Below are 207,269 nucleotides of genomic sequence, written 5' to 3'. Positions count from 1 at the left end.
GCACCCCGGTGGAGGCGTTGCCGGCGCGTTCGGATGTGGCGGCCGACAACCCGGTCCCGGTGGCGCCGTTCCTTGGGGAGCGGGTGGTCAAGGGCGTCGCGCTGGGCGATTACGCCGCGTTCTTGGATGAGCGGGCGACGTTCATGGGGCAGTGGGGGCTGAAGGCCGCCCGCGGCGGGGACGGGCCGTCGTATGAGGAGTTGGTGGAGACCGAGGGGCGGCCGCGGCTGCGGATGTGGCTGGAGCGGTTGCAGACCGAGAATCTGCTGCAGGCCGCGGTGGTCTACGGCTACTTCCCGTGTGTGTCGGACGGCGACGATTTGATCATCCTGGACGCCGACACCGGTGGGGAGCGGACGCGGTTCTCCTTCCCGCGGCAGCGGCGTGATCGGCATCTGTGCCTGTCGGACTTCTTCCGGTCCAAGGATTCCGGGGAGGTGGATGTGGTGGCGTTCCAGGTGGCGACGATGGGGTCGGCGATCTCGGCGGCGACGGGGGAGTTGTTCGCCAAGAACGCCTACCGGGATTATCTGGAGTTGCATGGGTTGTCGGTGCAGTTGACCGAGGCGCTGGCCGAGTACTGGCATGCCCGGGTCCGTTCGGAGCTGGGCATCGGTGGTGATGAGGCGCTGGCCGACATGTTGAAGGTCAACATCGCCGGTTGCCGGTACTCCTTCGGCTATCCGGCGTGTCCGAATCTTGAGGACCAGCGTCAGTTGTTCGAGTTGCTGGACCCGGGCCGGATCGGGGTCAGCCTGTCGGAGGAGTTCCAGCTGCATCCCGAACAGGCCACCTCCGCCCTGATCGTCCACCACCCCGAAGCCAAATACTTCAACGTCTGAGCGAGACGCCCGCATGCTCCAGCGTCCACCTCGAAGCGTGTGGACGTCTCGTCAGGTGCTCTGCACCAGGATGCTGTGCGTGCCGCTGAGCGTGCGCTCGCGGGTGGTGCCCGCGCGCACGCTGGTCGCGGCGCGCAGCAACCCCGCCTTGCAGCCTTCGCCCGAGTAAAGGATCACGTCGGCGTCGGTCGAGTTGATCACGGTGGCACGGGTGAACAGCGGGAACCAGGGAAGCGCGTAGCACCCGGGCGCGGGATTCACCAGCCGCGTGCGCGGCACCTCGTCGCCCTCGACGACCAGCGTCCCGGTCGCGGCGGAGGCCGGCGCGGGAGCGGCGAGGGTCAGGGGCGCGGTGGCGAGCAGGGCGCTCAGAGCGGACATGGCACGTCGCATGGCATTCTCCTCCACTGTGGATCGACACCACGATCATCGTAACGGAGGGTGATGATATGGTCGCGGTGGGCGGAGATGCCCGGCGTGGCGTGTCCCGCGGTCCGCACATGGCGGATCGCCGGTCCCGTCGAGCGGGCCGGCGATCCGCGTGACCGGTCGGTCGCGGTGTACTCCGGTCAGTCGCCGTATTCGTTGGTGACGCCCGCCGGGGTGAGCGCCGCGATGTAGTGCTGCGGCAGGTGGTCGTCGACCGAGTAGACGGCCGGCAGCGAGCGCGTCGCCTCGAACTTGCGGGCGATGAAGGACAGCGCCGACATAGGCAGGCCGAGCAGGCCCGGCATCTGCGAGGTCGGGCGCCTCCTGGTCTCCCACTGGCCCCTTCTCGACTGCGGGGCGCACCTCGGACGGGTGAGGGTGTCGATGAGGCTGTTGCGCAGGTGCGGGACGCGGTAGTGGTACTCGCGGCCGAAGTGCCGGAACGGTCCCGACGCGGTGGACGGCAGGTGCGGCACGATGTCGCTGTCGTACACGTACCGGATGACGTGCTCGCGCAGGAACTCGTCGCGCTCGCAGGCCTCGGCGAAGGCCGGGTCGCCGATCATGGGCTGGCCGAAGGTGTAGACGGCCCTGAGCCGGTCGCCGAGCGCCTCCTTGTACTTGCGCTCGTGCCGCAGCATGACGCCCATGAGCGCGGCCATCGCCCCGCCCTGGCTGTGCCCGGTGACGTAGAGGGCCTCGAGGTTGCCCTCCGCCGGCGGCGAGCCGTAGGAGTCGTGGACCTGGGAGGCGCCGTCGCCGCGCGGAGGGTGGGTTCCCTGGCGGTCGCAGGCGCGCCGCAGCATGTTCATGACCTCGTACCGCGTCGCCCGGACGTTGCGGTAGACGCCGGCGTGCACGGTGGCGCGCGGGTCGCCGATCTGGTAGCCGATGCGCTCGGGCTCGACGTCGATGTCGCTCAGCCAGTTGATGAAATTGAGCGGCTCTGTTCCGCGGTAGCACAGAATGGCGACCCGGCCGCTCTTGCTCTGGATGAGGAAGGCGGTCGAGCAGATGAGCATCGCGTCGACCGACGTCTGGATCATCTGGCAGTGATTGTCCTCCAGGCCCATTCTCGCCATGATCATGGAGAGCGTCCTGGCGTCCGAATAGGCGTACGCGGCGCAGGTGGCGAGAACATGCGCGATTTCCGGGTCGGGATGGCCACCGGCCTCCAGGAGCCGCCTTTCCAGGTTCTTGTAGACCGGGAATCCCGCGGTCTCGCGGTGCCCGAAGGGCCGGAGTTCCTCGTAGCTGGGCGCCCTGACGTCCTGCGACCGCGGGCCTCCGGCCTGCGTGACGTCGAGCATCCTGTGCTCCCACTCCACCGTGGGGAACGCGCCCGCGGGCGAGTCCGGCTTCCTGCCGCCGCTCACCACCTTTCCGGCGTTCGCCTGGCCCACGGTGCCCGCAACTGATTTCTCCGACTGGCGACTGTTCCTGGTGGTATCCACGCTTGCCACGCCACACACCTTCCCGTCGGCGACGGTGCATCGGACTGTTCCACGGTCTCCATACAGGCGGACGGCGTCGTCATCACACGCGTTTTCCCGCGCACCCGGAGAACCGCACTGTCCCTCACAATTTCCTGGACATCACCGGCCAAATCCCATCGCCGCGCAAACTCATTTCCAGCTACCCGCCCGAGTGCGGCGGAAAGGCGGATGAATGACGAGAAAGGCGGGCCTCCGGGAAGGGAGGCCCGCCGATGGGCGGTGGAGGCGGGGACGCCCGTCCCGGCCTACGCGGCGTACACCCGCAGCTCGGCCGCCTGCCCGGCCGGCCAGCCGGTGTTGCCGGTGAAGGTCAGCCGGATGTAGCGCTGGGTGGTGCCGGGGAAGGTGATCGTCGCGGTGTTGCCGGTCGCCGGGTCGAAGCGGCGGCCGGCCGCCGCCGCCACCGTGGTGTACGAGGTGCCGTTCTGGCTGCCCAGCACCGCGATCGTCTGCGTCCGCGCTCCCCAGGCGGACGAAGGCGGCAGCGCGAGGACGATCCGGGACACGCCGGTCACGGCGCCCAGGTCCACGGTGAGCGACTGCGGGAAGGCGTTGTTGGCGCTCTCCCAGTACGTGCCCGGGTTGCCGTCGTTGGCGTTGGCCGGGACGTAGCCCTGCGTGTGGCTGGTGGCGCTGATCGGCCTGCCCGCCGCCAGGTCGGTGCCGGGGGGAGGGGTGGTCGTCCCGGCGAAGCGGTCCACCCAGTACCTGGTCCGGTCCAGGTAGGCCGTCTCGGCGGCGGCGCCGGTCCTGCCGTAGGCGCCGTCGAAGGTCTGGTAGCCGAACCCGGACGGCGGGGTGGAGGTAGCCGGCTCGATCACCGACCCCTCGTGCCACTCGTTGAAGGAGGTGACCGAGACCCAGCTCGGCTCGCCCTGGGTCAGGGCGTTCTGCCACTCGGTGTCGTAGGTGGCGCCGCCGGCGCGGCCGAGGGTGGGCGTGGTGTTGCCCGGCACCGCCCGGTCGTCGATGTAGCCGGGGGCGACCGACGGCGCCCAGATCAGGCCGTTGGCCTTGCAGTAGTCGCTCGCGCCCTTCCACCCGGGCGCGGTCGCGCCGGCGATGCCGTCGTAGGTGTACATGCCGCCGAAGTGGGCCACCTTGGTGGTGTCGGTGGTCTGGGCCAGGACGATGCTGCTGGAGCTCACCTGGTCCAGCGCGGACCAGTCGGTGACGCGCAGGCTCTCGAACACGTAGAACGCGCCCCGCCGCCCGTGCGCCTCGTCGCGGTAGAACGCCGGGCTGCCGCCGTACCGGGAGTTGATGTACTGGATGTCGGCGACGGTCGAGGCGGCGGTGCGGCCGGTGTACGGCTCCAGGTGCCAGGCCACCTTGACCCCGAAGCGCGCGGCCGCGGAGAGCACGCCGACGGCGAGCTGGTCCTCGTAGGACCCCTGGCCCCACCAGCTGTAGACGATCACGCCGGCGCCGGACTGCTGGATCCACCGCATGTGCTGGTCCACGGCGCCGGACAGGTCGCCGGAGTCGTAGGGGCCGAGCTTGGGGTAGTAGTCGGCGCCGATGTCGGCCGGAGGGGTGTGGCCGCCCTGCGGCCAGTGCCGGTAGCTCCCGGCGACGGCGGGGGAGCCGTACCACGGGTAGTAGAACAGGTGCACGTCGGCGGAGGTGTGGACGGGCGCGGCCGCGGCGGCCAGAGCCGGGCCCGCCGGGGCCGACGTCAGCAGCGACGCCGCCAGCAGGACGGCGGCCGCGGTCGCTCGGCGCCAGTTACGCATGAATGGTGACTCCTCGCGTCGAAGGGGGATTCGCCGGGACGAGGGTGCCCGTCCGCCCGGCCGCGCCTGCGGCACCACCATGGCGAGGCCGAAGTCGGCGGGAACGGCCCCGGCACAGATCGGGGCGGCCGGCCGGACGGGAGTCTCGATGGAGCGACATCTGCTCATCTTTTGCAATGATCATCGAGCAAGTTGCAAGAAGAGTAGCCGATTTTGCGATGCCTTCCGACTATTAGAGAGCGCTCTCCCATCCGACGCAAGCCCGGAGTCCATCGCGTCTGTAACACTTCTGTAACGCGCCGAGCCGGGCCGGGGTGATGTCAGGTTTCACGCCCGTTGCGAGAAGCAGTGGAGCAGCGGGGATTTACGGCGCCGTGCGTCCGTGTTAGAACTCCATTCAAGACTTCGCCCCGAGGCCGCCTCGGCATCGGTCGTTGGGAGGTTGCGCAGCCCGGCAGCTCTATAACAGGTAATTGCGAAGGTCAATCCGATTATTGCGGAACCGTTGACATCGTCCCGCTCAACGAACCGCACGAGCCGGAGGCGGCACCCTCCGAAGGCGTCACCCACAACCTCACGACACCGCACGACCGACAGCAAGCGCGGCGGCGCGCGCCTTGCCTGACTCCCCCCCAAGTCAGGAAAGGACTCCCATGTCACCACGTCCCCGGCCGTGGGCACGGCTGCTCGCCACGATCTCGCTGGTCGTCGGCGGCGCGGCCACGGTCACGGCCACCGGCCCCGCGGCCCACGCCTCGGTCATCCCGGCCTCCGACTACCAGCAGGTCAGCCTGGCCACCGGAGGCGCCGAACTGGGCGAGGCCATGTCCCTCGCGGTGCTCCCCAACCGCTCGGTGGTGCACACCGCCCGCGACGGCACGGTGCGCGTCACCGACGCCGCCGGCAACACCAAGGTCGCCGGCAGGCTGGACGTCTACACCCACGACGAAGAAGGGCTCCAGGGCGTCGCTGCCGACCCCGGCTTCGCCACCAACAGGTACATCTACCTGTACTTCTCGCCCAAGCTGAGCACGCCCGGCGGCGACGCGCCCAAGAACGGCACCGCCGCCGACTTCGACCAGTGGAAGGGCGAGCTGCACCTGTCGCGGTTCACGCTCAAGTCCGACGACACCATCGACATGACCAGCGAGAAGGTCGTGCTCAAGGTGCCCAACGACCGCGGCCAGTGCTGCCACGTCGGCGGCGACCTCGACTTCGACGCCGCGGGCAACCTGTACCTGACGACCGGCGACGACACCAACCCCTTCGAGTCGGACGCCTACGCGCCGATCGACGAGCGCACCGACCGCAACCCGCAGTTCGACGCGCAGCGCTCCGCGGGCAACACCAACGACCTGCGCGGCAAGGTGCTGCGCATCAAGCCGCAGGCGGACGGCACCTACACGATCCCCTCGGGCAACCTGTTCCCCCCGGGGACGGCCAAGACCCGCCCGGAGATCTACGCCATGGGCTTCCGCAACCCGTTCCGCATGTCGGTCGACAAGGCCACCGGCATCGTCTACCTCGGCGACTACGGCCCCGACGCCGGCGGCACCAACGCCTCGCGCGGCCCGAGCGGGCAGGTGGAGTTCGACCGCATCACCGGCCCGGGCAACTACGGCTGGCCGTACTGCACCGGCACCAACACCACCAGCGAGACCTACAACGAGTACACCTTCCCCAGCGGCCCCTCCCTCGCCAAGTACGACTGCGCCAACGGGCCGACCAACAACTCCTTCCGCAACACCGGCCTGACCACGCTGCCCCCGGCCAAGCCGAGCTGGATCAAGTACGGCGGCGACGCCGGCTCCCCGCCGGAGTTCGGCGGCGGCTCGGAGTCGCCGATGGGCGGCCCGGTCTACCGGTACGACGCCGCGCTCAACTCCAGCGTGAAGTTCCCCCAGTCGCTGAACGGCCGGTACTTCGCCGGCGAGTACGGCCGGCGGTGGATCAAGGCGATCGAGGTGAAGTCCGACGGCACCCCTGGCGACATCGGCGACTTCCCCTGGACCGGCACGCAGGTCATGGACATGGCCTTCGGCCCCGACGGCGCGCTGTACGTGCTGGACTACGGCACCGGCAGCGACAACCAGGCCCTGATCCGGGTGGAGTACATCGGCGGCACCAACCGCAACCCGATCGCCAAGGCCTCGGCGAACAAGACCTCCGGGCCGAACCCGCTGGCCGTGACCTTCTCCTCCGCCGGCAGCTCCGACCCCGAGGGCGGCACGCTGACCTACTCGTGGACCTTCGGCGACGGCGGCACCTCCACCGCGGCCAACCCGAGCCACACCTACACCACCAACGGCACCTACACCCCGACGCTGACCGTCAGGGACCCGCAGGGGCTCACCGGGACCGCGAGCGTCGTCATCACGGTCGGCAACACCGCGCCGACGGTGACGCTCACCCAGCCCATCGACGGCCAGCTGTTCTCCTTCGGCGACACCGTGCCGTACCAGATGACGGTCACCGACCCCGAGGACGGCACGATCGACTGCACCCGGGCGAGCCTCACCTACCTGCTCGGGCATGACAGCCACCGCCACCAGATCACCTCCAAGACCGGCTGCAGCGGCTCGATGGTCGTCCCGACCGACGGCGAGCACGACGCGGCGGCCAACATCTACGGCGTGTTCGACGCCGCCTACACCGACAAGGGCGGCCTGGTCACCCACAACGTCCGCACCCTGCAGCCCCGGCACCGCCAGGCCGAGCACTACGGTGCCCAGTCCGGCGTCCAGCTCGCCGACCACGCCGGCGCCGAGGGCGCCAAGACCGTGGGCTTCACCGACAACGGCGACTGGATCTCCTTCACGCCCTACGCCCTGGGCAACGTCAAGACCTTCACCGCCCGGGTCTCCTCCGGCGGCGCCGGCGGCACCCTGGAGGTGCGGGCCGGATCGGCGACCGGCACGCTGCTCGGCTCGGTGAACGTCGCCAGTACCGGCGGCTGGGACACCTTCGCCGACGTCAGCGCGCCCATCACCAACGCCCCGTCCGGGACCACGACGCTGTACCTGGTCTTCAAGGGCCCGACGGGCCAGGGCAACCTGTTCGACCTGGACGCCTTCACCTTCGGCACCGGGACCGGCGGCGGTTCCACCACGGTCGAGGGCGAGGCCTACACCTCCCAGTCCGGCGTGCAGCCGGCCGACCACGCCGGCGCGAGCGGCGGCAAGACGCTGGGCTACATCGACAGCGGCGACTGGGCCGGGTACGCGTCGGTGACGACGCAGGGCGCCACCGGATTCTCCGCCCGGGTGTCCTCCGGCGGCGCCGGCGGCACCATCCAGATTCGCTCGGGCTCGGCCACCGGCACCCTGCTGGGCTCGGTGAACGTCGCCAACACCGGCAACTGGGACACCTTCACCACGGTCTCCGCGACGTTGACCGGCTCGGCGTCCGGGGCGGTGTTCCTGGTCTTCACCGGCGGCTCCGGCTCCCTGCTGGACGTCGACACCTTCACCATCACCCGCTAGCCGGACCGGCGCGGCGCGGGCACCTCACGAACGTGCCCGCGCCGCGCCGGCGGCCCGCCGACCCCTAGGGACAGAAATGCTCAACGTCATCCGCCGCGGACTGGCGCTGGTCGCCACCGCGGTGATCGCCGCCCAGTTCGTCCCGTCCGCCGCGTACGCGGCCGACTACCAGGTGCTGGTCTTCTCCAAGACGGCCGGCTTCAGGCACGACTCCATCCCCACCGGCGTCCAGGCCATCCGCGACCTCGGCACGGCCAACGGCTTCACGGTCACCGCGACCGAGGACGCCGCCGCCTTCACCGCGGCCAACCTCGCCCAGTACAAGGCGGTGGTGTTCCTCAGCACCACCGGCGACGTCCTCAACGACGCCCAGCAGACCGCCTTCACCTCCTACGTGGACGGCGGCGGAGGCTATGTGGGCGTCCACGCCGCCGCCGACACCGAGTACGACTGGCCCTATTACGGCGGCCTGGTCGGCGCCTGGTTCAAGAGCCACCCGGCCATCCAGCAGGCGACCGTGAAGAACGAGGACCGCACGCACCCGGCGACCTCGGGACTGGCGGCCACCTGGACGCGCACCGACGAGTGGTACAACTACCGCACCAACCCCCGCGCCTCGGTCCACGTGCTGCAGAGCCTGGACGAGTCCACCTACAGCGGCGGCGAGATGAGCGGCGACCACCCGATCACCTGGTGCCACCCGCAGCAGTCCGGCCGCTCCTTCTACACCGGTCTCGGCCACACCATCGAGTCCTACGCCGACCCGGCCTTCCGCAACCTGCTGCTCGGCGGCATCAAGTACGCGGCCGGCGCCGTCCAGGCCAACTGCGCCCCGCCGACCGGCAACCCCGGCGGCTCCACCACGGTCGAGGGCGAGGCGTTCACCTCCCAGTCCGGGGTGCAGGCGGCCTCTCACACCGGGGCCAGTGGTGGTAAGACGGTGGGGTACATCGACAACGGCGACTGGGCGGGGTACGCGTCGGTGAGCACGGCCGGGGCGACCGGGTTCTCGGCGCGGGTGTCCTCGGGTGGTCCGGGCGGGACGATCCAGGTGCGTTCGGGGTCGGCGACCGGCACGTTGCTGGGGTCGGTGCAGGTTCCGTCCACGGGGAACTGGGACACCTTCACCACGGTCTCCACGACGCTGACCGGCTCGGCGTCCGGGCCGGTGTTCCTGGTGTTCACCGGCGGCTCCGGCTCGCTGTTCGACGTGGACACCTTCACCATCACCCGCTCCAGCGCCGCCGCCCCGGTCGAGGGCGAGGCGTTCACCTCCCAGTCCGGGGTGCAGGTCGCCGGTCACACCGGGGCCAGCGGTGGCAAGACGGTGGGGTACATCGACAACGGCGACTGGGCGGGGTACGCGTCGGTGAGCACGGCCGGGGCGACCGGGTTCTCGGCGCGGGTGTCCTCGGGCGGCGCGGGCGGCACCATCCAGATCCGCTCCGGCTCGGCCACCGGCACCCTGCTGGGCTCGGTGAACGTCGCGAGCACCGGCGGCTGGGACACCTTCACCACCGTGTCCACGACGCTGACCGGGTCGGCGTCCGGGCCGGTGTTCCTGGTGTTCACCGGCGGCTCCGGCTCGCTGTTCGACGTGGACACCTTCACCCTCACCAAGTGACACCTGCCGCGACACGCTGCCCGCCCGCCTTGGGGGAGCGGGGCTCACCGGCGCTCTAAGGTGGGCGGGTGGTGGCGAATAGCGGCAGGTGGGGCGCGGTGATGGGCGGATCGGTGGTGCGGGTCGCGACGGACGCGGACATGCCGGGCGTGCGGGAGGTGGCCGCGCATTACGAACTGCTGGACGACTGGGCGGACATGCCGGACTTCCTGGACGCCGAGCGGGAGTTCGGGGCGCTGGTCGTCGGCGAGGCCGACGGACGGGTCGTGGGCTTCGGCGGGATCCTCCGGCGGGCCCGGGTCTCCCATCTGGGTGACCTGTTCGTCCTGCCGGAGCACCAGTCGTCGGGCATCGGCCGGGAGATCCTCGCCCTGCTGCTGCCGCCGGGCACGCCCGGGGTCACCTTCGCCTCCGACGACGGCCGGGCCCTGGCCCTGTACGTCAGACAGGGCATGCGCCCGGTCTGCCCGCTGCTCTATCTCACCTTCACCCCCGGCTCCGCCCGCCCCGACGCGCCCGAAACGCCCCGGGCATCGGCGCCGGACGGGCGGCCCGTTCGCCGGGCGGCCCGCGCGCGGGGGGACCGGCCGGACGTGCGGGAGGCCGCGATGCTGGACGCCGGGCTCGCGGGCGGCGACCGGGCCGGGTCACTGTCCTGGTACGCGGGCCTGCCCGGGGTCACCGTCCACACCACAGGCACGGGGTACGCCTTCGCCCGGGTGACCGAGGGCGGCGACCTGGAGATGGGCCCGGCGGGCGGGGAGACCCCGGAGGACTGCGCCAAGGCGCTGTCCGCGGCCGTCGCCGCGCACCCGGGCGTCGACGAGGTCCAGGTGGCCGTGCCCGGGGCGCACCCGATCCTGCCCCGGCTGGTGCGGGCCGGCTGGCGGATCGACGACATGGACACCCTCATGGCCACCGACCCGTCCGCGATCCGCCTCGACCGCTACCTCCCCCACCCCGACCTGGGCTGACGGTTCGAGCGCGCGCGTCGGGTGTCCGCCGAGAAGGCCTGCCCATCTCGCGGCCGATGTGCCGGCACGCGCCGCGGGCGCCGGACGGGAGTGACGCACGTCACGTTCTGCGGGCGTCCCGGCGTGCCGAGTCTGCTCGTCGGTCAGGTGTGACAGCCACCGCGGCACAGGGTTCACCGTTGACATCGCCGATGACATCGCTGAGCCGGGGTGCTGGTGAGTACCGCTGTCCACACCCTGCGACTCGACGAAGAGGAAACCCGTGAACAACATGCAGGCCATCGCCGACCGCGTCGAGATCGAGGCGCTACGCGGCGAGTTCACCGACGCGGCGATGATGGGGGACCACGACCGCTTGGTGTCGCTGTTCACCGACGACGCCGTGTACCGGATCCCTGACGCGGGGATCGAGCACGTCGGCCGGGAGCAGATCCGCGCCGGGACAGGGCGGATGGGGCAGGCGTGGGAGTACTTCGTGCAGACCACGCACCCGGGCGCGGTCGAGTTCGACGGCGACACCGCGTCCGGCCGCGCCTACATCTTCGAGCTCGGGCGCCTGCGCGACGGCGGTTCGATTCTCAACTACGCACTGTTCCACGACCGCTACCAGCGCACTCCGGGCGGTTGGAAGTTCGCCGAACGCGTCTTCGAGGTGAGGTACTTCGACACCACTCCGCTCCCGGGCTCCCCCGACGTGCCGCAGACGGTCGCCGGCCCGCCGGCCGGGGACGGGTCCTTCACCGAACCGGCATCCGCGGAGCGCCTGGAGCGGGCGGCCGCCGCGCTGAGGGCCAACCGTTTCACCGTCGAGATCCTCGACGACGCCGCCGCCGCGCGTACCCGCGTCCAAGAGCTGATCCCCGCGGGCACCGGCGTGTTCACCGCGGCCAGCGAGACCCTGCGCCTGTCCGGCATCGACGAGGACATCAACGCCGGCGGGCGATATCAGGGCTTCAGGCCGCGCCTGCTGAGCATGGATCGCGTCACCGAGGCCGACGACATCCGCCGGCTGCTCGCCAGCCCTGACGTCGTCGTGGGCAGTGTCGCCGCGGTCACCGAGACCGGCTCCCTGGTGATCCCCTCCGCGAGTGGCAGCCAGCTGCCCGCCTACGCGGGCGGCGCCGCCCACGCGATCTGGATCGTCGGCGCGCAGAAGATCGTGCCCGACCTGAGCACCGCCCTCCGCCGCGTGGAGGAGCACGCCCTCCCGCTGGAGACCGTCCGAGCCCAGCAGGCCTATGGGCAGCTCAGCGCCGTCAACCGCCTGCTCATCCTCAACGCCGAACCTCACCCCGGGCGCGGCACCGTCCTGCTGCTGCGCGAGGCCATCGGATTCTGAGACACCGGGAGTCGCCGATGGCCGGGTCCCTCACCTCCGTCAGTGGGCGGAGAAGGCGGCCAGGCTCATCGTGGTCCCCGAGGGAGCCGGGGCGTCGGAGGGGCGGGGGTGGAGGGGGAGGCGGACGGTGAAGCGGGCGCCTCCGGCGTCGCCGGTGTCCACGCCGATGGTGCCGCCATGCGCGCGCACGATGTCGCGGACGATCGCCAGGCCGAGGCCGGTTCCGCCCCGGTCGCGGCAGCGGGAGGCGTCCAGCCGGGTGAACCGCTCGAAGATGCGTTCCCGGTCGGCCTCGGCGATGCCGTCGCCGTCGTCGGAGATCACCAGCTCGGCGTGGCGGTCGTCGTGGCGCACCTCCACCATCACCGCGCTCCTGGCGTGCCGCTGGGCGTTGTCCAGCAGGTTGGTGAGGATGCGGGTGATCTGGGTGTCGACGCCCTGGACGATGGTCGCCCTGGCCAGCCGCAGCCGGACGGGGAGCCGGTCGGCGCGGCGGGAGACCTCCATGCGGACGGTCTCCGACAGGTCGACCTCGCCCATCGCCGGCGGCGTCCCGCCGATCTTGGCCAGCAGCAGCAGGTCGGCCATGATGGCCTGCAGCCGGTCGACGTCGCCCAGCGTGCGGTCCAGCAGGGCGTCCAGGTCGGTGTCCTGGGGATGCATCTTGGCCTCCTCCAGCTGGGCGCGCAGGCCGGCGACCGGGGTGCGCAGCTCGTGGGAGGCGTCGGAGGCGAACTGCCGCTGGGCGGAAAGGGCCTGCTCCATGCGCCCCTTGGCGTTCTCCAGGCGTTCCAGCGTGCTGTTGACCGTGCGAGCCAGGCGGGAGATCTCGTCGTCGCCCGCCGGCTCGGGGACGCGGCTGCTCAGGTCGTTGACGTTGGTGGCGGCCAGCTCGGCGCGGATGGCCTCGACCGGCCGCAGCGTCCGGCCGGTGATCTTCCACGCGGCCCAGATGGCGATGGAGATGAGCACCCCGACCTGCACCGCGAACAGCGCGTCGAACACGCCCGTCGCGATGACGGTGCGGACGGGCCCGCCGGCGTAGACGACGGTGGAATCGTCGTCGGCGCTGACCCGCACCGCCGACAGGCGGACGCATCCCAGGCGGGTGTTCGCGCAGGTCTGCACGTCGCGCTGGGGGTCGTCGGCCGTCGGCCGCAGGGTGGACAGGGGCGGCAGGCCGCGCGCGTCGGGGGAGGAGGCCAGGACCCGCCCGTCGGCGGCGACGACCTGGACCACGTTGACGCCCGGCACGCTGCTGGTGACCACCGGGTCGTGCAGCCGTCCGGCCCGGTCGGCGGCGGCCATCAGGCCGGCGGCGCGGCGCGCGTCCAGCCAACCGGCGTTGGCCAGCTCCTGGCGCGCGACCATTCCGGCCAGCACTCCGGAGGGGACGAGCAGCAGCATCGACAGCAGGGCGACCAGTGCGGTGACCTGCCCGCGTATCGACCGGGGGCGCCACGGCCGGGGGACGCGGCGCCCGGGGGGCCGGAAGGACGATCTCATGGGACGCGACTCCTCCTCGCGGTGACCGGCGGCGCCGGTCACTAGGGGCGATGGGGGGATGCGCCCGATCGGGCGGAAGTTCCGGGGCGGGACACCGGAGGGGGTACGGCGTGGTGCCGTAACTGTGCGGCGGCCCGGGGAACGGACGGCGGTGATGCCGCACGGCCCGTCGGATGTCTCCTAGGGCTACAGCCAACATAGCAGAAGCCCCAAAAGGGTGCAAACCAGACAAAAGACTAGTGGTGTGATGTCACGTGCCGGTCAAGCGCACCCCCTGTCACACCCGGGCGCGGAGGCCGCACCCGCTCTGAGCCTCCGGGCCGGCGGGGATCGCGCGTTCCTCACACTCTGCTGCCCGGTAGAGAAGGGTCGTGCGCGTTGTCCCGGGACAACGGCAGACGGACGACGAACCGCGCGCCGCCCTGCGGGGAGGCGTCCACCGTGATCGTGCCGCCATGGGTCCGCGCCAGGTCGCGCGCGATGGCCAGGCCGAGTCCGGTGCCTCCCTTGTCCCGGCTGCGCGCGGCGTCCAGCCGGGTGAACCGCTGGAAGATCCGCTCGCGGTCCTCGACCGCGACGCCATCGCCGTCGTCGTCGACGATCAGCTCGGCGGCGTCGCCCGTCCGGCGGACCGTCACGGTCACCGTCCCCCTGGCGTGCCGCGCGGCGTTGTCCATCAGGTTGCCAAGGACGCGGCCGATATGGGTGCGCACGGCCTCGACCCTCACGCCGGGGACCAGCTCCAGGCGCACCTGGTGCGGGTCGGAGCGTCGCGCGACCTCCGAGCGGACGACGTCGGCCAGGTCGAGACCGGTCCCTGGTTGCGAGGGACCCGCGCCCACCCTCTCCAGCAGCAGCAGGTCGGCGATGATCGCCTGCAGCCGGTCGACGTCCCGCAGGGAGTGGTTCAGCAGCTCCTTGAGGTCGGTGTCCTCGGGATGCAGCTGGGCCTCCTCCAGTTGCGCGCGCAGGCCCGCGACCGGGGTGCGCAGCTCGTGCGAGGCGTCCGCCGCGAAGCGCCTCTGATGGTCCAGCGTCCGTTGCATCCCGTCCTTGGCGTGCTCCAGCCGCGACAGCGTGCCGTTGATGGTGTGGGCGAGCCGGGCGACCTCGTCGTAGCCGGGAGGCTCGGGGACGCGGGTGCTCAGATCGTTGACGTTGATCGCGGCCAGCTCGGCCCGGATGGCCTCCACCGGCCGCAGCGTCCGGCCGGTCACCTTCCATGCCATGGTGATGGCGAGCAGGATCAGCGCGACGCCCTGGATGACGAAGATCCAGTCGATGACGCCGGTGATGCTCTCGGTCGGCGCGGGGCTGCCCGCGTACACGACGTGGGAGTCGGGGGCGGCGGAGACCCGCCGCGCCGAGAGGTTGACGCAGCCGAGGCGCGCCTGCGCGCAGGTGTGCACGTCCTGCTGCGGCTCCTGCGGCGTCGGCCACACGCGGGTCAGCGCCGGCAGCCCGCGCGCCATGGACGAGGCGGCGATCACGCGGTGTCCGGGGGCGACCACCTGGACCAGCGTCACCCCCGGCACGTGCCGGCCGATGGGTCCGGTGACCTGGCCGAGGCGATCGGCGGCGGCCACGATCGCCGACTCCCGCCGTGCGGCCGTCCAGGTGTCACCGCCCACGGACTGATGTGCAACCATGCCGGCCAGCAGCCCCGAAGGTATGAGCAGGAGGGCGGCGAGGAGGGCGACCAAAGCGGTGATCCGCCCGCGAATGGAGCGCGGGCGGATCAGCGCGCGCGTGCGAATGCGCCATGCGGTTCGCGGATGCGGATCACCGGGTGACTCTTTCATCCTGCTCTCCACGGGTTCAGCTGCGGCGGGTCTGCCCCGGGCATGCAAGAGACGGAAAGCGCTTTCCATAGTAGTTGGCGTTCGGGTTCCCGAAGTTCGCGGGTGGCCGGTCGCGTGGGGCGGCCGGACGGGACGGGAGGGACGGAGGTGCTGCTCAGAGAACTCCATCGGAAATCTCGCCCTCCTCCAGCCGGGCCAGGCCTGTCCGTGCCGCACCCGTCATGTTCATTACGGGCGGCATAATCGTTGGTTATCTGGAAAGACTCAAGTTATCACGTTATGGGCGATTTACAAGACCGGTTAGCCCAATTTGGCCAATGTCGCCCTATTGTAAGGATGCGCATGACGATATAACGGACTTTACTTCACCTTCGCGTGGCATTTCCTTTGCCATTCCCGCGACAGGCAATAGGACGGTCAACGCCGCCGGCGGCCCACCCGCGGAGCCTGGAACGGGCGCACGGGTGGGCCGCCGGTGACGGGCGTCAGCCGTTGACCTCCAGCGCGGCGCGGACGGCGGACTCCAGCGAGCCCTCGATCCAGGCGTGCTTGAGCGAGGTGTGCTCCCCGGCGAAGTGCAGCGGACCCTCGGGCACCGCGATCGCGGGGTGGATCTCGGTCATCTGGCCGGGCAGGAAGACGGCCGCCTCGCCGAAGGCGTACCGGTTGCGCAGCCAGCTCTGGGTCTGGCCGTGCCCGGTGTAGAACTCGGCGACGCGGTCGCCGTGCACCTCCTGCAGGCCCCGCAGTGCGTACCCGTACCGCTCGCGGTCGTCCATGGAGTCCCACCGGGAGGCGTCGTCGGCCCACACGTAGCTGGCCAGCACCACGCCGCCCTCGCTGCCCGGCACCCGGTGGGAGGGGTAGTAGGTGAACCGGTTGGCGTTGTCGGCCACCGAGCCGCCGCCGGTCACGTGGGTCACCGGACCCGGGCGGTAGCGCGCGCCGAGCTCGCGCTTCCAGTCCTCCTCCTCGAACTCCCACCACCGCTTGCGGAACTCCAGCAGCACCTTGGTCGCCGAGTCGTAGTGCAGCTCGATGATCGCGCGGCGCTTGGGGTACGACAGCGCCGGGGCGATCTCGACGTGCCGCAGCGCAGGGAAGGGGACCGTGATGATCGCCACGTCCCCCTGGAAGGTCTCGGCCCTGGCCTGCGGCGCCGAGGAGGACTCGTCGCTGCCCTTCTCGGTGACCGTCTCGACGCGCACGCCGCCGCCGGAGGTGGAGATGCGCACGGCCCGGCGGTCCATGCGGATCTCCTGCCGCAGATCGGCCTGCAGCCGGTAGGGCAGCAGGCGGCTGCCGCCCGCCATCTCCCAGTAGGTGGCCGACGGGTTGACCAAGCTCCTGGTCAGGAAGGTGTGCATGAACGCCAGCGGCAGCCGCGAGGTGAGGTTCTCCACGGTGCCGATGGCGTCGATCGCCGCCTCGCTCAGGTGGGCCCGCTCGGTGAGGAAGCGGCGCATCGAGTAGCCGTCGAACTCGTGCAGCACCCGCGCCCAGCCCTTGATCAGCTCAGGGAGCGGCTTGTCGGCCCGCTTGCCGCCACGGACCACCGAGAAGTGGTCGCGCACCGGGTCCAGCGCCTGGTCGAGGATGTCGGCGGTGGTCCTGCGGTCCTTCAGGCCGAACGAGGCGTTGATCCTGCGCGGGTCGGCGGCGTACTCGTCGCGGCGCTGGAGGATGCCGTTGACGTGGATCCAGGTGTGGTTGAGCCGCCGGGGCGCGACGAACTCGCCCCTGCCGGGGCCCGAGCGCCACACCCGGCCGCGGCGCGAGGTGTAGACGACGGGCGGGACCGGGCCGCTCGGGGCCGAGCCCGGGCGCACGTCCACGTTGTAGAAGGGCCGGCGCGGGATGCCCAGCTTGTCGATCAGCGCGAGCGTGAGCGGGTGGAAGTCCGGGACGCGCATGGCGCCCGCCTCGGCGTACTGGGCGGGGTCGGCGAAGCCGGTCTGGAAGGTCTTGATGCGGCCGCCGATGCGGTTGCCGTTGGCCTCGATGACCGTGACCTGGTGGCCGGCCCGCTTCAGCAGCGTGGCGGCCACCAGGCCGGAGATGCCCGCCCCGATGATCAGGACCTTCTTCGGCCTGCGGGCCCTGGGCAGGCCGGTGTCGATGAGGACCCGAAGGTAGGAGAGCTTGAGGTCCGAGCCGTCCTCGCCGACGAGCAGCAGGTCGCGCGCCACGTCGAGGCAGGTGCGCCAGCTCGGCGCGGCGGGGCCGCGGGCCGGGGCCGCGGGAAGGACGGGGGTGGCGGAGGCGGCGGCGGGCGCGGCGGGGGCGGCGCCCACGAGGGACCCGGCGGCGCCGAGTCCGGCCAGCCGCCCGAACCCGCGGCGGTCGATGGTTGTCATCCGATTGTGCTCCCTGACTGAGACCGGAAACCGGGGGGTGATGAAATGACCACGGAGAGTTTCCGGTGGGGGAGCGCGCCGGCCGGCGCGGCGCGCCACGCCGGCCGATCTGGCGTCCCAACCGATCGGCGGACGGCGCCCGTTTCAGCCGCGTTCGCGGTGAAGTGCGGCGCCGCCGCCGACGCGGGCGTCAGCCCGTGAGGGAACAGGAGTTGGCGAGGTCTCCGGTGGCCGGGCGCGGGATGGTCGCGTCGGCGGGCGGCGCCTCGCCGCGGGTCGTCCAGCCCTCCAGAGCCTCGAAGGCGTCACGGAAGCAGGGCAGGATCGGCCGCAGCAGCCCCGGCTGGGCGTCGTACAGACCGTCGACGTGGTTGCCGCCCTCGATGCGGTAGTAGCGGTGCAACCGGTCGCGGCCACGCGCCCTGATCAGTTCGTCGTAGACGTCGGAGTCTTCGGTGATCGGCAGCAGGGTGTCCAGCGTGCCGTGCAGGGTGATGAGCGGCCGGCCGATGCGGCCGGTCAGCGCGATGCGCCCGACCGCCCGGTGCACGGCCCTGGGCCGGGAGGCGTAGTCGTAGTCGGCGTCGCAGGCCGGCGTCCCCGGCGCGCAGAACGGCGTGCCGGCCTCGGCCGCCCCGTCGTAGGAGGGGTCGAGTTCCTCGCGGTAGATGCGCTGGGTGAGGTCCCAGTACACCTTGGCGTGGTAGTCCCACAGCGGCTCCGAGCCGGGCGCGAAGCCCGCCGCGATGATCGCGTCGTGCGCGGCGGCGTCGCCGGTGGCGGCGTACTTCGGGTACTCGCGCAGGGCCGGCGGCAGGAAGTCCAGCAGGTTCGGGCCCTGCTCGCGCCACAGGGTGCCCTCCCAGTCCACGCCCCCGGTGTAGAGCTCGGGGTGGTTCTCCAGCTGCCAGCGCACCAGGTAGCCGCCGTTGCTGATGCCGGCGGCGTAGGTGCGCCGCGGTGCGCGGCCGTACCGCTGGGCGACCACGGCCTTGGCGGCGCGGGTGAGCTGGGTGACCCGCGTGTTCCACTCCACCAGCGCGTCGCCGGGCCTGACGCCGTCCTGGTAGAAGGTCGCGCCGCTGTTGCCCTTGTCGGTCGCCGCGTAGGCGTAGCCGCGCGCCAGCACCCAGTCGGAGATGGCGTAGTCGTTGGCGTACTGGCGGCGCACGCCGGGGGTGCCGGCGACGACCAGCCCGCCGTTCCAGTGCTCGGGCAGCCGGATCACGAACTGGCTGTCGTGGTTCCACCCGTGGGCGGTGTTGAAGGTGGAGGAGTCGGGGAAGTAGCCGTCGATCTGCGCGCCGGGCACGCCGGTGGGGTTCTTGGCGCCGGCCGAGGTGAGCCCGACGAAGTCGGCGGCGACCGAGTGGCCGGAGGCGACGGTGGCGGCCGTGGTCAGGTCGGTGAGGCAGGCGGAGATCTGCTTCTCGGCCCCGGGCACCGTGATCCGGTTCAGTCCCGGGCAGGGGGCGACGGCCGCCGCGGCCGCGGGCACCGGCCCGAGCAGTGCCGCGCCGGCCAGGAGGGCCGCGGCCAGGCCCGGCGGCCGGCCCGGGCGTCGTCGGAAGGATCGCATGGGGGGCTCCTCACATAGGCGGCGATATCGGCGACACTCGGGTGACATCGGGGTGGCATCGCGGGTGACAACGCGGGTGACATCGGGCCCGAGCGTGTCCGCCATGGTGCTCATCGGTTGTGGGCCGGGCCACGTCCCCCGTCCCCACAATCGCCCGGCCGATCATGTCGGGCGCCCCCATGAGACCTCCCGCCCGGCGCCGTGCCGGACCGCCATCCGGCGTGCCGCGCCCTCCGTCCGGGGGAGCCCGGCGTACGTGGCGGCCCCACACACACGCGCACCGGACGGGGTGGCGTGCCCCCTGACCTGCGGGACATGTGACGCGAACCCGTCTTCGCGGCGGAGATTGTGTGCCGGCGCCACATGGAACGGCCCCGCCGGCTCACTTAGTGTTCCGCGTCACAACGACTTCGTCCGTTAACCGCCAGGTTATCCGCGGGTAACACCGCGCACCGGCCGGGACGGGGGCGGCGATGCCGGATCGAGACGACGAGGAGGAAGGCCAGATGGACGGTCCCGTCCTGCGGGCGCAGGGCCTGGCCAAAGAGTTCCGGGGCTTCCGCGCCGTCGACGGGGTGGACCTGGACGTCGCCGAGGGCAGCGTCCACGCGCTGGTCGGGCCGAACGGGGCCGGCAAGACCACGCTGTTCAACCTGCTGACCGGCTTCCTCAAGCCCACCGCCGGGCGCATCATGCTCGGCGACCGCGACCTGACCGGCCGGCGGCCCGAGCAGGTGGCCCGCCTCGGCGTCGCCCGGTCCTTCCAGATCACCAGCCTGTTCCCGCAGATGACCCCGCGCGAGCACCTGGAGCTGGCCCTGGCCGGCGCCACCGGGCTCACCTGGCGCTTCTGGCGCACCGAGCGGCTGCTGGACCGGTACGCCGATCGGGCCGCCGAGCTGCTCTCCGAGGTCGGCCTGAGCGCGCACGCCGGCACCCCGGCCGGCACCCTCGCCTACGGCCACAAGCGGGCGCTGGAGCTCGCCCTCGCCCTCGCACTGGACCCCCGCGTGCTGCTGCTGGACGAGCCGACCGCCGGCATGGGCGTCGAGGACATCGACCGCACCGTGGAACTGGTCAGGAAGGTGCGGGCCGGGCGCACTGTCGTGATGGTCGAGCACAACATGAGCGTCGTGTCCAGCCTGGCCGACCGGGTGACCGTCCTGCAGAGCGGCCGCGTGCTCGTCGAGGGGCCCTACGCCGAGATCCGCCACGACCCACGGGTCATCAGCGCCTACCTGGGAGACCCCCATGCCGAGGACTGACACCGCCCCCCTGCTGGCCGTCGGCGGCCTGTCGGCCTGGTACGGCGAGGCCCAGGTGCTACGGGAGGTGTCCCTGCAGGTAGGGCAGGGCGAGATCGTCACGCTCGTCGGCCGAAACGGCGCGGGCAAGACCACGCTGCTGCGCTGCCTGATGGGCCTGCAGGGCCGCTACTCGGGCAGCGTCTCGTTCCTCGGCCAGGAGATCACCCGGCTGCCCGCGCACCGCCGGGCCCGGCAGGGCTTGGGCTACGTCCCCGACGACCGGGGGGTGTACTCGACGCTCACCGTGGAGGAGAACCTCACCCTGCCGCCGCGCGTCGGCCCCGACCCCTGGCCGCTGTCGCGGGTCTACGAGACCTTCCCCCGCCTCGCCGAGCGGCGCGCGTTCCCCGGCACCAAGCTGTCGGGCGGCGAGCAGCAGATGCTCGCCCTGGCGCGGGTGCTGCGGATGGGGGCGCGGCTGCTGCTGTGCGACGAGCCCACCGAGGGGCTGTCGCCGCTGATCGTCCAGCAGATCGGCGACATCCTGCGCGAGGTCAAGCGGCAGGGCACGACCGTGCTGCTGATCGAGCAGAACGTCCACTTCGCCCTGACGGTCGCCGACCGCCACTACCTGCTCGCCGAGGGGCGGGTCGTCGAGTCGCTGGACAACGACGAGATGCGCGCCCGCGAGCACGAGCTGCTCGACCACCTCGGCATCTGACCCGGGCCCGCCGCCCGGCATCCGCACCCCCCGGAGTTCCACGCCCCGGAAAAGATCGCAAGGAGAGACATATGAAAGCTCTGGGCCGAGCCGCCGCCCTGGTGGCGGCGGGAGCCACGCTCGCCGGCTGCGCAGGCGGACCGGGCGGCGGGGGGAGCGGGGACAAGATCAGCGACGGCAAGGTCGTGCTCGCCGTGCTGAACGACCAGTCGGCGGTCTACGCCGACCTGTCGGGCAAGAGCAGCGTCACGGCCGTGCAGATGGCCGTCGAGGACTACAAGGCCAAGTACGGCGACAAGGCCGTCGTGAAGGACGTCGAGGTGGTGTCCGCCGACCACCAGAACAAGCCGGAGGTGGCCAACTCCAAGGCGCAGGAGCTCTACGACCGCCAGAAGGCCGACGTCATCCTGGACGTGCCCTCCTCGGCGGCGGCGCTCGCCGTCGCGGGCGTCGCCAAGAGCAAGAAGAAGATCTACATGAACATCGGCGCCGCCACCACCGAGCTGGAGGGCGCCCAGTGCAACAAGTACACCTTCCACTATGGGTACAACACCTACATGCTGGCCCACGGCACCGGCGACACCGTGACCAAGGACGGCTCGAAGAACTGGTACATCGTCTACCCCGACTACGCCTTCGGGCAGGACATGCAGAAGAACTTCACCGCCGCCGTCACCGGGGCCGGAGGCAAGGTCATCCAGAGCGACCCCGCGCCGTTCCCCAACGACAACTTCTCCACCTTCCTGCTCAAGGCCCCGGGGCTGGACCCCAAGCCGCAGGTGCTCGGCGCCATGCAGGCCGGCGGTGACCTGGTCAACCTGGTCAAGCAGTACAACGAGTACAAGCTGCGCGACAAGGGCGTCGGGCTCGCCGTCGGGCTGATGTTCATCACCGACATCCACTCCCTCGGCCCGGACGCGCTGGCCGGCACCAAGTTCACCGACGCCTGGTACTGGAACGCCACGCCGGACAACCGCGCCTGGGCCGACAAGTTCCAGGCCAAGGCGAACAAGCGGCCGAGTTTCCCCAATGCCGCCAACTACTCGGCCGCCACCCAGTACCTGGAGGCCGTGCAGCGGGCCGGCACCGACGGCCCCGACGCGGTGGTCAAGCAGCTCGAGGGCTACAAGTTCGAGGACGCCTTCGCCAAGAACGCCACCATCCGCGCCCAGGACCACCTGCTGCTGCACGACGTCTCGCTGGCGCAGGTCAAGCCGGCCGGCGAGGTCAAGGAGCCCTGGGACTACGAGAAGGTGCTCAGCACCATCCCGGCCGACCAGGCGTTCCAGCCGGTCAGCCCCGCCTGCAAGCTCTGATCCCCGGCGGGCGCGCCGGCACCCCCCGGCCCGCGCGCCCGTCCTTCCCGTCCCCCTGGAGGTCACCGTGCTCCAACAGGCGTTCAACGGCCTGGTGGGTGGCGCCTTCTACGCCCTGCTCGCCCTGGGCCTGGCCGTCATCTTCGGCATGCTGGGCGTCGTCAACTTCGCCCACGGTGCCTTCTACATGCTCGGCGCGTTCGGGTCGTACGTGCTGCTGGACTCCTTCGGCGTGAACTTCTGGGTCGCGCTGGTGGCGGTCCCGGTCGTGCTCGGGCTCGCCGGCACGCTGCTGGAGCGGCTGTTCATCCGCAGGCTCGCCCCGCTGGACCCGCTGTACAACTTCCTGTTCACCTTCGGCCTCGCGCTCGTCCTGCAGGACCTGGTCAAGCGGGAGTACGGCGTGCAGTCGCAGCCCTACCCGCGCCCCGCGCTGCTGTCGGGCACCGTGGACCTCGGGCTGTTCACCTACCCGGCCTACCAGGTGTTCGTGCTGGCGGTCTCCCTGGTCGTCTGCGCGGCGGTCTGGGTGGTGCTGACCCGCACCCGCGTCGGCATGATCGTGCGGGCGTCGACCGAACGGCCCGAGCTCACCCGCGCGCTCGGCATCGACGTGGGCCGCTGGGTGACGCCGGTGTTCGGGTTCGGCATCGGGCTGGCCGGCTTCGCCGGGGTGCTCGCCGCGCCGATGCGCGCGGTCAACCCGCTGATGGGCGCCGACCTGATCATCACGGTCTTCGCGGTCGTGGTCATCGGCGGCCTCGGCTCGATCTTCGGCTCGGTGGCGGCGGGGTTCGCCATCGGGCTGGTCTCGGCGCTGGGCAACCTCTATGTGCCCGCGCTGTCGCAGACGCTGGTGTTCATCCTGATGGCGGCCGTGCTGCTGTGGCGCCCGGCCGGCCTGTTCGGACGCGAGGAGTCGCCGTCGTGATCCTTTCCCGGCTCGCCGCCCGGCCCCTCCTGCTCGCCGCCGGGCTGCTGCTGGCCCTGGCGCTGCCCTGGATGGTCTATCCGCCGGTCGCGCTCGACATCGCCTGCTGGGCGCTGTTCGCGGCGGCGCTGGACCTGCTGCTCGGTTTCACCGGGCTGCTGTCGTTCGGGCACGCCGCCTTCTGGGGCGGCGCCGCCTACGTCGCCGGCATCATCGCCCTGCGCACCGGGCTGCCCTTCCCGGTGGCCGTGCTCGGCGGCGCGGCGTTCGCCGCCGTGCTGGCCCTGCCCATCGGCTACCTGTCGGTGCGCCTGCGCGGCATCTACTTCGCGATGGTCACCCTGGCGTTCGCGCAGATGGTGTACTTCGTGGTCAACCAGTGGCGCGACCTGACCGGCGGCGAGAACGGCCTGCAGGGCGTGCCGCGCGAGCTGTTCGGCCTGGACCTGTCGGACTCGTTCGTCTTCTACTACGCGGGCCTGCCGCTGGTGCTGGCCGGGTTCGTCGTGGTGTGGCGCATCGTGCGCTCGCCGTTCGGGCGGGTGCTCGCCTCGATCAGGGACAACCCCGCGCGGGCGCAGGCGCTCGGTTACCCGGTGGACCGCTACCGGCTGCTGGCGTTCGTGCTGTCGGCCGCGCTGTCCGGGCTGGCCGGCGGGCTGTTCGCGATCGGCCACGGCTTCGCCTCCCTGGAGAGCGTGTACTGGACCACCTCCGGCCAGGTCGTGATGATGGTCGTCCTCGGCGGCATCGGCACGCTGTGGGGCGGGGTGCTCGGCGCGGCCCTGGTGGTCGAGCTGAACGACTACCTGGTCACCTCCGGGTTCGAGGGCATCGGCATCGTCACCGGCACCATCTTCGTGATCATCGTCCTGGTCTTCCGGCGCGGCATCTGGGGCACGGCCCGCGACCTGCTTCGCTCCCGCGCGGGCGGCGGGCGCGCCGAGCCACCCTCCGGCGAGGCGCCCGACGGCTCGCCCGCCCGGCCGGAGGGCGTCGGCTCGCCGGTCTGACGGCACCGGCCCGGTCGCAGGCCGCTCACCGCATCCCCCGTACTTCTAGGAGCATTCGCTGTGGTTTCAACGAGCGTGACCGCCGGGCAGGTAGCCGAGGTGGACCTGACGGGCCGGCGTGCCCTGGTGACCGGCGGGGCCAGCGGCATCGGGCGGGCCTGCGCCCGGCGGCTGGCGGACGCGGGAGCGGAGGTCCTCATCCTGGACGTCCGCGAGCGGGAGGCGCGCGAGGCCGCCGGGGAGATCGGCGGGATGGCGCTGGGCGCCGACCTGACCGACATGGCGGCGGTGGACGCGCTCGACTGCGGTGCGGTGGACATCCTGATCAACAACGCGGGCTTCCAGCACGTCGCGCCGATCCCCGAGTTCCCGCCGGAGATCTTCGCCGCCATTCTCAAGATCATGGTGGAGGCGCCGTTCCGGCTGGTCAGGCGGGTCCTGCCCGGTATGTACGAGCGAGGCTGGGGGCGGGTGGTGAACATCTCCTCGGTGCACGGGCTGCGCGCCTCGCCGTACAAGGTCGCCTACGTCACCGCCAAGCACGCCCTGGAGGGGATGTCCAAGGTGATCGCGCTGGAGGGCGCCGAGCACGGCGTGACCTCCAACTGCGTGAACCCGGCCTACGTGCGGACCCCGCTGGTGGAGGAGCAGATCGCCGACCAGGCGCGCGTCCACGGCCTGCCGCCCGAGGGGGTCGTCGAGCAGATCATGCTGGCCCCGGCGGCCATCAGGCGGCTGATCGAGCCGGACGAGGTCGCCGAGGCCGTCGCCTACCTGTGCTCGCCGCAGGCGTCCATGATCACCGGTGCCTCCCTGACCATCGACGGCGGGTGGACGGCGCACTGAGGGGGGTCATCCGGGGCCGCGCCGGCGTGGCCGCGGCCCGAGCCGACGCATCGGGGGAAATATCGTGATCAAGGGGACAATGAACCCCATGAGCTGCACCGTCTTTCTCGACCTGCTCGCCCGCGAGGCCCCGCCGGTGGAGTTCGAGGCCCCGCTGGTCGAGGCGCGGGCCGCCGGTGCCGCCCCCGAGGTGCTGGCCGAGCTGGACCGGGCCAAACTGGCCGCGCTGCGCGTGCGCGCGCTGCTGGAGCACCGCGCCCGCCGCGAGGCCGAGCTGTCGGCGCTGTTCGAGACGGCGGGCGACCTGGCGGGGCTGCGCGACGTCGGCGCCGTCCTGGAGGCCATCGTCCGCCGCGCCCGCCGGCTGCTGCACGCCGACATCTCCTACATGACCCTGCACGACCCCGACCACGGCGACACCTACATGCGGGTCACCGACGGATCGGTCTCGGCGGCCTTCCGGGCGCTGCGCCTGCCCATGGGCGCCGGTCTCGGCGGCCTGGTCGCCCAGACCGGCACCCCGTACGCCAGCGCCGACTACTTCTCCGACGAGCGCTTCCGCCACCGCACCCACATCGACGCCGCCGTCAAGGAGGAGGCGCTGGTCGCCATTCTCGGCGTCCCCATGCGGCTCGGCGCGCAGATCATCGGCGTGCTGTTCGCCGCCAACCGCAGCGCCCGCCCCTTCGCTCAGGAGGAGGTGGCGCTGCTGGCCTCGCTGGCCGCCCACGCCGCCGTCGCCCTGGACAACGCCCGCCTGCTGGAGGAGACCCGCACGGCGCTCGGCGAGCTGAGCGCCGCCAACCGGCTCCTGCAGGCGCACAGCGCCTCGGTCGAGCGCGCCGCGCAGGCCCACGACCGCATGACCGGCCTGGTCGTGCGCGGCGGTGGGGTGGAGGACGTCGCCGCGGTGGTCACCGACATCCTCGGCGGCGCCATCGTGGTACTGGACGCCGACGGGCGGCGGCTGGCCGAAGTGGGGTCGGCCGGCGACCTGGACGAGGCCGAGGTGGCGGCGGCCGCCGCCGCCTCCCGCCGGCTCGGCCGCACCGTCCAGCGCGGCGAACTGTGGGTGGCCTCGGTCGCCTCCGGGGCCGAGAACCTCGGCACGCTCGCCCTGCGCACCCCCGACGAGGTCTCCGGCGCCGACCAGCGGATCCTCGAACGCGCCGCCCTGGTCACCGCCCTGCTCCTGCTGTTCCGCCGCACCGCGGCGGCGGCCGAGGGCCGGGTGCGCGGCGAGCTGCTGGACGACCTGCTCACCGGACGGGCCGTCCACTCCGACGCCCTGCACGGCCGGGCGCGGCTGCTGGGCGTCGACCTGGACGCCCCGCACATCCTCGTCGTCGCCCGCCACCGCGCCGAGGAGCCGCTCTCCGCCCAGCGCACGGCCTTCTGGGCCGCCTCCGACGCTTCCTCGCGCCATGGGCTCGTCGCCGCCAGGGGAGAGGAGACCATCCTGCTGCTGCCCGGCACCGAACCGGCCGCGGCGGCCCGCCGGGTGGCCAGAGAACTCGGCGCTTCGCTCGGCACCCCCGTCACCGCCGGCGCGGCGGGCCCGGTCCACGGCCCGGCCGCCGTCGCCGAGGCCTACCGCGAGGCCCGGCGCTGCGCCGAGGCCCTGCTCGCCCTCGGACGCGAAGGCGAGGGCGCCGGCAGCGACGAGCTGGGCTTCGTCGGCCTGCTGATCGGCCGCGACCGCGACGTCGGCGGGTTCCTCCACAGCGCCATCGGGCCGGTGCTGGCCTACGACCTACGCCGCGGCACCGCGCTGGTGCGGACCCTGGAGACCTACTTCGGCACCGGGTCCAGCCTGTCGCGCACCGCCGAGCGGCTGCACATCCACGTCAACACCGTCACCCAGCGCCTGGACCGGGTGGGCCGGCTGCTCGGCGACGGCTGGCAGTCTCCCGAACGCGCCCTGGAGATCCAGCTCGCCCTGCGCCTCAACCGCCTGCGCCCCCTGGCCGCCCGCCCCGGCGACCCCACCGGCTGAGCCGCCCGGGCGGCGGTTTCAGCGGCCCTCGCCGAGGCGCTGGCCGAGCTGGCCGCGCATCTGCTCGGCCACGGGGGCGTCCATCTTGTCGGTCAGCGTGAGGGCCTGGTTCAGCGAGTCCTGCGCGGCCTCCAGGTCGCCGGCGGCCTGCTGGGCGTCGCTCAGCCTGATCAGCGTGCGCGCTTCCTGCAGGGGCATGTGCATCTGGCGGAACAGCGACAGCGCCTGCTCCAGGTAGATGACCGCCTGGGTGGCGTCGTCGCGGGTCATGGCCAGCTCGCCCAGCCCGAGCTGCACCCGCGCCTCGACCAGGTGCTCGCTGGAGGCGCTGGCCAGCATCAGCGCACGGGTCAGGGCGCTCTCGCACTCCACCAGCTCCCCGCGCCGCATGCGCGCGATGCCGAGCCCGTGCAGGGCGTAGGCCTCGCCGGTGGGGTCGCCGATGTTGCGCACCGCCGTCAGGGCCTCCTCGAACACGTCCACCGCGAGCGCCGCTTGGTCGGCCTGCAGGTAGGTGTGGCCGATGCGGTGCAGCACCTGCGCCTCCACCCGCCTGCTGCCGCTGCTGCGGCTCAGCTCCAGCGCCTCGGTCAGCAGGCGCTGCGCGCCGGGCAGGTCGTCGAACTCCAGCCGGAGCTGGGCCAGGTTGTGCAGCACGTACGCCGAGGCCACCTGGTCGCCGTTGCCGCGGAAGATCTCAAGGGCCCGCCGGTAGTGCGCCTCGGCCTCGGCGAAGCGGCCGCTCAGCCGGTCCAGGAAGCCGATGTTCCTGATGACCAGGGCCGTCCCCTGGCCGTCGCCGACCTCCTCGAACAGCTGGACCGCCGCCTCGAAGTCGCAGCGGGCGTCGCCGAAGCGCTGCTCGGTGATGTAGAGGGACCCGCGGGAGTACAGCATGGCCGCCTGCCCGCACCTGTCGTCGGCCTGCCGGGTGGCCGCCAGCGCTATCTGGTGGGTCTCGCGCCAGTCGTCGAGGTACACGCGGGACTCGAACAACGTCACCGAGCTGATCGCCAGGTCCCAGCACAGGTCCACCAGCCCCGCCTGGGCCGCCTGGCGGATGCCCGACACCAGCATGGAGCGCTCGCGCTCGTACCACTGCAGGGGGGAGGCGACGAGCTGCCCGACCAGCTTGTCGGGCAGCGGCCAGCGCGGGGCGTGGCTGTGGATCTGCACGTAGTCGCCGCCGTACTCGCGGCGGTGGGCCGCCTCGGCCAGGAACAGCAGGCCGCCGAGGACGCGTTCGAGCGCCGCGTTGCGGTCGGCCGCGGTCTCCTCGGCCGCCAGGCGCTCGCGCGCGAACACCCGGATCAGGTCGTGCAGGCGGTACTGGCTGTGCACGCCGTACCCGACGCCGGTGGTCTCGATGAGCTGAGCGTCGGCCAGGTCGTCCAGCAGGTCCTGCGCGATGGGCAGCGGCCGGTCGAGCAGGGCGGCGCTCACCCAGGCCGAGAAGATCTGGGAGTCCAGGATCGTCAGCCGCCGGAACAGCCGGCGCGCGTCCTCCCCGACGCTGTCGTAGGTCAGCGAGATGCTCGCCCGGATGCCCATCTCGCCGTGCTTGAGCTCGTCCAGCCGGCGGGTCTCGTCCTCCAGGCGGCTGACCAGCTGCTCGATGCTCCAGTGCGGGCGGGCCGACAACCGGGCGCCGGCGATGCGCAGCGCCAGCGGCAGATGGCCGCACAGCTCGGCCAGCGCCTCGGCGGCCTCGATCTCCGACTGCACCCGCTCGATGCCCGCGATGCGGGAGAGCAGGTTGACCGACTGGTCGGAGTCGAAGATCTCCACGTCGATGTGGCTCGCACCCGCCAGGCCGGCCAGGCGGCTCCGGCTCGTCATGAGCACCGCGGAGGAAGGGGTGCCCGGCAGCAGTGGCAGCACCTGGCTCTCGCTGCCGGCGTTGTCGAGCACGATGAGCATCTTGCGGTCGGCCAGCAGCGCGCGGTACATCTCGGCCCGCTCCTCCAGGCCGTCGGGGATGCCGGTGCCGGCGACGCCGAGCACGCGCAGGAAGCGCTCGAGCACCTGCATGGGGCTGGTGGGACGCGAGCCGCCGCCGTGCAGGTCGGCGAACAGCGTGCCGTGCGGGAAGCGCTCTCCGATGGCGTGGGAGGCGTGCACGGCGATGGTGGTCTTGCCGACGCCGGGCTTGCCGACGATCACGATGATCGGGACCGCGAAGCGCGTGCGGTCCTCCGAGGCCAGCATCAGGCGCTGGCGGATGTCCTCGATCTGCTTGGTGCGGCCGGTGAAGTCGGCGATGTCGGTCGGCAGCATCCCCGGGACGTTGGGCATCGTCGTCCCGGTCGGCGCCTGCACCTCGATCCTCTCCGAGGGGGGCGGGGCCGGGGCGGCCAGGCTCTCGTCGGAGGTGAGGATCGCGTGCTCGAGCTGCTGGAGGCGCTCGTTGGGCTCGATGCCCAGCTCTTCGATCATCGTGCGGCGGGCGTTGCGGTAGACCTGCAACGCCTCGGCTTGGCGGCCCGAGCGGTACAGCGCGGTCATCAGCAGGCCGCGCAGCCGCTCGCGCAGGGGGTACTCCTCGGTCAGCTCGCTCAGCTCGCCCACCAGTTCGTGGTGGCGGCCGAGGTCGAGTTCGAGCTGGATGCAGTCCTCGTTGGCGGTGATGCGGCTTTCGGTCAGCCTGCTGGCCGCCGACTGCACGAGCCTGCTCTCGATGCCGTCCAGAGCCGGCCCGCGCCACAGCGACAGGGCCTCGCGGTAGTGCCGGATGGCCTCGTTGAGGTTGCGGGCCTCGCGGGCGCGGCGGGCGCGCTGGACCAGGCTCTCGTAGCACTGGGCGTCGACCTGGTCGGCGGCGACGCGGATGGAGTAGCCCAGGGACTGGGTGGTGATGATGTCGGGACTTCCGTTGGCGGCGAACAGCCGGCGCAGGGCGGAGACGCAGATCTGGACCTGGGCGCGGGAGGTGTTGGGCGGCTCGTCGCCGTAGATCGCCTCCATGAGTCGGCCGATGGTGACCACCCGGTTGGCGTCGAGGAGCAACACGGCGAGCACGATCTGCTGCCGGATGCCGCCAAGGTCGAGACGGCGATCCGCGGCGACCGCCTCAAGCGCCCCAAGAATCCCGAATTGCACTGCATCTCCTCGCAATAAGACTCGCGGCCCATCCGGAAGTGTTCGATCACCCTCCGATGCGAGAGATACGACAAACGCGTGGCGCCAGGAGATCCGCTCTCGTCGTGAACATCGCCTCTTAGTTTATGACCATTGCCCGGCATCTACTGTCGGGTGCGAGCTGGTTACTTATGGCAATGTCACTTATGTCTGGATCGTACAACTATACGAGGTTCGGATCTATAGAGAGTCGACGGATACTTCTCGCACTGACGGTGTTCATTCGCGTGTGCAACGGGATCGCGGGGGGCAGGCGGCGATCTGTTTGGTGGTTTGTCCCGTTGTGGGGGATTTGTGTCAAGGCTGTGCCGGAGGTCCGCTGGGAGGTGTGTCCGGATGTGGACGTCTGATTCATGCCGCTGGCGTGCAAGAGGGGGCGGGACGGTCATCCCCAGGGGGTGTTGCCGCCGGCGGCCGCGCGGTGGGCGGTCGCTCCGTGTGAGCGGCCTCGCGTCCCCGCGGCGGCGTCCCGTCCGCCGATGGCGACGGATGAGAGGAGGAACCGTGCCACTCGGCCACTGCTCTGAGCGCTCATTTCCTGGCCTCTTCCCGTGTCGGTGGTGCGGGTCGTCCATCAGCCGTTCGCTGGGAACACCGTCAACGTAGAAACCGCCACCATTCTGTCCTTATCGGATCGCTTCTCCGTGGCCATCGGGGCAGCTCAGGGGTTTGCGTGCCCCCTATTTGTGCGTTTTCCTGTTACCGCCGGACAAATCGCCCGGTAGAGCACCCACCGGGCCGGGCGAAAAGCGGTCTGAGCTGCCCGGACGTTCTCGCGGAGCGCGCCGGAGGCGGCGACGGATAGAAAATGGAAAGCGGATCGATAGTGCCGTTGGGCATTCTTGCCCCCAGGCCGGGATCGGCCGGCGCCCAGGGGCGTCCGTCCGTCCCGTCGTACGCGCGTCGGGCCAGGGACGGTGGTCCTGACGAAAGACGCCCCAGGCTCACGTGCGTGCTCGCGGTGAGGAGCGCCGCTCCGCAGCCCGCGACCGCGATGGTGCTGGAGGCTGTCCGTTGCGGCGGGCACGGCAGATGGGTGTGCTGGACATGAGTGTTACCGCGCAGGCGCTGGACGGCGTCTACGGCCGGTCGGCCGCGGGCGTACGCGCACGCCTGGAGCGCGACGGCCTCGGCGGGTGGCACGACCTCGCCGACGCCGAGACCGACAGCGAGGGCCGCATCAGCGAGTGGCGCGACAAGAAGCTCGAGCGCGGCCTTTATCGCATCGTCTTCGACAGCGACTACTACTTCGTCGGCCTGGGTGTCAGCGCGGCGTACCCGGAAATAATCGTGACATTTCGAATGCAGGACGAGACGGACGCCTACCAGATCCAGGTGATGCTGTCCCCGTATTCGTATTCCACGCATTTCCGGATCGCGTGAGCGACGGTATTCCCGCCGTGCCCGTTCCGGCCTTCTCGCTCCCGGGCGGCGCGCGGCGGCGCACAGCGGAGTAAGGGGAGAAGGGAACCCGACAGTGACCACAGCCGATCCCGCGCCCGCCGGCCCCGGCGCCCGCGCGGCCGCTCGTTATCGCCCGTCCGCGCAGGTGGACCTGCCCGGCCGCCGCTGGCCCGGCAACGCCATCACCCGCGCGCCGCGCTGGCTGTCCACCGATCTTCGGGACGGCAACCAGTCGCTGGCCCGCCCGATGGGGCCCGAGCGCAAGATGGCGATGTTCGACCTACTGGTGCGCATGGGTTACCGGGAGATCGAAATCGGCTTCCCGGTGGCGAGCCAGGACGACTTCACCTTCGTGCGCGCCCTCATCGACGGCGACCTCATCCCCGACGACGTGCGCATATCGGTGCTGGTGCAGGCGCGCGACGAGCTGATCAGGCGCACGGTGGAGAGCCTGGAGGGCGCCCGCGCCGCCACGATCCACCTGTACAACGCCACCTCGCCGCTGTTCCGGCGGGTGGTGTTCGGAATGGACCGCGACGAGTGCAAGGACCTCGCGGTGCAGGGCACCCGGCTGGTGATGAAGTACGCCGACCGGCTGCTCGGCGGCTGCGACCTGGGCTTCCAGTACTCGCCGGAGCTGTTCAACGACACCGAGCCGGAGTTCTCGCTGGAGGTGTGCGAGGCGGTGATGGACGAGTGGGACCCCTGCGAAGCGCGGGGGATCATCCTGAACTTCCCCACGACCGTCGAGCGTTCCATGCCGAACGTCTTCGCCGACCAGATCGAGTGGCTCGACCGGCACCTGTCGCGCCGCGCGCACGTCTGCCTGTCGGTCCACCCGCACAACGACCGCGGCACCGGCGTCGCCTCGGCCGAGATGGCCCTGCTGGCCGGGGCGCAGCGCGTCGAGGGCTGCCTGTTCGGCAACGGGGAGCGGGCCGGCAACGTCTGCCTGGTCACGCTGGGGCTGAACATGCTCGCGCAGGGCGTGGACTCGGGCATCGACTTCGCGGACCTGGACGGCGTGCGCCACACCGTGGAGGAGTGCAACGGACTGCTCGTCCACCCTCGTCACCCCTACGGCGGCGACCTGGTCTACACCTCCTTCTCCGGCTCCCACCAGGACGCCATCAACAAGGGCTTCGACGCCCTGGAGCGCGCCGCCGCCGAGACCGGCGCCGACCCGCGGGAGTTGCCGTGGGAGATGCCCTACCTGCCGATCGACCCGCGGGACGTCGGCCGCACCTACGAGGCGGTGGTGCGGATCAACAGCCAGTCGGGCAAGGGCGGCGTGGCCTACATCATGGGGGCCTGGTACGGGATGGACCTGCCGCGCCCGCTCCAGGCCGACCTCGCCCGCGTCGTGCAGGCGCACGCCGACGCCGAGGGCGGCGAGGTCACCCCCGAGCGGGTCAAGGACCTGTTCGACCGCGAGTACCTGGAGTACCCGGCGCTGCCCGTCCCGCTGGTCTTCGCCGGTGACCCGGTGAGCGCCGAGCTGCACATCGACGCCGGCGGCTTCGACCCCGGCGACGCGTGGACGGCCCGCCTGAACGGCCTGAAGGAGGCCCTGGCCGGCTGGGGCGTCGAGGTGCGGGCCGTCCACCACACCGCCCGTGAGGGGGCGCGGGGAGGTCGCGAGGCGAGCGCCGAGGTGGTGGTCTACGCCCAGTGCAGGGCCGGGGGCAGGTCGACGTGGGGCGCCGGCGTGGCCCCCGACGCCGGCGCGGCCGCCCTGTCGGCCGTCCGCTCGGCGATGACCCGGGCCCGCCTGGACGCCATCACCGCCGTCCCCGGGGCCCCCGTCGTGCGCGAGGCTCCGGCGGCGCGCGTGCGGGCGCTCGCGGCCGCCGCCGCTCCCGTCGTCCCTGCCGCCGTCCCCGCTCCCGTCCGTCCCGTCCGGCGCCGGCATCACCCCGGATAGCCGCTCGATAACAGCTGAAAGGCGCGCCGACCTAGCGTGGCAAGTAACACCAAATACGGACAAGCACGGACAAATGGAAGGCGCCACGCGGCGACATGTGAAGACGTCAAAAAGGGAGGCTCGTCATGAGCCTGATCGAACGCCAGGAAGCGTTGACCTCTCTGGAAGGTCTGCTCGCCAGCGCCATCATGGGCAAGGGACGGGTGGCGCTGGTCAGCGGCACCGTCGCGACCGGTAAGAGCGACCTGCTGCACTCCTTCGCCGAGCAGGCCGCCGAGCTGGGCGCCCTGCCGATCACCGCGACCGGCTCGCTGGCGGAGAGGGATCTGCCCCTCGGCGTGCTCGGGCAGCTCATTCACGATGCCCCGCTGGTCATGGAGGAGCGCGACCGCGCCATGGCCCTTCTCGCGGAGGGGGCGCGCACCGTCATGCTGTCGGCCCCCGGCGGCGAACCACTCAACCAGGTGGACGCCCAGATCGTCCATGCCCTGTGCACCGTGCTGCTCGAACTGTCCGAGCGCTACCCCCTCATGATCGTCGTGGACGACGTGCACCACGCCGACCGGGCCTCGCTGCTGTGCCTGGCCTACCTCTCGCGCCGGGTGCGCTTCGCCTCCATCGTCGCGGTCTTCAGCCACTCCACCCACGGCCGGTACGCCGAGACCTCCTTCCCCACCGAGCTTCTGCGCCAGCCGCACTGCCGGCGCATCCAGCTCGCCCCGCTCACTCAGGCCGGGACCATGAGCGTCGTCGCCGAACAGGTCGGAAAGGACGCCGCCGAGCGGTTCGCCGTGGAATGGTACGGGCTCAGCGGCGGCAACGCCCTGCTGGTCTCCGGTCTGGTCGAGGACTACCAGACCGCGGCCAGAAGCAGCGGGCGGCCGCCCGCCGAGCTGGTGCCCGGAGAGGGGTACGGGCAGGCGGTCGTCTCCTGCCTGCACCGTGCCGACGTCAAGATGCTCCAGGTGGCCTCGGGCCTGGCCGTTCTGAACCAGTCCGACTCGCTGGACCGGCTCCTCGGCACCGGGCAGGAGTACGTCAACCGCGAGCTGCACTCCCTGTCGGTCGCCGGCCTGCTGTCCATGGGCCGCTTCCGGCACGAGTCGGCGCGGACCGCCGTCCTGGCAGAGCTGGAGCCGGAGCAGCGGGCCGAGCTGCACCACCGCGCCGCGGTGCTGGCCTACGACGACGGCGGCGCCACCTCCGCCATCGCCGACCACATCCTCAACGCCGGACGCGTGGAGGAGCCGTGGGCCGTCGACGTCCTGGAGGACGCCGCGCGCCACGCCCTGCGCGAGGGCCGCGTCGAGCCCGCCGTCGCCTACCTGCGGCTCGCGTGCCGCATCTGCACCGACGACCAGCAGCGGGTCAGGATCACCACCGCCCTGATGCGCGCCGAGTGGCGGATCAACCCCAGCACGCCCACCGGGCACTTCTCCGAGCTGACCGACGCCCTGCACCGCGGCCAGCTGCGCGGCAGCGACGCCGTCGTGCTGGCCAAGGCCCTGCTGTGGCACGGCAGGTTCGCCGACGCCGAGGAGGTGCTCAAGCACCTGGGCGAGGCGGGGGAGGCGGGGGAGAAGCTCGACGCCGACGCCGTCACCGAACTGGTGGTCACCCGCCCGTGGCTGCGCTGCTCCTACACCCCGTTCCTGTCCCACCTGCCCCAGGTGAGCGGCGAGCAGTCACGGGCGGCCATCCTGTCCGTGGCCGCCTACCGCAGGCTGGAGTCGTCGATCACGCTGGCCGCCGTGCTCACCCGCGGGCCGCGCGACGAGATCGTCAACGTGGTCGAGCGTATCCTGCGCGGGTCCCGCCTGGACGAGATGTCCATGGACACCGTCGAGAGCGCCCTGCTCGCGCTCACCTACGGCGGCCGTCCGGACAAGGCCGCCCCCTGGTGCGACCTGTTCATCGACGAGGCCTCCTCCCGGCACGCCCCGAGCAGGCAGGCCAGGCTGTCGGCGATCCGCGCCGAGATCGCCCTGCGCCAGGGCGACATGCTGGGCGCCGAGTTCCACGGGCGGCTGGCCCTGGACATCATCCCGCTGAGCGGCTGGGGCGTCGCCGTCGGCGGCCCGCTGTCCAGCCTGATCATCGCCTCGACGGCCATGGGCAAGTACGACGTGGTCAACGACCTGCTCGACCAGCCGGTGCCCGAGGCCATGTTCCAGACCCGGTGGGGCCTGCACTACCTGCACGCCCGCGGCCGGTACAGCATGGCCACCGACCACCCGCAGCTCGCGCTGCGCGACTTCCAGCGCTGCGGAGAACTGATGGGCCGCTGGGACCTGGACGTCCCCTGGCTCATCCCGTGGCGGGCCGAGGCCGCCGAGGCGTGCCTGCGCCTGGGCCGGCCCGACCAGGCCCGCCGGCTGGTGGAGGAGCAGATCAGGCGGTGCGGGACCAGCGCGCCCCGCGTGCACGGCATCGCCATGCGCCTGCTCGCCGCCACCAGCGAGCCCCGGCACCGGCCCATGCTGCTGCGCCAGGCCGGTGACCTGCTGCAGTCCGGCGGCGACCGGTACGAGCTGGCCCGCGTGCTGGTGGACCTCACCGAGGCCTTCCAGGCGCTCGGCGAGTACCGCCGGGCCGGCATGATCGGCGGGCGGGCGCGCGCCGTCGCCCAGGAATGCCACGCCGACCCGCTGACCCGCTCGCTCGCCCGCGAGGGCGACGCGAACGCCGCCCCGGCGCCGGGCGCGGTCGCCGAGACGGCCGACGTGACGGCCATTCTCAGCGACGCCGAGCGGCGGGTCGCGGTGCTGGCCGCGGCCGGGTACACCAACCGCGAGATCGCCGACAAGCTCTACGTCACCGTGAGCACCGTCGAGCAGCACCTGACGCGCACCTACCGCAAGCTGGACATCACCAGCCGCGCGGAGCTGCCGTCGACACTGGAGCTCGGGACCTCGCTGCCAGCGTGAGGTCCAGCTCCCGCAGGGCGCGCGCCGCGCCGGTCTGCCTGGCCAGATCGAGAGCGCGGCGCGCCGCCTGCGCGCACCGCTCGCCCTCGTGGGCGTCGGCGTAGGCGTGGGCCAGGCGGGCCAGGTCGTAGGCCGTCTCGCGGCTGCGCCCTGCCGTGGCGAGCTCCCGCTCCAAAATCTCGATCGCGTCGCCGGTATGGCCGAGGTCCAGCAGGCAGTCGGCGGCCAGCAGGTCGTGCAGGGTCCGGGAGTAGTCCCATCCGAACCTCGGGCGCTCCTCCGGTTCCTCCCCGGGCGGCTCAGCGGACTCCTCCAGGCGCCGGCGGCACAGATCCTCCTCCCCGGCCATGGCGTGACCGAGCGCCTCGCGCAGACGCGCCATCGCCGCGAGGCCCGGCGAGGGGACGGCGTGCTCGCGGGCCGGGCGCTCCCGCGCCGCCACCGCGATCTCCACCACCTCTCCAGGGTCGGTCTCCGGGCCGGTGAGCCCGGCGCGACCCGCCAGCGTGAAGGCCACCAGCCGCTCGTCCTGCGCCTGGGCGGCCGAGCGCCGGGCGACGTCGGACCACCACAGAGCCCGCCGCAGGTCGCCGGCCTCGTACCACATGCGGCCCACGGCGTCGGCGTCCCGGGACGACAGCGTGATCAGCGACCTGCGCACGCCGCTCCCCGCCTCGCCGCGGAACCCCCGGAGCACGCCGAACACCGCCGACAGCGCGCCCGCCTGCTCGCCGGGCCGCAGGTCCGGCCGGTCGCAGGCCTCGACCACGGCCGACAGGTAGGCCACCGTCGGCTCGTCGGCCCGGCGCGGGTCCTCGATCGCCCGCCCGGTGCGTTCCTCCTCCTCGGCGGTGAAGCGCCCGGGCAGCAGCGGGACGCCGGTGAGGTGGTGCCACAGCGTGGTGCCGGCGGGCTCCCCGCTCTCCTGGCCGAACAGCTCCCGCTCCCGCGCGCCGAACACCCCGCACAGCAGCTCGGCGTACCGGGGCGCCGGTCGCGCCTCGCCGGTCTCCCACGCGCGGATCATGGCGGTGAGGCCCTCCCCGGCGGGAAGGCGGTCACGGGTGTCGTCGTCCGCGGCGCCGGCCATCCGCCCGGCCAGGTCCTCGCGGCTCCACAGCCGGCCCCGCCGCCACGCCCGCAGCCGCGCGGCCCACAGAGGGATGTCGATGCCGATCATCGCGCTCCTCCCGACATGGGTGCGAGTGGGCACGGACCATGCCCGCCTCCCATCCTTCGCCGTCCGCGCCCCGCCCTCATCCCCCAACCTGAGGATGACGACGGCCCCGTCCCGGCCCGCTGCCCGGCGGTTCAGGCCGGGGACTCCGTCCGGGCACGGCCGGGGAGGCCGTGCCCGGACTCGGACGAGGCCGCTCAGAGACGGCCGGGGTCGCCGGTCAGGCGAACTGGCCGACCTGGTAGCCGCCCGCGGGCTGCTGGACCATGACGTTCATGCGGTTGTAGGCGTTGATGACGGCGATGATGGACACCAGGGCGGCGAGTTGGTCCTCGTCGTAGTGCTTGGCGGCGTTCGCCCACGCCTCGTCGGTGACCCCGCCGGCGGCGTCGGCGATGCGGGTGCCCTGCTCGGCCAGTTCCAGGGCGGCCCGCTCGGCCTCGGTGAAGACCGTGGCCTCGCGCCATGAGGCGACCAGGTGCAGGCGCACCGAGGTCTCGCCGGCGTGCGCGGCCTCCTTGGTGTGCATGTCGAGGCAGAAGCCGCAGCCGTTGATCTGGCTGGCGCGGATCTTCACCAGCTCCTGGGTCGCGGCCGGCAGCGTCGACTCCGACACCGCCCTGCCCGCCGCGTTGAGGTGCTTGGCGAACTTCGCCGCGGCAGGGTTGGCGAAGAGGTTGAGACGGGCTTCCATGGTGATCTCCTTGCGTGTCCGTTCGTGGCTTGCACCTCCATTGACGGAACGGCCGGGCCAGGTGTGACAGCCTGCGAATGTGACCTGCGTCTCCCGGGAGCGCGATGCGGTCCATGGCCGCCCGCGCGGTGGCGGACGGCACCACACGCTGGAGGGCGCATCGTCCGGTGAGATGAGGCTGACCTGCGTTAACGTCACGCGAAGGACGTGCGGACGCGGAGGGGCCGATCGTGAGGCGGCGGGCGCGGGACGGCGGGCGCGACCCGCTGCCGGTGGCTCTCGGGCTGCTGACGGTGCTGAGCGGCTGCGTGGACGCGGTCGCCTTCCTGGCGCTCGGGCGCGTCTTCACCGCCAACATGACCGGCAACGTGGTCATCCTCGGGTTCGCCGCCGCGGGAGCGCCCGGATTCTCGGCGTCCAGGTCGCTCGTCTCTCTGCTGGCCTTCCTCGCGGGGGCGGTCGCGGGGGGCCGGATCCACCGCCACGCCCGCTCCCGCCGCTCCCGGATCGTCATCACCCTGGCCGCCGAGGCGGCGCTGGCCGGCCTGGCCGCCGGCGCGTCGGCCGTGCTCGGCCTGTCCGCCGAGGGGCACCGCAGCGTGGTGATCGCCCTGGTCGCCGCCGGGATGGGGCTGCAGAACGCGATCGTGCGGGTGCTCGGGGTCCCGGACATGACGACCACAGTGCTCACCCGCACGCTCACAGGCCTGGCCGCCGAGTCCTTCCTGGCCGGCGGGACCGACCCCCGCGCTCTGCGCCGGGCGGTCTCGGTCCTGGCCATCTTCTGCGGCGCCTGCGCGGGCGCGGTGCTGCTCCGGCGCCTCCACCCCGGGTGGATCCTGCTGGCCGTCGCCGGCGGGGTCGCCCTCATCGCCGCCGGCTACGCCCTGCACCCGGCCTCCCGCCGCGACGGTCCCGCCCGGTGATCTTCCGGCACATCAGGGGGAAGGGTGCCGCGGCCCGGCCCCGGGCGGGGCCGTCCAGGGACCCCCAGGTTCGCCCCGTACCATCGCCTCCTGTACCAACGGCCCACCGAAAGGATTCGCCTGATGGCCGAGCCGCAGGTCATACCGGTACACGTCGCACGCGACCGCTTCGAGTCGGTGCCCGAGCTCGGCCGGCTGCGCGCGGAGCAGCCGGTGTCCAGGTTGACGACGCCCGCGGGAACCGCCTGGCTCGTGACCCGGTACGAGGACGTCCGCGAGGTGCTCGGCGACGCGACCCGGTTCGGCAACGACCCGGTCGACCACCGCTCCTACGCGTCCATCGCCGTCTCCGGCCACAGCGGGGAGGGCGCCGGGACGGCCCCGCCCCGGCACGGCTTCCTGCTCGCCTACGACCCGCCGGACCACACCAGGCTGCGCCGCCTGCTCACCCCCGAGTTCACCGTCCGGCGCATACAGCGGCTGGCGCCGCGCATCGAGCGCATCGTCGCCGACCACCTCGACGCCATGGAGGAGGCAGGGCCCCCGGCCGACCTGGTGCCGGCCTTCGCGCTGCCCGTCCCCTCGCTGGTGATCTGCGAGCTGCTCGGCGTCCCCTACGCCGACCGGGAGGACTTCCAGCGGCTCAGCCGCGCCCGCCTCGACATGGGGCTCCCTCTAGAGGAGCGCGCCGCGGCGGCGCGCGCGTCGCAGGCGTACATGGCCGGCCTGGTGGCCAAGGAGCGCAGGGACCCGGGCGAGGAGATGCTCGGCATGCTGGTGCGCGAGCACGGACAGGAGGTGGACGACCAGGAGCTGACCGGCGTCGCCGACCTGCTGCTGCTGGCCGGGCACGAGACCACCTCCAACATGCTGGGGCTCGGCACGCTGTTCCTGCTCCAGGATCCCGCCCGCGTCGCGCTGATGCGCGAGAAGGAGCACGTCGAGACGGCGGTCGAGGAACTGCTGCGCTACCTGTCGGTCGTCCACACGGTGATGCCCCGCTACGCGCGCGAGGACGTGGTGCTCGGCGGACAGGAGATCAAGGCGGGGGAGATGATCGCCGTCTCTCTCCCCGCCGCCAACCACGACACCGCCCTGCTGGAGGACCCCGGCCACCTGGACCTCACCCGCAAGATCATCCCGCACGTCGCCTTCGGTCACGGCGTCCACCACTGCCTCGGCGCCTCGCTGGCGCGCATGGAGATGCGCATCGCCTATCCGGCGCTGCTGCGCCGCTTCCCCGGCCTGCGCGCCGCGGTGCCGATCGAGGAGATCGCCTTCCGCGCGTTCTCGGTCATCTACGGAGTGGAGTCGCTGCCGGTCGAGTGGTGACCCCGTCGCCTCCTCGGCTCGCCGCCGCCCCGTCCCGTCCGTCCCGCCGCATCGCACCCGTCGCGTCCCGTGGGAGCCGGGGCGGCGCGGGTGGTGGGCGGGGCCTCACTGGTCGGGGTCGAGTTCGGTCTCCTCGGCGATGCGCAGGGACAGGTCCTCGTACCAGGACAGGATGAAGGCCTTCACCCGGGCGATCTCCCGCTCGTCCAGCCCGTACTGGGCGAAAAGCGCGTCGTCGAGGGTGAGGCCGCTTTCCAGCTTGAAGGCGAGGTTCTCCAGGGAGAAGCCGTCCTCGAACAGCGCGCCGAGCCGCTCCAGGTCAGGCAGGCCGTAGCGGTCGGCGTACCGGTCGGCGACCGACAGCACGTCGATGAAGTCGCGGGGGAGCGCCCGGCCGCACAGGGCGCCGACCTTCATGCCCACCACGTCGTCCATGCTCGCCACCGGGCAGATCTCCATGTCGACCGCGGGGCGTTGCAGCGGCTCCTTCATCAGGTCGACGGCGGCCGACTGCGCGGTGACCGGGTCGCTCACGGTGAGCCGGGCCAGCCGGGCGCTGTCGCGCTGGTGGCGGACCTCCAGGCCGTCGCGTTCGAGCGCCCGGGCGAGGTCGCCGGTGATCTCCTCCAGCGGGGTGAAGGCGACGGTGGCGAAGTCCAGGTCCTGGCTCGGCCGCTCGACCAGGCCGTGCGCGCGCATGGCGTACCCGCCGGCGAGCACCAGGCCGTGGGCGTCGCACACCTGCAGCGCGGCGTCCAGGATGCGCCGGTGGAAGGGCGGCATGTCCATCAGCGCGCCTCCTCCGCCCGGGCGCGGACCGCCTCGCGGGCCCGGCGCAGCTCCGCCGCGACCTCGGCGGCGTGCGCCCGCGCGTGCTCGGCCAGCGCCGGGAAACGCGACTCCCACTCGGCCCGCGCCGCCGAATGGATCAGACGGCGCAGCCGCGGCCAGACCTCCATGAGCAGGCGCGCGTCCAGGTGGGCCTCCACGTCGGCCAGCATGCCCTCGGCGATCACGACCTGGTACATGCCCAGGCGGATCGCCGGATCACCTACGTCGTACACGCGCATGCCCGACCAGCACAGATGCAGCGGCAACGCCACCTCACCGGCCGAGGGCCCCCGCAGGTCGCCCAGCGACCGCGGCACCCTGCCGGCGATATCGTCATACCGCCCCGGCAACCCCACCGCCATGCCGCCATTATGGTCCACCCCGCCGCCTTGTCCGGCGGTGACGGCCCTTGGGCCGGTGGCGGGGCCCATGGGCGGCCGGCGGTCGGGCTCGGGGCGCCGGTCAGGGAGTGAGCAGGGCGCGGGCCTTCGCGGCGAGGGTGGGCATGCCGAGGCGGTCGGACAGGCGCAGTGAGCGGTGCAGCAGGCGGGTGGCCTCGCCGGAGGCGTCGGAGGGGTCCAGCAGGCGCAGGGCCCTGGCGCGGTCGAGCTGGAGCCTGGCCATGTGCGGGGGAGCGGCCGACACCATGCGCGTCGCCTGGTCGAGGTGGCGCAGCGCCTCCCGGGCGTCCCCGGTGATCATCGCCAGCAGTCCGAGGAACCGCGCCGCGGGCCCGACGAGCACCGCCGGCCAGCCCGCCAGCACCATCTCGTCGGCATGGGCGGCCAGCCGGCGGCGCAGCAGGGGCACGTAGGAGGCGGGACCGTCGTCCAGCCCGCCGGGTTGACCTGGGGCCGACCTGCCGCCGCTCAGGCCGGTGAGGTCAGCCGGGGTGGACACGCCGCCGGCCGGGCCGGCGGGACGTCCGGGGAGGGGCACGCCGTCGTCCACGGCGCCGAGGTGGCCCGTGGCGGGGGCGGTCGCCGGCGGGGCGGTGGACAGGGCGTCGGCGATGAGGGCGCAGGATTCGGCGAGCATGGCCAGGGTGGACACGGCCCACCCGTGGGGCGGCAGCGCGGCCAGGCCGGAGGTGTCGCGGACGAAGGCGGACAGCCGGTCGGCGGCCTCGTCGTGCCGGCCGGTCTCGCACAGCGCGAGCACGTGCGCGGCCCGCCAGACCGGGAAGTACCCGTGCTGCTCGATCTGCCGGGTCATCCCGGAGGTGAACAGCTCCTCCAGCCTGCCCTTCTCGTACAGCAGCCAGAAGTACTGGCCCATCCAGGTCTGGCGCAGCGTCTCGCCCGGCACGGCGTGGCCGGCGGTGAGCTCCTCCACCATGCGCAGCGCCTCGCCCATGAGACGCTCCTCGGCGCGGCGGAAGTCGCCGTTCCACATGTCCATGACCGTGTCGAGCGTGCCCTGCAGCCAGGGGCCGAGCGCGCGGGGGTTGCGCGCCACGTGCCGGCGGTGGTCGTCCACCGTCCCGAGGGCGTCGCCGAGCAGCCCCAGCCTGAGCTGGTCGACGGCGAGCGCGACCAGGCCCTCGCTCTGGAAGTAGGCCGACCCGGCCTGGACGCCGGCCTCGCGGAGCCGGGCGGCGATGCCGAGCAGCTCCCTGGGGTCGGCGTGGTCGTACAGCGCCCACCGGCACTCGTTGAGCACCTCACAGCGCACCAGGCGGTCGACGTCCGCGGGCAGTTCCCGCAGGGTGGCGCGGGCGAGCTCGACGCCCTCGGGCGGCCCGTCGGGGACGGGATCGGCGGTGCTGCGGGCGACCGCCATGGTCTGCTTCTTGGCCAGGTGGGCCTTGAGCTGCAGGCGTAGCAGGGCGGCCTCGTCGCCCGGGTCGTGCTCCAGCGCCGCAAGGCTCTCGCCGATGAGGTGGATGAGCTGCCGGTCGACCTGGCCGGGGGCCGACCACCTGCGGGCCAGCCGGACGGCGGCCGCCGCGGCGAGCGTGGGCAGTCCTTCGGCGGCCTGGTGGGCCGACAGGTAGCGGCGGCCGGCCTCCTCCATGTCGCCGCCGTCGCTGAGGGCGTCCCCGAGCGTGATGAGCAGGCCGACGCGGGTGGCGGGGTCGCAGCGCAGCCGCAGGCCGTACTGGGCCCACTCCACGGAGGTCTCGACGCCGAACCCGCGCTGCTCGGCGCGGGCGGCGTCCAGGCACGCGGCGGCGGCGCGCTCCTGCGGGACGTCGGACCCGGCGGCCCGGGCGTGCTGGGCGACGCGGACGGGAAGCGCGGGATCGGCCCAGCCGCCGGAGGCCATGCGGTCGGTCAGCGACTCGAAGGCGCGGCGGTGCAGGTGGCGGGCGAGCGCCGGGTCGCGGTCGAGCTCGTCCAGGACGGCCTCGCGGGAGCGGTCGTGCGGGAAGCGCACCCGGTCGCGGCACTCCACGGCGCCGCCGGCGGCGGCGAGGGCCTGGGCGCGGTCGGCCTCGGCGGGCTCCAGGCCGAGCATGCGGGCCACCAGCGCGGTGTCGACGTCCAGGCCCAGGGCGGTGACCGCCGCGGCGGCCAGCCAGTGGAACGCGGGCCCGGCCTCGGAGCGGGGCGCGGCCAGGGTGGAGCGCAGGTCGCCGGCCTCGTTGAGGGAGCACAGCTCCAGCGGGACGCCGGAGGTGACCCGTGCGGCCCGCTCGATCTCGCCCGGCGTCGGCTCGCGCGGCCACACCCGGCCGAGCCACTGCGCCACCTCAGGCTGGGTGAGCGGTGCCACGGCGAGGGACTCCATGGCCTCCTTCCAGTGCGCGGCCTCGTCGCGGGTGGCGAGCAGGAACCCGGCCGGCACCGCGCCGAGCCCCCGCCTGACGTGCTGGAGCAGCTCCTCGGCGTACGGGCTGAGCAGGTGGGCGTTGTCGAAGGCCACCAGCAGCCCCCGCCCGGCGGCCCGGCGCACCAGGCCGGTGAGCAGGAAGGTCAGCTCACGCGGGTCGCGTTCGTGGCCGGGGCCGGCGGGAGAGCCGGGCGTGCCCGCCGACATGAGCTTGCCGAGGGTGTCGCGTTCTTGGGCGCTGATCGGCTCGGGCGGGCTGGACGGGTCGCGCCGCAGGTGCGCCCAGAGCAGGCCGGCCAGCTCGCGCCACGGCTGCAGCCCGTCCAGGTCGCGGCACATCACGGTGACGGCCTCCACCCGGGCGCGGGCCGCCAGGCGGGCGGCCTCCCTCAGCAGGCGCGTCTTGCCGATGCCGCCCGGGCCGCACAGGGCGAGCGAGGCGGGTTCGCCCGCGCGCAGGCGCTCGACCAGGCGCGACAGCTCGGTGACCTCGCGGCGGCGGCCGACCAGGACGGCCGGGCCGCCGGTACCGCCGGCCGCCTCCGCCGCGGCGGCGAGCGGGGCGCACACGTCGAAGCCGTGCTCGTGCAGCGCCAGCAGGTCCTCGGCGCGGCGCGCCGCGTCGTCGCCGGGCGCGACCCGGCGCCGCAGTTCGACGGCCCGCCGCGCGCCGGCCGGGCCGTCCTCGCGCAGGGAGGCAAGGAAGCGCAGCAGCCACACGGCCGTGGTGTCCTCGCCGCCCTCGCCGACCGGGCCCTCGGACAGGAAGGCCGCCTCGTTGTAGCGGCCCAGGCGCAGCGCGACGCGGGCGACCAGCCGCACCAGCTCCTTGCGCTGGTCCTCCAGCTTGGCGCGGTAGGTCTCGCACACCCACGGCAGCGTCCATCCGGCCGACAGCGAGGCGAACGGCGCGCCCCGCCACTCGGCGGCGGCCGCGCGCAGCTCGGGCAGCGCGCCGGCCAGGTCGCCGTCGTCGTACAGCTCGCGCCCCCGGCGCAGCCGGGCCTCGAACCTGGCGGCGTCCAGCGTCGCGGCCAGGTAGCCCGGCTCCCGCTCGACCAGCTCGTAGGCGTGCGACCACTTGGCGGGAGGGATGTCCAGGGCGCTGCCGGTCAGCGCCTGGCGCAGCCGCGACAGCGGGGGCGCCACGTCGGTGACCGGCCAGTCGGGACCCTGGCCGAGCGCCGCGGCCAGGTTGTTCTGCGGCACCGGGTTCCTGGCGGAGACGAGCATGGCCAGGGCCTTGGCCGTCTGCGGCAGTAATTTGCGCGCGGTTCCGTCGACGAGGATCGATACGTCACCGAGCAGGCGGATGTCGAAGGTCGCCACGTCTTACCGAGGCGGTCGGTTCGCGATCGTCACGTCGGCGGCCTTTCCGCAAGGTCATCGCAAGGATCGGTGGCCACGATGGGCGGGGCGGGAAATGGTCCTGAACAGTCGTCAACGCTATGACCTGAGGTGAGCCCGTGGCAAGGATGGAGCGTGTTTCCGTCGGCGCGCTCGGTGAGGAGCGGCTGGAAAAGGTCAGACAGGGAGTGCGCCGGGAGCGGGACGCCGAATCGGGCAGGCCGTTGAGCGTGGCCATAATGGGGCAGGCGGGAGTGGGGAAGTCGTCGCTGCTCAACGCGTTGTTCGGCACCCGGCTGCCGGTCGGCGACGGCAAAACGGGAACGTGTGAGCCGCGTTGCATTTCCGTCCCCGGTAATTCCGGCCATATGTTGACATTTTGGGATATGCCTGGAATGGGAGAATCGCTGGCCGCGGACCCCGGATATCACACCATGTATCGCGACCGGCTGGTCGAATCCGATGTCGTCATCTGGGCCCTCCACGCCGACAGCGCCTCCACCGCCGCCGACGCCCGATGCCTGCGCGCGCTCCTCGCCGGCGCCGACCGGCAGACCAGGGCCGAGCTGCTGGCCAAGCTGACCGTCGTGCTCACCAAGGCCGACACCCTCACCCCGCCGCCCTGGATCTTCGACATGCGCGGGTCGCACGGCGCGTTCCTGCCGAGCCCCGCGCTCGCCGACCGCCTTTCAACCAGGGCCGCCCGGTTCGAGCGCGCCTTCCTGGAACCGTGGGCCGACCTGCTGGGCGCCGCCACCTACACCACGGGCGAGTTCGCGATCGGCGACGACCGGCTCAGCTTCGACGGGCACGCCGTCCGCTACCGCGGCCACTTCTCCGCCGAGGTGTGCGAGGCCTACCGCGCCGCCCACCCCGAACACGCCGAGGTGTTCTCCCGCCTGCGCGACGACCACCGCGTCCTGCCCTGCTCGGCGCTGTTCCGCTACAACCTCGTGCGGCTGATGGCCGGCGTGGTCAACAAGCTCGGGCCGGCGGCCGTCTTCCGCTTCCAGCGGCTGCTGGGCGACGTCACCGAGCTGGCCCGGGTGCCGGTGGAGGCGATGCGCGAATACGGCAACTTCCTGGTGTGGGACGGCGTGCGCGGCGTCAAGGCGTTCGACCTCGCCCGCTTCCCCTTCTGACGCCCATGATCGACGACGCCGACATCCTGCGGGCCGTGGACGAACGGCGCCGCGAGGACGCCGAGTACGCCACGCGGCTGGACTACGCCGTCCAGTACCGCGACGAGGCCGCCATGGAGCGGCTGATCAAGGACGCGGTCTCCCGTGAGCTCGGAGCGCCGGCCGAGGTGGGATCCGACGTGGTCAGAAGCGTGTGGAACTGGCTCGTCGGCCGCTGACCGCCCTCCGCCCCGCCCTCCGTTTGGCGCCGGACGACCGCGCCGTGACACCTGCGTGACCGGTATGTGATCGAATACCCGCCTGCGCCGCCCTCCCGGACCGCACGCGCGCCCCTGAATTATGGAAAGAATGTGGATAGAGACGGACTAGTACGTCCCAGCACCGGGGGAGGCGCGGAGCGTTGGGGATGCCCGGGGCCGCCGGCCCGCCTATGAGCCTGGAGGGCGTCGACCACGCCCTGCGCCGGCGCATGGAGGAACGCGACCGCGTCGCCGGCGACATGCTCGACCTGGACGACCACCCGAGCCACCGGCTGCTCAAAGGCATGACCCCCACCGGGGAGACCGCGCGCCGATGGGACCAGGCGCAGGTCACCCTGGTCAGGCTGTGGTGGCTGTTCGACGCCTACCGCCGCGTGCTCGACCTCGCCCAGGAGGCCAGGGCCGCGGGCCGGCCCGACCTCGGCCTGCTCACCGCGCTGCTCACCGGCCCCTCGGTGGAGCTCAAGCCCGACGACGTGCCCATCGAGAAGCGCTCCCTGCTCAGGGAGAAGGGCGAGTGGATCACCCTGGACCTCGCCCTCGCCGGGATGGACGGCGCCTACCGTGAGGTCGCCGAGCTGATCGGCGCCGTGGACGCCGCGTGGAACACCCTGCTGCCCGCGCTGGACGCGGCCGACGCCGCCCGCCGGGGCGCGCGCGAGGCCGCCACCTCGCTCGGCGCGCCCGACCCCGAGCTCGACCGGCTCGACGACACCGCCGCCCGGCTGCGCGAGCGGGTCACCACCGACCCGCTCGGATCGGCCAGTCTGCTCGGCGAGCTGGAGGCGCTCGGCCGGGCCGCCGGCGCGCGCCGAGCCGAGCTGGACCAGGCCCTTCGCGTGCGCGAGGAGTTCGACGGCCGCGCCCGCCGGCTCGCGGAGCGCATCGACGCGGTCGCCGAGGCCGAACGGGAGGCGCTGCGCGTCCGCGACCTGGTCCTCACCAAGATCCAGTCGCCGTCGCTGCCCCAGATGCCCGACCAGGCGCCCACGCTGCGCGACCGGCTGGCCGCTCTGGACACCCGCGCGGGCCGCTGGCTGGAGCTGGCCGAGCGCCTGACCTCCCTCGAACGCGGCGTGGAGGAGGCGCTGGGCCACGCCACGCGCACCACCGAGTCGGTCGCCGGCCTGATCGGCCGCCGCGACGAACTGCGCGGGCGCCTGTCCGCCTACCAGGCCAAGGCGGTGCGCCTCGGGCACGCCGAGGACCTCGCCCTCGCCGGCCTGTACGGGGCGGCGCGGGACCTTCTGTGGACGGCGCCGTGCGATCTGCGGCGGGCGACCGTGGCGGTCGCCGAGTACCAGCGGGCCATCACTCGAATAGGAGCGGCCGGATGACCAGATGCACGCAACCCGGCTGCGCCGGGACGGTGGTGGACGGGTACTGCGACACATGCGGCATGGCGCCCGTTCCCGAGGCCGCGCGCTCGTCCCCGGGTTCGGCGCCCGCCCAGGCCCCGCCGCCCGGCGGTCCCGGCGCGCCGCAGAGCCCGCCCGGCGGCCACTGGGCGCCCCCGGGCGCGCCGCCGGCGCCTCCCGGGTTCGGCAACTCCGGCCACCCCGGGACCGCCTGGCCCTCCGCGTCGCCGCCCAACGCCCCCGGCATCCCCAACACCCCCGCGGGCGGCGCGGGACGCCCGGGCACGGCCTGGCCGTCCTCCGCCACGGGCGCGCCGCCCTCCGGCGTCGTCCCGGGGCCGCTGACCGCGCCCTCCGCCGGCCTGCCCCCCGTCACCATGCCCACCGGCTCGGCGCCCAGCGGCATCACCGGCTTCACCAGCGGCTCGCGCCGCACGAGCAGCCGCTCCCGCCGGGGCATGCTCGGCATGGGGCTGGTCGAGGTGCCCCCGGTGCCCTACCGCGACCCCTCGGCGGTCGTGCTCTCCGACCCGGTCGTGCCCGAGGACCGCCGATTCTGCGGCAACCCCGACTGCGGCAAGCCCGTGGGCCGCACGCGGGACGGCCGCCCGGGCCGTCCCGAGGGCTTCTGCCCGCACTGCGGCCAGCGCTTCTCCTTCACCCCCAAACTGCGCTCCGGCGACCTGGTCGCCGGCCAGTACGAGGTCAAGGGGTGCCTGGCCCACGGCGGTCTCGGCTGGATCTACCTGGCCGCCGACCGCAACCTCGACGGCCGCTGGGTGGTCATGAAGGGCCTGCTCGACACCGGGGACCTGGAGGCGCTGGCCGCCGCCGAGGCCGAGCGGCGCTACCTGACGGCGATGGACCACCCGAACATCGTCAAGATCTTCAACTTCGTGAACCACCCCGACCCGGGCACCGGGACGATGGTCGGCTACATCGTCATGGAGTACGTCGGCGGCGAGCCCCTGCAGGAGATGCTGCGCAGGAGGCTGCGGGAGTCCGACAACCGTGAGGCGCTGCCGCTGGCCCAGGTCATCGCCTACGGCCTTGAGATCCTGCGGGCCTTCGGATACCTGCACGACCGCGGCATGCTCTACTGCGACCTCAAACCGGCCAACGTCATCCAGGTCGAGGAACAGCTCAAGCTCATCGACCTCGGCGCCGTGCGGCGGGTGGACGACGCCGACAGCGCCATCTACGGCACCATCGGCTACCAGGCGCCCGAGATCGCCTCCCACGGCCCCTCCGTCGCCTCCGACCTGTACACCGTGGGCCGCACGCTCGCGGTGCTGGCCTTCCCCTTCAGCCCGACCAGCGGCGGCAAGAGCGCCCCGCTGCCCGACATGGGCCCCCGCCAGGAGTCCTTCCAGCGCTTCCTGCGGCGAGCGGCCGACCCCGACCCCGGCAGGCGGTTCCAGAGCGCGGCCGAGATGTCCGACCAGCTCGTCGGCGTCTTACGCGAGGTCAGGGCCATCGAGGACGGCACGCCGCACCCGGCGCAGTCGGGGGTGTTCGGCCCCGAGCGGGCCGCCGTGGGCACCGAGCTCGCCCCGGCCACCACCGGGCGGGCCTTCCCGGCGCTCGACCCCGCCGACGCCGCCTCCGCGCTCCCTGTGCCGCTGGTCGACCCGCTCGACCCGGCCGCCGGCCTGCTCGCCGGCCTCACCGCCGGCAACCCCGAGGAGCTGATCGGCCTGCTGGAGTCCGCGCCGCCCACCCCCGAGACCAGGCTCGCGCTGATCAGGGTGATGAGCGAGCAGGGCCGCCCGGTGCCCGACGAGCTGTACGCGGCCGTGGCCAGGGACCTGCCCGGCGACTGGCGGCTGTGGTGGTACCGCGGCGTCGCCGCGCTGGCCGCCGGGGACGCCGGCGGCGCCGCGCAGTTCTTCGACGGCATCTACTCGTGGTTCCCCGGAGAGGTGGCGCCCCGGCTGGCCCTGGCGTTCGCCCTGGAGCACCTCGGCGCCCTCGCCGACGCCGAACGGCACTACGCCGCCATCTGGCAGACCGACCGCTCCTACGTCAGCGCCTGCTTCGCCCAGGCGCGCATCCGGCTGGCCGCCGGCGATCCGCAGGGGGCGATCCGCGTGCTCGACCAGATGCCGCCCACCTCCATCCACCGCACCGCCGCCCAGGTGGCGGCCGTCGCGGTGGTGGTGCGCGGCCAGGCTCCCGCCGAGCCCGAGCTGGTCGCCGCCGGGGACCGGCTGCGCGGCCTGAAGCTCGACGCGCGCGACCGCGCCGGGCTGGCCTCGGAGGTGCTCGAGAGCGCGCTCGCCCGGTTCGTCACCGGGCAGGCGGTGCCCGGCAACGGGACGCTGCTCGGCACCCCGCTCAGCGAGCAGGGCGTGCGCGGCGAGCTCGAACGGGTCTACCGGTCCCTGGCCCGCTCGGCGGGGTCCACCGAGGAACGCCACGCCCTCATCGGCAGGGCCAACGCCGTGCGGCCGAGGACGATGTGGTGAGCGGCCCGGAGACGAGCGGGGCAGAGGTGAGCGGCTCCTGCCCCGTGTGCGGCACCCACGTCCTGCCCGGTGAGGCGTTCTGCGAGCAGTGCGGGCACGACCTGTCCGCGGCCGCGCGGGTCTCCGCGCGGCCGGCCTCGCCGGGCTCGGCGCCAGGTGCCCCGCGGGGCTCGGCGCCGTCCTCGGGGAGGGCCTGCACCGTATGCGGGTCGGCCGCCATCGGGTCCGACGGCTACTGCGAGAACTGCGGCATGCTCCAGCCCACCGGCCGCGACCACGTGGAGATGGAGCTCGGCCCGATGGCCGGCGTCAGCGACCGCGGCCTGCGGCACAGCCGCAACGAGGACGCCATGGCGCTGCTCACGGCCGGCGAGGACGCCGTCGTCGCGGTCGTGTGCGACGGGGTGTCCACCTCGCCGCGCCCCGACGAGGCCTCCCAGGCGGCCGCCGACATCGCGGCGGTCACCATCGCCAAGCGCCTGGCCGAGGGAGAGGGCCCCGAGACGGCCACCCGCGAGGCCGTGCGGCTGGCCGCCGACACCGTCGCCTCCGCCGCCCGGCCGGGGGAGGACTCGCCCGCCTGCACGCTGGTGTCCGCGGTGGTCGAGCGGCGGCGGGTCACCGTCGGATGGGTGGGCGACAGCCGCGCGTACTGGCTGGGGGAGCAGTCGTCGCTGCTGACCACCGACGACGCCACCCCGGGCACCCACATGCTCACCGCCTGGCTCGGCGCCGACGCGGGAGAGGTCGTGCCGCACGTCAGGACCTTCACCACCGACGGTCCCGGCGTGGTGCTGCTGTGCAGCGACGGCCTGTGGAACTACTACCCCGAGCCGGAGGCGCTGGCCGCCACGGCCCTGAGCGGCCCCTCTCTGGCGGTGGCGCGGCGGCTCGTGCGGCTGGCCAACGAGGCCGGGGGTCACGACAACATCACCGTCGCGGTGATCCCGTTCGGACAGGGGGAGCGGGGCGAGACGACGGTGGCATTCCCGAAGGAGACAAGTGACTGACTTCAGCGTCCGTGTGGACCAGAACAAGTACCTGCCCGCGGGGAGCCAGGAGGTCCACGGCATCATCACGGTCGAGGCGAGCGGCCCGGTGGACCGGGCGCCCGTCGCCGAGGCGGCCGAGGTGATCATCGTCGACACTTCGGGCTCCATGGCGTACGGCAAGATCACCGATGCCCGCAAGGCCGCGCAGGCCGCCATCGACACCCTGCGCGACGGGGTGTACTTCGCGGTGATCTCCGGCGACCACCAGGCCGAGGTCGTCTTCCCGCCCAACGGGCAGCTCGCGCCCGCCACCCCGCAGAGCCGGCAGGCCGCCAAGGACGCCGTCGCCCAGCTCCGAGCCGACGGCGGCACGGCCATGGGCCGCTGGCTGCGCCGCGCCGCCGACCTGTTCAGCGCCCACCAGATGAGCCACCCGGGCGCGATCCGGCACGCCATCCTGCTCACCGACGGCAAGAACGAGCACGAGCCCGCCCCCGAGTTCGACGCCAACCTCGCCTACTGCGCCGGCAAGTTCGTCTGCGACTGCCGCGGCGTCGGCACCGACTGGGTGGTGGCCGAGGTCCGCAGGATCGGCTCCACCCTGCTCGGCAGCGTGATGGACGTGCGCAGGCCCGAGGAGCTGGAGGCCGACTTCCGCGCCATGACCGAGGCCGCCATGGGCAAGACCGTCGCCGACGTCGCGCTGCGCGTGTGGACGCCCCGGGCGGCGACCCTCAACTTCGTCAAGCAGGTGTCCCCGACCCTCGAGGACCTGACCGGCCGCCGCACGGAGGTCGACGCGCTCACCGGCGACTACCCGACCGGCTCCTGGGGCGGGGAGACCCGCGAGTACCACGTCAGCGTGCGCGTGCCGGCCGGCAACGTCGGCCAGGAGATGCGCGCCGGCCTGGTCAAGCTGGTGGTGCCCGACACCGGGGAGGTGCTGGCCGGCGGCAACATCCTGGCGCAGTGGAGCGACGACCCGGTCCAGTCCACGCGCATCAACCCCAGGGTCGCCCACTACACCGGCCAGCAGGAGCTCGCCTCGCTGATCCAGGAGGGCCTGCAGGCCCGCAACGAGGGCGACCTGGACACCGCGACCGCCCGGCTCGGCAGGGCGCGCGGCATCGCCCAGCAGGCCGGCAACGAGGAGACCGCCAAACTGCTCGACAAGGTCATCGACGTCGACCCCGAGACGGGAACCGCCCGCCTCAAGCGCGTCGTTGACAAGGCGGACGAGATCGCGCTCGACACCCGCTCCGTCCGAACCGTCCGCATGCGCAAGGACCCGGAGAACTGAGGATGGCCATCTGCCCTGTGGGGCACGACTCCGCCGACGAGGAATACTGCGACATCTGCGGCGCGCTGATGTCGGGAAGCCCGGCGCCGGCCGCCTCCGGGGCGCCCGCGGGCCCGGCCTCCGGCGCGGCGTCCCCCGGGGCCGCGGCCGGGCAGGGCGGCGCGGCGACCGGCGACTGCCCCGACTGCGGGGCCGAGCGCACCGGCCGGTTCTGCGAGACCTGCGGGTACGACTTCGTGCTCGGCGGCGGCGCGTCGTCCCGGTCCGCCGCCCCGCCGCAACCGGCCACGCAGACCGGCACGGGCGCCGCCGCCGCGCCCGCCCAGCCGTGGCAGCCGGCGCAGCCGGTGCGGGGCCCCCAACAGGCGGCCCCGTCCTGGCAGCCGTCCCAGCCGGTGCAGGCGGCCCCGTCCTGGCAGCCGTCGCAGCCCGTGCAGCCCTCGTCGCGGTCCTCGTCGTGGCAGCCGTCGCCGCCCGCGCCGCAGGGCGCGAACGGCCCGGCCGGCGCGAACGGCCCGGCGACCGGCCAGGCGGCGACCGGCGGCACGGCGCAGGGCCGCCCCGCTCGGGCGGGCTGGGTGGCGGTGGTCGCCGCCGACCGCGCGCACTACGAGGCCATGATCGGCCAAGGCGGCCCGGACGCCGCGCGGGTCGCCTTCCCGCCCTACTGTCCCGAGCGCACCCTGCCTCTCGCCGGTCCCGAGATGCGCATCGGGCGGCGCAGCCAGTCCCGGTCGCTGGTTCCCGAGATCGACCTGTCCGGGCCGCCGGAGGACCCCGGCGTCTCCCACCTGCACGCCGTGCTGCTGGCCCAGCCTGACGGCTCCTGGCAGCTCGTCGACCCCGGCTCGGCGAACGGCACCCTGGTCAACGGCGAGCTCCTGGAGGTCAACGTGCCGGTCCCGATCGCCGACGGCGACCGCGTGCACGTCGGAGCCTGGACGCTCATCACCGTGCGGAGGGCCTGAGCCATGACACTTCCCGCCCCGGCCCAGGCCCCGCCGCCCGCCGCCCCCGCGCCGGGCGGCGCCACGGCCGCCGTGCCCGCCGTGCCGGCGGCCGGCCCGGCCGCCGGCACCCCGGCGCTGCGCCGCCTGCTGCGGGTGCGCACCGTCCCCGGGTGGATCCGCCTGCTGACCGGGCTCGCCGTCGCCGCCGTCCTGCTGGTCTTCGCGACCGTCAGCATCGGAGTCGGCCACGCCAGGGACGGCCTGCGCGTCATCGGCCACACCGCCGGCCCGCAGGTCGTCACCACCGCCGACCTGTACTTCGCGCTCAGCGACATGGACGCACAGGTCGCCTCCGTGCTGCTCACCGGCCGCGAGTCCGCCCTCGGGCCCGGCCGCCAGACCATGCTCGACCGCTACGACGAGCGCCGCTCGCAGGCCGACCGCGCCGTGCTGCAGGCGGCCGACCTCGCCAGCGGCGACGCCACCGAGCAGATGACCGTGCAGGCCCTGCTGGACGGGCTCGGCCGTTACGAGCGGCTGGCCGCCCGCGCGCTGCTGCTGGACGAGCAGTCCGGCCACGCCGCCGGGCCGCCGCCCCAGGCCGTCCTGGACGTCTACCGCCAGGCGACCGACCTCATGCGGCTGGACCTGCTGCCCAAGGCCTACAACCTGACCCTGGACAGCGGCACCATCGTCCGGCACGCCTACCTGGCCGAGCTGTCGGCCGTCCAGCAGGGGCGCATCTGGGTGGGCGTCGCCGGAGGGCTGGCGCTGCTGGCGCTCATCGTGCTGCAGGTCTATCTGAGCCGCGGCTTCCGCCGCACGTTCAACGTGCCCGCGCTGGTGGCCACCGTCGTGGTCGCCGCGCTGACCGTGGCCGCGTTCGCCGTCCTCCAGCACGAGGGCGACGTGCTGCGCGACGCCAAGGAGGACGGCTTCAACTCCGTCCTCGCGCTCTCGCGGGCCCGCGCCATCGGCAACACGCTGCACGGCGACGAGAGCCGCTACCTGCTCGACCCCGAACGCGCCGACACCTACGAGCAGGTGTACCTGGACAAGTCGCAGGCCGTCCTCTACGTCCCGGCCGGCAACCTCGACAAGTACTACGCCGCGGTGAACGACCGCGTCTCCGGCGGCAAGAAGGACTTCCTCGGGTTCTTCGGGGCGGAGGCCGCGGGCCTGTCCCTGGCCCCGCAGCGGCCGGCGTTCGACCAGGTCCTCCAGCGCTACCAGGCCTTCCAGCACAACGACCAGCGCATCCGGCAGCTCGCCACGTCCGGCTCGCGGCGCGCGGCGGTCGGCCAGGCCATGGGCCCGGCCTTCGCCTCCTACGACGACGCCCTGGTCAAGCTCACCGCGCTGCACCGCCAGGCGTTCGAGTCGGCGGTGCGCGAGGGCGACGGGGCGCTCGGCGGGTGGAACTGGGTGCCTCCCGCGGCCGCCCTGGCCGCCATCCTGATGGTCCTCATCGGTGTCCGGCCCCGGCTCGCCGAGTACCGCTGAAGGGAACCCCTTGATGGTCACGCTCACTTCCACGCGCGCGCACGGCGGGTTCCGCCGCGCCGCCGCCGCGCTGGCGGCCGTGGCGGCGCTCGTCCCGCTGGCCGCCTCCTGCGCGGCAGGCACCTCCATCCTCGACAAGGACTCCCTGGTGATCGGGGTGAAGGCCGACCAGCCGAACCTCGGGGTCAAGGGCGCCGGGGGCGCCTACTCGGGGTTCGACGTCGACGTCGCCACCTACGTCGCCCGCAAGCTCGGCAAGCAGGTGCGGTTCGTCACCGCGCCGTCCGCCCAGCGCGAGAACATGATCACGAATCTGGCGGTCGACCTGGTCGTCGCCACCTACTCCATCACCGCCGAGCGCAAGACCAAGGTGTCCTTCGGCGGCCCGTACTACGTGGCGCACCAGGACACGCTGGTGCGGGCCGACCAGAGCGGCGTGGACAACGTGCGCGACCTGCGCGACCGCAAGCTGTGCCAGGTGACCGGGTCCAACTCCTGGCGCCGGGTCAAGGAGGAGCGCAAGATCCCCGTGACGCTGGTGCCCTCGGCCTCCTACAGCGAGTGCGTCGAGGACCTGCGCGCGGGCAAGGTGGACGCCGTCTCGACCGACGACCTGATCCTGACCGGGTTCGCCACCTCCGGCACCAAGATCGTCAACGCGCCGTTCAGTGACGAGCGGTACGGCATCGGCATCCGCACCGGCGACATCGACGGCTGCGAGGCGGTCAACAAGGCGATCACCGAGATGTACCAGGACGGCACGGCCAAGCGGCTGCTGCAGAAGTGGTTCGCCAAGTCGGGGCTGGCCCTGACCTTCACCGTCCCGCAGTTCGAGGGCTGCGGCTGAGACCGGCCACAGGTCTCTGAAATTTCATGAACGTCGGGACCGAAAAAGTGAGGTGAACTCGGTTTTTACGGGTCGGGCCGCTATATTACCGAGTGAACAGGCTGTGCTCTTGTTCATGAACAGCGGTTCCTCTCATGGATCGAGGCCGGCCGATGGGCGAGGTGGTCATCGTCAACTGCACCGTCGTGCACGGGCGGGCGGCGGGCGGTGCCGAGGCCCTGCCCGATGCGGCGGTGCACGTCCGCGGTGAGCGCGTCCTCGCCGTCGGGTCCCGCGCGCAGATCCTGCGCGGCATCCCCGGCGTGCCCGTCCTCGACCTCGACGGCGCCTACCTCACCCCCGGCCTGATCAACATGCACACCCACCTGTCGCTGTCGCTGCCGGGCCAGGGAGGCGACGACGTCAAGGGCATGGGACCGCACGACCTGGCCCTGTACATGGCCGACGGCGCCCGCCGCACCCTCGCGTGCGGGGTGACGACGGTGCGCTGCGTCGCCGAAAAGGACCACGCCGACTTCGCCCTGCGCCGGGCCATCGAAGCAGGCCGCGCGACCGGGCCGCGCGTCTACACCGCCGGGCGGGCCCTGGTGTGCACCGGCGGCCACGGGCACGAGGGCGGCGACACCCTCGAGTGCGACGGGCCCGACGCCTTCCGCCGCGGCGTGCGCAGCCAGATCAAGGCCGGCGCCGACCTCATCAAGGTCATGATCTCCGGCGGCATCGCCGGTGAGCACGAGCGCATCGACACCCCCCAGCTGTTCGCCGACGAGATGGCCGCGGTGCTCGACACGGCGCACGCCTGGGGCCGCAAGGTCACCGCGCACGCCGGCCCGGCAGCCGTCATCGCCCAGGCCGTCGAGCTCGGGCTGGACTGCGTCGAGCACGGCTACGAACTGACCCCCGCCGTCGCCGCCGCCATGGCCGCCTGCGGCACCGCACTGGTCCCCACACTGCTCGTCACGCGGTGCAAGGAGTTCTTCGACGAGCTCGGCGTCCCCGAATGGATGCAGTGCCGCGCGCTGGCCGCCGGACCCCGCCACCTGGACAGCTACGCCATGGCCCTCGCGGCCGGCGTGACCGTCATGCTCGGCAGCGACATGCCCCCGTTCTGGCCGTTCGAGGGCACCAACGCCACGGTCAGGGAGCTGGAGCACATGTCCGAGGCCGGTCTCGGCCCGGCCGGCGCGCTGCGGGCCGCCACGCTCGAACCGGCCCGCTGGCTCGGCGCCGACGACGACCTCGGCACCGTCGAGCCCGGCCGGTACGCCGACCTCATCGCGATGGACGACGACCCCCTGACCACCGCCTCGGCGTTCCGGGGCGTCCACTGGGTGATGAAAGGCGGCCGGATAGTCCGCGACGACCGCGCGACGGTCCACCCCTGATGAGCCGCGTCCCTCACCCCCGCGCGTCCTGGAGTCCTCCACATGAATGACCAGCTCCCCGCCGATGGCGACGACGCGCCCCCGGACGAGACGCCCGGCGCGGCACCCGAGGGGTTCATCACTGCGCCCGAGGAGCTCGGCGTGGCGCCCGATGGGCCTGACGGGGCGGCAGAGGGCGATATGGAGCTGTACGACCTGCGGGTCGTGGTCGACCGCATCGACGGCAGATCGGTCTGCGGCATGCGAGTGGGCGACCGTTTCGACCTCGAACAGAGCGCGCACCTGCGTCTGCCCGACGGCGCGCACTTCTGCGTCTACGCGCTGGCCGCGGTGCTGCCCTTCCTCGCCGCCAAGCAGCGCGACCTCGCCGCCGGGGACTGGCTGGCGAAGGACACGCTGTTCGCCTGCCCCGATCCCGAGGAACGCCTGGTGATGCGCGTCGAACGAACCCGCCGCCGCCGCATGAACTCCGCGGACCTGACCTGAACCGCCCGAAGGCGCGAGCGCGTCCCGGCGGCGCTGCGCGTCGCGGCGGCGGTGCGCGTCGCGGCGGCGGTGCGCGTCGCGGTGGCGGCCCCGTGCACGGCGCATGGTTTCGGAGGAGACACGGCGCACGGTCCTGGAGGAGAAGGGAGAGGTTGCCATGAGACCCGCCGAGATCGGCCTCGGGTTGCAGAGTGACAAACGGCCGGGCGACTACGCGCGTCTGGCGCGCGTGGCCGAGGAGCACGGGTTCGACGTGCTGAGCGTGTTCGGCGACCTGATGTACCAGCCCCCGCTGTACCCGCTGCTGGAGATGGCGGCGGCCACCCGGCGCGTGCGGCTCGGTCCCGCCTGCCTCAATCCTTACTCCCTGGCCCCCTACGAGATCGCCGGCCAGATCGCCGCCCTGGACCTCGCCTCGGCCGGCCGTGCCTATCTCGGCCTGGCCCGGGGCACCTGGCTCGGCGCGGTCGGCATCGCCCAGCCCCGGCCGCTGACCGCCCTCGCCGAGGCCGCCGAGGTGGTCTACCGGCTGCTCGGCGGCGACGACACCGGGTACGAGGGCGAGGTGTTCCGCCTGGAGGCGGGTACGCTCCTGCGCTACCCCGTCCAGCGGGCACGGCCGCCGCTCCTGCTCGGCACCTGGGGACCGAAGGGCGCCGCGCTGGCCGGGCGCATCGCGGAGGAGATCAAGGTAGGCGGCAGCGCCAACCCGGCGATGGTGCCCGTGATCCGCGACCGGGTGCGCGCCGGCGCCGAGGCGGCCGGACGCGACCCCGGCGAGGTCGGTGTCGTGCTCGGCGCGGTCACCGTCGTGGACACCGACGGCGCCGCCGCCCGGGCCAGAGCCCGCACCGAGGTCGCCATGTACCTGGCCGTGGTGGCGGACCTGGACCCGACCGCCGAGATCCCCGACGACCTGCTCGTCCGAGTGCGAGACCTGGTCGCGGCGGGGGAGGACCGGGCGGCCGGCGAACTGATCCCGGACGACATCCTCGATCTGTTCGCCTTCTCCGGCACGCCCGAGCAGGTGGCGGCCCAGGCCCAGTCGCTGCTCGACGCCGGCGCGCACAGGGTCGAGTTCGGCACCCCCCACGGCCTCGACGACGAGCAAGGCATCCGCCTCCTCGGCGCCGAAGTCCTCCCCCTCCTCAACCGCTCCCCGCTCTGACCAGCACCCGACCCCGACACGCCTTCCCTGAGAAAACGGTGGAGGTCCTCAATGACTGTTCCGCTGTGTCACTCGGAGTCGCGCCACGGCTGTCCCGGCGGCGGACCTGGTGAGCGCTGGAACGAACTCGCCGACGTTGCCATCGTGCTCCACCCGGAGCGCCGTTCGAACCGACCGGCGACCATCGAACGGGGAAGAACCGTGGTGTTCCTCATCGACGCGATCACCGGACGACCGGCCGTCGGTGGGAGGGACCGCCTCGATAGGCTGGGCACGGTCCGGGCGGCCACTCGCCGGGCCTTCGGGGGCTGTGGGGAGGCCGGCGCGTGCGCGTGCACATTCTGATCGGGCCGGGCGTCCTGGCGGACGCCGGGCTGCTGGAGGACATGGCGGCGCGGGAGTTCGCCGCGCTCGGTGTCGAGGGGCGCCTGGTGGTCGCGGCCGACGTCGCCTCTTTCCGTGCCGAGTTGGACGCCACGGGCGACGATCAGGCCGTCGTCGCGATGCCCGGCCCTGATCCGGACGCCCGGCGGCTCATCGACGCTCCACCGGCATGCTCCCCTCGGACGGTGTGGCTCGATCTCGCCCGCGTGGGCCCGCTTCAGGCCGCCGGCGGGGCCGCTCACCTTCAGGGCCGGGGAGTGTGGGGTCTGACATGGGCCATCCGCCACGCCGTGCACCGGCTTCGGACGCCGGCCGTTCGCATCCCGTACGGGGACCATCCCGACCAGTGGGGAGAACTTCGGCTACCGTCCTCCGTGGCCGGTCCGGCACCTTGGCCCGCGGACACCGGCGTCCCCTCCGCCGGCGGGTCGCTGTCGTCTTCCATGCACGCGGCCATCTCCGCCGCCGACGGGTCGCCATCGTCGTCCATGGGCTCCGTGGGCCGGTCCGCCGGGGGGCTGCCGCCGGTGGCGGTGCTGGTGCATGGGGGGTACTGGAGGTCCATCTGGCAGGCCGACCTGATGGACGCGCTCGCGATCGACCTCGCCCGCCGGGGGTACGCCACGTGGAACCTGGAGTATCGCCGACCTGACCTGCACGGATGGGACGCCACCACGCGGGACGTGGCGAGCGGGCTGGCGGCGCTGACGGCGCTCGGCGTCCCGCTGGACCTCGACCGCGTCGTGGTCCTCGGCCACTCGGCCGGCGGCCAGCTCGCCCTACGCCTCGCGGCCGACGCGGCCCGATCCGCCCCACCCGGCCAGGCGGCTCCCGGCCGGCCCGGCATGGACATGCCGGATGTGCCAGACCTGGACATGGCAGAACCGGTCCCAGGGAAGCGGGGCGTGGGGGAGTGGGCGGTAGGCAGGGGGGCACGGGAACCGCGGGTGGCGTTCGCCGTGTCGCTGGCCGGGGTGCTTGACCTGGTGGAGGCGGACCGGCGGCGCATGGGCGTCGGAGCGGTCGCCGCCGCGCTCGGCGGGGACGCGCACGAGTTGCCCGAGGTATACGCCGCCGCGAGCCCGCTGGCCCGGCTGCCGCTGGGTGTGCCGCACCTTGTCGTCCAGGGAACCGACGACGATCCCGACCTGGTGGACATCGGCCGCAGGTACGCGCGCGCGGCCGGCCCGGAGGCCGTCCACGTCGAACGGCCGGGCGACCACTTCGCCGTCATCGACCCCGACGCCCCCATCTGGCACGCCGTGGCAGACCATCTCGCCGACCATCTGCCCGCCCGAACCCGGCCCTGAGACCGTTTCGCGATGACCGATCCTGGCTTGGCCCGGTCATCGACGACCGGCCCTGCCGTAGGAAGGTTCGTGGCCATCGCTCCCTGCATGAGGACGGTTGGCCGTGGATGGTCACGTTGCTTGTGGGTTCGGGGTCGGTGGGGCGGTTGTGAGGGTGCCGCGCACGGCCGGGTGGAGGGGGAGAGTGCGGGGATCTGAGGGTGAACAGTGTGTTACGTGCGGCGTGTCCGTGTGATGAGGGTGTGGGGGTGCGCCAAGCTGGGGGTGTCACAACCCGGAGGACCCCCCGATGCTCAAGCGCAACCTGCTTTTCGGCCGTAAGACCCGCGTCACCTTCTGCCTGCCCGCCGACCGGCCCTACGGCGTGGTCAGCGTCGTCGGCGACTTCAACGACTGGTGCCCGGGGCGTCACGAGCTGCGCCGCCGCCACAACGGCCTGCGCACCGTCTCGGTGATCCTGCCCCAGGGCGTTCACCGGTTCCGCTACCTGGCGACCGCCGGCCTGTGGTTCGACGACGAGACCGCCGACCAGATCGACCACCACGGCAGCCTGATCCATCTGTGACCCCGTGCCGGGCGGTTCTCCATGAACCGCCCGGCCATGCACCATGACCTACCGCCGTGACCTGCCCGATGGTCCCTCACGACTCGCCCGGCGGTTCACGCGGCTCGCGGGGTGGTGATGACGGTGCCGGGTGTCGTGGTCGCCGTGGTCAGCGGTCGGGGGCCGTTTCCGGTGGTCCCTGTGGGGTGAGGCGTGCCGCCGAGGTGCCGAGGCCGGTGGGGGGCATGGCCCGCCATACCTCTGGGGCGGACGGCTGGGGAGCGCCGGCGGTGACCCGCGCGGGAGCGGCGGTGACGAAGGCATGCGATGGGGCGGCGGTGAGGAGGGCATGCGTCGGGGAAGCGGTGAGGGAGGCACCCGTGAGGGGTGCGGCGAAGGGGGCGGGCGAGCGGGGCGCGGTGGCGGAGCCGTGGGTGCGTAGTTCGGCTTCGGTGTAGCGGGCGCAGCGGCGGTGCCATTCGAGGATGCCGGACATCCAGTCTTTGAGGGACTCGGTGTGCTCGACGAGGATCTGCCGCGCCCGCTCGCCGAGGGCGAGGTCGTCCAGCAGGGCGGGCAGGTCGTGGGCGACGATGTGCTCGAACTGCCGCATGCGCGCCGTCATCAGGTCGGCCACGATGTCGCGGGCCCGGCAGCGGTCGACGCCGAGGAAGCGCTCGACCACCAGCACCATGTTGTGGACCTCCCCCTCGAACTCGATCTCCTTCTGGTAGGAGAACAGGTCGTTGGTGAAGCAGGCGTAGTCTTGGGCGGCGGTGTCCAGCTCGCGCAGCACGCGTGTCTGGTACACCTCGTCGGGCACGACGTCGATGTGGGCGAGCCGGGCCAGGCTCATCGTCATGTCCGAGCCGAAGGTCTTGCGGCGCATCTCGACGTAGTCGATCGGGTCGGGGACGCGGTTCAGGGCCTGGTTGCCCACCTCCCACACCCAGCTGGCGGTCATGTCCTCCACCGCGGCGCGCAACCGCCGCCGCCCGCGCGCGTCCATGCCGGAGGCGGTGCGCCGCCACAGGTCGCCCAGACCGCGCTCGAGCGCGCCGGACGGCTCAGGGGTCTCGCTCATGTCCACCGGCATGAACGACCCGAGCCGCTCGTGGCAGAGCCGCGCCGCCGGCAGGTCGCGGGGGACGCCGAAGACCAGGGGGAAGTAGTCGTCACCGTAGGTGCCCCAGGCCAGCCAGTCGGACGACAGGCAGACCTGCTCCAGCGTGCCGTCGGCGTGGATCATTGCCGCGCAGTGCGCGAAGTCGAAGCCGAGGAAGCGCCGCTCGTCCCACAGCGCGCCGGCGGAGATGCCGGGGAGGGAGTCGAACATGCCCATGCGCCGCGCCCAGTCGGCCCCGTGGCGCCGCGCGGCCTCCAGATGTGGGTTCGTGCGGAACGCGAACGGCATGTGGAAGGCGGGCAGGTCAAGGTGCCCCACGGGGCGCAACGGCGGAGACAGGTGCTGGCGGGAGCGCAGGTCGGCGCCGAGTCGCAGCGTGGGCAGCAGCGACCACACCGCCGAGGTGCCGAGCCCGGACGGGCCGGGGGGGACGCCGGGGACCGGGCCGCCGGCGGCGCCCTCATTCATGTAGCGGCTGGAGCGGGCGTGCCACTCGTGGCCGCCGGACTGCCAATCTTGCAGGCCCTTGACGTAGGCGGCGACCGCGGCCTGCTCGTGGGCGGGCGCCGCCCGCTCGGCGAGCAGGGAGGGCACCTCGGTCAGCGCGGTGGTCTCGAACTGCTGGAGCCGGGAGGTCAGCAGGTCGTTGACCAGTTCGGCGGCCTCCTGCGTGGGGCAGTCGAAGAAGCGCTCGAAGACCAGCACCGCGTTGGAGTTCTCGCCCTCCTCCTGAACCTCGCGCTGGTAGGAGAACAGGTCGTTGCGCAGGTGCACCGCGTCGGAGAAGGTGTCGGACAGGACCTTCATCGGCCGGGTGCCGGCGAGGTGGGCGGGGATCTCGGCCCGCGCGGCGTACTCCACCAGGTCGGCCGACCAGGGCGCCCCGCCGACCCTGCGCCGCATCTGGACGTACTCGATGGGGTTGGCGACGCGGCCCAGCTCGATGTTGTTCAGCTCCCACATGGACTCGACCATCAGGTTGTGGGTGCTGGTGGTGAAGCGCCGCCGCCAGTCGGGCGACATGGCCGGCACCGTGCGCGCCCAAAGATCCTTCAGCCCGGCCTCGGCGGGGTCGGCCGGCTCGGGCGGCGTCTCGCCCTCGGCGGTCATGAACAGCTCGAGGCGGTCGAGGTGGGCCTTGGCGCCCGCCAGGTCGCGGGAGTGCTTGAACAGTTCGAGGAAGTGGTCGTCGAAGAAGAACACCCAGACGTACCAGTCGGTGATGAGGTCGAGCGTCGCGCCGTCGCAGTCGGGGTGGGTGTAGGCGCACATCAGCGCGTAATCCATCTGGGCGAGCGCGGCCTCGTCCCAGATGAGGCCGCCGCCGGGCCGCGGCGCGTCGAGCATGCCCATGCCGCGCGCCCAGGCGGTGCTGTGGGCGCGGGAGCGCTCGAGGTGCGGGTTCAGCCGGGCGGGATACGGCATGTAGAAATCGGGCAGTGTGAAAGCCTGCATGAGCCTGCCTAAGTCTCGTGAGCCGACCATGACCGTGCGCTTACCGTGACCTTACCATCGCGGAGGGTCACGATGTCATCGCGCGAGCCGGCCGGTACGGCGGCGGGCCAGGCACCGCGGTCGCACGGGGCTCCGGGGGGGCACGGGCCTCAAGGGCGAACGGGGGGGCGCATCGGGCACGGGGCGAACGGGGGCGCAGCGGGCAACGGAGGGAACGGCCCGCCGGCGCCGGGAGGTCACTCGTCGGCGGGAGCGAGCGCGCGCCAGGGCAGGGGGCTCGAGAGCATCATCATGCTGGAGGGCTGCCCGTAGGGGGCCAGGCGGTCGATGAGCTCCTCGAAGGCCGTCATCGAGGTGGCGGCGACGCGCAGCAGGCAGCAGGTGTCCCCGGTGACCCGGTGCACCTCGACGATCTCCGGCCAGGCGAGCGCCTGCTTGTCGCGCAGCACGCACCGCACTCCATAGCAGGACATGCGGATCAGGGCGCTGACCTTGCGGCCGGCGCGGGAGGGGTCGATCCTGGCGTGATAGCCGGCGATCACGCCGGTCTCCTCCAGCCGGCGCACCCGCTCGGCGACCGCCGGGGCCGACAGGTGCACCCGCCGGGACAGCTCGCTGTAGGACAGTCGTGCGTCCGCCTGCAGTTCGGCCACCAGGGCCCAGTCCATCGCGTCCACGGTCACGCTCCGTCATTCGCAAACCGGAAACCGTCTTCCGCCTTCCGTTCCGAAGGCGGAAGGGGCGAATCGCTATCGAGTCATCATTTCACTGGAATTCTATATAAGTGAACATGGAGGTGAACTGAGGAGTTGGGATGACGAGCAGACGGCGGGCCGGAGGCGCCCGGGTGAGATCCTTGGCCGGGCGCCTGCGTGCCCCTGCGCAGGCGGCCGAGCACGTGGCGCCCACCCTGGAGTTCGCCGACGGCACCCCTTACGACCACTATGTGGCGGCGCAGGCGCTGCACGGGCTCCAGCGGACGGTCACCGACGTGCCCGAGGAGCGCGCCTTCCTGGTGACGACCCAGGTGATGGAACTGTACTTCGGGCTGATCCGGTCGGAGTGGTGGCTCGCGCAGCGGCTGCTGGACGACGACGAGGTGGTGGGGGCGACGGCGGTGCTGGCCCGCAGCGTCCGCTACTTCGAGGCGCTCAACGCCTCCTGGGCGGCGCTGAGCTGGCTCACGCCCGCCCAGTTCAACGCCTTCCGCGACGCGCTGGGCGAGGCCTCGGGGTTCCAGTCGGCCATGTACCGGCACCTGGAGTTCCTGCTGGGCAACAAGTCGGAGCCGCTGACCCGCCCGCACCGCCGCAGCCCGGCGGTGTACAAGGAACTGGTCGACGCCCTGCGGCGCCCCAGCCTGTACGACAGCGTGCTCGCCCTGCTCGCCAGGCGCGGGTTCGAGATCCCCCCGCCCGGCGACCCGGCGCAGGAGTACGTGCCGAGCCCGCTGGTGGAGGACGCCTGGGTCCGGGTCTACGCCGAGCACGGCCCGGGGGAGGAGCTGTGGTCCCTCGCCGAGACGCTCACCGACCTGTCCGAGAGGTTCTCCGACTGGCGCTACCGGCACCTGATGGCCGTGCGCCGCTCGATGGGCGCCAAGCCGGGCTCGGGCGGCTCCAGCGGGCTCACCTGGCTGGAGCGCAGCCTGCGCCGCGACGTGTTCCCCGAGCTGTGGTCCGCCCGCACCCGCATGTGACTCCGGCACGGATGTTCACCGGTTTTCGTCCCACGTAACACCTTGCCCTCCGGGTGAACGGGTGAGGCCGAGGCGTCCTGCCGGTCGGAAACAGCCGGTCAGAACAGCCGGGGGGTGACCACCGAGACCACCGTGGTGACCGCGTCGGTGTCGTTGTACATGGCGTGCGGCACGGTGGAGCGCAGGTGGACACTATCGCCCGGGTAGAGCCGGTGTTCCACGCCGTCCACCTCGTACAGCAGCTCGCCCGACAGCACGAAGGCGAACTCCTCGCCCGCGTGCCCGTAGGCGTCCTCGCGCCGCCCCCCGGGGGCGATGTGCACCAGCAGCGGCTCCAGCACCAGGTGCGGCCCGCGGGCCGACAGCATGCGGTAGGTCTGCTGGCCGGAGACGTACTCGGTGGCCGCCGTCGAGGCCCGGGTGAGCGTGAAGTGGGAGGGAAGCCGGGCGATGTCCGCGCGGTCGTCGCCCGGCTGCTGCTCGTCGTCGAAGAAGTCGGCGACGCTGTGGTCGAGCGCCGCGGCGACGCCGTTCAGCGCGGTGAGCCCGATGGAGGAGATGCCCCGCTCGACCTGCGACAGGAAGCCGATCGACAGCCCCGAGCGGGTGGACAGCCCGCGCAGCGTCATGCCGCGCTCCTTGCGGAAGCGGCGCATGCGGGCGCCGACGGCGTCGGGCCGGTCGCGCTGGTCGTGCTCGCCGCGGCCCTGGCGCGCCGATGTGCCCACCGGATGACCTCCTCGATCGGGCGGCGCGGCCGCGCCTTTCAACGGTAAAGAGCACACCTATTTCACCCCAGGTGCCGTCCGCGTGCCAACCGGGGTCCGCTCCGTCCCCGCCGGCCGACCCGCCCGGGGGCCGCATTGCCCGGCCGGGGACCGGGACGGGCAATGATGGGCCGCCCTTGGGATAACCGTGACATGTCCGGGGGTAGGGAAGCGCGGGTGAAAGGCCAAGCCAATACGCCCGGCGAGGACCCGGCCCCGGTCCCGATCACCGCCGATCTCCAGCTTCGTGTCAATGACCGGCTATATCCGATCACGGCCGACACCAGGGAGTCACTGCTGGACACCCTCCGGGAGCGCCTGGGCCTGACCGGCGCGAAGAAGGGCTGCGACCACGGCCAGTGCGGCGCCTGCACGGTCCTGGTGGACGGCAGGCGGGTGGTGTCGTGCCTGACGCTGACGGTGTCGGTGGACGACGGCGCCGTCACCACTGTCGAAGGGCTCGCCGCCTCCGGCGCCGTCCACCCGCTGCAGCGGGCCTTCGTCGAGCACGACGCCCTGCAGTGCGGCTTCTGCACTCCCGGGCAGCTCTGCTCGGCGGCGGGCATGCTCGCCGAGGCGGCGGAGGGACGGCCGAGCCTGGTCAGCGCCCGCGACGCCGCCGGGGCCGGCGGCCCGGTGACCCTGGACGAGGAGGAGATCCGCGAGCGGATGAGCGGCAACCTGTGCCGGTGCGGCGCCTACCCGGGCATCGTCGCCGCCATCGCCGAGGTGGCCCGGTCGGCGGAGGTGGCGCGATGAGACCCTTCGCCTACCAGCGCCCGCCCACCGTAGCCTCCGCCGTGGCCGCGGCAGGCGCGGACGCGGACGTGATGTACCTGGCCGGCGGCACCAACCTGGTCGACCTCATGCGGCTCGGCGTCGCCGCACCGGGCACGCTCGTCGACGTCACCCGCGCCGTCTCCACCGCCATCGAGGAGACCCCCGGCGGCGGCCTGCGCATCGGCGCCGGCGCGCGCAACGGCGACCTCGCCGCCCACCCCGTGGTCCGCCGCCGCTACCCGGTGCTCGCCGAGGCGCTGCTCTCCGGGGCCTCCGGCCAGCTCCGCAACATGGCGACCGCGGGTGGCAACCTGCTCCAGCGCACCCGCTGCTCCTACTACCAGGACGTCACCAAGCCCTGCAACAAGCGCAGCCCCGGCACCGGATGCCCGGCCCGTGAGGGCGAGCACGGCAACCTGGCGATCCTCGGCCACTCGGAGAGCTGCGTGGCCACCCATCCCTCCGACATGGCCGTCGCCTTGGCGGCGCTCGGCGCGCTGGTCCACGTGGAGGGGCCCGCCGGGGCGCGTCAGGTGCCCATGCCCGGGTTGCACCGGCTGCCCGATGACGACCCCTCACGCGACACCGTCCTGTCGCCCGGCGAGCTCATCACGGCGGTGGAGCTGCCCGCGCTGCCGATGGCCGCCCGCTCGGCCTATCGCAAGGCGCGCGACCGGGCGTCGTTCTCCTTCGCCTCGGTGTCGGTCGCGGCGGCGCTGGAGGTGGACGGCGGCGCCGGGGGAGTGGTGCGCGACTGCCGCATCGCCCTGGGCGCCGTCGCGCACGTCCCGTGGCGGGCCGAGACCGCCGAGGCCGCGCTGCGGGGCGGGCCCGCGACCGAGGAGGCGTTCATCCAGGCCGCGGGCGCCGAGCTGGAGCGGGCGCGCCCGCTGCCGCGCAACGGCTACAAGGTGCCGCTGGCCCGTAACCTGATGGCGCGCGTGCTGGCCGATCTGGCGGCCCGGCCATGACCGCCGCCCCGCCCGTCACGGGCGCCCGCCACGTGGGCGAGGCCCTCGACCGCGTGGACGGCCTGGCGAAGGTCACCGGCAGCGCCATGTACGCCTACGACCACGGCCCGGCCGACCTGCTGCACGCCGTGCCGGTCGAGGCCGCCATCGCCCGCGGCGAGGTCGTCCAGGTGGACGTGGACTCCATGCTCAAGCGCCCCGGCGTGGTCGCGGCCATCTGGCACGGCAACGCGCCCCGGCTGGCGACCTCCGACGAGGATCTGGCCGTCCTGCAGTCGCGGCGGGTGTCCTACCGCGGCCAGTACATCGCCGTCGTGGTGGCCGAGACCCTGGAGGACGCCCGTGAGGCGGCGCGAACGCTGCACGTGCAGTACGCGCCGGAGGAGCACGACGTCGGCCTGCGCGCCGACCACCCGAAGATGTACCGGCCCGACGCCGTCAACGCCGGCCACCCCACCGACACCGAGCAGGGCGACCCCGACGCCGCCCTCGCCTCGGCGCCCGTCGTGGTGGACGAGGTGTACAGCACCCCGGCCGAGCACAACAACCCCATGGAGCCGCACGCCACGGTCGCCGAGTGGCACGGCGACGGGCTGACCGTCCACGAGCCGTCCCAGAACGTCACCGGGCTGCGCGCGACCCTGGCCTCGCTGTTCGGCATGCCGCCCGCCCACGTGCACGTCGTGTCGCCCTACGTCGGCGGAGGGTTCGGCTCCAAGGCCAAGGTGCACCCGCACGTCATCCTCGCCGCCCTGACCGCCAAGCAGGTCGGCCGGCCGGTCAAGATGGCCCTCACCCGGCGGCAGATGTTCGCGGCCACCGCCTACCGCACCCCGACCATCCAGCGGATGAGGCTGGGCGCCGAGCCCGACGGGCGGCTGGTCGCCCTCACCCATGACGTCTTCGAGCAGAGCTCGGCCCTCGCCGAGTTCGCCGAGCAGGCCGCGGTGCCCTCGCGCACGATGTACGCGGCCCCGCACCGCCGCACCACCCACCGCCTGGTGCGGCTGGACGTGCCGACCCCCTCGTGGATGCGCGCGCCCGGCGAGTGCCCGGGCATGTTCGCGCTGGAGTCGGCGATGGACGAGCTGGCCATCGCCTGCGGCGTCGACCCGATCGACCTGCGGGTGCGCAACGAGCCGGCCGCCGATCCGCACAGCGGGCTGCCGTTCAGCTCCAGGAACCTGGTCGGCTGCCTGCGCGAGGGGGCCCGGCGCTTCGGCTGGGCCGGACGCGACCCGCGCCCGGGCATGCGGCGCCGGGGAAGGCTGCTGGTCGGCACCGGCGTCGCCGCCGCCACCTTCCCCGCCCTTCGCGCCCCCTCGTCGGCGAGCGCCCGGGCCGAGCCCGACGGCCGGTACACGGTGCGCATCGCCGCCGCCGATATCGGCACCGGCGCGCGCACCGTGCTGACCCAGATCGCGGCCGACGCCCTGGGCTCCACGCCGGGCCTGGTCACGGTGGAGCTCGGCGACAGCGCGCTGCCCCGCGCCGCGGTCGCGGGCGGGTCCATGGGCACCGCCTCGTGGGGGACGGCCGTGGTGCGCGCGTGCGAGGCGCTCAGGGAACGACTCTCGGCCGTGGGCGGCGCCGTCCCGGCCGGTGGGCTCGAGGCCACGGCCGACACCACCCAGGAGGTGCGCGGCCGGCAGCGGTACGCCCGCCACGCCTTCGGCGCGCAGTTCGCCGAGGTGACCGTCGACGCCGACACGGGGGAGACCCGCGTGCCGCGCCTGCTCGGCGTGTTCGCCGTGGGCCGCATCCTCAATCCCAAGACCGCGCGCTCGCAGCTCATCGGCGGCATGACCATGGGGCTGTCGATGGCTCTGCTGGAGGAGAGCATCATGGACCGCGAGTTCGGCGACTACCTCAACCGCGACCTGGCGCAGTACCACATCGCGGCCAACGCGGACGTGCGCGACGTCCAGGCGTTCTGGCTGGAGGAGGACGACCCGCACCTCAACCCCATGGGCTCCAAGGGCATCGGTGAGATCGGCATCGTCGGCACCGCCGCGGCCATCGCCAACGCCGTCCACCACGCCACCGGGGTGCGGATCCGCGACCTGCCGATCCGCCTGGACAAGCTGGTGCGCTGAACGCGTCCCCGGCCCGTGTTCTCGCTGTCCTCGCTCTTCCGGCATCCCGCCGACCGGCTGGCCGGCGCGGCTCCCGGCTGGCTGGTGGAGACGGTCCGGCCCGCTCCGGCGCGGCCGGACTGGGCGGCGATGGCGCGGGTGGCGGCCTCCGTCACCGGCCCCCTGGTCGCGACCCTGGCCGCCGGGCGGCTCACCCTGGGCCTGCTACCCGCGATGGGGGCCATGGCGGCGGCGCTGGCCGACCGGGGCGGCTCCTACCGCGCCCGGGTCATCCGCATCGCCGGCGCCGCGTGCGGCGGGTCGGCCGGGTACATGATCGGCCACTCCGCACGCGGCCTCGGCTGGTGGACGGTCCTGGTGGCCGTCGCGGTGTCGGTGCTGTCCGCGCTGGTCAGCGTCTCGGGGGCGGCCGGGTCCCTGGGCGGGCTGCAGTCGCTGGTGATGACCGTGCTCGGCCTCGGCGTGTCCTTCCCTCAGGGGCCGGTGACCGGGGCGTCGGCCTACGCCGCCGGCGCGGCCTGGGCGATGGTGCTGTCGGTCGCAGGCTGGCCGCTGCGTCCCCGCGCCGCCGAGGAATCGGCCGTCGCCGGCGCCTACCGGGCGCTCGCCTGCCTGCTGGAGCGCTGGCACACCGGCAGGGCCGAGGCTCTGACCGCCTTCGACGCCGCGCTGAAGAAGGCCTACGACACCGTGCTCGGCGCCCGGTCGGCGGCGCTCGGCCCCGACCGGGAGCGCACCCGCCTGGTCGCTCTGCTCAACCAGGCCATCCGCGTCCGCAACGCCCTGATCTCGCTCATCGAGGAGGGGCGCGAGCCGGCGCCCGAGATCGCGCAGGCTGTCGCCTCGATCGCCGGCGCGCTGGCCGGTGAGGGGACCGCCGGCCGGCCGAAGCGGCTGGAGGCCGTCTCGCCCGCACTGCGGGCGGTGTGCGCGGCGGTGAACGACACCGTGGAGCTGCTGTCAGGGAGCGAGGTCCCCTCCGGCCAGGAGCCGGTCCGCGAGGCGGCCGGCCCTGGCGCGAGGATCGGCCGGCTCTGGCAGCGGCTGCGGTACGGGCACCTCGCCCGGGTCTACACGGTCAGGCTCGCGCTGTGCATGGGGGTGGCCGCCGCGCTGAGCGAGTTGCACTGGATCGAGCGGTCCTACTGGGTCATGCTCACCGTCGCGCTGGTGCTCAAGCCGGACTTCGGTTCGGTCTTCGCCCGGGCGGTGCAGCGGGGGATCGGGACGGTCGTGGGCGCGATGCTCGGCACCCTGGTGCTGTTCGTGGTGCCCTACGGGCCCGGGATCCTCATCCCCCTGGCGTTGTTCGCCGCGCTCCTGCCCTACGGCCAGCAGCGCAACTGGGGGCTGATGTCCACCTTCCAGGTGCCGCTGGTCGTGCTGCTGGTCGACCTTCTGACCGGCGCGGGGCCGCGGCTGGCGGAGATCCGCCTGGTGGACACCCTGATCGGCTGCGCCATCGTGCTGGTGTTCGGCTACCTGCCCTGGCCGGCGAGCTGGGAGGCGCCGGTGGGGCCGCCGTTCGCCGACGCGGTGGCCGCCACGGCCCGCTACCTGCGGCACGCGTTCGAAGGCGGCCCGCCGTGCGCGCTGCTGCACCGCGAGGCGTTCGACGCCCTGGCCGACCTTCGCACGGTCTTCCAGCGGGCGCTGACAGAGCCGCCGGTGGTCAGCAGGCGCGTCACCACCTGGCTGCCGGCGATGACCGCGCTCGAGCGGGTGGCCGACGCGACCGCGGCCACGGCGGCCCTGACCGAGCACGGCCGGGACGCGCCCTCGCCGCAGGCGGTCAGCCGGACGGCCGCGTCGCTGGAGGAGATCGCCGAGCAGGTCCGCGCCGGGCGGCCGGTGGCCGACCAGGTGCGCCTGACCGCCGACGGCCCCCTGGAGCCGATCACCGAGGCCGTCCGCGGCCTGCACGACACCCTGACCGGCCGCCCCTGACCGGCCGCCCCTGACCGGACGGCCGGCGTCGTCCGTCCCCGCCGATGATTGCGACCGATAGTGCCTACTGCCGCTTATTCGTAATAAGCGGTATTCGTCCCTCTTCTCCGGATTTGCCGCTCTCTATTCGCGTGTGTCCCTCCGCTTTCCGTATTCCCCGGAGACCGGCACCCACCACGAACGAACCGACCGCCCACCAGCCCCGCAGAGAACCCGGGCCACCTTTGCGACCTCCCGATATTTCGTGACATGCGCAGGACGCCGCCACCCGCGAAATGGCGGTTAGGATGTGCATCGCCAAGGGCGGACCCTGGTATTCACTCCCTCCCCCAGGAGACCGGATGTCACTGCAGCCGAGGTTCCGGCGGGTGGCCGCACTCGACAGGCGGTTCGTCGACCGCGAGGACGTTCTTGAGGCGTTCATGAGGGAATTGCGCGACCGCGGGGACGCGCGGGGGCCACGGGTCTTCAACGTGACCGGCGTCGGCGGCATCGGCAAGTCGCGGCTGCTGCGTGAGCTCAAGAAGCGGGCGGAGCAGGAGGGCTGCCGCACCGCGCTGCTCGACCTCCAGGTCCCCGCCATGCGCCAGCAGGAGGACGCCCTCGCGGTCCTGCGCATGGAGCTCGGCCGGCAGGGCGTGATCTTCGACCACTTCGACATCGCCTACGCCGTCCTGTGGCAGCGCCTGCATCCGCACCTGAAGATCAGCCAGGCGGAGCTTCCGTTCGCCGACGAGAGCGAGATCCTCACCTCGATCCTCGACGAGACCTCCGGCCTGCCGGTGTTCGGCACCGCGGTCGGGCTGCTGAAACTCGCCCAGCGTGCGCGCTCCTCGGTCCGTCACCGCCGGGTGATCAAGGACGACGAGGTCCTCCAGCGGCTGGACGAGCTGTCCAACACCGACGTGCTGGACGCCGTCACCTACCTGTTCGCACAGGATCTGCGCGCCTCCGGCGGCATGCCGTGCGTGGTCTTCGTCGACGCCTACGAGGCGTTGGTCCCCATCCCGGTCAAGACCGGGCGGGTGTCCAGCGCCGACGCGTGGCTGCGCGACCTGATCGCCCAGCTCGATCGCGGTCTGGTGGTCGTGGGCAGCCGCGAGCCGCTCGGCTGGCAGGTCCACCACCCCGAGTGGGCCGAGATCGTCAACGAGTGCAAGATGGACGGGCTGCCGATGGACGCCCGGCTGGAGCTGCTGCAGCAGGCCGGCATCTCCGAGGGCGTCGTCATCGCCCAGGCGTCCCAGGGCCTGCCCTTCTACCTGCACCTTGCGCTGGACACCCAGGCGGGCAACGCGCGGGCGGTGTCCATGGAGGAGATCTTGCAGCGGTTCCTCAACCACGTCGCCCCCGCCGAGGTGCGGCTGCTGGAGCTGCTGAGCGTCGCCAGGACCTTCGACTTCGAGATCTTCCACACCCTCGCCCAGGCTTACGACCTGCCCGCCGACCGCTTCACGTGGGAGTCGCTGACCGCCTACTCCTTCGTCTACCCCGCCGGGGAGCACGGCCTGCGTCTCCACCAGTTGATGGTGGTCGCGCTGCGGGCGCGGCTCAGCCCCGAAGCCACCCGGGAGGTGCACGCCCACCTGCGCGCCGCCTGGGACGCCCGCGCCGCCGCGGGCGACGGGACGGCCCTGCGCGAGGCGGTGTACCACGGGGTGCGCGCCGGGGCGCTGAGCGCCGAGGACCTGCTGGACTACGCCGACCGCAGCATCCGGCGCGGCGGCAAGCAGGCGGGCGACGGCATCCTCGCCGACCTGACCGAACTCGGCCTGCACGGGGAGCTGGCGGAGGCCGCCCGCTGTCTGGCCGTCGAGGCCGCGATCACCATGGGCGACGCCGGGCAGGCCGCCGCGCTGGCCGACCTCGGCCCGGCCCCCGCCGTCGGCAGCACGGCCCAGGCGCGGCTGGCGATGGCCGCGGCACACGCCATGCGCATCGCCGGCGACACCACCGAGGCGGGCCGGGTCTACACCCGCGTCTGGGAGCGGCATCGGGGGCCGGTCCGCCCGATCGCCGGGCTGTGGGTGGCCGAGGTCCCCATGTGGCAGGGCCGGTTCGCCACCGCGTTCTCCCTGGCCGAGCAGGTGCTGAGGGACGCCCCCGAGGACGACTGGGTGCTGCGCGGTGACGTGCTGCGGCTGATGCACCTCGGCCGCCGTTTCCACCTCGACTTCGCCGAGGCCGCCGTGCGGCTGGAGGAGGCCCACGCCTGCTACGCGCGGTCGGGGTCGGTGGTGGGATTGGCCAACATCGCCACCAACCGGGTCGAGCTGGCGGCCTGGGACGACCCGGCGGCGGCTCTGCGCCTGGCGGGCGAGGCGATCGCGCAGCAGCAGGAGCTCGCCGCGCTGCACGAGCTCGGCAAGACCTACACCGGGCTCGCCCTGGCGCAGATGCGCCTCGGCGAGCTGCGGGCGTCCTCCGACTCCTTCGCGCTGGCCTGCGAGTACCTCGACCGGGCGGGTTACCGGTCGGGCCGGGCCAGGGCCGAGTTGTTCCGCGCGCTGCTGCACGTCCTGCAGGGCTCGCCCGAGCGGGCGGCCAGGGCGCTGGTCTGGGCGGCCGAGGAGTTCATCGCCTCGGAGGTCTACCCCACGCTGATCGTGGCCGCGCACCAGACGCTCGAGCGCATCGACCTGCCCGACGAGCAGGTGGCTCGGGCCGCCGATGAGGCGCGCGGCCGGATAGAGCCGCTCGACTCGCTTCCGGCACTGGAGTCCCGCATGGCCGATCTGATCGAATCGGTCCTGGGAGGACACCGATGACGATGGAACTGTACGAGACCGCCCGGGCGCACCTGGACGCCGCCGCCGGTTACTACAACAAGAACGTCCGCGTGCCCACGCCCGACGGGCCCGTGAACGTTCGTATCCCCATCGACGGCGCGGACGTCATGGACCTGCGCCTGTGGCGGGAGGATGAGGTCCTGCCGGCGATCGCGCCCTATGTCGCCGACGCGCCGCGGCTGCTGCACACCTCCGCGGCCCCGCTCTTCCAGGTGCACCAGTTCATCCACGGCCGGGTGCTCAACGACCTCGCCCCCCGCGGCGTCCCGGTCCCCGGGCATGTGCCCGGGGACGTCGTCCGGCTGCTCACCCAGCTGGCCGAGATCCCGCGCGAGAAGTTCCCGTCCCTGCCGCCCGACTGGCCGGTGGGAGAGGACACCCAGGGGTTCGGGCGCCGGCTGTCGGACCTGACGCGGTGGGTGTACTCCAGCTTCGCCACCGAGTACGCCTGGCTGTACTCCGCGTTCAAGGTCCCGGCGGACCCGGTGGCCGCCGCCGAGGCGCTGTGGCCGGGCATGACCGCCCGCCCCCTGGTGTGCGTGCACGCCGACATCCACCGCAAGAACATGATCGTGGACGACGGGCGGACGGTCTTCCTCGACTGGGAGCTCGCCCTCTGGGGTGATCCGGTCTACGAGATGGCCGTGCACCTGCACAAGATGGGCTATCTGCGCGCCGAGCGCGACCGCGTCGTCGAGCTGTGGGCCCGCGCCATGCCCCCCGGGCACATCCTCGGCTGGGAGCACGACATGGAGGTCTACCTGGCCCACGAGCAGATCAAGTCGGCCGTCGTGGACACCGTCCGCTACGCCCAGCTGTTCGTGGATCCCGACTCCGCCCCCGAACCCGAGCCCGAGCTGGTCGCCAAGCTCACCGAGAAGCTCAACAACGCCTACCGCCACTGGGGCGTCTCCCCGCGGGCCGAGGAGGACCAGGTCGAGGCCACCCTGCAGCGGTGGGCGCGGCGGTGATCCGTTTCCGCGGCGAGCTGGCGCGCAACTACGTGGACGGTCGCCGGCTTCCCGAGGAGACGGTGGCGGTGTGGATGCGCGCCGTGGCGCCCTGCATCGCCGTCTCCGGGGGCCCGGTGCTCGACCTGGGGGCGGGCACGGGGCGCTTCTCCCGCGCGCTGGCCGGGCACTTTTCTGTACGGGTGGTCGCCGTCGAGCCCTCGGCGGAGATGCGCGCGGCCGCGGCGGCCGCGGCCGGCCCCGACGTCGGTGTGGTGGGCGGCCGGGCCGAGGCCGTCCCATGCGGGTCCCGGGCCTTCCAGGCGATCTGGGCCTCCCAGGTGGTCCACCACATCGAGGACTTCGACCGGTGCGCCGCCGAGGTGCGCCGGGTTCTGGTCCCGGGGGGCCGGCTCGTCGTCCGCGGCGCCTTCCACGACGCCGAGCGGACGACGCTGTTCCATACCTACTTTCCCGACCTCGTCGTCCTGGCCGAGGAGAGAGGCCGTGCTCTGGCGGCCCTGACGCGCGCGCTGGAAGGGGCCGGGATGGCCGCCGAGCGCCGCGACACGGTCGTCCAGACCTCGGCGCCGACCCTGGCCGCGTTCGCCGGCCAGGTGGCGCTGCGTGCGCACAGCCCGCTGCGCCGCCTGAGCGACGACCGGTTCGCCGAGGGGCTCGAACGCCTGAGGAAGGACGCCGCCCGCTCCCCGGACAGTGGGCCCATCACCAGCGCCATGGATCTCGTCGTCTACTCCTGAGCACACCTCGGCCCGTCCCGCGTTGACGCCGTCCTGCCGTGCGGTCTTTCCGGTGCGCATCGCGCCCTGACCGCGGGGCCGGGCGAGACCGTTGCGCTATTCATGTATTTACGGTAGGAAATACCTATGAAGATGCTGGTCTGTCGATGGGGGAGCCGGTGAGCTCGTCGGTGTCCGTTCGCTCCGATGCCGTGGGCGCGTCCGGTCCCGGCCGGACCGGCGGCGCGGGCGTGGAGCGTGGTCCCGGACCGTCGGCGGGCGCGCGGAAGGCTCGCCGGGGACGGGTGCGCCGGCTCGGCGCGCGCTTGTTGTCGCTGGTGGTCCTGCTGGTGCTGTGGCAGCTCGTGGCCGTCGCCATGCGCAACCCCTCCTTCATCCCGCCGCCCAGGGCGGTGTGGGACCAGCTCGTGCTCACCTCCACCGTCCACGGCGGCGTCCGGGGGTACAGCGGGCACCTGCTCGTGGAGCACCTGGCGGTCAGCCTGCGCCGCATCCTGATCGGCTCGGTGCTCGGCGTCGCGGCCGGGCTCGCTCTCGGCGTCGTCATGGGCACCGTGTCCTGGATCCGCGTGGTGGCCGAGCCGGTGGTCACCTTCGTCCGCGCCCTGCCGCCGCTGGCCTACTTCAGCCTGCTGGTCATCTGGTTCGGCATCGACGAGAGCCCCAAGCTGTGGCTGCTGACCATCGCCGCGCTCCCGCCGGTCGCCGTCGCCACCGCGTCGGCCGTCTACGGCGCCCCCGGGGAGCTGGTGGAGGCGGCGCGGGCCCTCGGCGCGCGGCGGCGGGACGTCATCGGCGACGTCGTGCTGCCCAGCGCCCTGCCGGAGATCTTCACCGGCGTGCGGCTGGCCGTGGGCATCGCCTACTCCTCGGTCGTCGCGGCGGAGACCATCAACGGCGTTCCCGGCATCGGCGGCATGGTCCGCGACGCCCAGCGCTACCTGCAGACCGACGTCGTGGTGCTCGGGCTGCTCGCCATCGGCATCTCCGGCCTGCTGATCGACGGCGCCCTGCGCCTGCTGGAGCACAGGCTCATCCCCTGGCGCGGCCGCGCCTGAGCCGCGCCCTGAAAGGAAACCCCCGAAATGACCGGAACAGGCCCGCGCCGCCTGCTGCCCCTCGCCGCGATCGCCCTGGCGGCCTGCCTGCTGGCCGCCTGCGGTGACGGCACCGCCTCGGGCGGGCCCGGCGGCGGCGCCTCCGCGGCGGGCAGGACCATCCGCCTGGCCTACCAGGCCTTCCCCAGCGGCGACCTCATCGTGAAGAACAAGCGCTGGCTGGAGGAGGCGCTGCCCGGCTACCGCATCACCTGGACCAAGTTCGACTCCGGCGCCGACATCAACACCGCGTTCGTCGCCAAGAGCGTCGACATCGCCGCCATCGGCTCCAGCCCGGTGGCCCGCGGGCTGTCGGCGCCGCTGAACATCCCTTACCAGGTGGCCTTCGTGCTGGACGTGGCCGGTGACAACGAGGCCCTGGTCGCCCGCGACGGCAGCGGCGTCACCTCGGTGGCCGGGCTGCGCGGCAAGAAGGTGGCCAGCCCATTCGCCTCCACCTCCCACTACAGCCTGCTCGCCGCCCTGGACCGGGCCAAGGTACGCGAGTCGGAGCTGACCGTCGTCGACCTGGAGCCGCAGGACATCCTGGCGGCCTGGACGCGCGGCGACATCGACGCCGCCTACGTGTGGCTGCCGGTGCTGGACACCCTGAAGAAGAACGGCAAGGTGCTGGTCACCAGCCGCGAGCTGGCCACGGCGGGCAAGCCCACCCTGGACCTCGGCGTGGTGTCCACCGCGTTCGCGCAGGCCCACCCCGACGCGGTCGACGCCTGGCGCAAGGCCGAGGCCAGGGCGCTTGACCTGCTCGCGAGCGACCGCGCCGCCGCGGCGGCGGCCGTCGGAGCCGAGCTCAACATCAGCCCCGCCGACGCCGGGCACCAGCTCGACCTCGGCGTCTTCCTCAAGCCCGCCGACCTGCCGGGCCCCGAGTGGCTGGGCACGCCCGGCAAGCCCGGCGGCCTCGCCCGCGACCTGCTCAGCGCCGCGGAGTTCCTGAAGTCCCAGCAGAAGATCGACGCGGTGCCCGACCTCGCGACCGTGGGCGACGCCATCTACAACAAGGGGCTCCCCGATGCCCTCTCCTGACACCACGGGCACGGCGGCCCCGGACACCGCCCGCCCCTCCGAGCGTGCCGCCGCCGTGGAGGTGCGCGAGGTGGAGCACGTGTACGGCCGGGGCGCGAGCGCCGTCGCCGCGCTCGGGCCGCTGTCGCTGACCGTCGCCGACGGCGCCTTCCTGGTCCTGGTCGGCGCCTCGGGCTGCGGCAAGACCACCCTGCTGCGGCTGGTCGCCGGCTTCGAGCCGCCCACCGCCGGGACGGTCCGCGTCGCCGGCGCCGCGCCGGTGCCCGGCAAGGGGGCCGGCGTCGTGTTCCAGCAGCCGCGGCTGTTCCCCTGGAAGACCGTCGGCGGCAACGTCGAGCTCGCGCTGCGCTACGCCGGGGTGCCCCGCCAGGAGCGCCCCCGAAGGGCTGGGGAGCTGCTGCGGCGGGTGGGCCTGCACGATGTCGCCGCCCGCCGCGTCTGGGAGATCTCCGGCGGCCAGCGGCAGCGCGTCGCGATCGCCCGCGCCCTGGCCGGCGACGACCCGCTGCTGCTGCTCGACGAGCCGTTCGCCGCGCTGGACGCCCTCACCCGCGAGCGGCTGCAGGAGGACCTGCGCCGGATGAGCGCCGAGACCGGACGCACCTCGGTGTTCGTCACCCACAGCATCGACGAGGCGGTGTTCCTCGGCAGCCGCGTCATCGTGCTGAGCGCCCGCCCCGGGCGCGTCGCCCTCGACGTCGAGGTCGACCTGCCGAGGACCGGGCTGGAACCCGACGAGCTGCGCGGCCTGCCACGGTACGCCGCGTTGCGCGCCGAGATCGGCCACGCCGTCCGCGCCGCCGCCTGACCCGGCGGCCACCCACCGCACCGCCGTACGACCGGAACGGAGCAACGAGATGACCTCCACCACAGAGCACCCGGCCGCGACGCTGACGCTCGACCTGCTCGGACCCGCCTTCGGGGCCGAGGTCCTCGGGCTGGACCTGGCCGCCGCGACCGACGCCGAGCTGGCCGCCGTGCGGGCGGCGCTCGTCGAGCGCAAGGTGCTGTTCTTCAGGGGACAGGGCCTCGACGAGGACGGCCAGATCGCCCTCGGGCGGCGGCTGGGCGAGCTGACCCCCTCCCACCCGGTCGTCGCCGGCGTGGACGAGGCCCACCCGGAGATCTACGCCATCGACAGCGCGGACAACGGCTTCGCGGACGTGTGGCACACCGACGTCACCTTCATGCCGCGCCCGCCGCTCGGCTCCATCCTGCGCGCCGTGCGGCTGCCGGAGTCCGGCGGCGACACCAGCTGGGCCGACGGCCAGCTCGCCTACGACTCGCTGTCGCGGCCGGTGCGCGACCTGGTGGACCGGCTGACCGCGGTGCACGACGGCAACCGGGAGTTCGGTTACTACCTCGCCCAGCGGCGCGGCGGCAGGGGCAACGTGTGGGAGGGCGAGACCGTCACCCGCCTTGACCCGGTGGAGCATCCGGTGGTCCGCGTCCACCCCGAGACCGGGCGCAGGGGCATCTTCGTCAACCCCGGTTTCACCTCTCACATCGTCGGCGTCTCCGAGGCCGAGAGCCGCGGCATCCTCGATCTGCTCTACGCCCATCTGACCAAGCCCGAGCACATCGTGCGTCACCGGTGGCGGGCCGGCGACGTGGCCATGTGGGACAACCGCAGCACCTCCCACTACGCCAACCGCGACTACGGCGCCGCGCACCGCGTCATGCACCGCATCACGCTGCGCGGCGACCGGCCGGTCGGGCCGTCCGGCCCCGTCACGGCATAGCGGTGCCCGTCAGGCGCGGCGGTTCAGGCGTCCTCCCACAGCACCTGGCGCGGGACGCGCGGCAGGTGGACGGCGCCGCTACGGTCGGCCAGCACCATGGCCTTGAGCAGCAGCGGATGCCCCTCGCCCAGGGCGGGCCGTCCGTGGGCGAGGGGAGTGCGGTCCAGCAGCGGGGCGAGCAGGGCGTCCAGGCCCTCGAAGCGGCCGGTCTCGAAGCGGCGCACCGCCTCGTCGTAGCGGCCCTCCAGCAGCAGCGGATGCGACGGGTCCAGCCCGCCCCCGGCCAGGGCCGCGAGCGCGGCGCGGTGGCGGCCGGCCGCCGCGTCGTCGCCGCGGGCGTCCTCGCAGCGGGCGGCGAGCAGCAGCGTCCGCGCGCGGCCCGGGGGATCGCCCGGGACGGCCTCGCACTCCCGCACCCTGGTCAGCAGGCCGGCGGCGGTCTCGGCGTCGCCTCCCGTGAGTTCGGCCTCGGCCAGGGCGCGCCGCGCGGCGGCCGTGAGGGCCTCGCCGCCCGGGCCCCCCTCCAGCCGGCCGGCCAGCTCGGCCAGGGCGCCGCGCGCCGCCGCCGCGTCGCCGGCCAGGGCGGTGGCCAGCCCGTGCGCGATGCGCGCCTCGGCCCACAGCCGGAACGACACGTGCGCGGCGAACCACTCGGAAAGGACGGGGGAGCGTTCGAGCAGCCGCAGGACGGTGGCGGGCTCGCGCAGGGCCAGCTCCACCTGGGCGAGGCGCACGGTGTCGTAGTTGGGCCAGTAGGCGATCGGCTGCAGCAGTTCGGCGCGGTGGCGGCGGGCCTCCTGGAGCAGGTGGCGCGCCTCGATCGGCTGGCCCGCCTCCAGCAGGGTCTCGGCGAGCGACACCCGCGCGGCCACCACGTTGATGTCGCCCGGCTCGCCGAGGCGGGCCTGCCGGTCGTCGACCACGGCCTCGGCCAGGCGCAGCCCTGCCACGACGTCGCCGGAGCGCGCCGCCGCGCGGGCGGCCGCCTGGGCGGTCACGGTGTAGCGGCGCCAGGCCGGGGACAGGCCCGCGCCGGGGGCGGCGCCCTCGGCGCGGGCCGACCGGGCCCTTTCGATCAGCTGGGCGGCCTCGGCGGGCCGGCCGGCCTCCATCAGCAGCTCGCCGAGGTTGTGCCGCGCCCGGGCGGCGTACGCGACGCCCTCGGCCGGCTCCCGCGCGGCCAGCTCGTTCTCGGCGACGGCCAGGCAGTCCATGAGGCACGCGCGTGCGGCCTCGAGGTCGCCGTACCTGGCCAGGGCCAGGCCACGGCGGCCGTGCACGTCGCACAGCGAGCTCAGGTCGCCGCCCGGCTCGCCCGGCCGGGGCAGCAGGCGCGTCAGCTCGGCGGCCTCGTCGGCGGCGCGGCGCAGCAGGATGCCGGTGTCGGCGACCGAGCGCAGGACGCCGGCCTGGGCGTCGGTCTCGGCCCGGGTGCCGGGTGCCGAGCGGCGGGCCAGGTCCAGGACGCGTTCGGCCACATCCAGGTCGTTGATCCACGACCCCGCGAGGGGCACCAGGTGCCGCTCGTACCAGTGGGCGCCCAGCGCCGCCGCCTGACGGTCCACCGGACCGTCGGGGTCGTCGGTGAGGGCGTCGAAGGCCAGGTCGGAGAGCTTCTCGGCGCAGGACTCCGCCCATCCGGGCGGCGGCGGGCACACCGCCTGGGCCGCCGCCGCGAGCACGGGGGTCAGATGGCGGGCGTAGGCCAGCACGCGGCCGGCCCAGCCGGCGGAGGCGACCCGCCCGATCGCGCTGCCGGGCCAGCTCGGCGGCTCCTGCGGCGCGGACTGGCGCTTCTCGGAGGTGGCGATGTCGCCGATGCCGAGCTGGACCTGCTGGGTGAGGAAGGACTCGGCGCGGTGGAAGCGGGCGACCAGCAGCAGCGACTGGGTGACCTGGTCGCGCGCCTCGACCAGGCTGGCCGGCACCGAGGGCGGCTCCTGCGGGCCGTTGCGCTCGGCGAACTCGGCGAAGGCGTGGTCCAGGGCGAGGGCCACCAGCACCCTGCGGCTCTTGACCTCGTTGTAGAGCCAGACCGCGCTGCGCCGGCCGCTGTGGCCCTCGCGGGAGAGCCGCACGGCCGCGGCGACGTCTTCGGCGCGGACGAGGTGGTAGGCCGTGGTGCGGAGGACACCGGCCGCGGCCTCCCCGATCGCCGAGAGGCGTCTTTCCTGCGCCGACACCCTGCGAACCTCCTCGGCCGGTCTTGCGGTATACGCGTCGAGGGATACCGACGGCGAAACGCCAGAGTGATGTCAAAGCATATATCCGGTTCGCGGCAAAGGCCGCATGGGGTGACCCGCTGAGGGATGCCCGTTCACCAGGGGCGGGGCGCGGGCCACCACCATTTCGACCGCATACCGGCACAGAGCCATGGGTTTCCCTGCTTGCCGGAATCCCTCGCCTCTTATGGTTTGTTCCCCAGAAACCGCCGGATGTGGTCAATGTCAGGAAAATTCCACAAAGTTATGTGTGGTGGCGGTCGGCTCCACCTCCGCGCGGTTCCGGGACGAAGGCCAGGACCACGGCGAAGTCCTGCGCCGGGTCGGTGTACCAGCGGGACACCGCGAACCCGGCGCGCTGCAACTCGCGCTCCAGCCGGTAGCGGTAGAACTTCGTGCTGATCTCGGTGCGCATCTCCTCCCCGGCCCGGAAGGGCACCGTCAGCGCCGGCTCGCGGAAGTGGACGCGCATGGGACGGGTGGCCCGCAGCCGCATCTCGACGCGGTGCAGCCGGCCGTCGTACAGGGCGACGTGCTCGAAGGCCTGCGGGGCGAAGTCGGCGCCGAGCTCGCGGTTCATCACGGCGAGCACGTTGCGGTTGAAGGCCGCCGTCACCCCGGCGCCGTCGTCGTAGGCGGCCACCAGCCGCCCGGTGTCCTTCACCAGGTCGGCGCCCAGCAGCAGGCCGTCGCCGGGGGACAGGGTGGCGTGCAGCTCCGACAGGAACGACGCCCGCGCCCGGTCGTCGAGGTTGCCGACGGTGCCGCCGAGGAAGGCGACCAGCCGCCGGCCGATGCGCGGCAGCCGGGCCAGGTGCCGCTCGAAGTCGGCGCAGATCGCCCACACGGCCAGGCCGGGATGGGCGGAGGCGACCCGGCGGGCCGCCGCGTCCAGGGTGGCGGCGTCCACGTCGACCGGCATGTAGGTCTTCAGCGTGCCGGCCCGCGACAGCGCGCCCAGCAGCAGCCCGGTCTTCTCGCTGGTGCCCGAGCCGAGCTCGGCCAGCGTGTCGGCGCAGGACAGCGCGGCGATCTCCTCGGCGTGCTCGCGCAGGATGGCCGTCTCCCGGCGCGCCGGGTAGTACTCCGGCAGCCGGGTGATCCGGGAGAACAGCTCGCTCCCGGTGGCGTCGTAGAACCACTTGGGCGGCAGCCACTTGGGCGCCGAGGTGAGCCCGGCGCGGACGTCCTCGGCCAGCGCGCGGCGCAGGTGGTCGGGGCCGAGGTGGTTGACCGTGTACAGGAACGGCAGCGGGATCTGGGTGACGGACACGCGGGCCTCCTGGTGTGACGGTTGGGCGGGCCGGTCAGAGAGGGTCGGCGCGGACGCCGTCGGGGGTGGCCAGCACCAGGTGCCGGTCCGGGACCGGCTCCCAGCCGGGACGCTCGTCCAGCGGCTCGCTGGCCAGCAGCACCCCCTGGCCGAGGTGGACGAACAGGGTCTCGTTCCACGCGGTCGCGGCCACCGCGTCCCCGTCGCTGACCAGCAGGTTGAGCCGGGCCCCGGGGTCGGCCGTCCCGGCGCCCGCCACCACCTCGCCCACCGCCTCGCACAGCGGGGCGCCCCGGCCGAGCCGGGCGAACACCGCCGCGGCCACCCACGCCGAGTCGCAGGCGCTCTCGGGCTCCCGGCCGTCGATGAGCGGGCCGAGCGCGGACCGCGACACCCGCCCGTTGTGGCTGAGCAGCCACGGCCCCTCGGTGAACGGCGCGGTCGCCGTCTCCTCGACCGGCATGCCGGGGCTGGCCGAGCGGACCGCCGCCATCAGGCAGCCCGAGCGGGCGATCGCGGCCAGCCCGGGGAGGTTGGCGTCGGACCAGATCGGCACCGAGCGCCGGTAGCGCACCGGCTCACGGCGGTGGGCGTCGTACCAGCCGACGCCGAACCCATCGGCGTTGACCGCGCCGCACCGTTGCAGGCGCGGCGCGTACGACTGGCGCAGCAGGCCGTTCCCGGGGTCGCGCAGCAGCGACGCCAGCGGGCGCGGGGCGCCGAGCCAGGCCGCGTGCCGGCACATCTACGCCTCCCCGGGCGCGGCCGGACGGGCGCACCGCAACCCGGCGAAGATCTGCCGGCGGTGCGGAAGGTCCCAGTTGCGGAACGTCGTGCGGACCGCCGAGGGATGGGTGGCCCACGAGCCGCCGCGCAGCACCCGGTAGTGGTCGCCGAAGAACACCTCGCTGTACTGCCGGTAGGGGAAGGCGCGAAAGCCCGGGTAGGGCAGGAAGCAGGACGAGGTCCACTCCCACACCTCCCCGATCATCTGCTCGGCGCCGCACGGGCTCGCCCCGGAGGGGAAGGCGCCCACGGGCGCGGGCCGCGACGCCCTGTGCCCGAGGTTGGCGTGCCGGGGCCCGGGCTCGGCGTCCCCCCACGGGTAGGCGCGGGCCCGTCCGGCGTGGGGGTCCCATCCGCACGCCTTCTCCCACTCGGCCTCGGTGGGCAGCCGCCGGCCGGCCCAGCGGGCGTAGGCGTCGGCCTCGAACCAGCTCACGTGCTGCACCGGCTCCTCGGCGGGCACCGGCTCGGGCCGCCCGAACCGGGTGCGCCACCACGCGCCGGCCTCGCGCGTCCAGAACAACGGCGCCCGGACCTCCCGGCGGACCCGCCACTCCCAGCCGCCCGGGCTCCACCAGCGCGGGTCCTCGTAGCCGCCGTCGTCGAGGAACGCGGTGTAGGCGCCGCAGGTCACCGGGAAGCGGTCGATCCAGTAGGCCGGCAGGTCGACCCGGTGGGCGGGCCGCTCGTTGTCGTAGGCCCACGGCAGCGCGCCGGTCCCGGCGGTGAACGGGCCGGCCGGGACCAGCACCTCGGCGGCGCCCGCCGGCCGTCCGGCGGGCAGGTCGCCGTCGCGCACCAGCCCCGGCAGCCCGCACAGCTGCAAGGTGGCCAGCATCGTCTCGTCGTGCTGGTGCTCGTGCTGCATGACCAGCCCGAACACCAGGCCCTGCGAGCACAGTGGGTCCGGGCGGGACAGGTCGGCGGCGTCCAGCACGTCCAGCACCCGGCCCCGCACGCCGGCGATGTACGCGCGGGCCTCGTCCGGGCGCAGCAGCGGCAGCGCGGGCCGCTCCCCGCGGGGATGGGCGAACGCGTCGTACATCTCGTCGATCTCCGGGCGCAGCGGGGTCAGCCCCCCGGCCTCGCGCAGCACCCACAGCTCCTCGTAGTTGCCGACGTGGGCCAGGTCCCACACCAGGGGGGACATGATGGGGGAGTGCTGGCGCACCAGCACCTCGTCGTCCACGTCGGTGTAGGCCAGCGACCTGGCCCGTCCCGCCTCGAGCTCGGCGGCGATCCGCTCCTTCAGCCCGCTCACGCCGGCACCTCCTCGCCGGTCCAGGGCAGTGGGCCCGTGCCCCGGTCGCGGGCGCGCAGCAGGTCCAGCGCCGGCGAGCGCCCGGGCACCACGTGACGCTCGGCGAAGGACTCCACGCCCGCGACCAGGCCGGGCCCGGCGCCCAGGCGGGGCAGCGCCTCGGCGGCGGCCAGGAAACAGGCCTCCGCGGCGCGCCTGATCCGCGGGTCGCCGAGGCCGGCCTGCGCGCACTGCCACCAGCGGCCGGCGAAGGGCTCGGCCGCGGCGAGCGCGGCGCCGGCGGCCCGGTCGTCCAGCAGCAGCGCCGAGGTCACCGCGACGCAGGCCGGCCACCAGCGGGGGTGCACGGCGTCCAGGTAGCGGATCTCCAGCCATCCGCGCGGCCGGACCGGCGGGAACACCGTCGTCGCGTGGTAGGCCAGGTCGGCGGCCGTGGGCGGGTGGCCGCCGAGGCGGGGCGCCTTCAGCCACCGGCCGAAGGTGGCCCGGTTCGGCGGGGTGGTGCGGCGCGGGCGTTTCTCCGGGACGAGCATGAGGCGGGCGTCCATCAAGTAGCGCGCCCACGCCGCGGCCGGGTCGTCGCCGGAGACGACCGGGTGCGTGCGGGTCGGGTCCAGGTGCAGCCACACGGCCTGGCGGCCCGACATCCACCCGCACGGGCGCCCGTCCAGGATGGGGGAGTTGGCGAAGCAGGCGCTGAGCAGCGGGCCGAGGCGCACGGCGCGATCCCAGCGCTCCGCGGGCCGTGCGCCGAAGTCCACGTTGACCTGGACCGACGCGGTCAGGCACATCATGATCGGCCCGTAGGGCACGCCGAGCAGCTCGGCCATCGCCTCGTAGCGGGGCTGGCGTAGCTGGCGCAGCGGCGTCCGCACCGGGTCCAGGCCCATCCCGGCCAGCACCAGCCCCTCCTCGCGCAGGGCCGCGCGGACGGAGGCGAGGTCGGCGGCCAGGGCTCGCACGGCGTCGGGCAGGGCGCCGGGCGGGCCGGACAGCTCCAGCTGGCCGCCGGGCTCGAAGCTCACGGCGCTGCCTCCGGCGAGCGTGGGGAGCGCCTCGGCGGTCCGCTCGACCCGGACGTGCCGGGAGGGGTCCTCGCGGTCGAAGACCAGGAACTCCAGCTCGACGCCGACGCGGTCGCCGGGGGTGCCCTGGAAGCACCGCCGTGCGAACTCCTCCACCTCCGCCGGGCCGCGGACCCGCGCGTCGCTGTTCTCCGTACCGGTCATGGGCCCTCCTTGGCGGGTGGGACGGTCGGCGGCGAAGCTGGACGGCCTCCTTCGTTCACGACGGTTCACGAGGATTCACGGCGGTTCGCGCGGGTTCGCAAGGGTTCGCAAGGGTCGACGAGGGTCGTGGGGGCGTGCGGTGGCGTGGGAGCGACCTGTGGCGGCGCGCGCGAGGTGCGCGGCGGTGGCCGCCCGCGCGAGGCGGGCGCGATCGCGCGCGGCCGGACGCGGCCGTGCGAGCGGTGGCGGACGGGCGGCGTACCCGTGCCCTCCCGTCAGGGACGGGCTGGGTGGGCAAGGTCAGGATGTAGGGGCCGTTGACGAGGCCTCGGGCCTCGCGGTGGTGAGGTGCGGCCGGGCCGTCCTGCGGCCTCGGCGAGATCGAGCGGACCGATGGGATGGGTTGACCGCCTGCGGACCTCCGTGTCTCCGATCACCGGGGTGTCCTGCTAAGCGTCTGGTACCCGGTCACTACCCGCGATAAAGCACAAATGGGACGATCGACTCAAAGACTCTGATCTACGGATATATGTGAAGGATAAGATCGACCATCGATGGGCCTCGGACATGCGAACGCCCCCGGAGGGCCGGACGGCCTCCGGGGGCGGGGAGCTTCCGGGAGACCCGGAAGCCTTCCTGCCGGCTTTCCGGCCGGCCCGCGAGCGGGCCGGCCGGGCTCAGTCCTCCACCAGGCGGTCGCGGACCGCGCGGGCGATGCCCGGGTCGTCGGAGAACACCCCGTCCACCCCGAGCGTCAGCAGCCGCTCCAGCCAGCCCATGACGTCGCCGGTCGCGCCGGCGAAGGCCGGGCTGGCCGGGTCGCCGAGCCGGTAGTCGACCGGCAGCTGCGAATTCTCCGGGCGGATCGTCCAGGTGTGCACCAGCAGCCCGCGCCGGTGCGCGTCCTTGATCAGGCTCGTCGGCGCCAGCAGCCGGCCGTCCGCTCCGGTCGGCACGACGCGGCTGGTCGCCACGCCCACCGCGTCGGCGTACCGGGAGATCTCCCGCAGGCCCTCGGGGGTGACCAGGTCGGCGTAGGTGCGCGGGTCGCCGGCCGCCACCAGGTCGTACGGCGCGCCGCTGGAGTTGATGAGCTGGACCAGCCGCAGCCGGGTCAGCGCTCGCAGCCGCTTGAGGTTGCCGGTCTCGAACGACTGGACGAACACCGGCGCCCGCTCGCCGTCCCAGCCGTACCGCCTGAGGGTGGCCAGCAGCGGCTCCTCCAGAGGCAGGCCGATCGAGGCGAAGTAGGACGGGTGCTTGGTCTCGGGGTAGACGCCCACGCCGTTCTTCTGCGCCAGTTGGACGACCTCCTCGAACGTCGGGATCTGCGCGAGCCCGTCGAAGGCGGTGTTGTCCGGCCGCAGGTCGGGGATGCGCTCCTTGGCCCGCAGCGTGCGCAGTTCCGCCAGCGTGAAGTCCTCGGTGAACCAGCCCGTCACCGGCGTGCCGTCGATCGTCTTGGTCGTCCTGCGTCCCGCGAACTCGGGGTGGGCGGCGACGTCGGTGGTCTGGGAGATCTCGTTCTCGTGCCGCGCCACCAGCACGTGGTCCTTGGTGGACACCAGGTCGGGCTCGATGTAGTCGGCCCCGAGCTTGATGGCCGCCTCGTAGGACAACAGCGTGTGCTCGGGCCTGATCGCGCTCGCGCCCCGGTGCCCGATCACCAGCGCGCCGCGCTGCTCGTGCCCCCGCCTGTCGGCCGTCGCGATCTCCGGTCGCAGGGCGACCAGCGCCACCCCGCCCGCCAGAACGGCCAGCGCGCCGGCCATGAACTTCCTCACCATCGGGCACACCCCAACTCTCTCGTCGTCGCGGGGCACGCTAACGGCGAGATCTGTACCCGAAGTGGCGCAGCGGTTAACGACGTCCCGGCCCGGCGGGACCTCCCGGCGGCCGGTACCGTTCTGGCGACCGCACCCGCCCCGCGAGGCGCGGGGCGGCGCGGCATCGGCGGACCACGTCAGGAGCGATCGAGGGATGAGCGTGACACAGGGACGGCAGACGGGCCCGGCGGCCTACCCGCCCGGATTCGTCTGGGGCACGGCGACCGCCGCCTACCAGATCGAGGGCGCGGCGGGCGAGGACGGGCGAGGACCGTCCATCTGGGACGTCTTCTGCCGCGTCCCGGGCGCGGTCGCCGGCGGGGACACCGGCGAGGTGGCCTGCGACCACTACCACCGCTGGCCGGAGGACATCGAGCTGATGGGGGGCCTCGGCGTGGACGCCTACCGGTTCTCGGTGGCCTGGCCGCGGGTGCTGCCCACGGGCTCCGGCCAGGTCAACGAGCGCGGCCTGGACTTCTACCGGCGCCTGGCCGACGCGCTGCTCGAACGCGGCATCGAGCCGTACGTGACCCTCTACCACTGGGACCTGCCGCAGGCGCTGGAGGACCTCGGCGGCTGGCGGGCCCGCGACACCGCCGAGCGGTTCGCCGACTACGCCGAGATCGTGCACGGCGCGCTCGGCGACCGCGTCCGCCACTGGATCACCCTCAACGAGCCGTACTGCTCCTCGATCGTCGGCTACGGCGAGGGCCGGCACGCCCCGGGCGCCAAGGAGGGCCACGGCGCCCTGGCCGCCGCCCACCACCTGCTGCTCGCCCACGGCCTGGCCGTGCCGCGGCTGCGCACGCGGGGGGACGAGCGGGTCGGCGTGACGATCAACATGTCGCCCACCGCGCCGGCCGCCGGCACCCCCGAGGACCACGCGGCGGCCCGCCGGATGGACCTGCTGGTCAACCGGCAGTTCACCGAGCCGCTGTTCGGCGGCGCCTACGCCGCCGACATGGCCGAGACCTTCGGGCACATCAGCGACTTCTCCTTCCGCGCGGACGGCGACCTGGCCGTCATCGGCGCCCCGCTGGACTTCCTCGGCCTGAACTACTACTACCGGATCCACGCCGCGGCGGCGCCCTACGACGAGCCCGACCCCGCGCGGCGCTCCGCGTTCGACCTCGGGGTGACCGGCGTGACCCCCGAGGGCGGGCGCACCAACGGGCTGGGCTGGCCGGTCGAGCCGGACGGGCTGTACGAGACCCTCACCGGGCTGGCCGCCCGCTACCCGGCGCTGCCGCCGGTCCTGATCACCGAGAACGGCTACGGGGGGCGGGACGAGCTGGACGACCAGGGCCGGGTGGACTACCTGCGCGACCACCTGGCCGCGGCCCGGCGGGCGATCGCCGCGGGCGTGGACGTGCGCGGGTACTTCTGCTGGTCGCTGATCGACAACTTCGAGTGGGCGCGCGGCTACGCGGCGCGCTTCGGGCTCGTGCACGTCGACTACCAGACCCAGCGGCGCACGCCCAAGGCCAGCTACCACTGGCTGCGCGACCACATCGGGCGGGCCGGCTGAGGCTTCGGGAGGCAGGAGGCCGCCGGCTGAGGGCCAGGGCGACGGCGGGCGCGGGCTGAGGGCCGGGGCCACAGAGCGGGCGCGGGCTGAGGGCCGGGACTACAGAGCGGGCGCGGGCTGAGGGCCGGGGCGACGGCTCCGCGGCCCGGGCCGGCGGTCAGGGCGGCAGGGGCCGCAGCCCGGCGCCGGAGGCGGTGCGGCCGGCCAGCCAGTCGCGGGCCCGCGTCAGGTGCCCGTCGGTCAGGCCGGTGCGCGGGTCCACCTCCACCAGCAGGAACTCCCCGACCGCCGGGTGGTCCTTGAGGTACTGCCAGTCGTGGGCGCTCAGGCTGTCGTCGAACCAGACGAACGGGCGGCCCGCCACGTACTCGGCGACGTGGCGGGTCTTGAAGTGCTCCCCGGCACGGCTGCCGGGGTCGCTGTTGACCGTGATGACCGGCAGCGCGGGCAGGCCGAGGCGCGGGGCGATGTGCTCGTTGGCGTGGTGCTCCCAGGTGGTGGCCCACGCCAGCTCGGCCCCGGTGTCGCGGGCGAGCTCGGCCAGTTTGGCGCCGTGCCGGGAGTTCAGCAGGACGGTGTAGGTGTGGCCGTCCAGGACGCACTCGTACCGCCGCAGCCGCAACGTGGGCCGCCGGGCGGGGTTGAGCACCCCGTCCACGTCCAGCAGTACAAGGGGACGCTTGGTCACGTGCCTCTCCTCGGTCGTCCGGTGCCGGGACCCATGATGCCGCCACGCCGGGCGGGTCGTTCTCAAACTACGGCCTCACCACCGGCTCCGTGGCCGTCACCGGAGGCGCGGGCGGTGGATTCCGCGACTCGATCGGCTCCCGCGCAATCCACAGGCCCTTCTGCGCCGAAGTAGTGGTGTCCGCGTCCACGCCGACGGTTGGAGAAGAAGGCATGAGGCCGACACGAGCCGTGCCCCTGGACGGCGGCCGGCACGACCGGCCGGGTCTGGAGGAGCTGCTGAGGCGGCTCGCGCGGGGAGACCGCGCCGCCTTCGAGCAGGTCTACGACATGGTGGCGCCCGCCGTGTACGGGGTGGCCCTGCGGGTGCTGCGCGACCCGGCCCAGGCCGAGGAGGTCGCCCAGGAGGCGCTGATCGAGGTGTGGCGGTCCGCGGCCCGTTTCGAGGCCGCGCGCGGCTCGGGCATGGCGTGGGTGATGACCATCGCCCACCACCGCGCCGTCGACCGCGTGCGCGCGGCGCAGGCGGCGATCGACCGCGAGGACCGCGTGGCCCGGCTGGAGGTGCGCCGGCCCTACGATGACGTCGCCGAGTCGGTGGAGACGACCCTGGAGCAGGAACGGCTGCGCCGCTGCCTGGGCGGCCTCACCGAGCTGCAGCGCGAGTCGGTCACCTACGCCTACTACGGCGGATACACCTACCGTGAGGTCGCCGAGCTGCTGAAGGTGCCGCTGGCGACGGTCAAGACCCGGATGCGCGACGGACTGATCCGCATGCGCGACTGCCTGGGGGTGGAACGATGAGCGGCGATCCGCACACGCTGGCCGGGGCGTACGCGCTGCGCGCGGTCGAGGACGCCGCCGAGCGTCAGGCGTTCGAGGAGCACCTGTCCCGGTGCCCGGAGTGCGAGCTGGAGGCGCGCGGGCTGCGCGAGGCCGCCGCCCGCCTGGGCGCCGCGCTCGCGGTGGAGCCGCCGGCCCGCCTGCGGGGGCGCGTCATGGCCGAGATCGGCATGGTCCGCCAGCTCCCGCCGGTCCCCGCCGCCGACCCGGCCCCCGGCAGCGGCCCGCTCTCCTTCCCCGTCCAGCCCCCGCCCGGCCCGGGCCCCGCCCCGGCCGGCGGCGCGAACCCCCTGGGAGGCCCCGGCTTCCCGGGTGCTCCCGGTTCACTTGACGGTTCCCGTTCCCGGGGCGGTGCGGGGTCCGTGGGGGGCCCCGGTTCCGATTCGCCGGGGGCCGGGCCAGGGGGGCCGGCGCCGTTCCCCGGGCCGGGGCAGGGGCCCGGCCGGGGGAGCGGCAGACGGTCGCGGCGGCGGGCGGCGAGCCGGGCCGCCTGGGCGCCGCGCGTGGCGACCGGGCTGGCCGCCGCCTTCCTGGCGGCCGCGGTGGGCCTGGGCGTCGTGGCCGTTCGCACCGGCGACCAGCTCGACCGGGCCCGGGCGGGCGGCGAGCGGCTCGCCGCCGTGCTGGCCGCGCCGGACGCCCGCACCGTCACCCGCACGGCGGACGGGGTCACCGGCACGCTGGTGGTCTCGCGCTCCCAGGGCCGCATGGTGTTCGTCTCGGCCGGGCTGTCCGCCCTGCCCGAGGGGCGCACCTACCAGCTGTGGCGCATCGGGCCCTCGGGCGCCGTCCCCGACGGGCTGACCCGTCCCGGCGCCGACGGCCGCACGCCGCCGGTGGTGCTGGGCACGCCGGGGGACGCCACCAAGGTCGGCGTCACGGTCGAGCCCGCGGGCGGGTCGCGCCGGCCCTCCGGTGATCCGCTCCTGGTGATGCCGCTGCCCCCGGCCTGACCTGCCCTGCCCGCCCTGCCCGGTCTGTCAGGCCGGGGGGTCGGGCGGGGGCGGTGCGGGGAAGCGGAGGGAGGCGGCGACCAGGTGCTCCTTGAGCTCGGTGTCGGCCTGCACGTGCTCCACCGAGCCGCCCTCCTCGATCACCGCGTCGGCCAGCTCGCCGATCACGTCCGGTGTGCGCCGGGTCGCCTTGCCGCACAGCGGGCAGGCGTCCCCGCCGGTGCCGAGCCAGCCCGACTCGTCGCACACCACGCCCGGCGCCGTCGCCCCTTCCTGGACCAGAAGGGCCTGCACCGCGGCGACCGACCCCGCCCACAGGCAGTCCGCCAGCCCGAGGGCCGCCGGCCTGCGCGTCGCCGACCGCTCCAGCACCTCGGCGACCCAGCGGCGCTCCTCCTCGCGCTCGTAGCGTTCGAGGATGCGCTCGGCGCTGTGCCGGATGTCGGCCGGGGTCGCGGTGCGCGGGTCGACCGAGAAGGTGCCGGCGACCCTCGGACGCAGATGGCGGGGAAGGAAGTCGACGAACCCCGGCACCTCCTCCGGATGCCCGCCCAGGATGATCAGCTCGTACCTGCCGGTGCGGAACAGCTCGTCCACCAGTCGCGCGGCGTTGCGGTAGTGCCGCCGGGTCAGGTCGTCGGCGCGGTTGCGCACGCGGTGCTCGGTGTACCCGTACCAGCCGGCGTAGTTGGACTTGCGCAGCGTGGGGTCCTCCACCTTGCCGGCCTCGCGCATCTCGTCCTGGTACAGCTCCCATGCCTCGGCCGAGCGCCGGTCGAGCACCAGGACGCAGGAGCGGTGGTACTCGTCGAGCACCGCCAGCATCGGGCGCACCCACGGGGCGGCGTCCACCATGACCCGGTCGCGCACGGTCCGCGGCAGCGGGATCTGCTCGAACAGGTCGGCCCCGCTGCAGGAGAACACCGCCACGGCGCCGGCCTCGGCCCGCTCCAGGCCCTCCATGCCGGCGATGCGCTCGATGTCGCCGCGGATGGACATGCGGGCCTGGCGCCCGAGCGAGCTGTCCTGTCCGAGCGGGCGGATCTCGTGCAGCAGGCTGTTGACGCGGGTGGACAGAGTGGTGTTCCCGTCCGCCCCGACGCTCACGTACAGCGACACCACGGGCACGTCGCCCCCGTTGAAGCGAATGATCCGGTCGATCGTCTCTGCGGTGATCATGCATCGCCCCCGTCGTCGCTCCTGTGACCTCTGTATTCGTTCCCACCCACGGACCGGGGAGGTGGCCGGGTGGCGCGATCAGGGGGACAAGAAACGACAAGGCGGACATGGGGCGACCGGCGAGGCCGGTGAAATCAGGGAGATCAGGGACGGATCGCGTGGCCGCCGGGAGCGGCCGCCTCGCGCTGCTCTACAGTTGGCGTCATGAGCAGGCGCCGCGGGCCCGCGTGACGGCCCGGGGCGCGGCCTGTCCCGCCGGGCCGCCTCCAGCCTCCGCCACGGCCTGCCTGACCGGCGACGACCTCGATCCGCGACCCGAGGAGGACCCATTGAGCAGTGCATCCGCCGACAACCTCGATCTTGCCACCAGCGCCAGGGAGATGGCCGACCGCGAGCCGGCCGGGTCGCTGAACCACGCCGCCGCCACGTCGGTGGCGATCACCTGCGCCACCACGCGCAACATCGCCGAGGCCCGCGCCGTCCTGTACGGGGTGACACCGCCCGACGTGCGGGAGGCCGCGCTCGCGCTGTTCAACCGCCTGTCCGCCGGCGCCGCGTGAACGCCTGACCCCGGCCCGGCGCGCGGATCGGGGTCCGCCGCGAGCCGGGCGTGGACGGCCGCATTCAGGGGGCCCGTGGCCGAACGACGCCCGCGTGCGCACCGGCCCGCTCGACGCCTCAGGTGGGGGAGCCGAAGGCCTCGCTGAGCTGCCTGCGGTTGACGATCGCGAGTTTGCGGTAGACCCGTGCGAGATGGGTCTCCACGGTCTTGGTGGAGATGAACAGGGTCTGGGCGATCTGGCCGTTGCTGTGCCCGTGGAGGGCGAGGAGGGCCACTCTGCGCTCGGCCGGAGTGAGGGCGTCGATGCCGGCGACGGCGGTCCGGCGCGGGCGCATGCCGGCGGCGTGCAGTTCGGCGCGGGCCCGTTCGGCGAGCGGGCGGGCGTGCATGCGGTCCGCCAGCGCCAGGCCCTGTCGGAGCGGTGGCCCGCAGTCGCGGCCACGCCCCGCCCGCCACAGCGCGGCCCCGAGGTCGATGAGGGCGCGGGCGTGCTCGAGCGCCGCGGGGGTTCCCTGCAAGATCTTCGCCGACTCGGCGAGCAGCGAGAGGTCGGGACGCGGCCTGGCGACCAGGCCGGCGACGCGCAGCGCGGCGCCGACGGCCTGCGCCACGCCGACGGTCCGGGCGCGGGCGACGGCCTGGCCGGCCAGTTCCTGGGCGGCGCGGTGGTCGCCGAGGTGGTGCGCGGCGATGGCCGCCGTGCCCCGCCAGGGCAGCAGGCCCGGGTGGTCTATCTCGTAGAGCCGTTCGAGCAGGTGGCCGGCGTCGCGGGCGGCTCGGAGCGCCGCCGCCGGGTCGCCTCGCAGCAGTGACAGCCGGGCGCGGCAGTCGAGGACGAGCGGGGAGTACATGCCGTCCGGCGGATGCGGGTCGGCCAGGTGCAGCGCCTCCTCCGCGGCGTCCTCCTCGCCCCGTTCGAGGTGCACCCAGGCGAGCAGGAAGGCTATCCAGCCGCCCGCGGAGTTCCAGCCTTCGTCGTGCGGCCCTCGGGCCGCCTCCAGGTCGGCCAGGGCCGCGGTCAGCGCCCCCTGGTGGTAGCGGGCCAGCGCCCGGTGGTAGCCGGCGTAACCGTAGGCGAGCACGTCTCCTCTGCGTCGTGCCGCCGACAGCGCGGCGTCGGCCGCGGCCTCGGCCACGACCAGCTCACCGGCGATGACCAGGGCGTGGACGACGATCCCCATCAGTGAGCCGTGGCCGACCGGGTCCACCAGGGGGTCGTGGGCGAGCGCGCCGGAGGCGGCGCGCAGTACCTCGGGTACCGGGTCGCCGTCGAGGGCGAGTTGCAGGGTGAGGTGCGCCAGCAGGCCCGGCCTGCCGGGCGGGCGCCCCTGACGGGCCTCGCGCAGCACCGGCGCCAGCCGCCGGGCGGCGTGGCGGCGCAGCGAAGGATGGAAGCGGGCGATCATCAGGTACTCGGCGAGAACATCCTCCGAGCGCGGGTCGCCCGCCTCGAACAGGTCGAGTGCGGCGTCCTGGGCGACCGCGGCGCCGGAGAAGTCTCCGCGCGAGTTCCGCAGCCGGGCGAGCAGGGTGAGCGCTTCGGCCCTGACAGGGGCGGGCGCGTCGTCGAGCAGGGGGAGCGCTTCGGTGACCGTGTCGTGGGCGGCCAGGTCGCCGGCGGTCATCTGGGCGCGGGCCAGTTCGAGCATGAGTTCGCCGGAATGGCGCCCGGCGGTGGCGTCGGCGAGCGCCCGGTGAAGCAGCCGGGTGGCCGCGGCCGGGTCGCCCCGGCGCAGTGCCAGGCAGGCCGCCTCGCGCAGTGTGCGGGCCACGGCGAGATCGCCTTCGGGCTGGGAGACCAGCAGGTGGCCGGCCACTTTCTCCACCCCCTCGCCGTCCTCGGCGAGCAGGTCGGCGGCCCTGCGATGGGCGCGGGCCCGGGCGAAGGCGGGAAGGTCGGCGTGGACGGCCGCGGCGATGAGCGGGTGGAGGAACCCGAGCGGGTCGCCGGGGCGCAGCAGGTGGGCGCCGGCCAGCACGTCGGCGGCCCGCTCGGCGGCCGGGAGGCCGAGGCCGGCGTGACGGGCCGCCCGGCGCAGCGGGGTGCGATCGCCCAGGACGGCGAGCGAGGTGGCGAGGCGGACGGCCTCGGCGGGCAGCCTGGCCAGTCGCGCCAGCACCGAGTGGAGCACGGTGCCGGGCACCATGCCGGCGACGGCGCTCGCGGGCGGGACGTGCCCGTCGGCCTGCAGGGACCGCAGCAACTCGCCGACCAGGAAGGGGTTGCCGCCGCTCGCATGCGCCACGGCGGCGGCCAGGTCGTCCCCGGCGGCGGGGAACACGCCGGCCACCAGCCGTTCGACCGCGCCGGCGGACAGGGGCGCGGGGGCCAGCAGGCGGTTCGGGGGCTGGACGGTCAGCCGGCGCAGCGCCGAGACCTCCGATCCGTCCTCGCCGTCGCGCACGGCGACCACCAAGGCGAGCGGGAGCGCGCCGACTCGGTCGGCGAGCATGGCGAGGAACCGCAGCGACGCCTCATCCGCCCACTGCGCGTCGTCCACGGTGAGCAGCATGGGGCGGACCGCGGCGCCTTCGGTTCCCCATCCGGTCAGGTTGACCGCCAGCCGGCACAGTCCCCGCAGCATGTCGTCGCCGCCCGGTGCCGCCGGGGAGAGCTCCTGGCGAAGAAGCCCGGGAAACAGCGGCGCGGCCGGTGCGGCGAGGCCCGCCGCCAGCCGGGCGCGCTCCTTCGGGCGGGCGGCGGTCAGCGGCGGGGCGAGGAGGTCGAGTGCCACGCCCAGCGCTATCGCCCGCTCCAGTTCATGCCCGCGGGCCGCGAGCACGAGCAGTCCGTTCGCCTGGGCCTGATCGGCGGCGGCGGCCAGCAGCCGCGTCTTGCCCACTCCGGGCGGCCCCTGCACCACCACCAGGGACCCGCTCCCCGTGCGTACGGCCTCCAGCGCCGCCGCCAGTGCCGTCAGCTCGCTGTCACGTTCCAGCAGCAACGATTCCGCCACCCGCTTCGTCACGCCCCCACCGTAAGACCGCGAACGCGCACCGGCCACGAATACCACCCGGTAAGGGTGGCGTATATCGCCAAATATCAGGGTGTCTACCCTGACGCCGGGCACCAGGCGACGGCGGCAGACTGCGCGGGTGAGCGACTCTGGGCACCGCGTCCGGCTGACCGTGGAAGTCGATCTGCTCGCCGACCCGATCGAAGGCGTCGTGCGCCACGAGCACGGCGCCGACAAGCCGTTCGCGGGCTGGATATCGCTCATCCGCGCGTTCGAGCTGGCCCTGGACGACGAACGGCTCCGCCCCGCTCCGCCTCCGCCCGGCTGACTCCCCATCCGATGGACCGAGCCTCACGGAGGTCTCCTTGCCGATCGACCATGCCCTGCCCCTGCGCGTCGACTGTGACTCACGCCTGTCGGAGGACGTCTTACCGGTCAAGCCGGTGAGCGTCGATCCCGAAGCGCACAACCACACCTCCATCGCGACGACCGATGACGGAACCCATCTGCTGCTCGCCATAACGCCCGGGACCGGGCTCGCCGAGGTTCGGGCGTCGGGGGAGTCGGCGTCGGGGTACACGCTTCACCCGCTGCCGAAGGGGGCGCGGGCCCAGGAGGTCGTGACCCTGGTGGACGCGGACGGCCTGGTCAACGCCTTCTACGCCACCGAGCCGGCCCTGCTGCACTCGGTGCGCGACGCCCGCGGTGAATGGGGCGAGCCGGCGGAGCTGGCCGCCTGCACCGGGCTGGGCGTGGCCGAGATCCCGCTGAGCGGGGACTTCGCGGTCAGCGGCATCGACGCGCGCGGCGATCTGACGCTCTGCACCGCCGACGGCGGGAAGTGGACCGCGGCCCGCGTCGACCTCGGTGGCGAGCTGGTCGGGGGAGAGGCCCGGCTGGCCTTCACCTCACCCGACGCCTGGGTGCTGTTCGCCACCGCCGGTGGCGTGCTGCGGATCTGGCCCGGCACCGGCGACCGGGTGGCCGCGCACCCCGAGGTGGTCAAGGTGGCGGCCCCCGCGGCGCGGCTGCTCGCGACCTACCCGCACGCGGACTCCGCCATGGTCGTGTTCACCGACACCGCGAACAACCTGTACTCCTCGGCGGGGTTCGGCGACACGCCCGTCCGGATCCCGCTCGGCGAGATCGTCCGGGGCACGGCCGTGCTCGACGACGACGGGATGGTCCGGTGCTACGGCTGCGCCCCGGACGGCAGGCTCTGGCAACTTCGGCAGACCGCCTGGACGGCCGATGACGTCCCGGTCTGGGCGCCGATCTTCCCGCTCGACACCGACGCCGTGCAGGTGAGGACCCCCGCCGGCGGCGCGGGCGCGCTCGCCGTGACCCGGGCGGACGGCACCGTCGACCTGCTCAGCCGGCCGCGTACCGGCGGCGGATGGACGCGCGTGCCGGTGCACGGCCACGCCGAGGACGCGCCGATGGTGGTGTCCCGGTACCGCACCCGGCTGACCGTCACCGACGCGAACGGCCTGCCGGTGCGCCACAGGGCGATCGAGCTGACCTCCTCGCGGCTGGTGGGCCTGTACAGCGGCGGGCGCACGGTGCTCGCGCGGCCGGGCACGGCCGCGACGCTCACCACCGACGAGACCGGCGCGGTGGAGTTCAGCCAGCCCGCCACCGGCTTCACCGCGGTCACCTTCACCGCGCGCGTCGAAGGGGCGGCGGAGGATCTGCCGATCACCCCGCACGGCTACCTGTACGAGACGCTCGCGGGCAGGGCGCCCCTGTTCAACGGCACCGCCACCATCCCGCCGATGAGCGCGGACATGCTGCGCGCCGCCCGTGGCAAGGACGGCCCGCTGCTTCCCGGCCTGACCCCCGGGCTCGCCAAGGTGGCCGCCGGCGCCGTCATCCGGCTCGCCGCCCTCGGGCCCGGGGGCGCCAAGCCGGATGGGGGGTTCGAGGTGGACCTGCGCGATCCCGGCGCGCCCCGGCTGATCGCCTACGCCACCGCGGACGCCGTCACCGAACGGCTGGCGGCCTTCCACGCGGCGGCCGGGCCCGCGACCCTCACGGCCCGGGGCCCCGCGCCGGCGGAGGCGCTCACGGCCGGCGTCCTGGGCAAGAGCCTCGGGGACTGGCTGGTGGACGTCTGGCAGGCCCTGAAGTCGGGCGCGGTCAAGCTCGTCGCCTTCATCGCCCATCCGGACCAGGAGACCTTCTCCGCGCTGGTGGAGTCCGCGAAGGGCGTCTACACCACCGTGGTGGGCCTCGCGCTGGAGGGCCTGGCCGAGGTCGGCTCCCTGATGCAGAGCGTTCTCAACACCATCGAGCTGGCCTTCGACAAGGCGAAGGACCTGTGGCAGGACGCCCTGCACTGGCGCTCCATCTGGCGCACCATGGACGAGTTCTACGGCACCATCACCACCGGCCTGTCCTCGCTCCAGCGGTGGCTGGGCGACTCCGCGGCGGTCGGGACGGGACGCTTCTTCTCCGATCTGAAGTCCGAGCTGAACGCCGGGCTCGACGAGGCCGCGGCCGTGCTGGGGAGCACGACCATCAACGACGTCGGCCGCGGCCGGGTGCGGCTCGGGCTCCGGCCCGCGGGCGGCCGGTCGCCGGGGCTCGCGGCGGCGCTGGAGGGCAGTCCCGCCCAGCACAACTACGTGCTCACGAAGATCCTGGACAACGTGCCGGACCGGCCGGCCAGGACGATGCCCCCGCTCTCCGACGGCTTCACCGGCAAGCTGGTCAAGGCCGTCGAGGACTCCGGCATCCTCGCGGACGGCGGGAAGGCCCTGCAGGACGTGGTGCCGGTGTGCCTCACGCTGTTCCGCGACCCCGCCAAGGCCGGGGAGCTTCGCGTCGCCGACCTGCTGGCGGCGTTGCGCGACCTGATCGACCTGGCGCTCGACGCCTGCGACGTGCTCGTCGTGACGCTGCTGGAGCTGGCGGCCGAGGTCGTGCGGTGGGTCCACGACCTGCTCACCGCGCCGATGGACGATTCGCCGGTGCTCACCTGGATGTGGGACAACCTGGCCAGGCCCAGCGGGAACCGCGACGCGATGACGCTGGGCCGGCTGTTCTGTCTCGCCTTCGCCGCGCCGGTCACCCTCGCGTGCCTGGCCGCCACCGGCCGCGGGCCCTACGACCCGCTCACCAAGGCCCAAGGTGAGGGCGTGCTCGCGAGGAGCGTCGCGGCCGGCTCGCCGGCCGCCGCCGGGCAGAGGTACACGCCGCTCGAGGACGCGCAGTACTACTCCTCCATGGTGCTGATCGGCATCGACATGCTGACCGACGGCGTCAACATGGCCGACGCGCAGTCCGGCGCCGACAGCGTGGGATCGCTGCTGGTCAACGGGCTCGACCTCGCGGCCAACATCATCGTCCAGGGCCTGTTCACCCCGAGCGCCGACTGGAACTGGGCCGCCATGACCAGAGGAGAGAAGATCACCAACGCCACCTGGATCGGCTACTTCGCGCCCATCCTGACCGACGGGGCCTTCCACCTGATCGACCAGGTCAAGGCGATCAGATCGGCGGGCGGTGGCGCGGGGCCCGCGACGGGGGAGGGAGGTGAGGGAACGGACCTCACGATCACCGCCTTCATGGTGAACGTGGGCATCGACGCCGTTCTCGGGCGAGCCCTGATCGCCCTGGGCGTCACCGGCGCCGCCCTGCAGCTGAAGGACGACGATCCCGGCGTCTCCTGGCTGGACGTCTTCGAGGCCGTCGTGGGCCCGCTCCCCTGGGCGGGCCAGCCGCTCCTGCTGCCCGAGGTGGTGGAGGCGACCGCCGGGATCTCCCCCATCGTGCAGCTAGGGGTCCTGGACCCTCTCGGCGACTTCGACTGGGACAGGGCGGCCACCCCATGACGACGGACGCGAGCGTCGAAGAGGTCCTGCGTCACCTGCGGGGCAAGGGCGTGACCCAGGGCTGGGACGTGGTGTGCGCCCTGTCGGCGCACAAGGTCAACGAGCTGTTCCAGCGGCAGTTCGTGCAGGACCTCGTGTCCGGGGACCACCTGCCGCCCATCTCGGGCACCGTGCCCATCATCGACGACTACGCGGTCGAGTTCGCCGACGTCGTCCTCGGTCATCCGCTGATCGCGTTCGACCCGGCACTGGACCCCCAGGCGGCGCGGCTCACCATCCCGGTCGTCTCCGGGATCGCCCGCACCGTCCTCACCGCGGGCGGGGCGGCCAAGGTCGTCTCCACCCAGTGGATCACCGGCGCGCAGGGCTACACGATCACCGGCACCGTGCCGCTGGGAAAGGTGAAGGGAGAGGTCGAGCACCAGACCCACGTGTCCCTGCGGATCGACGACGGCAAGGACTTCTTCGCCGACCTCGGCGTGCCCGGCGCGACGGGCACGTTGCTCGGCGCGTATTTCCTGCGCCTGCTCGCCGATCCCGGCACCGGGTACCGGCGGTACGCGCTCGGCACGCTGGACTACACGCCGAACGCCACCGACCTCACCCCGGCCGGCGACTTCGAGCTGGCGACCCAGCGGGACCAGGCCGACCCCGCGGACGCCGGGCGGCTGCTGCTGTTCGTGCCCACGGACTACAACCCCAAGGGCGGCGCGCAGACCTCGCTTCCTCTGGCCAACGTGATCCCCGCCGGAATGGACACGACGCTGCTGGTGTCCGGCAGGGTGCTGTTCGGCGGCATCCTGCGCGACCTGGTCGCCGGCGTCGTCGGCGCGGGCAACACCGACGCGCACGGCGACGCGTCGGACGCCTGGTCGGTCACGGTCACCGGCGGGAGCATCACCATGCCCGTCCGGTACACCAGCGAGTACGGGACCGTGCAGGCGGGCTGGTGCGGCAAGCCGCAGGACGTCTACGTCACCCTGAAGGACATCGCCTTCCGTTCCTCCGCGGGGGCGCTCACCGGCACCTGGTCGCATGACTGGCAGCAGGCATGGAGCGTCGAGGTCGACCTGCCGGCCCTGCCCACGATCTGCGACGAGGGTCAGGTCACCATGACCGTCGAACTGGACACCACCTACCGGCCCGGCGTCGACCCGGTCACCGCCGAGATCACCTTCACCTCGTCCGGGGGCGTCGGCGTGAGCTTCCCGGCCCCCGACGACTCGTTCTTCAAGAAGATCGACCCTTTCCAGGACGAGCAGGCCCGGCAGCTGACCTGCGACCTCATCGCGAAGGAGATCGTCTACCAGCTCAGCGGCCTGTTCGGCTTCACCGTCCCGCACGTCGGCGCGTTCGCGGTGACCAACCTGCTGTTCCCCGGACGGCAGACCGCCCGGCTGCTGTCGGCCCACGTGCCCGGCGACCTGGTCGCGTTCGGCACGCTGAACGCGCCCGGCTTCGCCGTGTCCCCGCCGCTGTCGGCCGTGACCACCGCCGAGACCGTGCGGCTCGCCGCCGACCGGCCGGTCACCTGGTCGGTCCCGCGCGGCGGCGGCCGGATCGGCGCCGACGGGGTGTACACGCCTCCCGCCGGGCTTTCCCGGCCCAAGGTGGTCGTCGTCACGGCCACGGCGCGGGACCCCATCACCGTGGAAGGGGACGACGCCGATGGGGAGGCGGTCCGCGACGCCGCCGGGAAGGGCTTCGCGACGGCCCAGCGGGCGTACGCGGCGGTGGTGGTGACCCCCGCCCAGGTGACCGTCGCGCCGATCATCTCGGTCTTCGAGGCCCGTGACCAGGCCCGCGCCTTCACCGCGCGGCTGCCCGGGTCCGCCGAGAAGGTCACCTGGTCGATATCTCCGGCCGTCGGGACGGTGGACGACACGGGCCGCTACACCCCGCCCGCGAAGCTGGACCGGCCGGTGGCCGTGACGCTCACCGCGCGCATCGGAAAGGAGAGCGGCAGCGCGCGGATCGTCGTCTTCCCGGCGGCGCCGGTCGCCGTGCAGGTCACCCCGTACGCCCCCGCGCCGCTCGGCCCGGGCACGGCCCGGTCGTTCACCGCCGCCCTGGGCGGCGACCCGGTGCGGGCCGAGTGGAGCGTCCTGCCGGAGGTGGGGCGGATCGACCAGGACGGCCGCTACACCGCCCCGGAGACGGTGCCCGCCCCGTGCGCCGTGCTCGTGGTGGCACGCGACCCCCGTACCCCGGCCCTCGGCGGCACCGCCGTCGTGCTCCTCACCCCCGACGGCGACGACACCGGCGCCGTCATCCGGCCCGCCCCTGCCCAGCTTCCGAACCGACGATCGGACGACCTCTCATGACGCCCCCCGCCGCCAGGCTGTTCCCGCTCACCATGACCCACCGGCCCCTGGACTCCGTCGAGAGGCTGGCCGCCCACCTGCAGACGGCGCTGACCATCGAGCTCTCCACGATCCCGCCCTACCTGTGCGCCCTGTACTCGATCACCGACCCCTCCTCGGAGGCGTCCCGCCTGATCAGGGGCGTGGTGGTCGAGGAGATGCTGCACATGATGCAGGTGGCCAACCTCATGAACGCCATCGGCACGCCCCCCTCGCTGGCGGAGGAGCATGTGCCCGTCTACCCGGCCTACCTGCTCGGCCACGCGGAGGGCGGCCCCTTCATCCAGCTCCAGCCGCTGTCACCCCTGCTCGCGCGCACGGTGTTCATGCAGATAGAGCTGCCCGAGTCCAGCCCGCAGGCGCCCGCCGAGGACGAGCCGTACCACACCATCGGCCAGTTCTACAAGGCCATCGAGCTGGGCTTCGAGAGCTGCGTCGCCAGATACGGCGAGAAGGAGGTGTTCGGGCACGACACCGGGTTCCAGCGTGACGACACCTACTTCGGCCCGGGCGGCGGCGAGCTGCACATCGTGCACGACCTCGACGGCGCGAAGGCCGCCATCACCGAGATCGTCCAGCAGGGCGAGGGGGCCGAGGTGCAGCGGCCGCCGGCGCCGTACGAGGAGCCGTACGGCGGATACGACCACTACGGCGACCGGCTGGACGGCACCTACGGACCGATCCTCGGCACGCCGTGGGAGCTGTCGCACTATGGCAGGTTCGAACGCATCGCCCGCGGCGAGGTGAGCCTGCCGCCGATCTACCCGATGCAGGCCAACCCCTCCGCCGCCGACCTCGACGGCGACTTCCGCAGGCTGTCCTACCTGTTCGACAACTGCTACACCCTCGTGCTCACCGCGCTCGGGGAGGCCGTCGGCAAGACGGCCCGCCCCGGCCCGTTCTTCCAGACGGCCTTCCCGGTCATGCAGGCGGCCCTGCCGGCCCTGGCGACCCTGCTGATGGGGACTCCGCTGAACCCGGCCGCCGATCCCGGGCTGGGCCCCAACGCCGGACCGGCCTTCGTGTACCGGCCACGCCCCGTGGAGGAGATCGTGGCCGAGGCGGCCGACCTGCTCGCGCGTCCGCCGTCGGCCTTCGGCGGCGACTACCGGCAGACCTGGCGGCACAACCTCGGCCTCGCCCACCGGGCGCTGGCCGGCGCGGCCGCGGACGACCTCACCCCCAACTCGGCGCACGGATGACAGGGAGACCCGCAGCAATGTCGTATCGAATCCATCCGGCCGTCGGCGTCGTCCGGGTCGGCAACAGCCCCGAGTTCTACCTGGCCCCCGAGCGGCCCGGCACCCTGCCGGTGCTGCCCGGCGGCGGCGCGTTCACCCCAGCCGACTTCCGGGACGCGCGGGGCGCGCTGCGGCGGCAGGGGGAGCGGTTCGAGGTCTACCTCTACCGCGACGAGGCCGACCCCGGCCGTCCCGTGCGGCCGGGTGAGGACGGGGTGGAACGCATCGAGTGGACCGTCCACCTCGCCAACAAGAAGGCGATCTGGTACGAGTTCATGGTCAACGCCGGCGAGTCGGGGTACGCCCCCGACCACCCGCTGCGCAACGCGGCGGTCACCGACCCCGCCGAACGCCAGAAGATGATCATCGATCCGGGTCCGCGCACCCTGAAGGGCCCGGGCGAGTCGGTGGCCTTCTCCCGGACCGACAACCCCGGCGGCTATCCGATGACCTTCCCGCCCGAGGACCTCAAGCCGGCCACCATCGACAGCCTCGGCGAGATGCGCACCGACGAGCTGGGCCGGCTCATCGTGCTCGGCGGGTTCGGCTCCTCGGGCAGCGCCGACGCCGTCCCGGTCGCCGACGACTACGCCAACAACGACAACTGGTGGGACGACACCTCCGACGGGCCGGTGACCGCGCGGCTGATCATGCGGGACGGACGGGAGGTGGACGTGGACGACTCCGCCTGGGTGCTGGCCGTCCCGCCCCGCTTCGCCCCGGAACTGAGCAACCTCGTCACGCTGTACGACACGATCAGCGACATGGCGGTGCGCAACCTCGGGACCCGGCCCGAGGTCTTCGCCGACGGCTTGTGGCAGCGGGACTTCACCCCCGACTGGGAGGGCGACATCAAGCCCATCCTGGAACGAGCGCACCACTACGGGTGGGTGGTCGCGATCCCCACCCACCCGCACGACATGGACTTCGGCAAGCTCGGCGACCCCTCCCCGGTCTACGCCGGGATGCGGCGGTTCTACCTGGACCTCATCCGGCCGCCAGACGCGCCCGACCGGTTCGCCTCCCCCGACAGCGGGCTGCCGCTCATGCCCTTCCTGGCCGGGGACAACTGCTTCGAACCGGGCCCGCTCTCCTCGCGGTACCTGACCCTCACCCGGACGCAGTTCTTCTACCTGCAGCAGTGGGCCGCGGGGAACTTCACCACCAAGGGGTCACCCGAACCCTCGCCCGGCGCGCTGCGGGACCGCGTCGCGCTGGAGAACTGCGTCGGCGGCGCCTTCTCCCCGGGCATCGAGATGACCTGGATCTGCCGCAATCCCCGGCTGTACTCCGCGCCGTACCGCATCCGCCGCAAGACCGGGGTGCGGCCGCCGCTGTCCCTGGGGCAGGACCTGGACCAGGGCCTGGAGCCGGGAGACCTGTCCAAGTACATGGCGGTGCCCTGGCAGGCCGACTTCAACGAGTGCTCCGAGCAGCAGGTGGGCGACCGGTTCCTGTGGTGGTGGCCGGTGCAGCGCCCCGACTTCGTCTACGTGGAGGACACCGGTGGCCTGCGGCAGGTGGCCTGGGTGGGCTCCGACGGGGACCAGAACGCCGACGACTACGTGCGGTTCGCCGACGACGTCGAGATGGTCGAGCTGTGGCATCGGCTCGGGTTCGTGGTCAACAAGGGCACCGCCGACGACCCGGTCTTCGTCGAGGTCGAGCGGACCCTGCCCCGCGACACCGCGCCGCCGGAGGGTCCGTGAGCCGCGAAATGGACGCGCGGCGCGACCCGGCCGCGGTGGACGACCTGCCCATGCCGGATGACGGCGGGACCGCACCGGGCGAGGTGGCCGTGATCGGGGCCGGGCCCGCCGGGTGCGCGGCGGCCATCGCGCTCCGGTCCGCCGGCGTCGCCGTCACCCTCCTCTGCGGCGGGCGCGATGAGCCGGTCCGGATGGGCGAGTCCCTCCCCGCGGAGGCCCGTCCGCTGCTGCGCCGGCTCGGCGTGTGGGAGGAATTCGAGCGTGCCGGGCACCCCCCGTCGCCCGGCATGGCCTCCGCGTGGGCGGGGGAGGACCTGGCCTGGCGGGACGCCTTCACCGCCCCGCTCGGCGGCGGATGGCTCATCGACCGCGGCCGCTTCGACGCGAGCCTGGTCGAGGCGGCCAGGTCGGCGGGGGTCACCGTGGTCGACGGAGCGCGTGTCACCGCCGTGCGCCCGGAGGGGGCGGGCTGGCGGCTGTCGATCGCGCCGCCGCGGGGCCCAGGCGGAGGGCGAGCGGCGGAGAGTCCCGCCGGACCCCGCGGGCCGCGTGGGCTACGCGCGGGGTTCGTGGTGGACGCCGCCGGGCGGGCGGGCGTGCTGGCCCGGCGGCACGGCGCACCGCTGCACGCGGACCGGCTGATGTGCGCGTTCACCGTCCTCACGGGGTCCACCGGCCCCGCGGAGCCGCGCGCGATCCGGCGGCCGGTGATCGAGTCGGCCGAGCACGGCTGGTGGTACGGCGCGGACGCCGGCGAGGGCCGGACGGCCGTCGGCCTGTTCAGCGACGCCGACGTGTTCCGCCGCGCGTCGGCCACGAGCGCGCGGAGCTGGTACGACCTCCTCCGGCGTACCCGGCACGTCTTCGACCTGCTCGGCCGCCCCGGTCCACCCCCCGCAGTGCGGACCGTCCCCGCCGCCTCCCACTGCCTCACCCGCCTGTACGGCCGGAACTGGGTGGCGGCCGGGGACGCGGCGAGCGCGTTCGACCCGCTGTCCTCGGCCGGCGTCGTCGCCGCCCTGCGATCCGGCCTCGGCGCCGCGACGGGGGTGCTGGCCGCCCTCGACGGCCGGTTCGACGCGCTCGCCGCCTTCCAGCGGCGCACCCAGGTCCAGTACACGTCCTACCTGCTGCGACGCCGCGACCACTACGCGGCCGAGCCCCGCTGGCCCGGCGCGCCCTTCTGGCGCAGACGCGCGCCGGCCTGACCTCCTCCGCTTCCTCTGGCGACGGGTCCTGCCGTCGGCCACGCCGGTAAATCCCGCTTTTCATGCATGGATAGTGGACAATAGGGCCCGTGCGCGCCTACCATCCGAAGTGTCCCTTGTGACCTCCGCCGTCGAGCGCGTACGCCTTCGCCGTTCCTCGCGAACGATGTGATGGATCGTGCGTCCTGTGTCACCGCCGAGGAGAACATGACCGCCACGATCGGCACCGAGAGCGCCTACGAAGCGCTCACCGCCGACACCGTCCCCGCCTACATCGCCGGACGGCCCGCGCTGGCCGCCCACTTCGGCCCCGCGCGCGTCACCGGCGTGCGCGAGGCCGGGGACGGCGACCGCAACCTGGTGTTCGTCGTCGAGGCCGCAGGCGGGCCCGGCCTGGTGCTCAAGCAGTCCCTCCCGTACGTGCGCACCGACCCGACCTGGCCGATGACGCCGGACCGCAACGGGTTCGAGGCAGGCGCCCTGCGCGCCCACGGCTTCCTCGCCGGGCGGTACGTCCCGGCCATCTACGACGAGGACCCCGGGCGGCACGTCGTCGCCATCGAGGACCTGTCCGACCACCAGGTGTGGCGCGGCGCGCTGAACGAGGGGCTCCGCCACGAGGGCGCCGCCGACGACCTCGGCAGATACGCCGCCCGGGTGGCGTTCGGCACCTCGGTGTTCGGGCTCAGCGCCCCCGACCAGAAGGCCGCGCTCGCCGCCTCGGTGAACCCGCAGCTGTGCCGGATCACCGAGGACCTGGTGTACACCGAGCCCTACGTCCGGCACGAGCACAACCGGGTGCTGCCCGCCAACGAGGCCGACGTGGCCGCCTACGCGGGCGACCCCGACGTGCGGGCCGCGGTAGGGGTGGCCAGGCTGACGTTCATGACCAGCGCCCAGGCGCTGATCCACGGCGACCTGCACACCGGCTCGGTGCTGGTGCGCGCCGCCGAGCCGTGGGCGCCGCGCTCGACCAAGGCGTTCGACGCCGAGTTCGCCTTCTACGGCCCGGCCGGCTTCGACGTCGGCACCCTGTGGGGCAACTACGTCCTGGCCGCCGGGCGGGCGCTGGCGCTGGGCGAGGAGGACCATGCCGCCTGGGTGCTCGGCCAGGCCGAGCAGACCTGGCAGGCCTACCAGCGGGAGTTCAGGGACCTGTGGCCGACGCGCGTCTACCCGCGGGTGTTCGGCGACACGGTGCTGCGGCGCTTCCTCGGCCAGGCGCGCGAGGACGCCGTCGCCGTCGCCGGCGCGGAGGCCGCCCGGCGGGTCATCGGCCTGGCCAAGGTCTCCGACCTCGCGACCCTCCCGGAGGAGCCGCGCGCCCGCGCGGCGCGCGGCGTCCTGCGCGCCGCACGGCTGCTGCTGGTGGAGGGCCTGCCCGAGGGCGCCGGCCTGGACGCGGTCGCCCGGCTGTTCGACCGCGTCGGGGACGCCGTGGCCGCCGCGGCCCGGGGCTGAGTCCCGGGCGCATCTCGCGGCCCGGGCGTGGCCACGGCCCGACCCTTCAGGTGCTGGCCCCGCTCGCGTCGCCGGGTGCGGTGGTCCCTCCGGTCAGGGCGGTGAGGAAGCCGCCCAGGAAGCGGGCGGTGTCCACGGCGGTGACCACCCGGGTGTCCGGGGCCGGCTCGTGCGGGAAGGGCGCGGGACGGCCGTCACGGGCGCGCATCAGCCGTGCCCGCCAGAGCGGCCCGTCCGGGAGTACGGCGACGGGCCCGAGAGCGGTCCCGGTCGCCAGGGACGGATCGAGCAGGATGCCCGCCGCCAGCGGGTCGTGCAGCGGGACGCCGCCGCGCCGCCCGGGGCCGTCGCCGAGGCGCAGGTAGGCGCCGAGGATCGCGGCGGCGAAACGGGCGACGGGGGTGCCCGCCGCGTCCAGGGCGGCGATCCCCTCCGGCGGCAGGACGGCCGTCGCGGTGACGTCCACCCCGAGCATGACCAGGTCGGCGCGGGGTGCGGTGGCGACCGCCCGGGCCGCGGCGGGGTCGCGGGCGATGTTGCTGTCGCGGGCCAGCCGGTCGCCGGGGAGGTCGTACGGGCCGGAGCCGCCCATCACCACGACGGAACGATACTTTGTAAAGAGCGCCGGGTCGGTGCGCAACGCCAGCGCGAGATTGGTCAGGGGGCCGAGCGCCAGCAGGTCGAGTTCGCCAGGGCGGTCCCGGGCGAGGCGGACGATCAGCTCCGCGGCGCTCTCGCCGGTCACGGCCGGCATGGGCCGGGGCAGCCCGTGACGGGCGAGGGGGGCGCCGAGCCCGTCGGTCCCGTGCGTCCCCCGGGGGACGGAGGGTGCGCCCGGCAGCGGCCCGGCCGCGCCGCGCGCCACGGGCGGCGCGAGCCCGAGCAGGCGGGTGACGCACCCGATGTTGCGCGCGACGTCCCGCTCCGGACGGTTGCCGGCCACGGACGTCACGGCGGTGATCTCCACCCGCGGGTGCCCGGCCAGGTAGAGCAGCGCGCAGGCGTCGTCGATGCCGGCGTCGGTGTCGACGACGACGTGCCGCGTGACGTCCGCTCCGCGAGGGCCGGTCATGCGGCCCGGCTCTCCCGCCCGGTCGGCCTTCATGTCGCCGTGCGCGGGGGAGGAGCCGGGCGCGTGGAGCCGCCGGCCGGGGTGCGGGCGCCGGGAGCGGCGAACACGCCGGTGGCGGAGGCTCCAGGCGTGGCGGGGATGCCGGGCATGGAGGGGACGCCGGGCGGTGCGGGGAAACGGGGCGGGACGACGGCGCCGGAGACGGCGGCACTCGGAGCGGCGGAACCTGCAGTGGCGGACGCTGGGGCGGCGGAACCTGGGGCGGCGGCATTCGCAGCCGCGGCGTGCGGGGGGGTGGCATCGGGGGTGGTGGAGCCGCCGGGCGGGACGGCGAAGTGGTCGGCCACGCGGGAGGGCTCGAAGGCTCCGTGCTCGGTGACGATGCGGGTGATCAGATGGGGCGGTGTCGCGTCGAAGGCCGGATAGTAACCGCGGGTGCCCTCGGCCGCGGTGCGCGTGCCGAGGACGTGCAGCACCTCCTCCCCGTCACGGTGCTCGATCTCGACGTCCGCGATGCCGGGGGACAGTGGGTCGGGGGCGTGGGCGAGCACGTACATCGGCGCGCCGAAGGCCCGGGCGGCGAGCGCCACCGCGAGCGTTCCCACCTTGTTCACCACGTGGCCGTCCATGGTCACCCGGTCGGAGGCGGTCATCGCGACGTCGGCCAGCCCGTCGGCCAGCGCCGAGGGCACCATGCCGTCGGTGATGACGGTGGGCCGGTAGCCCATCTCCACCAGCGTCGCCGCGGTGAGCCGCGCCCCTTGCAGGTAGGGGCGGGTCTCGGTGCAGACGAACTCCAGCCGCTTTCCCATGCGCTCGGCCGCCCGCACGGCCGCGACCAGGTAGGCGTCGCCCCAGCAGTGCGTGAGCACGCGGGCGCCGTCCTCCAGCAACGCGGCGGCGTTGCGGCCGAGCGCGTCCGCGCCCGCGCGGTAGGCGGCGTCGTGGGCGGTCGCCGCCTCGGCGACGGCCGTCACCAGTTCCTCCCCGGAGGCGAGCGCCAGCGGCCCGTCCACGGTGGCCGCCAGGATGGCGGTGACGGCGTCGCGGATGTGGTTGTTGGTCGGCCGGGTGGCGATGAGCCGGCGGCCCGCGGCGCGCAGGCTCTCGGCGGCGGCTCCCGGCCCGGCGCGCCGCGCCTCGCGGGCGGCCAGGGTCATGCCGGCGGTGGCGGCGAACAGCGGGCCGTGGCTCTGGGTGACCATCTGCTCGATGGCCACCGCGACGTCCTCGGCGGTGGCGCAGTGCACCCAGCGGCGCTGGAACGGGTAGACCCTGCGGTCAAGGATGTCCACCCCCTCGTCGGTGGTCCGTACCGAGTCGGCCAGAATCGGTGTGTCGCCCGTGCCGCTCACGTGGCCATCCCTTCATCGAGACCGTGTCGGGTTCCAGAGTGCCCGGCGCCCGTCCCGCTGCACACCCGGCGCCGGCGGGCCCGGCCGATCGAACCGGCTCGCCGAAGGGGATGAACGCCGCAAGTGCCCCAGCGATTATCCATAGTCTCCTGCCTGGCAGAGCATGGATAAGGGGGCATCCCATCCGATCGGGCCGGGTTCGCGGGGAAATATGGCTCAGGAGGAGCGCTGGAGGCTCCTGCGGGGCCGGTCTCTGTGAGATTGTTTCTGCTGCGGGCGGTGATGGGGCCGGCCGTGTGCCGTGACCGGATGCCGAAGCATTGTCTAGTTTTCCTACCAAATACATAGGTAGACTGGGCCGCGCAGAGGAGGCGACATGAGCCCGGACCCAAGCCACCCGTCGTGGCCCCGAGGCGAGAGCCCGCTGGCCGCGGCCATCTCCACCGGTCGCTGGATCCGGTCGGCCGCCGTCGACGACGAACGCGGGCGCCACTGGCGCGCCAACCCCGACCCCGGACGACGCTCGGCCCGGTCCGGCCGGCCCGGCTCGTTGTACGCGGGCGCCGCGGGCGTCGTGCTGTACTTCCTGGAGCTGGCGGCGGCCACCGGTCACGAGGCCTACCTGGAGGAGGCCAGGAACGGCGCGCGCTACCTGGCCGCCACCTGGCGGGAGGAGGCCGACCTGTCCCTCTACCACGGCCTCACCGGCATCGTGTTCGCGCTGGCCGAGGCCGGGTGGGCCACCGGCGAGGAGAGCTTCTCGGTCGCGGCCAGGGACGCGGCCGACCAGGTGGTGCGCCGCGCGCGCCGCCTGCCCTCCGGCGTCGGCTGGACGGGCGACCCGGCGCAGCGCGGCGACGGCGGCATCATCCTCGGCCTGCTGCACGCCGCGGGCATCCTCGGGGTTCCCGAGTACGAACGGATCGCCGTGGAGGCCGGCGAGCGCGTCGCCGGCCTCGTCGTCCCCGGGCACCGGTTCGGCGAAGAGGGCTGCGCCGACCTGCCGGTGGACGCGGTCACGCCCGGGTTCCTGTCCGGCACGGCCGGCACCGCCTTCCTGCTCGCCCGCCTGTACGGTGTCACCAGGGACGAGCGGTTCCTGCGAGCCGCGCGCCGGGGCGCCGACTTCGTCCGCACCGTCAGCGTGGTGACCGACAAGCACGTCTTCGTTCCGCACCACGTCCCCCAGGGACGCACCCTGCACTACCTCGGTCTGTGCTCGGGGTCGGCGGGGGTGGCCCGGCTGTTCTACGAGATGCACCGCGTGACCGGCGAGCAGGGCCACCTCGACTGGATGGAGCGGCTGGCCGCCGGCATCGCCTGCAGCGGCGTCCCGCGGCGCCGCACCCCCGGCTTCTGGAACGTGGCCTGTCAGTGCTGCGGCGCGGCCGGGCTGCTGGAGCTGTTCGTCGGCCTGTGGGCCGCCACCGGCGCGCGGTCGCACCTCAACTTCGCCCAGCTCCTGGCCGACGACCTGATAGGCCGCGCCACCGGGCACGACGACGCCGGCCACCGCTGGTACCAGGCCTACCGGCGGCTGCGTCCCTGGGAGGTCACCGCCGACACCGGGTACATGATCGGCGCCGCGGGCATCGGCTCGGCGTTGCTGCACCTGCACGCCGCCACGACGGTGGCCGAGCCGCGCCGGGTCATCCTGCTCCCGGACAATCCCTTTCCGGCCATCCCCGTCCCCGCCTCGGCGCTGCGCGGCCCCTCCTGAGCCGCGGGGCCGGCCCTTTCCGCGCCCTCAGACCGGCTCGACGTGCCGCGGCCCGAGCGGGAGGCGGACCACGAAGCGGGCGCCGCGCTCGCTAGGCTCGATCGTCAGGCAGCCGCCGGTCGTCTCGGCGATCTGCCGCGCGATCGACAGGCCGAGCCCCGTGCCGCCGGCGTCCTTGCTGCGCGCGGCGTCCAGGCGGGTGAACCGCTGGAAGATGATCTCCCACTTGTCCGGGGAGATGCCGGCCCCGTCGTCGAGCACCTCGATGATGGCCGTGCCGTGCGAGAAGCGCGGGTCGCCGGGCCGGTCGCCGATGCGCGTGCACACCTTGACGGTGGCCGAGGTCGCGGCGTGCCGCTCGGCGTTGTCCATCAGGTTGGTGAACAGGCGGGCCAGCCGCACCCTGTCGCCCATCACCACCACGCCCGGCTCCAGCTCCTTGCCGATCCTCAGGCGGCTCTGACGGCGCTCCAGCTCGCCGGCGACCAGTTCGGCCAAATCCACCGGCTCGCGGGTGACGGGCGTGCCGGCGTCCAGCCGGGCGACCTGCAGCAGGTCGGACACGATGGCCTGCAACCGGTCCAGGCTGCTCAGCAACGAGCGGCTCATCGCGTTCACGTCGGTCTCGCCGGGGGCGAGCAGGGCCTCCTCCACCTCGGCGCGCATGGCGGTGATGGGGCTGCGCAGGTCGTGGGAGGCGTCGGAGGCGAACCGCCGCTGACGCTCCATCGCCTCCTCCAGCCGGTCCAGCGTGTGGTTGACGCTGTCGGCGAGGCCGTGGATCTCGTCGTTGGCGGCCGGCACCGGCACCCGCCGGCCCGGGCTGGTGGCGACGATCTCGTCGAGCTCGGCGCGGATGGCGTTCACCGGCGACAACGACCCGGTCACCAACCGGTGGCTGCCGTAGACGGTCACCGCGACGACCGACAGCACCGCGGCGACCGCGAAGGCGGCCAGCAGCGGGTGGACCCACGGACGGATGGGCGGCGCGGCGGCGTAGACGATCCATTCGCGGCCGGCGTGGAAGGTCCGGCGGGCCACGACGATCTGGCACTCGCCGTGCGGGAAGACGCGGTCGCACACCCGGCGCACCGCCTGCTCCTCGCCCGGGGGAGGAGTGAAGGAGGCCATGGGCGGCTTGCCTCGCAGGATGTCGGAGGAGGCGGCGACCCGCCCCTGGGAGTCGACGACCTGCAGATTGCGCACCTGCTCGTGGGGGATCGGCGCGGGCAGCGTGCCCTGCTCGAACACCACGGTGACGCGGCGGGCCGCCGCGGCGACCTCCTCGGTGAGGTACTCACTGGCGTACCGGTTGACGGCCACCAGCATGGCCGCCGACAGCAGTGTGGACAGCAGGGCCGCGATCAGACCTGCGAACAGGGTGAAACGCCCCTTGACCGACCAGCGGTGCCACACGCTCACCGTGATCCCCCCTCTTGCCCCCATGACAAGTGCACCACACCCGTCGCACGTGGGTGTGGCAGGTCGCGGGGGGAAGCCGGCCGGCGGCGGGCCGCTAGTCTGCGGCGCGCGTGGCGGCCTCGGCGGCCTTGGCCGTCAGCGACCGCACCGCTTCGGTCAGATGGGCGACCTGGACCTCGAGGGTGTGGACCCGCGCTTCCAGTTCGCCGGCGCTGGGGGGCTGGTTGGCGACGATCTGCCTCGGCATCGGCGGCCGCTCCTTCCACGAAGTTCACAACGCGGGCCTGGCAACGCGGGGGTGTCCGTCGCGATCCCAGCTCTTTACCTCTGCCCACACAGGGGCGTGGCAAAGCACATCCGGCCCTATAAGCGTACGTGACCTCATCGCGGTGCTCCGGGAGCGACCCCTAGGAGGTCGTGAGGCGCGCGGCATAGCGGGTGCGGGGGTGGCGGGCGACCTCCTCGGGCGTGCCGTCCTGCACGACCGCGCCGTTCTCGACGACGACGAGCCGGTCGGCAAGCGCCGCGGCCTCCGCCGGGTCATGGGTGACCAGCACGCAGGGCCCAGCGAAGCACGACAGGTGGCGGCGCAGCAGGTTCCGCAGCTCCGGACGCGCGGGGTCGGCCACACCGGCCAGCGGCTCGTCCAGGAGCAGCACCCGGGGGCCGGCGGCCAGCGAGCGGGCCAGCGCCACCCGTTGCGCCTGCTCGCGTGACAGCTCGCCCGGCGTGGCCCGCGCCAGGGCGCCCAGGCCCACGTCGTGCAGCCAGGCGGTCGCGGCCCGGCGGGCCTCGGCGGTGCCCGCGCCGTGGCAGCGCGGCCCGAAGGCCACGTTGTCCAGGACGCTGAGATGGGAGAACAGCAGCGGGTCGCGCAGCACCATGCCGACCGACCGGCGGCCCGGCGGGCGTGCGTACAAAGGAGCGCCGTCGAGCAGGACGTACCCGCCCGCGGGGGCGGCGAGCCCGGCGACCAGGCGCAGGGCGGTGGTCTTGCCCGCACCGCTCGGACCGGCGAGGGCGACGACCTCCCCGGCGGCGACCCGCAGCCGCACGTCCAGCGAGAACGGCGGGTAGGCGGCGACCAGGTGGGCGTCCAGCATCATGCCGGGCCCGCCCAGCGTCCCCGCAGGCAGGCGAGGATCGCCGCCGGCACCGCCAGCAGCACCAGGCTGAGCGCGACGGCGGCCTGCGGGTCTCCGCGCAGGGCCAGGTAGACCGCGGGCGGCGCGGCGGGCGCGGCCGCGGCCAGGCCGCCGGCGAACACCATCGTCGCGCCGAACTCGCCGAGGGCCCGCGCCCAGCACAGCAGGGCGCCGACCGCGGCGCCGGGGGCCAGCAGCGGCAGGGCGACGCGGCGGAACACCGTCCAGGAGGAGGCGCCGAGCAGGGCCGCCGCCTCCTCGACGCGCGCGTCCTGCCGGTTCAGCGTGCCCTCCACCGTGGCGACCAGGAACGGCATCGCCACGAACGCCTGCGCGCACATCACCGCGACGGCGTAGGAGACACCCGGCGCGCCCGCCGGGCCACCCCCGCCCAGCGCCAGCAGCAGCGCCATCCCTCCTGCCACCGGAGGCAGCAGCAGCGTCAGCCTGACCAGGGCGCGCGCGGCCCGCCTGCCCCGGAAGTCCACGCGGGCGAGCATCCACCCCAGCGGGACCCCGGTGACCAGGCAGCCCAGCGTGGCGGCCACGGAGGTGACCAGCGACAGCCACAGCGCCCGCAGCAGGGCCGGTTCGGCGAGGCGGGAGGCGAGCCCCGCCCACGGCGCCCGCAGCACCAGTGCCGCCACCGGAAGGGCCAGCAGCACCAGGGCGGCGGCGGCCGGCGCGGCCAGCACCAGCGGCACCGCGGCGGGCCCGTCGTGGACCGCGCCGCGGCCCGCGCCGGTCAGCCTGCGGCGGGTGGTCTTCAGTACCCTCATGCCGCCTTCATCCCCGGCCGGCCGCCGCGCCACGCGAAGGCCCGGGTCCATGATCGGCATAGCACGTTTACTTCCCGGCTAAATGTGCAGAAGGGAGGGCGTATCGAAAGGAGCGGCCCATGAACTCCGTGGCCTCAGCAGGTCACCAGGCGCGCGGAGCCGCGCGGCAGGCGACCAACAGCCGGACCTTCGACCGTCTCGCCAGGTTCGGGATGGCCTGCCGGGGCGTCCTGTACGCCCTGATCGGCATCCTGGCGCTGCAGATCGCCTTCGGCGGCGGCGGGAAGGAGGCCGACAAGACCGGAGCCGTGCGCACGGTCGCCGAGCAGCCGTTCGGCACCGTCCTGCTGTGGCTCATGGCGCTCGGGTTCCTCGCCCTGGCCGTCTGGCAGCTGTCGGAGGCCGTGGTCAACAGCGGCCTGGACGTCCGGCACCGCGTGGAGGCCGCCGCTCGCGCCGTGGTCTACGGCCTGGTCGTCGGCACCGTTCTCAGCTTCCTGCTGCGCGGCACCACCGGGCAGTCGAGCGACCAGAAGTCCAAGGACCTCACCGCCACCGTCATGGACTGGCCGGGCGGGCAGTGGATCGTCGGTGCCGTCGGCCTCGGCGTCATCGGCCTCGGCCTCTACTGGATCTACTCAGGCGTCACCAAGAAGTTCTGCAAGCACCTGAGCACCGCCGAGATGTCGCCGGCCACCCGCGGCGTCGTGGAGAAGCTCGGCATGATCGGCTACTGCGCCCGCGGCGTGATCGCGGCGGCGGCCGGCGTCTTCTTCGTCCACGCGGCGATCACCTACAACCCCGACGAGGCCAAGGGCATCGACTCCACGCTGCGGTCGTTCGCCGACACCCCGCTCGGCCCGTGGCTGCTGGCCGTGGTGGCCGCCGGCCTGGTCGTCTTCGCCGCCTACTGCTTCTGCGAGGCCCGCTGGCGCCACACCTGAGCCGCCTTCGCGGTAGAGGACCTCGACGACGGACCCGGGCGCCCCGCCCGGGTCCGTCGTCATGTCGTCATGCCGCCACGGCTCAGGCGTGGCTCACATGGGGCTCAGACGTTGCGCCGGTACTGGCCGCCCGCCTCGAACAGCGCCTCGGTGATCTGCCCGAGCGAGCACACGCGGGCGGCGTCCATCAGCGCGGCGAAGGCGTTGCCGTCGGACATGGCGGCCTCCCGCAGCCGCCGCAGCGCCTCGGGCGCCTCGGCCGCGTTCCGCCGCTGGAAGTCGCGCAGCCGCTCGAGCTGGCCGTGCTTCTCCTCCTCGGTGCCGCGGGCCAGCTCCAGCGAGCCGTGCTCGACCGCGCCGCCGGGGTTGCGGAAGGTGTTCACCCCGATGATCGGCAGCGAGCCGTCGTGCTTGCGGGTCTCGTACAGCAGTGACTCGTCCTGGATGCGCCCGCGCTGGTAGCCGGTCTCCATCGCGCCGAGTACGCCGCCGCGCTCCGACAGCCGTTCGAACTCGGCCAGCACCGCCTCCTCGACCAGGTCGGTGAGGTCGTCGATGACGAAGCCGCCCTGAAGCGGGTTCTCGTTCACCGCCAGGCCCCACTCACGGTTGATGATCATCTGGATGGCCATGGCGCGGCGCACCGACTCGGCGCTCGGGGTGGTGACCGCCTCGTCGTAGGCGTTGGTGTGCAGGCTGTTGCAGTTGTCGTAGATCGCGATCAGGGCCTGGAGGGTGGTGCGGATGTCGTTGAAGTTCATCTCCTGGGCGTGCAGCGACCGCCCGGAGGTCTGGATGTGGTACTTGAGCTTCTGCGCGCGCTCGCCGGCGCCGTAGCGGTCGCGCATGGCCACCGCCCACACCCGGCGCGCCACCCGGCCGAGCACGCTGTACTCGGGGTCCATGCCGTTGGAGAAGAAGAACGACAGGCTCGGCGCGAAGTCGTCGATCGCCATGCCCCGGGCCAGGTAGGCCTCCACGTAGGTGAACCCGTTGGCCAGGGTGAAGGCCAGCTGGGTGATCGGGTTCGCCCCGGCCTCGGCGATGTGGTAGCCCGAGATCGACACCGAGTAGAAGTTGCGCACGTCGTTGGCGATGAACCACTCCTGCACGTCGGCCATCATCCGCAGCGAGAAGTCGGTGGAGAAGATGCAGGTGTTCTGCCCCTGGTCCTCCTTGAGGATGTCGGCCTGCACGGTGCCGCGCACCGTGGACAGCGTCGCGGCGCGCACGCGGGCCGCCTCCTCGGCGGTGGGCTCGCGGCCGTTGTCGGCGCGGAAGCGGTCCAGCGCCTGGTCGGCCGCGGTGTGCAGGAAGAACGCCAGGATGGTCGGGGCCGGTCCGTTGATGGTCATCGACACCGAGGTGGCCGGCGAGGACAGGTCGAAGCCGTCGTACAGCGCCTTCATGTCCTCCAGCGTGGCGATCGACACCCCGGAGGTGCCCACCTTGCCGTACACGTCCGGGCGCTCGGCCGGGTCGTTGCCGTACAGGGTCACCGAGTCGAACGCGGTGGACAGCCGCACGGCGGGCTGGCCCTGCGACAGCAGCTTGAAGCGCCGGTTGGTGCGGAACGGGTCGCCCTCGCCGGCGAACATGCGGATCGGGTCCTCGTCGGCCCGCTTGAACGGGAACACCCCGGCGGTGAAGGGGAAGCGGCCGGGCAGGTTCTCGGCGCGCAGGAAGCGCAGCAGCTCGCCGTGGTCGGTGTAGCGCGGCAGGGCCACGCGCGGCACGCGGCTGCCCGAGAGCGTGGTGCGCCACAGCGGCGTGTGCTGCTCCTTGCCGCGGACGGTGACCACCAGTTCGTCGGCGGAGTAGGCGGCCACGGTCCGCGGCCAGTCCTCCAGCAGGGCGCGGCTGCCGGGCGACAGCTCCTGCTCGGCCCGATCGCCCAGCGCGTCCAGCTTGTCCAGCGACGCGGCGTCGCCGCCCTCTGCGGCCAGCAGCTCGCGCACCTGGCGCAGTTGCTGGCGGCGTCGCGCCGCCTCGGCCTCCACCCGGGTGCGGCGGTGGTACTCGCGCACGGTCTCGGCGATCTCGGCCAGGTAGCGGGCCCGGGAGGGGGGCACGATGGCCGAGGCCAGGCTGGAGGTGGTGACCGGGGTCTTCGGCAGCAGCCCGAAGCTGTCGGGCAGGCCGCGCTCGGCGAGCAGGTCGCGCAGCCGGTGGTAGAGCGCGGTGACGCCGTCGTCGTTGAAGCGCGAGGCGACGGTGCCGTAGACGGGCATCTCCTCGGGGGAGGCGCCGAAGGCCTGGCGGTTGCGCACGAGCTGGCGGCGCACGTCGCGCAGCGCGTCCTGCGCGCCGCGCCGGTCGAACTTGTTGATCGCGACCACGTCGGCGAAGTCCAGCATGTCGATCTTCTCGAGCTGGGAGCTCGCGCCGAACTCCGGGGTCATGACGTACAGCGACACGTCACTGAAGGGGACGATGGCGGCGTCGCCCTGCCCGATGCCGGGCGTCTCGACGATCACCAGGTCGAACCCGGCGGCCTGGCAGACGGCGATCACGTCGTTCAGGTGATCGGGAAGCTCGTGGGAGCCGCGGGTGGCCATCGAGCGGAAGAACACCCGGTCGCCGCCGAGGCTGTTCATGCGGATGCGGTCGCCCAGCAGGGCGCCGCCGCCCCTGCGCCGGGTGGGGTCCACCGCGATGACGGCGACGCGCAGCTTGTCCTCGTAGTCGGCGCGCACCCGGCGGACCAGTTCGTCGGTGAGGGAGGACTTGCCCGACCCGCCGGTCCCGGTGATGCCGAGCACCGGCACCCGGCGGGCCGCGCCCGCCTCGCGCAGCGCCTGCAGGTAGGACGCGCCGGCCTTGCCGGCCTCGACGTAGGTGATCGCGCGGGCCACGGCCCGCTGGTCGCCGCCGAGCACCGAGGGCGGCTCGCCATCGGCCGCGAGGTCGACGTCGCACGCCTCGACCAGCGTGTTGATCATGCCGGCGAGGCCGAGCCGCTGGCCGTCCTCGGGGGAGAAGATCTTGGTCACGCCGCGGCTCTCCAGCAGGGCGATCTCCTCGGGCACGATCACCCCGCCGCCGCCCCCGTACACCTTGACGTGCCCGGCGCCCCGCTCGCGCAGCAGCTCCACCAGGTAGGTGAAGAACTCGACGTGGCCGCCCTGGTAGGAGCTGATCGCCACGCCCTGGGCGTCCTCCTGGACCGCCGCGGTGACGATCTCCTGCACCGAGCGGTCGTGGCCGAGGTGGACGACCTCGGCGCCCTGGGACTGCAGGATGCGGCGCATGATGTTGATGGCGGCGTCGTGCCCGTCGAACAGCGCGGCAGCGGTCACCACGCGCACGGGGTTGGCAGGTACGTGCACCGGATCTCCTCAGGCAAGTTACTAGGACGTCCTAATAAATTCTAGGACGTCCAACTACCGGCGCGGCCACCGAGTTCCCGATGTCCCCCGATGTCCCTCGGTGTTTCCCGGTGTTCCCGATCGCCCTCGCCCATACGCCGCCCCCCGTTCCTGCTGCCCTCGGCGCCCCCGCGTACACGGCCGTGCCGATGAGCGGGCCGCATGCGCGCCCGATCCCGCCCGGTGCGCGCGGCCGCGGGACGGCCCGGCCGTCCGGGGCGCGGGCGGGGCGGTGGTCGGTAGGATCGGCGATGTGACGCGTGAGGGGTGGCTGGACGAGCGGGAACAGCTCATGTGGCGGGCCTTCGGCGACATGCGTCACCGGCTGGACGCCGCGATCGAGCGCCGGCTCACCGAGGCCGGCCTCTCGACCGCCGACTTCGAGCTGCTGCTGCCGCTGATGGAGGCCCCCGATCGGCGGCTGCGCGCTCGCGAGCTGCGCCTGAAGATCGACTGGGACCGCAGCAGGCTCTCCCACCAGCTCCGGCGCATGGAGAAGCGGGGCCTGCTCGCCCGCGAAGACTGCCCCGGTGACGCGCGGGGGACGATCATCAGGCTGACCGAGGAGGGCGCGGGCGCCATCGCGGCCGCGGTGCCCGGGTACGTCGAGGTCGTCCGCGGGCTGTTCATCGACCTGCTCACCCCTGAAGAGACGCTGATGCTGACCTCTCTGTCGCATCGCGTGCTGGCGCGCATCGCCGGCGAGGCGCTCGGGCCCGGGAAGTCCGTGTACCTCACGACGATCGACCACTCCCTGGCGGCCCAGGACGGCTCCGCCGGCCCGGTCTGAGCTCCGCCGGCCCCGCCGTTCTCGCCGTCCCCGTCGGGGGCCGGTCACGCGGTGGCGTGAGGAGCGTCACGCCGTGGCAACGCGAAGGAGCTGGCATCACCCCCAAAGGCGACATATGGTATTGAAACGGACAAATGTCTTGTCATCGGTCGCCCACGGGAAGTCGCGTCATGAGCCACGACACCGGTCATCCGCCCATCCTCTTCGAGATGGACCTCTCGCTCCACGAAGTACGCCGCCGCGCCGAGGTGGTCGCCGCGCTCGGCCCGGACTGGGATCCGCTGGAGGCGATGCGGGGTGAGCAGGAGGCCTACGACCTGCTCTACTCGGGCCTGGACGCGCGGCAGTCGGAGACCTACGACATGCTCGTGGCCGCCGGGGTGCTCCCGCGGCGGAAGGCCGGCCGTGCTGCCGATTGACCCCGACGCCGACATCGGCCGCCGCGCCTGGATCCCCTGCCCCCGATGCCGCGACGACCGGCACTGCGCCGACTGCGGCTCGGGCCGCAACTGCCGCGACCACTGGCGCTACCTGCTCAGCACCACGGGAAGCGTCCTGCACGTGCAGTGCCCGGGTTGCACCCACCTGTGGGACCACGAGACCCACTTCGGCGCCGGCGGCCCCCGCCCGGCGTTCTGACCGCCTCTGGGGGCGTTGCCCGGTTCGGTGACCGCTCACTGACGCCGAACGCGTGCGGTTCGGCTCCTCACCCGGTGTGGTGGTCCGCCGCCGGTGCCGTGAGCGACACGGTCACCGGATCGCCGACCTGGACGGCGCCGGGGCGTACCACCCGCATGATCAGGCCGAACGTGTTGTCGTGGCCGGAGATCAGGTGCTTCTGCAGCTCCGGCCACCGCTCGCGCCCGTGCGGATCCCAGCTCGGCACCGCGCACCTGACGCACGGCCCGGTGTGCCGGCCGGTCGTGCCGAGGACGACGTCGCCGACGGCGATCGCGACCGCGCCGCTGAAGGACTCCTCGGCGAACGCCGGGGCGTCGAGCTCCAGGTGCAGGTTGGGACGGAAGCGTTCGATCTCCACCGGGGCACCCATCTCCACCTCGAGGGCATGGCGTGAGGCCTCGAAGGTCACCAGCAGCGTCGGCCCGCGGTCCTGCTGCCCGTCGGCCGCGCGCAGCGACACCGGCATCTCCAAGGCGTCCGCCAGCGCGGCGGGCAGGCCGGGGTCGTCCCACGCCCAGGCCGCACCGCTCGCCGAGTACAGCACCGGCGGCCCTGGAGGTTCCGGAGAGCCGTCACAGGTCGCCGGGTAGGCGGCCTCCCAGTCGAGCATCCGCGGGATCTGGCGCACGGTCAGCCGCGTGCCCGCGCGTTCGGGACGCTCGTCGACGAGCGCGTACGCGCGGTCGCCCGCCATCCCGCGGGCGTCCAGCAGGGCGGCGGCGACCCGCTCGCCGCGCAGCGACTTCACCGGCCAGCGGTACAGCCCGCCGATCCTTCCCCGATACATACCAGCAGCTTAGGCGACCGGCCCGCGGGACCGCCCGTCACATGGGCGGCGGGGCCGCGGCCTCCTCCTCTACGAGCTTGAGCAGGGCGGAGATGGTCATCGAACCGGGCGGCCGGTGCTCGCGGGCGAACTCGCCGGCGACCCTGCGCACCGTCTCGTTGGCCGGGGTGGGCACGCCGTGCAGCCGGCCGAGCAGCACGATCTCGCCGTTGAGGTAGTCGGCCTCGATCGAGCCGCTGCCCTTGGCCAGGCTCTGCCACGACGAGCCGCCCGGCCGGTCCACCCCGTCGACCGCCGTCTCGTTGACCTGGTCGCCGCGGGTGCGGCGTTCCTCCTCGGGAGGGGTGTAGGCGATGCCGGCCGCGTCGAGCACGGCCCTGCCCTCGGCCAGCAGGCGTTCCATCAGCGGCTGCGAGCCGGGAACCGGGCCGCAGATCGCCTGGTGGGCGTTGCCGAGGTTGCCGAGCAGCTTGGCGTACTTCCAGCGCATGACGTTCTGGTCCACCGGGGCGGCGAACATGCTGCCGCGCAGGTCGGCGGCGATGCGCTCGGCCGTCTCGTCGGCGCCGCGGGGGTAGCGGCCGAGGGTGAGCATCCCCGACAGCGGCGCCCCGTGGGAGACGACCGTGCCGGGTTCCAGGTGCAGCGCCGGCAGCCACACGCACATGCCGTAGACGCGGCGGAACAGGCGCAGCGCGATCCGCTCGTTCTCGACGGCGTTCTGGGCGCAGACCAGGGGCAGCGCGTCGGCCGCCGCGCCGCCGCCGGCGACCGGGCGCGGCGCCCACTCCTGCAGCATCGCGGCGGTGTCCTGGGTCTTGACGGCGAGCACGAGCACGTCGTCCTCGCGCAGGTCGAGCTCCTCGGGCCCACCGGCGGCGGTGACCGCGACGGTCGCCGCGCCGTGCGGGGAGATCAGGCGCAGGCCGTCCCGGCGGAGGGCTTCCAGGTGGGCGCCCCGTGCGACCAGGACGACGTCGTGCCCGTTCTCCGCGAGCCGGCCGCCGATCGTCCCGCCGACCGCACCGGCGCCGATGATGATATAGCGCATTATGCGATCCTCCCATGATCGTCTCATCGGGCCGCCCAGGGGGCATGCCCTGCCGCCGGGACACGGGATACCCGGGCGGCCGTGCCGGGCGGAACGCCGGTGTCCGACCGGTGACCGGGTTCCGGCCCTTCCGTCGGCGGGATATCTGATGACCAAAAGCGGGCGAACCTGGACATCCTGTGCACCGTTCATGAAAATGATCTCGACCGTTGCGCCGTAATTCGGAAGACCGGATCATCGTGATCACCATCATCTCGCCCCTCGGGGCCGGAGAGGAGACATCATGCTGGGTCTCGTCGACCGTCTGCTGACGCGTGTCGCCCACAAGGTGACCGTGGAGGCCGGGTGCAGCAACTACTACTACTGCTCGGGTGGGGTCAGGTACCTTCGCCAGTGCTGCCTGAACGAGGGGTGCACGACGGTCAGGGTCGGCACCTGCTGACGTCGCCGCGATAAGCGTCCGCGGGCGGCGGCCGGCCGCCGCCGCCCGCCATGGCGGTGGAGGTGCGTGGATGGAGTACGTACGGATCGGATGCGCCTGCCTGGTCGCACTGGTCTTCGCGATGAGCGCGGTGTCGAAGCTGCGGGATCTCGAGGGTTTCCGCCGTTCCCTGCCCGCGCTCGTCCCTGCCCGGCGTGAACTCCTGCGGCCGCTGGCGATGGCGGTCGTCGTGCTGGAGGCGCTGGTCCCGATCATGGTCGCGGTGCCGCCGGCCACCTCGTACGGCCTCGCGCTGGCCTGCGCCCTGCTCGTCGCGTTCACCGTGGCGATCGCCCGCGCGCTGGGACGGGGACAGACCGCCCCCTGCCGCTGCTTCGGTGCGTCCGCGGCCCCCCTCGGCCCCCGGCACCTGGTGCGCAACGGCCTGCTGATCACCGCGGCCGTCCTCGGCGGGCTGTCGCCGGGCGGCGCGCCCGTCCTCGCCGGGGCGGTCATCGCAGGTGCGGCGGGACTCATCGCGGCGCTCCTGATCGCCTCCCTCGACGACATCGCCGATCTCTTCGCGAGGAACGCCTGATGCCCTACCTGACCGCCGCCGTCGTGCTCATCGGCGTGCTGTGCGTGCTCAACCTGATCCTCACCCTCGGCCTCGTCCGTCAGATGCGGCGGACCGGCGGGGGAGGCGTCCAGCACGCCGGGCCTCCCCTCGTCCTGGGGCCCGGCTCGCCCGTCGGCGCGTTCACCGCCGTGACCATCGACGGCGAACCGGTGTCCCACGACACGGTCACCGGTCTGGTGGGGTTCTTCTCCGCCGGATGCGAGCCCTGCCACAAGCTGCTTCCCCGCTTCACCGAGCACGCCCGCGCCCTCGGGCGGGAGAACGTGCTGGCGGTGGTCGGCGGGGACGACGCGGAGGCGGTCGAAGCGCTCGCGCCGGTGGCCCGCGTGATCGTGGAGGACTTCGACGGCCCGGTGGCGGGCGCGTTCCAGAACACGTGGACCCCCGCGCTCTACCTGCTCGGCTCCGATCACCACGTCGTCGCCGCCGGCGGACGCCTGGAGGACCTTCCCCTCGCCTCGACCGCATGAGCGATCCCGGCGCGAGCCGGCGGACCGGGACCCGCGAACTGGCCTCGGCCGCCGTGGAGGCCATGGCGCTGACCTGGCGGGCGGCGCCGGGAGGGGTCGCCGGCTACGGCTTCGTGACGCTCGCCGAGGCGGCGGCCCCGATCGCCACGGCGTGGCTGACCAAGACGGTCATCGACCGGCTGACCACTCCCGGCGGCGCGGTCGCGGGCCTCGCGGCCGGGCTGGCGGCGGCCGGCCTGGCCGCCGCCGCCCTCCCCGGAATCGGCCGCTACCTGCGCGCCCAGACCGGACGCCTCGCGCGCGCCGACGCGATCGACCGGCTGTTCGCGGCGGCCGAACGGCAGGTCGGCCTGCGGCGCTTCGAGGATCCGGTGTTCCTCGACCGGCTGCGGCTCGCGCAGGAGGGCGCCGGAACCACCGGCGACCTCGTCAGCGGAGTCTGCGGCACTTTGAACGGCGTGCTGTCGCTCGCCGGGTTCGTCGCGTCCCTGCTGATCCTCAGTCCCGCCATGACCGCGCTGGTGCTGCTGGCCGCCGTCCCGGCGCTCATCGCCGAACTGCTGCTGTCGCGCAGGCGGGCCACCATGCAATGGGACATCGAGCGGATCCACCGCCGCGAGTTCTTCTACTCCCGGCTGCTCACCGGCGTCCAGGCCGCCACGGAGATCCGGCTGTTCGGCATCGGCGCGTTCCTGCGCGCCCGGATGATGGCCGAGCGGCGCAGGGCCGACATCGCCGAAGCGCGGATGGACCGCCGGGAGCTGGTCACCCAGGGCGGCCTCACCACGCTGAGCGCGGCGGTCGCGGGCGCCGGCCTGTGGTGGGCGGTCACGGCGGCCCGCCGGGGCTCCCTCAGCGTCGGCGACGTCGCCATGTTCGTCGCGGCCGTCGCAGGGGTGCAGGCCGCGCTCGACACGCTCGTCTCGTCCCTGGCGTCCGTCCACCAGCGGCTCCTCACCTTCTCCCACTACGTGGCGGTGACCAGGGCCGAGCCGGACCTGCCCAGCGCGGACCGGGGCACGGCCCCCGCGCTGCGCCAGGGCATCGAACTGCGGGACGTCTGGTTCCGCTACAGCGACGACCACCCTTGGGTGCTGCGCGGGGTCGACCTGACGATCCCGCACGGGCGGTCGGTCGCCCTCGTGGGGCTGAACGGCGCCGGCAAGAGCACCCTCATCAGGCTGCTGTCGCGGATGTACGACCCGACCCGCGGCCGGATCCTGTGGGACGGCGTCGATCTGCGGGACATCCCGCCCGCCGATCTCCGGGAGCGGATCAGCGCCGTGTTCCAGGACCACATGAACTACGACATGTCCGCCGCCGAGAACATCGGGCTCGGCCACCTGCCCGCCTTGGACGACCCGGCCCGGATCGAGGAGGCGGCCGTCCGGGCGGGGGTGCACCAGACGCTCTCGGGCCTGCCGCGCGGCTACGACACGCTGCTCACCCGCGTCTTCTTCTCCGAGGCCGACAAGGGCGATCCGGAGACGGGAGTGGTGCTGTCCGGCGGGCAGTGGCAACGCCTCGCGCTGGCCAGAGCCCTGGTCCGTGACGGCAGGGACCTGATGATCCTGGACGAGCCCAGCTCCGGTCTGGACCCCGAGGCCGAGCACGAGGTCCACGCCGGCATCCGGGAGCACCGGGCGGGCCGCACGAGCCTGCTGATCTCCCACCGGCTGAGCGCCGTGCGGGACGCCGACCTCATCGCCGTGCTCCACGAAGGGCGGATCGCCGAACGGGGACCGCACGAGGTCCTGCTCGCCGCGGACGGCCACTACGCCCGCCTGTTCCGGCTCCAGGCCGCGGGATACCAGGAGGCGCAGTGAAGATCGGCAAGCTCCTGCTTCCGGCGTCCGGACTGCTGGCGCTGGGGATGTCGCTGTGGTGGATCCGCCGGCGCTACCTGGTCGCCACCGTCGAGGGGCCCAGCATGGAACCCACTCTGCGCTCCGGCGACAGGCTGCTCGTCCGCAGGACCAGGCGGGTCCACGCCGGCCAGATCGTGGTCGTCAAGATCCCCAACCCGCCGGCCGTGGACGGCCTGCCGCCGGGCCTGGACCCTGCCGACGCGGACAAGGTGCCGGAAAGATACGACCCCGGCTGGCATCTGCTCGTCAAACGGGTGGTCGCGGTGGCCGGCGACCCCGTGCCGAGACGGGCCTTCCTGGCCCTCCGCGATGTGCCCGGGGCCGTCGTGCCTCCGCGCGCCCTGGTCGTGCTGGGCGACAACCCGGACACCAGCTGGGATTCCCGCGACTTCGGCTTCGTCCGGGACGACCAGTTCATCGGCGTCATGGTCCGCGCCCTGCCCTCCGCCTGACCCCGCGCGACGTCCGGCGAGGCGGCCCGCCCGGCGCCGCTCCGGCAGGCCGTACGGCGCCGTGCCTTCGCTCGCGGACGGCCCTCGCCGAGGCGCCCTGCCCGGCTGTCAGGCGGACTCGCGGATCACCAGCTCGGTGGGCAGGATCACCGGTTCGACGCTCTCGGCGCCGTCCACCAGGTCCAGCAGGAGGCGGACGGTCTCCTTCGCCACTTGTTCGAGAGGCTGGCGGATCGTGGTCAGCGGCGGGTGGGTGGACACGGCGACGGCCGAGTCGTCGAACCCGCCGACCGCGACGTCCTCGGGGACCCGCCGCCCGGCGGCGCGCAACGCGGCGAGCGCCCCGGCCGCCATCAGGTCGGACCCGACGAACACCGCGTCGATGGCGGGCGAGCGTTCGAGCAGCTCGGCCATCGCCAGCTCGCCGCCGCGGCGGGTGTAGTCGCCGTGGGCGATGAGCTTCTTGGTCGCCCGCCTGCCGAGGACGTCCGCGAAGCCCTCCAGCCGGCGCAGGCCGCCGGGCGTGTCGAGCGGCCCGGTGATCGTGGCGATGCGCCTGCGGCCCTGGCCGGCGAGGTAACGGGTCATCTGCCGCGCCCCTTCGCGGTCGTCGGCGGCCGCATAGGGAATGACGGTCTCACGGCCGAGGACGGCGCCGCAGGCCACGGCGGGCACCCCGGAGCGCTCCAGCGCGTCCAGCAGCGGGTCGCCGGCGTGCGTGGAGAACAACAGGACGCCGTCGGCGTGCCCGCCGCGCAGGTAGCGCACCACCCGCTCGCGGTCGCCCGCGTCCCCGGCGATCATCAGCACGACGCACACGTCCCGCTGCGCGAGCCGCTGGGTGGCGGTGCGCAGCATGACGCTGAAGTTCGGATCCTCGAACAGCTTCTCCTGGGGCTCCGACAGCACCAGGGCCACCGAACCGGTGCGCTGCGTGACCAGGCTGCGGGCGTTGCGGTTGACCACGTAGCCCGTCTCGGCGATGGCTCGCTCGATCGCGGCGCGGGCCGCCGTGCTCACGTACCGGTCGCCGTTGAGCACGCGCGAGACGGTGCCGCGCGAGATGCCCGCCGCGGCTGCCACGTCGTGGATGGTGGGACGTCTTCTGGACACGCGCATCAGTTTTTCACGGCGCCGCTGGACAGGTCGGTCCGCCAGTACCGCTGCATGGTCAGGAACAACGCGACCAGCGGAATGATCGACAGCAGCGTGCCCGTGATGATCAGGTTGTACAGGGACGGCTGGTTGGCCCCGGCGGCGAGCATCGTGTACAGGCCCACCGTCATCGGGAACCTGTGGTCGTCGCCGAGCATGATGAACGGCAGCAGGAAGTTGTTCCAGATGGCGACGAACTGGAACAGGAAGATGGTGACCATCGCGGGCAGCATCAGCGGCAGGGCGACGTCGCGGGCGAGCCGCCCCTCGGTGGCGCCGTCGATGCGCCCGGCCTCCAGCAGCGCGTCCGGGATCGCCGCGGCGGCGTATATGCGCGCCAGGTAGATGCCGTAGGGGCTGAGGATCTGCGGCAGCAGCACCGACCAGTAGGTGTCGGCCAGCCCGGCCTTGGACAGCAGCAGGTACTGCGGGACGGCCAGCACGACCACGGGCACCAGGATGCCGCCGAGCAGCAGGTTGAACGCCAGGTCGCGGCCGGGGAAGCGGAACTTCGCCAGCGCGTACCCCGAGACGGCCGACACCGCGGTGGACAGCAGCGCGCCGGCGCCGGCGTACAGGACGGTGTTCAGCATCCACAGCCAGAACACCCCGTCGCGGTAGGCGGCCAGGTCGGCCAGGTTGGACAACAGGCCGGTGCCCGGCGCGAGCGTCGAGGTGGAGAACAGCTCGGCCGGGGACTTGGTGGCGGCGATCACCACCCAACCGACCGGGAACAGGCAGTACAGCGCGCCGAGCAGCAGCACGGCCGTCGGCGCGGCGCCGAGCGGCCCGCGGCGCCGGCCGGTGGCGGCCCTCCCGGCGGGCGCGGCGAGGGTGGCCGGTGTCATGAGCCCTCCCTGAAGGCGCGGTCGCGCACCAGGCGCAGGAACCCGAACGAGAGCACCACCGAGATGGCGGCGATGACCACGGCGGTGGCCGCGGCCGAGTACAGGTCGCCGGTGACGAAGGCGTCCCGGTAGACCTTCATGAGCGGGCTCCAGGTCGTGCTGATGGTGTTGGTCAGCGGGCGCAGCGTCATCGGCTCGGTGAACACCTGGACGGTGGCGATGACCGAGAACACGGTGGTGAGGATGATGGCGGGGGTCAGGATGGGCAGCTTGATCCGCAAGGCGATCTGGGTCTCGCTCGCGCCGTCGATGCGGGCGGCCTCGTAGTACTCGCGCGGCACGGCCCGCAGCGTCGTGTACAGCACCAGCATGTTGAACCCGACGCCGCCCCACACGGCGATATTGGCCATGGAGAAGGTGACGGTGCCCGCCCCGAGGAGGTTCACCTCGGCCCCGAGCGCCGACAGCGCGTCGTTGACCGGGCTGAGGCTCGGCAGATAGAGGAAGCCCCACAGCAGCGACGCCGCCACCCCCGGCACCGCGTACGGCAGGAAGATCGCGACGCGGGAGAAGCGGGCGAAGCGGACGTGCAGCGAGTCGAGCAGGAGCGCGAAGACCAGCGCCAGCCCGAGCATCACCACCAGCACCAGCGCGCCGTACACCAGCACGCGGGCCCACCCGGCCCACAGCTCGCCGTCGCCCAGCGCGGAGGCGTAGTTCTCCAGACCCGCGAAGATCTCCTTCTTGGCGCCCCTGCCGAGCCCGAGCCCCGAGACCTTGGTCCGGTGCAGGCTGAGATAGATGGTGTAGGCGATGGGCAGCGCCATGAACAGCACGAACAGCACCATCGCCGGGGCCAGGAACAGGTAGGGCGCGGCGCCCGCACGGTGGGTGCGGGCGCCTGCCGTCCGCCGGGGGCTCATGGGGCGATCTGGAACCCGGACTTGCGCATGTCGGCGACGGTCGCGTCCTGCATCGTGCGCACCGCGCCGGAGAACGCGGATCCGTCCTGGACGGCCTTGTCGAAGGCGTCCTTGAAGGCGTTGTAGGTGACGTTGACGTCCGGCCCGAAGGTGAAGCCGCGCGCGGTGGCGCTGATCGCGGCGGCCGTCTTCCAGAAGTCGGGCTGGTTGCCGAAGTACTCGGGAGCCTTGGTCAGGGACGCCTGCCCCTCGGTGGCGGCCGGATAGACCGCGCCCTGCTCCACCAGCGATGCCAGGGCCGCCGGGTCGGTGTTGAGCCAGGTGGCGAACCGCACGGCCGCCGCCTTGCTGGGCGACTTCTCGGCGACGGCGGTGGAGGAGCCGCCCCAGAACCCGGTGTGCCGCTCGCCGGCGCTCCACTGCGGCAGCGGCGCGATCGCCCACTTGCCCTTGCCGTCGGGGGCGTTGCTGGACAGCACCCCTGGACCCCAGACGGCCGACGGCCAGGTGAGCAGCGTGCCGTCGTTGAGCGCCTTGTTCCACTCGGGGGTGAAGTACGGCTTGTCGCCGATCACGCCCTCCTTGACCAGGCCGCCCCAGTAGTCGGCGACCTTGAGGGTGGCCTCGTCGGCGATGTTCACCTTCCAGGACTCCCCGGCGATGGACCACCACTGGGCGCCCGCCTGCTGGGCCAGTCCCGCGAACGAGCCCGGGTCCTTGCTGGAGAAGGTGCCGAGCAGCACCTTGGGGTTCCTCTTGTGCACGGCGCGGGCCGCCTCGGCGTACTCCTCCCAGGTGGTCGGCACCTTCAGGCCGTACTTGGCGAACAGGTCCTCGCGGTAGTAGAGCATCATGGGCCCGCTGTCCTGCGGGATGGCGTAGACCGCGTCGGTGCCCAGGGTGACCAGCCCCCACAGGCCGTCGCCGAACGCGGCCTTCGCGGGTTCGGCCTCGGCCTTGATGTCGGCCACGGCGTCGGCGGCCACGAAGGAGGGCAGCATCTGGTACTCGGCCTGCACCAGGTCCGGCGGGTTGCCGGCCTTGGCGGCGGTGAGGAACTTGGCCGCCGCGTCGTCCCCGCCGGCCTGCTTGCTCACCGTGACCTGGATGTCGGGGTGGGCGGTGTTCCAGGCCTGGACGATCTTGTCCATGTTCGGGACCCAGGTCCAGTAGGTCAGCTTGACCGGCTGGGCCGGCCGGCCCGTTGCGCCGGACGACGCGGTGGGGGATCCGGCCTCGCCGGCCGTCCCTCCGGAGCATCCCGCGGTGAGCGCGGCGGCGAGCGCGACCGCCGCCACCGCCGAGAGCCGTCGTGTACCCATGCGTAGCTCCAAGTCCGAGATTCGGATGCCCACATGTCTGTGAACGTTCACAGAGTGAGAAAACCGATACGGCTCCGTCAAGGGCCGTTACGGGGTCGTTAAACAGCACTTCGGTCCGGCCGGTGCTTCCGGGTGACCCGCTCTTCGATTACTGTGCACGTTCACAGACAGAGATCGAGGGGGACCGATGCGGGGCATCGCCTACGGAGGGGACTACAACCCCGAGCAGTGGCCGGAGGAGACCCGCCGCGAGGATCTGCGGCTCATGCGCGAGGCCGGGGTGAACCTGGTCAACGTCGGGATCTTCGGCTGGGTGCTGATGGAGCCCGCGCCGGGCGCCTACGAGTTCGGCTGGCTGGACGAGATCGTCGACCGGTTGCACGCCGCCGGCGTCAAGGTCGGCCTCGGCACGCCCACCGCCGCCCCGCCCGCCTGGTTCTCCCGCCTGCACCCCTCCTCCCTGCCGGTCACGCGGGAGGGCCACCGCATCGGCGTGGGCGGCCGGGAGTCGGCCTGCCCCAGCTCGCCCGAGTACCGCGAGGCGACCGCCGGGCTGGCCGCCGCGCTCGCCGAGCACTACGCCGGGCACCCGGCCCTCGCGCTGTGGCATGTCCACAACGAGTACGGCGCCCCGCTCGGCGAGTGCTACTGCGACAACAGCGTCGAGGCGTTCCGCCGCTGGCTTCGGCGGACCTACCAGGACCTGCCCGCGCTCAACGACGCCTGGGGCACCACCTTCTGGGGCCAGCGCTACACCGCCTGGGAGGAGATCGACGCCCCGCGGGCCAACCACACCGTGGTCAACCCGGCCCAGCGGCTGGACTTCATGCGCTTCACCTCCGACGAGCACCTGGACTGCTTCCGCCTCCAGCGCGACATCCTGCGGCGCCTCACCCCGTCGGTCCCGGTGACCACCAACTTCATGACCACCAACTGCAAGTCGATGGACTACTGGGCCTGGGCCCGTGAGGTGGACGTCGTCTCCAACGACCACTACTTGACGGCCGAGCGGCCCGACAACCACATCGACCTGGCCATGTCCGCCGACCTCGCCCGGTCGCTGGCCGGGGGACCGTGGATGCTGATGGAGCACTCAACCGGCGCGGTGAGCTGGCAGCCGCGCAACATCGCCAAGCGGCCCGGGGAGATGCGCCGCAACAGCCTCGCCCACGTGGCCCGGGGCTCGGACTCGGTGCTGTACTTCCAGTGGCGCGCCTCGCGGTTCGGCGCCGAGAAGTTCCACTCGGCGATGGTCCCGCAGGCCGGCGCCGACTCGGGTGTGTGGCGCGACGTCGTCGGCCTCGGCGCCGACCTCGCCCGGCTCGGCGGCGTGCGCGGCGGGCGGGTGCGCGCCGAGGTCGCCATCGCGTGGGACTGGCAGTCGTGGTGGGCGCTGGAGCTGGAGTGGCGCCCGTCGGTCGACCTCGCCTACCGCGAGCGGGTGGACGCCTACTACCAGGCGCTGTGGCGCTCACACGTGACCGTCGACTTCGTCCACCCGGCCGCTGCCCTGTCGGAATACCGGCTCGTGGTGGCGCCGAGCCTCTACCTGCTCACCGAGGCCGGGGCCAAGAACCTGCGCCGGTACGTCGAGGCGGGCGGCCACCTGTTCGTGTCCTACTTCTCCGGCATCGTCGACGAGCACGACGCCGTCCACGCCGGGCCGTACCCGGGGGCGCTGCGCGACGTGCTGGGCCTGTCGGTCGAGGAGTTCCACCCGCTGCGCGAGAACGAGACCGTCCGCCTGACACCAGGGTGGGAGCTGACCGGGCGCGTCTGGTCCGAGCGCGTCCGCCCGGCCGGGGCCCGCGTGCTGTCGAGGTTCGACGAAGGGCCGGACGCCGGGCACCCCGCCTTCACCCGCCACGACCTCGGGGCCGGGGCCGCCTGGTACCTGGCCACCGGCGTCGCCGACCCGCGTCCCGCGCTGGCCGAGGCGCTGGACGCCGCGGGGGTCGAACGGCCGCGCGACCTGCCCGAGACCCTGGAGGTCGTCCGGCGGGCCGGGCACCTGTTCCTGATCAACCACGCCGACGAGCCGGTGACCGTCCCTGGCGTGACGGGCAGCGGCGTCCTGGACGGGGCCGAGTACGCCGGCGCCGCGACCGTCCCGGCCGGCGGGGTCACCGTGATCCGGGAACGCCGACCGGACCGAGGGCCGCGGCGATCTCGCCTGGAACAGGGACCGCGGGCAGGGTGAAGACGAAGCGGGTGCCCTCGCCGCGCTCGACGTCCAGGCGGATCTCCCCGCCGTGGTACTCGACGATCTTCTTGCAGAGGGCCAGCCCGATGCCGGTGCCCTCGTACTCCCCGCGGTTGTGCAGCCGCTGGAAGATCACGAAGATCTTGTCGGCGAACCGTGCCTCCACGCCGATGCCGTTGTCGGCCACCGCCACCTCCCACATGTCGCCGGCGCGCTCCGCGGTGATCTGGATCTGCGGCGGGCGGGCGGGGGAGCGGAACTTCATCGCGTTGCCGATGAGGTTCTGCCACAGCATGGCGAGCAGGGCGGGGTCGCCGACGACCTCGGGCAGCTCGGACCTGACCACGACCGCGCCGGTGTCCTCGGTCAGCGACTCCAGGTTGGCCAGCGCCTGGTCGAGCGGCCGATCCAGCGGGACGGGCACCCGTTCGGCGTCGTCGCGTCCCACCCGGGAGAAGGTCAGCAACTCGGCGATCAGCGACTGCATGCGCTTGGCGCCGTCCACCGCGAAGGCGATGTACTCATTGGCGCGCTCGTCGAGCCTGTCGGCGTAGCGGCGCTGCAGGAGCTGGCAGAAGGCCGTCACCTTGCGCACCGGCTCCTGCAGGTCGTGCGAGGCGACGTAGGCGAACTGCTCCAGCTCGGAGTTGGAGCGGCGCAGCTCGTCGGCCTGCTCCTGCAGCAGCCGCTGGGCGTCGCGCGACACCCCCAGCGCCTCGGAGATGCGCCGCCGCATCGCGTCGACGTCGGAGGCCAGCGTCGTCAGGTCCTTCGGCCCCCGGATGTCGATCTCGTGGCTGAAGTCGCCGTCCGCGACCCGCCGCGCGGCCGTGCCCAGCCGGTCCAGGGGACCCAGCACCGCGTACCGGAGCAGGAGCGCCACCGCGATCAGCGTGATGACGAACATCACCAGCACGCCGGTGAGTACCGTGTTGCGCCACATGCGCGCCTGGCCGATGTCGGCGGTGGCCCGCCGCTGCGCCAGCGTCAGGTTCGCCGTCTGCTCGTCCATGGCGGCCTTGATGCGGTCGAACAGGGCCTTGCCGTTCCCGACCTGTGCGGGGTCGGTCGTGCCCGGCCCTCGGGTGCGCACCGTCTCGATGGTGGGGCGGGCGTAGGCGGCGCGCCAGTCGCCGGCCCGCAGCTCGACGGCGTCGAGGTCGGCGAGCAGCGGGCTTCCGGCGAGCGAGCGCCGCAGCTCCGCGACCGCCGTCCGCTCGGTGACCTGGCCCTCGTCGAAGCCGTCGGCGAACTCCCGCCGCCCGCTGACGATGTAGCCGTGGACGCCGGCCTCCTGGTCCAGCAGGGCGCCGCGCAGGCGTTCGGCCCACAGCAGGCCGGGGGAGATCCGCGTGGTCATCTGGTCGAAGGTGGAGGTGCTGCGGCTCAGCGCCCAGGTGCCGAGCACCGCCGAGACCGCCAGCAGCACCGCCATGATCGCCAGCGTCATGGTGAACCAGGAACGTGTGCTCAGCCGGGGCCCTGCGGCGGCACGGCCCTCGCCGGAAACGCCCACGTGTCCTCCTTGCTCCATCGCCCAGCTGCCATGCACTTACCGAGGAATGCCTGGTCTAACCCGCCTTGCGGCACTTGTTGGCCGGTGCGATGTGCCGCCCGCTCGTGTTATCCCTTTGACGGAGTGAGTACTCACTCCGTAGCTTGGGAGTCATGACAGAGACACGGCGCAGAGCGCCGGGGATGACACCGGAACAACGGCGCGACATGATCGTCAAGGCGGCGCTGCCGCTCGTCGCCGAGCACGGAGCCGCCGTGACCACCGCGCAGGTGGCCAGGGCGGCCGCCATCGGGGAGGCGACCATCTTCCGGGTGTTCGCCGACAAGGACGCGTTACTGGACGCCTGCGTGCTCCAGGCCCTCGATCCCGCCCATGCGCTGCGCGAGATCGCCGAGGTGCCGCTCGACCAGCCGCTCGCCGCCCGCCTGGCCGAGGCCGCCGAAGCCCTGCGGGCGCACCTCGACCGCATGGGAGCGGTCATCGGAGCCCTGCACGCCACCGGCCGGGCCGGCCGTCCCGATCCCGGACGCGACGCCGCCGGGGACGGGCGGCGAGGTGGAGGCGAGGCCGTCGCCGCAACAGGACGAGGCGGGCCGGATGCCGGGAGGGGGAGAGGTGAGGCGGATGCCGCCGGGGCGGGGGATGGGGCGGGCGCCGCCGGCGGCGGGGATGAGCCGGGCGCCGTCGAGGGGCGGGACCGTCCGGCCGGGACCACGGGCAGGGAGGCGTCCGTCGCGCGGACCATCGCCGCCGTGGCCGAGCTGTTCGAGCCCGAGCGCGCCTCGCTGCGCCTGCCGCCCGAGCGGCTGGCGGCCATCTACCTGAGCATGCTGTACGCCCGTCCCGGGCTGGGCGGCGGTGACCGCGAACCGGTGCGCGCCGAAGAGCTGGCCGAGGTCTTCGTGCACGGCGCCCTGGCCTGAGCCGTTCGCGCGGGGAGAACGCCCGGCGCTCCGAGCCGTCCGTGTCAGGAGGCGGAGGGCTGGGCGGACTCCAGCAGCTCGAGGGCGAGGCCGAGCGCCGCGTCCTTGCGCTCGTCGTCGGAGAGCTTCTCGTCCTTCAGCACGAACCAGGCGGCGTGCAGCGTGAAGATCGCCATGGAGCACCGCAGCCGCTCGTCGACCTTGGCGCCCTCGTCCCACAGGACGCCGCTGAGGGTGGTCATGAGGTTGCGCATCTTGTCGAACTTCGGGTGGCCGCGCAGCGCCGTCTGGTTGCGCTCCATGAACCGCATGAACGCATGGTGATGGCCGCTGTAGACCTCGGCGGCGTAGCGCCGGATGAGCTCGCGCCGGCTCTCGATCGTCCGGGGCTGCTCCTTGGCCCAGGCGACCAGGCGTTCGATGGCCGCCCGCCGGTCCTCGGCAAGGCTCGCCACTATGTCGTCCTTGGTCTTGAAGTGGTAGTAAAGTGCCGCCTTGGTCACCCCGAGCAGCTCGGCGATCTCCCGCAGCGAGGTCGCCTCATAGCCCTGCTCGGTGAAGAGCTGCAAGGCGATCTCCTGGATGCGGGCCCGCGTGTCGGTGTGTGGCCTCATATGTCTTCAGACGCTCCCTGGTCCCCTATTTAACTTGACGGCCGGTAAGTAGGCACTCTACCTTGGGCAGTATAGTCACTAGCCGGTCGACAAGTAAGTAACCGTTCACCAAGGGGGCGCAAAGAATGACGGAGACCGAGGCCGAGGCAGTTCCCGGCCGCCGGCGGGAGGTCATGGTCGTCCTGCCGGGGCTGATGCTCGCGATGATCCTGGCGATGCTCGACAACATGATCGTCGGTACGGCGATGCCGCGCATCGTCGGCGAGCTCGGCGGCCTGACCCATCTCTCATGGGTGGTCACCGCGTACGTCCTGGGGACCACCGTTTCCACCCCTATCTGGGGCAAGATCGGCGACCTGTACGGCCGCAAGACCATCTTCTTGTCGTCGATCGCGATCTTCATGGTCGGTTCGGCGTTGTGCGGCATGGCCGGGTCCGACCTGTTCGGCGGCACCGGCGACGGCATGATGGAGCTCATCGGCTTCCGCGCCCTTCAGGGCCTCGGCGCCGGCGGCCTGATGGTCAACGCCATGGCCATCATCGGCGACCTGGTGCCGCCCCGTGAGCGCGGCCGCTACCAGGGCATCATGGCCGCCATGATGTCGCTGGCGATGGTCGCCGGCCCGCTGGTCGGCGGGTTCATCACCGACCACCTCAACTGGCGCTGGGCCTTCTACGTGAACCTGCCCATCGGCGCCATCGCGTTCATCCTGCTCGTCTTCCGGTTGCACCTGCCGAAGTACCGCACCGAGCACCGCATCGACTGGCTGGGCGCGGGCCTGCTCGGGGTGGGCATCACCGCCCTGGTGCTGATCACCACCTGGGGCGGCAACGAGTACGACTGGGGCTCCTGGCAGATCCTCGGCCTGGTGGCCATCGCGGTGGTGTCGCTCGCGCTGTTCATCCCGGTCGAGCGCCGGGTCGCCGAGCCGATCATGCCGCTGCACGTGTTCCGCGACCGCAACTTCACGCTGATCTCGCTGATCGGCTTCCTGCTCGGCTTCGCGATGTTCGGCGTGATCAACTTCCTGCCGCTGTTCCAGCAGACCGTCCAGGGCGCCTCGGCGACCAACTCCGGCCTGCTGCTCCTGCCGATGATGGCGGCCATGATGGTGGTCTCGCTCTTCGTCGGCCAGGCGATCACCAAGACCGGCAAGTACAAGATCTTCCCGATCGCCGGCGGCGCCGTCATGGTCGTCGGCATGTGGCTGCTCTCGCTCATGGACGCCCACACCGCCCGCTGGGAGACCGGCCTGTTCATCGCCGTGCTCGGCCTCGGCATGGGTGGCCTGATGCAGACCACGATGCTGATCGCGCAGAACAGCGTCGAGCAGAAGGACCTGGGCGTGGCCAGCAGCGCCTCGACCTTCTTCCGCTCGATCGGCGGCTCCTTCGGTGTGTCGCTCTTCGGCGCCATCTTCAACAACCAGCTCACCTCCAACCTGACCGAGAAGCTCGGCCCGCAGGCGGCGCGGATGGCCGAGAGCGGCGGCGGCCGGCTCGACCCCGCGTCGCTGGCCCGGCTTCCCGCCCAGGTGCGCGAGGGGTTCCTGGACTCGCTGGCGTCCTCCATCTCCAGCATCTTCTTCTGGGCGATCTTCTTCGCCGTGCTGGTGCCGGTCCTGTCGGCCCTGATCAAGGAGATCCCGCTGCGCAGCGGGCCGCCCGCCCCCGGCGCCGGTCCCAAGGACGGCGACCAGACCCCGGCGGCGACGCCCGTGGCGGCGTTCGACTGATCCGGCGCGACGCCTGACGGCCGTGACCCCCGTGGTCACGGCCGTCAGTACGTTCGGCGAGGGCACGGGGGTGGGCGTCCGGACGAGGGCCTGCCTTCCGCCCGGCAGGAGTTGTGCTGGAGATTGCACCTTTTGTGGTGGTTCGTCGGCTTTGGTGGGGTAGGGGACTCATGCCGGGGGTGCCAGGACTGATCATGACCCCCGGATGACCCGACGACTCGGACGCGGAAGTTCGGCATGACGACACGAGACGGAAGACGCGTCGTGGTGGTGACCGGCGCCAGCGGAGGCATCGGACGGGCGACGGCCCGCCGCTTCGCCGCCAGGGGCGACGCGGTCGCGTTGCTCGCCCGCGGCGCCGACGGACTGGAAGGCGCCGCCCGCGATGTGCGCGAGGCCGGAGGGGCGCCGCTGGCCATCGAGACGGACATGGCGGACCACGACCAGGTCGAGGCGGCGGCCGGCAGGTGCGAGAGCGAACTCGGCCCGATCGACGTCTGGGTGAACGTCGCCTTCTCCTCGGTCTTCGCCCCGTTCACGCAGGTCTCACCGGAGGAGTTCCGCCGGGCGACCGAGGTGACCTACCTCGGGTTCGTGAACGGCACCCGGGCCGCCCTTGAGCGGATGCTCCCCAGGAACAGGGGAGTGGTCGTCCAGGTCGGATCGGCGCTCGCCTACCGGGGCATCCCCCTGCAGTCGGTGTACTGCGGGGCCAAGCACGCCATCCAGGGCTTCAACGAGGCGCTGCGGTGCGAACTGCTGCACGACCGGAGCAAGGTCAAGGTCACGATGGTGCAGATGCCGGCGGTCAACACCCCGCAGTTCGACTGGGTGCTGTCGCGGCTGCCCGGCCATCCGCAGCCGGTGCCGCCGATCTACCAGCCGGAGATCCCCGCCGACGCCATCGTCTACGCCGCCGACCACCCGCGCCGCCGGGAGTACTGGGTCGGGGGGTCGACGGCGGCGACGCTGATCGCCAACGCGGTGGTCCCCGGCGTCCTGGACCGCTATCTGGCCTGGAAGGGCTACTCCTCCCAGCAGACCTCCACGGTGACCCGCCGGTTGCCGCCCAACCTCTGGCGGCCCGCGGACGCGCCCCCGAACACCGATCAGGGGGCGCACGGATCCTTCGACCGCAGGGCCAAGAGCCGCAGCGTCCAGGTGTGGGCCTCCCAGCACCACGCGACCCTGGCCGCGGCCCTGGCGGCGGCCGCCGGTGTCACCGCCCTCGCCTGGCGGGCCGCCCGCCGCTAGTGGGCGGAGCGCTGCGGCTCGTGTCCTCGCAGGGCGGCGGGTAGGGGGAGTCCGCTGTCGCGCAGTTCCCGCACCCGCCGCACGGCCGCTCCGACCTCGCGTGCGACCAGCAGGGCGACGAGCCAGGAGATGCCGGCCGAGGTGAGGCAGAGCGTGCAGAAGGTGCCGGTGAGGATGGGCTGGGCGATCACCAGGCCGACGCCGGTCAGGGCCAGCACGGCGGCCGTCAGGCCGAGCAGCACCACGATCCAGGGCCGGTCGTGCCAGCGCCGCCGTCCGCCCGACAGTTCCAGGACCGCCTCCACCAGATAGGCGGCAGCGCCGAGGGTCGCGTCCGACACCGGGAGCACGCGGGAGACGGCGGAGGTGAGCACCTTGCGGGAGCCGTCCCCGAAGATGGGGTCCCATACGGAGTGCACCACTCCGTACTGGAACAACGCCAGATAGACCGAGATGGCGCACCCGCACAGGGCGAGGGCGGCGACCGGGATTCTGCTGCGGAAAGAACTCGGACCTTCAGGCACGCCGAGGCCCCTACCCGTGCCGGGGCCGGGCAAGCCCCGCGCCTTCCTTCCGGCCGGCGTCCCGTGCGGGGAATGGCGGGAAAGGCACGGAGCTTTCCCGGATGCGCGCGCCGCCACGTCCACGCCGACTCGCGACCGGTCGGCGCGGCGTGATTTCTTGTGCCTGCGACGGTGCCCGCTTCCTTTCCGGAGGAAAACGCTCCACCGGCCGGCGTGGATCCTGGAATTCACCCCTGCGAACCATGTGTCGCCGCCATTAGTCTTGGCGGCCGACAACACGGATTTACAAGGGGTGGTATGTCCAGTAAGCAGATATTCATCAAATTCGCTGTCCTTGGTGTCGCCGTCGCCTCGCCCACGCCGCTCGCCGTGGCCGGCGCCTTCGCCCAGTCCGCCGCAGCTCCCTCTCGCGCCGCCCACGCCCGTCCGGCGGACGTGACCCGGCAGAGCGTCATCGACCGGGCCAAGACCTGGAACCCGGGCACCCCGCAGCGGGTGCCGTACAGCCAGGGCAAGTACCACAACGGCTACCGCACCGACTGCTCCGGCTACGCCTCGATGGCGCTCGGGCTGAGCGCTCCGGGCCTGAACACCGTGGCCCTCGCCTCGCCGGGCGCGAGCAGCCCGATCGCGATGTCCGAACTGCTCACCGGCGACCTGGTCATCGACGCCATCGGCGACAACAACAACCGGCACGTCGTGATCTTCGAGCAGTGGGCGAACCCCGGGCGCACGTCCTACTGGGCCTACGAGCAGCGCGGCGGCTACGGAACCGACCATCGCGTCCTCACCTACGGCCTGCGGCCGGGCAGCGAGTTCCATGCCCGCCGGCCCCGGGTGTTCGGCGGCGGCGGGACCCCCGCTCCCGGAGGCAAGGTCTGGGTCGACACCTTCGCCGACGCGACGGGCTACCGCGAGCCGAACACCGGCGACCCGCAGGGCACGCTCGACAAGGGCACCAACTACGTCTACTGCCGCGTCCGGGGCGCCGAAGTCCGGCACGGGTCCGCGTTCAACCACTGGTGGCTGCGCACCGACCTCGACCGGACGAACCCCGGTAAGAACGGCCGCGGCGCCTACGTTTCCGCCTATTATCTCGCCAAATGGGGCAACGACGAGGCGAAGGACAATAACGGCAGAGATATCCCGAACTGCTGAGCATTCCGTGAACACCGCGTATTCACCGGGTTGACCGGCGGTGTCGCTCGATAACGGAGAGAAGAGGTGGACGGCGGCAGAACGTCCCGCCGGTCGAATGACCGGCGGGACGTTTTCCGTGCCGGCGCCGCCTGCCTCGGGGGGAGGAGGCCGCGCCGTCGGCGGGTTCCCGGGTCAGCGGGTCCACTGCGGGTCGCGGCCGAGGTGGCGCAGCAGCTCGGCGGTGGCGTCGTCGGCCGGGTGCGGGTCGAGGGCGGGGGCGTAGGCGAAGCCGCGCAGCGGCTCGGCGAGGACGCGGGCCACCGGCAGCAGGCGCTCGGACAGCTCGGCGTCCAGAGGCGACGGACGGCCGGTGGCGACCGCGATGTCCCAGGCGTGCACGGCGGCGTCCAGCGCGGCGGCGCCGACGGCGACCTCGGCGGGCAGCGCGCCCTGCGGCAGCGGCGTCGGTACGGCCTCCGCGCCGGGCGCCACGGTGGCGAAGCCCCGTGCCGCGACCTCCAGGGCGCTTTCGAGCAGGTCCTTCGGGTCGCCGGGGGCCTGCGCCGCCGGGTCGAACGGGTTCTCCTCCGGACCGCCGGCACCGGTGATCGCGGCGGCGTAGGCGCGCTGGTCGCCGGCGGCGTGCCGCAGCACCTGCGCCACGTTCCACTGCTCGCACGGGGTCTTGGCGGCCCAGTCGGCCTCGGTGACCCCGGCGGTGGTCGTGCGCAGCGCGTTGTGGGCCTGCTCCAGCAGCGACCAGGACGTGGTGGTCATGCGAAACCTCCGAGTTAGAGCGGAACGGATCGTTCTGTTCAAACTATATCGGAACGGAGCCTTCCGTTCAAGCTAGAATGGGCGCATGGAGCCCACGACAGCAGGCATGAGGGGACGCAAGGCCGAGGCCGCACGCAACGACCGCACGATCCTCGACGCCGCGCGAGCGGTGTTCGTCGCCGACCCCAAAGCGCCGATCTCGGCGGTGGCGCACGAGGCGGGCGTCGGCGTCGGCGCCCTGTACCGGCGCTACGCCGGCAAGGAGGAGCTGCTGCGCACCCTCTGCGAGGACGGCCTGCGCCGGTTCACGGCGATCGCCGAGTCCGCGCTGGCGCGGGACGGCGACGCGTGGGAGGCCTTCACCACGTTCCTGCGCGAGGTCGTCGACTCCGACGTGCACTCGCTGACCGTGCACCTGGCCGGCACGTTCACCCCCACGCGGGAGATGCACGAGCTGGCCGCGCACGCCGGCTCGCTCGCCGGGCGCGTCGTGGACCGGGCCCAGGCCGCCGGCGCGCTACGGCCGGACGTGGTCGCCGAGGACATTCCGATGATCTTCGACCAGATCACGGCGGTCCGTGCCGGCGACGCCGATCGCACCGCCGTGCTGCGCCACCGCTATCTGACCCTGCTGCTGGACGGGCTGCGCGCCGGCGCGCCGGCCACCCCGCTGCCCGCCTCCGCGCCGACCGGCGAGGAGCTCGGACGGCGCTGGCGGCACGCCGAGTCATCCCGCTCCTCGCAGCCCCCGCCCCGCCGCTGACCGGATCCCCGGGTGCGCCCTTGGCCCGCCGGGACCGGGACGCCTGACCGGGTCGTTCTGGCCGGATGCGCTTCCTGGGGGTGATCACGTCGGGGGAAGCCGTGCGTGTCCGCCCGTGTGACGCCGGTGGTGCGTACTTTGTCGCATTTGTGCTCTTTTGATGTGGTATGTACCTTGTTGGACAGCGGTATGCGTGCCGATGGTCCCACGCCGTCGTGCCCGTTGCCGTCCGTTGCCCACATCGCGCGTACCCGGCGGGACGGCGTCCCGCCGCGGGGACACGCCCGCCTCATCCACACCTCGCGGAACCGGGGACCCCCTTCGCGGAGTGAATCGGAACACCGGCCCTCGAAGGGACGGACCCACAGGGCACTTCCGCCCGAACCCATCAGCCGACCCGGTAGGCGCGTGGAAGCAAGGAGCGAGCCCTTCATGCCCATCGACCGGCTTTCCTCGATCTTCTCCCACCTCAAGAACCGGCTGGACCTGTCCGGCGCGCGCCTCTACTCCGCCATGGCGGGGGTGATCGTGGCCGTGCTCGCCATCGTGGCGGCCGTCGTGGTGACCGGTCCGGCGGACGCCGCCCCCAGCAGCGCCTCCTCGGAGCGCCCCTACGGCCAGGACGTGTCCGCCTACGAGTCCGACCACGACTGGAACGCCAGCCAGGCGCAGTTCGGCATCATCAAGGCCACCGAGGGCCTGACCTTCCGCGACTCCGCGTTCGCCCGCCACTGGGCCGAACTCGGCAAGAAGGGCATCGTGCGCGGCGCCTACCACTACGGTCACCCCGGCAACGACCCCATCGCCGAGGCCGACCACTTCCTGTCGGTGGTGGACGCCCAGCCCGCCGAGACCGGCGACCTGCTCGTGCTGGACCTGGAGACCAGCGACGGCCGGTCGGTCGCGCAGGTCAACGCCTGGGCCAAGACCTGGCTGGCCCACGTGAAGGACGAGACCGGCGTCACCCCGCTGTTCTACAGCGGCTGGAACTTCGCCGACACCTACGGCCACGGCCTGGCCGAGTACCCCTTGTGGGTGGCCTACTACGGCAGGGCCAAGGGCGACGTCACCCCGCCCGCCGACTGGAAGAGCTGGGCGATCCACCAGTACACCGACGTCCCCATCGACCAGAACGTCTCCGCGCTGACCACCGGCCAGTTGCGCGCGCTCGGCCGCCCCTGAGCGACGGCGCCTCGGCAGGACCGGCAGGACCGGGAGGACCGGGAGGATCTCCCGGGCGGGCGCGGGTAGTAGCGTCTGCTCATGCGACTCGGCGTTCTCGACATCGGCTCGAACACGGTGCACCTGCTGGTGGTGGACGCCCACAGGGGCGCGCAGCCGCTGCCCGCCTACTCGCACAAGGTCGAGTTGCGGCTGGCCGAGCACCTGCACGACGGTGACGTCCTGTCCCCCGAGGGCGAGCGCGAGCTGCGCCGCTTCGTCGAGGACTCGCTGCGCATCGCCGAGGACAAGGGGGTGGAGGACATCATGGCCTTCGCCACCTCGGCCGTGCGGGAGGCCGCCAACGGCGAGGAGGTCCTGGACCGCCTGCGGGCCGCCACCGAGATCGACGTGCAGGTGCTGTCCGGGCAGGACGAGGCGCGGCTGACGTTCCTGGCGGTGCGGCGCTGGTTCGGCTGGTCCTCCGGGCGGCTGCTGGTCCTGGACATCGGCGGCGGCTCCCTGGAGATCGCCTCCGGCATGGAGGAGGAGCCCGACGTGGCGATCTCGCTCCCGCTGGGCGCCGGGCGGATGACCCGCCAGTGGTTCACCGGCGCCCCGCCCCCCGCCGAGGAGGTGCGCGGCATGCGCCGGCAGGTGCGCGCGCAGATCGGCAGGGTGGTGGGCGATGTGGTGAAGTACGGGCACGCCGACCACGCGGTCGCCACGTCCAAGACCTTCAAGCAGCTCGCGCGCATCGCCGGCGCCGCCCCCTCCAGCGAGGGGTCCTATGTGAAGCGGGTGCTGCGCCAGGATGACCTCTCCCACTGGACCGGGCGCCTGGCCACGATGGACAACGCCCAGCGGTCCGGCCTGCCGGGCGTCTCCGCCGGTCGAGCCCCGCAACTGCTCGCCGGGGCGATCGTGGCCGACGCGACGATGGACCTGTTCGAGGTCCCCGAGGTGGAGATCTGCCCGTGGGCCCTGCGCGAAGGGGTGATCCTGCGCCGCCTGGACACCATGCCCGGCGCCTGAGGTCCGCGATCACGGCCGCCGGGGTCACCGTGCCCGGCGGTGTGCGCGATCGCTCCGCGCACACGGGAGAATCGATACGTCCACCTGCGTGATGAAACGTGTGACCATGTCCGTCCCGGGCACGGTGTCCACCGCGGCGGCACAAAAGGAGGAACGGCGATGATGGCGCTCATCGGAGCGGTCTACACGCTGCTGGTCGTCCTGGCGCTGATGGGACTCGCTCTGGTGCTGATCGCCGTGATGGGGCTGATCTCGCTGGCGCTGCTGGCCTCGACCACCAGCCCCGAGCCCGAGCTCGGCGCCGACGGCCGCCCGGTCCCCCGCACCCCGGCCGCCGCCCCCGAGCCGTCCGAGACCCCCGAGCCGTCCAAGGCTCCCCGGCCCTCCGAGATCCCTGCGCCCTCCGAGGCTCCCACGCCGTCCGACGCCGCTCCCAGGCCGTCGAAGGTCTCTGAGCCGTCCAAGGCTCCCCGGCCCTCCGGGACTCCTGAGCCGTCCGAGGCTCCGAGGCCGTCCGAGGCTCCTGAGCCGCCCGCCCGCGGTCCGGTGCCCGGCGTCCCCGGGCGCGGCGCCGGGGGAGGGGGGACGACGCCGGACGCCGGAGCAGGCAAGACGGTGAGGGAGGGCGGGCAGCGGCTGTCGTGGCCGTTCGGGATGCCCCGGCCGGGATGGGTGCCGCACGGAGTGGCCTACGCGCGCGACGCATGGCTTTATCCGCTCCGTCGCTACGGCGAAACCGCTCAAAAGCTGATAGGACGGTAGTCGCGCTAGATCATCTGGAGGATCGCCATGCGGACAAGACCCCCATTCCGCGCCGACCATGTCGGCAGCCTGCTCCGTCCCGCCGCCCTGCTGGAGGCGCGCGAGGCCTTCGCCACCGGCGCCATCCCCGCCGAGCGGCTCAGAGAGGTCGAGGACGAGGCGATCCGCGAGGTGGTGCGGGCCCAGGAGGAGGTGGGCCTGCGCTCGGCGACCGACGGCGAGTTCCGCCGGGCGTCCTGGCACATGGACTTCATCTACCGGCTCGGCGGCATCGGCCAGGCCGCCGACGAGCGCATCAACGTGCAGTTCCGCAACGAGCAGGGAGTCATCGAGTTCGCCCCCGCCGCGCTGCGCGTCCACGACCGGGTGCGCCTGGACGAGACGATCTTCGGCGACGACTTCGCGTTCCTGCGCGAGCAGGCGACCACGGCCACCCCCAAGCTGACCATCCCCTCGCCCAACATGGTCCACTACCGCGGCGGGCGCGCCTCCGTCGACCCGGCGGTGTACGGCGACATGGAGGCGTTCTGGAGCGACCTCAGCGCCGCCTACGCCGAGGAGGTCCGCCGGCTGGCCGCGCTCGGCTGCACCTACCTGCAGTTCGACGACACCAGCCTCGCCTACCTCAACGACCCCTCGCAGCGCGCCGAGATCGCCGAGCGCGGGGACGACGCCGAGCACCTGCACCTGCGGTACATCAAGCAGATCAACGACGCCCTCGCCGGCAAGCCCGAAGGGCTGTCGGTCACCACGCACATGTGCCGCGGCAACTTCCGCTCCTCGTGGGTGGCCTCGGGCGGCTACGACTTCGTGGCCGAAGCCCTGTTCGGCGAGCTGGCCGTGGACGGCTTCTTCCTGGAGTTCGACGACGAGCGCTCGGGCGGGTTCGAGCCGCTGCGGTTCGTGCCCAAGGGCAAGGCGGTGGTCCTCGGCCTGGTCACCACCAAGCGCGGCGCGCTTGAGTCCAAGGACGACCTGAAGCGGCGGGTCGAGGAGGCGGCCAAGTACATCGACGCCGACCAGCTCTGCCTGTCGCCGCAGTGCGGGTTCTCCTCGACGGTGGAGGGCAACTCCCTGACCCGGGAGGAGCAGTTCGCCAAGCTCCGCCTGATCGTCGAGACCGCCGAGGAGATCTGGGGCTCCTGACCGCCCCCGCGGCCGCGAACGGCCGGCGCCCGCGACGGACGCCGGCCGCGTCTCCCACCGCCCTGGCCCGCCGCGTGTGCCCGCCGCGTGTGCCGGCGGCCCGCGTCGGCGGCCCGCGTCGGCCGCCCGCCGGGACGGCGGGGAGGTCACAGCTCCTTGAGGAAGCCGCCGTCCACCGCGAAGTCGGCGCCGGTGGTGCTCGCCGAGCGCGGGGAGGCCAGCAGCGCCACCATGTCGGCGACCTCCCGCGGCTCGACGAGCCGGCCGGTGACCAGCTTCATCATCTGCGGCGCGACGGTGTCCATCACGGTGTCGCGGTCGGTGCCGGCCTGCGCGGCGATGATGTCGGCCGCGCCGCCCTCCTCGGTCCACCAGGCGGTGCGCACCGGCCCGGGGGAGACGGTGTTCACCCGGACGCCCCGCGGGCCGTACTCCTCCGACAACGCCTTGGTCAGCGTGTTGAGCCCCGCCTTGGCCGCGTTGTAGTCCACGTTCATCGGCGCCGGCTGGCGGGCGCCGCCGGAGGAGACGGTGACGATCGCGCCGCCGCCCCGGGCGACCAGATGCGGGATCGCCGCCCGGATGGCCCTGACCGCCGCGAACAGGTTGAACTCGAACATCTCCCGCCAGTCGGCGTCGGTCGGCCCCTCGAAGGAGAAGCGCGGCAGGCGGGCGCCGGGGGGCGGGCCGCCGGCGTTGTTGACCAGGATGTCCAGGCCGCCGAACCGCTCGACGGCATGGGCGACCACCTGCGCGGGGGCGCCGGGGTCCATCAGGTCGGCCGCGACGTGCGCGAGGCGGGGCCCGGCCAGCTCCTCCAGCTCCGGGCCGCTCTTGCGGGAGGTGGCAACGACGCGCGCCCCCTCCTCCAGCAGGACGCGGACGACCGCCAGGCCGATCCCCTTGGAGGCGCCGGTGACGACGGCGACCTTGCCGGAAAGCTGCAGATCCACGATGAGATTCCCTTCGTCGGTGTGACGCCCACGAAGGTAGTTCGAACGCCCGTGCGAGGACCGGCGGCGATCGGCCCTGTCATGCGAGCGGCTTCCGGACCTCGCGTTCGCGCCGGCGGCGGCGGGCACCAGCGCGCCGCCCGCCCACGCAGGTCCGCCCGCCCACGCAGGTCCGCCCGCCCACGCAGGTCCGTCAGCGGAGCGGGGCCGCCTCCACCCGGTGCTTCGACAGGTGGGCGAGCACGGCCTGGTTGGCCTCCCAGCCGTCGGGGAACTTCACCGGCACGTTGAGCTGCACCGTCTCGGCGGAGGGATGGGCGTCCAGCAGTTCGGGGATGCCCGCGCGGGCCACGACGACGCACGCGTGCCGGTGCCGCGAGGTCAGCACGCACAGCCGTCCGGACTCCAGATGGAAGGCGGTGGCGTCCCTGCGTCCCGACAACGGGTGCAGGATGATCGTGACGTCGTACTCGCGGCCCTGCAGCCGGTTGGCGGTGTCCACGGTGACGCCCTCGGGCAGGCCCGCCGCCTGGATCGCCGCCACCTGGTCGCGGTGCGCGGCGCCGACGGCGACCCGGTCGGCGGTCACCGGTCGCTCGCCGCGCTCGGAGAAGGCGACCGGCGCGCGTTGCAGCAGCCGGGTGGCCAGCACGGCCACCGCCTGGACGGCCTCGGCGTCGGTGCGCACCGTGTGCCGGCTCGGCAGCTCGTACAGCGCCCACCCCGACCGCGCCGCCTCCTCCAGAGCGTGGTCGTAGGCGGTGCGCATGCCGTCGGCGGTGTACGCCAGCCGCCGTTCGCCGGGCGCGGTGCCCGCCCGGAATCCGGTGAACGGGTAGAACGCCTCCGACACCACCGGCGCCGCCGAGGCGGGCAGCCGCCAGGACACCGGCAGCCGGTGCACCGGCAGGTCCGGGTTGTGCCGCAGCAGCACCGCCACCGCGCTCTGCAACGGGTCCCAGGACAGCCCGGCCCAGCGCTCGCCGTCCACGACCGAGAACGGGTCGAGCTGGCCGGGGTCGCCGACGAACAGCGCCCGCTCGAACAGCCCGGCGACGCGCAGCAGCTTGTCCGAGCGCATCTGGTAGGCCTCGTCCACGATCGCCCACGGCCAGGTGCGCCCGCCCGCCCAGGCCCACTTGTCCGCCGTGGCGACCACGACGGCCGGGTCGCCGAGGTCGGGCAGTTTGGTGCCGATGGCCGCCTTGCCCTCGACGCGCCGCGGCACGGCGTAGTCGGCGGCGGACAATCTGCCGACGGACAGGCCCGGGTGCTCCTCGGCCAGCCGGACGATCAGGTCGTCCACCTGCTCGTTGGTCTGCGCGACGATCATCAGGGGGTCGCCGGTGGCGGCCAGGTGGCCCGCCGCGCGCACCACCAGGGTGGACTTGCCGGCGCCGGGCGGGGAGTCGACGACCACGCCGCGGTGCCGGGGCAGGTCGGCCAGGACCGCGTCCACGACCTGCGCGGCCTCCTGCGCGGGCGGCTTCGCCGTGCTCATGACCATTCCTCGTCGGGTTCCTCATCGGAGGGCGGCTCGTACTCGGGCGGGGGACCGCCGTGCGTCCACGGGGTCTCCTCGGGCGGGGGCAGGGCGGCGGGCGGCTGGAAGTCGTCCAGGAGGGCGGCGTAGCACACCCGTTCGCCGACGCCGGGCACCGCGCCGGGCGTCGCGGCCATGCCCCGCCCCATTCCCTTGACGATCTTCAGCGTGACGTGCTCGCCGTCGATCGCGACCAGCTCGGCCTGCTGGCCGCGCCGCTCGGGCGTGCCGAGCCGCGTGCCGGGGGCCAGGCGCACCGGGTCGGTGGTGCGCACGGTGACCAGCGGCCGGAGCTTGCGCCCCCGCCCCTCGCCCTCGGTGCGCTCAGGGTCGGCGTGGGCGACCGTGCCGGTGAAGGCCTCGCCGGTCAGCCGGTACCCCGCCATGACCAGCGGGTCGTCGTAGGCGCGCTGGGCGTCGTAGGAGGCCTGGGCCCGCTCCATGCGGGCCAGCCGCGAGGCGGCGCCGACGGCCCCGTCGCGTCTGGGCTGCGGCGGGGCGCCCTCGGCGAGCTGGGCGGCGAAGGAGGTGAACGCCGCCCGGTCGGCCTCCCAGCGGCCCGCGCAGCCCGGCCCTGCGGGCAGCGCCGCGAGCAGGCCGACGGCCCGCCACATCAGCCGCCAGGTCGGCTCGAGCTGGGAGCGCACCGCCTCGCGCACCCGGGCCTCGGCGTGCTCGGTGCGGGTCTCCTCGTAGGCGCGGATGGCCGGGGCGAGCACCTCGGCGTCGAAGCCGGGGTCGCTGGCGGGGCCCGCGGGCGGCCAGATCAGCGGGTCCTCCGCCTGCCTGGCGGCGGCCGCGCCGGTCATGCCGGGCGGCGGGTCGATCCAGCCGATCAGCGAGGCGAGGTTGGCGTCCTCCAAGGCGCTCTGCCCGGTCGCCCAGTGCAGCGACAGCGCCTCGGTGGCCGCCGGCATCAGCGACGAGCCGGGGTGGCGGCCGCGCTGGGCCAGGAAGGTGAGCCACCGTCCGAGCAGCGGCACCGACGCGTGGACGGCGTAGGGCCCCTCGGCGCGGCGGAAGCGGGTCGAGCGGCCGAGCAACTGCACGAACGCCGCCGCGCCCCGGTTGGGGACGATGAGCTGCGGGGCGTCGACGCACCGCTCGTAGGGCTCGGCGCCGCGCCGCTCCACCGTCTCGGTGTCCTTCTGCAGGCTCTCGATGTAGGGGAGCAGGAGTTCGGCCAGCTCGGCGGCGAAGGCGAACCGCAGGTCGCGGTCGCGGGGCTGCGGCACCACCAGCAGCCGCGGGTGGGCGGGGTCGGTGCCGGCCATCACGGCCAGCGGCGCCGCCGCCTCGCCCGCCAGCCGCAGTGGGATGAGCACCATGGGACGCTCGGACAGGTGGACGTGGCGCACGGTGGCCAGCCGCTGCGCCGTCCCGTCGCGCAGCGCCCGCAGCCGTGCCAGGGCCGCCAGTGTGCTCACCGGGTCTCCGCCCGGCCGGTCACCGAGCCGCCCTTGGGAGCGGGGATGCTCACGAGACCTCCGCGTAGATGCGGTCGGCCAGCCGGAGCAGGCGGGCGATCTCCTCCTGGCCCTCGCCCGGTGGGAGCGAGCCGTCGGCCAGGCCGAGCGCCTCCGGCACGGTGGCGACCCCGCCGAGCGCGTCGCGCACCTGCCGCCCGAGCAGGTCGGTGGACCCCTCGGCCGCGGCCTCGTCCCGGCAGAACAGGCACAGGTCGCAGGTGGACAGGCAGTCGGGCGCGTACCGGGCGCCAACGCCGCGCACCGCCTCGCGCAGCTCCGCCACCGGGCGGGTGGGCGCCCCGTCGGCGTCGCGCGCGAGGTCGAAGGTCAGCCCGGGCGGCAGCGCGTCCACGATGCTCCCGACGCGGGTCATGCGGGCGAGCTGGCGGCGCAGCACGGCGAGCTGGCGGCGGACGTCCACCAGCGTCGCGGCCGGCCGGTTGGCGAAGTTCTCCGGGCACACCAGCACGACCTCGTGCGACACCCGGCCGGGGTCGTGGCCGAGCTCTTGGAGCATGTTCCTCAGCGCCAGCACGTACACCGCGGCCTGGCGGGCGGCCGCCGCGACCTTGTCCGGCTCGGCCTGTCCGTCGACGACAGCGAAGGACTTGATCTCGATGATGTGGAACCGGCCGCCGAGCTGGAAGGCCACCACGTCCGGCTCAAGGTAGGCGCTCTGCCCGGCGATCTCCAGCCGCAGCAGCGGGTGGTCGTACAGGGTGCCGGCGTCGTCGCGGTCGCGCGCCGCCCGGTCGAGCAGGCCGCGGGTGTGGGAGTGGCGCAGGTGCGCGGAGGGGTTGCCGCCGACGTCGCCGAGGTCGGTGTAGGCGGCCTGCGCGATGGGCAGACCGAGCAGCTCGCGCAGCATCCTCAGCAGTTCGGCGCAGCCGCTCTCTTTGACCAGCGCCTCGAACGCGTTGCCCCGGGTGATGGCGAACGGCGACTGGCCGAAGGGCGCGGGGAAGCCGAGATGGGTCGCCGTCGCGTCCTTGTCGATGCCCGCGGCGTCCAGCACGGCGCGGCGCGCGCACCCGGGGTTGGCCGCCAGCGCGGCGATGGCCCGCGCGTCGTGGGGACGCGGCGGCACCGGGCCGCGCAGCCTGTCGAGTGGATCCACCTCACGCCTCTCTTTCCTCACGCCGTGGCCACCCGCAACGTCGCGCCTCCGAACAGCCGCTCGGCGTCGGCGAGCCGCTCGCGGGCCCGGCCGGCGATCTCGGCGCGCGCGGCGGCGTCCGCGGCGGCGTGCACCTCCAGCTCGGCGCGGGCCGCCCGGACGACGTCCGCCGGGTCGGGCCCGTCGAAGCCCTCCCCGAACGGGCCCGCGGGCGTCAGGACGTCCACCGGCGGCAGGCCCCGCGTACGCGGCCCGCCGCCGGCGCCGGGGATGTTGTGCGCCAGCCGCGCCAGCAGCCGACGGGCGCCCGGCGGGGCGTGCCCGCCGGCACCGGCGCTCCGCTCGACGTGCTCGGCCACCCGGATCGCCGTGGTCAGGAAGTCCACGCGCGGGCTCAGCGGGCCGATCACCCGCCGCTCGAGCGGCCAGGTACTGACCGCGAGCAGCCCCCGGGAGGCCGACAGCCGGTCGGTGAGCGCGGCGCACAGGTAGTAGGGGCGGGTGAACGGCGCGCCCCGGAATGAGCGCTCCTCGTCGCGGCGCAGGCTCGTGAGCTGGGAGCCGCGGAGCGAGCCGGCGCGCAGTGCGGTGTGCACGGCGACGACCACCCGGGCCGCGGCGGGCACGCCGAGCAGGGTGAGCGCCTGGTGGACCTGCTCGCGGATGGGCAGCAGCGAGCCGGGGGCCGGGTCGCCGCCGGGCGCCTCGTCGTCGGCCAGGGCCTGGTCCCAGGCCTGCTCGGCCCGGCGCAGCTCGGCGCGCAGCGATCTGGCCAGGACGTTCTCGCGGGCGCGCACGGCCCGCCTGATCTCGCGGCGCAGCGCGTCGATGCGCCGCTCGAGATCGTCCAGCCTTTCACTCACGCCCGGAGCGTACCAGTGGTTCCCTGGAGTTCCATGGATTTCCCGCATTCACCCGCGACCGGCGTGGCGTGGGCCGTCACCGGCTTCGCGGTCGGGGAAGCGGTGACCGGGGTTCGCACACCGCGCCGCGATGGCGCTCCCGCCGGCCGCCGCCCGTGCCCGCGATGTCCCTGCCCGATGTGCCTGTCGCGGCCGGAGTCCGGCCGCGACAGGCATGGTGAGCCGAGTCCGTGCCCGGCGGCGGGCCGCGCTGGGGAGCGCGGGCACGGGCTCAGCTCAGCGGGCGGAAGTAGGTGCCCGGACGCTCGTCGCCGAGGCGGGCGCCCACGCAGCGGTAGATCCGGACGCCCTCCTTGAACGCCTCCGGGCTGGGCGGGAGCGCCGAGACCATCCACTTGCCGGCGGCGATGTTCCTGGCCGCCCCGTACCTGGATCGCAGCAGCACCGGCAGCGAGCACAGCTTCCTCACCACCGGGTGCTTCTCCAGTTCCGACAGATCGGCGGTCACCCCGTCAGGTGGCAGCGGGGCGACGGCGAAGGTCTCCCACGTGTGCGCCTCCTCGCAGCCCCGGCGCTTGATCGACACGTCACCGGTGATCACCACCATGCCGCCCCAGCACTCCGCCTCGCGCCCGCAGGCCGCGTTCGCGCCCGGGACGGCCGCCGCCGCGCAGGAGACGGTGGTGGTCGCCACCCTCCCGAACGCGCCGCCCGCCGGCGCGCCGGTCGAGGCGGGAGAAGCGGCCGCCGGAGTGCCGGCCGCGCCGCTCGGCCCTGACGGCGTCGTGGCGCCCGGGTCGCGGCCCTCCCAGATCATGATGGCCGTCCCGGCGGTGAGCAGCAGCGCGAACACGCCCGCCACCGCCAGGTACAGGCCCGTCTGCGCGTGCTGCTTCGGCGGAGGCATCGTCGCCAGCGCGTCACGTCCGCGCGCCACGGAAGCGTCTGCCCGGCCGCGTGGCCCGGACGCGTCGGCCCGTCCACGAGAGCCGGGCCCGTCAGGCCCGCCGCGCGGTCCGGTCGCCTCCATCCTCCTGCCGTCCGGACCGGTGGCCTGCGCGCGCGTCCCTGGCCCGGTCATCTCCGGCCTGCCGGAGGGGCCTGTCCCCCCATCCGGGACGCCGGGTACGGGCGGGCCCGGACGGGCGCCCGGACCGTACGAGTGGGACGGCCGTTCGCCCGGGGCCGAGTGGGGCAGGGAAGTGCCGTGTCCCGTAGGCGCCGCGCCACGGGAGCCGGTGGACGGCAGGAGCCGCGCGGGGAGCGCCGAAAGGGCGTCCCGCAGGGCCGCCGCCGAGGGGATGCGCAGCCGCGGGTCGGTCGCCATCCCGGCGCGGAGTACGGCGGTCAACTCGGCCGGCACGCCGGGGATCTCCGGGATCGGCCGTCGGTGCATCGCCATGATCATCGCGAGGTTCACCACGCCACCCTCGGGGAAGCGCGGCGGCCTGCCGCTCAGCAGGGCGTACAGCGTGGCCGCCAGCGAGTACACATCCCCGGCCGGGCTCGGCGCGGCCAGCTCGAACGCCTCCGGCGGCCCGAAGGCCGGGGTGAGCGACTCGCGCGTCACCGACATGTCGCCGTCGGCGTGCGCGGCGGCGGCCAGCCCGAAATCGGTCAGCGCCACCAGGCCGTACCCGTTGACCAGGATGTTGGCCGGCTTGACGTCGCGGTGCAGCACCCCGGCCGCGTGCGCGGCGGCCAGCGCGTCGCCGATGCGCATGCCGATGTCGCGCACCTCCGCCGGGCTCAGCGGACCCTCCGCGCGCAGCCGGTCGGCCAGCGACCCGCCCGGGCACAGCTCCAGCACCATGTACGGGCGCCCGTCGGTGAGCACCCCGGCGTCGTACACGTCGGCGACGTGCGGGTGGCCCGACAGGGCCCCGGCCGAGCTGACCTCGCGCATGAACCGGCGCCGGTCGCGCTCGGAGAGCAGCACCCGGTTGTCGACCTTGAGGGCCACCTCGCGGCGCACGGCCAGCTGCCGTGCGCGGTACACCACGCCGAAGCCGCCCTGCCCGAGGACCCCGACCACCTCGTAGCCCGGCACCTCCGGTGCTCCAGGCTCGGCCACCTTCCACCTCCAGCAAGGTCAGAGAGCGGCACACTATCGGAATGATCCATGCCATATCGGCCAGGTATCACGCTGTGGTACGCGACAGGGGACCGGGCGCGTCCGGCAGGACGCCCGCCGGACGGTTCCCCCGGCAGCGGTACGTGACGGTGAAGTGGCCCTATGCTTTCCGGCATGGCGACCGTGGCGGGCAACGGCGGGCGAGATCCGGACCGGCGCCGGGCGCTGCTGGACGCCGCCGACCGGGTGATCCGTCGTGAAGGCCCGCACGCCTCGATGGCGGCCATCGCCGCTGAGGCGGGCATCACCAAGCCGATCCTCTACCGCCACTTCGGCGACAAGAGCGGCCTGTACCAGGCGCTGGCCGACCGCCACGTGCGCAGTGTCGTCAAGCTGCTGCGGCCGCGGTTCGCCAAGGCCGGCGCCGGCCTGCGCGTCCGCGCCCGGGCCACCATCGAGACCTACCTGGACATGATCTCGGCCAACCTCGACCTCTACCGCTTCCTGTTCCACCGCGCCGGCGCCGAGGACAGCCGCACCCACACCCACATGGCGGCCATCGTCCGCAACCTGGGCGAGGAGCTCGGCGCGGTCATCGCCGCCGACGGCACCGTCGCCGACCCGGTGCGCGCCCAGATCCTGGGCCACGCCTTCGTCGGCATGGTCCAGACCACCGGCGACTGGTGGCTCGAACACCCCGAGGTAGACCGCTCCCAGGTCGTCGACACCCTCACCACCGCCGTCCTCGCCACACTGACCAGCACCTTCCGCGAGCCGTCCGGCGCATGCACGGCGGCCGAGGACACGGACGACTCCGACTCCGCCGACCCGGCGACCACCGGCCGTTCCAGCTGAACACCCTTGGAACCCCCCGGTCCGCCGGAATCCGGGCCTCTAGTTGGACGGGATCGCGTCCACTATCTCGATGGCCTCCAAGTCGGGCTGGTGGATCAGCCTCTTGCGGAGTTCCTCAGGAAAGCCGCTCACGACGAACCCGTAGATGATGCCCTCTCTCGCGCGCGAGCGGAGCTCGCCAAGGTCCAGCCCGAATCGCCGCAAGACGGATTGATCACCTGGCTTGAGAAGCGAGACCCACTGCCGGAACTTCGGCACCAGCGTCCCGGGGGCACCGAATCCGCATGAGTCGAATCCTCTGACCGCGCAGGATGAAGAATCCCAGGAGATGGGCTTTCCTCCGTGTTCTCCAGGGGACAGCAGAACCACGTCGAACCCGTCCGGCCAGTACCGGGCCGCGGCCTCCTCCGTCATCGGTTCCCGCAGCTTCACGACGGCACTGACGACCGTCCGGGGCCCTATGCCCTTGAGCTGGGATTCGACGAGGTCCAGATCGCCAGGATCCATGTTGTCCACGGCGAGCGCCTCGAGCGCCCCCGTCATCCGCCACGGCCGCAACGGGGGCATGGTCACGCTGCCGAGATATCCGAACTTCAGCCGGTAGTCCCACATGGCGCGGAACGAGGCGCCCTCCGGCCATGCGGATCGCTGCTCGAGCGCTACCGAGATGGACACGCCCGTCATGTTCGTCTCGACCACCTCGGGCTCGAGAGTCTCGAACGGCACGCGGTAATCGGGATTGGCGACGGCCAACGCGTTCACGACCACCAGCCGAGACCGGCCGGGGTCGACCGAGAACAACCAGGCGGTGCCCATGGGAGTGCACCCGACAGCGCAGATGGTGACGCCGGCGACCACGACTGCCAGCAGTGAGGCTTTTCTCGACCGTGAACGCGCCACCATCCGTACAGCCCTCCACGATGACCATCGACAATGGGTGGAGGAGAACGGACCGCTCCCCGCCACCACATCGACCCTGGGAACCGATCAGTCCAGGGGATGCTTCCGCCCCTTCTGGCTGGAGCCGCCCAAGCACCCTACCGGGCGGACAAGGGGTGAGCCGGCCAAGGAACTCGGCCGTCACGGGTCCGCCCGAAGGACGCGACGCCACCCATGAGCACCACGCTCGGGTCGTGGTCGCGGACATGCCCGGCCTCTGTGGGGGGCCGGGCATGCGGTCGCGGAGACTGGGGGGTCAGTGGGAGCCGGTGAGTTCCACCTCGTGGACGCGGGGGTCGCCTTCGTCGGCGTAGTACTCCGACGGCTTGGTGGCGTCGGGGCCGTCGGCCAGGTTGGCGGCGCGGGCGATCAGGGTGCCGCCGACCGCGACGAGGACGTTGACCAGCAGGGCCAGGAAGCCCGCGTAGACCGTCATCTTGGTGTCCAGGCCGAGGTTCGCCAGCGGGTAGGCCGAGCCGCCGAAGTGGGCGTGCTTGGTCGCCGGGTTGGAGATGCTGTAGAGCATCAGCATTCCGGCGGCCATGCCCGCCACCCAGCCGGCGATCAGGCCGCCCCGGTGGAACCACCGGGTGTACAGGCCGAGCGCCACCGACGGCAGGGTCTGCAGGATGATCACGCCGCCGATGAGCTGCAGGTCGATGGAGAACTGCGGGTCGATCAGCAGGATGACGAGCACCGCGCCGACCTTGACCACCAGCGAGGCAATCTTGCTGACCGCCGCCTCCTGGGCGTCGGTGGCGTCCCGCTTGATGTACTCCTTGTAGATGTTGCGGGTGAACAGGTTCGCCGCGGCGATCGACATGATGGCGGCGGGGACGAGCGCGCCGATGCCGATGGCGGCGTAGGTCACGCCGGCGAACCAGTCGGGGAACATCTTGTCGAACAGCTGCGGCACGATCGTGTTGACGTCGGCCTTGCCGTTGGCCGTGATCGGCTTGATCCCCGCCGCGATGGCCATGTAGCCGAGCAGGGCGATCAGGCCGAGCAGCAGGCTGTAGGCCGGCAGCGCGGACATGTTCCGCTTGATCACGCCGCGGTTGCGCGCCGCCAGGACGCCCGTGACGCTGTGCGGGTACAGGAACAGCGCCATGGCCGACCCGAGCGCCAGCGTGACGTACTGCAGCTGGTTGTTGGGGTTCAGCAGGGTGCCGTCGCCGGGCGCCGGGGTGGCGGCGAACTTCGCCTGGGCCGCGTCGAAGATCGAGCTCCAGCCGCCGAGCCGGGTGGGGATGTAGAAGACGGCCACCAGGATCACCAGGTAGATCAGCGAGTCCTTGACGAACGCGATGAGCGCGGGCGCGCGCAGTCCCGACTGGTAGGTGTAGGCGGCCAGGATCGCGAAGGCGATGATCAACGGCAGGTCGCCGGTGACGCCCATCGTCTTCAGCACCGCCTCGATGCCCACCAGTTGCAGCGCGATGTAGGGCATCGTCGCCACCAGGCCGGTGATCGCGATCAGCAGCGCCAGGGTGGGGGAGCCGAAGCGGGCGCGCACGAAGTCGGCCGGGGTCACCATGCCGTGCACGTGCGCGACCGACCACAGCCGGACCAGGAGCAGGAACACCAGGGGGTAGGTCACGATCGTGTACGGCAGGGCGAAGAAGCCGGTGGCCCCGGCGCCGAACAGCAGCGCGGGGACGGCCACGAACGTGTAGGCGGTGTAAAGGTCGCCGCCCACCAGGAACCAGGTGACCCACGAGCCGAACTTGCGGCCGCCCAGCCCCCACTCGTCCAGGCTCGCCAGGTTGTCCGGCCGCCGCCAGCGGGCCGCGACGAACCCCATGCCGCTCACGACCAGGAACAGGACGGCGAAGACGACGATCTCGGTGACGTGGCCGCTCATCGCCTGTCCCTCCTCTTGCCCGTCTGGTACACGATGGTCGTGGCGGAGACGCCGAGGATGATGAAGGCCAGCTGCAGCCAGTAGAACAGCGGGAACCCGAACAGGCGCGGCTCGTCCGCGTTGTACAAAGCGGGGATCAGCGGTATCACGATGGGCACGAGAAGCAGCCAGTTCCACGGGCTGCGATCGCCGCGGACCGGGCGCTGATCGCTAGGTGGCGTGGTCAACGCACTCTCCTAGGGAGAAGAGAGACGTGACTAGCCTGATGGGGCTAGTCATTCGGTTGACCGGTAAGCGTAATTACGCCGGGCGGTCGCGTGGATCACGAATCGCCGAACGGACTTGTTGGCGCGCCGAGTGGTGACAACCTGTCAGGCGGTCCGGTCGGCGGTGGTTCGAGGCGGGTGACGGAAAGCCGGGTGGTGACCGATATCCCGGCTTCGGCCCAGGTATACCGGCTTCCGGCCCGGCCGGCGGTGACCGCCGCCATGACGCGGCGCCGGGCACGGCATGGCGCGGGCCGGGGGAGGGGGCCGGGCGGGGGTGTGGCGCCGAGAGGGGATCGGCTGGGGGCGCGTGGTGCCGAGAGGGTGAGGGGCGTGGGTGCCGGGCGCGGTCTCAGGGCGGCAGGTGGGGGAGGACGATCGCCGACGGGTGCGCGGGATCGTGGAAGACCTCCTGGTCGGCCGGGACCGCCCGGTGCCCGGTGCCCAGCGGCTCGCCGGTGCCGAGGTTGCGGGCCAGCCGCGGGTAGGCGCCGCTGGCGATCTGCACCCGCACACGGTGCCCCCGCTTGAAGCGGTGCGCGATCGGCCAGAGCTCGACCTCGACCCGGCGCACGCCCTCGTCGTCGGTGGCGGGCGTGCCGGGCACCAGGCGGCGTACACCCTCGCAGACGTTCAGCGAGGTGCCGTCCGGATGGACGTCGCACACGCGGACCACGAGGTCGGTGTGCTCGGTGCTGGAGCGCAGGTACACCTCCGCCGTCACCGGGCCGATCAGGTCGGTGTCCTCGCCGAGCGCCTCGCCGGTGTAGGCCAGCACGTCCGAGCGCGCCTCCAGGCGCCGGTTGTCCCGGGGCGCGGAGTTGCCGAGCAGCGTCGGCCCGCCGACGACGGGAGTGGGGCGGGCGGGGTTGTAACGGTAGCGGTCGGGGCCGGACTGCGCCGGGTTGGCCGGCGCCAGCGCCCGTCCCGGCTGCAGGTGCCAGCGCACCTGCCGCATGCCGGGCACCGGCCAGTCGCGGTAGTCGCGCCACTCGCCCGCGCCGGTGACGAACACCCGCACCGGGCTGGCGCGCAGACCGGTGGTGTCGCCGAGCAGGTGGGCGCGGAACCACGCCAGCGCGTCGAGGTTGGCGATGCGCCCGTGCCGCACGTCGGCGTGGTGCCAGGGCCCGATCGTCAGGTACGGCTGGCGCCCGGCGGCGCGCATGGCGGCGTAGTCCTTCAGCTGCCAGGGCAGGAAGACGTCGTACCAGCCTCCGGTCATCGTCACCGCCGCGTCGACCTCGCCCACCGTGGCCGAGAAGTCGCGCTTCTTCCAGAACGGGACCGAGGGGTCGGCGTGGTGGGTGAGCACCTCCTGGAAGAACGGCAGCGAACGCCCGGCGGCGAGCCTGTCCAGCTCGCCGAGCGGCCGGCCCGACAGGACGGCGCGCTGGGTGCGGCGCGGGGCGAAGAACACCGCGGCGCCGGCGAGCGGGCCGTTCATCATCGCGGTCAGCGTGCTCCAGCTCAGCGTGGCCTCCAGCGCGAACGAGCCCCCCACGTAGGCGGCGTCGCGGAACTGGGAGGCGGTCACCTGGGTGGCCATCGCCTTCAGGTCGGGGCCCGCGTACGGGGCGATGGCCCACTGGGCGTGCCCGAGGTAGCTCGGCCCGTGCATCGCGAAGCTGCCGCCGTACCAGGGCTGGGCGCGCATCCACTCGACTGTGGCCAGGCCGTCGTCCTGCTCGTCCAGCGGGGACGCCTCACCGCCGGACCCGAACCCGCCCCGGCAGCTCTGCAGGATCACCTGGAACCCCTGGCGCGCGAACGCCCGGCCGTAGGCGTAGCCGAACAGGCCGCGCCGGCCGTAGGGGGAGCGGATGAGGATGGTCGGCGGGGCGCTCACGCCGATCGGGATGTAGCGGTCGGCCAGCAGCAGGACACCGTCGGGCATGGGGACCCGCAGGTCCTTGTGGACGACCACCCGGTACGGATTCCTGCCCATGCGCGCTCCTCGATGTAAGGGAGACCTACCCCGATAGATGTAAGCAGCGCTTTACTCCCTGGTAACATGCTAGTGCTATGGGCCGGGACTCGCTGTGACGCAGGTCACCCGCCCGCGTGAACGGGCGGCGCGCCCATGCCGCCGACAACTGGCGGTGCGCCCCCGCGTGCCGCTAGCATTCAGCCATGCGAACCATTTCACCTGCTCGGTGGTGGCGCCGCTCATAGGCGGCGCGATTTTTCGCATTCTTTACCCACGGCCGCCCCGGGAGGCGGCCGATTTCATGCCCGCCCGGGGCCTATTGACAATGAGAAGGGCGAGGCAAGGTGGACACGAGCGGATATACCACCGCGGGCGGCATCGAGGTCGAGGTCACGACCGCGGACGTGCCCGAGTCCGTGCTGGAGGAGGTCGTCTCCTCCCTGGGCGAGCGTCGCGGCGGCGTGCTGTCCTCGGGCATGGAATACCCCGGCCGGTACAGCCGGTGGCACCTCGCCTACGTCGACCCGGTGCTGGAGATCGTCGCCCGCGGCCGCCGCATCTCGGCCCGGGCCCTCAACGAGCGCGGGCGCGTCGTGCTGCCCGCCGTGACCTCCTGCCTGCTGGCGGCGGGCAAGACCACCACCGAGCCGACCCTGGACCACGTCGAGGTGGAGGTCGCCGAGTCCGAGGACATCCTGCCCGAGGAGATGCGCAGCCGCCGCCCCACCGTGTTCACCGCGGTCCGCGAGGTGATCGCCGCCTTCGCCGGCGACGACGAGCACCTCGGGCTGTACGGGGCCTTCGGCTACGACCTCGCCTTCCAGTTCGAGCCCATCAGGCAGGCGCTCGAGCGCGCCCACGACCAGCGCGACCTGGTCCTGCACCTGCCCGACCGCGTCATGGTCATCGACCGCAAGCGCGAGACCAGCCGGGAGTACCTCTACGAGTTCACCGTCGACGGCGTCTCCACCCGCGGCCTGCGGCGCACCGGCGAGACGCTGCCGCTGCCGCCCGCCCCCGCGGCCCTGCCCCCGAACCCCGCACCCGGCGAGTACGCCGCCGTCGTCGAGGCCGCCAAGCAGAAGTTCCGGCGCGGCGACCTGTTCGAGGTGGTCCCCGGCCAGGTCTTCCACGCCCCCTGCGCCGACCCGGCCGCCTTCTACCGGGGCCTGCGCCTCATCAACCCCGCCCCCTACGAGTTCCTGTTCAACCTCGGCGAGGGCGAGCACCTGGTCGGCGCCTCCCCCGAGATGTACGTCCGCGTCCAGGGCGACCGGGTGGAGACCTGCCCGATCTCCGGGACGATCGCCCGCGGCAGCAACCCCGTCGAGGACGCCGAGGCGATCCGCACCCTGCTCAGCTCGGTGAAGGAGGAGTCCGAGCTGACCATGTGCACCGACGTCGACCGCAACGACAAGTCCCGCATCTGCGTCCCCGGCACCGTCCAGGTGATCGGCCGCCGCCAGATCGAGATGTACTCCCGGCTCATCCACACCGTCGACCACATCGAGGGCCGCCTGCGCCCCGAGTTCGACGCCCTGGACGCCTTCCTCACCCACATGTGGGCCGTCACCGTCACCGGCGCGCCCAAGACCTGGGCCATGCAGTTCATCGAGGACCACGAGGCCACCGCGCGGCGCTGGTACGGCGGCGCCGTCGGCTACCTCGGCTTCGACGGGTCGATGAACACCGGCCTCACCCTGCGCACCGCCCAGATCCGCGACGGCGTGGCCACGGTGCGCGCGGGCGCGACGCTGCTGTTCGACTCCGACCCGGCCGCCGAGGAGCGCGAGACCGAGCTCAAGGCCAGCGCCCTGCTCGGGGCCCTCGCCGCCGTCGGCGCGCCCCGGGCCGCCCCGCCCCGCGCCCGCGAGCGCGAGCGGGCGGGCCAGGGCATGAAGGTCCTGCTGGTCGACCACGAGGACTCCTTCGTCAACACCCTCGCCGACTACTTCCGCCAGCAGGGCGCCGACGTGATCACCCTGCGGCACGGCTTCCCCCTGGCCATGCTGGAGGAGATCGCGCCCGACATGGTGGTGCTCTCGCCCGGCCCCGGCTGGCCGTCCGACTTCGGCTGCACGGACCTGGTGGAGGCCCTGTACGCCCGCGACCTGCCCGTCTTCGGGGTGTGCCTGGGCCTGCAGGCCATGGTCGAGCAGGCCGGCGGCAGCCTGTCGCTGCTGCCGGAGCCCGAGCACGGCAAGCGCGGCCGCGTCGCCCGCGTGGGCGACAGCGCCCTGCTCGAAGGCCTGCCGCCCGAGTTCGTCGCCGCCCGTTACCACTCCCTGCACGCCAAGCAGCCGGGGGTCACGGGGTTCACGGTGACCGCGCTCACGCCCGACGGGGCCGTCATGGCCGTCGAGGACACCCTCAACCGCCGCTTCGGGGTCCAGTTCCACCCCGAGTCGATCCTCACCGCCGAGGGCGGCGCCGGGGCCCGCATCATCGCCAACGTGCTGAGGCTCTGCCGGCGGTGACCCCGCCGGAGCCGCGGCCCGCGCCGCCGGGTCGCGGCTGTGCCGGAGTTGGGTAAAGGGCGGGACGAACCCGGAGCCGGTGGCCGGCCCCGGCCGTAGAGTCCACAGGCGGCGCGGGCCGGGCGGCTGGGCGGGAAGCCGTCCGGCCCGCCCGGCGCATTCCGGCGGCGCCGCGGGGACCGACGAGCGGGGCGAGGTGGCCGATGGACCAGAACGACACCCTGCCGGTCCTCCCACCTCTTCCCCTCCCCGTACCGGCGGCGCGTCCGGCCCCCGCGCCGGCGGCGTCTCCGGTCCCTGTTCCGGCGGCGGGCGGCCGGCCGGCGTCTTGGGAGCCCGGCACGCCGGCCGCCGGGGTGCCGGACGCCGTGCGGGACGCGCTGCTCGCCCCGCTGGTGGACCACCACTGTCACGGCGTGCGCCGCGACGACCTCACTCGGGCCCGGTTCGAGCTGCTGATCACCGAGGCGGCCACCCCGGCGCCCCCCGGCACCACCCACTTCGACACCCCGGTCGGTACGGCCATCCGCCGCTGGTGCGCCCCCGTCCTGGACCTGGAACCGCACGTCCCGGCGGCCGTCTACCTCGCCCGCCGGGCCGAGCTCGGCGCCCGGGAGGCCAACACCCGCCTGCTGCGCGCCGCCGGGGTCGTGGCCTTCCTCGTGGACCCCGGCCACGGCGGCGGCGACCTGCTGTCGGCGGCCGAGATGGGACGCCTCGGCGGAGCGGCCGCCGACGAGATCGTCCGCCTGGAGCGCGTCGAGCAGGACGTCGCCCGCGAGGGCCTCACCTGCGTCGGCTACCTTGAAGCCCTGGAGGACCGCCTCGCCGCGCGCGCCGCGCGGGCGGTCGGGCTGAAGACGGTCCTCGCCCACCGCTGCGGCCTGGACTTCGCGCCCTCACGCCCGAGCCGCGGCGCCGTCATCGCCGCCGCGGCCCGCCGCCTGGCCGGTCCCGGCGGCCCGCTCACCGACCCCGACCTGCTGCGCCACCTGCTCTGGACGGCGGTGGACATCGCCCGCGAACGGGGGCTGCCCCTCCAGGTGCACACCGGCTACGGCGGCCCCCCGAGCAGCCTGGGCATCGGCCCGCACCGCTCGGACCCGGCGCTGATGACCGGCTTCCTCCGCGCGCTGCGGCCGACCGGCGTCCCGGTCATCCTGCTGCGCTGCTACCCCTACCACCGGCAGGCCGCCTACCTGGCCAGCGTGTACCCCCATGTGTACGTGGACGTCGGCCTCGCCCCGACCTCCACGGCATCGGGGTCGGCGGCGATCATTGGAGAGCTGCTGGAGCTGGTGCCCTACCACAAGCTCATGTTCAGCTCCGACTGCCGCGGCGTCGCCGAGATGTGCCACCTCGGCGCCCTGTACTTCCGTCGCGGCCTGGCCCTAGCGCTCGCCGCGCGCCTGCGCGAGGGGGAGTGGAGCGCCGCCGACGCCGCCCGCGTGGCCCACATGATCGGGTCGGGCAACGCCCGCCGGGTGTACCGGCTGTAGGCGTTCCATATCGTTGTGGCGTATATCCGGCCGAACCGCTATGCGCGTCGATCAACTCGCCCGATAATCGGGCCTGATGTCCGCGATAGAGATCCGCAGCCTGTCCAAGTCGTTCGGAGCGGTCCGCGCCGTCGACGACGTCTCCTTCACCGTGGAGCAGGGCACCGTCACCGGATTCCTCGGCCCGAACGGCGCCGGCAAGACCACCACGCTGCGCTGCCTGCTCGGCCTGGTCACCCCCGACTCCGGCGAGGCCCTCATCGGCGGCCGCCGCTACGCCGACCTGGCCGCGCCGCTCACCGAGGTCGGCGCGGTGCTGGAGGCGACCAACTTCCACCCCGGACGCACCGCCCGCGACCATCTCAGGGTGCTGTGCACGGCCGCCGGGCTGCCGCCGGCACGCGCCGGCGAGGCACTGGACCAGGTGGGTCTCGCCGACGCGGCCGGCAAGCGCGTGGGCGGGTTCTCCCTCGGCATGCGCCAGCGCCTCGCCCTGGCCACCGCCCTGCTGGGCGCCCCCAGGATCCTCATCCTCGACGAGCCGGCCAACGGCCTGGACCCGGCCGGCATCCAGTGGCTGCGCGGCTTCCTGAGGTTCCTCGCCGACGACCGGGGATGCGCGGTGCTGGTCTCCAGCCACGTCCTGGCCGAGGTCGAGCAGACGGTCGACGACATCGTCATCATCGCCCGCGGCCGCATGATCAGACAGGGCGCGCTGTCGGAGCTCACCTCCGGCGACCACGGCGTCAGAGTGGCTGCGGCGGAGGCCGAACGGCTGCGCCCCCGCCTGGAGGAGGCCGGCGCCACGGTGGAGTCCCCCGAGAGCGGCGTGCTGCTGGTCCGCGGCGTGCCCCCCGAGGTGGTCGGCCGGGCGGCGCTGGAGGAGGCGGTCGTGCTGTCGGAGCTGGTCGGCCAGCGCTCGGACCTCGAACAGGTCTTCCTCGACCTCACCGGCGACCCCGCCCCTCCGCCCGGCGGGGACGCGCTCCCCGTCCAGACCGAGACCCCTGGGGGAACGTCATGACGAGGCTGGTCAGGGCCGAGCTGCAGAAGGTCTTCACCACCCGCATGGTCTGGGGCATGCTCGCCCTGTCGCTGGGCTTCACCGCGATCGGCGTGGTCGTGCTGAGCGTCTTCTCCGGACAGCAGGGCACCCCTCCCATCACCGAGCCGCGAGGGGCGCTCAACCTGTTCAGCCAGGCGGGCGTCGGCCTGGTGTTCTCCTTCGTGATCGGCACACTGCTCATCACGGGCGAATACCGCTTCCAGACGATCACCCACACCTTCCTGGTGACCCCGCGCCGCGCGCGCGTGGTCGCCGCCAAGCTGCTGGCCTGCGCGGTGGTGGGCGTGATGTTCGGCCTGGCGGGCATCGTGCTGACCTTCGCGGCCGGCGTCCCGGCGATCCTGATCAAGGGCGGCGCGCTCTCGCTGATCGGCGGCGACGTGGCGCGCCTGTGCGCCGGAGTGGTCGCGGCCATGGCCCTGTACACCATCCTCGGCCTGGCCCTGGGCTCGCTGCTGCGCAACCAGGTCGCCGCCATCGTCGTCGGCGTCGGCTGGGTGTACGTACTGGAGAACCTGCTGGTGGCGCTGCTGCCGAGCGTCGGCAAGTGGCTGCCCGGCGGCGCCGCGCAGGCCGTCTACGGGGTGGCGGCGCCGCTGGGCGGCCATTACCTGCCGGCCTGGGGCGGCGCCGCTCTGCTGCTGGGCTACGCCCTGGCCTTCGCGGCCGTCGCCTCGGTCACCACCCTGCGCCGCGACATCACCTGACCGGCCTCACCTGCGCTTTCCCCTGCACTACGATGTGGGCGGCCACGAATACGGGGGAGAGGCGGGGCCCGGTGCGATTTCTCGGCGAGGTGACGGTGGAGCTCGTCAGGCACAGCGCCGCCGACTCCGACGTGGTGTGGGCGGCCCGGGTGTCCACGGCGGGCGAGCAGTCCCTCGAGACGGTCGGCCAGGACGCCGAGCGCTCACGCGGCCTGATCAACTACCTCATGCGCGACCGCCACGGCAGCCCCTTCGAGCACAACTCGATGACCTTCTTCGTCCACGCGCCCATCATGGTCTTCCGCGAATTCCACCGCCACAGGGCCGGCTGGTCATATAACGAGGAAAGTGGGAGATATAGGGAGCTTGCGCCAGATTTCTATATTCCTGGACGGGAGAGGAAGTTGGTGCAAGAGGGGAAGCCGGGGCGCTATCAGTTCGTCGAAGGGGACGACGACCAGCACAAGCTGGTGGCCGAGGCCATGGAGCGGTCCTATCGCGCCGCCTACGCCGCCTACCGCGAGATGCTGGAGGCCGGCGTCGCGCGGGAGGTCGCCCGGGCCGTCCTGCCCGTCGGGCTCTACTCCTCGATGTACGCCACCTGCAACGCCCGGTCGCTGATGCATTTCCTGTCCCTGCGCACCAAGGACGAGCGTGCGAGCGTGCCGTCGTTCCCGCAGCGCGAGATCGAGATGGTGGCCGAGAAGATGGAGGCCTTCTGGGCGGGGCTGATGCCGCTGACGCACGCCGCGTTCAACGCCGCCGGCCGCGTGGCCCCCTGAGCCGCCGGCCCGCGTGGCGCTCTTAGCCGCCTGCCACGAGATTCCGTGGGCCGCCGGCCGCGTGGACCCTCGGCCGCCGGGCCGCGCGCGCCTTCGCGGCCGCGGTCATAAGGCGGGCAGGACGTAGACCTCGGCTCCCGGGGGTAAGGCGCACGACAGGCCGCCGAGGCGGCGAGCGTTCTCGCCGCAGACGAACATGCTGATGTGGCGGCGGATGCCGCCGTACTCGTCGCACAGCCGCCGTTCGAGCTTGGGGTGGGTGCGGCGCAGGGTGGTGAGCGCCGCGCCGAGCGTCGGCCGTTCCTCGCCGGAGCCGGCGACCGCGAAGACGCGCACCTCGCTCGCTCCGCCGCCCCAGTGCCACAGCGTGCTCGGCAGCACGAATGTCACGAGCGTGACCGGTCGGGCCATGGGAGTCAGGGTGCCGCCGGGACGATGAGGAGGGCCGTGGAGCCGGGGGGACAGGACCGCCGGGTGACGGCGGCGAGCAGCGTGCGCCGCATGATCGCCCCTTCCTTTCGCGGTGCCGGGCACCCATCGCCGGTCCCCCGGCCGGCGTGGTGGCCCGATCGACGTGGTCGGCCGCTGCGCGCGGATCGGCATCATCGTGCCACGTTGTGCGGGTGCTCGCCGGGCTCCGCGGGATTTGGTCGATCGGTTCGTCCGTATCCTCCTGCCGTATCTGGTTGGCGGAGCGAAGGAGCCCGTCCCTCGGCCGGGCCGGGGTCGCGGTGGACGCGCGCCGGGGGCACGCCGTCGTGCTGCAGGCGGCGCACGGTCTCCTCGACCATGGCCGGCGGCCCGCAGACGTAGACCTCGTGGTCTGCCCAGGAGTGGAAGCGCCGCACCACGTCGGGCAGCGGCCCGCGGATGCCGTCGTAGGCGGGGTCCCCGGACACCACCGGCAGGATCCGCAGCCACGGGTAGCCGGCCTCCATGCGGATCAGGTCCTGCAGGTCGTAGAGCTCGGCGGCGGTGCGCGCCCCGTACAGCAGGTGGATGTTGGGGCGCAGGCCCGAGGCGATGACGTGCTCGACGATGGCCTTGACGGGGGCCAGGCCGGTGCCGCCGGCGACGCAGAGGATGTCGCGCGGGGGGTCCTGCCGGGGCGGGGTCATGGTGCCGACCGGCGGGCCGAGCAGCACGGTGTCGCCGATGCGCGTGTGGGAGACCAGCGCCGTGCTGACCCAGCCGCCGCGCACGGCGCGCACGTGCAGCCGGATGGTGTTGTCCGGACGGGGCGCGTTGGCGATGGAGTAGCTGCGCCACACCCGGGGCCAGCGGGCGACCTGCACGTCCACATACTGTCCGGGGACGAAGGTCATCGGCGTGCCCGGGCGCAGGGTGATCACGGCGATGTCGGGCGTGCGCAGCTCGTGGTCGACGACCTCGGCCAGCCACCAGGCGGGGGAGACCCCGGCGTCGGCCTCCGCCGCCTCGATCATGATGTTGGCCGCGGTGGTGTAGGCGGCCACCCACGCCGCCTCGACCTCGGTGGTCCAGGCGTCGCCGCAGAACCGCCGGATCGTCGCCATCAGCGCGTTGCCCACGGCGGTGTGGTGCTCGGCGAGCACGCCGTACTTGCGGTGGTCCCGGCCGAGCTGCCCCAGGTAGGACCCCAGGCTGTCGGGGCTGTCCAGGCTCCACACGATGCGGGTGAGCGCGGCGAACAGCCGGTCCCGCTGGAGGTCCATGGCGGGAGGGAACATGCACCGGAGCTGCGGGCTCTCAGCGAACAGCCGCCCGTAGAAGTAGGCGACGGCCCTGCCCATGACGGGCTCGATGGCGGAGAAGCTTTCCTTGATGAGACGCGGATTTAACGACATTTCTTGACGCCACCCTAAATGACCGGATTTCTAGCCGATCTTGTTGTTCCACCTCCCAGACGGTCCGGGTCGTGAGCGTCCGGCGGCCCCGGCGCGTCCGATCGCTCGAAATGGAGTCTTCCATTCCCACATGAGCCTCACAACCGTTTCACCACAAGGTGACGTGAAAGGGAACTGTTCGTAATCGATGAGTGATTACCCGTAATCGGCGATCCGGAAATAGGGGAAGAGATATGAAAAGGAGTCGCATTCACTTTTACCTGCCATTCCTGGTGACCGAACAAGCCTGGTCAAGACCCGTGCGTCCCGCTCCGCGGCTCCGTGGCGTCCCCACCGGACGGTGGTCGCCGGCCGGCGCGAGGATGACCCCCGCCGGACGGTCCTGCGTGATACTGATGGGGCGAACGGGACAGAAGATGCGGAAGTGACGTGACTGATACCGGGATACGTGACATACCCGAAATGTTGTGCGCCATGATGGGTGCGCCACTGCAAACGGGCTGGGTGCCGCTGCGGCTCAGCGGTACGACCTTGCGCGAGCCCCTGGAGACCGCATGTCCCGACCACTGATCGGTATCACCACCTACTTCGACGCCGCCCGCTGGGGCACCTGGGTGCGCGAGGCGGTGCTGTCGCCTCCCGCCTACGCCAAGGCGGTGGACAAGGCCGGAGGCGCCCCGGTGCTGATCCCCCCGCTGAGCCTGGGAGCGATAGACGGCTACGTGCGCGGCCTGTCCGGGCTGATCCTGGCCGGCGGAGTGGAGGTCGACCCCGCCTCCTACGGCGAGGAGCGCGAGGAGCGGGTGGAGGAGCCCGAGCCGCGGCGCGACCGGTTCGAGATCGCGCTGGCCGGGGCGGCCATCCAGGCCGGCATCCCGGTCCTCGGCGTGGCCCGCGGCATGCACATCCTGAACGTCGCGCTGGGCGGCACGCTCATCCCGTGGCTGCCCGACGCGGTGCACCACGAGCGGCACGCCGCCTCGGCGCCGCACGTCCTGCAGGTCAGCGTGTCCAGCAAGGTGGGCAAGGCCGTGGGCGACCGCATCGAGGTGGCCATGCCGCACCACCAGGCTCTGCGGCGGCTCGGGGACGGGCTGCTGGCCATCGCCTGGGCCGACGACCAGATCATCGAGGCGGTGGAGCTCCAGGGCCACCGGTTCTGCGTGGGCGTCCAGTGGCACCCCGAGCGCGCTGACGACAACCGCCTGGTGGACGCCCTGGTCGAGGCCGCCATGCCCTGACGCCCCTGTGGGGGCGCCGCGGCGTCGGCGAGCGAACTCGGAGGGCGTCGGAAGCGCGCCTGTGGGGCGTCAGAAGCTGCGGGGCAGGCCGAGGACCTGCGTCGCCAGGTAGTTGAGCAGAAGCTCCTCGGTCACCGGCGCCACCCGGCCGACGCGGGCGTCGGCGAGCAGCCGGGCCACCGGGTACTCCAGCGAGTAGGCCATGCCGCCGTGGGTCTGGAAGGCGTGGTCGGCCGCCTCCCACGCGGCCTGCGAGGCGGCCAGCTTGGCGATGTTGGCCTCGGTGGCGCACGGCAGCCGCCGGTCGAACAGCCACGCCGCCTTGTAGAGCATCAGCCGGGCCAGCTCGATCTTGGCCTTGACCTGCGCCAGCGGGAAGGCGATGGCCTGGTTGGCGCCGATGGGGCGGCCGAACACCTCCCGCTCCTTGGCGTAGGAGACCGCCACGCGCAGCGCCACCTCCGCGCCGCCGAGCGCGCTCGCGCCGAGCAGGATGCGCTCGGGGTTGAGGATGTCCCACAGCACCAGGGCGCCCTGGTCCACCTGGCCGACCACGCTGGTGGCCGGGAGGCGCAGGTCGTCGATGAAGACCATGTTGGACGGGGTGGTGTTGGCGCCCATCTTGGGGATCGGGCGGTAGGACAGCCTGCCCGCCGCCACCGCCTCGGGGACGTCCACCAGGAAGACCGTCAGGCCGTTGGTGCGGGGCTTGGCCTCGGCGGCGGGGATGGTGCGGGTCACCAGCAGCATCCGGCTCGCCCGCTGGACCCCGGTGATCCAGATCTTCTGCCCGTTGACCACGTACTCGTCGCCGTCGCGGCGGGCGAAGGTGGAGATGGCCAGGGAGTTGGACCCGGCGTCCGGCTCGGTGAGCGCGAAGCAGGTCTCGGCCTCGCCGGTGGCGAGCTTGGGCAGCAGCTCCGCCTTCTGCCCGGCCGTCCCGTGGCGGGCCAGGGTCAGCGCGCCGAAGCCGGGCGTCAGCACGTAGGTGAACGCCGAGCCGCCGGCCGAGCCGGAGGCCGACAGCGTCTCGGTGGCCACGGCGAGCTCCAGCAGGCCCTGGCCGCCGCCCCCGTACTCCTCGGGCACCGCCAGGCCGAGCCAGCCGCCCTTGGCCAGCTCGGCCCAGATCTCCTCGGGCCACCGCTTCTCCGCCTCGCAGCGCTGCCAGTAGTCCATGTCATAGCGCGCGCAGATCGCGGCGACGCCCCGCTGGACCTCGCGGGCGCTCTCCGGAAGCGTGAAGTCCACCTTGATCACTCCTATCCCGTCGGCCGCCCATGGTAGAACGCCGTTCGGTGCGCGGGCGAGGGGGCCGCGCCGCGGGAACAGGATGATCGGCGGGACGCGCCGCCCACGCGCGGGCGAGCGGGCGGACGGCGCGGCCGGGGGAGCGGTGGGTCAGCGGCGCGGCCGGCGGGCGTGGTAGACGAAGGCCGGCGGCACGTTGCCCCAGACGGTGCGGCTGGGCACGACCTCCTCGAACGCCTCCAGCAGGCGGCGGCGGAAGCGGATCGCGGGCGGCAGCGTGCGGGCGTGCACGTAGGCGAAGGTGGTGAAGGCCCCGTCGGGGGCGAGCGTCTCGGTGATCGCGCCGAGCAGCCGGTCCTGCAGCCGGGCCGGGAACGCCGCCCAGGGGAGGCCGCTGACCACCGCGTCGACGCGGTCCAGGCCGTGCTCGGCGAGCAGGCCGGGCAGGGTCACGGCGTCGGCCACGATGACCTTGGCGCCGGGGTGGCGGTCACTCAGCCGAGCGGCGAGCGCGGGGTTGATCTCGATGGCCAGATGGTGCCCGCGGCCGTCCAGCCGCCGCTGGATCTCCTCGGTGAACACGCCCGTCCCCGGGCCGAGCTCGACGATGACCGGGTCACCGCGCTCGGGCACCGGCGCGGAGACGGCCCGCGCCAGGCGGCGCGAACTGGGCGCCACCGCCCCCGTGGTGCCGGGCGCCTTGACGAACTGCCCGAAGAACAGTGCTGCATCGTTGGCCATGGCACTGACATTAAGCCCCAAAACGGTCCGCTCGCTTCCGCCGTCCGGCCGATCTCATGGTCCCCTGGAGGATGCCATCTCCGCCTTGAGGAGGATGCCGTCTTTGCCGGAAATATGCCCGTCTCGCCGCCTGGGCGGCGCGGAGGACCGCGGCCCCACGATACGGCCACCGCGAGGCGCGCCGCGCCCGGACGGCACGGCTCGCCCCCGCCGCCGCTCGCCGTCGCGCCCGGGTAGGGTCGGCACCAGGTTCGCGAGGGGAGAGTCACGGGTGAAATCGGCGGAGGACCGCATCTGGACGGTTCCGAACATCCTGAGCATGCTGCGGCTGCTCGGCGTGCCGGTCTTCCTGTGGCTGGTGCTCGGGCCCAAGGCCGACGGCTGGGCGCTGGTGCTGCTCATGCTGGCCGGCTTCTCCGACTGGCTGGACGGCAAGCTCGCCCGCGCGTGGAACCAGACCAGCAGGCTCGGCCGGCTGCTCGACCCCGTCGCCGACCGGCTGTACATCCTGGCCACGCTCATCGGCCTGACCCTGCGCGAGGTGATGCCCTGGTGGCTGGCCGCGCTGATCATCGGCAGGGACGTGGTGCTCATGCTCGGCGTGCCCATCCTGCGCAGGCACGGCTTCGGCCCGGCGCTGCCGGTCCACTTCCTCGGCAAGGCGGCCACCGCCTGCCTGCTGTACGCCTTCCCGCTGCTGTTCCTGGCCTCCCACGACGGCTGGTACGCCGACATGGCCCGGATCATGGGATGGGCCTTTGCCATATGGGGAACAGGTCTGTATTGGTGGGCGGGGGCGCTGTACGTGGTTCAGGGGCGACGGCTCATCGGAGGGGCGAGCCGGGCATGAGTGGTCGTGGGGCGCGCCCCGGCGGGTCCCGGCGGCGAGTGCCCGCGCGGGCCTGACCGTGTGCCCACCGTGACGAGACAGCCGGAGGGTGATCTGTGAAGGCCGTCGTGATGGCGGGCGGGGAAGGCACTCGGCTGCGGCCGATGACCGCCAACCAGCCCAAACCGCTGCTCCCCGTGGTCAACCGGCCGATCATGGAGCACGTGCTGCGCCTGCTGCGGCGCCACGGCTTCACCGAGACCGTCGTCACCGTGCAGTTCCTGGCGGCCCTGGTGCGCAACTACTTCGGCGACGGCGACGAGCTCGGCATGAGCCTGCACTACGCCACCGAGGAGATCCCCCTCGGCACCGCCGGCAGCGTGAAGAACGCCGCCGACAAGCTGCGCGACGAGCGCTTCCTGGTCATCTCGGGCGACGCGCTGACCGACATCGACCTCACCGACATGATCAGGTTCCACGAGGAGAACGGCGCCCTGGTCACCATCGGCCTCAAGCGGGTGCCGAACCCGCTGGAGTTCGGCATCATCATCGTCGACGAGCACGGCAGGGTGCAGCGCTTCCTGGAGAAGCCCACCTGGGGCCAGGTGTTCTCCGACACCGTCAACACCGGGGTGTACGTGATGGAGCCCGAGGTGCTCGACGAGGTCGCCCCCGGCGTGCCGGTCGACTGGTCGGGCGATGTGTTCCCCAGCCTCCTGGCCCGCGGCGCCCCGCTGTACGGCTACGTCGCCGGCGGCTACTGGGAGGACATCGGCACCCACGAGAGTTACCTCAAGGCCCAGGCCGACGCCCTGTCGGGACGGGTGCGGCTGGACGCCGACGGCTTCGAGCTCTCGCCGGGGGTCTGGGTGGCCGAGGGCGCCTCGGTCGATCCCGACGCCGTCCTGAAGGGCCCGCTGTACATCGGCGGCTACGCCAAGGTCGAGGCCGGCGCCGAGCTGCGCGAGTACACCGTGCTGGGCGACAACGTCGTGGTCAAGGAGGGGGCCTTCCTGCACCGCGCCGTCGTCCACGACAACGTCTACATCGGGCCGAGCGCCCACCTGCGCGGCTGCGTCATCGGCAAGAACACCGACGTGATGACCGGCGCCCGCATCGAGGAGAACGCCGTCGTCGGCGACGAGTGCGTCATCGAGGCCGAGGCCTACGTCTCCTCCGGCGTCAAGATCTACCCGTTCAAGACGATCGAGGCCGGCGCGGTGGTCAACACCAGCGTCATCTGGGAGTCGCGCGGCCAGCGCAGCCTGTTCGGGCCGCGCGGCGTCTCCGGGCTGGTCAACGTCGAGATCACCCCCGAGCTGTGCGTGCGGCTGGCCAGCGCCTACGCCACCACCCTGAAGAAGGGCGCCTCGGTCATCACCTCCCGCGACTCCTCGCGGGCCGCCCGCGCGCTCAAGCGGGCGGTGATCAGCGCGCTCACCGCGAGCGCGATCAACGTGCTGGACCTGGAGGCCGCGCCGCTGCCGGTGGCCCGCTTCCACACCTCCAACGAGACCGCCTCGGGCGGCATCGCGCTGCGCACCACCCCCGGCGACCCGCAGAGCGTCGACATCATCTTCATGGACGAGAACGGCGCCGACCTGTCCCAGGGAGCCCAGCGCAAGCTGGAGCGCGTCTTCTCCCGCCAGGAGTTCCGGCGCGCCTTTCCCGGCGAGATCGCCGAGCTGAGCTTCCCGGCCCGCGCGGTGGAGGACTACACCCGCGAGCTGCTGCGCTGGGTGGACATGTCGGGCGTGCGGGACGCCGAGATGAAGGTCGTCATCGACTGCGCCGGCGGCACCTCCTCCCTGGTGCTGCCGAGCCTGCTCGGCCGCGTCGGCGTGGACGTGCTGACCGTGAACAACCGCCTGGACGACGCCTCGCCGACCGAGACGCTGGCCGAGCGGCGCAGGGACCTGCAGCGCCTGGCCGAGCTGGTCGCCTCCTCCCGTGCCGCGTTCGGCGTGCGCTTCGACCCGGTCGGCGAGCGCGTCTCGCTGGTCGACGAGATGGGCCAGCTCATCAGCGAGGAGCGCGCCCAGCTCGTCGTGCTCGACCTGGTCGCCGCCGAGCGGCGCGGCGGGCGGGTCGCGCTGCCGGTGACCACCACCCGCGTGGCCGAGCAGGTGTGCCGCTTCCATGGCGCCCAGGTGGAGTGGACCTCCACGGCCCTGGACGCCCTGACCGCGGCGGCGGCCGACCCTGAGCTGATCTTCGCGGCCGACGGGCGGGGCGGGTTCATCGTCCCGGAGTTCGCCCCCACGGTGGACGGCCTGGCCGCGTTCCTGCGCCTGCTCGGCCTGGTGGCGCGCACCCGCCTGTCGCTCAGCCAGATCGACGCCCGCATCCCGCAGGCCAAGATGCTCAAGCGCACCGTGCCGACGCCCTGGGCGGCCAAGGGGGCGGTCATGCGGTCGGTCGTGGAGGCGGCCGACGGATACCGCCTGGACACCACCGACGGCGTGCGGGTGGTGGAGGAGGACGGCGGCTGGGCCCTCATCCTGCCCGACCCCACCGAGGCCGTGACGCACTTGTGGGCCGAGGGGGAGGACCTGGACGTCGCCCAGAGTCTCCTGGAGCGCTGGGCGCGGGTCGTGGAGCACGCCGTCGGCACCTGACCACGGGCGACGTTCTGCCGCGAAACCAGCGATTCGGGTCACATTCGAACGGCGCGGCGCATGGACCGGAGGGCTGCCTGGACGGTAACTTTGGACCGGCGCGGCGAGCCGAGTCGACAGCAGAACGAGGGGCGAGCGCCGTGAATCCGAGCGAGCCCCCCGCCTGCCAGACCCGAGTGAGCCTGCGTCACAAGCATGTCCGAACCCGCGAGCCTGCCCTCATCTTGACCTTTGCGACTCATCAGCGTAAGTTGCGGCATTCGCAGTCTGAGCAACCATGAGAAGCGAAGATCCGAGGCACGCCGCCCAGAGCACCGTCGCCGCGACTTCGCGGTAGGAGGCCGAGCCGATCGATGCCGAGCGTCTACTGCACTCAGTGCGGGAATGCCAACCCTGAGGACGCCCGTTTCTGCTCACGGTGCGGGTCGCCGTTGAGCCGCGTCGAGAACACGCCGGGGGACACCACCTCCACGATCTCCCTGAGCGGGATCGAGGCGATGGACGGCGAGGCGACGGGCCAGACGCTCATCCCCGATCGGGCGGCGGTCGAGCAACTGCCGCCCGGTACGGCCCTGCTGGTGGTGATGCGCGGGCCGAACGCCGGGAGCCGCTTCCTGCTCGACAGCGATCTCACCACGGCGGGCCGTCATCCCGAGAGCGACATCTTCCTGGACGACGTCACCGTCTCGCGAAGGCACGCCGAGTTCTACCGGCGGGGCGCCTACTTCACCGCCCGGGACGTCGGCAGCCTCAACGGCACCTACGTCAACCGCGAGCGCATCGAGGAGCTGCCGCTGTCGGGCGGCGACGAGGTCCAGATCGGCAAGTTCCGGCTGGTGTTCCTCACGCGTGGGTGAGGAGGTGCGGTGATGGGCGCGCAGGCGGCGAGGGCGTTCATGAGCATCGGGGAGGTCCTCGAGGTCCTGCGGGCCGACTTCCCCGACGTCACCGTCTCCAAGATCCGCTTTCTGGAGGGCGAGGGGCTCATCGAGCCCCAGCGCTCCCCCTCGGGGTACCGCAAGTTCACCCACGCGGACGTCGAGCGCCTGCGCTACATCCTCACCGCCCAGCGCGACCGCTACCTGCCGCTGCGCGTGATCAAGGACCACCTGGACACCGCCGGTCCCGACGGCGCCAACCGCCCGCGCGCCGTGGGCGGGGAGGCGCCGGTGGCCGAGGTGCGGCTCAGCCGCGCCGAACTGCTGGCCGCCGCCGGGCTGGAGGAGGAGACCCTCGCCGAGCTGGAGGATTTCGGCCTGCTCACCCGGGTGGCCCGGTGGTACGACGCCGAGGCTCTGACCGTCGCCCGCGCCTCGGGCGCGCTGGCGAGGTTCGGCCTGCATCCGCGCCACCTGCGGGTGCTCAAGGCCGCCGCCGAGCGGGAGGCGGGGCTGGTCGAGCAGGCCGTGGCCCCGCTGCTGCGGCGCCGCGCGCCGGGCGCCGCCGGCCGCGCCGAGGAGACCGCGCGAGAGCTGTCCGGTCTGCTGCAGGACCTGCACACCGCCCTGGTCCGCACCGGCCTGCGCGGCATTCTGGGCCGCTGACGGAGCCGCCCGGACATTTCGGGGTGCGGGGATGTTACGTTGAATTTTGCGGCGATGGTCACGCCGCGAGCCGAGAGCCGCGAGGGAACGGGCCCGGAGCGGGGCGGCGACCCGATGAGACGGAGCAGCCTGTGTTGCAGATGGAGGTCGTGGGGGTCCGCGTCGAGATGCCCTCCAACCAGCCCATAGTCCTGCTCAAGGAGGCCAAGGGCGAGCGATACCTGCCGATCTGGATTGGGATGACCGAGGCCACGGCCATCGCGCTGGCTCAGGCGGAGGAGCCGCCCCCCAGGCCGCTCACCCACGACTTGTTCAAGGACGTGATCGAGGCTCTGGGCGTGCGGCTGACGGCGGTGAACATCGTCGCGCTGCGTGACGGAATCTTCTTCGCCGACCTGGTGTTCTCCAACGGGGTGGAGGTGAGCGCCCGGCCGTCGGACTCGATCGCGCTGGCGCTGCGCACCGGTGCGAGCATCTTCGCGAGCGAGGACGTCGTGCGCGAGGCCGGTGTGATCATCCCCGATGACCAGGAGGACGAGGTCGAGAAGTTCCGCGAGTTCCTTGACACGATCACGCCCGAGGACTTCGGCCGTGCGGGTTAGCCATTTCGGGCATTTACGCTTCACGACGCGCCGGGCGGGATCGTTGACTGAGCATCGCGCCAGTCCTACGGTGCAAGGGAACCCACGGTTGTAATTCACGAACCCCCAGATCAGACCGTGGGATGAGAGGAAGCCGGAGGTCCGCAGTGGCGGTCAGCAGCGGCGAGGGCAAGACGGCCGGCCAGCACGATCCAGTCCAGCGGCAGTCGGCGCGGGAACGCGCGGGCGAGCAGGGCCTGCTGTTCGACGAGCGGCCGGCGTCTCTGCCCGCCGACGTCGGATACCGCGGCCCGACGGCGTGCTCGGCGGCCGGCATCACCTATCGTCAGCTCGACTATTGGGCGCGCACCCAGCTCGTCGAGCCGTCGGTTCGCGCGGCGCAGGGGTCGGGATCCCAGCGGCTGTACAGCTTCCGCGACATCCTCGTGCTCAAGGTGGTCAAGCGGCTGCTGGACACCGGGGTGTCGCTCCAGCAGATCCGCACCGCCGTCCAGCACCTGCGCGAGCGCGGGGTCAACGACCTGGCGCAGATCACGCTGATGAGCGACGGGGTGAGCGTCTACGAGTGCACCTCGGCCGACGAGGTGATCGACCTGCTCGAGGGCGGCCAGGGCGTGTTCGGCATCGCTCTCGGCGGCGTGTGGCGCGAGGTCGAGGGCTCCCTGGCGGAGCTGCCGGGGGAACGCGCGGAGCCGGCCGGCCGGGACTCCTTGGAGGACCACCCAGGTGACGAGCTGGCCAAGCGCAGGAAGGCCCGCAAGACGGGCTGAGGCCGGAGGGCCGGGACGGGGAGGTTCCCTCCGCTGAGGAGGGCCGGGGGCTGTCGCACATATCCCAGAAGATCTACGGGGTGGTCGGGGTCCCTACATACCCGCCCTACAGGGATAAAACATGGCAAATCCCGAAATGTAGGGGTAACTCCCTACTCGGGGCGGGACGGTACGATTACCGGGAAAGCTGTTGACCCTGTGCGGGAGAGACCCGGGCACGGGCCGGCACCGCACCACCTGCGGCGCCGGCGGGTGACCCCGGGCGCCGAAGGAGCAACCTCCCCGGAATCTCTCAGGCCCACGTACCGCACAGGCGAGGCGACTCTGGAAAGTAGGCGTGCCCGCCAGGCGTGTCTCACCGACGGTGCAAATCCCCCGCAAGGGGATGAAGCTCTCAGGTCGCGATGAGGATGTCGCGCTGACAGAGGGGGAGATCCGGCATACGCGCGCGCTCAGCGCCGGTCTCTACCCCTTGTAGGAGGGCCCCATGACCGATCGGTCACCGCTTCGCGACCTCTTCGCACCGCCCTTCGCCACCCGGCACATCGGCCCGTCGGACGCCGAGCAGGCCCGCATGCTGGAGGCCGTGGGCTACGCCTCGGTGGCCGACCTGATCGCCGTCGCCGTCCCCGGCGCCATCCGCTCCGGCGAGCCGCTCGACCTGCCGCCCGCCGCGAGCGAGGAGGAGGCGCTCGCGGAGCTGCGCGCCCTGGCCGCCCGCAACCAGGTGCCCACCTCGATGATCGGCCTGGGCTACCACGACACGATCACCCCGGCGGTCGTGCGGCGCAACCTGCTGGAGAACCCCGGCTGGTACACCGCCTACACCCCCTACCAGCCGGAGATCTCCCAGGGCCGCCTGGAGGCCCTGCTCAACTTCCAGACCGTCGTGTCCGACCTGACCGGGCTGGACGTCGCCGGCGCCTCGCTGCTGGACGAGGCCACCGCCGCCGCCGAGGCGATGACCCTGGCCCGCCGCGCCGGCCGCGCCAAGTCCCCGGTGTTCGTCGTCGACGCCGACGCCCTGCCGCAGACCAAGGCGGTGCTGGCCACCCGCGCCGAGCCGCTCGGCATCGAGCTGGTCGAGGCCGACCTGGCCGCCGGGCTGCCGGAGGGGGAGCTGTTCGGCCTGCTGGTCCAGTACCCCGGCGCCGGAGGCCGGCTCAAGGACTTCCGCGCCGTGGCCGCCCAGGCCCGCGCCCGCGGCGCGCTCGTGGTCGCCGCCGCCGACCTGCTGGCCCTGACCCTGGTCGAGGCCCCCGGCACCCTGGGCGCCGACATCGCCATCGGCTCCTCCCAGCGCTTCGGCGTCCCGTTCGGCTTCGGCGGGCCGCACGCGGCCTACATGGCCGTGCGCGAAGGGCTCCAGCGGCAGATGCCCGGCCGGCTGGTCGGGGTGTCGCAGGACGCCGACGGGCGCCCCGCCCACCGGCTGGCCCTGCAGACCCGCGAGCAGCACATCCGCCGGGAGAAGGCCACCAGCAACATCTGCACCGCGCAGGTGCTGCTCGCGGTGATCGCCGGCATGTACGCCGTCTACCACGGCCCCGAGGGCCTGCGGCGCATCGCGCAGCGCACCCACCGGCACGCCGCCGTGCTGGCCGCCGGCCTGCGCGACGGCGGCGTCGAGGTCGTCCACGACGACTTCTTCGACACCGTCCTGGCCCGTGTCCCCGGCCGCGCCGCCGAGGTCGTCGCGGCGGCCCTGGACCGCGGCGTCAACCTGCGCCTGGCCGACGCCGACCACGTGGGCGTCAGCTGTGACGAGAAGACCACCGGCGCGCACCTCCAGGCCGTCTGGGAGGCGTTCGGCGTGACCGGGGTCGTGCTGGACGACGTGGACACCTCCGCCTCCGACGCCCTGCCCGCCGGGCTGCTGCGCACCACCGGCTACCTGTCGCACCCGGTGTTCCACTCCCACCGTTCCGAGACCGCCATGCTGCGCTACCTGCGCAGGCTCCAGGACAGGGACATCGCCCTGGACCGGTCGATGATCCCGCTCGGCTCGTGCACCATGAAGCTGAACGCCACCACCGAGATGGAGCCCATCAGCTGGCCGGAGTTCGCCGGCGTCCACCCCTACGCCCCGGCCGATCAGGTCGAGGGCTACCTGCGCCTGATCGGCGACCTGGAGGGCTGGCTGGCCGAGGTCACCGGCTACGACGCGGTCTCCCTGCAGCCCAACGCCGGATCCCAGGGCGAGTTCGCCGGGCTGCTCGCCATCCGCGCCTACCACAGGGCCAACGGCCACGGCGAGCGCGACGTGTGCCTCATCCCGTCCTCGGCGCACGGCACCAATGCCGCCAGCGCCGTCATGGCCGGTATGCGTGTGGTGGTCGTGGCCTGCGACGACGACGGAAACGTGGACGTCCCCGACCTGATCGCCAAGATCGACAAGCACAGCGAGCGGCTCGCGGCCATCATGGTCACCTATCCCTCCACCCACGGGGTGTACGAGGAGACCATCACCGAGATCTGCGAGCGGGTGCACCAGGCAGGCGGCCAGGTCTACGTCGACGGCGCCAACCTCAACGCGCTGGTCGGCCTGGCCAAGCCCGGGTCCTTCGGCGCCGACGTCTCCCACCTCAACCTGCACAAGACCTTCTGCATCCCGCACGGCGGCGGCGGTCCCGGCGTCGGCCCGGTGGCGGTCCGCTCGCACCTGGCGGCCTACCTGCCCGGCGACCCCCTGGGAGAGCGCGCCGACGGCGCCGTCGGGCCCGTCTCGGCCGCGGCGTACGGGTCGGCGGGCATCCTGCCCATCTCCTGGGCCTACATCCGCATGATGGGCGCCGAGGGCCTCAAGGCGGCCACCGAGCAGGCCATACTGTCGGCCAACTACCTGGCCCGGCGCCTGGCCCCGCACTACCCGGTGCTCTACACCGGCCGCGAGGGCCTGGTCGCCCACGAGTGCATCATCGACCTTCGCCCGATCACCAAGGAGACCGGCGTCACCGTCGACGACGTCGCCAAGCGGCTCATCGACTACGGCTTCCACGCCCCCACCATGTCCTTCCCGGTGGCCGGCACGCTGATGATCGAGCCGACCGAGAGCGAGGACCTGGCCGAGCTGGACCGCTTCGTCGACGCCATGGTCGCCATCCGCGAGGAGATCGCCAAGGTCGCCTCCGGGCGCTACGACCGGGCCGACAACCCGCTGCGCGGCGCCCCGCACACCGCCGCGTGCCTGCTGGCCGACGACTGGAAGCACCCCTACACCCGCGCCGAGGCGGCCTACCCGCTGCCGTCGCTGCGGGAGGACAAGTACTGGTCACCGGTCCGCCGCATCGATCAGGCCTACGGCGACCGCAACCTGGTCTGCGCCTGCCCCCCGCTGGAGGCATACGAAGACTGAGCGACCGCCCTCGAGGCTCCGCCTGGATCGGCATAATATGTCGCGCGCGACGGCGCGCCCGCGTCGCGAGGCCGGGATTTCCGAGGCGGAGGAGAGGTCCCGATGGCGGCGCACGAGGTCGAGTCCGGCCGGCGGATCGAGGACGCGCGGAGGCTCGCCGAGAGCGGCGAACTGGAGGCCGCGGCCGAGATCTTCGCCGCGCTGGCCTCCGACGAGCGCGAGGCCGACCGCGCCCAGGCGGCCGTCGGCCTCGCCCTGGTCCTCGAGCGCCGCGGCGACCTCACCGGCGCCAGGGCGGCCGCGCGCACGGCCCTGGCCACCGGCCACCCCGAGTACGCCGCCCAGGCGGCCTGCCACCTGGCGCGCGGGTTCGAGCAGGAAGGCATGGCCGACCAGGCCCGCGCCGCCTGGCAGGCCGTGATCGGCGTCGGCACCCCGGCCTACCTGCCCGGTGCACACCTGGCCCTGGCCCGCATCGCCGAAGCCCAGGGCGACGACCGCGCCGCCGAGGCGGCGCTGCGCGCCGCCCTGGCCACCCGCGACCCGCGGGCCTGCTCAGAGGCTGCCCAGCGCCTGGCTGAGTACCTGCTGGAGGACGGGCAGCCCGGCGAGGCCGCCGACCTGCTCCTCGACGCCCTGGAGCTGCCCGAGGTGGCCGACCCCGGGCGCCTGCGGGTGCTGCTCGGCATGGCCCACCTCGACATGGCCTGCGGGGAGTTCGCCGCGGCCGCCGAGGGCGACGGCGACGCCGACGGCGTCGCGCTCGCCGTCGAACTGCTCGCCCGCACGCTGCCCCTGCGCGGGCGGGACGCCGACGCCGAGCAGGTGTGGGCGTACGGGCTCGGCCACCCCGACGAGACGGTGGCCGACCAGGTGCGCCTCCGCCTCACCCGCGACGACACCGCCCCCTCCCAGTAGCCGCCCCGGCCCAGGCCTCAGCTTGACGGCCGAGGAGTTCGTCCGGGCTGCGAGCGATCTGGGAGCCTCGCAGGAGGAGGCCATCGCAGCCGTGCGCGCCGCCCTGCCGGCGCGCTGACCGGCCGGTCGGCCGAACTCACCGGGTCACCGGGTTGGTGACCGCGTACGGCTAGCGGCGTCTGCGGCCGACGGCGGCGGCGACGTTGACCATGATGATGCCGGTCCAGGCCAGGAACAGCCCCGCGGGCCCGGCCTGCCCGGCGGCGATCGCGGTCAGCGGGATGCCGATGCCGAGCGAGCCGAGCGCGATCGGGATCGTGGCGTCGACCTGCCTGGGCTGCTTGCCCGGGCCGGGATGCGGCGCCGCGTACGGCCCGCCGGGGCCGGGTTGGAGGGGGTACCCGTTCTGCGCGGCCACCTCGGCCCGCACCCGGGACTCGATCGTCGAGTCGATCTTCTCCAGGAACGACTCGATCAGCGCCTGCTCGTAGTCGGAACCGAGGTCCCGGCGGGCCTCCACGGTGGCGCGAAGCTCGTCACGGGGCAATGAATTATCCGGCACCCCCTTAATCTGGCACAGACACCGGGCGGCGACATCCCCCGTGAGAAGTAGAGGGCTGGTCCCCGAGTACCGTGTCGGCCATGCGGATCATGACGCCGCGGGGGGCGGCGATCGTGGAGGTCGACCAGGCGCCCGCGCCGAGGTTCCTGTTCCTGCTCACCCACGGGTCGGCGGGCGGGGTCGACTCGCCCGACCTGCTGGCCGTCCGGGACGCGGTGGTGGCGATCGGCGGCACGGTGGCGCGGGTGCTGCAGCCGTTCAGGGTCGCGGGCGCCCGGGCTCCGGGGTCGCCGGCCAGGCAGGACGAGGCGTGGACCGCGCTGGCGGCCTCGCTCGGAGAACGGTTTCCCGGCCTGGCCCTGGTGCAGGGCGGCAGGAGCAACGGAGCGCGGGTGGCCTGCCGGACGGCGCGCGCCGTCGGCGCGGAGGCGGTGGTGGCGCTGGCCTTCCCGCTGCACCCGCCCGGGAACCCGGGCCGCTCGCGTGCGCAGGAGCTTCGCGAGGCGGGCGTCGATGTGCTGGTGGTCAGCGGTGACCGTGATCGCTTCGGAGTCCCCGATCAGGCGGACGCTGCACGCCTGGTGGTGCTCGCGGGTGAGGGACATGACCTCAACAGAAACCCCGCCCGGGTGGGCGAGGTCGTCGCCGGATGGCTCGGCCCCCGGTTCGCGTGAAGGTCAGGCCGCGCTTATGGCCAGGTCGGTGGGACGGTGCGGGGCGATGATGGCGCCGTCGGGCAGGAGCTCCCCGGTGTCCTCGAATAGCACGATGCCGTTGCACAGCAGGCTCCACCCCTGCTCGGGGTGCGCCGCGATCGTGCGGGCGGCTTCGCGGTCCGGCGCGTTGGTGGTCGGACAGGACGGCTCATGCGGGCACATTGGCGTGCCTCCGGTTTTCTCTCTCGGTCTGGGGCTCGCGGGGGCGTCATCGCCAGGCACCGCTGCCCCGCGCCGATTCCCCCATGTCCCCGCCGAACGGGGACGAGCGCTTCTGCTGTTGACAGTGTGCGCTAACGCACACCTACAGAGTAAGTGTGCTGCGGGTCACACGCGTACGACATAGCCCATTGGGACGGTTTGGATCCTTCGATTAGGGGGTCCGCGGGGGCCCGGAAGGCTGATCCGGCGCTGTGACCTGCGACACAAGCCTGCCCCAGGTGAGATAACGGTCCAAGCACGACTCGCCGCCGAACAGATAAACGAACGGTTACGAGCTGGGAAGCCCTCTCAACAGGGCTTCCAGCCCGCGCTCGAACGCCGCCGCGGCCTCCTCGGCGGGCTCCGCCCGGGTGGCCGCCGGCGCCGGGAGCCGTCCGTCCTGCTCGTCCTGCGCCTCCTCCGGCGGGGCGGCCCAGCCGGAGCGCTGGATCTCCACCGCGACGCTGCCCATGACGTACGCGCGCAGCGTCCGCACGGCCTGGGCGGCGCGGGCGGGGTCGCCGAACCCCGCGGCGGCCAGTTGCTCGGCCTGCTCGCGGATCGCCATGAGCGCGGTGCCCTGCGGCGGCTTGGTCAGGGCCAGGGCCAGCACCCCGGGGTGCTCCAGCAGGGCCGCGCGGCCCGCGTGGGCCCAGGCGCGGGCGACCTCCCGCCACCCCCCGTCGGACGGCTCGACGGTGACGGTGGTGACGTGCTCGGCGAGGGCGTCCATGAGCGCCTCCTTGCCGCGGGGCAGGTGGTGGTAGATCGCCATCGCCTCGACCTGCAGGGCGTCGCCGAGGCGTCGCATGGTGAGGCGGCGCAGCCCCTGGCCGTCGGCGATGTGCAGGGCGGCCTCGATGATGCGCTCGCGGGACAGGGGGACCGGAGGTCGCTTCGCTGGCATACCAGGCATGGTCCCGACGATGGCTTACTTTGTAAAGGGCGCCGCGCCGTGCCGTCCGCCCTCACTCGGGGACGCCGGGGCGAGGCCGGTGCTCCGGGCGGCGTACGCTATGGCGAGCGAGGAACGCCGGATCACCGGCGATGTGCTGAGAAAGGGCAGGCGATGGCGTTTTTCCGTCCGAGCGTGAGCCGGGAGGCGGAGGTCAGGCACCACGCCGACCAGGAGGTCGGAAAGAGCTTCCCCAAGCTGCTGGACAAGGCGCGCGAGGCCGAGGGCGGGCTGCGGCGCGCCCAGGCCGCCGGCGCCGGGGCCGAGGAGCTCCGGGCGGCCGGGCTCGCCTATGACCGCGCGCTGACCGACGCGCTGCGCGCCGCCGAGGCCGCCCAGCGCGCCACCCTCGGCGTCAAGGCCTACGACGACCGCATCCGCCGGCGCAAGGGCGTCGCGACGCCCGAGGGCGCCAAGTGGACCGCCGAGGTCGACCGGCTGCGCACGCTGCGCGAGGAGAACCGGCTGACCGGCATCGCCCGCGTGCCGCGTCCCTTCGCCGCCGCGCGCTGACCCGCTGAGACGCCGACGGCCTCCGCCCGGGTGGGCGGAGGCCGTGCGCGTGTGCCGGGCGGACCGGTGGTCCGGCGCCGCGGCCGGCCGGACCGATCGAGCAGCGGTCAGCTGGCCCAGTCGAGCAGCGGACGGGTGTTGCTCGGGTGGCGCAGCTTGGACAGCGATTCCTTCTCGAGCTGGCGGATGCGCTCGCGGGTGAGCCCGAGGTGCTTGCCGATCTCGTCCAGGGTGTGCGGCTTGCCGTCGATCAGGCCGAAGCGCAACGCCATGATCTTGGCCTCGCGGGGGGTGAGGTTGCCCAGCACTCCGCGCAGCTCCGCGCCCAGCAGCTGCCGGTCGACGACCTCGGAGGCTTCTGGGGCGTCGACGTCCTCGATGAGGTCGCCGATGGTCGTCTCGCCGTCCTCGCCGATGGTGGCGTTGAGGCTGATCGGCTGGCGACTGGTGCGCAGCAGCTCCTCGATCTGGTCGGGGGTCTTGTCCAGCTCCACCGCCAGCTCCTCGGGGGTGGGCTCGCGGCCGAGCCGCTGGTGCATGTCGCGCTCGATGCGCGACAGCTTGGACAGCATCTCCAGCACGTGCACCGGGAGCCTGATGGTGCGGGCCGAGTCGGCGAAGCCGCGCTGGATCGCCTGCCGGATCCACCACATGGCGTAGGTGGAGAACTTGTAGCCCTTGGAGTAGTCGAACTTCTCCACCGCGCGGATCAGGCCGAGGTTGCCCTCCTGCACCACGTCGAGCAGGGCCATGCCGCGGTCGGTGTACTTCTTGGCCACCGAGACCACCAGGCGCAGGTTGGCCTCCAGCATGTGGTCCTTGGCCCGCCTGCCGTCCTCGGCCACCCACTCGAGGTCCTCGCGCCGGGCGGCGCTGAGGGAGGGGTCGTTCTCCAGCTTGTACTCGGCGTACAGGCCGGCCTCGATGCGCTTGGCGAGCTCGACCTCCTCGGCGGCGGTCAGCAGGGTGCGGCGGCCGATCGACTTGAGGTAGGTGTGCACGGAGTCGCCCATGACCGAGGACTGGTCGTCCAGGTCCAGCGGCTCGTTCTGCAGTTCGCTCTCGTCCGGCTCGCTCCAGCCGTCCTCGGGCTCGGGAGTCTCCTCGGCCGCCGGGGGCCGGGACGGCGCGGGCGCCGCCGGGGCGGGGGAGACCGGCGCGGCCTCCCCGCCCGGGCGCGTGGTCCGGCGGGTGGCGTGGCGGCGGCGGGTCGTGATGGTGCCCTCGGAGCCCTCGGCGGTGGCCGCCGGGTCCGCGGTCGTGCTGGTGCGTGTCATTGCGCTCTTCGCGGTAGTCTTCACTGCGGTGCTCTTACGGGTCCTTCGCGCCGGGCCGCCAGGGGCGGCGTCGTTCTCCGCGGCCAGGCTCACGCCGGCCTCGGTGAGCTCGCGCAAGATCGAACGACCCTTGGCCGGGCTGATCTGCGCTGACGAGAACGCCTCGCGGAGCTCCGCGAGGGAAAGGTGACCTTGCGCTCGCCCTCGGTCGAGGACCTGAGCGAGCGTCGTCGGGGTCGCCTCGCGCGATGGCGAGGTCGCCGCGGCAGTTCGGGGCATGAGCACACCTCCTCCGTCACGGAGTCGTCATTTCGGTCTTGGGATGGCGCGGCGTTCGAGGTTCGGCGCACCAGTATCAATAACGTCAGGCGGCGCGGTTTGTTCCCGCACGGCGCACGCCCGCCGGGAGATCCTCCGCGAGAGCGCGCAGGTCGCCGCCGGTGGCCGTCCCGGCCGCGCGGTGTCGGGGGGCTGCACGGTCTCTCCGTTCGTCGGCGTCGGTCGGGCTCTGGACCCCCCTGCCCGCGATCGCCCGTCCCACACGGCCGGCCGCCGATCGCCCCCGGCCGCGCGGCCTGTGCTCCCCGCCGTCCGATCGGCGGGGACGTCGGTGCGGAACAGGCCCGCGCGGTGGGGAAACGGCCCCGCACGCGAGGAGGCGGGCCGCCGTACGGCGGCCCGCCTCCCGCGACGGCTCGTGCGGCCTTACTTGGGCTTCTTCTCCCCGGTGAGCACGGGGATGGGGAGAGGCTCGGCCTCTTCCAGGCGCTTCTCGGTCCAGTACTCGGCGACCTTCTTGGGATCGCGGTTCATCTGGTCGTCGACGAAGACCGACGGCGCGCTCGTGGGTTCCGCGTTGGCCGGGACGCCGGGCCCGGGGATCTGGCCGGGTGCCTCGCCCGGAGCGTAGGTCGTCGAGCTCTCGCTCGTCCGGCCGGCCTTCTCGGACTCGACCCGTCCCGTGGCGGCGGCGGCCGCGACGGATATCCCCCCGACGAGGACCGCTCCCACCACTCCGGCGGAGATCCACATCTTGCGGGTTGGGTTCATCAAGGCGTCCTTCCTAGATCCACTGCTGTCGGTATGACGCGCTGGATGCGGCGTACGGTTCCCCTTCGACGCGACATTGTGGTCAACGAACCTCTCTTGCGCCACCAAACCCGGAAATATCACGTCGTATGGCGACAAGATCGTGTTTGCCGTTCGGCAGCAGCGGCAGCCGGTCGCGCACCGCCAGCGCCCGCGGCGCCGCGTACCCCGGCAGGCGCTCCTTCACCAGGGCGCGCAGCTCACCCAGCGCCGGGGGAGCGGCCGGGTCGGCGGCCACCACCACCGCGACGACCTCCTCGCCCCACTCGTGGTGCGGCCGCCCGACGACGACGGCGTCGCGGACCCCCGGATGGCCGGACAGGACGCCCGCCACCGTCCCGGCGACCACCTTGCGCCCCCCGGTGTTGATCACGTCGTCGGCGCGGCCCACCACGCGCAGCCGGCCCTCCTCCAGCGTGCCGAGGTCGGAGGTGAGGTACCAGCCGTCCCGCAGCGACGCGGCGGTCAGGTCGGGGCGCAGCCGGTAGCCGGAGAACAGCACGGGCCCGGAGAGGCGCACCCGCCCGTCCGGCCCGACCGCGGCGCCCACCCCGTCCAGCGGGACGCCGTCGTAGACGCACCCGCCGCACGTCTCGCTCATGCCGTAGGTGGTCACCACGCGCGCTCCGGCGGCGCGCGCCTCCGCAAGCAGGCCGGGCGGCGGGGCGGCGCCGCCGAGGAGGATCGTGCGGAAGGCCGACAGGTCGGCGCCGATGTCGATCAAGCGTCTGAGCTGCGTCGGGACCAGCGACACGTGGTCGGCGCCGCTGGCGGCCACCGCCTCGGGCGAGAACCGCTCGTGGATCAGGGGCGCCGCGCCGCCCAGCAGCGAGCGCACCAGCACCGCCAGCCCCGACACGTGCGAGACGGGCAGGCAGCACAGCCACCGCTCGCCCGGCCGGGCGCCGAGGCGGGCCAGCGAGGCCGCGGCCGAGGCGGTCAGGGCGCCGGCGGTCAGCTCGGCCCCCTTGGGGACGCCCGTCGAGCCGCTCGTCGCGATGATCACCGCGGTGTCCCCGGACGCGGGGACCCCGCCCTCCCGGGGCCGCACCCCGCCGGCGGTCACCACATGGGTCGGGCGCAGCGCCTCCAGTGCCTCCCGCAGCGCCGGGGCCGGCAGCTCCGGAGCCAGGGGCAGCACGGCGGGGCCGCCGTCGAGCAACGCCCGGCGAACCATGCCGAACAGGTCGGGACCGGGAGGGAGGACCACCGCGTGCACAGGACGCTCACTCACGGTCGTAAGGTTAGTCCCGATGAGAGGGGTCCCGGCCGTGCCCTGCCGGGCGACGCGCAGGTGAGTGGAGGAGCGAGCGTGACCGTGAGCACTGTCGACTGGAAGCGGTCCGGTGACTACGAGGACATCATCTACGAGACGGCCGACGGCATCGCGAAGATCACGATCAACCGCCCCGAGCGGCGCAACGCCTTCCGCCCGACCACCCTCTTCGAACTCCAGCACGCGTTCAACGCCGCCCGCGACGACGGCGAGGTCGGCGTGGTCGTCCTCACCGGCGCCGGCACCGAGGCGTTCTGCTCCGGCGGCGACCAGAAGATCCGCGGCGACGACGGCTACGTCGGCCCCGACGGCATCGGCCGGCTCAACGTGCTGGACCTGCAGATCCAGATCCGCCGCCTGCCCAAGCCGGTCGTCGCCATGGTCGCCGGGTACGCCGTGGGCGGCGGCCACGTGCTGCACGTCTGCTGCGACCTCACCATCGCCGCCGACAACGCCGTGTTCGGCCAGACCGGCCCCAAGGTCGGCTCCTTCGACGGCGGATACGGCGCGTGGCTGCTCGCCGAGACCGTGGGGCTGAAGAAGGCCCGCGAGATCTGGTACCTGTGCCGCTTCTACAACGCGCAGGAGGCCCTGGACATGGGCCTGGTCAACACGGTCGTCCCGCTGGAGCGGCTGGAGGAGGAGACCGTCCAGTGGTGCCGCGAGATGCTGGACAAGTCGCCGCTGGCCCTGCGCATGCTCAAGGGCGCCATCAACGCCGTCAGCGACGGCGCGGCCGGCATGCAGCAGTTCGCCGGTGACGCCACCCTGCTGTACTACATGAGCGAAGAGGCCCAGGAGGGCCGCGACGCCTTCAAGGAGAAGCGCCGCCCCGACTTCTCCCGCTTCCCGCGCCGCCCCTAGATGAGGGCCTTCCCCCTTCCCCCGCGCGCCCGTCCCGCCGGGCGGGCCGCCCGGCAGGTCCCGTTCGAGGAGGGCAGGTGAACCCCGCCACCGCGCTGTCCGGCGTCCTGGTCGACGAGCTGGTGCGCTGCGGGCTGACCGAGGTGGTGCTGGCTCCCGGCTCCCGCTCGGCGCCGCTGGCCATCGCGGCGCACGGCGACCCGCGCGTGCGCCTGCACGTGCGCATCGACGAGCGGTCGGCGTCGTTCCTGGCCCTGGGCCTGGCCCGCAGGTCCGAGCGGCCGGTCGCGCTGGTGTGCACCTCCGGCACCGCCGCCGCCAACTTCCACCCCGCGGTGATCGAGGCCCACGAGTCGGGCGTCCCGCTGCTGGTGCTGACCGCCGACCGCCCGCCCGAGCTGCGCGCCACCGGGGCCAGCCAGACCATCGACCAGATCAAGCTGTACGGGTCGTCGGTCCGCTGGTTCAGCGAGATCGGCGTGCCCGAGGAGCGGCCGGGCCAGGTCGCGTACTGGCGGTCGCTGGCCGGCCGCGCCTACCAGCGCGCCCTCGGGCCCGGCGACCCCGGCCCGGTCCACCTGAACGTGGCCTTCCGCGAGCCGCTGGTCCCCGACGGCGACACCTCCTGGTGCGAGCCGCTGGAGGGCGGCGCGGCCGGGCCCTGGGTGCGCGCCCGGGTGGCCCCGCCCTCGGCGGGCCTGCACGTCTCGCCCACCCGCCGCGGCGTGCTGGTGGTCGGCGACGGCGCCTCCAACGTGCGCCGCTACGTCGCCGCCGCCGGAATGGCCGGTTGGCCGGTGCTGTCGGAACCCACCGGCGGGGCCAGGTACGGTGACCACGCCATCTCGGCCTACCACTTCCTGCTCGGCGCCCCCGAGTTCGCCGACGCCCACCGCCCCGACGTGGTCGTCACGCTCGGCCGGCCCAGCCTGTCGCGCCCCCTGCTGTCGTGGCTCACGCAGGCGCGCGAGCACATCGTCGTCGCCTCCGACCTGTCCCACTGGCCCGACCCCACCCGCTCGGCCACCCAGGTCGCCCAGGCCGTGGAGATCCCCGTCGCGGCCGGCGACGACGGCTGGCTGTGGTCCTGGCGCAACGCCGAGGCCGCCGCGCGCGCCGCCGTCGACGCCGTGCTGGACGAGGCCGAGCTGAGCGAGCCGCGCCTGGCCAGAGACCTGGCCGAGGCGCTGCCCAACAACGCCCTGCTGTTCTGCGGGTCCTCCATGCCCATCAGGAACCTCGACCAGGCCATGCGCCCCCGGCGCGGTGTGCGGCTGCTGGCCAACCGCGGCGCCTCGGGCATCGACGGGCTGGTGTCCACCGCGATGGGCGCCGCGCTCGCCCACAACGGGCCCTCCTACGCCCTCATCGGCGACCTCACCCTGCTGCACGACCAGAACGGCCTGGTGCTCGGCCCCCGCGAGCCCCGGCCCGACCTGTGCCTGGTCGTCGTCAACAACGACGGCGGCGGCATCTTCTCGCTGCTGCCGCAGGCGGCGCTGCCCGATTCCTTCGAGCGGGTCTTCGGCACTCCGCACGGGGTGAACCTGTCCTACCTCGCCGCCGCCACGGGCACCCCGCACACCCTGCTGTCCTCCATCGGCGACCTGCCCAAGGCCATCCGGGGAGAGGGCCCCCGCATCGTGGAGGTGCGCACCGACCGGGCGGAGAACGCCCGCGTCCACGCGGCCATGCGCGAGGCCGCCCACGCGGCCCTCAGGGATCTCCCTTAGAAGTCCCCGATGTTTCCCGCGCACGCCAAGAGAGGGCATCCCACCGCATAAAGTGTGAGCCATGCATGTCGAGGAATGGCTCCAGGCGATCCCCCCGCTGTGGATCTGCGTGATCGTCGGCGTGGTGATCGGTGTCGAGAGCCTCGGCATCCCGCTGCCCGGCGAGATCGTCCTGGTCAGCGCCGCGCTGCTGTCGGCGCAGCACGTCGTCAGCCCGGTGTGGGTCGGGGTGTGCGCGAGCGCCGGGGCCATCATCGGCGACTCGATCGGGTACGTCATCGGCCGCAAGGGCGGGCAGCCGCTGTTCGACCGGCTGGCCAGACGCTTTCCCAAGCATTTCGGCCCCGGGCACATCGCCAAGGCCGAGAAGGCCTTCGACCGGTGGGGCATGTGGGCGGTGTTCTTCGGCCGCTTCATCGCGCTGCTGCGCATCCTGGCCGGGCCGCTGGCCGGGGCGTTGCGCATGCCCTACTGGCGGTTCCTGATCGCCAACGTCCTGGGCGGCATCACCTGGGCGGGCGGCACCACCGCCGTCATCTACTACCTGGGCATCGTCGCCGACCGCTGGCTCAAGGGCTTCTCGTGGGTCGGCCTGGTCGTCGCCGTGCTGTTCGGCTGCGCCACCACGCTGTACATCAAGCGCCGAGCCGGGCGGGCGTCCGAGCCCGATGAGCCGGACCAGGCGGCCGAGACCGCCGGGACCGCCGAGACGACCGGGACCGCCCCTCAGCGTTCGATCAGCGTGACCTCCAGCGAGTAGTGCGAGGCCCGGTAGACGTGCGAGCCGTGCTCGACGGCCCTGCCCTGGTCGTCGTAGGTCGTGCGCACCATCGTCAGCAGCGGCGCCCCCCGGCGCTCGTCCAGCAGACGCGCCTCCGCGGGGGTGGCCGCGCGGGCGCCGATGCGCTGGTTGGCCACCCGCATGCGCACCCCGGCCGAACGCAGCAGCTCGTACAGGCCGCGTTCCTCGAGGGACTGCGCGCTCAGCGGCCCGAGACCCGCCGGCAGCCAGTTGTGCAGCAGGGCCAGCGGCTCGCCCGCGGCGTAGCGCACCCGCTCCAGGCGCAGCACCTCGGTGCCGGGCGGCACGCCGAGGACCGCGGCGATCTCGTCGGAGGCGCCGATGGGCTCCAGGGAGAGCACCTTGGTGCCCGGCTCCTGACCGGCCCGGCGCAGGTCGTCGTACAGGCTGGTCAGCTCGACCGTGCGCTTCACCTGGCCGTGCACCACCTGGGTGCCGACGCCGCGTTTGCGCACGAGCAGGCCCTTGTCCACCAGATACTGGATGGCCTGGCGGATGGTCGGGCGCGACAGCCCGAGCCGGTCGGCGAGCAGGATCTCGTTGTCGAGCCGAGCCCCGGGCACCAGGTCGCCCCGGCGGATCGCCTCGGCGATCTGCTCGGCCACCTGGAAGTAGAGCGGCACCGGGCTGGAGCGATCGAGGTCGATGTCGAGTCGAGTGCCCATGCCTTCTCCCGGCTCGGTGACTGATCGCTGTGGAACGAGGCTAGCGGACATCAGAATGTCCTGACAAATATTGACGCCGGGGAAGTGCCCATGTCAGACGGGTACCTCCGGGTGGCCGGCGGCGCCGGACGGGCGCCCGGCGCCGCCGACGGCCGTGTCAGGTCACCGCGGACGCCGTCGTGCGCGCCTGCTCGCCGGTGTGGACGGCCCCAGGCCCCGGCGCGGCGCCCTGACCTGGCGTACTGGCGAGGACTGCCGATGGGTCATACATCCGAATGTCACGACAAATTATTGACAGGCAGGTTACCTGAGGTTACAAACTCTGGCATGCGGCCGATCCCGACCCCCGGGACGGTGCGGGAGGTGACCATGAGGTTGACCACACGCCTGGTTGCGGCGACGGCTCTGGCGACACTGGCGCTCGGCGGGTGCTCCGGCGGCGACCCGACCACCCCGGCGGCCGGTGGTGCCCCGGCGTCGGCGGCGGCGGGCGCACAGGACGGCGGCGGGACCTTCGCCGTGATCACTCACGGCGCTCCCGGCGACGCGTTCTGGGACGTCGTCAAGAACGGCGCCGAGGCCGCCGGCAAGCGGTACGGCGCCACGGTGACCTACCAGGGCGACGGCGACCCGGCCAAGCAGGCGCAGCTCATCGACCAGGCCGTCAGCCAGAAGGTCGACGGCGTGGTGGTCTCCATGGCCAACCCCGACGCGCTGAAGGAGGCCATCGGCAAGGCGGTCGCCGCCAAGATCCCGGTCGTCACCATCAATTCCGGCGCCGACAGCTCCAAGGAGTTCGGCGCCATCACCCACGTCGGGCAGTCGGAGGAGGTCGCCGGGCGCGGCGCGGGGGAGAAGCTCAAGGCCGCGGGCGTCACCAAGCTCCTGTGCGTCATCCACGAGGCGGGCAACGTCGGCCTGGACCAGCGGTGCAACGGCGCCACCGCGACCCTCGGCGGCACCGTCGAACGGCTCCAGGTGGACGTGAGCAACCTCGCCGACGCCACCTCCAAGATCAAGGCCAAGCTCCAGAGCGACGCCTCGGTCAACGGCGTGCTGGCCCTCAACCCGGCGGTCGCCATCGCCGCCCGCGACGCGATCCAGGACGGCGGCTCCAAGGCCGAGCTGGCCACCTTCGACCTGTCGGCCGACGTCGTCGACGCCATCGAGGCCGGAGAGATCCTGTTCGCCGTCGACCAGCAGCAGTACCTGCAGGGCTGGCTGCCGATCACCTTCCTGTACCTGTACAAGAACAACCTCAACACCGTCGGCGGCGGCCTGCCCGTCAACACCGGCCCTGGGTTCGTGACCAAGGAGAACGCGGCCCAGGTCGCCAAGCTCGCCCAGGGCGGCACCCGGTGACCAGTCTCACCGCCGACGAGCGCGTCGCGGGCTCCGGGCGGGCCCGGCGCCTGCTGATCCGCCCGGAACTCGGCTCGGTGGTCGGCGCGGTCGCGGTCTTCGCCTTCTTCTCCGCCCAGTCGGCCGTCTTCCGGTCGGCCGACGGGGTGGCCAACTGGCTCGACCCGGCCTCCACGCTGGGCATCATGGCCGTCGCCATCGCCCTGCTCATGATCGGCGGCGAGTTCGACCTGTCGGCCGGCGTGCTCACCGGCACGACGGGGCTGGTGATGGTGACCCTGGCCACCAGGTTCGGCTGGAACGTGTGGGCCGCCATGCTCGCCGGCCTGGCGCTGGCGCTGGCGATCGGTTTCGCCAACGGCCTGCTGGTGGTGCGCACCCGGCTGCCGAGCTTCATCGTCACCCTCGGCACCTTCCTGATGCTGCAAGGGCTCAACCTCGGGGTCACCAAGGCCATCACCGGCACCGTGCAGGTGAGCGGGCTGCGCAGGGCCGAGGGCTACCAGGGCGCGCGCGCCCTGCTGGCCGGCTCGGTCAGCGCCGGCGGGGTGGACTTCCGGGTGGCCATCTTCTGGTGGATCGGCGTCACCGTCCTGGCGACGTGGGTCCTCATGCGCACCAGGGCGGGCAACTGGATCTTCGCGGTGGGCGGTGACGAGCAGGCGGCGCGGGCCGTCGGCGTGCCCGCCGCGCGCACCAAGATCGCGCTGTTCATGACCACGGCCACCGCCGCCTGGCTGGTCGGCTCGATCATGGCGCTGCGCTTCACCTCGGTCCAGGCCAACGCCGGCATCGGCCAGGAGTTCATCTACATCATCGCCGCGGTGATCGGCGGATGCCTGCTGACCGGCGGATACGGCTCGGCGGTCGGCGCCTCCATCGGTGCGGTGATCTTCGGGATGGCCGACAAGGGCATCGTGTTCGCCGGATGGGACGCCGACTGGTTCAAGTTCTTCCTGGGCGCGATGCTGCTGCTGGCCACCTTGGCCAACCGCCTGGTGCGCCGCTACGCCGAGGAGGTCAGGCGATGACGCCGGACACCGTGCCCGCGAGCCGGCCGGGCGCCGCGGCCGCGCCGCTGCTGGAGGTCCGCGACATCGGCAAGACCTTCGGCGGCGTCATCGCCCTGCGGGGCGTGTCGATGCTCGTGCGCGCGGGCGAGGTCACCTGCGTGCTGGGCGACAACGGCGCCGGCAAGTCGACGCTCATCAAGATCCTCGCCGGGGTCCACCAGCAGGACCAGGGCGAGTACCTGCTGGACGGCGTGCCGGTGCGGCTCGGCGGGCCCCGCGAGGCGCTGGACTGCGGCATCGCCACGGTCTACCAGGACCTGGCGATGATCCCGCTGATGTCGGTCTGGCGGAACTTCTTCCTCGGCTCCGAGCCGGTCACCGGACCGCTGCGCCGCTTCGACGTGGCGCGCGCCAGAAAGGTGGCGCGCGAGGAACTGCGCGCCATGGGCATCGACGTCCGCGACGTCGACCAGCCGGTCGGCACGCTGTCGGGCGGCGAGCGCCAGTCGGTCGCCATCGCCCGCGCGGTGTACTTCGGGGCGCGGGTGCTCATCCTGGACGAGCCGACCTCCGCCCTCGGCGTCAGACAGGCCGGGGTGGTGCTCCGCTACATCGCCAGGGCGCGCGACCGGGGCCTCGGCGTGGTGTTCATCACCCACAACCCCCACCACGCCTTCCCGGTGGGCGACCGCTTCCTGCTCCTCAACCGGGGCGCGAGCCTCGGGCGGTTCGACAGGGACGCCATCACCCGCGAAGAGCTGACCTCCCTGATGGCCGGCGGCGCCGAACTGGACGACCTCACCCATGAACTCGACCGCCACGCGGCCTCCCCGGCGGGCGGCCAGGACGACACCACGGGAGGCTGAGCGGGGGCGCGGAGGGCCGGCCGCGCGCCTCAGCTTTCCAGGGCGTGGCGCATGACGCGGAACTTGGCCTGGGCCTCGGCCAGCTCGGCCGCCGGGTCGGAGTCGCCCATGATGCCGCAGCCGGCGAACAGCCGCGCCCGGCGTCCCTGGATCTGGGCGCAGCGCAGCGCGATGCCCCACTCGCCGTCACCGCGCCCGTCGATCCACCCGACCGGGCCGGCGTACCCGCCGCGGTCCATGCCCTCCAGTTCGCGGATCACCTCCAGCGCGACGGGGGTCGGCGTGCCGCCGACCGCCGCCGTCGGGTGCATGGCGGCCACCACGTCGAGCACCGACGCGCCGTCCGCCAGCCGGCCGCGCACCCGGCTGGCCAGGTGCTGCACGTTGGGCAGCACCAGCAGTTCGGGCTCGTCGGGCACGGTGAGCGAGGCGCACAGCGGCGTAAGAGTCTCGCGGACCGAGGCGACCGCGCAGGCGTGCTCGTAGCGGTCCTTGCGGGAGGCGAACAGGGCCGCCGCCTGGGCGCGGTCCTCCTCAGGGCCGGACCCGCGGTAGGTCGTGCCGGCCAGCACCAGCGACTCGACGGCCTTGCCGGTGTGCCGCACCAGCAACTCGGGGGTGGCCCCCACCAGGCCCGCGCAGGAGAAGGTGTAGCAGTCGGGGTAGGCCGAGGCCAGCCGCTCCAGCAGCAGGCGCACGTCGATGTCGCGCTCGGCGGTGGCGACCAGGTCGCGGGCGAGCACGACCTTCTCCAGCCGCCCCGACCTGATCTCGCCGACCGCGCGGCCCACGGCGTGCTGCCATCCGGGCGCGGTGAGCGAGCCGTCGCCGTAGACGACGCGGCCAGGGGAGGAGGGGGGCGCCATCAGCTCCATCGGCGGCTCGCCGATCGTGGTCAGCCACGCGCGGCCGTTCCTGCGGCCCAGCACGACGCGGGGGATCACCAGCACCGAGCCGGGGGCGTCGGGGTCGAAGGTGAACGAGCCGAACGCCACCGGGCCGGACCCGGGCACGCTTACGTCGTCGTCCACGCGGGCCTCGCCGAACGCCGTCGCCAGCCACGCCCTGGCCCAGTCGAAGCGGCCGGGACCGGGCGGCACCGTCACCCTGGCCGCCTCACCCCAGGCGACCAGGCCCTCGCCCCGGTGGACCCAGGCGTAAGGGGGAGCCTGTGGCAGTCGCGCGACCAGATCGCCGGTGTGATCGATGGGGATGGTGCGTACCAGCGGGGGGCGGGTTATCCCGAGCGCGACACTCACTCTGCCCACCTTATGCGGAATCTGAACACGTTCGACATCGGGTCCCCGTCTCACCGCCCCCGCCGGTCACGGGTGAGCGGGCGTCATCGGCGTCTACATACGCCTGCTTCGCTGTCAAGCCGCGATAGGAACTTGGTCAACGGTAGCAACGCCTTCCCCGGAGGTAATAGAGCGCACCCTTGCCGATCTCTACCTTGGGTTCTCGATCTCCCGCCCGGGATGGATCGTTCCAGGTGGAGGTGACCATGGTCCGCAAGATCGCGCTCGTTCTCGCCGCCGCGGTGGTGTGCGCGCCCGGCACGGCCGCCGCCGCCGCGGCCGCCGCCGAGCCGGTGCCGCCGGTGATGGCGGCGCTGGGCGACTCGATCAGCGCGGGCTTCAACGCGTGCGGCTGGTACGTCTCGTGCACCTCCCGGTCGTGGTCGGCCGGCGACCACCCCTCGGTGAACAGCCACTACCTGCGCCTGCTCGGCTACGGCCAGGCCGTCAAGGGCCACAACCTCAACTTCGCCGTCCCCGGCTCGACCAGCGCCGACCTGGCGGGGCAGGCGCAGAAGGCCGTGGCCGCCAAGGCCGCCTACGTCACCATCCTGATCGGCGCGCAGGATGCCTGCACGGCCACCGAGTCGCGCATGACGCCGGTGTCCACCTACCGCGCCCGGGTCGAGCGGGCGCTCGACGTGCTGGCCGCCGCCGGCGTCAAGGTGTTCGTGGCCAGCATCCCCGACCTCAAGAGGCTGTGGCGCATCGGCAAGGACAACGTCGTGGCCCGCGCCTTCTGGGCGCTCGGCCACATCTGCCCGGCGATGCTGACCGACGCCGACTCCATGGCGAAGAAGGACCAGGCCCGCCGCGACCGCGTCAGAGAACGCGTCGAGGACTACAACGAGGCGATGCGGCAGGCGTGCGCGGCCTACGGTCCGGGGTGCCGCTCCGACGAGGGCGCGGTGTTCGGCTACCCGTTCACCCTCGACCACATCAGCAAGTGGGACTACTTCCACCCCAACGCCGACGGCCAGCGCGCCCTCGCCCGGACCACCTTCCCGCACGGGTTCACCTGGCAGAAGTCCCCGCTCGGCCGCACCTCCGAGCCCGGCCCCGTGCCGCCCGTCCCCGACCCCCGCGCCCTCGCCACCTCCGGCACGGCCGCGCTCCCGGCCCGCGGGTGACCTTCCCTGTGCACCCGCGGGCATCGGGACGGGCCGGGGCCGCGGGTACCGAGGGCGACGACGGGCAGGCAGGCCCAGGGCGGGTCAGGGGGCGCCGGGGTGTGGCTGTGCCAGCACGGCGGCCAGGGCCCGCAGGGTGATGTCGCGGCCCGAGACCACGGCCACCATGCGTCCGTGCGGTGTCACCTTCCCGGCGATCAGCGCGGCGACGGCCGCCGCGCCGGCGCCCTCGGCGGGCTGGAGACTGTCCAGCTTCAGCGCGGGCTCCCGCGCGGTGCCCGCCCCCGGGTCGACCGGGGTGGGAGCCAGGTGAGCGGCGACCAGGCGCCACGCGGTCCGCGTCTCTTCGGCCGTGGGAACGGCGACGGAGCGCGCCGGCGAAGGTGAGGTCATGCTTCGACCATGCGCCGGCGCCCGGAAGGCGTCCAGGGGCGCGCGCTCACGCCGAGCCGGAGGTCTTGTCGTGCTCGACCCCGAGAAGCTTCCGCGTCGAAGGACGGCCGGTTCGCCGGGGCGTTCGAGCCGGTCGGCGCCTCGACGGTGCTAAGAGCGGCGCCGGACGGCGTCACAGCCAGCCGTTGTGGCGGGCGGCGGTGGCGGCCTCGATGCGGTTGCGGGTGCCGGTCTTGCCGATGGCGGCCGACAGGTAGTTGCGCACGGTGCTCTCCGACAGGTGCAGCCGCCGGGAGATGTCGGCGATGGTCGAGCCGTCGGCCGCGGCCGCCAGGACGTCGCGCTCGCGGTCGGTCAGCGGGCTCGGCCCCGCGCTCAGCGCGGCCGCCGCGAGCGCCGGGTCGATCACGCGCTCGCCTGCCAGGACGCGGCGCACGGCCGCCGCGAGCTCCTCCACCGGGCCGTCCTTGACCATGAACCCGTACGCGCCGGCCTCCATGGCCCTGCGCAGGTACCCGGGCCGCCCGAACGTCGTCAGAATCAGCACCCGGCACGACGGCAGGCGCTCGCGCAGGTCGGCGGCGGCGTCCAGCCCGCTGCGGCCGGGCATCTCGATGTCCAGCAGCGCCACGTCGGGCCGCTGCTCCAGCGCCGCGGCGACGACCTCCTCCCCGGAGGACACCTGGGCCACCACCTCGATGTCGTCCTCCAGACCGAGCAGCAGGGCGAGCGCTCCGCGCATCATGCCCTGGTCCTCGGCCAGCAGCACCCGGATCACCGGGCCTCCCGCGGCAGCGTGACCCGCAGGCGGAAGCCGCCGGAGGGCGGGTCGTCCACCTCGAGCAGCCCCCCGGCCGCCCTCACCCGCTCGCGCAGCCCGCGCAGCCCATGGCCGGTGTCCGCGCGGCGGGCGCCGCCCCGGCCGTCGTCGACGATCTCCAGCACCATGCCATTGTCGCCGGAGCCGAGGGTGATCTCGCACGCGTGCGCCCCGCTGTGGCGGATCAGGTTGGTCACCCCCTCGCGCACCGCCCAGCCGAGCAGCGCGTCGGTCTCGGGCGGCAGGTCGTCCACCGGCATGCGCGTGGTCAGGCGCACTCCGGCGCCGGACAGGACGGCGTGCGCCGACGCCAGTTCGGCGGCCAGGCCCCGACCCCGGTAGCCGGTGACGGCGGCGCGCACCTCCGCCAGGGCCTCGCGCCCGATGCGCTCGATGTCGCGGGCCTGCTCGGCGGCGGCCTCGACGTCGGCCGGCAGGACGCGGCGCACGGCCTCGGCCTTGACGACGACCACCGAGAGGGTGTGGCCGAGCAGGTCGTGCAGGTCGCGGGAGAAGCGCAGGCGCTCCTCGGCGACGGCCGTCCTGGCCAGCTCCTCACGGGTCTCGCGGAGCTGCGCGATCACCTCGAACAGTCTCAGTATGATCGCCGGGACGAGCCCGGCGGTGAAGGTGCCCCAGCCCAGTGCGAGCAGGGAGCCCCAGTCGAGTTCACCGCCGGAGAGCAGGCCGTCGTGGAAGGCCGTGACGCCGGTGGCCGCGACGATGGCCGCGCCCAGCACCGCGGCGACGCGTCCCATGCCCTTGACCGCGACCCCGCAGGCGATGGCGAACAAGGGGAACAGCAGGATGAAGGAGTCGTTCAGCAGGGAGAGCCACACGGTGAGCGCGCCCAGGGCCGGCAGCGGCAGGCGCTCGGCCCGGCGGGCGTCGGTGAACGCCAGCCTGACCGTCACCACGTACAGCACGGCCACGGCCGAGAGGCCCGGCGCGGTGACCCACACCGGCCGGGCCTCGCCCTGGACGACCTCCACCAGCGGGACGATCAGCAGCACCAGCCAGATCATGAAACCGTTGGCGTCGGGACCCTGCGCCGCGAACTCGGGGTCGGGACGGTCGTCGGGGCCCTCGCAGGTCCGCTCGTTCACCGGGACAACCTAGCCGCCGCGCGGGCGCGCCCGGCGCGAAGGGGCGCGCTCACGCCGCCCGGCCGGCGCGCCGGTAGCCGTACAGCGCGTAGGCGCCGAAGACGGCCAGCCAGCCGAGCAGGACGAGCACCGAGCGCGGGGACGGGGCTTGGCCGAAGGCGACGCGCCAGGACATGTCGGCGTATCCGTGGGTCGGCGTCCACTCCGAGATCGCCTTCAGCCAGCGGGGGAACCGGTCGGCCGGGATCCACAGCCCGCCGACCACGGCGAGCCCCATGCTGGCCGCGAAGTTGGCGATGCCCGCCGACTGCGAGGTGAGGCGGTAGCCGTTGCCGAGGCCGAACAGCGTGAACGGGATCGTGCCCGCCCACAGCAGGGCGATGATCGACGCCCACTGGCCCGGGCTGAGGGCCACGTGGTTGACCAGCGTGCCGGCCACGAGCACCGCGGCGATGGCCGGCACGACGACGACCATGCCGGTGATCGTCTTGCCCGCGACGACCGTGGCGGGGGCGAGGGGGGTGAGCCGCAGCTGGCGCACCCAGCCCAGCGCCTTGTCCTCGCCGAGGCCGGTGCCGTTGTTGAAGGCCGCGCCGATGCCACCGTAGGCGGCCATGCTGACCATGACGAACAACGCGACCTGCCTCTCGTCGCCCGGGGCCAGGCCGAGCGTGGTGAAGATCAGGTACATCACCACGGGCATCGCGACGCCGAAGATGAGGAAGGTGACGTCCCGCAGGACGCGCACCAGTTCGAGGCGGACGTAGCCGAGCATCAGGCGGCGCTCTCTTCCTCGGCCCCGCGGGCCGCGGTGGTGGGGGAGGGGGAGGCGGCGCCCCGGCCGGTCAGGGCGACGAAGGCGTCCTCCAGGTCGGCGGGGGAGACCTCCAGGTCGCGCACGGCCCGCGCCTCGGCGAGCGCCATGACGGTGGCGTCGGAGTCGGTGGTGCGCAGGTGGGCGCGCCGCCCGCGGATCTCGACCATGCTCACGCCGGGCAGGCGGCCCAGCCAGGAGGTCTCGCCGTCGACCGAGAGGCTGACGGTGGTGAGCGCGGCGACGCGCTTGATCTCCCTGCTGGTGCCGTCGGCGACCACCCGGCCCCGGTCGATCACCACGATGCGGTCGGCGTGCTCGTCGGCCTCCTCCAGGTAGTGGGTGGAGAACAGGATCGTCTTGCCCCGGGCGGCGTAGCGGCGCATGCCGTCCCAGAACTCGCGCCTGGCCTCCACGTCCAGCGCGGCGGTGGGCTCGTCCAGCACGATCAGGTCGGGGTCCCCGGCCAGGGCCAGGGCGAAGCGCACGCGCTGGGCCTGCCCGCCGGACAGCTTGTCCACCCGGCGTCCGGCCAGGTCGGTGAGCCGGGCGGTGGCCAGGACGTCGGCCACCGGAAGCGGGGCGGCGTAGGCGCCGGCGACGAAGGCGACCAGTTCGCGCACCGTCACCCTGGAGATCAGTCCGCCTTCCTGCGGCATGGCGCCCATGCGTCCCGCGCGCACGGCGGCGCTCGGGGCGCCGCCGAAGACCCGCACCCGCCCGGCGTCCGGGACGGTCAGGCCGAGGAGCATGCCGATCGTGGTCGACTTGCCGGCGCCGTTGGGGCCGAGAAGGGCCAGCGTCTGGCCCTGGGGGATGTCGAGGCTCAGTCCGTCGACGGCACGGACGGCCCCGAAGCTCTTGGTCACCTCTTCGAGTGACACGGCGTTCACGCTCATGTCCACGACGGTAGGGATCACGGCCCACCGGCCGGTAGGCACGCCGATCCGCCGTCCGCCAGGACAAAAGTACCGGTCGACTTCCTGTGATCTACATTGTAAAGGGGGTGGCCTGGGTACGCGCGTGAACACCGTGGACACCGCACGAGCCCGGCGGGCATCATCGAGGGGAACACCGGCGGCCGGCCTGCGCAGGCCGACGGTGCGCGCCCGCGGAAGGACGAGCCCGGTGAGCAACCCCGACCAGACCTTGGCGGCCATCGACGACGTGCTCGCCGGCTGGGAGTCCGGCCCCGACGCCATGGTCTGGACCGCCGCGCCTCCCGAGGCCGCCGCCCCGGCCGGCCCCGCCCCTCGCGCCGGCCGGGAACCCGAGCCCGCGTACGGGGCGGCCGGCGGCGGCGTCGGATCCGCGTCGGGAAGGTCCGATGGGGGGTCTTCACCCGCGTCCGAGACGTTCGGTGGCCGATCCGGGGCCTACGGTGGCGGGTCTGAGACGTTCGGTGGCGGGTCCGGGACGTCCGCCGGGGCGGTTCCGGGTGGACGCGCGGCCCGTCCGGTCGCGGTGATGCTCACCCAGGGGTTCGCCGTCTGGGCGCGGTCCCCGGCGGTGCGGCGCATGATCGCCTTCGCCCAGAGCCTGGAGGGCCAGGCCGTGGCCGAGGTCTGCGGGCGCCGCGGCGACGAGCGCGGCCTTCGCCCCTGCCTTTGCCTGTGCGCCACCCGGCACCGCGGGCGGGCGGGCATCTGCGACGGCGAGGCCGTCGGCACCCATCCCCACGAGTCGCTGACCACCGGCCTGGTCGAGGTGCCGATGTGCCGCCCCTGCCTGTCGGCGGACAGGCCCGCGACGCCATAGGGCTCTGCCTGCCCCGAACGTTCACCGGGCCGGGCGCCGTAGGCGACGCCGGCACCGCCGACCCGGCGCAGACCACCTCCAGCGCGCGCCGGGAGAAGGCGGGTCGTCGGCCAGGACGCATGCGAACGGCGTCCGGTGGCCTTCATCCGCCCAAGCGGAGAACGAGGGGCGGGGACCTCCGTGCCCGTCCGCCGCCGTCGCCCTCCCTGGGCCGTGCCTGGGGAAGGCGGGCGAGCCGCCGCCTTCGCCGCACCGGCCGGGCGCCACGGGACGGCGTCCGGCCGGGGTTCCTTCCGAGGGCGGCTCTCACCGCTGAGGCGTCAGCTCCGCAGGCTCCACTGCTGGTTGGATCCGCCGTTGCAGGCCCAGAGGATGAGCTTGGTGCCGTTGGCCGTGGCCGCCGCGTTGGCGTCCAGGCACAGGCCGGACTGCACGCCGGTGATGGTGCCGTTGGAGTTGACGTTCCACTGCTGGTTGGTCTGGTTGTTGCAGTCCCAGATGATCACCTGGGTGCCGTTGGCGGTGCCCTGCCCGTTGGCGTCCAGGCACTTGTTGCCGTACACCTGCAATTGCTTGCCCGAGGTGGAGGTGAACCGCTGGTTGGTGCCGCTCCCGCAGTCCCAGATCTGCACCTGGGTGCCGTTGGTGGTGCTGGAGTTCGGCACGTCGGCGCACCGGCCCGACTGGCCGCCCACGATCTGGACGCCCTGCTGCGGGTTGCCGCCGCCCGACACCGCGTACCCGGCGGCGGTGATGTTGGCCTGGACGGCGTTCTCGGTGGCGTCGGAGGGATAGCCGGAGGTCATCACGCCCTCGTAGAAGGTGCCGGCGGCGCCGATGCTGTTGTCGCCGCCGATGCCCAGGATGATGGCCCCTTCCTTCTTCATCGGGTTGTAGCCCGACACGTTGGGCCGCACCCCGTTGTAGAAGGTGGACAGGCTTCCCGACTGGGCGTTGCCGCCGCGGATGGCCCAGTGGTTGGGCTCGCCCTTGACGATCGCGGTCAGGAACCGGTGGCTGATGCTGGGGTC

Annotated in this window: 169 protein-coding genes and 2 riboswitches; of the genes, 99 read left to right on the top strand and 70 right to left on the bottom strand. The window is 73.2% G+C overall.

The window, feature by feature from the left end; all coding sequences use genetic code 11:
- Window positions 1-842: vitamin B12 dependent-methionine synthase activation domain-containing protein (locus ABZU32_RS12675; protein ID WP_354920997.1), on the top strand; the 842-nt coding region annotated here is incomplete at its 5' end.
- 51 nt (window positions 843-893) lie between these two features.
- On the opposite strand, the gene ABZU32_RS12670 is transcribed toward ABZU32_RS12675, so the two are convergent.
- The 3 genes from ABZU32_RS12670 to ABZU32_RS12660 all read right to left on the bottom strand — a co-directional run bounded on the left by ABZU32_RS12670 (window position 894) and on the right by ABZU32_RS12660 (window position 4,503).
- Window positions 894-1,235 (bottom strand): hypothetical protein, encoded by a 342-nt coding sequence (locus ABZU32_RS12670; RefSeq protein ID WP_354920994.1) that lies wholly within the window; start codon window positions 1,233-1,235, stop codon window positions 894-896.
- Between the two features lie 176 nt (window positions 1,236-1,411).
- Window positions 1,412-2,734, bottom strand: a complete 1,323-nt coding sequence (locus tag ABZU32_RS12665; protein ID WP_354920991.1) for a lipase family protein — start codon at window positions 2,732-2,734, stop codon at window positions 1,412-1,414.
- 278 nt (window positions 2,735-3,012) lie between these two features.
- Window positions 3,013-4,503 (bottom strand): discoidin domain-containing protein, encoded by a 1,491-nt coding sequence (locus ABZU32_RS12660; protein WP_354920988.1) that lies wholly within the window; start codon window positions 4,501-4,503, stop codon window positions 3,013-3,015.
- Between the two features lie 653 nt (window positions 4,504-5,156).
- Here ABZU32_RS12660 and ABZU32_RS12655 point away from each other — a divergent pair.
- The 4 genes from ABZU32_RS12655 (at window position 5,157) to ABZU32_RS12640 (ending at window position 11,922) form a co-directional block, all read left to right on the top strand.
- Window positions 5,157-7,985: a carbohydrate-binding protein gene (locus ABZU32_RS12655; protein WP_354920986.1), complete on the top strand. Its 2,829-nt coding sequence runs from the start codon at window positions 5,157-5,159 to the stop codon at window positions 7,983-7,985.
- Between the two features lie 76 nt (window positions 7,986-8,061).
- Window positions 8,062-9,609, top strand: a complete 1,548-nt coding sequence (locus ABZU32_RS12650; RefSeq protein WP_354920983.1) for a ThuA domain-containing protein — start codon at window positions 8,062-8,064, stop codon at window positions 9,607-9,609.
- Window positions 9,610-9,677: 68 nt separating this feature from the next.
- Complete coding sequence (locus ABZU32_RS12645) at window positions 9,678-10,583, top strand: GNAT family N-acetyltransferase (RefSeq protein WP_354846960.1); 906 nt, start codon at window positions 9,678-9,680, stop codon at window positions 10,581-10,583.
- Window positions 10,584-10,854: 271 nt separating this feature from the next.
- Window positions 10,855-11,922 carry a nuclear transport factor 2 family protein gene (locus tag ABZU32_RS12640; protein WP_354921015.1) on the top strand — a complete coding sequence of 356 codons (1,068 nt, stop codon included), beginning with the start codon at window positions 10,855-10,857 and terminating at the stop codon, window positions 11,920-11,922.
- 39 nt (window positions 11,923-11,961) lie between these two features.
- Here ABZU32_RS12640 and ABZU32_RS12635 read toward each other — a convergent pair whose 3' ends face one another.
- The 4 genes from ABZU32_RS12635 to ABZU32_RS12620 form a co-directional block, all read right to left on the bottom strand.
- The gene (locus tag ABZU32_RS12635) at window positions 11,962-13,428 is read right to left on the bottom strand and encodes a HAMP domain-containing sensor histidine kinase (protein ID WP_354920980.1); all 1,467 of its coding nucleotides are present in this window, start codon (window positions 13,426-13,428) and stop codon (window positions 11,962-11,964) included.
- A gap of 341 nt (window positions 13,429-13,769) precedes the next feature.
- Window positions 13,770-15,131, bottom strand: a complete 1,362-nt coding sequence (locus ABZU32_RS12630; protein WP_354920977.1) for a HAMP domain-containing sensor histidine kinase — start codon at window positions 15,129-15,131, stop codon at window positions 13,770-13,772.
- Between the two features lie 584 nt (window positions 15,132-15,715).
- Window positions 15,716-17,587, bottom strand: coding sequence for an FAD-dependent oxidoreductase (locus tag ABZU32_RS12625; protein WP_354920974.1), 1,872 nt, complete (start codon window positions 17,585-17,587; stop codon window positions 15,716-15,718).
- A gap of 190 nt (window positions 17,588-17,777) precedes the next feature.
- Window positions 17,778-19,166 (bottom strand): tannase/feruloyl esterase family alpha/beta hydrolase, encoded by a 1,389-nt coding sequence (locus ABZU32_RS12620; protein ID WP_354920971.1) that lies wholly within the window; start codon window positions 19,164-19,166, stop codon window positions 17,778-17,780.
- Between the two features lie 473 nt (window positions 19,167-19,639).
- On the opposite strand from ABZU32_RS12620, the gene ABZU32_RS12615 reads away from it, so the two are divergent.
- The 7 genes from ABZU32_RS12615 (at window position 19,640) to ABZU32_RS12585 (ending at window position 27,236) form a co-directional block, all read left to right on the top strand.
- A complete protein-coding gene (locus tag ABZU32_RS12615; RefSeq protein WP_354846945.1) occupies window positions 19,640-20,431 on the top strand; it encodes an ABC transporter ATP-binding protein in 792 nt (263 codons plus the stop codon).
- Window positions 20,418-21,134 (top strand): ABC transporter ATP-binding protein, encoded by a 717-nt coding sequence (locus ABZU32_RS12610; RefSeq protein WP_354920968.1) that lies wholly within the window; start codon window positions 20,418-20,420, stop codon window positions 21,132-21,134. Before ABZU32_RS12615 ends, ABZU32_RS12610 begins: the two co-directional genes overlap by 14 nt.
- A gap of 71 nt (window positions 21,135-21,205) precedes the next feature.
- On the top strand, window positions 21,206-22,450 hold the full coding sequence (locus tag ABZU32_RS12605; protein ID WP_354846939.1) for an ABC transporter substrate-binding protein: 1,245 nt from the start codon (window positions 21,206-21,208) through the stop codon (window positions 22,448-22,450).
- Window positions 22,451-22,517: 67 nt separating this feature from the next.
- Window positions 22,518-23,381, top strand: a complete 864-nt coding sequence (locus ABZU32_RS12600) for a branched-chain amino acid ABC transporter permease (RefSeq protein WP_354846936.1) — start codon at window positions 22,518-22,520, stop codon at window positions 23,379-23,381.
- Entirely contained in the window at window positions 23,378-24,394 is a 1,017-nt protein-coding gene (locus ABZU32_RS12595; protein ID WP_354920965.1) for a branched-chain amino acid ABC transporter permease, read from the top strand. Before ABZU32_RS12600 ends, ABZU32_RS12595 begins: the two co-directional genes overlap by 4 nt.
- Before the next feature lie 60 nt (window positions 24,395-24,454).
- Window positions 24,455-25,240: a 3-hydroxybutyrate dehydrogenase gene (locus ABZU32_RS12590; protein ID WP_354920962.1), complete on the top strand. Its 786-nt coding sequence runs from the start codon at window positions 24,455-24,457 to the stop codon at window positions 25,238-25,240.
- Between the two features lie 88 nt (window positions 25,241-25,328).
- Window positions 25,329-27,236 (top strand): helix-turn-helix domain-containing protein, encoded by a 1,908-nt coding sequence (locus tag ABZU32_RS12585; protein ID WP_354920959.1) that lies wholly within the window; start codon window positions 25,329-25,331, stop codon window positions 27,234-27,236.
- A gap of 18 nt (window positions 27,237-27,254) precedes the next feature.
- Here the strand turns inward: ABZU32_RS12585 and ABZU32_RS12580 are convergent, their stop codons facing one another.
- Entirely contained in the window at window positions 27,255-30,335 is a 3,081-nt protein-coding gene (locus ABZU32_RS12580; protein ID WP_354920956.1) for a BTAD domain-containing putative transcriptional regulator, read from the bottom strand.
- 1,071 nt (window positions 30,336-31,406) lie between these two features.
- Here ABZU32_RS12580 and ABZU32_RS12575 point away from each other — a divergent pair.
- From ABZU32_RS12575 to ABZU32_RS12565, 3 genes are all read left to right on the top strand, one after another.
- Entirely contained in the window at window positions 31,407-31,757 is a 351-nt protein-coding gene (locus ABZU32_RS12575; protein ID WP_354920953.1) for a hydroxyisourate hydrolase, read from the top strand.
- Window positions 31,758-31,851: 94 nt separating this feature from the next.
- A complete protein-coding gene (locus tag ABZU32_RS12570) occupies window positions 31,852-33,702 on the top strand; it encodes a 2-isopropylmalate synthase (protein ID WP_354920950.1) in 1,851 nt (616 codons plus the stop codon).
- Between the two features lie 125 nt (window positions 33,703-33,827).
- Window positions 33,828-36,629, top strand: a complete 2,802-nt coding sequence (locus ABZU32_RS12565) for an AAA family ATPase (RefSeq protein ID WP_354920947.1) — start codon at window positions 33,828-33,830, stop codon at window positions 36,627-36,629.
- Here the strand turns inward: ABZU32_RS12565 and ABZU32_RS12560 are convergent.
- Together ABZU32_RS12560 and ABZU32_RS12555 are read right to left on the bottom strand one after the other, a co-directional pair.
- The gene (locus ABZU32_RS12560; protein ID WP_354920944.1) at window positions 36,571-37,809 is read right to left on the bottom strand and encodes a helix-turn-helix transcriptional regulator; all 1,239 of its coding nucleotides are present in this window, start codon (window positions 37,807-37,809) and stop codon (window positions 36,571-36,573) included. The two genes, ABZU32_RS12565 and ABZU32_RS12560, sit on opposite strands and share 59 nt — an antisense overlap.
- Window positions 37,810-38,026: 217 nt before the next feature.
- Window positions 38,027-38,500 carry a carboxymuconolactone decarboxylase family protein gene (locus ABZU32_RS12555; RefSeq protein ID WP_354920941.1) on the bottom strand — a complete coding sequence of 158 codons (474 nt, stop codon included), beginning with the start codon at window positions 38,498-38,500 and terminating at the stop codon, window positions 38,027-38,029.
- Between the two features lie 230 nt (window positions 38,501-38,730).
- On the opposite strand from ABZU32_RS12555, the gene ABZU32_RS12550 reads away from it, so the two are divergent.
- Window positions 38,731-39,426, top strand: coding sequence for a YoaK family protein (locus ABZU32_RS12550; protein WP_354920938.1), 696 nt, complete (start codon window positions 38,731-38,733; stop codon window positions 39,424-39,426).
- Window positions 39,427-39,549: 123 nt separating this feature from the next.
- A complete protein-coding gene (locus ABZU32_RS12545) occupies window positions 39,550-40,758 on the top strand; it encodes a cytochrome P450 (protein WP_354920935.1) in 1,209 nt (402 codons plus the stop codon).
- Window positions 40,759-40,863: 105 nt separating this feature from the next.
- Here the strand turns inward: ABZU32_RS12545 and ABZU32_RS12540 are convergent, their stop codons facing one another.
- The 3 genes from ABZU32_RS12540 to ABZU32_RS12530 form a co-directional block, all read right to left on the bottom strand.
- A complete protein-coding gene (locus tag ABZU32_RS12540; protein ID WP_354846850.1) occupies window positions 40,864-41,547 on the bottom strand; it encodes a nucleotidyl transferase AbiEii/AbiGii toxin family protein in 684 nt (227 codons plus the stop codon).
- On the bottom strand, window positions 41,547-41,951 hold the full coding sequence (locus tag ABZU32_RS12535; RefSeq protein WP_354920932.1) for a hypothetical protein: 405 nt from the start codon (window positions 41,949-41,951) through the stop codon (window positions 41,547-41,549). The genes ABZU32_RS12540 and ABZU32_RS12535 overlap by 1 nt, the downstream gene beginning before the upstream one ends.
- A 100-nt stretch (window positions 41,952-42,051) precedes the next feature.
- Window positions 42,052-45,693, bottom strand: coding sequence for an AAA family ATPase (locus ABZU32_RS12530; protein ID WP_354920929.1), 3,642 nt, complete (start codon window positions 45,691-45,693; stop codon window positions 42,052-42,054).
- A 146-nt stretch (window positions 45,694-45,839) separates the two neighbouring features.
- Here ABZU32_RS12530 and ABZU32_RS12525 point away from each other — a divergent pair, with 146 nt between their 5' ends.
- From ABZU32_RS12525 to ABZU32_RS12460, 14 genes are all read left to right on the top strand, one after another.
- Window positions 45,840-46,853: a GTPase gene (locus tag ABZU32_RS12525; RefSeq protein WP_354921012.1), complete on the top strand. Its 1,014-nt coding sequence runs from the start codon at window positions 45,840-45,842 to the stop codon at window positions 46,851-46,853.
- Between the two features lie 5 nt (window positions 46,854-46,858).
- Window positions 46,859-47,071: a hypothetical protein gene (locus ABZU32_RS12520; RefSeq protein ID WP_354846842.1), complete on the top strand. Its 213-nt coding sequence runs from the start codon at window positions 46,859-46,861 to the stop codon at window positions 47,069-47,071.
- 188 nt (window positions 47,072-47,259) lie between these two features.
- The gene (locus tag ABZU32_RS12515) at window positions 47,260-48,450 is read left to right on the top strand and encodes a hypothetical protein (protein ID WP_354920926.1); all 1,191 of its coding nucleotides are present in this window, start codon (window positions 47,260-47,262) and stop codon (window positions 48,448-48,450) included.
- Window positions 48,447-50,939, top strand: a complete 2,493-nt coding sequence (locus tag ABZU32_RS12510; RefSeq protein WP_354920923.1) for a tetratricopeptide repeat protein — start codon at window positions 48,447-48,449, stop codon at window positions 50,937-50,939. The genes ABZU32_RS12515 and ABZU32_RS12510 overlap by 4 nt, the downstream gene beginning before the upstream one ends.
- Window positions 50,936-51,949, top strand: a complete 1,014-nt coding sequence (locus ABZU32_RS12505) for a protein phosphatase 2C domain-containing protein (RefSeq protein ID WP_354920920.1) — start codon at window positions 50,936-50,938, stop codon at window positions 51,947-51,949. Before ABZU32_RS12510 ends, ABZU32_RS12505 begins: the two co-directional genes overlap by 4 nt.
- A complete protein-coding gene (locus ABZU32_RS12500; RefSeq protein WP_354846830.1) occupies window positions 51,942-53,231 on the top strand; it encodes a VWA domain-containing protein in 1,290 nt (429 codons plus the stop codon). Before ABZU32_RS12505 ends, ABZU32_RS12500 begins: the two co-directional genes overlap by 8 nt.
- 2 nt (window positions 53,232-53,233) lie before the next feature.
- Window positions 53,234-54,199 (top strand): FHA domain-containing protein, encoded by a 966-nt coding sequence (locus ABZU32_RS12495; protein ID WP_354920917.1) that lies wholly within the window; start codon window positions 53,234-53,236, stop codon window positions 54,197-54,199.
- Between the two features lie 3 nt (window positions 54,200-54,202).
- Window positions 54,203-55,684: a hypothetical protein gene (locus ABZU32_RS12490; RefSeq protein WP_354920915.1), complete on the top strand. Its 1,482-nt coding sequence runs from the start codon at window positions 54,203-54,205 to the stop codon at window positions 55,682-55,684.
- Window positions 55,685-55,697: 13 nt separating this feature from the next.
- Window positions 55,698-56,531, top strand: coding sequence for a glutamate ABC transporter substrate-binding protein (locus tag ABZU32_RS12485; RefSeq protein ID WP_354920912.1), 834 nt, complete (start codon window positions 55,698-55,700; stop codon window positions 56,529-56,531).
- A gap of 152 nt (window positions 56,532-56,683) precedes the next feature.
- Complete coding sequence (locus ABZU32_RS12480; RefSeq protein ID WP_354920909.1) at window positions 56,684-57,916, top strand: amidohydrolase family protein; 1,233 nt, start codon at window positions 56,684-56,686, stop codon at window positions 57,914-57,916.
- A gap of 42 nt (window positions 57,917-57,958) precedes the next feature.
- Window positions 57,959-58,402 carry a TIGR04076 family protein gene (locus tag ABZU32_RS12475; protein ID WP_354846816.1) on the top strand — a complete coding sequence of 148 codons (444 nt, stop codon included), beginning with the start codon at window positions 57,959-57,961 and terminating at the stop codon, window positions 58,400-58,402.
- Window positions 58,403-58,559: 157 nt separating this feature from the next.
- Window positions 58,560-59,570 (top strand): LLM class flavin-dependent oxidoreductase, encoded by a 1,011-nt coding sequence (locus tag ABZU32_RS12470; RefSeq protein ID WP_354920906.1) that lies wholly within the window; start codon window positions 58,560-58,562, stop codon window positions 59,568-59,570.
- Window positions 59,571-59,896: 326 nt separating this feature from the next.
- A complete protein-coding gene (locus ABZU32_RS12465) occupies window positions 59,897-61,264 on the top strand; it encodes an alpha/beta hydrolase fold domain-containing protein (protein ID WP_354920903.1) in 1,368 nt (455 codons plus the stop codon).
- 289 nt (window positions 61,265-61,553) lie between these two features.
- Entirely contained in the window at window positions 61,554-61,829 is a 276-nt protein-coding gene (locus ABZU32_RS12460; RefSeq protein WP_354846805.1) for an isoamylase early set domain-containing protein, read from the top strand.
- A 148-nt stretch (window positions 61,830-61,977) separates the two neighbouring features.
- Here the strand turns inward: ABZU32_RS12460 and ABZU32_RS12455 are convergent, their stop codons facing one another.
- Both ABZU32_RS12455 and ABZU32_RS12450 read right to left on the bottom strand, forming a co-directional pair.
- Window positions 61,978-64,389, bottom strand: a complete 2,412-nt coding sequence (locus ABZU32_RS12455; RefSeq protein ID WP_354920900.1) for a germacradienol/geosmin synthase — start codon at window positions 64,387-64,389, stop codon at window positions 61,978-61,980.
- 236 nt (window positions 64,390-64,625) lie between these two features.
- Window positions 64,626-65,057: an Lrp/AsnC family transcriptional regulator gene (locus ABZU32_RS12450; protein ID WP_354846988.1), complete on the bottom strand. Its 432-nt coding sequence runs from the start codon at window positions 65,055-65,057 to the stop codon at window positions 64,626-64,628.
- Window positions 65,058-65,203: 146 nt separating this feature from the next.
- On the opposite strand from ABZU32_RS12450, the gene ABZU32_RS12445 reads away from it, so the two are divergent.
- Window positions 65,204-66,088 carry a tryptophan 2,3-dioxygenase family protein gene (locus tag ABZU32_RS12445; RefSeq protein ID WP_354920897.1) on the top strand — a complete coding sequence of 295 codons (885 nt, stop codon included), beginning with the start codon at window positions 65,204-65,206 and terminating at the stop codon, window positions 66,086-66,088.
- Between the two features lie 98 nt (window positions 66,089-66,186).
- On the opposite strand, the gene ABZU32_RS12440 is transcribed toward ABZU32_RS12445, so the two are convergent.
- On the bottom strand, window positions 66,187-66,816 hold the full coding sequence (locus ABZU32_RS12440) for a cupin domain-containing protein (protein WP_354846797.1): 630 nt from the start codon (window positions 66,814-66,816) through the stop codon (window positions 66,187-66,189).
- 264 nt (window positions 66,817-67,080) lie between these two features.
- Between ABZU32_RS12440 and ABZU32_RS12435 the strand changes: the two genes are divergently transcribed.
- The 11 genes from ABZU32_RS12435 (at window position 67,081) to ABZU32_RS12385 (ending at window position 81,035) form a co-directional block, all read left to right on the top strand.
- On the top strand, window positions 67,081-67,614 hold the full coding sequence (locus ABZU32_RS12435) for a 2Fe-2S iron-sulfur cluster-binding protein (protein WP_354921009.1): 534 nt from the start codon (window positions 67,081-67,083) through the stop codon (window positions 67,612-67,614).
- The gene (locus ABZU32_RS12430; RefSeq protein WP_354920894.1) at window positions 67,611-68,606 is read left to right on the top strand and encodes a xanthine dehydrogenase family protein subunit M; all 996 of its coding nucleotides are present in this window, start codon (window positions 67,611-67,613) and stop codon (window positions 68,604-68,606) included. The genes ABZU32_RS12435 and ABZU32_RS12430 overlap by 4 nt, the downstream gene beginning before the upstream one ends.
- Window positions 68,603-70,702 (top strand): xanthine dehydrogenase family protein molybdopterin-binding subunit, encoded by a 2,100-nt coding sequence (locus ABZU32_RS12425; RefSeq protein ID WP_354920891.1) that lies wholly within the window; start codon window positions 68,603-68,605, stop codon window positions 70,700-70,702. Before ABZU32_RS12430 ends, ABZU32_RS12425 begins: the two co-directional genes overlap by 4 nt.
- Window positions 70,703-70,717: 15 nt before the next feature.
- Entirely contained in the window at window positions 70,718-72,649 is a 1,932-nt protein-coding gene (locus tag ABZU32_RS12420) for an FUSC family protein (protein WP_354920888.1), read from the top strand.
- A 341-nt stretch (window positions 72,650-72,990) separates the two neighbouring features.
- On the top strand, window positions 72,991-75,417 hold the full coding sequence (locus tag ABZU32_RS12415) for an ATP-binding protein (RefSeq protein WP_354920885.1): 2,427 nt from the start codon (window positions 72,991-72,993) through the stop codon (window positions 75,415-75,417).
- The gene (locus tag ABZU32_RS12410) at window positions 75,414-76,409 is read left to right on the top strand and encodes an aminoglycoside phosphotransferase family protein (protein ID WP_354920882.1); all 996 of its coding nucleotides are present in this window, start codon (window positions 75,414-75,416) and stop codon (window positions 76,407-76,409) included. The genes ABZU32_RS12415 and ABZU32_RS12410 overlap by 4 nt, the downstream gene beginning before the upstream one ends.
- A complete protein-coding gene (locus tag ABZU32_RS12405) occupies window positions 76,394-77,149 on the top strand; it encodes a class I SAM-dependent methyltransferase (RefSeq protein ID WP_354920879.1) in 756 nt (251 codons plus the stop codon). Before ABZU32_RS12410 ends, ABZU32_RS12405 begins: the two co-directional genes overlap by 16 nt.
- Before the next feature lie 170 nt (window positions 77,150-77,319).
- Window positions 77,320-78,207 (top strand): ABC transporter permease, encoded by an 888-nt coding sequence (locus ABZU32_RS12400; protein ID WP_354920876.1) that lies wholly within the window; start codon window positions 77,320-77,322, stop codon window positions 78,205-78,207.
- Window positions 78,208-78,234: 27 nt separating this feature from the next.
- A complete protein-coding gene (locus ABZU32_RS12395) occupies window positions 78,235-79,293 on the top strand; it encodes a glycine betaine ABC transporter substrate-binding protein (RefSeq protein WP_354920873.1) in 1,059 nt (352 codons plus the stop codon).
- Window positions 79,280-80,101, top strand: coding sequence for an ABC transporter ATP-binding protein (locus tag ABZU32_RS12390; protein ID WP_354846775.1), 822 nt, complete (start codon window positions 79,280-79,282; stop codon window positions 80,099-80,101). The genes ABZU32_RS12395 and ABZU32_RS12390 overlap by 14 nt, the downstream gene beginning before the upstream one ends.
- Window positions 80,102-80,150: 49 nt before the next feature.
- Entirely contained in the window at window positions 80,151-81,035 is an 885-nt protein-coding gene (locus ABZU32_RS12385; RefSeq protein WP_354920870.1) for a TauD/TfdA family dioxygenase, read from the top strand.
- A 23-nt stretch (window positions 81,036-81,058) separates the two neighbouring features.
- On the opposite strand, the gene ABZU32_RS12380 is transcribed toward ABZU32_RS12385, so the two are convergent.
- From ABZU32_RS12380 to ABZU32_RS12355, 6 genes are all read right to left on the bottom strand, one after another.
- Window positions 81,059-83,218, bottom strand: a complete 2,160-nt coding sequence (locus ABZU32_RS12380) for a tetratricopeptide repeat protein (protein WP_354920868.1) — start codon at window positions 83,216-83,218, stop codon at window positions 81,059-81,061.
- 283 nt (window positions 83,219-83,501) lie between these two features.
- Window positions 83,502-84,530 (bottom strand): L-histidine N(alpha)-methyltransferase, encoded by a 1,029-nt coding sequence (gene egtD, locus ABZU32_RS12375; protein ID WP_354920865.1) that lies wholly within the window; start codon window positions 84,528-84,530, stop codon window positions 83,502-83,504.
- A 34-nt stretch (window positions 84,531-84,564) separates the two neighbouring features.
- Window positions 84,565-85,275 carry an ergothioneine biosynthesis protein EgtC gene (gene egtC, locus ABZU32_RS12370; protein ID WP_354846767.1) on the bottom strand — a complete coding sequence of 237 codons (711 nt, stop codon included), beginning with the start codon at window positions 85,273-85,275 and terminating at the stop codon, window positions 84,565-84,567.
- Window positions 85,276-86,577, bottom strand: a complete 1,302-nt coding sequence (egtB, locus tag ABZU32_RS12365; RefSeq protein WP_354920862.1) for an ergothioneine biosynthesis protein EgtB — start codon at window positions 86,575-86,577, stop codon at window positions 85,276-85,278.
- The gene (locus tag ABZU32_RS12360; protein WP_354920859.1) at window positions 86,574-87,806 is read right to left on the bottom strand and encodes a glutamate-cysteine ligase family protein; all 1,233 of its coding nucleotides are present in this window, start codon (window positions 87,804-87,806) and stop codon (window positions 86,574-86,576) included. Before ABZU32_RS12360 ends, egtB begins: the two co-directional genes overlap by 4 nt.
- Window positions 87,807-88,483: 677 nt before the next feature.
- Window positions 88,484-89,593 carry a glycerophosphodiester phosphodiesterase gene (locus ABZU32_RS12355; protein WP_354920855.1) on the bottom strand — a complete coding sequence of 370 codons (1,110 nt, stop codon included), beginning with the start codon at window positions 89,591-89,593 and terminating at the stop codon, window positions 88,484-88,486.
- Between the two features lie 193 nt (window positions 89,594-89,786).
- On the opposite strand from ABZU32_RS12355, the gene ABZU32_RS12350 reads away from it, so the two are divergent.
- A complete protein-coding gene (locus tag ABZU32_RS12350; protein WP_354920852.1) occupies window positions 89,787-91,160 on the top strand; it encodes a GH1 family beta-glucosidase in 1,374 nt (457 codons plus the stop codon).
- Between the two features lie 157 nt (window positions 91,161-91,317).
- On the opposite strand, the gene ABZU32_RS12345 is transcribed toward ABZU32_RS12350, so the two are convergent.
- Window positions 91,318-91,848: an HAD domain-containing protein gene (locus ABZU32_RS12345; protein ID WP_354920849.1), complete on the bottom strand. Its 531-nt coding sequence runs from the start codon at window positions 91,846-91,848 to the stop codon at window positions 91,318-91,320.
- Window positions 91,849-92,060: 212 nt separating this feature from the next.
- Between ABZU32_RS12345 and sigK the strand changes: the two genes are divergently transcribed.
- Both sigK and ABZU32_RS12335 read left to right on the top strand, forming a co-directional pair.
- The gene (sigK, locus tag ABZU32_RS12340) at window positions 92,061-92,651 is read left to right on the top strand and encodes an ECF RNA polymerase sigma factor SigK (protein ID WP_354920846.1); all 591 of its coding nucleotides are present in this window, start codon (window positions 92,061-92,063) and stop codon (window positions 92,649-92,651) included.
- Window positions 92,648-93,643: an anti-sigma factor gene (locus ABZU32_RS12335; RefSeq protein ID WP_354920843.1), complete on the top strand. Its 996-nt coding sequence runs from the start codon at window positions 92,648-92,650 to the stop codon at window positions 93,641-93,643. Before sigK ends, ABZU32_RS12335 begins: the two co-directional genes overlap by 4 nt.
- A gap of 27 nt (window positions 93,644-93,670) precedes the next feature.
- On the opposite strand, the gene ABZU32_RS12330 is transcribed toward ABZU32_RS12335, so the two are convergent.
- Entirely contained in the window at window positions 93,671-94,822 is a 1,152-nt protein-coding gene (locus tag ABZU32_RS12330) for a hypothetical protein (protein WP_354920840.1), read from the bottom strand.
- Between the two features lie 329 nt (window positions 94,823-95,151).
- On the opposite strand from ABZU32_RS12330, the gene ABZU32_RS12325 reads away from it, so the two are divergent.
- Window positions 95,152-95,382 (top strand): hypothetical protein, encoded by a 231-nt coding sequence (locus ABZU32_RS12325; protein WP_354846744.1) that lies wholly within the window; start codon window positions 95,152-95,154, stop codon window positions 95,380-95,382.
- Between the two features lie 118 nt (window positions 95,383-95,500).
- On the opposite strand, the gene ABZU32_RS12320 is transcribed toward ABZU32_RS12325, so the two are convergent.
- Complete coding sequence (locus tag ABZU32_RS12320) at window positions 95,501-98,353, bottom strand: AAA family ATPase (protein ID WP_354920837.1); 2,853 nt, start codon at window positions 98,351-98,353, stop codon at window positions 95,501-95,503.
- Between the two features lie 127 nt (window positions 98,354-98,480).
- Between ABZU32_RS12320 and ABZU32_RS12315 the strand changes: the two genes are divergently transcribed.
- The 7 genes from ABZU32_RS12315 to mtnK all read left to right on the top strand — a co-directional run bounded on the left by ABZU32_RS12315 (window position 98,481) and on the right by mtnK (window position 110,159).
- Complete coding sequence (locus tag ABZU32_RS12315) at window positions 98,481-98,669, top strand: hypothetical protein (RefSeq protein ID WP_354920834.1); 189 nt, start codon at window positions 98,481-98,483, stop codon at window positions 98,667-98,669.
- Window positions 98,670-98,706: 37 nt separating this feature from the next.
- A complete protein-coding gene (locus ABZU32_RS12310) occupies window positions 98,707-102,177 on the top strand; it encodes a hypothetical protein (protein WP_354920831.1) in 3,471 nt (1,156 codons plus the stop codon).
- On the top strand, window positions 102,174-104,501 hold the full coding sequence (locus ABZU32_RS12305; protein WP_354920829.1) for a hypothetical protein: 2,328 nt from the start codon (window positions 102,174-102,176) through the stop codon (window positions 104,499-104,501). Before ABZU32_RS12310 ends, ABZU32_RS12305 begins: the two co-directional genes overlap by 4 nt.
- Window positions 104,498-105,742: a ferritin-like protein gene (locus ABZU32_RS12300; protein ID WP_354920826.1), complete on the top strand. Its 1,245-nt coding sequence runs from the start codon at window positions 104,498-104,500 to the stop codon at window positions 105,740-105,742. The genes ABZU32_RS12305 and ABZU32_RS12300 overlap by 4 nt, the downstream gene beginning before the upstream one ends.
- Window positions 105,743-105,759: 17 nt before the next feature.
- Window positions 105,760-107,490, top strand: coding sequence for a LodA/GoxA family CTQ-dependent oxidase (locus ABZU32_RS12295; protein WP_354920823.1), 1,731 nt, complete (start codon window positions 105,760-105,762; stop codon window positions 107,488-107,490).
- Window positions 107,487-108,698, top strand: coding sequence for a tryptophan 7-halogenase (locus ABZU32_RS12290; protein ID WP_354920820.1), 1,212 nt, complete (start codon window positions 107,487-107,489; stop codon window positions 108,696-108,698). Before ABZU32_RS12295 ends, ABZU32_RS12290 begins: the two co-directional genes overlap by 4 nt.
- 207 nt (window positions 108,699-108,905) lie before the next feature.
- Complete coding sequence (mtnK, locus tag ABZU32_RS12285) at window positions 108,906-110,159, top strand: S-methyl-5-thioribose kinase (RefSeq protein ID WP_354920817.1); 1,254 nt, start codon at window positions 108,906-108,908, stop codon at window positions 110,157-110,159.
- Window positions 110,160-110,205: 46 nt separating this feature from the next.
- On the opposite strand, the gene ABZU32_RS12280 is transcribed toward mtnK, so the two are convergent.
- Window positions 110,206-111,231, bottom strand: a complete 1,026-nt coding sequence (locus tag ABZU32_RS12280) for a nucleoside hydrolase (RefSeq protein ID WP_354920814.1) — start codon at window positions 111,229-111,231, stop codon at window positions 110,206-110,208.
- Between the two features lie 29 nt (window positions 111,232-111,260).
- Window positions 111,261-112,586, bottom strand: a complete 1,326-nt coding sequence (locus ABZU32_RS12275) for a hypothetical protein (protein WP_354920811.1) — start codon at window positions 112,584-112,586, stop codon at window positions 111,261-111,263.
- A gap of 376 nt (window positions 112,587-112,962) precedes the next feature.
- Between ABZU32_RS12275 and ABZU32_RS12270 the strand changes: the two genes are divergently transcribed.
- Window positions 112,963-114,306, top strand: coding sequence for a lanthionine synthetase LanC family protein (locus tag ABZU32_RS12270; protein WP_354846714.1), 1,344 nt, complete (start codon window positions 112,963-112,965; stop codon window positions 114,304-114,306).
- Between the two features lie 27 nt (window positions 114,307-114,333).
- Here the strand turns inward: ABZU32_RS12270 and ABZU32_RS12265 are convergent, their stop codons facing one another.
- The 4 genes from ABZU32_RS12265 to ABZU32_RS12250 form a co-directional block, all read right to left on the bottom strand.
- Complete coding sequence (locus ABZU32_RS12265) at window positions 114,334-115,728, bottom strand: HAMP domain-containing sensor histidine kinase (protein ID WP_354920808.1); 1,395 nt, start codon at window positions 115,726-115,728, stop codon at window positions 114,334-114,336.
- Between the two features lie 94 nt (window positions 115,729-115,822).
- Window positions 115,823-115,975, bottom strand: coding sequence for a hypothetical protein (locus ABZU32_RS12260; protein WP_354846709.1), 153 nt, complete (start codon window positions 115,973-115,975; stop codon window positions 115,823-115,825).
- 160 nt (window positions 115,976-116,135) lie between these two features.
- Window positions 116,136-116,834, bottom strand: a complete 699-nt coding sequence (locus ABZU32_RS12255; RefSeq protein WP_354920805.1) for an ABC transporter ATP-binding protein — start codon at window positions 116,832-116,834, stop codon at window positions 116,136-116,138.
- Window positions 116,831-117,652: an ABC transporter permease gene (locus tag ABZU32_RS12250; protein WP_354920802.1), complete on the bottom strand. Its 822-nt coding sequence runs from the start codon at window positions 117,650-117,652 to the stop codon at window positions 116,831-116,833. Before ABZU32_RS12250 ends, ABZU32_RS12255 begins: the two co-directional genes overlap by 4 nt.
- A gap of 119 nt (window positions 117,653-117,771) precedes the next feature.
- Between ABZU32_RS12250 and ABZU32_RS12245 the strand changes: the two genes are divergently transcribed.
- A complete protein-coding gene (locus ABZU32_RS12245) occupies window positions 117,772-118,596 on the top strand; it encodes a DUF1206 domain-containing protein (protein WP_354920799.1) in 825 nt (274 codons plus the stop codon).
- Between the two features lie 104 nt (window positions 118,597-118,700).
- Here the strand turns inward: ABZU32_RS12245 and icmF are convergent, their stop codons facing one another.
- Entirely contained in the window at window positions 118,701-121,925 is a 3,225-nt protein-coding gene (gene icmF / locus ABZU32_RS12240) for a fused isobutyryl-CoA mutase/GTPase IcmF (RefSeq protein WP_354920796.1), read from the bottom strand.
- Window positions 121,926-122,217: 292 nt separating this feature from the next.
- Here icmF and ABZU32_RS12235 point away from each other — a divergent pair, with 292 nt between their 5' ends.
- From ABZU32_RS12235 to ABZU32_RS12225, 3 genes are all read left to right on the top strand, one after another.
- Window positions 122,218-122,754, top strand: coding sequence for a MarR family transcriptional regulator (locus ABZU32_RS12235; protein ID WP_354846694.1), 537 nt, complete (start codon window positions 122,218-122,220; stop codon window positions 122,752-122,754).
- A gap of 170 nt (window positions 122,755-122,924) precedes the next feature.
- Window positions 122,925-123,173: a DUF6400 family protein gene (locus ABZU32_RS12230; RefSeq protein ID WP_354920792.1), complete on the top strand. Its 249-nt coding sequence runs from the start codon at window positions 122,925-122,927 to the stop codon at window positions 123,171-123,173.
- Complete coding sequence (locus ABZU32_RS12225; protein ID WP_354846688.1) at window positions 123,160-123,393, top strand: hypothetical protein; 234 nt, start codon at window positions 123,160-123,162, stop codon at window positions 123,391-123,393. Before ABZU32_RS12230 ends, ABZU32_RS12225 begins: the two co-directional genes overlap by 14 nt.
- 67 nt (window positions 123,394-123,460) lie before the next feature.
- On the opposite strand, the gene ABZU32_RS12220 is transcribed toward ABZU32_RS12225, so the two are convergent.
- Window positions 123,461-124,222, bottom strand: coding sequence for an MOSC N-terminal beta barrel domain-containing protein (locus ABZU32_RS12220; RefSeq protein ID WP_354920789.1), 762 nt, complete (start codon window positions 124,220-124,222; stop codon window positions 123,461-123,463).
- 37 nt (window positions 124,223-124,259) lie between these two features.
- The gene (locus ABZU32_RS12215) at window positions 124,260-125,273 is read right to left on the bottom strand and encodes a 2-dehydropantoate 2-reductase N-terminal domain-containing protein (protein WP_354920786.1); all 1,014 of its coding nucleotides are present in this window, start codon (window positions 125,271-125,273) and stop codon (window positions 124,260-124,262) included.
- Window positions 125,274-125,556: 283 nt separating this feature from the next.
- Between ABZU32_RS12215 and ABZU32_RS12210 the strand changes: the two genes are divergently transcribed.
- From ABZU32_RS12210 to ABZU32_RS12190, 5 genes are all read left to right on the top strand, one after another.
- Window positions 125,557-125,715: a hypothetical protein gene (locus tag ABZU32_RS12210; protein ID WP_354920783.1), complete on the top strand. Its 159-nt coding sequence runs from the start codon at window positions 125,557-125,559 to the stop codon at window positions 125,713-125,715.
- Between the two features lie 70 nt (window positions 125,716-125,785).
- On the top strand, window positions 125,786-126,292 hold the full coding sequence (locus tag ABZU32_RS12205; RefSeq protein ID WP_354920780.1) for a MauE/DoxX family redox-associated membrane protein: 507 nt from the start codon (window positions 125,786-125,788) through the stop codon (window positions 126,290-126,292).
- Window positions 126,292-126,804 carry a hypothetical protein gene (locus ABZU32_RS12200; RefSeq protein ID WP_354920777.1) on the top strand — a complete coding sequence of 171 codons (513 nt, stop codon included), beginning with the start codon at window positions 126,292-126,294 and terminating at the stop codon, window positions 126,802-126,804. Before ABZU32_RS12205 ends, ABZU32_RS12200 begins: the two co-directional genes overlap by 1 nt.
- Window positions 126,801-128,630: an ABC transporter ATP-binding protein gene (locus tag ABZU32_RS12195; protein ID WP_354920775.1), complete on the top strand. Its 1,830-nt coding sequence runs from the start codon at window positions 126,801-126,803 to the stop codon at window positions 128,628-128,630. The genes ABZU32_RS12200 and ABZU32_RS12195 overlap by 4 nt, the downstream gene beginning before the upstream one ends.
- The gene (locus tag ABZU32_RS12190) at window positions 128,627-129,124 is read left to right on the top strand and encodes a S26 family signal peptidase (protein ID WP_354920772.1); all 498 of its coding nucleotides are present in this window, start codon (window positions 128,627-128,629) and stop codon (window positions 129,122-129,124) included. Before ABZU32_RS12195 ends, ABZU32_RS12190 begins: the two co-directional genes overlap by 4 nt.
- Window positions 129,125-129,232: 108 nt before the next feature.
- On the opposite strand, the gene ABZU32_RS12185 is transcribed toward ABZU32_RS12190, so the two are convergent.
- Genes ABZU32_RS12185 through ABZU32_RS12170 form a run of 4 tightly spaced genes read right to left on the bottom strand, consistent with a single transcriptional unit; the run spans window position 129,233 to window position 133,372 of the window.
- Window positions 129,233-130,237, bottom strand: coding sequence for a LacI family DNA-binding transcriptional regulator (locus tag ABZU32_RS12185; protein WP_354846664.1), 1,005 nt, complete (start codon window positions 130,235-130,237; stop codon window positions 129,233-129,235).
- Between the two features lie 5 nt (window positions 130,238-130,242).
- Window positions 130,243-131,127, bottom strand: a complete 885-nt coding sequence (locus ABZU32_RS12180; RefSeq protein WP_354920769.1) for a carbohydrate ABC transporter permease — start codon at window positions 131,125-131,127, stop codon at window positions 130,243-130,245.
- The gene (locus tag ABZU32_RS12175) at window positions 131,124-132,050 is read right to left on the bottom strand and encodes a sugar ABC transporter permease (RefSeq protein ID WP_354920767.1); all 927 of its coding nucleotides are present in this window, start codon (window positions 132,048-132,050) and stop codon (window positions 131,124-131,126) included. Before ABZU32_RS12175 ends, ABZU32_RS12180 begins: the two co-directional genes overlap by 4 nt.
- Window positions 132,047-133,372 carry an extracellular solute-binding protein gene (locus ABZU32_RS12170; protein WP_354920764.1) on the bottom strand — a complete coding sequence of 442 codons (1,326 nt, stop codon included), beginning with the start codon at window positions 133,370-133,372 and terminating at the stop codon, window positions 132,047-132,049. The genes ABZU32_RS12175 and ABZU32_RS12170 overlap by 4 nt, the downstream gene beginning before the upstream one ends.
- 187 nt (window positions 133,373-133,559) lie before the next feature.
- Here ABZU32_RS12170 and ABZU32_RS12165 point away from each other — a divergent pair, with 187 nt between their 5' ends.
- Window positions 133,560-135,572: a beta-galactosidase gene (locus ABZU32_RS12165; protein WP_354920761.1), complete on the top strand. Its 2,013-nt coding sequence runs from the start codon at window positions 133,560-133,562 to the stop codon at window positions 135,570-135,572.
- Here ABZU32_RS12165 and ABZU32_RS12160 read toward each other — a convergent pair.
- Window positions 135,496-137,091, bottom strand: a complete 1,596-nt coding sequence (locus tag ABZU32_RS12160) for an ATP-binding protein (RefSeq protein ID WP_354920758.1) — start codon at window positions 137,089-137,091, stop codon at window positions 135,496-135,498. The genes ABZU32_RS12165 and ABZU32_RS12160 overlap by 77 nt on opposite strands.
- 152 nt (window positions 137,092-137,243) lie before the next feature.
- Between ABZU32_RS12160 and ABZU32_RS12155 the strand changes: the two genes are divergently transcribed.
- A complete protein-coding gene (locus tag ABZU32_RS12155) occupies window positions 137,244-138,014 on the top strand; it encodes a helix-turn-helix domain-containing protein (RefSeq protein ID WP_354920755.1) in 771 nt (256 codons plus the stop codon).
- A gap of 44 nt (window positions 138,015-138,058) precedes the next feature.
- Here the strand turns inward: ABZU32_RS12155 and ABZU32_RS12150 are convergent, their stop codons facing one another.
- Complete coding sequence (locus ABZU32_RS12150; protein ID WP_354920752.1) at window positions 138,059-138,628, bottom strand: helix-turn-helix domain-containing protein; 570 nt, start codon at window positions 138,626-138,628, stop codon at window positions 138,059-138,061.
- 125 nt (window positions 138,629-138,753) lie between these two features.
- On the opposite strand from ABZU32_RS12150, the gene ABZU32_RS12145 reads away from it, so the two are divergent.
- Window positions 138,754-140,364, top strand: a complete 1,611-nt coding sequence (locus ABZU32_RS12145; protein WP_354920749.1) for an MDR family MFS transporter — start codon at window positions 138,754-138,756, stop codon at window positions 140,362-140,364.
- Between the two features lie 237 nt (window positions 140,365-140,601).
- On the top strand, window positions 140,602-141,618 hold the full coding sequence (locus ABZU32_RS12140; RefSeq protein WP_354920746.1) for an SDR family oxidoreductase: 1,017 nt from the start codon (window positions 140,602-140,604) through the stop codon (window positions 141,616-141,618).
- Here ABZU32_RS12140 and ABZU32_RS12135 read toward each other — a convergent pair.
- On the bottom strand, window positions 141,615-142,142 hold the full coding sequence (locus tag ABZU32_RS12135; RefSeq protein WP_354920743.1) for a vitamin K epoxide reductase family protein: 528 nt from the start codon (window positions 142,140-142,142) through the stop codon (window positions 141,615-141,617). The two genes, ABZU32_RS12140 and ABZU32_RS12135, sit on opposite strands and share 4 nt — an antisense overlap.
- A 297-nt stretch (window positions 142,143-142,439) precedes the next feature.
- On the opposite strand from ABZU32_RS12135, the gene ABZU32_RS12130 reads away from it, so the two are divergent.
- The gene (locus ABZU32_RS12130; protein WP_354920740.1) at window positions 142,440-143,300 is read left to right on the top strand and encodes a hypothetical protein; all 861 of its coding nucleotides are present in this window, start codon (window positions 142,440-142,442) and stop codon (window positions 143,298-143,300) included.
- A gap of 174 nt (window positions 143,301-143,474) precedes the next feature.
- On the opposite strand, the gene ABZU32_RS12125 is transcribed toward ABZU32_RS12130, so the two are convergent.
- Window positions 143,475-144,059 (bottom strand): TIGR03086 family metal-binding protein, encoded by a 585-nt coding sequence (locus tag ABZU32_RS12125; protein ID WP_354920738.1) that lies wholly within the window; start codon window positions 144,057-144,059, stop codon window positions 143,475-143,477.
- A gap of 85 nt (window positions 144,060-144,144) precedes the next feature.
- Between ABZU32_RS12125 and ABZU32_RS12120 the strand changes: the two genes are divergently transcribed.
- The 5 genes from ABZU32_RS12120 to ABZU32_RS12100 all read left to right on the top strand — a co-directional run bounded on the left by ABZU32_RS12120 (window position 144,145) and on the right by ABZU32_RS12100 (window position 148,926).
- Entirely contained in the window at window positions 144,145-144,822 is a 678-nt protein-coding gene (locus ABZU32_RS12120) for a TetR/AcrR family transcriptional regulator (RefSeq protein WP_354920735.1), read from the top strand.
- Window positions 144,823-145,097: 275 nt separating this feature from the next.
- Window positions 145,098-145,243, top strand: a riboswitch (cyclic di-AMP (ydaO/yuaA leader).
- A gap of 11 nt (window positions 145,244-145,254) precedes the next feature.
- Window positions 145,255-146,004 (top strand): GH25 family lysozyme, encoded by a 750-nt coding sequence (locus ABZU32_RS12115; protein WP_354920732.1) that lies wholly within the window; start codon window positions 145,255-145,257, stop codon window positions 146,002-146,004.
- Between the two features lie 81 nt (window positions 146,005-146,085).
- On the top strand, window positions 146,086-147,018 hold the full coding sequence (locus ABZU32_RS12110; protein ID WP_354920729.1) for a Ppx/GppA phosphatase family protein: 933 nt from the start codon (window positions 146,086-146,088) through the stop codon (window positions 147,016-147,018).
- 159 nt (window positions 147,019-147,177) lie between these two features.
- Window positions 147,178-147,780 (top strand): hypothetical protein, encoded by a 603-nt coding sequence (locus ABZU32_RS12105; RefSeq protein ID WP_354920726.1) that lies wholly within the window; start codon window positions 147,178-147,180, stop codon window positions 147,778-147,780.
- A 27-nt stretch (window positions 147,781-147,807) separates the two neighbouring features.
- A complete protein-coding gene (locus tag ABZU32_RS12100) occupies window positions 147,808-148,926 on the top strand; it encodes a 5-methyltetrahydropteroyltriglutamate--homocysteine S-methyltransferase (RefSeq protein ID WP_354920723.1) in 1,119 nt (372 codons plus the stop codon).
- A gap of 146 nt (window positions 148,927-149,072) precedes the next feature.
- Here the strand turns inward: ABZU32_RS12100 and ABZU32_RS12095 are convergent, their stop codons facing one another.
- The 6 genes from ABZU32_RS12095 to ABZU32_RS12070 all read right to left on the bottom strand — a co-directional run bounded on the left by ABZU32_RS12095 (window position 149,073) and on the right by ABZU32_RS12070 (window position 156,945).
- A complete protein-coding gene (locus ABZU32_RS12095) occupies window positions 149,073-149,879 on the bottom strand; it encodes an SDR family oxidoreductase (RefSeq protein WP_354920721.1) in 807 nt (268 codons plus the stop codon).
- A 193-nt stretch (window positions 149,880-150,072) separates the two neighbouring features.
- The gene (locus ABZU32_RS12090; RefSeq protein ID WP_354846609.1) at window positions 150,073-151,380 is read right to left on the bottom strand and encodes an AAA family ATPase; all 1,308 of its coding nucleotides are present in this window, start codon (window positions 151,378-151,380) and stop codon (window positions 150,073-150,075) included.
- Window positions 151,377-152,849, bottom strand: a complete 1,473-nt coding sequence (locus ABZU32_RS12085) for a hypothetical protein (protein WP_354920718.1) — start codon at window positions 152,847-152,849, stop codon at window positions 151,377-151,379. The genes ABZU32_RS12090 and ABZU32_RS12085 overlap by 4 nt, the downstream gene beginning before the upstream one ends.
- Window positions 152,850-152,898: 49 nt before the next feature.
- On the bottom strand, window positions 152,899-154,008 hold the full coding sequence (locus tag ABZU32_RS12080; RefSeq protein ID WP_354846603.1) for a hypothetical protein: 1,110 nt from the start codon (window positions 154,006-154,008) through the stop codon (window positions 152,899-152,901).
- A 17-nt stretch (window positions 154,009-154,025) separates the two neighbouring features.
- Complete coding sequence (locus tag ABZU32_RS12075; protein ID WP_354920715.1) at window positions 154,026-154,871, bottom strand: hypothetical protein; 846 nt, start codon at window positions 154,869-154,871, stop codon at window positions 154,026-154,028.
- A 271-nt stretch (window positions 154,872-155,142) separates the two neighbouring features.
- Complete coding sequence (locus ABZU32_RS12070) at window positions 155,143-156,945, bottom strand: serine/threonine-protein kinase (protein WP_354920712.1); 1,803 nt, start codon at window positions 156,943-156,945, stop codon at window positions 155,143-155,145.
- A gap of 174 nt (window positions 156,946-157,119) precedes the next feature.
- On the opposite strand from ABZU32_RS12070, the gene ABZU32_RS12065 reads away from it, so the two are divergent.
- Entirely contained in the window at window positions 157,120-157,800 is a 681-nt protein-coding gene (locus ABZU32_RS12065; protein ID WP_354920709.1) for a TetR family transcriptional regulator, read from the top strand.
- Between the two features lie 39 nt (window positions 157,801-157,839).
- Here the strand turns inward: ABZU32_RS12065 and ABZU32_RS12060 are convergent, their stop codons facing one another.
- The 4 genes from ABZU32_RS12060 to ABZU32_RS12045 form a co-directional block, all read right to left on the bottom strand.
- Window positions 157,840-158,616 carry a hypothetical protein gene (locus ABZU32_RS12060; protein WP_354920706.1) on the bottom strand — a complete coding sequence of 259 codons (777 nt, stop codon included), beginning with the start codon at window positions 158,614-158,616 and terminating at the stop codon, window positions 157,840-157,842.
- A 379-nt stretch (window positions 158,617-158,995) separates the two neighbouring features.
- Entirely contained in the window at window positions 158,996-160,603 is a 1,608-nt protein-coding gene (mctP, locus tag ABZU32_RS12055; RefSeq protein WP_354920703.1) for a monocarboxylate uptake permease MctP, read from the bottom strand.
- On the bottom strand, window positions 160,600-160,830 hold the full coding sequence (locus ABZU32_RS12050) for a DUF3311 domain-containing protein (RefSeq protein ID WP_354846590.1): 231 nt from the start codon (window positions 160,828-160,830) through the stop codon (window positions 160,600-160,602). The genes mctP and ABZU32_RS12050 overlap by 4 nt, the downstream gene beginning before the upstream one ends.
- Before the next feature lie 391 nt (window positions 160,831-161,221).
- The gene (locus ABZU32_RS12045; RefSeq protein ID WP_354846587.1) at window positions 161,222-162,817 is read right to left on the bottom strand and encodes a CocE/NonD family hydrolase; all 1,596 of its coding nucleotides are present in this window, start codon (window positions 162,815-162,817) and stop codon (window positions 161,222-161,224) included.
- A gap of 326 nt (window positions 162,818-163,143) precedes the next feature.
- Between ABZU32_RS12045 and ABZU32_RS12040 the strand changes: the two genes are divergently transcribed.
- From ABZU32_RS12040 to thyX, 5 genes are all read left to right on the top strand, one after another.
- A complete protein-coding gene (locus tag ABZU32_RS12040) occupies window positions 163,144-165,276 on the top strand; it encodes an anthranilate synthase component I (RefSeq protein ID WP_354920699.1) in 2,133 nt (710 codons plus the stop codon).
- A gap of 203 nt (window positions 165,277-165,479) precedes the next feature.
- Entirely contained in the window at window positions 165,480-166,775 is a 1,296-nt protein-coding gene (locus ABZU32_RS12035; protein ID WP_354920696.1) for an amidohydrolase family protein, read from the top strand.
- 76 nt (window positions 166,776-166,851) lie between these two features.
- Entirely contained in the window at window positions 166,852-167,799 is a 948-nt protein-coding gene (locus ABZU32_RS12030; protein WP_354920693.1) for an ATP-binding cassette domain-containing protein, read from the top strand.
- On the top strand, window positions 167,796-168,548 hold the full coding sequence (locus ABZU32_RS12025) for an ABC transporter permease (protein WP_354920690.1): 753 nt from the start codon (window positions 167,796-167,798) through the stop codon (window positions 168,546-168,548). The genes ABZU32_RS12030 and ABZU32_RS12025 overlap by 4 nt, the downstream gene beginning before the upstream one ends.
- A gap of 71 nt (window positions 168,549-168,619) precedes the next feature.
- Window positions 168,620-169,330, top strand: a complete 711-nt coding sequence (gene thyX, locus ABZU32_RS12020; protein WP_354920687.1) for an FAD-dependent thymidylate synthase — start codon at window positions 168,620-168,622, stop codon at window positions 169,328-169,330.
- A 105-nt stretch (window positions 169,331-169,435) separates the two neighbouring features.
- On the opposite strand, the gene ABZU32_RS12015 is transcribed toward thyX, so the two are convergent.
- Complete coding sequence (locus ABZU32_RS12015) at window positions 169,436-169,741, bottom strand: hypothetical protein (protein ID WP_354846572.1); 306 nt, start codon at window positions 169,739-169,741, stop codon at window positions 169,436-169,438.
- Window positions 169,742-169,932: 191 nt separating this feature from the next.
- Window positions 169,933-171,156 carry a globin domain-containing protein gene (locus ABZU32_RS12010; protein ID WP_354920684.1) on the bottom strand — a complete coding sequence of 408 codons (1,224 nt, stop codon included), beginning with the start codon at window positions 171,154-171,156 and terminating at the stop codon, window positions 169,933-169,935.
- 554 nt (window positions 171,157-171,710) lie between these two features.
- Between ABZU32_RS12010 and ABZU32_RS12005 the strand changes: the two genes are divergently transcribed.
- Complete coding sequence (locus tag ABZU32_RS12005) at window positions 171,711-172,397, top strand: gamma-glutamyl-gamma-aminobutyrate hydrolase family protein (protein ID WP_354846566.1); 687 nt, start codon at window positions 171,711-171,713, stop codon at window positions 172,395-172,397.
- A 69-nt stretch (window positions 172,398-172,466) separates the two neighbouring features.
- Here ABZU32_RS12005 and ABZU32_RS12000 read toward each other — a convergent pair whose 3' ends face one another.
- Both ABZU32_RS12000 and ABZU32_RS11995 read right to left on the bottom strand, forming a co-directional pair.
- On the bottom strand, window positions 172,467-173,648 hold the full coding sequence (locus ABZU32_RS12000; RefSeq protein WP_354920681.1) for an acyl-CoA dehydrogenase family protein: 1,182 nt from the start codon (window positions 173,646-173,648) through the stop codon (window positions 172,467-172,469).
- A 150-nt stretch (window positions 173,649-173,798) separates the two neighbouring features.
- Window positions 173,799-174,389, bottom strand: coding sequence for a methyltransferase domain-containing protein (locus ABZU32_RS11995; protein WP_354846561.1), 591 nt, complete (start codon window positions 174,387-174,389; stop codon window positions 173,799-173,801).
- A 271-nt stretch (window positions 174,390-174,660) separates the two neighbouring features.
- On the opposite strand from ABZU32_RS11995, the gene ABZU32_RS11990 reads away from it, so the two are divergent.
- The 8 genes from ABZU32_RS11990 to ABZU32_RS11955 all read left to right on the top strand — a co-directional run bounded on the left by ABZU32_RS11990 (window position 174,661) and on the right by ABZU32_RS11955 (window position 185,025).
- On the top strand, window positions 174,661-175,239 hold the full coding sequence (locus ABZU32_RS11990) for a CDP-alcohol phosphatidyltransferase family protein (RefSeq protein WP_354920678.1): 579 nt from the start codon (window positions 174,661-174,663) through the stop codon (window positions 175,237-175,239).
- Between the two features lie 95 nt (window positions 175,240-175,334).
- Window positions 175,335-177,836, top strand: coding sequence for a mannose-1-phosphate guanyltransferase (locus tag ABZU32_RS11985; RefSeq protein ID WP_354846555.1), 2,502 nt, complete (start codon window positions 175,335-175,337; stop codon window positions 177,834-177,836).
- A 353-nt stretch (window positions 177,837-178,189) separates the two neighbouring features.
- On the top strand, window positions 178,190-178,693 hold the full coding sequence (locus ABZU32_RS11980; RefSeq protein WP_354846552.1) for an FHA domain-containing protein: 504 nt from the start codon (window positions 178,190-178,192) through the stop codon (window positions 178,691-178,693).
- 12 nt (window positions 178,694-178,705) lie between these two features.
- Window positions 178,706-179,380: a MerR family transcriptional regulator gene (locus ABZU32_RS11975; protein WP_354920675.1), complete on the top strand. Its 675-nt coding sequence runs from the start codon at window positions 178,706-178,708 to the stop codon at window positions 179,378-179,380.
- A 131-nt stretch (window positions 179,381-179,511) separates the two neighbouring features.
- Window positions 179,512-179,982, top strand: coding sequence for a bifunctional nuclease family protein (locus ABZU32_RS11970; protein WP_354846547.1), 471 nt, complete (start codon window positions 179,512-179,514; stop codon window positions 179,980-179,982).
- A gap of 236 nt (window positions 179,983-180,218) precedes the next feature.
- Window positions 180,219-180,752 carry a MerR family transcriptional regulator gene (locus tag ABZU32_RS11965; protein WP_354921006.1) on the top strand — a complete coding sequence of 178 codons (534 nt, stop codon included), beginning with the start codon at window positions 180,219-180,221 and terminating at the stop codon, window positions 180,750-180,752.
- Between the two features lie 191 nt (window positions 180,753-180,943).
- A riboswitch (glycine riboswitch) is annotated at window positions 180,944-181,070 on the top strand.
- Window positions 181,071-181,239: 169 nt separating this feature from the next.
- The gene (gene gcvP / locus ABZU32_RS11960) at window positions 181,240-184,107 is read left to right on the top strand and encodes an aminomethyl-transferring glycine dehydrogenase (RefSeq protein ID WP_354920672.1); all 2,868 of its coding nucleotides are present in this window, start codon (window positions 181,240-181,242) and stop codon (window positions 184,105-184,107) included.
- A gap of 102 nt (window positions 184,108-184,209) precedes the next feature.
- The gene (locus tag ABZU32_RS11955; protein ID WP_354846541.1) at window positions 184,210-185,025 is read left to right on the top strand and encodes a hypothetical protein; all 816 of its coding nucleotides are present in this window, start codon (window positions 184,210-184,212) and stop codon (window positions 185,023-185,025) included.
- A gap of 169 nt (window positions 185,026-185,194) precedes the next feature.
- On the opposite strand, the gene ABZU32_RS11950 is transcribed toward ABZU32_RS11955, so the two are convergent.
- Window positions 185,195-185,587, bottom strand: a complete 393-nt coding sequence (locus ABZU32_RS11950) for a hypothetical protein (RefSeq protein WP_354920669.1) — start codon at window positions 185,585-185,587, stop codon at window positions 185,195-185,197.
- Window positions 185,588-185,667: 80 nt separating this feature from the next.
- Between ABZU32_RS11950 and ABZU32_RS11945 the strand changes: the two genes are divergently transcribed.
- On the top strand, window positions 185,668-186,261 hold the full coding sequence (locus tag ABZU32_RS11945) for an alpha/beta family hydrolase (RefSeq protein ID WP_354920666.1): 594 nt from the start codon (window positions 185,668-185,670) through the stop codon (window positions 186,259-186,261).
- 3 nt (window positions 186,262-186,264) lie between these two features.
- Here the strand turns inward: ABZU32_RS11945 and ABZU32_RS11940 are convergent, their stop codons facing one another.
- Complete coding sequence (locus ABZU32_RS11940) at window positions 186,265-186,465, bottom strand: DUF5999 family protein (protein WP_354846532.1); 201 nt, start codon at window positions 186,463-186,465, stop codon at window positions 186,265-186,267.
- A 328-nt stretch (window positions 186,466-186,793) separates the two neighbouring features.
- Window positions 186,794-187,411 carry a TetR/AcrR family transcriptional regulator C-terminal domain-containing protein gene (locus ABZU32_RS11935; protein WP_354920662.1) on the bottom strand — a complete coding sequence of 206 codons (618 nt, stop codon included), beginning with the start codon at window positions 187,409-187,411 and terminating at the stop codon, window positions 186,794-186,796.
- A 183-nt stretch (window positions 187,412-187,594) separates the two neighbouring features.
- Here ABZU32_RS11935 and ABZU32_RS11930 point away from each other — a divergent pair, with 183 nt between their 5' ends.
- Window positions 187,595-187,972 (top strand): hypothetical protein, encoded by a 378-nt coding sequence (locus tag ABZU32_RS11930; RefSeq protein ID WP_354846526.1) that lies wholly within the window; start codon window positions 187,595-187,597, stop codon window positions 187,970-187,972.
- Window positions 187,973-188,079: 107 nt separating this feature from the next.
- Here the strand turns inward: ABZU32_RS11930 and ABZU32_RS11925 are convergent, their stop codons facing one another.
- From ABZU32_RS11925 to ABZU32_RS11915, 3 genes are all read right to left on the bottom strand, one after another.
- Window positions 188,080-189,528, bottom strand: a complete 1,449-nt coding sequence (locus tag ABZU32_RS11925; protein ID WP_354920659.1) for an RNA polymerase sigma factor — start codon at window positions 189,526-189,528, stop codon at window positions 188,080-188,082.
- A gap of 426 nt (window positions 189,529-189,954) precedes the next feature.
- Entirely contained in the window at window positions 189,955-190,299 is a 345-nt protein-coding gene (locus ABZU32_RS11920; RefSeq protein WP_354920656.1) for a hypothetical protein, read from the bottom strand.
- An 82-nt stretch (window positions 190,300-190,381) separates the two neighbouring features.
- Window positions 190,382-191,515: an AMP-binding protein gene (locus tag ABZU32_RS11915; protein ID WP_354921003.1), complete on the bottom strand. Its 1,134-nt coding sequence runs from the start codon at window positions 191,513-191,515 to the stop codon at window positions 190,382-190,384.
- A gap of 141 nt (window positions 191,516-191,656) precedes the next feature.
- Here ABZU32_RS11915 and menB point away from each other — a divergent pair, with 141 nt between their 5' ends.
- The 3 genes from menB (at window position 191,657) to ABZU32_RS11900 (ending at window position 194,971) form a co-directional block, all read left to right on the top strand.
- Window positions 191,657-192,478 (top strand): 1,4-dihydroxy-2-naphthoyl-CoA synthase, encoded by an 822-nt coding sequence (menB, locus tag ABZU32_RS11910; protein ID WP_354921000.1) that lies wholly within the window; start codon window positions 191,657-191,659, stop codon window positions 192,476-192,478.
- A gap of 77 nt (window positions 192,479-192,555) precedes the next feature.
- Complete coding sequence (menD, locus tag ABZU32_RS11905) at window positions 192,556-194,211, top strand: 2-succinyl-5-enolpyruvyl-6-hydroxy-3-cyclohexene-1-carboxylic-acid synthase (protein WP_354920653.1); 1,656 nt, start codon at window positions 192,556-192,558, stop codon at window positions 194,209-194,211.
- Between the two features lie 61 nt (window positions 194,212-194,272).
- Entirely contained in the window at window positions 194,273-194,971 is a 699-nt protein-coding gene (locus ABZU32_RS11900; RefSeq protein ID WP_354920650.1) for a DedA family protein, read from the top strand.
- Here the strand turns inward: ABZU32_RS11900 and ABZU32_RS11895 are convergent.
- Window positions 194,938-195,678, bottom strand: coding sequence for a GntR family transcriptional regulator (locus ABZU32_RS11895; RefSeq protein WP_354920647.1), 741 nt, complete (start codon window positions 195,676-195,678; stop codon window positions 194,938-194,940). The genes ABZU32_RS11900 and ABZU32_RS11895 overlap by 34 nt on opposite strands.
- A gap of 369 nt (window positions 195,679-196,047) precedes the next feature.
- Here ABZU32_RS11895 and ABZU32_RS11890 point away from each other — a divergent pair, with 369 nt between their 5' ends.
- From ABZU32_RS11890 to ABZU32_RS11880, 3 genes are read left to right on the top strand one after another with little or no spacing between them, the layout of a single operon-like run.
- Complete coding sequence (locus ABZU32_RS11890) at window positions 196,048-197,040, top strand: sugar ABC transporter substrate-binding protein (protein WP_354853880.1); 993 nt, start codon at window positions 196,048-196,050, stop codon at window positions 197,038-197,040.
- A complete protein-coding gene (locus ABZU32_RS11885; protein ID WP_354920644.1) occupies window positions 197,037-198,071 on the top strand; it encodes an ABC transporter permease in 1,035 nt (344 codons plus the stop codon). The genes ABZU32_RS11890 and ABZU32_RS11885 overlap by 4 nt, the downstream gene beginning before the upstream one ends.
- On the top strand, window positions 198,068-198,919 hold the full coding sequence (locus tag ABZU32_RS11880) for an ATP-binding cassette domain-containing protein (protein ID WP_354920641.1): 852 nt from the start codon (window positions 198,068-198,070) through the stop codon (window positions 198,917-198,919). Before ABZU32_RS11885 ends, ABZU32_RS11880 begins: the two co-directional genes overlap by 4 nt.
- A gap of 29 nt (window positions 198,920-198,948) precedes the next feature.
- Here the strand turns inward: ABZU32_RS11880 and ABZU32_RS11875 are convergent, their stop codons facing one another.
- Window positions 198,949-200,178: an isochorismate synthase gene (locus ABZU32_RS11875; RefSeq protein ID WP_354920638.1), complete on the bottom strand. Its 1,230-nt coding sequence runs from the start codon at window positions 200,176-200,178 to the stop codon at window positions 198,949-198,951.
- A 233-nt stretch (window positions 200,179-200,411) separates the two neighbouring features.
- Between ABZU32_RS11875 and ABZU32_RS11870 the strand changes: the two genes are divergently transcribed.
- Complete coding sequence (locus ABZU32_RS11870; RefSeq protein WP_354920635.1) at window positions 200,412-201,347, top strand: SGNH/GDSL hydrolase family protein; 936 nt, start codon at window positions 200,412-200,414, stop codon at window positions 201,345-201,347.
- A gap of 84 nt (window positions 201,348-201,431) precedes the next feature.
- Here the strand turns inward: ABZU32_RS11870 and ABZU32_RS11865 are convergent, their stop codons facing one another.
- From ABZU32_RS11865 to ABZU32_RS11845, 5 genes are all read right to left on the bottom strand, one after another.
- Window positions 201,432-201,740, bottom strand: a complete 309-nt coding sequence (locus ABZU32_RS11865) for a hypothetical protein (RefSeq protein WP_354920632.1) — start codon at window positions 201,738-201,740, stop codon at window positions 201,432-201,434.
- Between the two features lie 172 nt (window positions 201,741-201,912).
- Window positions 201,913-202,518: a response regulator transcription factor gene (locus ABZU32_RS11860; protein WP_354853891.1), complete on the bottom strand. Its 606-nt coding sequence runs from the start codon at window positions 202,516-202,518 to the stop codon at window positions 201,913-201,915.
- Window positions 202,515-203,666 carry a sensor histidine kinase gene (locus ABZU32_RS11855; RefSeq protein WP_354920629.1) on the bottom strand — a complete coding sequence of 384 codons (1,152 nt, stop codon included), beginning with the start codon at window positions 203,664-203,666 and terminating at the stop codon, window positions 202,515-202,517. The genes ABZU32_RS11860 and ABZU32_RS11855 overlap by 4 nt, the downstream gene beginning before the upstream one ends.
- A gap of 49 nt (window positions 203,667-203,715) precedes the next feature.
- Entirely contained in the window at window positions 203,716-204,441 is a 726-nt protein-coding gene (locus ABZU32_RS11850; protein WP_354920626.1) for an ABC transporter permease, read from the bottom strand.
- Window positions 204,441-205,379 (bottom strand): ABC transporter ATP-binding protein, encoded by a 939-nt coding sequence (locus ABZU32_RS11845; RefSeq protein WP_354920623.1) that lies wholly within the window; start codon window positions 205,377-205,379, stop codon window positions 204,441-204,443. Before ABZU32_RS11845 ends, ABZU32_RS11850 begins: the two co-directional genes overlap by 1 nt.
- A gap of 229 nt (window positions 205,380-205,608) precedes the next feature.
- On the opposite strand from ABZU32_RS11845, the gene ABZU32_RS11840 reads away from it, so the two are divergent.
- Window positions 205,609-206,238, top strand: a complete 630-nt coding sequence (locus ABZU32_RS11840; RefSeq protein ID WP_354920621.1) for a hypothetical protein — start codon at window positions 205,609-205,611, stop codon at window positions 206,236-206,238.
- Between the two features lie 320 nt (window positions 206,239-206,558).
- Here the strand turns inward: ABZU32_RS11840 and ABZU32_RS11835 are convergent.
- On the bottom strand, window positions 206,559-207,269 hold a 711-nt coding region (locus tag ABZU32_RS11835), incomplete at its 5' end, for an arabinofuranosidase catalytic domain-containing protein (RefSeq protein ID WP_354920618.1).

It is taken from the genome of Sphaerisporangium sp. NPDC005288 (assembly GCF_040607475.1).
Lineage (GTDB): Bacteria > Actinomycetota > Actinomycetes > Streptosporangiales > Streptosporangiaceae > Sphaerisporangium > Sphaerisporangium rhizosphaerae.
The sequence above is the reverse complement of the archived record's forward strand: the minus strand, read 5'-3'. Positions and strand labels throughout refer to the sequence as shown.

What these genes read in the sequence shown, in the direction of transcription:
- ABZU32_RS12670 (WP_354920994.1), bottom strand. Translation starts at nt 1,235, where the DNA reads ATGCGACGTGCCATGTCCGCTCTGAGCGCCCTGCTCGCCACCGCGCCC.
- ABZU32_RS12660 (WP_354920988.1), bottom strand. Translation starts at nt 4,503, where the DNA reads ATGCGTAACTGGCGCCGAGCGACCGCGGCCGCCGTCCTGCTGGCGGCG.
- ABZU32_RS12655 (WP_354920986.1), top strand. Translation starts at nt 5,157, where the DNA reads ATGTCACCACGTCCCCGGCCGTGGGCACGGCTGCTCGCCACGATCTCG.
- ABZU32_RS12650 (WP_354920983.1), top strand. Translation starts at nt 8,062, where the DNA reads ATGCTCAACGTCATCCGCCGCGGACTGGCGCTGGTCGCCACCGCGGTG.
- ABZU32_RS12640 (WP_354921015.1), top strand. Translation starts at nt 10,855, where the DNA reads ATGCAGGCCATCGCCGACCGCGTCGAGATCGAGGCGCTACGCGGCGAG.
- ABZU32_RS12635 (WP_354920980.1), bottom strand. Translation starts at nt 13,428, where the DNA reads ATGAGATCGTCCTTCCGGCCCCCCGGGCGCCGCGTCCCCCGGCCGTGG.
- ABZU32_RS12625 (WP_354920974.1), bottom strand. Translation starts at nt 17,587, where the DNA reads ATGACAACCATCGACCGCCGCGGGTTCGGGCGGCTGGCCGGACTCGGC.
- ABZU32_RS12620 (WP_354920971.1), bottom strand. Translation starts at nt 19,166, where the DNA reads ATGCGATCCTTCCGACGACGCCCGGGCCGGCCGCCGGGCCTGGCCGCG.
- ABZU32_RS12615 (WP_354846945.1), top strand. Translation starts at nt 19,640, where the DNA reads ATGCCGGATCGAGACGACGAGGAGGAAGGCCAGATGGACGGTCCCGTC.
- ABZU32_RS12610 (WP_354920968.1), top strand. Translation starts at nt 20,418, where the DNA reads ATGCCGAGGACTGACACCGCCCCCCTGCTGGCCGTCGGCGGCCTGTCG.
- ABZU32_RS12605 (WP_354846939.1), top strand. Translation starts at nt 21,206, where the DNA reads ATGAAAGCTCTGGGCCGAGCCGCCGCCCTGGTGGCGGCGGGAGCCACG.
- ABZU32_RS12585 (WP_354920959.1), top strand. Translation starts at nt 25,329, where the DNA reads ATGAGCTGCACCGTCTTTCTCGACCTGCTCGCCCGCGAGGCCCCGCCG.
- ABZU32_RS12575 (WP_354920953.1), top strand. Translation starts at nt 31,407, where the DNA reads ATGGGTGTGCTGGACATGAGTGTTACCGCGCAGGCGCTGGACGGCGTC.
- ABZU32_RS12565 (WP_354920947.1), top strand. Translation starts at nt 33,828, where the DNA reads ATGAGCCTGATCGAACGCCAGGAAGCGTTGACCTCTCTGGAAGGTCTG.
- ABZU32_RS12560 (WP_354920944.1), bottom strand. Translation starts at nt 37,809, where the DNA reads ATGATCGGCATCGACATCCCTCTGTGGGCCGCGCGGCTGCGGGCGTGG.
- ABZU32_RS12555 (WP_354920941.1), bottom strand. Translation starts at nt 38,500, where the DNA reads ATGGAAGCCCGTCTCAACCTCTTCGCCAACCCTGCCGCGGCGAAGTTC.
- ABZU32_RS12545 (WP_354920935.1), top strand. Translation starts at nt 39,550, where the DNA reads ATGGCCGAGCCGCAGGTCATACCGGTACACGTCGCACGCGACCGCTTC.
- ABZU32_RS12540 (WP_354846850.1), bottom strand. Translation starts at nt 41,547, where the DNA reads ATGGACATGCCGCCCTTCCACCGGCGCATCCTGGACGCCGCGCTGCAG.
- ABZU32_RS12535 (WP_354920932.1), bottom strand. Translation starts at nt 41,951, where the DNA reads ATGGCGGTGGGGTTGCCGGGGCGGTATGACGATATCGCCGGCAGGGTG.
- ABZU32_RS12525 (WP_354921012.1), top strand. Translation starts at nt 45,840, where the DNA reads ATGGAGCGTGTTTCCGTCGGCGCGCTCGGTGAGGAGCGGCTGGAAAAG.
- ABZU32_RS12520 (WP_354846842.1), top strand. Translation starts at nt 46,859, where the DNA reads ATGATCGACGACGCCGACATCCTGCGGGCCGTGGACGAACGGCGCCGC.
- ABZU32_RS12515 (WP_354920926.1), top strand. Translation starts at nt 47,260, where the DNA reads ATGCCCGGGGCCGCCGGCCCGCCTATGAGCCTGGAGGGCGTCGACCAC.
- ABZU32_RS12510 (WP_354920923.1), top strand. Translation starts at nt 48,447, where the DNA reads ATGACCAGATGCACGCAACCCGGCTGCGCCGGGACGGTGGTGGACGGG.
- ABZU32_RS12495 (WP_354920917.1), top strand. Translation starts at nt 53,234, where the DNA reads ATGGCCATCTGCCCTGTGGGGCACGACTCCGCCGACGAGGAATACTGC.
- ABZU32_RS12490 (WP_354920915.1), top strand. Translation starts at nt 54,203, where the DNA reads ATGACACTTCCCGCCCCGGCCCAGGCCCCGCCGCCCGCCGCCCCCGCG.
- ABZU32_RS12485 (WP_354920912.1), top strand. Translation starts at nt 55,698, where the DNA reads ATGGTCACGCTCACTTCCACGCGCGCGCACGGCGGGTTCCGCCGCGCC.
- ABZU32_RS12480 (WP_354920909.1), top strand. Translation starts at nt 56,684, where the DNA reads ATGGGCGAGGTGGTCATCGTCAACTGCACCGTCGTGCACGGGCGGGCG.
- ABZU32_RS12475 (WP_354846816.1), top strand. Translation starts at nt 57,959, where the DNA reads ATGAATGACCAGCTCCCCGCCGATGGCGACGACGCGCCCCCGGACGAG.
- ABZU32_RS12470 (WP_354920906.1), top strand. Translation starts at nt 58,560, where the DNA reads ATGAGACCCGCCGAGATCGGCCTCGGGTTGCAGAGTGACAAACGGCCG.
- ABZU32_RS12460 (WP_354846805.1), top strand. Translation starts at nt 61,554, where the DNA reads ATGCTCAAGCGCAACCTGCTTTTCGGCCGTAAGACCCGCGTCACCTTC.
- ABZU32_RS12455 (WP_354920900.1), bottom strand. Translation starts at nt 64,389, where the DNA reads ATGCAGGCTTTCACACTGCCCGATTTCTACATGCCGTATCCCGCCCGG.
- ABZU32_RS12450 (WP_354846988.1), bottom strand. Translation starts at nt 65,057, where the DNA reads ATGGACTGGGCCCTGGTGGCCGAACTGCAGGCGGACGCACGACTGTCC.
- ABZU32_RS12445 (WP_354920897.1), top strand. Translation starts at nt 65,204, where the DNA reads ATGACGAGCAGACGGCGGGCCGGAGGCGCCCGGGTGAGATCCTTGGCC.
- ABZU32_RS12430 (WP_354920894.1), top strand. Translation starts at nt 67,611, where the DNA reads ATGAGACCCTTCGCCTACCAGCGCCCGCCCACCGTAGCCTCCGCCGTG.
- ABZU32_RS12425 (WP_354920891.1), top strand. Translation starts at nt 68,603, where the DNA reads ATGACCGCCGCCCCGCCCGTCACGGGCGCCCGCCACGTGGGCGAGGCC.
- ABZU32_RS12415 (WP_354920885.1), top strand. Translation starts at nt 72,991, where the DNA reads ATGTCACTGCAGCCGAGGTTCCGGCGGGTGGCCGCACTCGACAGGCGG.
- ABZU32_RS12410 (WP_354920882.1), top strand. Translation starts at nt 75,414, where the DNA reads ATGACGATGGAACTGTACGAGACCGCCCGGGCGCACCTGGACGCCGCC.
- ABZU32_RS12395 (WP_354920873.1), top strand. Translation starts at nt 78,235, where the DNA reads ATGACCGGAACAGGCCCGCGCCGCCTGCTGCCCCTCGCCGCGATCGCC.
- ABZU32_RS12390 (WP_354846775.1), top strand. Translation starts at nt 79,280, where the DNA reads ATGCCCTCTCCTGACACCACGGGCACGGCGGCCCCGGACACCGCCCGC.
- ABZU32_RS12385 (WP_354920870.1), top strand. Translation starts at nt 80,151, where the DNA reads ATGACCTCCACCACAGAGCACCCGGCCGCGACGCTGACGCTCGACCTG.
- egtC (WP_354846767.1), bottom strand. Translation starts at nt 85,275, where the DNA reads ATGTGCCGGCACGCGGCCTGGCTCGGCGCCCCGCGCCCGCTGGCGTCG.
- ABZU32_RS12360 (WP_354920859.1), bottom strand. Translation starts at nt 87,806, where the DNA reads ATGACCGGTACGGAGAACAGCGACGCGCGGGTCCGCGGCCCGGCGGAG.
- ABZU32_RS12355 (WP_354920855.1), bottom strand. Translation starts at nt 89,593, where the DNA reads ATGGTGAGGAAGTTCATGGCCGGCGCGCTGGCCGTTCTGGCGGGCGGG.
- ABZU32_RS12350 (WP_354920852.1), top strand. Translation starts at nt 89,787, where the DNA reads ATGAGCGTGACACAGGGACGGCAGACGGGCCCGGCGGCCTACCCGCCC.
- sigK (WP_354920846.1), top strand. Translation starts at nt 92,061, where the DNA reads ATGAGGCCGACACGAGCCGTGCCCCTGGACGGCGGCCGGCACGACCGG.
- ABZU32_RS12335 (WP_354920843.1), top strand. Translation starts at nt 92,648, where the DNA reads ATGAGCGGCGATCCGCACACGCTGGCCGGGGCGTACGCGCTGCGCGCG.
- ABZU32_RS12330 (WP_354920840.1), bottom strand. Translation starts at nt 94,822, where the DNA reads ATGATCACCGCAGAGACGATCGACCGGATCATTCGCTTCAACGGGGGC.
- ABZU32_RS12305 (WP_354920829.1), top strand. Translation starts at nt 102,174, where the DNA reads ATGACGACGGACGCGAGCGTCGAAGAGGTCCTGCGTCACCTGCGGGGC.
- ABZU32_RS12300 (WP_354920826.1), top strand. Translation starts at nt 104,498, where the DNA reads ATGACGCCCCCCGCCGCCAGGCTGTTCCCGCTCACCATGACCCACCGG.
- ABZU32_RS12295 (WP_354920823.1), top strand. Translation starts at nt 105,760, where the DNA reads ATGTCGTATCGAATCCATCCGGCCGTCGGCGTCGTCCGGGTCGGCAAC.
- mtnK (WP_354920817.1), top strand. Translation starts at nt 108,906, where the DNA reads ATGACCGCCACGATCGGCACCGAGAGCGCCTACGAAGCGCTCACCGCC.
- ABZU32_RS12280 (WP_354920814.1), bottom strand. Translation starts at nt 111,231, where the DNA reads ATGACCGGCCCTCGCGGAGCGGACGTCACGCGGCACGTCGTCGTCGAC.
- ABZU32_RS12270 (WP_354846714.1), top strand. Translation starts at nt 112,963, where the DNA reads ATGAGCCCGGACCCAAGCCACCCGTCGTGGCCCCGAGGCGAGAGCCCG.
- ABZU32_RS12260 (WP_354846709.1), bottom strand. Translation starts at nt 115,975, where the DNA reads ATGCCGAGGCAGATCGTCGCCAACCAGCCCCCCAGCGCCGGCGAACTG.
- ABZU32_RS12255 (WP_354920805.1), bottom strand. Translation starts at nt 116,834, where the DNA reads ATGATGCTGGACGCCCACCTGGTCGCCGCCTACCCGCCGTTCTCGCTG.
- ABZU32_RS12250 (WP_354920802.1), bottom strand. Translation starts at nt 117,652, where the DNA reads ATGAGGGTACTGAAGACCACCCGCCGCAGGCTGACCGGCGCGGGCCGC.
- ABZU32_RS12245 (WP_354920799.1), top strand. Translation starts at nt 117,772, where the DNA reads ATGAACTCCGTGGCCTCAGCAGGTCACCAGGCGCGCGGAGCCGCGCGG.
- ABZU32_RS12230 (WP_354920792.1), top strand. Translation starts at nt 122,925, where the DNA reads ATGAGCCACGACACCGGTCATCCGCCCATCCTCTTCGAGATGGACCTC.
- ABZU32_RS12220 (WP_354920789.1), bottom strand. Translation starts at nt 124,222, where the DNA reads ATGTATCGGGGAAGGATCGGCGGGCTGTACCGCTGGCCGGTGAAGTCG.
- ABZU32_RS12215 (WP_354920786.1), bottom strand. Translation starts at nt 125,273, where the DNA reads ATGCGCTATATCATCATCGGCGCCGGTGCGGTCGGCGGGACGATCGGC.
- ABZU32_RS12210 (WP_354920783.1), top strand. Translation starts at nt 125,557, where the DNA reads ATGCTGGGTCTCGTCGACCGTCTGCTGACGCGTGTCGCCCACAAGGTG.
- ABZU32_RS12205 (WP_354920780.1), top strand. Translation starts at nt 125,786, where the DNA reads ATGGAGTACGTACGGATCGGATGCGCCTGCCTGGTCGCACTGGTCTTC.
- ABZU32_RS12200 (WP_354920777.1), top strand. Translation starts at nt 126,292, where the DNA reads ATGCCCTACCTGACCGCCGCCGTCGTGCTCATCGGCGTGCTGTGCGTG.
- ABZU32_RS12195 (WP_354920775.1), top strand. Translation starts at nt 126,801, where the DNA reads ATGAGCGATCCCGGCGCGAGCCGGCGGACCGGGACCCGCGAACTGGCC.
- ABZU32_RS12180 (WP_354920769.1), bottom strand. Translation starts at nt 131,127, where the DNA reads ATGACACCGGCCACCCTCGCCGCGCCCGCCGGGAGGGCCGCCACCGGC.
- ABZU32_RS12175 (WP_354920767.1), bottom strand. Translation starts at nt 132,050, where the DNA reads ATGAGCCCCCGGCGGACGGCAGGCGCCCGCACCCACCGTGCGGGCGCC.
- ABZU32_RS12170 (WP_354920764.1), bottom strand. Translation starts at nt 133,372, where the DNA reads ATGGGTACACGACGGCTCTCGGCGGTGGCGGCGGTCGCGCTCGCCGCC.
- ABZU32_RS12165 (WP_354920761.1), top strand. Translation starts at nt 133,560, where the DNA reads ATGCGGGGCATCGCCTACGGAGGGGACTACAACCCCGAGCAGTGGCCG.
- ABZU32_RS12155 (WP_354920755.1), top strand. Translation starts at nt 137,244, where the DNA reads ATGACAGAGACACGGCGCAGAGCGCCGGGGATGACACCGGAACAACGG.
- ABZU32_RS12150 (WP_354920752.1), bottom strand. Translation starts at nt 138,628, where the DNA reads ATGAGGCCACACACCGACACGCGGGCCCGCATCCAGGAGATCGCCTTG.
- ABZU32_RS12145 (WP_354920749.1), top strand. Translation starts at nt 138,754, where the DNA reads ATGACGGAGACCGAGGCCGAGGCAGTTCCCGGCCGCCGGCGGGAGGTC.
- ABZU32_RS12140 (WP_354920746.1), top strand. Translation starts at nt 140,602, where the DNA reads ATGACGACACGAGACGGAAGACGCGTCGTGGTGGTGACCGGCGCCAGC.
- ABZU32_RS12130 (WP_354920740.1), top strand. Translation starts at nt 142,440, where the DNA reads ATGTCCAGTAAGCAGATATTCATCAAATTCGCTGTCCTTGGTGTCGCC.
- ABZU32_RS12125 (WP_354920738.1), bottom strand. Translation starts at nt 144,059, where the DNA reads ATGACCACCACGTCCTGGTCGCTGCTGGAGCAGGCCCACAACGCGCTG.
- ABZU32_RS12120 (WP_354920735.1), top strand. Translation starts at nt 144,145, where the DNA reads ATGGAGCCCACGACAGCAGGCATGAGGGGACGCAAGGCCGAGGCCGCA.
- ABZU32_RS12115 (WP_354920732.1), top strand. Translation starts at nt 145,255, where the DNA reads ATGCCCATCGACCGGCTTTCCTCGATCTTCTCCCACCTCAAGAACCGG.
- ABZU32_RS12110 (WP_354920729.1), top strand. Translation starts at nt 146,086, where the DNA reads ATGCGACTCGGCGTTCTCGACATCGGCTCGAACACGGTGCACCTGCTG.
- ABZU32_RS12105 (WP_354920726.1), top strand. Translation starts at nt 147,178, where the DNA reads ATGATGGCGCTCATCGGAGCGGTCTACACGCTGCTGGTCGTCCTGGCG.
- ABZU32_RS12100 (WP_354920723.1), top strand. Translation starts at nt 147,808, where the DNA reads ATGCGGACAAGACCCCCATTCCGCGCCGACCATGTCGGCAGCCTGCTC.
- ABZU32_RS12090 (WP_354846609.1), bottom strand. Translation starts at nt 151,380, where the DNA reads ATGAGCACGGCGAAGCCGCCCGCGCAGGAGGCCGCGCAGGTCGTGGAC.
- ABZU32_RS12065 (WP_354920709.1), top strand. Translation starts at nt 157,120, where the DNA reads ATGGCGACCGTGGCGGGCAACGGCGGGCGAGATCCGGACCGGCGCCGG.
- ABZU32_RS12060 (WP_354920706.1), bottom strand. Translation starts at nt 158,616, where the DNA reads ATGGGCACCGCCTGGTTGTTCTCGGTCGACCCCGGCCGGTCTCGGCTG.
- mctP (WP_354920703.1), bottom strand. Translation starts at nt 160,603, where the DNA reads ATGAGCGGCCACGTCACCGAGATCGTCGTCTTCGCCGTCCTGTTCCTG.
- ABZU32_RS12045 (WP_354846587.1), bottom strand. Translation starts at nt 162,817, where the DNA reads ATGGGCAGGAATCCGTACCGGGTGGTCGTCCACAAGGACCTGCGGGTC.
- ABZU32_RS12035 (WP_354920696.1), top strand. Translation starts at nt 165,480, where the DNA reads ATGGACCAGAACGACACCCTGCCGGTCCTCCCACCTCTTCCCCTCCCC.
- ABZU32_RS12030 (WP_354920693.1), top strand. Translation starts at nt 166,852, where the DNA reads ATGTCCGCGATAGAGATCCGCAGCCTGTCCAAGTCGTTCGGAGCGGTC.
- ABZU32_RS12025 (WP_354920690.1), top strand. Translation starts at nt 167,796, where the DNA reads ATGACGAGGCTGGTCAGGGCCGAGCTGCAGAAGGTCTTCACCACCCGC.
- ABZU32_RS12015 (WP_354846572.1), bottom strand. Translation starts at nt 169,741, where the DNA reads ATGGCCCGACCGGTCACGCTCGTGACATTCGTGCTGCCGAGCACGCTG.
- ABZU32_RS12010 (WP_354920684.1), bottom strand. Translation starts at nt 171,156, where the DNA reads ATGTCGTTAAATCCGCGTCTCATCAAGGAAAGCTTCTCCGCCATCGAG.
- ABZU32_RS12005 (WP_354846566.1), top strand. Translation starts at nt 171,711, where the DNA reads ATGTCCCGACCACTGATCGGTATCACCACCTACTTCGACGCCGCCCGC.
- ABZU32_RS11995 (WP_354846561.1), bottom strand. Translation starts at nt 174,389, where the DNA reads ATGGCCAACGATGCAGCACTGTTCTTCGGGCAGTTCGTCAAGGCGCCC.
- ABZU32_RS11980 (WP_354846552.1), top strand. Translation starts at nt 178,190, where the DNA reads ATGCCGAGCGTCTACTGCACTCAGTGCGGGAATGCCAACCCTGAGGAC.
- ABZU32_RS11975 (WP_354920675.1), top strand. Translation starts at nt 178,706, where the DNA reads ATGGGCGCGCAGGCGGCGAGGGCGTTCATGAGCATCGGGGAGGTCCTC.
- gcvP (WP_354920672.1), top strand. Translation starts at nt 181,240, where the DNA reads ATGACCGATCGGTCACCGCTTCGCGACCTCTTCGCACCGCCCTTCGCC.
- ABZU32_RS11955 (WP_354846541.1), top strand. Translation starts at nt 184,210, where the DNA reads ATGGCGGCGCACGAGGTCGAGTCCGGCCGGCGGATCGAGGACGCGCGG.
- ABZU32_RS11945 (WP_354920666.1), top strand. Translation starts at nt 185,668, where the DNA reads ATGCGGATCATGACGCCGCGGGGGGCGGCGATCGTGGAGGTCGACCAG.
- ABZU32_RS11940 (WP_354846532.1), bottom strand. Translation starts at nt 186,465, where the DNA reads ATGTGCCCGCATGAGCCGTCCTGTCCGACCACCAACGCGCCGGACCGC.
- ABZU32_RS11935 (WP_354920662.1), bottom strand. Translation starts at nt 187,411, where the DNA reads ATGCCAGCGAAGCGACCTCCGGTCCCCCTGTCCCGCGAGCGCATCATC.
- ABZU32_RS11925 (WP_354920659.1), bottom strand. Translation starts at nt 189,528, where the DNA reads ATGCCCCGAACTGCCGCGGCGACCTCGCCATCGCGCGAGGCGACCCCG.
- ABZU32_RS11920 (WP_354920656.1), bottom strand. Translation starts at nt 190,299, where the DNA reads ATGAACCCAACCCGCAAGATGTGGATCTCCGCCGGAGTGGTGGGAGCG.
- ABZU32_RS11915 (WP_354921003.1), bottom strand. Translation starts at nt 191,515, where the DNA reads ATGGTTCGCCGGGCGTTGCTCGACGGCGGCCCCGCCGTGCTGCCCCTG.
- ABZU32_RS11900 (WP_354920650.1), top strand. Translation starts at nt 194,273, where the DNA reads ATGCATGTCGAGGAATGGCTCCAGGCGATCCCCCCGCTGTGGATCTGC.
- ABZU32_RS11895 (WP_354920647.1), bottom strand. Translation starts at nt 195,678, where the DNA reads ATGGGCACTCGACTCGACATCGACCTCGATCGCTCCAGCCCGGTGCCG.
- ABZU32_RS11890 (WP_354853880.1), top strand. Translation starts at nt 196,048, where the DNA reads ATGAGGTTGACCACACGCCTGGTTGCGGCGACGGCTCTGGCGACACTG.
- ABZU32_RS11880 (WP_354920641.1), top strand. Translation starts at nt 198,068, where the DNA reads ATGACGCCGGACACCGTGCCCGCGAGCCGGCCGGGCGCCGCGGCCGCG.
- ABZU32_RS11865 (WP_354920632.1), bottom strand. Translation starts at nt 201,740, where the DNA reads ATGACCTCACCTTCGCCGGCGCGCTCCGTCGCCGTTCCCACGGCCGAA.
- ABZU32_RS11850 (WP_354920626.1), bottom strand. Translation starts at nt 204,441, where the DNA reads ATGCTCGGCTACGTCCGCCTCGAACTGGTGCGCGTCCTGCGGGACGTC.
- ABZU32_RS11845 (WP_354920623.1), bottom strand. Translation starts at nt 205,379, where the DNA reads ATGAGCGTGAACGCCGTGTCACTCGAAGAGGTGACCAAGAGCTTCGGG.